General features: G+C 56.7%; 227 protein-coding genes (1 of these 227 cut by a window edge). 101 read left to right on the top strand and 126 right to left on the bottom strand.

Annotated features, from left to right (window positions below):
- Positions 1–312 precede the first annotated feature (312 nt).
- The 4 genes from ABLO27_RS24555 to ABLO27_RS24540 form a co-directional block, all read right to left on the bottom strand.
- The gene (locus ABLO27_RS24555; RefSeq protein ID WP_353036660.1) at positions 313–2511 is read right to left on the bottom strand and encodes a TonB-dependent receptor; all 2199 of its coding nucleotides are present in this window, start codon (positions 2509–2511) and stop codon (positions 313–315) included.
- Between the two features lie 27 nt (positions 2512–2538).
- The gene (locus tag ABLO27_RS24550; protein ID WP_353036658.1) at positions 2539–3828 is read right to left on the bottom strand and encodes an MFS transporter; all 1290 of its coding nucleotides are present in this window, start codon (positions 3826–3828) and stop codon (positions 2539–2541) included.
- A gap of 138 nt (positions 3829–3966) precedes the next feature.
- On the bottom strand, positions 3967–4608 hold the full coding sequence (locus tag ABLO27_RS24545) for a TetR/AcrR family transcriptional regulator (protein WP_353036656.1): 642 nt from the start codon (positions 4606–4608) through the stop codon (positions 3967–3969).
- Between the two features lie 208 nt (positions 4609–4816).
- A complete protein-coding gene (locus tag ABLO27_RS24540; protein WP_353036654.1) occupies positions 4817–6940 on the bottom strand; it encodes a TonB-dependent receptor in 2124 nt (707 codons plus the stop codon).
- A gap of 327 nt (positions 6941–7267) precedes the next feature.
- On the opposite strand from ABLO27_RS24540, the gene ABLO27_RS24535 reads away from it, so the two are divergent.
- The 5 genes from ABLO27_RS24535 to ABLO27_RS24515 all read left to right on the top strand — a co-directional run bounded on the left by ABLO27_RS24535 (position 7268) and on the right by ABLO27_RS24515 (position 11630).
- A complete protein-coding gene (locus tag ABLO27_RS24535; protein WP_353036652.1) occupies positions 7268–7894 on the top strand; it encodes a TetR family transcriptional regulator in 627 nt (208 codons plus the stop codon).
- A gap of 135 nt (positions 7895–8029) precedes the next feature.
- Entirely contained in the window at positions 8030–8938 is a 909-nt protein-coding gene (locus ABLO27_RS24530; RefSeq protein ID WP_353036650.1) for a siderophore ABC transporter substrate-binding protein, read from the top strand.
- Between the two features lie 79 nt (positions 8939–9017).
- Positions 9018–9941, top strand: a complete 924-nt coding sequence (locus ABLO27_RS24525; protein WP_417714851.1) for an ABC transporter permease — start codon at positions 9018–9020, stop codon at positions 9939–9941.
- Positions 9934–10875: an iron chelate uptake ABC transporter family permease subunit gene (locus ABLO27_RS24520; RefSeq protein ID WP_353036646.1), complete on the top strand. Its 942-nt coding sequence runs from the start codon at positions 9934–9936 to the stop codon at positions 10873–10875. Before ABLO27_RS24525 ends, ABLO27_RS24520 begins: the two co-directional genes overlap by 8 nt.
- Entirely contained in the window at positions 10872–11630 is a 759-nt protein-coding gene (locus ABLO27_RS24515) for an ABC transporter ATP-binding protein (RefSeq protein WP_353036644.1), read from the top strand. Before ABLO27_RS24520 ends, ABLO27_RS24515 begins: the two co-directional genes overlap by 4 nt.
- A gap of 143 nt (positions 11631–11773) precedes the next feature.
- On the opposite strand, the gene ABLO27_RS24510 is transcribed toward ABLO27_RS24515, so the two are convergent.
- The 8 genes from ABLO27_RS24510 to ABLO27_RS24475 form a co-directional block, all read right to left on the bottom strand.
- Positions 11774–13804 carry a TonB-dependent receptor plug domain-containing protein gene (locus ABLO27_RS24510; RefSeq protein WP_353036642.1) on the bottom strand — a complete coding sequence of 677 codons (2031 nt, stop codon included), beginning with the start codon at positions 13802–13804 and terminating at the stop codon, positions 11774–11776.
- Positions 13805–14304: 500 nt separating this feature from the next.
- A complete protein-coding gene (locus ABLO27_RS24505; RefSeq protein WP_353036640.1) occupies positions 14305–15450 on the bottom strand; it encodes an energy transducer TonB in 1146 nt (381 codons plus the stop codon).
- The gene (locus ABLO27_RS24500; protein ID WP_353036638.1) at positions 15447–15839 is read right to left on the bottom strand and encodes an ExbD/TolR family protein; all 393 of its coding nucleotides are present in this window, start codon (positions 15837–15839) and stop codon (positions 15447–15449) included. Before ABLO27_RS24500 ends, ABLO27_RS24505 begins: the two co-directional genes overlap by 4 nt.
- A 31-nt stretch (positions 15840–15870) precedes the next feature.
- Positions 15871–16251: an ExbD/TolR family protein gene (locus tag ABLO27_RS24495; RefSeq protein ID WP_353036636.1), complete on the bottom strand. Its 381-nt coding sequence runs from the start codon at positions 16249–16251 to the stop codon at positions 15871–15873.
- Positions 16241–16954, bottom strand: a complete 714-nt coding sequence (locus tag ABLO27_RS24490; protein ID WP_353036634.1) for a MotA/TolQ/ExbB proton channel family protein — start codon at positions 16952–16954, stop codon at positions 16241–16243. The genes ABLO27_RS24495 and ABLO27_RS24490 overlap by 11 nt, the downstream gene beginning before the upstream one ends.
- A 9-nt stretch (positions 16955–16963) precedes the next feature.
- On the bottom strand, positions 16964–17386 hold the full coding sequence (locus ABLO27_RS24485) for a hypothetical protein (protein WP_353036632.1): 423 nt from the start codon (positions 17384–17386) through the stop codon (positions 16964–16966).
- Positions 17387–17433: 47 nt separating this feature from the next.
- On the bottom strand, positions 17434–17721 hold the full coding sequence (locus ABLO27_RS24480; RefSeq protein ID WP_353036630.1) for a DUF2218 domain-containing protein: 288 nt from the start codon (positions 17719–17721) through the stop codon (positions 17434–17436).
- Between the two features lie 77 nt (positions 17722–17798).
- A complete protein-coding gene (locus ABLO27_RS24475; protein ID WP_353036628.1) occupies positions 17799–19772 on the bottom strand; it encodes a TonB-dependent receptor domain-containing protein in 1974 nt (657 codons plus the stop codon).
- A gap of 302 nt (positions 19773–20074) precedes the next feature.
- On the opposite strand from ABLO27_RS24475, the gene ABLO27_RS24470 reads away from it, so the two are divergent.
- Both ABLO27_RS24470 and ABLO27_RS24465 read left to right on the top strand, forming a co-directional pair.
- Positions 20075–21022, top strand: coding sequence for an AraC family transcriptional regulator (locus ABLO27_RS24470; RefSeq protein WP_353036626.1), 948 nt, complete (start codon positions 20075–20077; stop codon positions 21020–21022).
- Positions 21023–21095: 73 nt separating this feature from the next.
- Complete coding sequence (locus ABLO27_RS24465; RefSeq protein ID WP_353036624.1) at positions 21096–21635, top strand: hypothetical protein; 540 nt, start codon at positions 21096–21098, stop codon at positions 21633–21635.
- 38 nt (positions 21636–21673) lie between these two features.
- On the opposite strand, the gene ABLO27_RS24460 is transcribed toward ABLO27_RS24465, so the two are convergent.
- From ABLO27_RS24460 to ABLO27_RS24410, 11 genes are all read right to left on the bottom strand, one after another.
- Entirely contained in the window at positions 21674–21970 is a 297-nt protein-coding gene (locus tag ABLO27_RS24460) for a hypothetical protein (protein WP_353036622.1), read from the bottom strand.
- 95 nt (positions 21971–22065) lie between these two features.
- Positions 22066–22983 (bottom strand): LysR family transcriptional regulator, encoded by a 918-nt coding sequence (locus tag ABLO27_RS24455; protein ID WP_353036620.1) that lies wholly within the window; start codon positions 22981–22983, stop codon positions 22066–22068.
- 165 nt (positions 22984–23148) lie between these two features.
- Positions 23149–24024, bottom strand: coding sequence for an MBL fold metallo-hydrolase (locus tag ABLO27_RS24450; RefSeq protein WP_353036618.1), 876 nt, complete (start codon positions 24022–24024; stop codon positions 23149–23151).
- 102 nt (positions 24025–24126) lie between these two features.
- On the bottom strand, positions 24127–24753 hold the full coding sequence (locus tag ABLO27_RS24445; protein WP_353036616.1) for a DsbA family protein: 627 nt from the start codon (positions 24751–24753) through the stop codon (positions 24127–24129).
- A gap of 348 nt (positions 24754–25101) precedes the next feature.
- Positions 25102–26334: a Tm-1-like ATP-binding domain-containing protein gene (locus ABLO27_RS24440; RefSeq protein ID WP_353036614.1), complete on the bottom strand. Its 1233-nt coding sequence runs from the start codon at positions 26332–26334 to the stop codon at positions 25102–25104.
- Positions 26331–27305 carry a phosphotransferase enzyme family protein gene (locus tag ABLO27_RS24435; RefSeq protein ID WP_353036612.1) on the bottom strand — a complete coding sequence of 325 codons (975 nt, stop codon included), beginning with the start codon at positions 27303–27305 and terminating at the stop codon, positions 26331–26333. The genes ABLO27_RS24440 and ABLO27_RS24435 overlap by 4 nt, the downstream gene beginning before the upstream one ends.
- Positions 27298–28596, bottom strand: a complete 1299-nt coding sequence (locus ABLO27_RS24430) for an aspartate aminotransferase family protein (RefSeq protein WP_353037029.1) — start codon at positions 28594–28596, stop codon at positions 27298–27300. Before ABLO27_RS24430 ends, ABLO27_RS24435 begins: the two co-directional genes overlap by 8 nt.
- Positions 28597–28624: 28 nt before the next feature.
- Positions 28625–30112, bottom strand: coding sequence for an aldehyde dehydrogenase (locus ABLO27_RS24425; protein WP_353036610.1), 1488 nt, complete (start codon positions 30110–30112; stop codon positions 28625–28627).
- An 8-nt stretch (positions 30113–30120) separates the two neighbouring features.
- Positions 30121–31644, bottom strand: a complete 1524-nt coding sequence (locus tag ABLO27_RS24420) for a tripartite tricarboxylate transporter permease (RefSeq protein ID WP_353036608.1) — start codon at positions 31642–31644, stop codon at positions 30121–30123.
- A gap of 7 nt (positions 31645–31651) precedes the next feature.
- The gene (locus tag ABLO27_RS24415) at positions 31652–32191 is read right to left on the bottom strand and encodes a tripartite tricarboxylate transporter TctB family protein (protein WP_353036606.1); all 540 of its coding nucleotides are present in this window, start codon (positions 32189–32191) and stop codon (positions 31652–31654) included.
- Positions 32192–32247: 56 nt separating this feature from the next.
- On the bottom strand, positions 32248–33183 hold the full coding sequence (locus tag ABLO27_RS24410) for a tripartite tricarboxylate transporter substrate-binding protein (RefSeq protein WP_353036605.1): 936 nt from the start codon (positions 33181–33183) through the stop codon (positions 32248–32250).
- Between the two features lie 263 nt (positions 33184–33446).
- Here ABLO27_RS24410 and ABLO27_RS24405 point away from each other — a divergent pair, with 263 nt between their 5' ends.
- From ABLO27_RS24405 to ABLO27_RS24395, 3 genes are read left to right on the top strand one after another with little or no spacing between them, the layout of a single operon-like run.
- Complete coding sequence (locus ABLO27_RS24405) at positions 33447–34253, top strand: IclR family transcriptional regulator (RefSeq protein WP_353036603.1); 807 nt, start codon at positions 33447–33449, stop codon at positions 34251–34253.
- Positions 34243–34902: an HAD-IA family hydrolase gene (locus tag ABLO27_RS24400; RefSeq protein WP_353036601.1), complete on the top strand. Its 660-nt coding sequence runs from the start codon at positions 34243–34245 to the stop codon at positions 34900–34902. Before ABLO27_RS24405 ends, ABLO27_RS24400 begins: the two co-directional genes overlap by 11 nt.
- A 16-nt stretch (positions 34903–34918) precedes the next feature.
- Positions 34919–36268, top strand: coding sequence for an aminotransferase class III-fold pyridoxal phosphate-dependent enzyme (locus tag ABLO27_RS24395; protein ID WP_353036599.1), 1350 nt, complete (start codon positions 34919–34921; stop codon positions 36266–36268).
- Between the two features lie 39 nt (positions 36269–36307).
- Here the strand turns inward: ABLO27_RS24395 and hpaR are convergent, their stop codons facing one another.
- Positions 36308–36760, bottom strand: a complete 453-nt coding sequence (gene hpaR, locus ABLO27_RS24390) for a homoprotocatechuate degradation operon regulator HpaR (protein WP_353036597.1) — start codon at positions 36758–36760, stop codon at positions 36308–36310.
- 102 nt (positions 36761–36862) lie between these two features.
- Between hpaR and ABLO27_RS24385 the strand changes: the two genes are divergently transcribed.
- From ABLO27_RS24385 to hpaI, 9 genes are read left to right on the top strand one after another with little or no spacing between them, the layout of a single operon-like run.
- Positions 36863–37249, top strand: a complete 387-nt coding sequence (locus ABLO27_RS24385; RefSeq protein ID WP_353036595.1) for a 5-carboxymethyl-2-hydroxymuconate isomerase — start codon at positions 36863–36865, stop codon at positions 37247–37249.
- 3 nt (positions 37250–37252) lie between these two features.
- A complete protein-coding gene (hpaE, locus tag ABLO27_RS24380) occupies positions 37253–38767 on the top strand; it encodes a 5-carboxymethyl-2-hydroxymuconate semialdehyde dehydrogenase (RefSeq protein ID WP_353036593.1) in 1515 nt (504 codons plus the stop codon).
- A gap of 38 nt (positions 38768–38805) precedes the next feature.
- The gene (gene hpaD / locus ABLO27_RS24375; protein ID WP_353036591.1) at positions 38806–39660 is read left to right on the top strand and encodes a 3,4-dihydroxyphenylacetate 2,3-dioxygenase; all 855 of its coding nucleotides are present in this window, start codon (positions 38806–38808) and stop codon (positions 39658–39660) included.
- A 25-nt stretch (positions 39661–39685) separates the two neighbouring features.
- The gene (gene hpaD, locus ABLO27_RS24370) at positions 39686–40666 is read left to right on the top strand and encodes a 3,4-dihydroxyphenylacetate 2,3-dioxygenase (RefSeq protein WP_353036589.1); all 981 of its coding nucleotides are present in this window, start codon (positions 39686–39688) and stop codon (positions 40664–40666) included.
- 19 nt (positions 40667–40685) lie between these two features.
- Entirely contained in the window at positions 40686–42152 is a 1467-nt protein-coding gene (gene gabD, locus ABLO27_RS24365; RefSeq protein ID WP_353037028.1) for an NADP-dependent succinate-semialdehyde dehydrogenase, read from the top strand.
- Between the two features lie 3 nt (positions 42153–42155).
- On the top strand, positions 42156–43553 hold the full coding sequence (locus ABLO27_RS24360) for a pyridoxal phosphate-dependent decarboxylase family protein (protein WP_353036588.1): 1398 nt from the start codon (positions 42156–42158) through the stop codon (positions 43551–43553).
- Positions 43550–44401, top strand: a complete 852-nt coding sequence (locus ABLO27_RS24355; RefSeq protein ID WP_353036586.1) for a fumarylacetoacetate hydrolase family protein — start codon at positions 43550–43552, stop codon at positions 44399–44401. Before ABLO27_RS24360 ends, ABLO27_RS24355 begins: the two co-directional genes overlap by 4 nt.
- The gene (gene hpaH / locus ABLO27_RS24350; protein WP_353036584.1) at positions 44398–45204 is read left to right on the top strand and encodes a 2-oxo-hept-4-ene-1,7-dioate hydratase; all 807 of its coding nucleotides are present in this window, start codon (positions 44398–44400) and stop codon (positions 45202–45204) included. The genes ABLO27_RS24355 and hpaH overlap by 4 nt, the downstream gene beginning before the upstream one ends.
- A 12-nt stretch (positions 45205–45216) precedes the next feature.
- Positions 45217–46008, top strand: coding sequence for a 4-hydroxy-2-oxoheptanedioate aldolase (gene hpaI / locus ABLO27_RS24345; RefSeq protein ID WP_353036582.1), 792 nt, complete (start codon positions 45217–45219; stop codon positions 46006–46008).
- Positions 46009–46015: 7 nt separating this feature from the next.
- On the opposite strand, the gene ABLO27_RS24340 is transcribed toward hpaI, so the two are convergent.
- From ABLO27_RS24340 to ABLO27_RS24330, 3 genes are all read right to left on the bottom strand, one after another.
- Positions 46016–46162, bottom strand: a complete 147-nt coding sequence (locus ABLO27_RS24340; protein ID WP_353036580.1) for a hypothetical protein — start codon at positions 46160–46162, stop codon at positions 46016–46018.
- 203 nt (positions 46163–46365) lie between these two features.
- Positions 46366–46899 (bottom strand): hypothetical protein, encoded by a 534-nt coding sequence (locus ABLO27_RS24335; protein WP_353036578.1) that lies wholly within the window; start codon positions 46897–46899, stop codon positions 46366–46368.
- An 84-nt stretch (positions 46900–46983) separates the two neighbouring features.
- Complete coding sequence (locus ABLO27_RS24330; protein ID WP_353036576.1) at positions 46984–47715, bottom strand: FadR/GntR family transcriptional regulator; 732 nt, start codon at positions 47713–47715, stop codon at positions 46984–46986.
- Positions 47716–47890: 175 nt separating this feature from the next.
- On the opposite strand from ABLO27_RS24330, the gene ABLO27_RS24325 reads away from it, so the two are divergent.
- From ABLO27_RS24325 to acuI, 5 genes are read left to right on the top strand one after another with little or no spacing between them, the layout of a single operon-like run.
- A complete protein-coding gene (locus ABLO27_RS24325) occupies positions 47891–48685 on the top strand; it encodes a DUF2182 domain-containing protein (protein ID WP_353036574.1) in 795 nt (264 codons plus the stop codon).
- 10 nt (positions 48686–48695) lie between these two features.
- Positions 48696–49322: a DUF1326 domain-containing protein gene (locus ABLO27_RS24320; protein ID WP_353036572.1), complete on the top strand. Its 627-nt coding sequence runs from the start codon at positions 48696–48698 to the stop codon at positions 49320–49322.
- A 12-nt stretch (positions 49323–49334) separates the two neighbouring features.
- Positions 49335–50456 (top strand): dimethylsulfoniopropionate demethylase, encoded by a 1122-nt coding sequence (locus ABLO27_RS24315; protein ID WP_353036570.1) that lies wholly within the window; start codon positions 49335–49337, stop codon positions 50454–50456.
- A gap of 2 nt (positions 50457–50458) precedes the next feature.
- A complete protein-coding gene (locus ABLO27_RS24310) occupies positions 50459–52093 on the top strand; it encodes an AMP-binding protein (protein WP_353036568.1) in 1635 nt (544 codons plus the stop codon).
- A 14-nt stretch (positions 52094–52107) separates the two neighbouring features.
- The gene (acuI, locus tag ABLO27_RS24305; protein WP_353036566.1) at positions 52108–53100 is read left to right on the top strand and encodes an acryloyl-CoA reductase; all 993 of its coding nucleotides are present in this window, start codon (positions 52108–52110) and stop codon (positions 53098–53100) included.
- 17 nt (positions 53101–53117) lie between these two features.
- Here acuI and ABLO27_RS24300 read toward each other — a convergent pair whose 3' ends face one another.
- On the bottom strand, positions 53118–54023 hold the full coding sequence (locus tag ABLO27_RS24300) for a LysR family transcriptional regulator (RefSeq protein WP_353036564.1): 906 nt from the start codon (positions 54021–54023) through the stop codon (positions 53118–53120).
- A gap of 97 nt (positions 54024–54120) precedes the next feature.
- Here ABLO27_RS24300 and ABLO27_RS24295 point away from each other — a divergent pair, with 97 nt between their 5' ends.
- The 6 genes from ABLO27_RS24295 (at position 54121) to ABLO27_RS24270 (ending at position 58457) form a co-directional block, all read left to right on the top strand.
- On the top strand, positions 54121–54735 hold the full coding sequence (locus ABLO27_RS24295) for an FMN-dependent NADH-azoreductase (protein WP_353036563.1): 615 nt from the start codon (positions 54121–54123) through the stop codon (positions 54733–54735).
- A 273-nt stretch (positions 54736–55008) separates the two neighbouring features.
- The gene (gene rpmI / locus ABLO27_RS24290; protein ID WP_023002610.1) at positions 55009–55206 is read left to right on the top strand and encodes a 50S ribosomal protein L35; all 198 of its coding nucleotides are present in this window, start codon (positions 55009–55011) and stop codon (positions 55204–55206) included.
- Positions 55207–55232: 26 nt separating this feature from the next.
- The gene (gene rplT / locus ABLO27_RS24285; RefSeq protein ID WP_352950455.1) at positions 55233–55592 is read left to right on the top strand and encodes a 50S ribosomal protein L20; all 360 of its coding nucleotides are present in this window, start codon (positions 55233–55235) and stop codon (positions 55590–55592) included.
- 226 nt (positions 55593–55818) lie between these two features.
- Positions 55819–57255, top strand: a complete 1437-nt coding sequence (locus ABLO27_RS24280; protein ID WP_353036561.1) for an alanine/glycine:cation symporter family protein — start codon at positions 55819–55821, stop codon at positions 57253–57255.
- A 375-nt stretch (positions 57256–57630) separates the two neighbouring features.
- Positions 57631–57903: a hypothetical protein gene (locus ABLO27_RS24275; RefSeq protein ID WP_353036560.1), complete on the top strand. Its 273-nt coding sequence runs from the start codon at positions 57631–57633 to the stop codon at positions 57901–57903.
- A 233-nt stretch (positions 57904–58136) separates the two neighbouring features.
- Positions 58137–58457: a hypothetical protein gene (locus ABLO27_RS24270; protein WP_353036559.1), complete on the top strand. Its 321-nt coding sequence runs from the start codon at positions 58137–58139 to the stop codon at positions 58455–58457.
- An 8-nt stretch (positions 58458–58465) separates the two neighbouring features.
- On the opposite strand, the gene ABLO27_RS24265 is transcribed toward ABLO27_RS24270, so the two are convergent.
- Together ABLO27_RS24265 and ggt are read right to left on the bottom strand one after the other, a co-directional pair.
- A complete protein-coding gene (locus ABLO27_RS24265) occupies positions 58466–59851 on the bottom strand; it encodes a multicopper oxidase family protein (protein WP_353036557.1) in 1386 nt (461 codons plus the stop codon).
- Positions 59852–59946: 95 nt separating this feature from the next.
- Positions 59947–61542, bottom strand: a complete 1596-nt coding sequence (gene ggt / locus ABLO27_RS24260; RefSeq protein WP_353036555.1) for a gamma-glutamyltransferase — start codon at positions 61540–61542, stop codon at positions 59947–59949.
- A 138-nt stretch (positions 61543–61680) separates the two neighbouring features.
- On the opposite strand from ggt, the gene ABLO27_RS24255 reads away from it, so the two are divergent.
- Positions 61681–62112 (top strand): GlcG/HbpS family heme-binding protein, encoded by a 432-nt coding sequence (locus ABLO27_RS24255; protein ID WP_353036553.1) that lies wholly within the window; start codon positions 61681–61683, stop codon positions 62110–62112.
- Between the two features lie 37 nt (positions 62113–62149).
- Here the strand turns inward: ABLO27_RS24255 and ABLO27_RS24250 are convergent, their stop codons facing one another.
- Both ABLO27_RS24250 and phaR read right to left on the bottom strand, forming a co-directional pair.
- Positions 62150–62635: a GNAT family N-acetyltransferase gene (locus ABLO27_RS24250; protein ID WP_353036551.1), complete on the bottom strand. Its 486-nt coding sequence runs from the start codon at positions 62633–62635 to the stop codon at positions 62150–62152.
- A gap of 8 nt (positions 62636–62643) precedes the next feature.
- The gene (gene phaR, locus ABLO27_RS24245) at positions 62644–63237 is read right to left on the bottom strand and encodes a polyhydroxyalkanoate synthesis repressor PhaR (protein ID WP_353036549.1); all 594 of its coding nucleotides are present in this window, start codon (positions 63235–63237) and stop codon (positions 62644–62646) included.
- 296 nt (positions 63238–63533) lie between these two features.
- On the opposite strand from phaR, the gene ABLO27_RS24240 reads away from it, so the two are divergent.
- Positions 63534–64715 carry an acetyl-CoA C-acetyltransferase gene (locus ABLO27_RS24240; RefSeq protein ID WP_353036547.1) on the top strand — a complete coding sequence of 394 codons (1182 nt, stop codon included), beginning with the start codon at positions 63534–63536 and terminating at the stop codon, positions 64713–64715.
- A gap of 119 nt (positions 64716–64834) precedes the next feature.
- On the top strand, positions 64835–65563 hold the full coding sequence (phbB, locus tag ABLO27_RS24235) for an acetoacetyl-CoA reductase (RefSeq protein ID WP_353036545.1): 729 nt from the start codon (positions 64835–64837) through the stop codon (positions 65561–65563).
- Positions 65564–65612: 49 nt separating this feature from the next.
- Here phbB and ABLO27_RS24230 read toward each other — a convergent pair whose 3' ends face one another.
- On the bottom strand, positions 65613–66353 hold the full coding sequence (locus ABLO27_RS24230; RefSeq protein ID WP_353036543.1) for a DUF3299 domain-containing protein: 741 nt from the start codon (positions 66351–66353) through the stop codon (positions 65613–65615).
- A gap of 277 nt (positions 66354–66630) precedes the next feature.
- On the opposite strand from ABLO27_RS24230, the gene ABLO27_RS24225 reads away from it, so the two are divergent.
- Positions 66631–67272, top strand: coding sequence for a septation protein A (locus tag ABLO27_RS24225; RefSeq protein ID WP_353036541.1), 642 nt, complete (start codon positions 66631–66633; stop codon positions 67270–67272).
- Positions 67273–67620: 348 nt separating this feature from the next.
- Here the strand turns inward: ABLO27_RS24225 and ABLO27_RS24220 are convergent, their stop codons facing one another.
- The 3 genes from ABLO27_RS24220 to mtgA form a co-directional block, all read right to left on the bottom strand.
- Positions 67621–68043, bottom strand: coding sequence for a hypothetical protein (locus ABLO27_RS24220; protein WP_353036539.1), 423 nt, complete (start codon positions 68041–68043; stop codon positions 67621–67623).
- Between the two features lie 197 nt (positions 68044–68240).
- On the bottom strand, positions 68241–68426 hold the full coding sequence (gene rpmF, locus ABLO27_RS24215) for a 50S ribosomal protein L32 (protein WP_296591987.1): 186 nt from the start codon (positions 68424–68426) through the stop codon (positions 68241–68243).
- A 181-nt stretch (positions 68427–68607) separates the two neighbouring features.
- Complete coding sequence (gene mtgA / locus ABLO27_RS24210; protein ID WP_353036537.1) at positions 68608–69321, bottom strand: monofunctional biosynthetic peptidoglycan transglycosylase; 714 nt, start codon at positions 69319–69321, stop codon at positions 68608–68610.
- A 258-nt stretch (positions 69322–69579) separates the two neighbouring features.
- Between mtgA and ABLO27_RS24205 the strand changes: the two genes are divergently transcribed.
- Positions 69580–70485 (top strand): polyprenyl synthetase family protein, encoded by a 906-nt coding sequence (locus tag ABLO27_RS24205; protein ID WP_353036535.1) that lies wholly within the window; start codon positions 69580–69582, stop codon positions 70483–70485.
- On the opposite strand, the gene ABLO27_RS24200 is transcribed toward ABLO27_RS24205, so the two are convergent.
- Genes ABLO27_RS24200 through ABLO27_RS24190 form a run of 3 tightly spaced genes read right to left on the bottom strand, consistent with a single transcriptional unit; the run spans position 70469 to position 73453 of the window.
- Positions 70469–71413: a prephenate/arogenate dehydrogenase family protein gene (locus ABLO27_RS24200; protein WP_353036533.1), complete on the bottom strand. Its 945-nt coding sequence runs from the start codon at positions 71411–71413 to the stop codon at positions 70469–70471. The two genes, ABLO27_RS24205 and ABLO27_RS24200, sit on opposite strands and share 17 nt — an antisense overlap.
- Before the next feature lie 16 nt (positions 71414–71429).
- Positions 71430–72566: a histidinol-phosphate transaminase gene (gene hisC / locus ABLO27_RS24195; protein ID WP_353036531.1), complete on the bottom strand. Its 1137-nt coding sequence runs from the start codon at positions 72564–72566 to the stop codon at positions 71430–71432.
- Positions 72563–73453, bottom strand: a complete 891-nt coding sequence (locus ABLO27_RS24190; RefSeq protein WP_353036529.1) for a chorismate mutase — start codon at positions 73451–73453, stop codon at positions 72563–72565. Before ABLO27_RS24190 ends, hisC begins: the two co-directional genes overlap by 4 nt.
- Before the next feature lie 229 nt (positions 73454–73682).
- Between ABLO27_RS24190 and metX the strand changes: the two genes are divergently transcribed.
- On the top strand, positions 73683–74900 hold the full coding sequence (gene metX / locus ABLO27_RS24185; protein WP_353036527.1) for a homoserine O-acetyltransferase MetX: 1218 nt from the start codon (positions 73683–73685) through the stop codon (positions 74898–74900).
- Positions 74901–74903: 3 nt separating this feature from the next.
- Positions 74904–75536 carry a methionine biosynthesis protein MetW gene (gene metW / locus ABLO27_RS24180; protein WP_353036525.1) on the top strand — a complete coding sequence of 211 codons (633 nt, stop codon included), beginning with the start codon at positions 74904–74906 and terminating at the stop codon, positions 75534–75536.
- Positions 75537–75678: 142 nt separating this feature from the next.
- Here the strand turns inward: metW and ABLO27_RS24175 are convergent, their stop codons facing one another.
- Entirely contained in the window at positions 75679–76467 is a 789-nt protein-coding gene (locus ABLO27_RS24175) for a class I SAM-dependent methyltransferase (protein WP_353036523.1), read from the bottom strand.
- 138 nt (positions 76468–76605) lie between these two features.
- Between ABLO27_RS24175 and gloB the strand changes: the two genes are divergently transcribed.
- The 3 genes from gloB to ABLO27_RS24160 all read left to right on the top strand — a co-directional run bounded on the left by gloB (position 76606) and on the right by ABLO27_RS24160 (position 78222).
- Complete coding sequence (gene gloB, locus ABLO27_RS24170; protein ID WP_353036521.1) at positions 76606–77388, top strand: hydroxyacylglutathione hydrolase; 783 nt, start codon at positions 76606–76608, stop codon at positions 77386–77388.
- Between the two features lie 123 nt (positions 77389–77511).
- Positions 77512–77727 (top strand): hypothetical protein, encoded by a 216-nt coding sequence (locus ABLO27_RS24165; RefSeq protein ID WP_353036519.1) that lies wholly within the window; start codon positions 77512–77514, stop codon positions 77725–77727.
- A 51-nt stretch (positions 77728–77778) separates the two neighbouring features.
- Positions 77779–78222 (top strand): cupin domain-containing protein, encoded by a 444-nt coding sequence (locus ABLO27_RS24160; protein WP_353036517.1) that lies wholly within the window; start codon positions 77779–77781, stop codon positions 78220–78222.
- Between the two features lie 327 nt (positions 78223–78549).
- Here the strand turns inward: ABLO27_RS24160 and ftsY are convergent, their stop codons facing one another.
- The 3 genes from ftsY to dapF form a co-directional block, all read right to left on the bottom strand.
- Positions 78550–79935: a signal recognition particle-docking protein FtsY gene (gene ftsY / locus ABLO27_RS24155; protein ID WP_353036515.1), complete on the bottom strand. Its 1386-nt coding sequence runs from the start codon at positions 79933–79935 to the stop codon at positions 78550–78552.
- Between the two features lie 85 nt (positions 79936–80020).
- On the bottom strand, positions 80021–81289 hold the full coding sequence (gene mtaB, locus ABLO27_RS24150) for a tRNA (N(6)-L-threonylcarbamoyladenosine(37)-C(2))-methylthiotransferase MtaB (RefSeq protein ID WP_353036513.1): 1269 nt from the start codon (positions 81287–81289) through the stop codon (positions 80021–80023).
- Positions 81286–82197 carry a diaminopimelate epimerase gene (gene dapF / locus ABLO27_RS24145; protein WP_353036511.1) on the bottom strand — a complete coding sequence of 304 codons (912 nt, stop codon included), beginning with the start codon at positions 82195–82197 and terminating at the stop codon, positions 81286–81288. The genes mtaB and dapF overlap by 4 nt, the downstream gene beginning before the upstream one ends.
- Before the next feature lie 215 nt (positions 82198–82412).
- Between dapF and ABLO27_RS24140 the strand changes: the two genes are divergently transcribed.
- Positions 82413–82895 carry a hypothetical protein gene (locus ABLO27_RS24140; RefSeq protein ID WP_353036509.1) on the top strand — a complete coding sequence of 161 codons (483 nt, stop codon included), beginning with the start codon at positions 82413–82415 and terminating at the stop codon, positions 82893–82895.
- Between the two features lie 33 nt (positions 82896–82928).
- On the opposite strand, the gene ABLO27_RS24135 is transcribed toward ABLO27_RS24140, so the two are convergent.
- The gene (locus tag ABLO27_RS24135) at positions 82929–83468 is read right to left on the bottom strand and encodes a L,D-transpeptidase family protein (RefSeq protein WP_353036507.1); all 540 of its coding nucleotides are present in this window, start codon (positions 83466–83468) and stop codon (positions 82929–82931) included.
- Between the two features lie 192 nt (positions 83469–83660).
- On the opposite strand from ABLO27_RS24135, the gene ABLO27_RS24130 reads away from it, so the two are divergent.
- Together ABLO27_RS24130 and ABLO27_RS24125 are read left to right on the top strand one after the other, a co-directional pair.
- Positions 83661–84344: a response regulator transcription factor gene (locus ABLO27_RS24130; protein ID WP_352950398.1), complete on the top strand. Its 684-nt coding sequence runs from the start codon at positions 83661–83663 to the stop codon at positions 84342–84344.
- A gap of 25 nt (positions 84345–84369) precedes the next feature.
- A complete protein-coding gene (locus ABLO27_RS24125; protein WP_353036505.1) occupies positions 84370–84870 on the top strand; it encodes a cyclic nucleotide-binding domain-containing protein in 501 nt (166 codons plus the stop codon).
- A gap of 74 nt (positions 84871–84944) precedes the next feature.
- Here ABLO27_RS24125 and ABLO27_RS24120 read toward each other — a convergent pair whose 3' ends face one another.
- The 4 genes from ABLO27_RS24120 to ABLO27_RS24105 all read right to left on the bottom strand — a co-directional run bounded on the left by ABLO27_RS24120 (position 84945) and on the right by ABLO27_RS24105 (position 87728).
- Positions 84945–85154: a DUF2061 domain-containing protein gene (locus tag ABLO27_RS24120; RefSeq protein ID WP_353036503.1), complete on the bottom strand. Its 210-nt coding sequence runs from the start codon at positions 85152–85154 to the stop codon at positions 84945–84947.
- A 310-nt stretch (positions 85155–85464) separates the two neighbouring features.
- Positions 85465–86070 carry a 3-isopropylmalate dehydratase small subunit gene (leuD, locus tag ABLO27_RS24115; protein WP_353036501.1) on the bottom strand — a complete coding sequence of 202 codons (606 nt, stop codon included), beginning with the start codon at positions 86068–86070 and terminating at the stop codon, positions 85465–85467.
- Between the two features lie 38 nt (positions 86071–86108).
- Entirely contained in the window at positions 86109–87059 is a 951-nt protein-coding gene (gene argC / locus ABLO27_RS24110; protein WP_353036499.1) for an N-acetyl-gamma-glutamyl-phosphate reductase, read from the bottom strand.
- A gap of 102 nt (positions 87060–87161) precedes the next feature.
- Complete coding sequence (locus ABLO27_RS24105; protein ID WP_353036497.1) at positions 87162–87728, bottom strand: peroxidase-related enzyme; 567 nt, start codon at positions 87726–87728, stop codon at positions 87162–87164.
- A gap of 360 nt (positions 87729–88088) precedes the next feature.
- Here ABLO27_RS24105 and ABLO27_RS24100 point away from each other — a divergent pair, with 360 nt between their 5' ends.
- Together ABLO27_RS24100 and ABLO27_RS24095 are read left to right on the top strand one after the other, a co-directional pair.
- The gene (locus ABLO27_RS24100) at positions 88089–92900 is read left to right on the top strand and encodes an NAD-glutamate dehydrogenase (RefSeq protein ID WP_353036495.1); all 4812 of its coding nucleotides are present in this window, start codon (positions 88089–88091) and stop codon (positions 92898–92900) included.
- 87 nt (positions 92901–92987) lie between these two features.
- A complete protein-coding gene (locus ABLO27_RS24095) occupies positions 92988–94367 on the top strand; it encodes an MFS transporter (protein WP_353036493.1) in 1380 nt (459 codons plus the stop codon).
- 42 nt (positions 94368–94409) lie between these two features.
- Here the strand turns inward: ABLO27_RS24095 and ABLO27_RS24090 are convergent, their stop codons facing one another.
- The 5 genes from ABLO27_RS24090 to htpX form a co-directional block, all read right to left on the bottom strand.
- Positions 94410–96515, bottom strand: a complete 2106-nt coding sequence (locus ABLO27_RS24090; protein WP_353036491.1) for a methyl-accepting chemotaxis protein — start codon at positions 96513–96515, stop codon at positions 94410–94412.
- 166 nt (positions 96516–96681) lie between these two features.
- Positions 96682–98298 (bottom strand): bifunctional phosphoribosylaminoimidazolecarboxamide formyltransferase/IMP cyclohydrolase, encoded by a 1617-nt coding sequence (gene purH / locus ABLO27_RS24085; RefSeq protein ID WP_353036489.1) that lies wholly within the window; start codon positions 98296–98298, stop codon positions 96682–96684.
- A 134-nt stretch (positions 98299–98432) separates the two neighbouring features.
- On the bottom strand, positions 98433–100208 hold the full coding sequence (locus ABLO27_RS24080; protein WP_353036487.1) for a heparinase II/III family protein: 1776 nt from the start codon (positions 100206–100208) through the stop codon (positions 98433–98435).
- A 120-nt stretch (positions 100209–100328) separates the two neighbouring features.
- Positions 100329–101705 (bottom strand): RsmB/NOP family class I SAM-dependent RNA methyltransferase, encoded by a 1377-nt coding sequence (locus ABLO27_RS24075; RefSeq protein ID WP_353036485.1) that lies wholly within the window; start codon positions 101703–101705, stop codon positions 100329–100331.
- Between the two features lie 138 nt (positions 101706–101843).
- Positions 101844–102803, bottom strand: coding sequence for a zinc metalloprotease HtpX (gene htpX / locus ABLO27_RS24070; RefSeq protein WP_353036483.1), 960 nt, complete (start codon positions 102801–102803; stop codon positions 101844–101846).
- Between the two features lie 152 nt (positions 102804–102955).
- Here htpX and ABLO27_RS24065 point away from each other — a divergent pair, with 152 nt between their 5' ends.
- Entirely contained in the window at positions 102956–103219 is a 264-nt protein-coding gene (locus ABLO27_RS24065) for a DUF1674 domain-containing protein (protein WP_353036481.1), read from the top strand.
- Positions 103220–103246: 27 nt separating this feature from the next.
- The gene (locus ABLO27_RS24060; protein ID WP_353036479.1) at positions 103247–103762 is read left to right on the top strand and encodes a hypothetical protein; all 516 of its coding nucleotides are present in this window, start codon (positions 103247–103249) and stop codon (positions 103760–103762) included.
- A 1-nt stretch (position 103763) separates the two neighbouring features.
- Here ABLO27_RS24060 and ABLO27_RS24055 read toward each other — a convergent pair whose 3' ends face one another.
- Positions 103764–104420 (bottom strand): SGNH/GDSL hydrolase family protein, encoded by a 657-nt coding sequence (locus tag ABLO27_RS24055; RefSeq protein ID WP_353036477.1) that lies wholly within the window; start codon positions 104418–104420, stop codon positions 103764–103766.
- 170 nt (positions 104421–104590) lie between these two features.
- Here ABLO27_RS24055 and ABLO27_RS24050 point away from each other — a divergent pair, with 170 nt between their 5' ends.
- The 4 genes from ABLO27_RS24050 to ABLO27_RS24035 all read left to right on the top strand — a co-directional run bounded on the left by ABLO27_RS24050 (position 104591) and on the right by ABLO27_RS24035 (position 110353).
- Positions 104591–105814: an aminotransferase class I/II-fold pyridoxal phosphate-dependent enzyme gene (locus ABLO27_RS24050; RefSeq protein ID WP_353036475.1), complete on the top strand. Its 1224-nt coding sequence runs from the start codon at positions 104591–104593 to the stop codon at positions 105812–105814.
- The gene (locus ABLO27_RS24045) at positions 105811–108570 is read left to right on the top strand and encodes an FtsK/SpoIIIE family DNA translocase (protein ID WP_353036473.1); all 2760 of its coding nucleotides are present in this window, start codon (positions 105811–105813) and stop codon (positions 108568–108570) included. The genes ABLO27_RS24050 and ABLO27_RS24045 overlap by 4 nt, the downstream gene beginning before the upstream one ends.
- Positions 108571–108719: 149 nt before the next feature.
- On the top strand, positions 108720–109367 hold the full coding sequence (locus tag ABLO27_RS24040) for an outer membrane lipoprotein carrier protein LolA (protein ID WP_353036471.1): 648 nt from the start codon (positions 108720–108722) through the stop codon (positions 109365–109367).
- Positions 109364–110353, top strand: coding sequence for an ATP-dependent carboxylate-amine ligase (locus tag ABLO27_RS24035; protein ID WP_353036469.1), 990 nt, complete (start codon positions 109364–109366; stop codon positions 110351–110353). Before ABLO27_RS24040 ends, ABLO27_RS24035 begins: the two co-directional genes overlap by 4 nt.
- 31 nt (positions 110354–110384) lie before the next feature.
- Here ABLO27_RS24035 and ABLO27_RS24030 read toward each other — a convergent pair whose 3' ends face one another.
- Positions 110385–111248, bottom strand: a complete 864-nt coding sequence (locus ABLO27_RS24030) for a YjjW family glycine radical enzyme activase (protein WP_353036467.1) — start codon at positions 111246–111248, stop codon at positions 110385–110387.
- Positions 111220–112755, bottom strand: a complete 1536-nt coding sequence (locus tag ABLO27_RS24025; RefSeq protein WP_353036465.1) for a YjjI family glycine radical enzyme — start codon at positions 112753–112755, stop codon at positions 111220–111222. Before ABLO27_RS24025 ends, ABLO27_RS24030 begins: the two co-directional genes overlap by 29 nt.
- A 92-nt stretch (positions 112756–112847) precedes the next feature.
- Between ABLO27_RS24025 and ABLO27_RS24020 the strand changes: the two genes are divergently transcribed.
- Together ABLO27_RS24020 and ABLO27_RS24015 are read left to right on the top strand one after the other, a co-directional pair.
- Positions 112848–113714: an AraC family transcriptional regulator gene (locus ABLO27_RS24020; RefSeq protein ID WP_353036463.1), complete on the top strand. Its 867-nt coding sequence runs from the start codon at positions 112848–112850 to the stop codon at positions 113712–113714.
- 119 nt (positions 113715–113833) lie between these two features.
- Entirely contained in the window at positions 113834–114445 is a 612-nt protein-coding gene (locus ABLO27_RS24015; RefSeq protein WP_353036462.1) for a sulfotransferase family protein, read from the top strand.
- A gap of 31 nt (positions 114446–114476) precedes the next feature.
- On the opposite strand, the gene ABLO27_RS24010 is transcribed toward ABLO27_RS24015, so the two are convergent.
- Positions 114477–115349 (bottom strand): EamA family transporter, encoded by an 873-nt coding sequence (locus tag ABLO27_RS24010; RefSeq protein ID WP_353036460.1) that lies wholly within the window; start codon positions 115347–115349, stop codon positions 114477–114479.
- 415 nt (positions 115350–115764) lie between these two features.
- Here ABLO27_RS24010 and bktB point away from each other — a divergent pair, with 415 nt between their 5' ends.
- Positions 115765–116946: a beta-ketothiolase BktB gene (gene bktB / locus ABLO27_RS24005; RefSeq protein ID WP_353036458.1), complete on the top strand. Its 1182-nt coding sequence runs from the start codon at positions 115765–115767 to the stop codon at positions 116944–116946.
- A gap of 81 nt (positions 116947–117027) precedes the next feature.
- On the opposite strand, the gene ABLO27_RS24000 is transcribed toward bktB, so the two are convergent.
- The 3 genes from ABLO27_RS24000 to ABLO27_RS23990 form a co-directional block, all read right to left on the bottom strand.
- On the bottom strand, positions 117028–117231 hold the full coding sequence (locus tag ABLO27_RS24000; RefSeq protein WP_352950344.1) for a DUF1737 domain-containing protein: 204 nt from the start codon (positions 117229–117231) through the stop codon (positions 117028–117030).
- 16 nt (positions 117232–117247) lie between these two features.
- Positions 117248–118132 (bottom strand): HpcH/HpaI aldolase/citrate lyase family protein, encoded by an 885-nt coding sequence (locus ABLO27_RS23995; RefSeq protein WP_353036456.1) that lies wholly within the window; start codon positions 118130–118132, stop codon positions 117248–117250.
- 84 nt (positions 118133–118216) lie between these two features.
- Positions 118217–119113 carry a DMT family transporter gene (locus tag ABLO27_RS23990; RefSeq protein WP_353036454.1) on the bottom strand — a complete coding sequence of 299 codons (897 nt, stop codon included), beginning with the start codon at positions 119111–119113 and terminating at the stop codon, positions 118217–118219.
- A gap of 165 nt (positions 119114–119278) precedes the next feature.
- On the opposite strand from ABLO27_RS23990, the gene ABLO27_RS23985 reads away from it, so the two are divergent.
- Positions 119279–119740, top strand: a complete 462-nt coding sequence (locus ABLO27_RS23985) for a GNAT family N-acetyltransferase (RefSeq protein WP_353036452.1) — start codon at positions 119279–119281, stop codon at positions 119738–119740.
- 30 nt (positions 119741–119770) lie between these two features.
- Here ABLO27_RS23985 and ABLO27_RS23980 read toward each other — a convergent pair whose 3' ends face one another.
- Complete coding sequence (locus ABLO27_RS23980) at positions 119771–120820, bottom strand: DUF2125 domain-containing protein (protein ID WP_353036450.1); 1050 nt, start codon at positions 120818–120820, stop codon at positions 119771–119773.
- A 102-nt stretch (positions 120821–120922) separates the two neighbouring features.
- Between ABLO27_RS23980 and ABLO27_RS23975 the strand changes: the two genes are divergently transcribed.
- Positions 120923–121453, top strand: a complete 531-nt coding sequence (locus tag ABLO27_RS23975) for a gamma-glutamylcyclotransferase (protein ID WP_353036448.1) — start codon at positions 120923–120925, stop codon at positions 121451–121453.
- 6 nt (positions 121454–121459) lie between these two features.
- Here the strand turns inward: ABLO27_RS23975 and ABLO27_RS23970 are convergent, their stop codons facing one another.
- The 6 genes from ABLO27_RS23970 to ftsE form a co-directional block, all read right to left on the bottom strand.
- Entirely contained in the window at positions 121460–122281 is an 822-nt protein-coding gene (locus tag ABLO27_RS23970; RefSeq protein WP_353036446.1) for an MBL fold metallo-hydrolase, read from the bottom strand.
- A gap of 265 nt (positions 122282–122546) precedes the next feature.
- The gene (locus ABLO27_RS23965) at positions 122547–122897 is read right to left on the bottom strand and encodes a hypothetical protein (protein WP_353036444.1); all 351 of its coding nucleotides are present in this window, start codon (positions 122895–122897) and stop codon (positions 122547–122549) included.
- A 339-nt stretch (positions 122898–123236) separates the two neighbouring features.
- On the bottom strand, positions 123237–124013 hold the full coding sequence (locus ABLO27_RS23960; RefSeq protein WP_353036442.1) for a lysophospholipid acyltransferase family protein: 777 nt from the start codon (positions 124011–124013) through the stop codon (positions 123237–123239).
- Between the two features lie 69 nt (positions 124014–124082).
- The gene (locus ABLO27_RS23955) at positions 124083–124811 is read right to left on the bottom strand and encodes a YdcF family protein (RefSeq protein WP_353036440.1); all 729 of its coding nucleotides are present in this window, start codon (positions 124809–124811) and stop codon (positions 124083–124085) included.
- 217 nt (positions 124812–125028) lie between these two features.
- Complete coding sequence (locus ABLO27_RS23950; protein WP_353036438.1) at positions 125029–126069, bottom strand: cell division protein FtsX; 1041 nt, start codon at positions 126067–126069, stop codon at positions 125029–125031.
- Positions 126070–126077: 8 nt separating this feature from the next.
- Positions 126078–126737, bottom strand: a complete 660-nt coding sequence (gene ftsE / locus ABLO27_RS23945; protein ID WP_353036436.1) for a cell division ATP-binding protein FtsE — start codon at positions 126735–126737, stop codon at positions 126078–126080.
- A 210-nt stretch (positions 126738–126947) separates the two neighbouring features.
- On the opposite strand from ftsE, the gene ABLO27_RS23940 reads away from it, so the two are divergent.
- The 3 genes from ABLO27_RS23940 to ABLO27_RS23930 are packed head-to-tail and all read left to right on the top strand — an operon-like array spanning position 126948 to position 128880.
- Positions 126948–127916: a zinc-ribbon domain-containing protein gene (locus tag ABLO27_RS23940; protein WP_353036434.1), complete on the top strand. Its 969-nt coding sequence runs from the start codon at positions 126948–126950 to the stop codon at positions 127914–127916.
- Between the two features lie 2 nt (positions 127917–127918).
- The gene (gene hpt / locus ABLO27_RS23935) at positions 127919–128482 is read left to right on the top strand and encodes a hypoxanthine phosphoribosyltransferase (protein WP_352950321.1); all 564 of its coding nucleotides are present in this window, start codon (positions 127919–127921) and stop codon (positions 128480–128482) included.
- A gap of 2 nt (positions 128483–128484) precedes the next feature.
- Positions 128485–128880, top strand: a complete 396-nt coding sequence (locus ABLO27_RS23930; protein WP_353036432.1) for a response regulator — start codon at positions 128485–128487, stop codon at positions 128878–128880.
- 74 nt (positions 128881–128954) lie between these two features.
- Here the strand turns inward: ABLO27_RS23930 and ABLO27_RS23925 are convergent, their stop codons facing one another.
- The 4 genes from ABLO27_RS23925 to argH all read right to left on the bottom strand — a co-directional run bounded on the left by ABLO27_RS23925 (position 128955) and on the right by argH (position 134815).
- Positions 128955–131531: a TIGR02302 family protein gene (locus ABLO27_RS23925; RefSeq protein ID WP_353036431.1), complete on the bottom strand. Its 2577-nt coding sequence runs from the start codon at positions 131529–131531 to the stop codon at positions 128955–128957.
- A gap of 137 nt (positions 131532–131668) precedes the next feature.
- On the bottom strand, positions 131669–132943 hold the full coding sequence (gene lysA / locus ABLO27_RS23920; RefSeq protein WP_353036429.1) for a diaminopimelate decarboxylase: 1275 nt from the start codon (positions 132941–132943) through the stop codon (positions 131669–131671).
- A gap of 55 nt (positions 132944–132998) precedes the next feature.
- Positions 132999–133214 (bottom strand): LPS translocon maturation chaperone LptM, encoded by a 216-nt coding sequence (lptM, locus tag ABLO27_RS23915; protein WP_417714839.1) that lies wholly within the window; start codon positions 133212–133214, stop codon positions 132999–133001.
- 215 nt (positions 133215–133429) lie between these two features.
- Positions 133430–134815, bottom strand: coding sequence for an argininosuccinate lyase (gene argH / locus ABLO27_RS23910; RefSeq protein WP_353036427.1), 1386 nt, complete (start codon positions 134813–134815; stop codon positions 133430–133432).
- Between the two features lie 41 nt (positions 134816–134856).
- Between argH and tlpA the strand changes: the two genes are divergently transcribed.
- A complete protein-coding gene (tlpA, locus tag ABLO27_RS23905) occupies positions 134857–135519 on the top strand; it encodes a thiol:disulfide interchange protein TlpA (RefSeq protein WP_353036426.1) in 663 nt (220 codons plus the stop codon).
- 154 nt (positions 135520–135673) lie between these two features.
- On the opposite strand, the gene ABLO27_RS23900 is transcribed toward tlpA, so the two are convergent.
- From ABLO27_RS23900 to ABLO27_RS23860, 9 genes are all read right to left on the bottom strand, one after another.
- On the bottom strand, positions 135674–135886 hold the full coding sequence (locus tag ABLO27_RS23900) for a hypothetical protein (RefSeq protein ID WP_353036424.1): 213 nt from the start codon (positions 135884–135886) through the stop codon (positions 135674–135676).
- Between the two features lie 35 nt (positions 135887–135921).
- A complete protein-coding gene (locus ABLO27_RS23895; RefSeq protein WP_353036423.1) occupies positions 135922–136182 on the bottom strand; it encodes a hypothetical protein in 261 nt (86 codons plus the stop codon).
- A gap of 383 nt (positions 136183–136565) precedes the next feature.
- Positions 136566–136769: a hypothetical protein gene (locus tag ABLO27_RS23890; protein WP_353036422.1), complete on the bottom strand. Its 204-nt coding sequence runs from the start codon at positions 136767–136769 to the stop codon at positions 136566–136568.
- Between the two features lie 83 nt (positions 136770–136852).
- Complete coding sequence (locus tag ABLO27_RS23885; RefSeq protein WP_353036421.1) at positions 136853–138346, bottom strand: class I adenylate-forming enzyme family protein; 1494 nt, start codon at positions 138344–138346, stop codon at positions 136853–136855.
- Positions 138347–138351: 5 nt separating this feature from the next.
- Positions 138352–139233 (bottom strand): 3-hydroxybutyryl-CoA dehydrogenase, encoded by an 882-nt coding sequence (locus ABLO27_RS23880; protein WP_353036420.1) that lies wholly within the window; start codon positions 139231–139233, stop codon positions 138352–138354.
- A 139-nt stretch (positions 139234–139372) separates the two neighbouring features.
- Entirely contained in the window at positions 139373–140305 is a 933-nt protein-coding gene (locus ABLO27_RS23875; protein ID WP_353036418.1) for an electron transfer flavoprotein subunit alpha/FixB family protein, read from the bottom strand.
- A gap of 23 nt (positions 140306–140328) precedes the next feature.
- Positions 140329–141078: an electron transfer flavoprotein subunit beta/FixA family protein gene (locus ABLO27_RS23870; RefSeq protein ID WP_353036416.1), complete on the bottom strand. Its 750-nt coding sequence runs from the start codon at positions 141076–141078 to the stop codon at positions 140329–140331.
- A 274-nt stretch (positions 141079–141352) separates the two neighbouring features.
- Positions 141353–142051 (bottom strand): hypothetical protein, encoded by a 699-nt coding sequence (locus ABLO27_RS23865; protein ID WP_353036414.1) that lies wholly within the window; start codon positions 142049–142051, stop codon positions 141353–141355.
- Positions 142048–142590 carry an RNA polymerase sigma factor gene (locus tag ABLO27_RS23860; RefSeq protein WP_353036412.1) on the bottom strand — a complete coding sequence of 181 codons (543 nt, stop codon included), beginning with the start codon at positions 142588–142590 and terminating at the stop codon, positions 142048–142050. Before ABLO27_RS23860 ends, ABLO27_RS23865 begins: the two co-directional genes overlap by 4 nt.
- Positions 142591–142765: 175 nt before the next feature.
- Here ABLO27_RS23860 and ABLO27_RS23855 point away from each other — a divergent pair, with 175 nt between their 5' ends.
- Together ABLO27_RS23855 and ABLO27_RS23850 are read left to right on the top strand one after the other, a co-directional pair.
- Entirely contained in the window at positions 142766–143335 is a 570-nt protein-coding gene (locus ABLO27_RS23855; RefSeq protein ID WP_353036410.1) for a hypothetical protein, read from the top strand.
- Positions 143336–143344: 9 nt separating this feature from the next.
- Positions 143345–143746 (top strand): RT0821/Lpp0805 family surface protein, encoded by a 402-nt coding sequence (locus ABLO27_RS23850; RefSeq protein ID WP_353036408.1) that lies wholly within the window; start codon positions 143345–143347, stop codon positions 143744–143746.
- An 11-nt stretch (positions 143747–143757) separates the two neighbouring features.
- Here ABLO27_RS23850 and ABLO27_RS23845 read toward each other — a convergent pair whose 3' ends face one another.
- The 5 genes from ABLO27_RS23845 to ABLO27_RS23825 all read right to left on the bottom strand — a co-directional run bounded on the left by ABLO27_RS23845 (position 143758) and on the right by ABLO27_RS23825 (position 147525).
- Positions 143758–144450, bottom strand: a complete 693-nt coding sequence (locus tag ABLO27_RS23845) for a rhomboid family intramembrane serine protease (protein WP_353036406.1) — start codon at positions 144448–144450, stop codon at positions 143758–143760.
- Between the two features lie 36 nt (positions 144451–144486).
- Positions 144487–145062 carry a cob(I)yrinic acid a,c-diamide adenosyltransferase gene (locus ABLO27_RS23840; RefSeq protein WP_353036405.1) on the bottom strand — a complete coding sequence of 192 codons (576 nt, stop codon included), beginning with the start codon at positions 145060–145062 and terminating at the stop codon, positions 144487–144489.
- Between the two features lie 18 nt (positions 145063–145080).
- Complete coding sequence (locus ABLO27_RS23835; protein ID WP_353036403.1) at positions 145081–145278, bottom strand: twin transmembrane helix small protein; 198 nt, start codon at positions 145276–145278, stop codon at positions 145081–145083.
- Between the two features lie 58 nt (positions 145279–145336).
- Positions 145337–146209: an SDR family oxidoreductase gene (locus ABLO27_RS23830; protein WP_353036401.1), complete on the bottom strand. Its 873-nt coding sequence runs from the start codon at positions 146207–146209 to the stop codon at positions 145337–145339.
- A 77-nt stretch (positions 146210–146286) separates the two neighbouring features.
- Positions 146287–147525: a ubiquinone biosynthesis hydroxylase gene (locus ABLO27_RS23825; protein WP_353036399.1), complete on the bottom strand. Its 1239-nt coding sequence runs from the start codon at positions 147523–147525 to the stop codon at positions 146287–146289.
- A 156-nt stretch (positions 147526–147681) separates the two neighbouring features.
- Here ABLO27_RS23825 and tesB point away from each other — a divergent pair, with 156 nt between their 5' ends.
- Positions 147682–148548: an acyl-CoA thioesterase II gene (gene tesB / locus ABLO27_RS23820; protein ID WP_353036397.1), complete on the top strand. Its 867-nt coding sequence runs from the start codon at positions 147682–147684 to the stop codon at positions 148546–148548.
- Between the two features lie 74 nt (positions 148549–148622).
- Here the strand turns inward: tesB and ABLO27_RS23815 are convergent, their stop codons facing one another.
- The 3 genes from ABLO27_RS23815 to ABLO27_RS23805 form a co-directional block, all read right to left on the bottom strand.
- A complete protein-coding gene (locus tag ABLO27_RS23815) occupies positions 148623–149843 on the bottom strand; it encodes a CobW family GTP-binding protein (protein WP_353036395.1) in 1221 nt (406 codons plus the stop codon).
- Positions 149844–149991: 148 nt separating this feature from the next.
- Entirely contained in the window at positions 149992–150282 is a 291-nt protein-coding gene (locus ABLO27_RS23810) for a hypothetical protein (protein ID WP_353036394.1), read from the bottom strand.
- Positions 150283–150479: 197 nt separating this feature from the next.
- The gene (locus ABLO27_RS23805) at positions 150480–151874 is read right to left on the bottom strand and encodes a D-alanyl-D-alanine carboxypeptidase family protein (protein WP_353036392.1); all 1395 of its coding nucleotides are present in this window, start codon (positions 151872–151874) and stop codon (positions 150480–150482) included.
- Between the two features lie 375 nt (positions 151875–152249).
- On the opposite strand from ABLO27_RS23805, the gene ABLO27_RS23800 reads away from it, so the two are divergent.
- The 13 genes from ABLO27_RS23800 to acs all read left to right on the top strand — a co-directional run bounded on the left by ABLO27_RS23800 (position 152250) and on the right by acs (position 162135).
- On the top strand, positions 152250–153104 hold the full coding sequence (locus tag ABLO27_RS23800) for an urease accessory protein UreD (RefSeq protein ID WP_353036391.1): 855 nt from the start codon (positions 152250–152252) through the stop codon (positions 153102–153104).
- A 16-nt stretch (positions 153105–153120) separates the two neighbouring features.
- Positions 153121–153423, top strand: coding sequence for an urease subunit gamma (locus ABLO27_RS23795; protein WP_353036389.1), 303 nt, complete (start codon positions 153121–153123; stop codon positions 153421–153423).
- Between the two features lie 31 nt (positions 153424–153454).
- A complete protein-coding gene (locus ABLO27_RS23790; RefSeq protein WP_353036388.1) occupies positions 153455–153760 on the top strand; it encodes an urease subunit beta in 306 nt (101 codons plus the stop codon).
- A gap of 18 nt (positions 153761–153778) precedes the next feature.
- Positions 153779–154186 (top strand): lysozyme inhibitor LprI family protein, encoded by a 408-nt coding sequence (locus tag ABLO27_RS23785; RefSeq protein ID WP_353036387.1) that lies wholly within the window; start codon positions 153779–153781, stop codon positions 154184–154186.
- On the top strand, positions 154186–154608 hold the full coding sequence (locus ABLO27_RS23780; protein ID WP_353036385.1) for a lysozyme inhibitor LprI family protein: 423 nt from the start codon (positions 154186–154188) through the stop codon (positions 154606–154608). Before ABLO27_RS23785 ends, ABLO27_RS23780 begins: the two co-directional genes overlap by 1 nt.
- Positions 154609–154642: 34 nt before the next feature.
- Complete coding sequence (ureC, locus tag ABLO27_RS23775) at positions 154643–156355, top strand: urease subunit alpha (protein WP_353036383.1); 1713 nt, start codon at positions 154643–154645, stop codon at positions 156353–156355.
- A 34-nt stretch (positions 156356–156389) separates the two neighbouring features.
- Entirely contained in the window at positions 156390–156995 is a 606-nt protein-coding gene (locus ABLO27_RS23770) for a glutathione S-transferase family protein (RefSeq protein ID WP_353036381.1), read from the top strand.
- A complete protein-coding gene (locus tag ABLO27_RS23765; protein ID WP_353036379.1) occupies positions 156992–157495 on the top strand; it encodes an urease accessory protein UreE in 504 nt (167 codons plus the stop codon). The genes ABLO27_RS23770 and ABLO27_RS23765 overlap by 4 nt, the downstream gene beginning before the upstream one ends.
- Positions 157419–158201, top strand: a complete 783-nt coding sequence (locus ABLO27_RS23760; RefSeq protein ID WP_353036377.1) for an urease accessory protein UreF — start codon at positions 157419–157421, stop codon at positions 158199–158201. Before ABLO27_RS23765 ends, ABLO27_RS23760 begins: the two co-directional genes overlap by 77 nt.
- Complete coding sequence (ureG, locus tag ABLO27_RS23755) at positions 158198–158815, top strand: urease accessory protein UreG (protein WP_353036375.1); 618 nt, start codon at positions 158198–158200, stop codon at positions 158813–158815. Before ABLO27_RS23760 ends, ureG begins: the two co-directional genes overlap by 4 nt.
- A gap of 20 nt (positions 158816–158835) precedes the next feature.
- Positions 158836–159540 (top strand): hypothetical protein, encoded by a 705-nt coding sequence (locus ABLO27_RS23750; protein ID WP_353036373.1) that lies wholly within the window; start codon positions 158836–158838, stop codon positions 159538–159540.
- 79 nt (positions 159541–159619) lie between these two features.
- Positions 159620–160018 carry a DUF1761 domain-containing protein gene (locus ABLO27_RS23745; protein ID WP_353036371.1) on the top strand — a complete coding sequence of 133 codons (399 nt, stop codon included), beginning with the start codon at positions 159620–159622 and terminating at the stop codon, positions 160016–160018.
- A 179-nt stretch (positions 160019–160197) separates the two neighbouring features.
- A complete protein-coding gene (gene acs / locus ABLO27_RS23740; RefSeq protein ID WP_353036369.1) occupies positions 160198–162135 on the top strand; it encodes an acetate--CoA ligase in 1938 nt (645 codons plus the stop codon).
- 66 nt (positions 162136–162201) lie between these two features.
- Here the strand turns inward: acs and ABLO27_RS23735 are convergent, their stop codons facing one another.
- The 4 genes from ABLO27_RS23735 to rplS form a co-directional block, all read right to left on the bottom strand.
- Positions 162202–163581: a pilus assembly protein TadG-related protein gene (locus ABLO27_RS23735; protein WP_417714838.1), complete on the bottom strand. Its 1380-nt coding sequence runs from the start codon at positions 163579–163581 to the stop codon at positions 162202–162204.
- 156 nt (positions 163582–163737) lie between these two features.
- Complete coding sequence (locus ABLO27_RS23730) at positions 163738–164295, bottom strand: HNH endonuclease (protein WP_352949976.1); 558 nt, start codon at positions 164293–164295, stop codon at positions 163738–163740.
- Between the two features lie 389 nt (positions 164296–164684).
- Positions 164685–166097, bottom strand: coding sequence for a 3-isopropylmalate dehydratase large subunit (gene leuC, locus ABLO27_RS23725; protein WP_353036367.1), 1413 nt, complete (start codon positions 166095–166097; stop codon positions 164685–164687).
- 254 nt (positions 166098–166351) lie between these two features.
- Positions 166352–166825 carry a 50S ribosomal protein L19 gene (gene rplS, locus ABLO27_RS23720; RefSeq protein ID WP_353036365.1) on the bottom strand — a complete coding sequence of 158 codons (474 nt, stop codon included), beginning with the start codon at positions 166823–166825 and terminating at the stop codon, positions 166352–166354.
- Positions 166826–167379: 554 nt separating this feature from the next.
- Here rplS and ABLO27_RS23715 point away from each other — a divergent pair.
- Positions 167380–168537, top strand: a complete 1158-nt coding sequence (locus ABLO27_RS23715; protein ID WP_353036364.1) for a helix-turn-helix transcriptional regulator — start codon at positions 167380–167382, stop codon at positions 168535–168537.
- A 2-nt stretch (positions 168538–168539) separates the two neighbouring features.
- Here the strand turns inward: ABLO27_RS23715 and trmD are convergent, their stop codons facing one another.
- The gene (gene trmD, locus ABLO27_RS23710) at positions 168540–169250 is read right to left on the bottom strand and encodes a tRNA (guanosine(37)-N1)-methyltransferase TrmD (protein ID WP_353036363.1); all 711 of its coding nucleotides are present in this window, start codon (positions 169248–169250) and stop codon (positions 168540–168542) included.
- 293 nt (positions 169251–169543) lie between these two features.
- On the opposite strand from trmD, the gene ABLO27_RS23705 reads away from it, so the two are divergent.
- Complete coding sequence (locus ABLO27_RS23705; RefSeq protein ID WP_353036362.1) at positions 169544–169954, top strand: antibiotic resistance protein VanZ; 411 nt, start codon at positions 169544–169546, stop codon at positions 169952–169954.
- Here ABLO27_RS23705 and rimM read toward each other — a convergent pair.
- From rimM to dctP, 9 genes are all read right to left on the bottom strand, one after another.
- Positions 169900–170457 carry a ribosome maturation factor RimM gene (rimM, locus tag ABLO27_RS23700; protein ID WP_353036360.1) on the bottom strand — a complete coding sequence of 186 codons (558 nt, stop codon included), beginning with the start codon at positions 170455–170457 and terminating at the stop codon, positions 169900–169902. The two genes, ABLO27_RS23705 and rimM, sit on opposite strands and share 55 nt — an antisense overlap.
- Positions 170458–170505: 48 nt before the next feature.
- The gene (gene rpsP, locus ABLO27_RS23695; protein ID WP_353036358.1) at positions 170506–170883 is read right to left on the bottom strand and encodes a 30S ribosomal protein S16; all 378 of its coding nucleotides are present in this window, start codon (positions 170881–170883) and stop codon (positions 170506–170508) included.
- An 18-nt stretch (positions 170884–170901) separates the two neighbouring features.
- Positions 170902–171225 (bottom strand): chorismate mutase, encoded by a 324-nt coding sequence (locus ABLO27_RS23690; protein ID WP_352949960.1) that lies wholly within the window; start codon positions 171223–171225, stop codon positions 170902–170904.
- A complete protein-coding gene (gene ffh / locus ABLO27_RS23685) occupies positions 171222–172757 on the bottom strand; it encodes a signal recognition particle protein (protein ID WP_353036356.1) in 1536 nt (511 codons plus the stop codon). The genes ABLO27_RS23690 and ffh overlap by 4 nt, the downstream gene beginning before the upstream one ends.
- Positions 172758–173023: 266 nt before the next feature.
- Positions 173024–174601, bottom strand: a complete 1578-nt coding sequence (gene cueO / locus ABLO27_RS23680; RefSeq protein ID WP_353036354.1) for a multicopper oxidase CueO — start codon at positions 174599–174601, stop codon at positions 173024–173026.
- A gap of 123 nt (positions 174602–174724) precedes the next feature.
- Complete coding sequence (locus ABLO27_RS23675) at positions 174725–175600, bottom strand: isocitrate lyase/PEP mutase family protein (protein WP_353036353.1); 876 nt, start codon at positions 175598–175600, stop codon at positions 174725–174727.
- A gap of 9 nt (positions 175601–175609) precedes the next feature.
- Entirely contained in the window at positions 175610–176884 is a 1275-nt protein-coding gene (locus ABLO27_RS23670; protein WP_353036351.1) for a TRAP transporter large permease, read from the bottom strand.
- A complete protein-coding gene (locus ABLO27_RS23665; protein WP_353036349.1) occupies positions 176881–177375 on the bottom strand; it encodes a TRAP transporter small permease in 495 nt (164 codons plus the stop codon). The genes ABLO27_RS23670 and ABLO27_RS23665 overlap by 4 nt, the downstream gene beginning before the upstream one ends.
- A 132-nt stretch (positions 177376–177507) precedes the next feature.
- Positions 177508–178500, bottom strand: coding sequence for a TRAP transporter substrate-binding protein DctP (gene dctP / locus ABLO27_RS23660; protein WP_353036347.1), 993 nt, complete (start codon positions 178498–178500; stop codon positions 177508–177510).
- Positions 178501–178753: 253 nt separating this feature from the next.
- On the opposite strand from dctP, the gene ABLO27_RS23655 reads away from it, so the two are divergent.
- Positions 178754–180193, top strand: a complete 1440-nt coding sequence (locus ABLO27_RS23655; RefSeq protein ID WP_353036345.1) for a TrkH family potassium uptake protein — start codon at positions 178754–178756, stop codon at positions 180191–180193.
- 111 nt (positions 180194–180304) lie between these two features.
- Here ABLO27_RS23655 and ABLO27_RS23650 read toward each other — a convergent pair whose 3' ends face one another.
- Both ABLO27_RS23650 and ABLO27_RS23645 read right to left on the bottom strand, forming a co-directional pair.
- A complete protein-coding gene (locus tag ABLO27_RS23650; protein WP_352949945.1) occupies positions 180305–180535 on the bottom strand; it encodes a hypothetical protein in 231 nt (76 codons plus the stop codon).
- 241 nt (positions 180536–180776) lie between these two features.
- Entirely contained in the window at positions 180777–181448 is a 672-nt protein-coding gene (locus tag ABLO27_RS23645) for a YggS family pyridoxal phosphate-dependent enzyme (protein ID WP_353036343.1), read from the bottom strand.
- 274 nt (positions 181449–181722) lie between these two features.
- Here ABLO27_RS23645 and ABLO27_RS23640 point away from each other — a divergent pair, with 274 nt between their 5' ends.
- From ABLO27_RS23640 to holA, 4 genes are all read left to right on the top strand, one after another.
- On the top strand, positions 181723–182463 hold the full coding sequence (locus tag ABLO27_RS23640; protein WP_353036342.1) for a substrate-binding periplasmic protein: 741 nt from the start codon (positions 181723–181725) through the stop codon (positions 182461–182463).
- A gap of 152 nt (positions 182464–182615) precedes the next feature.
- Positions 182616–185237, top strand: a complete 2622-nt coding sequence (leuS, locus tag ABLO27_RS23635; RefSeq protein WP_353036340.1) for a leucine--tRNA ligase — start codon at positions 182616–182618, stop codon at positions 185235–185237.
- Positions 185224–185799, top strand: coding sequence for a hypothetical protein (locus tag ABLO27_RS23630; RefSeq protein WP_353036338.1), 576 nt, complete (start codon positions 185224–185226; stop codon positions 185797–185799). Before leuS ends, ABLO27_RS23630 begins: the two co-directional genes overlap by 14 nt.
- 24 nt (positions 185800–185823) lie before the next feature.
- Positions 185824–186864 (top strand): DNA polymerase III subunit delta, encoded by a 1041-nt coding sequence (holA, locus tag ABLO27_RS23625; protein WP_353036336.1) that lies wholly within the window; start codon positions 185824–185826, stop codon positions 186862–186864.
- Between the two features lie 132 nt (positions 186865–186996).
- On the opposite strand, the gene ABLO27_RS23620 is transcribed toward holA, so the two are convergent.
- From ABLO27_RS23620 to hemE, 10 genes are all read right to left on the bottom strand, one after another.
- Positions 186997–187902: a ParB/RepB/Spo0J family partition protein gene (locus ABLO27_RS23620; RefSeq protein WP_353036335.1), complete on the bottom strand. Its 906-nt coding sequence runs from the start codon at positions 187900–187902 to the stop codon at positions 186997–186999.
- Positions 187903–188008: 106 nt separating this feature from the next.
- Positions 188009–188833: a ParA family protein gene (locus tag ABLO27_RS23615; RefSeq protein WP_353036333.1), complete on the bottom strand. Its 825-nt coding sequence runs from the start codon at positions 188831–188833 to the stop codon at positions 188009–188011.
- Between the two features lie 20 nt (positions 188834–188853).
- Complete coding sequence (gene rsmG, locus ABLO27_RS23610; RefSeq protein ID WP_417714835.1) at positions 188854–189510, bottom strand: 16S rRNA (guanine(527)-N(7))-methyltransferase RsmG; 657 nt, start codon at positions 189508–189510, stop codon at positions 188854–188856.
- Positions 189510–191396: a tRNA uridine-5-carboxymethylaminomethyl(34) synthesis enzyme MnmG gene (gene mnmG, locus ABLO27_RS23605; protein WP_353036331.1), complete on the bottom strand. Its 1887-nt coding sequence runs from the start codon at positions 191394–191396 to the stop codon at positions 189510–189512. Before mnmG ends, rsmG begins: the two co-directional genes overlap by 1 nt.
- 298 nt (positions 191397–191694) lie before the next feature.
- The gene (mnmE, locus tag ABLO27_RS23600) at positions 191695–193044 is read right to left on the bottom strand and encodes a tRNA uridine-5-carboxymethylaminomethyl(34) synthesis GTPase MnmE (RefSeq protein WP_353036329.1); all 1350 of its coding nucleotides are present in this window, start codon (positions 193042–193044) and stop codon (positions 191695–191697) included.
- A 287-nt stretch (positions 193045–193331) separates the two neighbouring features.
- Positions 193332–193985, bottom strand: a complete 654-nt coding sequence (locus ABLO27_RS23595) for a GNAT family N-acetyltransferase (RefSeq protein ID WP_353036327.1) — start codon at positions 193983–193985, stop codon at positions 193332–193334.
- A gap of 92 nt (positions 193986–194077) precedes the next feature.
- The gene (locus tag ABLO27_RS23590) at positions 194078–194677 is read right to left on the bottom strand and encodes a GNAT family N-acetyltransferase (RefSeq protein WP_353036326.1); all 600 of its coding nucleotides are present in this window, start codon (positions 194675–194677) and stop codon (positions 194078–194080) included.
- Between the two features lie 111 nt (positions 194678–194788).
- Entirely contained in the window at positions 194789–196054 is a 1266-nt protein-coding gene (gene rho, locus ABLO27_RS23585) for a transcription termination factor Rho (protein ID WP_352949923.1), read from the bottom strand.
- A 301-nt stretch (positions 196055–196355) separates the two neighbouring features.
- Positions 196356–196784 carry a protoporphyrinogen oxidase HemJ gene (gene hemJ / locus ABLO27_RS23580; RefSeq protein ID WP_353036325.1) on the bottom strand — a complete coding sequence of 143 codons (429 nt, stop codon included), beginning with the start codon at positions 196782–196784 and terminating at the stop codon, positions 196356–196358.
- Between the two features lie 4 nt (positions 196785–196788).
- Positions 196789–197817 (bottom strand): uroporphyrinogen decarboxylase, encoded by a 1029-nt coding sequence (hemE, locus tag ABLO27_RS23575; protein WP_353036324.1) that lies wholly within the window; start codon positions 197815–197817, stop codon positions 196789–196791.
- Positions 197818–198241: 424 nt separating this feature from the next.
- Between hemE and ABLO27_RS23570 the strand changes: the two genes are divergently transcribed.
- The 5 genes from ABLO27_RS23570 (at position 198242) to dnaQ (ending at position 201944) form a co-directional block, all read left to right on the top strand.
- Positions 198242–199093, top strand: a complete 852-nt coding sequence (locus ABLO27_RS23570) for a pyruvate, water dikinase regulatory protein (RefSeq protein ID WP_353036322.1) — start codon at positions 198242–198244, stop codon at positions 199091–199093.
- A 24-nt stretch (positions 199094–199117) separates the two neighbouring features.
- On the top strand, positions 199118–199711 hold the full coding sequence (locus ABLO27_RS23565; protein WP_353036320.1) for a Maf-like protein: 594 nt from the start codon (positions 199118–199120) through the stop codon (positions 199709–199711).
- Complete coding sequence (locus ABLO27_RS23560) at positions 199708–200556, top strand: shikimate dehydrogenase (protein ID WP_353036319.1); 849 nt, start codon at positions 199708–199710, stop codon at positions 200554–200556. Before ABLO27_RS23565 ends, ABLO27_RS23560 begins: the two co-directional genes overlap by 4 nt.
- Positions 200553–201146, top strand: a complete 594-nt coding sequence (coaE, locus tag ABLO27_RS23555; protein WP_353036317.1) for a dephospho-CoA kinase — start codon at positions 200553–200555, stop codon at positions 201144–201146. The genes ABLO27_RS23560 and coaE overlap by 4 nt, the downstream gene beginning before the upstream one ends.
- Positions 201147–201230: 84 nt before the next feature.
- Complete coding sequence (gene dnaQ, locus ABLO27_RS23550; RefSeq protein ID WP_353036315.1) at positions 201231–201944, top strand: DNA polymerase III subunit epsilon; 714 nt, start codon at positions 201231–201233, stop codon at positions 201942–201944.
- Positions 201945–201962: 18 nt separating this feature from the next.
- On the opposite strand, the gene ABLO27_RS23545 is transcribed toward dnaQ, so the two are convergent.
- Entirely contained in the window at positions 201963–202412 is a 450-nt protein-coding gene (locus tag ABLO27_RS23545) for a MarR family winged helix-turn-helix transcriptional regulator (protein WP_353036314.1), read from the bottom strand.
- Positions 202413–202687: 275 nt separating this feature from the next.
- On the opposite strand from ABLO27_RS23545, the gene ABLO27_RS23540 reads away from it, so the two are divergent.
- Positions 202688–203050 carry a DOMON domain-containing protein gene (locus ABLO27_RS23540; RefSeq protein WP_353036312.1) on the top strand — a complete coding sequence of 121 codons (363 nt, stop codon included), beginning with the start codon at positions 202688–202690 and terminating at the stop codon, positions 203048–203050.
- Here ABLO27_RS23540 and ABLO27_RS23535 read toward each other — a convergent pair.
- Both ABLO27_RS23535 and ABLO27_RS23530 read right to left on the bottom strand, forming a co-directional pair.
- On the bottom strand, positions 203035–203931 hold the full coding sequence (locus tag ABLO27_RS23535) for an aminoglycoside phosphotransferase family protein (RefSeq protein ID WP_353036310.1): 897 nt from the start codon (positions 203929–203931) through the stop codon (positions 203035–203037). The two genes, ABLO27_RS23540 and ABLO27_RS23535, sit on opposite strands and share 16 nt — an antisense overlap.
- Before the next feature lie 21 nt (positions 203932–203952).
- Positions 203953–204939 carry a 2-hydroxyacid dehydrogenase gene (locus ABLO27_RS23530; RefSeq protein ID WP_353036308.1) on the bottom strand — a complete coding sequence of 329 codons (987 nt, stop codon included), beginning with the start codon at positions 204937–204939 and terminating at the stop codon, positions 203953–203955.
- Between the two features lie 289 nt (positions 204940–205228).
- Between ABLO27_RS23530 and ABLO27_RS23525 the strand changes: the two genes are divergently transcribed.
- On the top strand, positions 205229–205726 hold the full coding sequence (locus tag ABLO27_RS23525; protein WP_353037024.1) for an SH3 domain-containing protein: 498 nt from the start codon (positions 205229–205231) through the stop codon (positions 205724–205726).
- A gap of 80 nt (positions 205727–205806) precedes the next feature.
- On the opposite strand, the gene fabI is transcribed toward ABLO27_RS23525, so the two are convergent.
- The 3 genes from fabI to fabA all read right to left on the bottom strand — a co-directional run bounded on the left by fabI (position 205807) and on the right by fabA (position 208496).
- Positions 205807–206613, bottom strand: coding sequence for an enoyl-ACP reductase FabI (gene fabI / locus ABLO27_RS23520; RefSeq protein WP_353036307.1), 807 nt, complete (start codon positions 206611–206613; stop codon positions 205807–205809).
- Positions 206614–206623: 10 nt separating this feature from the next.
- A complete protein-coding gene (gene fabB, locus ABLO27_RS23515; protein ID WP_353036305.1) occupies positions 206624–207847 on the bottom strand; it encodes a beta-ketoacyl-ACP synthase I in 1224 nt (407 codons plus the stop codon).
- 142 nt (positions 207848–207989) lie between these two features.
- Positions 207990–208496: a 3-hydroxyacyl-[acyl-carrier-protein] dehydratase FabA gene (gene fabA, locus ABLO27_RS23510; protein WP_352949897.1), complete on the bottom strand. Its 507-nt coding sequence runs from the start codon at positions 208494–208496 to the stop codon at positions 207990–207992.
- A 336-nt stretch (positions 208497–208832) separates the two neighbouring features.
- On the opposite strand from fabA, the gene irrA reads away from it, so the two are divergent.
- On the top strand, positions 208833–209264 hold the full coding sequence (gene irrA, locus ABLO27_RS23505; RefSeq protein WP_353036303.1) for an iron response transcriptional regulator IrrA: 432 nt from the start codon (positions 208833–208835) through the stop codon (positions 209262–209264).
- Between the two features lie 16 nt (positions 209265–209280).
- Here the strand turns inward: irrA and ABLO27_RS23500 are convergent, their stop codons facing one another.
- Together ABLO27_RS23500 and nth are read right to left on the bottom strand one after the other, a co-directional pair.
- Positions 209281–209829, bottom strand: a complete 549-nt coding sequence (locus ABLO27_RS23500; RefSeq protein WP_353036302.1) for a GNAT family N-acetyltransferase — start codon at positions 209827–209829, stop codon at positions 209281–209283.
- Positions 209826–210641 carry an endonuclease III gene (nth, locus tag ABLO27_RS23495; RefSeq protein ID WP_353036300.1) on the bottom strand — a complete coding sequence of 272 codons (816 nt, stop codon included), beginning with the start codon at positions 210639–210641 and terminating at the stop codon, positions 209826–209828. The genes ABLO27_RS23500 and nth overlap by 4 nt, the downstream gene beginning before the upstream one ends.
- Before the next feature lie 22 nt (positions 210642–210663).
- On the opposite strand from nth, the gene ABLO27_RS23490 reads away from it, so the two are divergent.
- Positions 210664–211197: a DUF2244 domain-containing protein gene (locus ABLO27_RS23490; protein WP_353036298.1), complete on the top strand. Its 534-nt coding sequence runs from the start codon at positions 210664–210666 to the stop codon at positions 211195–211197.
- Positions 211198–211203: 6 nt separating this feature from the next.
- Here the strand turns inward: ABLO27_RS23490 and ABLO27_RS23485 are convergent, their stop codons facing one another.
- The gene (locus ABLO27_RS23485; protein ID WP_353036296.1) at positions 211204–212349 is read right to left on the bottom strand and encodes an MFS transporter; all 1146 of its coding nucleotides are present in this window, start codon (positions 212347–212349) and stop codon (positions 211204–211206) included.
- A 350-nt stretch (positions 212350–212699) separates the two neighbouring features.
- Between ABLO27_RS23485 and ABLO27_RS23480 the strand changes: the two genes are divergently transcribed.
- A complete protein-coding gene (locus ABLO27_RS23480; RefSeq protein ID WP_353036294.1) occupies positions 212700–213335 on the top strand; it encodes a DUF2799 domain-containing protein in 636 nt (211 codons plus the stop codon).
- A gap of 28 nt (positions 213336–213363) precedes the next feature.
- On the opposite strand, the gene mutS is transcribed toward ABLO27_RS23480, so the two are convergent.
- Complete coding sequence (gene mutS, locus ABLO27_RS23475) at positions 213364–216096, bottom strand: DNA mismatch repair protein MutS (RefSeq protein WP_353036292.1); 2733 nt, start codon at positions 216094–216096, stop codon at positions 213364–213366.
- A 133-nt stretch (positions 216097–216229) separates the two neighbouring features.
- Between mutS and ABLO27_RS23470 the strand changes: the two genes are divergently transcribed.
- The 3 genes from ABLO27_RS23470 to trpB all read left to right on the top strand — a co-directional run bounded on the left by ABLO27_RS23470 (position 216230) and on the right by trpB (position 220594).
- Entirely contained in the window at positions 216230–218512 is a 2283-nt protein-coding gene (locus ABLO27_RS23470; RefSeq protein ID WP_353036290.1) for an NADP-dependent malic enzyme, read from the top strand.
- Between the two features lie 199 nt (positions 218513–218711).
- Positions 218712–219368 carry a phosphoribosylanthranilate isomerase gene (locus tag ABLO27_RS23465; protein WP_353036288.1) on the top strand — a complete coding sequence of 219 codons (657 nt, stop codon included), beginning with the start codon at positions 218712–218714 and terminating at the stop codon, positions 219366–219368.
- 20 nt (positions 219369–219388) lie between these two features.
- Positions 219389–220594, top strand: a complete 1206-nt coding sequence (trpB, locus tag ABLO27_RS23460; protein WP_353037023.1) for a tryptophan synthase subunit beta — start codon at positions 219389–219391, stop codon at positions 220592–220594.
- Between the two features lie 57 nt (positions 220595–220651).
- Here the strand turns inward: trpB and ABLO27_RS23455 are convergent, their stop codons facing one another.
- Positions 220652–220873 carry a hypothetical protein gene (locus ABLO27_RS23455; RefSeq protein WP_353036287.1) on the bottom strand — a complete coding sequence of 74 codons (222 nt, stop codon included), beginning with the start codon at positions 220871–220873 and terminating at the stop codon, positions 220652–220654.
- Between the two features lie 262 nt (positions 220874–221135).
- Between ABLO27_RS23455 and ABLO27_RS23450 the strand changes: the two genes are divergently transcribed.
- The 5 genes from ABLO27_RS23450 to ABLO27_RS23430 all read left to right on the top strand — a co-directional run bounded on the left by ABLO27_RS23450 (position 221136) and on the right by ABLO27_RS23430 (position 226100).
- On the top strand, positions 221136–221306 hold the full coding sequence (locus ABLO27_RS23450; RefSeq protein WP_353036285.1) for a hypothetical protein: 171 nt from the start codon (positions 221136–221138) through the stop codon (positions 221304–221306).
- Positions 221307–221459: 153 nt separating this feature from the next.
- Positions 221460–222293 carry a tryptophan synthase subunit alpha gene (gene trpA, locus ABLO27_RS23445; protein WP_353036283.1) on the top strand — a complete coding sequence of 278 codons (834 nt, stop codon included), beginning with the start codon at positions 221460–221462 and terminating at the stop codon, positions 222291–222293.
- Between the two features lie 108 nt (positions 222294–222401).
- Positions 222402–223361, top strand: a complete 960-nt coding sequence (gene accD, locus ABLO27_RS23440) for an acetyl-CoA carboxylase, carboxyltransferase subunit beta (RefSeq protein ID WP_353036281.1) — start codon at positions 222402–222404, stop codon at positions 223359–223361.
- Positions 223362–223490: 129 nt separating this feature from the next.
- Entirely contained in the window at positions 223491–224807 is a 1317-nt protein-coding gene (locus ABLO27_RS23435) for a bifunctional folylpolyglutamate synthase/dihydrofolate synthase (protein ID WP_417714834.1), read from the top strand.
- A gap of 30 nt (positions 224808–224837) precedes the next feature.
- Positions 224838–226100: a hypothetical protein gene (locus tag ABLO27_RS23430; protein ID WP_353036279.1), complete on the top strand. Its 1263-nt coding sequence runs from the start codon at positions 224838–224840 to the stop codon at positions 226098–226100.
- A gap of 32 nt (positions 226101–226132) precedes the next feature.
- Here the strand turns inward: ABLO27_RS23430 and ABLO27_RS23425 are convergent, their stop codons facing one another.
- A protein-coding gene (locus ABLO27_RS23425) for a bifunctional helix-turn-helix domain-containing protein/methylated-DNA--[protein]-cysteine S-methyltransferase (RefSeq protein WP_353036277.1) crosses the window boundary here: on the bottom strand, positions 226133–226783 show its 3' portion. It continues 267 nt past the right edge of the window; the window shows 651 of its 918 coding nt (coding positions 268–918); its start codon lies off the right edge, out of view — the gene reads right to left on this strand; its stop codon occupies positions 226133–226135.

The raw sequence follows: 226783 nt of genomic DNA, 5'->3' as shown, positions 1-226783 counted from the left end.
TTTTCCGGCCCTTCGAATGACTACGCGACAGGTGGCCGTGCAGCCCCTGAAAGAGTTTCAGTCCCGGAAGCAAATCGGCAGGCCTGGTGCCCACGAAACATTGCGTTTCACGTCATTGGCAGCACAGGCAGTCACTAGATAGAGCGCTGTTCAGACGCAATGAAAACAATGCCTTGTCGAATTTTCCGGGATTTTCTGGCTGTGGCGGCGCGCATTGTTACGGCGAAATTGTTTGGTGCCATGGCTGCCAGCTCCATACACCAAAAACGTGAGCCGGGGGAACCGGCTCACGCGAGAAATGCGAGCAAAATCTCAGAAAGTTTTGCGGAAGGTTGCAAAGAAGCGGCGGCCTTCTGCAGCTATCTGGGCGTTTCGCAGCGAGCTTGCTGTCGGATTGTACTGATAGCGGTCGAAAATGTTGTCGACGCCGAGCTGGAACTCCCCCCAGTCAGTGTCATAGCCAATGCGGCTGTTCACCGTGAATGTCGGCTTCACCTTCATCTGGCGCGTACCGCCATCATCTGCATCGCGACCTGATGTAAACAGGGCCTCGCCATAGACCTTGAAACCATTGTCAAAATCATAACCGGAGTAAAGCGTTGCCCTGAAAGGCGCGCCGATCCGGCTGTTGGGCAGGTCATCGTCCAGTTTGCCATCTCCGTCCTGGTCCCAGACACCTTCGGTGTAGGCAAGGATCGCACCGACATTCCACTGGTCGGTCACAAGCTGATCGACGGTAAGTTCGGCACCCCAGATCCGCTCCTTGTTCTGGCTGAGCGTGAGGGCGTCTGCGGTAATGTTGGTGCCTTTGTCCGAAGTCGAAACAAAAGCGGATGCATTGACCGATGTTCTGGCGGTGTTGTAGCGCACGCCGATTTCGTAATTGTTCACGATCGCTGCATCCGGCGCGATGTCGGAATAGTCGAATTCCGTCTGAAACGGGTTCGAAGTGTTCACGGCACGGCGCGTGAATGCGCCGATATCCGGGACCGAATAGCCTTGGGAGAAATTGGCGAACGCATCCAGGTCGTCAGTTACGTGAGCGACCGCACCAGCGTTGAAGACGGTTGCGGAGTAACTGGTATCGGCACCGTAGACTGTGGCAGCGGAGAACGGCACGACAAATGTTGACGACACCAGATAGTTCGCTGCCGGGCGCACGAAGGTCGAAATATCAAGGTCAAAACGCTCGTAACGCACGCCTGCTTTGACATCCAGGAAAGTGGTCACCGGAATGTCCAGCTGGGCAAAACCCGCATAGGCATGCTGTTTCATTGGCGCAATGATGTCGCGCCCATCAAGCAACGTCTGCGAGACGTCATTATAGGAGTAATCAAGCCCCCAGGTGACCTGGGCGCCATCCAGAACGACATCCAGTGGCGTTTGGACCGTGGAGCGGACACCGGCCTGTTTGGCATAAAGCACCGACTGTGAGTCCGGCGACTGCACCACGCCCGGACTGGAGTAGACGAACGGGTTTGAAATGGGATCCGCTCTCACGAAACTCGCGCGTTTCTCGCTGTCGTTGTAATAGGCTTCGAGTTTGATCTCGCCGACCGGAACATCGTAGAAATTGAACGTCGCCAGAACATTCTTCGTGTCTTCATGGGTTGGTTCACCTGTGTAGGGTGCGTTCTTGTCCACCGAAACGGGAACCGTCGTGTAGTCGGAGAAATGGTCGATGTGCTGGTCCAGGTAGACCCATGAACCATAAAGACTTGCATCGAATGCGTCGGCTTCATACCCCAAGGTACCTGACAGGTTGACCTGCTGAATTCCGGATCCACCGCCCTGGCCGATCATTGGATCTTCCGGGATCTGGTTGCCATCGCCGTCGAACATGTCGCCTGTCGTCTGGAAACGGCCGTTCAACTGCAGAGAGAGATGATCCTTGGCGTAGGACAGGTCGGCACTGGTTGTCGTGTTCGCACCATCGACCACGGAACGTTCCGTCGTCGAGATATTGGTCATCACCGCCCCGTGCAGACCTTCCTCGGTCGGGGTCTTGGTGATGATGTTGATGACACCGCCTGTTGCTCCGTCACCATAAACGGCGCTTGCTCCGTTGATGATTTCGATCCGCTCGATTGAGTTCGGATCGATCAGCGACAATGTCCGCGAGTTGTTGCGTAGCGCGATGTTGCGCGGCGCGCCATTGACAAGAACCTGGACCGAGCGCCCGCGGAGTGTCTGCCCGCTTCCGGCCAGCGTTCCATTGCTCGGCGTCAGGCCAGGCACATATTTGCCCAGGAATTCATTCAGGTTCCGGCTTGCCAGAAGACTTTCGCGCAGCTCCTCCTGCTCGATGATCTGTACAGATCCGGGCGTGGTGGAAAGATCCCCCTTGGAGCGGGCAGAGTTGATGACGATCAGGTCGAGCTCGTCAACCTCCGTCGGCGTCGATACGTCCTGTGCGTTTGCGGCAATGCCGGACGACATCAGAATGATGCCGCTGGCGGTTGTCATCAGGCACAACTTGAGTGTTTGCAGCGGCGTCTTAACTCGCAGCACGGCAGGCTCCTGTCAGATTGTCTAAGTCTACGTTTTTTGATTTTCCGGTTGGCTTATCGACCACGGCAGACATCGCATTGCGATCAATATGCTGACGACCGAAAGACCAACGGCAAGAGAGAAGAGGAATGAAAAGCCAAAGGCCTGTCCAATGACACCGGCAGCCATGCTGCCAATCATGTAGACCAGCAGGTTTGAGCACGACAGGAACGTGAAGTCCGTCCCTGCCTGCTCCAGGGATGCAAAGCGCATGAAGGCAGTGTAGAGGCCGACGAGTTCCATGTAGCGGATGAAGGTGTTGAAGGCCGACAGTCCGATCAATACGGCGAGAGCCGGTTCCGACGTCCCGAAAATCTGCCACGCAAAGGCAGCGTATCCGGCAAAGCACACCGTTCGGCTCAACCCTATGGTCCAGAAGAAGCAACGCAGTCCGAAGGACTTGATGACGACAACGGCAATCGCCGACCCGCCAAGCCCGACACAGGCAGCTGCTCCTCCGCTGATCAGGCCGATCTGAGACAGGCTGAAACCCTGGTCGACCAGAAATGCCTGCTCCATCCCCTTCACCAAGCCTTCCGGCAGACGAAAGATCAGGGCGAAGCCTAGCAGAGCCAACGCGTGAGGCCGCTTCAAAAATGCACGCAAGGAGGGAACTGCCCTGGCTTCGTCCGCCTTCTCGCGCAGGCCGGTGTTTTCTGAAACAAACAGGATCGGCAGCAGACAGAATGCGGACAGAATTGCTGCTGTTTTCAGCGCGACCGACCATCCCTCGGCATCGTAGACGAACAGCGTCAACGACCCGCCGATCGACACACCCGCCGCGACGCTGCCTCCCTGTATGGCATTTCCGAGCGGTTGCTGTTCTTTCGGCAGGTGTTCAACCGCATAACCGTCCGTCGCAATATCCTGGGTCGCGGCACACAGGGCCAGCAGCATGAGAACGGGGAAGAACACGCCAAGATTGTCTTCCGGATAGATCGTGCTCAGGAAAAGAATCACGGTGACCGAGACCAGCTGCATTGGAACAATCCAGCTGCGCCGGCGCCCCAGCCCCCTGATGTAGAACCTGTCCACATATGGTGCCCAGAGAAATTTCAGGATCCAGGGAAGCATCAGAATGCCGATGGAGCCTATGGAGACCAGGTCGATGCCTCTTGAGCGGAAAATCGGCGGAAGGGCAGCGGCAACCAGATAGATCGGAATTGCCTGGGCAACATAGAGGCTCAGCAACACAAGCCAGACCCGGGGGTCCAGTCGTGAGCCCTGTGCTGGAGAAGCGGTCAGAGAAAGAAGACCAGGATTGGAGGTCTCTCCCATGGATCGACAACCTTGATTATTCGCCCGGACGGGCGCATTGAAGATTGCCAATAACTAGACTCAAAAACTCAACAAATCAAGAATATTGAGCAAAAACTCGAATAATTTATTTTTCACAATGAAAACAGCTACTTGATATCAAGCTCTCAGCTTCTCGACATCATAGACTAGGTGCAGTGTCTTCCTGCACCATTGTAAAACTTCACGCCCTTCAGGTCGTGATCCATAAAGAGCGGCAGCAGACAGGCAAGCCACCGAGACCTGATTTTGAAGATAGGCCAACGCCCCGGCTTGCTCCTCGCTGATCTCTCTTCCAAACCTCTTTTGAAACGAGATCAGCCGCTGCGCGACTTCTTTCTGGTGATGCGCCTCAAGCTCCGCCAGTTCGCGAGAGCTTCCCATGGCGCGGCGTAGCTGCCAGTGCCCGGGCGAGTTGATTTCCTCGTCCCTGGACAGTCGCTCAAAGATGGCATCGACATAGTCTTCGAGGCTTTCCGAACCATCGAACCGGGCATCGACTCCATCCAGAAGGTCAAGCGTTTGCTGCAGCCATCGGCGAAACAACTCGTAGAAGATCGCCTCTTTCTTGGGAAAGTAGTGATAGAGCGTTCCGATGCTGATGCCGGCGTTCTTTGCGATTTCGTTGGTCGTGACCTTGTCCGCAGGACCGGCACTCAACATGGCCAGCGTTGTATCGAGAATCCGCTGCACCTTGTCTTTCGAGCGCCGCTGAGTGGCTGCGTTTCGCCGGGCGACAGACTTTTCCTCGGCTATCGGCAAAGCGATTCCTCTCCTGGTTGATCCTGAGTGAACAGGCATAGCAATCCAGACCAGAGGGGCAAAGATCCTTCCGTCGGAAAAATGTGCCTGACGAGGAAACGCCAACGCGTCGCCTGTCAGGAAGGCAAACCGACATGGGATCGAAAATGAAAAGGGTTTCGCCGGAGAGCGGCGAAACCCTTGAGTATCTTGCGCATTTCGATCTGGATCAGAACTTGACAGTATACTTTGCGGAGAAGGTCGTTCCCGGAGCCTTCACATAATAATAGTCATCATATGCATACGCCTCCACGGAATAGGCCTGCTGCAGGACGGGTACATAATCCGCGTTCAGGATGTTCTCCACCCCGAGGGAAAGCTTCGATCTTTCATTCACCTGGAAGTCGGCGAAAGCGTCCATGACGAAGTAGGGATCAATGGATTCCAGTCCGGTGAACTGCTCGCTGTCAGGATTGCGGTAACCGGAATAAAGACCCTGGAGGCGGAAATTGGCCCAGTCCCGGGGAGCGTACTCGACATATCCTGTCAGCTTGAGCGGAGCGATACGGTCAGACCCGAGGTCGGAGTCATACTTTCCGTCTCCATCTGTATCATATTCACCTTCCAGCCATGTGAGTGTGCCGCCCACCGTAATCTGGTCTGTCGCTTCATAATTGGCTGCAATTTCGATCCCCCAGATCTGTTCGGGAGAGAGCACGATATCGAGGTCGGCATTATAGGTCACACCATTGTTCGACTTGTTGTAGAAACCGGTCACCGAGGCGTCCCACGCACTTCCTACCGCACGTAATCCGAGCTCGTAACTGTCTGTTTTCTGACCTTTTTCCTCCAACTGCGAAACGTTGGTAAAGCCAGGACTGTTGTAGAGAACACGACCAAGGTCACCAAGCTGAAATCCTTGCGAGAACCCGCCGAACACCGTGAATGTGTCATTGATGTCGAAGGAGCCGGAAATATTGAACAAAGGCTCACGGAAGGTCAGGTTGCCGCCCTTGACGGCAGTGCCGCTATCGTTGGTGAAATCGGTGATATCAACTGAAAGATGCTCGTAACGAACACCGGCGGTCAGAATAGCCCGATCATCAAATAGGTCTGCCCGGACCTGGGCAAACGGCGCTACCCCGGTCAGATCATATTTGGGTGCACCGGTTGGGCCATCAATGGGATTAACCTTGGTCTGGTCATTGAGAACATCCAGACCCCAGACAATGTCAATCGGCAGGCGGTCCCAGGGAAATGGCGTATCGAAGGTCGCGCGGCCACCAACCTTCTGAGACTCTGTTTCATACTGATCGTATTGCCGCCCCAGAAACTCGGTTCGGGTGAAGGTTGTGGTGTTGTCGTTGTAATAGGTCTGAAACTCGAACGATCCACCCAGAATGTCGTCATTCGTGTAGGTGCCGTTGATCGTCAAGTTGTCGGTGCCGGGCGTACGTGTGTTCAGATTTCCTTTGGATGGCGTTGCACTTGTGCCATTTTGCCTGCTGCCGCCTGAAACGACGCCGGCCCAATCGCTGTCTTGCCAGTATCGGTACTTGTTGGCGCTGATCTGGATCTTGTGGCTCTCGTGCTCATAGCCAAGCTTTCCAAGGAAATTATAGGCCATGATGTCATCGGTTCCGCCTTGCGAGCCGAAAGAGTCCGGCGGGCGCCGCTCCCCGTCCGCCGTGAACGAAGAGCCGGTATCTTCGAAGCTTCCGTTGGCGAGATAGAAGAAACCGTTCTTCGCTCCGGAAGCCCCGGCCTCGGTCAAGTATGAAAAGGACTCCGTCAGGCTGGTAGGCGATGCCTTGATGCCGACGCTGAGCTGTGCATTGAACTCGCCATCTTCCGGCTGCTTCGTGATGATGTTGACCAGACCGCCCGGAGCTCCAAATCCATAAGCCGCAGTCGCCCCGCGCACGACCTCGATCTGCTGGATGGCTGTCGTGCTGATGCTGTTCAGTGCCCGGTAGTTGTTGTTCAGGTTGTTCGTTTGCGGCACTCCGTCGATCAGAGTGAGAAAGTTCCGGCCTCGCAGGGTTTGACCGTACTCGGTCAGGTTTTCGGTCGACTGGCCAAACCCGGGAACCGTCTTCGACAAAATCTGACCGATGTTCGAGTTGATATTCGACTGCCGCTGGACCTGATCCTCCGTCACCACGGAGACCGATACAGTCGCTTCCGATATCGGTGTCTCCGTTCGGGTAGCTGATTTGATCACGATCAGATCGAGAAGCGTCGCATCTTCAGTGCTGAGCGCCGGTTCCTCTTCCAATGTCAGATCTTGTGCGGATGCCCCTTGAACAGCTGCAAGGAGTGCAGCTGTTACCAAGCCAGAATATTTCAACATATGCCCTACTGCCCACTTTTTAGGTCATCCTGGCTTTTGGCTTGGACAAATTTTTCAAGCGTGGTTTATAAATCTTGAGTTCTGTATGCAAGTATTATTATGAGCTTTTACTCATATTTGTGATCTTGCCGTTGCAAAAATGAAACAGGGACCAGGATATTTCTAATTTCGCTATAAATACAGCCAGTTAGAACAAACGCCGATTTTCAGAACCATGTTGGCATCGTCGTTGTCAGGTTGATCCGATGCCCCTCGATGCTTCAAACAGTGTTTGAAATATCTTTTCAAACAGTCTAAATCGACGGCTGGGACTGAGGAGAGGACGCCGTGCCGGAACCAACATCGCAACGCCTTTTGAAGAATGCCGAACGGTTGATGGCGGAAAAGGGCATCGCCGCGACTTCTGTGCGCGAGATCACGGATGCCTCGGAAGCCAATGTTGCTTCCGTAAACTACTATTTCGGCAGCAAGAGCGAATTGCTGCTGGAGCTTCTGAAAAGCCGGTTTACGCAACTCGATGCCGAATTGCTTGCGAGGGTCTCCGATGTCGAAGCAAAAGCAAATGGAGAGGCTCCAGACATCCGCGAGCTGACAGGAGCTTATTTCGATGCTCTGGCCCATCTCGGATTTGATGCAGAGACCGGCCAACTCGATCCTTTCATTCTCCTCATTCAACGCGCTTCCGCCGAACAGGAAGCGGTTCTGGAACGGGCACAGGACTATCACGCACCCGGCATCACCAAACTGATTGGCCTGCTGGCGTCATCCGTTCCCGAGGAGCGTCGAAAGTCACTAGAAATTCCCGTTCTCATGGGCCTGATGTTCACCGCTTCGGTCACTGCTATGATCGCAATTAACCCGGAAAACAGGAACGAGATCCTGTTTTCCGCAGTCAGGGAGTTTCTGGTTGCCGGGATTGAGGCTTACATGCGGCGATTTGCAGCCCCTGAATGACGTTCCGCTATTGAAAAACAAACCTGTTTTTGGCATCACCAGACAACTTCAGAGCACGACTTGAACAAGTCGACCACCTAAAAAACGCTCAGCCAATTCCTTGGAACAGCCAGGCGTCCAGAAATGGAGACGACCATGCGCGCATTCCGTTGGGCACCCCTTTTTCTTGCCGTGGGATTGAGCACCACAACAGCTTTCGCGGAAACGGTTTCAGTCGAGACTGCCAGGGGAGCTGTCACAGCCCCCTCCAAGCCGGAAACAGTCGCTGTCTTTGATATCGCGGCCCTGGACACCTTGCGCGCGCTTGGTGTTGAGATCGCAGGGACTCCGGAGCGGGTCTACGTCGAATACCTGCAGGATACCGCGAATGGTGCAGAAAAAGTCGGCACGCTGTTTGAGCCCGATTTTGAAGCCGTCAACGCCCTTCAACCGGATCTGATCGTTGCAGGCGGCCGCTCTTCGAAACAGGTCGAAGCCCTTTCCGAATTCGCGCCGACCATAGACATGACCATCTGGGGCGACGGGCTGCTGGATCAGGCCAAGGCACGACTGAACGCCTATGGAACCATTTTCGACAAACAAGACACGGCGCGAAAACTGGAAGACAACCTCACCGGCGCAGTCGATGCCGTGAAGGCACAGACAGCCGAGGCTGGCAAGGCGCTGATTGTTCTCACAAACGGACCCAAACTGAGTGTTTATGGCAAGGCGTCCCGATTTGGCTGGTTGCACACCGAGCTCGGCATTCAGCCTGTCATCGAAGATGTCAAAGCTTCCACACATGGCGAAGCCGTGTCGTTCGAGTTCATCCGTGACGCCAATCCCGACTGGCTGATCGTCATCGACCGCGCCGCAGCCATTGGCGAGGATGCTGCTCTGGCGGCAGAAACGCTTAACAACAAGCTCGTTGCTGAAACAACCGCCTGGAAATCGGGACAAGTCATCTATCTCGACGCATCGAAGGTCTATATCGCTGCCGGTGGCTACCAGTCCCTGATGAGCACGCTTCAAGACCTCTCAAAAGCGTTCACAAAATCCAAGTAATCGGACACGTCGCCCGATGTTGTCTTTCGCGGTCCCTCGCCTCCCCTCCGCCATCTGGCCGGTCGTCCTGACGACCGGAATGGTCGGCCTGATCCTCGGCAGTCTTGCGACCGGGGCTGCGAATGTTTCTTTGCTTGAGCTCTTTCAGGGTGGAGAGTCCGGAGAGCTGTTATTTGTCTCGCGCCTGCCAAGAACGATTGCGGCCATCCTCGCGGGAGCTTCGCTGGCGGTTGCAGGCGTCATCATGCAGATGCTTGTGAGAAACCGCTTTGTTGAGCCGGCGACCACCGGCACAGCAGAATGCGCCGCGCTTGGGCTCCTCGCTATGCTGTTGCTAGTGCCGGAAGCGTCCGTCTTCACGAAGATGGCCATGTCAAGCGCAGTGGCTTTTGCCGGAACTGCCCTTTTCCTGGCACTCGTTCAGAAATTGCCGCCCACACAACCGCTGCTCGTTCCTCTCACCGGCATCGTCTACGGAGGCATTGTTGCAGCCGTCACCGCTTTCATCGCCTACGAATACGATCTGCTGCAGTATCTGTCGGTCTGGATGAACGGTGAATTTTCCGGCGTGCTTCAGGGGCGATACGAGCTGCTATGGGCTTCCGGCGCGGTGGCTCTGGTCGCCTATGTGTTTGCTGACCAGTTCACGGTAGCCGGGTTCGGCAAGGACGCTGCAATCAGCCTCGGGTTGAATTATCGCGCCGTATTGATCGCAGGCCTCAGCATCGTCGCATTGATCACGTCCTTCACGGTGCTGACCGTCGGAATGCTGCCTTTTGTCGGGCTGGTGGTGCCCAACATCATCAGCCGGTTCCGGGGCGACAATGCCCGCGCGACCTTGCCGCTCGTTGCTTTGACCGGTGGGTTTTTCGTTCTGGCGAGCGACCTCTTCGGCCGGTTGATCCGCTATCCATACGAAGTTCCGGCAGGAACGGTATTCGGGGTCCTTGGCGCCGGAGTTTTCCTGTGGCTTCTGTTCGCGAGGCCCGCGCGTCGTGGCTAAGAAGTTCATTTTTCTGGGCATCTGTGCCTCGCTATCAATCCTTGCATTCATGGTTCTGGGAGCCCGCGGCAACTGGGGGTTCATTCTCACGTTTCGCGGGACAAAACTGGTGGCACTGGTCATCGTCGCAATTGCGGTCGCGGTCGCAACCATCGTGTTTCAGACGCTGACAAGCAATCGCATTCTGACGCCCTCGATCATGGGCTTCGACGCACTCTACATTCTCCTGCAAACCACTCTGGTGTTTCTGTTGGGAGGCCTTGGTTACGTCTCCCTTCACCCGGAAATGAAGTTCGCGCTTGAGCTGCTCTTGTTGTCCTCTGCTGCGTTGCTGCTGTTCGGCAGTCTCCTTGGCCAGGGTTTGCAGGATCTCTTTCGCATGCTGCTGGTCGGCGTTGTGTTCGGCGTCCTGTTCCGGAGTCTGACAAGCCTTTTGCAGCGGATCATCGATCCAAACGAATTCGCGGTTCTGCAGGGATCGCTCTTTGCAAGCTTCAACCGCGTCGACACCAGCCTACTCATAATCGCCGTCCCCTTGGTTCTGGCCTGTTGCGCCCTGGTCTGGCGCAAACGTCACATCCTCGACGTCATGGCCCTTGGACGGGACCAGGCGATAAACCTTGGGATCAATTACCGGCGAGAACTGCTGGTTGGTCTCACCCTCGTGACAGCTCTGGTGGCAACCTCGACCGCGCTCGTCGGTCCGGCAACGTTCTTTGGCCTGCTGGTCAGCGCAATAAGCTACGAAGTCGTCAAATCCCATCACCACGGACCGGTGTTCATCGTGGCAGGCCTGATCGCGATCACGGTGCTCGTAGGTGGCCAGGCGGTGTTTGAACGCATCCTCGGCATGAGCGCCACCTTGAGTATCGTGATCGAGTTCCTGGGCGGTCTGGTGTTCCTCTTCCTGATCCTGAGAAAGGTCCGGGCATGATTGAAATCGAAAATGTCACCTTTCATCACGGCAGGTCACTCATCCTCAAGGACGTCTCCCTGACGCTGCAAAAAGGTGGCATTACCGCTTTGATCGGCCCCAATGGTGCCGGTAAATCCACGCTGTTCGCGCTGATGGCACGATTGCTGCCGCTTCAATCAGGAAGCATCACCTTTGACGGCCTGGACATTCGCCAAACCGCTTCAAGAGATCTTGCGAAAAAACTCGCCATCCTGCGCCAGGACACCCACGTCGCTTCCCGGATCTCGGTTCGTGACATGATCGGGTTCGGCCGATTTCCGCATCATCAGGGCCGTGCCACCCGGCAGGATCATGAAAAAGTTACGCAGGCGCTCGAGATTTTCGACCTGACCGACCTGTCAGACCGGTTCATTGACGAATTGTCCGGCGGCCAGCGTCAGCGGGTTCTGGTGGCAATGGCCTATGCTCAGGACACGGAGTACCTGCTCCTGGACGAGCCCTTGAACAACCTCGACATGCATTTCGCCCGCGACCTGATGCATCAACTCCGGGATCTTGCCGACAATCACGGAAAGACGATTGTGGTTGTGCTTCATGAGATCAACTATGCCGCAGCACATGCCGACACGATCGTGGCACTGAAGAATGGCGAGGTGGCAGTGAAGTCAAACACCGAGACCTTCATGACCGAAGAAAATCTTGCGCAGATTTACGACATGCCGGTCAGGATCAGAATGATAGATGGTCTGAAGGTGGCGCTGCATCACTCCTGAGGAAGTAGGAAAGGTGAGCTCAAGGTAGGTTTTCTCTTGAGCAAGTTATCCAGATATCGTCCTTCCGGCACAGTGATACAAAGGGCCGGCGCGTTGCTGCGCCGGCCCCTCTCAATTCAGGTGCTCGTTCCTGAAACGAACGATCAGAATTTTAGCTGAGCTTTCAGCAGGAACGACCGACCCGGCTCATACAGCGGGGACAGTTCCGCCTCGCCATACTCCACGCCATAGGTTGAACGCGAGGCATAGTTTTCATCGAAGATGTTGTTCGCTTCCAGACGCAGTGTCAGATGTTCAAACTGCTTGGGATTGTATTCCGCAAAGGCGTTGGCAACGAAGTAGCTTGGCAGCGCATTGTAACCCGCCTTGTTGGTTGCATCATATTCCAGAGCCGCATCGATGCTTGACCCGACCGTGAGATCGTATTTTTCGAAAGTATGCACGATCTCCGCGGCAATCACCTGCCCGATCGGGGCACCGATCTCGCTGGCGGAATAGGAATCGACGTAGTCGCCGTCTTTCTTCAAGTCGCTGTTTGAATAGGAGATTTTGACGAAACCGCCTTCCCACTGGTATCCGGCACCAATCTTGAAACCTTCAACCTTGAAATCCGTATTGTGGACCTTGAGAGTGCTGGTGTACTCGCGGTAATTGTCAAATCGGGTCTGGAAGACATCCCCCGAAACGGTAAATCCGCTGTGCTCGAATTTCAGGCCGGCAATCAGGTTCTGTGAACGAACCGGCTTGAGACCGTCATAGCTGGTGATGCTGTCAAAGATGAAATTCTCTTCAAGGTCAATTCCGCCGAAGACATTGGAATAGCCCGCGTTCACCGTGAAGTACTGGTTCAGGTCGAACTCCGCATAAGCGTTCCCGCTCAAGCCGAAATTATCAAGCTCGGTTCCTTCCGTACCGGTGAACCACTGGTTGTCTCCACGACCACCGAAGGAAAGGCGCAGTCGCTCCAGGGGTGTCAGGCGGGCCTGGGCGTAGAACCCGATGTTTCGGGCTTTTTCCTTGTATCCCTGCGGGCTGTAGAGAGCGTCGGAGTATTGGCTTTCGGAGTTGTAAAAGTCGATACCGGCGGTGATCTTGTTGCCTTCGTTCAGGTGGAATGTGTTTTCCGCCTTGCCCGACCATGTCCAGGCTTTGCCGTCACTCTTGATCGGCAGCAATGTGCCGGTCCTGCGGAAGAAGAAATACGGGATCTTGGTCGAAGATTCGCTATAGCCCAGAACGACATTTGGGTCGAAGAGACCATCGGCACCTTCGATTTCATAGCTGGCAGAATAGCTGCGCTGGTCAATGTCGTATTCCCGGACTTCCGGTTCCGTTGATGGAATACCACCAAAGTTTGCGCGATAGGGTCGAAGCGCATCGTCCTGAACCTGTTGCGCCCTCACCTCGAATCGGTGTCCTTCGGCCGACTGGTACGCAGCCTTGCCGAGATAGCTCAGGAAGTCCGCACCCGTGCCGTTGATTTCATTGCCGTTGCCATCTGAATAGTTGTCGCCATTGGCAAACTTGATGTAGCCGAGCAGTTCAAACCCTTCGTAGCGGCCATAGGCAGAACCGGTCTCGGTGAAGGTATTGTTGTTAGTGTCGTAGCTGACAGACGCAAACGCGCCGTAGTCACGCCCTTCTTCAAGAAGATCGCCAACATCCACCGTTTCATAAACAATGGAACCGCCGAGAGCTCCCGGCCCCGCATCTGCCGGAGCAACACCCGGATCAACCCTCACCGACTTCAGCATGTTCGGGTCAATGTAATTGGTGGTGTTGTGGTGGAAGACCCGGTTGTTTTGAAGAACACCGTCAACCGTAACGGCGAGGTTCAACTCATCGATGCTGTTGACGTAAACCTTTTGCGAAGGCCCCATGGCGCCACCGACGGAGATGGACGCATCGCCGGCAAAAACATCCTTCAGGTTCTGAGGATTGGTCAGCTGCAGATCTTCAAGTGAAATGTAGACGGAGTTCGCCCGGTCGGCGGCTCCCTTGTGCTTGTCGAACCGATCAGGTTCGTTGGAAAACAACCGGATCGTATCCAGCGTTGTCTCATCCTGAGCAGTTGCAGTGTCTGATGCGTCTTGAGCGGCTGAGCCCCCCGCCAAAAGCGCCGATTGTAAAATTGTGCCTGTAAGCAGCAGCGAAAGACGCACGCGGTCAAGCATGGTCAGGTCCCTTATCTTTGAATGTCTCGAATGCAGCTGAAATCGGCAGGACAGCCGAAATTGGCGTGGGCCGCCCCTCACAGGCACGGCGTGCGAGTTATATATATGAGAATTTCACTCATGTAAAACACTGTTTGAAATATTGTTTTAGAGCGCCCGCTAAGGGTGTCCGACGGGGTTTACCCGCGAGGAACGAGATCAAAAGAGCCAACAACCAAAGGAAGAGTCTTGGAGAATCCCGACGCAGCCCGTGGGCAAGCAGGCGGTTTCAACCAAGGCCAATCGTAGTGGAGACCAAACGGTTTTCCTGCCTCAGTCGTCTCAATTCAGAACCGGAAGCATCACGCCCCTAAAATGGTAGAACTTCAGGTCCGGCCTGAACCCCGGGCATCAGTCGATGAAGGCACGCTGAACCGGCCAATCCCTGTTTCAAGGATCGGTTCGCGAAGATGCAGTCTGACGGGACGCGTCGTCAAACCTCATGAACAGGAGCGAATGGGTTATTCAAACGAGAACGGGACCCTCATCCGCAAGCTGTTTTCCTTGATGTCGTTCGGAAACTTGGGCATGCGCATGGAGCTCACCAGTCGAATGACCGCGTTGTCGAGATTTGAATGGCCCGATGTTTTTATCAGGCGCACGTTGGACACGCCGCCATTCCTTGAAATCAGGAATGAGATGCTGACGACACCGCTCTGTCCGCGCCGACGCTTTTTTGCGGCCCGGTTCTTGGCCCGCCGCAGCTTGACCTGGACCTTGCCCTTGTAGTTGGACCTGGCTTTGGTCCCACCATCATTTGTTCTCGCATCCGCACGGCCATTTGCGTTGGAGCGGGCCGTCTTGCTGGTGATGCGCTCACCACCCTTGCGAGAGCTGACTTCTGCTCCTCTCCTTTTCGCCTGCTTGACCGGCTTCTTTTTCTCGACCTTCTCGACTTTCCGTTTGGGTGGCTCGGGCTTTTTGAGCGGTGTTTTCGTCACCTCTTGCAGAGGCTCGGATACCTCTTCCAGCGTTTCGGCTTCAGGCTCAACCGGTTTCTGCAATTCTGTCAGCTCAGGTTGAACCGCCTTCGCGATTTCAATTGGTTTTTGTTCCTTTACCGGTTCGCTCTTCAGAGGTTCTGATACCGGCACCTGACTTGCGACCATTTCCGGGACAACAGGCTTCGCAGGCGACACTTCCAGATCGATTTTTTCGACCGGTTTTGTCTGCGCTGTCCCAACCTGTGTTTCTTCTGGTTTCACTTCTTCCTGAATTTCGACTGCGGTCACGACATCCGTCGAAGTCACTCCTGCAATCACCGGGGCAGTGACCTCGTTCACAACGGGTTTTGCCGTTTCAACTTCAACCGGGGTTACGGCACTTGTTGTGACAGGAGGTTCGACCCTGGCGACCTTCACCGGCTCATGAACCTCTTCCACCATTTCGGTTTCCGGTTCCAGTTCTTCGACTGGTTCTGCGGGCTCCACCTCCTGCACCCGACTGCCGAGAACGAGATCCTCGATTGAGCCAATGACGGATACCCCACCCCCCTGGGAGGCTGCCACGGACACTTCGTCCGGATTTTCGGCGAAGTAGGCCGACCCGGCGCCATGGGCAAGCACGGATATCAGAACTCCGGCGATGAAAAAGCGAAGAAACCTCATTTCGAGCCCCTTCTGGTAATCAGGACGATATCCGTTCGCCCCGCAGCCTTGAGGTCCTGAATGACCTTTTCCAGCGCATCCGCCTTCAGGGTTCCGTCAGCTGCAATTTTCAATGGCCCATCGGCCTCTTCGCCGGCTTCCTGTTCGGCCAGCCAGTCCACCACAGTAACTTCGGTTTCTCCTGAAAATGTCTTGCCTTCTGGATCAACGATCAGGGCACCTGTTGAACGGATGGTTTCGTCTTCCAGGATGTTCAAAGGTGGCTCGATCTGCCGAGCGTCGTCCTTGGCGATGGAACCTGCAAACAGGAAGAAAATCAGCATCAGAAACACGACATTGATCAACGGTATCGTGCTTTCCGCCGGCTCACGTTTATGTTGCTGTCGCATGCGCATGAAAGCGTCTCACAGGCTCATAAGTTTAGTTTCCGGTAACCAGCACGGTCTTCAAACCGCTCTGGCGCGCTGCGGACATGACGTCAACTACATCCTGGACATTGGCTTCAGGCCCGGACCAGATCGCGACCACCATGTTTTCCTTGTTCGTGAGGTCAGCGAACCGCCCGACCATTTCAGCCTTGCTCATCGGCACGCCGTTCAGGTCGATTTTCTCGGATGCATGAATGCGAAGATAGGCGGGCTTGATGTCAGCACCGCCTCCCTGTCCGCCGCTTGAGACATCCAACGACTGATAACGGGTAAAGCTGGACGCGAGCATGAAGAAGAGCAGCAGTAGGAAAATCACATCGATCAGCGATGTCAGTCCGACCGGCCGCCGCTTCGCTCTTGGCTTAACTTGCATGCCTCGGCTCCGAGAGCTCAAGCGGTACGACCCGCGCGGTTCCGCGTTCAGCAACAGCACCGGTGAAGAAGGCCGTCACCAGCGCATCCATTTCCGATTGCACGGCCTCGATACGGCTGTCGAACCAGCCGACAACAGCCGAGACGGGAATTGCAACGGCGAGCCCGACGGCAGTCGTCAGCAATGCGACCCAGATCCCTCCGGCAAGCACCGAAGGATCGACAGCAGCTCCTGCTCCCTGCATGGCCTGGAACGCTTCGATCATACCAAGAACGGTTCCAAGCAGACCGATCAGCGGAGCCGTCTGAGCGATCATGTCCAACGGTCGCAGGTAGGCCCGAAGTCCGTTGATGCGCTGGATGCAGATGCGCTCGACATCTTCCTTCAGAAGCTCCTTGACAGCGTCCGGCTGGCCGGCGCCCTTGATAAGCTTCAGCATGACATCGGAAAGAACGGATTTGCTTCCGGCAGCAGTGATCTGGGCATCTTGCTGTCGGCCATCGAGCCACAACCTCAAGGCCTTGCGAGCGCCGGAAAAGCGCCCGGCACCCAGAAGCGCGAATTGCAGCACCTTTGCCGCAATCAGAGCAACGGCAATCACGGACAGGACAAGCAGAAGCATGACAACAGGGCCGCCCTGATCGACCAGCCCTGCAAGCGGAGACAGAAACGGCGGCAACAGGGACGCGAGTTCAAAAGGCATGACAGGTCTCTATAAGATGAAGTCGATTTCGGACCGGGAGGTGATTTGCAGCTTCGACAGGCAATCCGGCAACGGGCCACTGGCCACCTGGCAGGCGCGGACTTCGTTCAGCAAAACGCGCGAAATGTCCGAACAGGCGCCTTTTCCGACATCATACTGGCGCACGACTGTCTTGCCCGATGGCATCGCGCCGAAATCAACCGCCGCATAGCCCGAAACCCCTTCGGATTGATCGAACATGACCAGATCAAGTCCGAGCGCATCGACGGGCGAAGACATCTGATTGCGGATCACGAAGGTCAACCGACAGGCATCCCCCGCGGTTTCCGCGGTGTTGAGCTGGATCGTTATGGCGTCCGGCGACTGCGCAAAGGCTGCCGGGGCAACCAGATTGGCTGCCAGGATAAGGGACGAAATCAAATGTCTTTTCATCTGCGCGCTCTCCCTGTTGAAGTTGAGAACCGGTCAATCCGAGGAATCTATTCCGCAGATTGCCACTGGAGCTTCAGCTCTTCGCGCCAGGCGAACCGCTCAATGTGACTGTCGATAACCCCTTTCATCCGGACCATTTTCTGGTCTTCATCGGTTTCGCAGCGGATCATCAAACAGCTGTCGGTCGCCTCCATCCGGCAAAAGCCGAACGGGAAAGACACTTCCCCTGAGGTGGCATCCCAGGTTGCGGGAACCTTATGGGCAAAATGCTTGCAAAGTTGCTGGAGATATTTTGAGGCTGAGGCGGTGTGCGCCGTCGTAGTGACGATAATCATGCCCTGGCTGTCCGTTCCTTACACCAAAAAGGTGAGCCGGGGAAACCGGCTCACGTAAAAAATCTTGAATTATTGGCTCAGAATTTCGCCGTTGCCGTCAAAAAGAAGCTTCGACCCGGCGAATTTACCGGCGTCACCCGGCTGGTAGTGCTGTAAGTCCCTCGACTGTAATAGGTTTCGTCGAAGAGATTGTTGACCTCACCGCGCAACGTGAAGTCCGTATTTCCAAGTTTGGGCGCCCACTCGGCGAAAATGTTGACGACTTCATAGCCCGGAAGGGGGTTCTCGTAACCGTTGTCTTCCAGATCCTGGTTTGAATACTCAAAAGCGATCTCCGCATTGGCACCAACCGTCAGATCCCATTCTTCGAACGTGTAACCGGCACCAAGCGCCAGCATGTCTCCAACGGGGACAGCATTGTTGTAGTCACCTGCAAGCGCGATCCGATCTCCATACTGGACGTCCGTATGAGTGAAGGCGGCCGAAACGTAAGCGTTGTTCCAGTCATAGCGGGCGGAAAGATCGAAACCTTTCGAAACGAGTTCATCTCCATTCAGGCGAATGGAATTGCGATAGTCCCAGGCAACAGGATTGTACATCTTGATGTAAAAGAGGTCCGCGCCCAGTGACAGTCCTCCATACCGGTAAGCCAACCCGACCTTGGCGTTGTGAGCCGTTGTCGGATCAAGGTCGCGCGAATAGGTATAGTCCCGCGCATGAAACAAAGCTGTTTCAGCCTGCTCAATGCCGCCAAAGACGTATGAGTATCCCGCGTTTGCTGTCAGCCCGTCGATGATCTCGTAACCGAGATTGACATTCGGCGAGAGGCCGAAGTTGTCGAAGGTCTGGCCGTCGACAGCTTTATAGCTCTGAAAATCTGCACGCAGGCCGGTCGAAACATCCAGCTTTTCAACCGGTGTCAGGCGAGCCTGCACATAGCCGCCGATATTCGAAATCGTTTCGTCCGCATTCGTGGAGAACCAGAACCGCTCTATGTCTGCGTGATCGTGATAGAAATCGACACCGGCAGTCACGGTGCCCATGGCAAAGTGAAAACGGTTCTGCAGATGACCGCCGAAGGACTGCAGATCGGAATTGAAGTCACCGCTCGGCCTCGTGTAGTAGGCTTCGCTCGGCCGCTCCAGTTTGTTCCTGTTGTAGTAGAGCAGGACTTCCGGATCGAAATATCCGCTTGCGCCTTCCAGCGTGTATTTGAACGTCGTCGTAATGCGCTCATAGAGGTTGCTGTTAAAGTCGGCGCTTACCAGCCCCATGTTGGTTCGAAGGCGGCGATACCCTTTGTCCCTGTAATATTCTCCGGAAACCTCAAACCGGTGCCCTTCCTGGCTCTGGTAGGCGAATTTGCCCAGACCATTCCAAAGGTCCGCCGCGGTTCCCCGTTCCGTAAATCCATCGCCGTCGTCGTAATCCTGACCTTCGGCGCGGGTGAGCGTGCCGAGATATTCAAATCCCTGGTCCGCTCCATAAGCAGCTCCGGTTCCGGTGAGCGTCATGGAATTGGTATCATAGCCGAATGAGACCAATGCCCCGAGCTTTTGACCTTCCTTCAGCATGTCCACCGCATCGACGGTTTCAAACCTTGCACTGCCACCCAGCGCGCCAGGTCCGTCATCGGCCGGAGCAACGCCGTCATTGATTCCGACCGATTTCAGGAACATCGGATTGATGCCGATATTGCCATTGTGGTGCCAGACATTGTTTTTCTGACGGGCACCGTCGATGGTCACGTTGAGTTTGGACTGGTCGATGCCGTGAACGTAGAATTTCTGGGAAGCCGGGCTTCCGCCAGCCGTCGTCACGGATGGCGTGGTTTGAAACAGCTGCTTCAGATCAAGCGGCTGAGCCCGCTCGATGTCTTCCCGGCTGATATCGACACTCGTTTCGAGTGACTCGAATTTCTCCGCTTCGCTGTCCTTGACAACAATTGTCTCCAGTTCCTGGGCGTTCTGCGCAAAAGCTGCCTGTGGAATGAGTGCAAGTGTACTGACAGACGCCAGGACGGCCGCGTGTCTTGCAAATCCGCGTTTCATTTTAAACCCCAACCATAAACGGTCCGGCCGCGGCGGCCCCACGCCACGACGGACAGACTTAAACTTGACTTAAAAGTTCATGTATTTGATAAGGAGATTGCCGCGCGGGAACAATTCCGAAAGCGTTTGCCAATCGCTCAAACTCTTTTGCGAATTGTAATCCGGAGCCAAAGCCGTCCGTTTTTCAAGGATTGCTTAGCCAGATACCGAGGCATTGCAGCTTTCAAAAAACGTGAAGAACTCAGACCGGCATGTTCGTACAATCCGACCATCACAATCATTATGTGACCAAAGAAGACCTCATGATCAGGGACAACGGTCGACCTGTGCGCTGGTTGGGGCCTTCTCTCGATACCGATGATGATGTTTTGAGAGGTGCGATTGGTTTCGAGAAAATCGAGGACGGCCTGTCGATCCATTTTTCGAATGCCGAAGACCTGCACGATCTCAAGATCGAATCTGAAACCGGCCCCCGTCTTGGTGTCTTCCTTTTTCTTGAAGGAAGCGTAGAGGCATCCATCGGCGACTTCAAAATCCCAATGCCTGTCTACAACGCCGAGCAGCGGCATTGGTCACCGGTAGCAACCTTCTTCTCGCAAAAGCACAAAGAAAGATTTGTCAGGCAGGCACGCAAGGGTGGTCGGCTCAAGAAAGTGACGATTGCCATCTCTCATGAGTGGTTTCTTGCCCATCTCGACCTGTCCGACCCGGGTTTCAGTGCGTTCAAGGACTTTGCCGAAGAACACCTTGCCAATCTCAGCTGGACGCCAAGCGCGCACGCAATTGGTCTTGCGGAGCAAATCATAGGTGCACCGAGAAAGTCGCCGTTCCAGCACAGGCTTTACATCACGGCGCGCGTTTACGGTCTGCTGGAAGAAGCCTTTCAGTACTTCACCGAACATCGCGTCGAACCTCATGCAAAGTCCGGGTCCGGACAAGACAGGCAGAAACTGCGGACGATCGAGCATTACCTCAGCGGAGAGCGTGGTCACTGGGTGACCGCTGACGAGCTTGCACGGAACACCGGCATGAGCTCGAATTCGCTCCAACGTTTGTTGTCACGGACTTACGGCCTGTCGACATCACGTTTCATTCGCCGGTTTATGCTGGAAAAAGCGCGCGAGGCGCTTGAGCGGGATGCTCTGTCCATCGCCGAGGCCGCGCATATCGCCGGTTACTCCTCTCCTGCCAACTTTTCGACTGCCTTCAAACGGGAGTTTGGCCTGTCACCCAAACAGGTCACGCAATAAAGATCCGGCAAGGGACGGAAAACGCCTTTCGCGAATGTTTCAAATCGCGAGTACAGAATTCAGAGGATCAGTTGTGACAAGCAGCAACCAGCCGGAGAACGGCAAGCACGGCCATTTCAACCAGGCGGAGCAGCGCGTTTCCGTATCTCACATCGGTCTTTCAACCGCCGAGCAAACCGTTCTCCATTCGCTGAGACTGTTCTGCATGAGTTATGCCAATCCCGGTTACCATGCCTGGGAAGACGCTTTCGAAAGTTGCGCAAAAACTTTTGGCCCGGAAGACGGATCGAAGATCGGACTGGCCGTGATGAACGCGATGCGTTCCCTGCGCCAGACCCGCATGACCTGCTTCAGCTTTACAAACCCGGGATGCCCGTGCTGCCGGCACAAACTGGCGAAGCACGAGCACCAGTTCATGCTATTGCTGAAGGCAGTGCAAAACGGAGACGGCCTGGCCCGTCAGGCAAATGCCGTCATCCTGTGTGAAGGCGTCAGCAGCAGCAAATTTCTCACGCATATGGAGGAACTGGCCGGCCACTTAATCGCGCTTGCTCCAGCTAAGGAGAAAAGCCCGAGCCCCGCACCCAGAAAGAGGCTGAAATTCACCAGCTGAAACCTGGTGCCCGGATTTCCCATCCATGCGAGATGCAATCACATATGATCGCAGATCCTGTCCAGCCACCCTTTTCGATAGGCACTCTGATAGGCGGCATTTGAATCGAGCATGAAGGCCGATCGGCAGTTATAGCGTCGCGCAGCTTCCTGACATTCTTCGAATGTCCAATCCTTGCGCTCACGTTCCATGTGGCTGCAGACGCGGTTCATCCAGCCATAACGATGCGCCGCGTTATAGGCTTGCCTCGCCTCAAGGCGAAACTCCTTGCGCGTGCGAAACGTGTTCGCGACTTCCTGAACATTTTCAAACGACCACTTGCGTCGACCTGCCATCACAGCTGCCTGGATACCGGTTGGAAAACACAATACTGGCGGAAAACTTAGCTGCTGACGCTACATCTCGTCCAGTGAAAGCCTCATAACTCCACTCAAATCGGCTGGAGATTGCTTTCCCCCCGGAACCGCTTCAGCATGAAATTGACGAATTCTCGTGCTGCGGCAGTACGATGTTTTGACGGTGGAAACACCGCGTAGATACCACCTCTCGGCAGGGACCAATCCTGCATCATTGGAACCAGATCGCCTGATCGCAGTTCATCGCGAACGACGAAGTCCGGCATGATGGAGAAGGCTGTCCCTGACAGGATGACTTGTTTCGACGCCAGGGTGACGTCAACCGACACAGCCACGTTCTGCATGGAAACAAGACGCTCCTCTCCCGCGCGCTCGAAAGTCCAGGATCTTGGATGCATCAGTGCCTGGTTCTCGACAAAGGGCAGGCCTTCAAGCTCTTTCAGGTTCTTTACTCCACCAATTCGTTCCAGAAACGCCGGGGTACACAGCGGATACTGGTCAAAATCGCTGAGCTTGCGTGCGAGATAGCTGGAATCCTTCAGCCAACCGGTTCTGAACGATATATCGAACTGGGATTCAACAAGGTCGAACTTTGTGTCGCTAAAGACGAGCTCAACCTGCACCTCCGGATAGATCGCGGTGAATTCTGCCGTGACCCCGGACACATAGGCCAGTCCAAAATCGACGGGCGCGGTAACACGAAGCACACCGCGCGGCGTATCATTGGCTTCGCGGACTGCCTCATAGGCTTCCTTGGCCTGCCCTACCGCACTGCTGGCGACGTCGTAGAATTGGCGGCCTGTTTCAGTCAGTTTCATCTGCCGCGATGTGCGTAGAACAAGACTGGCCGAGACCTCATCTTCCAGCATCTGCAATTGTTTGCTGACGACCGCCTTGCTGACGCCGAGCCGTCTGGCTGCTGCCGTAATCGATCCCTCCTCGATTACCGCCACGAAGTATTCCAGACGCTTGAGATTCGGCCCCTTACCCATGTCTTTTCCATATTGGGGACCCAAGTGTCCCTGCAACGTCCGCGACCGGTCACGCCAAGGCGAGACAGTGTCGTCTCTGATTTGATCCTACTTCATATAGCAGCAAATCAGCCCGGACATGCCGGGCTGATAGATGTCATTGGCGAAGGGGCAATCCATCGCAGCTTACGGCCACTTCATTTCTCCTTCGAGAACCTTGGCGCTCAGACCCAGGTCAGTGACATTCGGGAAGTCCGGGTAGGCCGTGGTCATTTCCGTCACCAGGGCCTCCGATCCCTCAACCTTCGCGGATGCAGCTTCGAAGGCCTTCACATACTCCTCGGTGAAATTCACGGCGGTAAGGTCTTCCTTTGAGCCGCCAAGAAAGTGTCCGGGTACGATGCGCTCGGCACCCAGGTTCCGGATCACGTCCAGGGTCTTGTACCAGTTGTTCCGATCCTTCTGGGTTTGCGCATCGGCAACCCACACATGGAGGTTCTCGTAAAGGACCACTCCGCCAAGAACGGTTTTCACCGAAGGAATCCAAAGAAAGGTATGCTTGGGGTCGTGACCGTCCAGCCCGACAATTTCCACTGTTTCACCGTCAATGGTGAAGCTGTCACCGGAAATCTCCGTTGGCACGATGACCTTGGACGGCGCGTTTTCGGCCAGGATCGGGCCCCAGTAGCCGATCTTCTTGTCCTTGGTTGCGTTGATATGTGCGATGGTGGACGGGCTCGCAACGACTTCAGCCTCCGGATAGGCTTCTGTCAGCACGTCCAGACCAAAATAGAAGTCCGGATCACCATGACTGATATAAATGGTCTTGAGGTCCTTGCCGCTGTCCTGAACCATCTTCAGGACTTTCCGGGCATTCGCCTTGTCGAACTGGGCATCGACCAGGATTGCCTCTTGCGGCCCCGAAATCAGGCTTGAGGTAACCGGAAACAGGGCATCCTCACCCGGATTGAAGACTTCGACTGTGAGGTCTGCAGCAACGGCCAGCGCCGAGGACAGCGACAAGGCGGCTGCGGCCGTCACCGTTTTGAAGAATGAGTTCATGGGATTTCCTTTCTTGGGGACCGGCTTCGGCAGCCGGGTTTAAGTCCTTCGCTTTGCTCGGCAAATCTCCATGAGCACCGCGAAGAAAGGTTCGAGCGACCTTCAGGCCGCAAGGTTCCGGATCGTTTCCGGCTCTTTGAAAAAACGGGAGATATCGACGGAGGTCCGACGTCCGTCCTGCTCAAGGATCAGGGCCGGAACACCTCCGGCGCCAACTGAAGCCATGACGTGCCTGGCCTGTTGCGCCAACTTGGTTGCCGCATCTCGCAGCGCGCGCGAACCGAGCTTTTCTTCAGCTTCGTTTCCGTCGATGCCATGCCTGACGAGCGCTGCAACAACATGCTCTCGGTCTGCGGTTGATTTGCCTTCAACATAGCGGGCTTTCTGCAGAGTTGCCGCAAGCGCCAATTCGGTTCCGGGGCCCAGACCGTGTACGAGAGCTGCGGCCTGAGCCGTCAGTCCTGATTCCAGGACCTCCGCTTCCGATCCCAAAACATTGTCTCTGTAGGCTTGTGAAAAGGGTTGAGCGGTCAGCGATGCGATGCGTTGATCATAGCTCCACGCCATGGCCCCAAATCCATCGGCCATCCGATGCGCGTTCACCCCCTGAAACAGATACCTGTGCAACACTTCGACCCTGCTTGCGCTGTTTAACAGAGCGGCAAAGACGGGATGCGCGCCGTAGCACCAGCCGCAATAGGTGTCGTAGACAATAGTGAAACGTGTCACTTCGGCTTTCCTCAACAATCGACCATGTCGGGAAATTAGGAGCGATCCGAACTCAACAAAAGACTGACAAAAGAAACTTTAAGTCAGCTAAAAGCGAACATTGCATTTTTCAACTCTAAGAACCGCACGCGCCTCAGTCAGACAGAATTATTATAGATAAAACAATTGATTAAGAAGAGAGTTGCCTGCTTGAAAGGCATACGGACGCGGCCATTTCCTTGGCGACCTTGAGCGAGGTGCCGCAACTTGACTTGAAGTGGGGGGAAGATGGCATTGGACCGACCTCGCACAGCTGAACGATGCGAAGTCGGCAAAGCAGGTTTTCAGTCAAGAGGCGAACTTGCGATGTCAGGCGGACGTCACCACGCCGTCTCGAACCCAGCCATCGAAAACCTCCAGCGCGGCATCGATAAAGACTTGGTCATTGATGTGCCCGTCAATCTCGTCCATCGGCACTCGCCCGGGAAGAACGTTGCGAGCTTCCTCGATGAACGCCTGCAATCCTTCCGGGTCGTAGGCTTCCTGCCCTTCCCGGTCCCACTCTTCAATGCCTCCCACGGGAAGCAGAAACCGGACTTCGCCCTTGGCTGCTTCCAACCGCTCGGCGAGCTCATGGACCCATTTCCGGCGTTCATCGGCATTGAACACCGAGCTTTTGATCAGGCGATTGTGCTCGTGATATGGCCTGTCGGCATATTGTTCCGGAATTGTCTGCCATCCGGCAAAATCGACAAGATCAAGAGCACCTGGCGCGACCAGCTGAGGAATGCCGCTCTTGCCCGCGTTCGTAAGCCGGTCATCGCCGCTGCTGACCAGTGACCCGGCCAGCATGTTACCGAATTCCTGAAGGCAGAAGTCCATGACACAGCAAAATGCGCCCTGCCTAGCCAGGCTTTCAAAAGCCATTCCACCCATACCGGTAGAGTGAAAGACGGCAACTTCGAAGCCGCGCTTTTCAAGAGCGGGTTTCAGGCTCTTCATGTATTTCAGGCAGCTTGAGCCGAGAGACGTCATTCCAACAAGAGGACGCCCGGTATCAGGAGCTTGAGCCGCTTTTGCAGCTCCAAGTACAGCCCCCGCTGCTTGAGACAAGGATGATTTGCAGATGGAATTGAGACCGTACAACCCGCCAGCCCACAAGATCATCTGGATGTCCGGCGCAAGGCGGTCCGGAGCAATCAACGGCGAGAAACTGACGGTCGAGACGATGAATTTCGGCACCCCGAGAGGAAGAGCCTGGGCACAATCCAGTGCAAGGTCCGTCCCCATGGTTCCACCGAGCGCAATCATGCCGTCGAACCGGCCTGCCTGCCAGTTTTCGGCAACAAGTCTGGCAGCGCCACGTGCCATGACCTGAAAGGCCTTGTTCTCGTCACCGAGCGCAATCACCTCTTCGATGGTCATGCCGCCGGCCTCGGCCACCTGGTGCTTGGATATGTCGGTTGGGTTTTCCGGATCACCGAGCACACTTACATCCATGGTCATGACCTTGCCGCCCTGCTCCTCGATGCAGGACTGAATGAATTCCAGTTCGGCATTCTTGGTGTCGTAGGTGCCGATGGACAGGATGGTTTTGGTCATCGCGATACCTCAAGCGTAGACTGGGATGAGCCCGTGCGGGCAGACATGTAAGTTTCGGTCAGGGCTATGGCCTGGGCGATCATCCGGCTGTTGCGGACCCGGCCACTCGGTTCTTCCAGCCGGGAAATGTTCCAGCCGACATAGGTCACGGCTCTGAGCGCCATGAAGAGATCAAGAGCCGCCACATCCAGCGGCCTGCGCGCCAGATAACCTTGCAAAAGCGCGTCTTTCAGCTCGGGATAATCCGGTTCACCCATATTCTTCAAAAGCGCGGTTGCCAGATCGAACAGTCGAAATCCGTAGCCGCTGTCGTCAAAGTCGATCAGGTGCAGCGACGTTCCATCGACCATGATGTTTTCCCTGACCGCGTCCGCATGGATCAAACCGTAGTCCAGTGCCTCCCCAAGGCGTACGAGGTCTTCATGCGACAAATCCCGGAAAGTTCGGAGCGTCTGAATTTCGGCAGCAGTAAGCTCCGGGTTCTCCCAGAATCGCCCCCATAGAGGATCAGGCCCGACAAGGCCCGGCCGGTCCCAGCTGGCGCGAACGAAACCATCCGGTGGTGTCCAGGCATCGGAGATCCGGTGCAAACTCGCAAGCGTCTGGCCGATCTGGCGAAACACTTCTGGGCGGTCCGCATGCTGCAAGGGTTCGGACGTCTTGCCCATCGGAGCACCGGTCAACCAGGTCAGCATGTCAACCTGACGATCTTCAACCAGATGAAAAAGCGACCCGTCCGCCGACGTGACCGGCCTCGGAACGCTCAACCCGGCACGGCTGAGCTCCGCCATCCAGGACAGCTCGGACTGCAGTTCCGCATCGCTTCTGAGGCCCTTGCGGTGGACGCGAAGAGCATAACTGCCCCCGCTTGCGGTTACCTTGAAGACCTGGTTCTCCCGTTCAGCGACCAGAACAATCGGACAATCGCCCAGATCCCAAAGAATGCGGGATTGTGTGAGGAGACTATCCATGATGCAGCGGCGTCGATGCCAGAACATCGTCGAGGGTTTCAAACAGGAGATCAGCATGCTCCGTCCCGAACGGCATCGGCGGACGGATCTTGAGCGTGTTTTTGTGACGCCCAAGCTTGCTGAGGATGATGCCACGGCGGCGCATCTCGTTGACAACCCGGTCAGTGAAGTCGATGGCCGGTTCCTTGGTTGCCGGATTGAGCACCATTTCTGCACCAAAAATCAAACCGGATCCGCGCGTATCGCCGATGAAGTCGTACTTCTGCGCCAGATCCCGAAGCCGCGCCTGTGCATAGTCACCGACGGCTCTGGCGTTTGACACAAGATCTTTGTCCTCCAGCTCCTCAAGCACGGCCATGGCTGCCGCGCATGAAACCGGATTGCCGCCGAACGTGTTGAAATACCGGAACGAATTGCGAAAGGCCGACATGATGTCCGGGGAGGTCACAACGCCCCCGACAGGGTGACCATTGGCCATCGGCTTTCCCAAAGTGACAACATCAGGAACAATCGCCTGGCGTTGGTGACCCCACATGTGGCTTCCAATGCGGCCAAAGCCGGGTTGAACTTCATCAGCAATGAAGATGCCGCCTTCTCTCCTGACAACGTCGATCGCAGGTTTCAGCCACCCTTCAGGAAGAGCTGGAAAACCCTCATTGACGAAAAACGGGCACAGGATGAGACCTGCAAAACCATGCTCGGTTTTCTTCAGGGCTTCAATCTGCTCACCAACCGCGTCGGCAAATGCCCGGGCGTGGGCCATGCCGGCCTCACCGCCAAGCGGACGATAGCTGTCTGGTGCCGGAACGAAGCGCACCCAATCACTATTGCCAACACCGGGAACATTGCTTCTCGACAACTGCGAAACCAGCGAGGTATTGCCGTGATAGGTGAAGTCCGAGGCGATGATGCCGCGTCTGCCGGTCACCGCTTCGGCCATCCGCAGGGCGACGTCGTTCGCCTCCGAACCGGTACAGGTCAAAATGGCCGTGGAGAGCGGATCGTCGAATGTTCCGGTCAGCCGCTCGACATACTCCAGAATGCCTTCATGCAGATATCTGGTGTGCGTGTTCAGAGTGGCCGCTTGCCGGGAAATCGCTTCGACCACCCGTGGATTGCAGTGCCCGACATGGGGAACGTTGTTGTAGCAATCCAGATACTTGCGACCGTCCGCGTCCCAGAGCCAGACCCCTTCCCCTTTCACGATGTGAACCGGCTCGTCGTAGAAGGTGGACACGTTCGGCCCCAGCAAACGGGCGCGCCGTTCCAGCAGGCTCGAAGGTCCGGTCAAATGATGAACGGTCATCTCGCACTCCTTGCTAAAGCTGGATCCAGGCGGTCTTCATGTCGACATACTTGTCCAGCGCATGCAGCGACTTGTCATGACCGTTGCCCGACTGCTTTACACCACCCAGCGGTACCGTCAGATCCGATCCGCCATATGTATTCACGTGAATCACCCCGGAACGGATTTCAGAAATCATCCGGTGGGCACGGCTGAGGTTTGCTGTCCAAACGCCCGCCGCCAGGCCGTATTGCGTGCTGTTGGCAATTCGGATCGCATCCGCCTCATCCTGGAAAGCGGTCACGGCCAGAACCGGCCCGAACACCTCTTGCTGGGCAATCGTGTCTGTCGGTTTCACGTTGGTCATCACCGTCGGCTGCATGTAGTAGCCGCCGGTTTCCTGAAGAATGCGGCTCCCGCCCGTGCGTCGCTCCGCACCTTCGCTTTCTGCGGTCACGACAAACTGAAGATCTGCTTCCAGCTGTGGCAGGCTGTGAACGGCACCGATCTGGGTGTTCAAGTCAAGCGGATCGCCAACCCTGAACGCCTCCGCATGCAAGCAGATCTCAGCCACGAAATCGTCGAGAATGTCTTCCTGGACCAGAAGCCTGGATCCCGCGACGCAGACCTGGCCGGAATTGCGGAAAATACCTGCGGCGGAAACCTTGGCGGCCTGCGCGAGATCCGGCGCATCACTGAACACGATGTTCGGCGATTTGCCGCCAAGCTCCAGATAGCAGCGTTTCAGATTGGACGCGGCCGCATAGTTCAGTAGCCGGCGGCCGGTCGCCCCAGAGCCGGTGAAAACCAGCACGTCAACCTCCATCGACAGCGCCAATGCCTCGCCGACAACTGCGCCTGCCCCGGTGACCACGTTAAAGACGCCATCGGGCAGACCGGCCTCGGAGGCAAGTTCCGCCACCTTCAGCAGCGACAGGGAAGCGGATTCGGCTGGCTTCAGAACCAGGGAGTTTCCGGCAGCTAATGCCGGTGCGATCTTCCAGGCACCGATCATCAATGGAAAATTCCACGGCACAATCGCCCCGACCACGCCGACAGGCGCATGGTGCACAAGCCCAAGAACATTTTCAGCTGTCGGCGCAATCTGCCCGTAAACCTTGTCGATGGCCTCCGCGTAGTAACGGAAAGTTGCCGCCGCCGAGAGCGCCTCGGCCTTGTAGGCCATATTGATTTCAGTGCCATTGTCGCGAATGCCGAGCACCGCCAGCTTCAGAGCATCGCGCTCTATCAGATCCGCCAGCCTGAGCAGGACTTTCTTGCGATGAGAAGGAGCTGCCTTGGACCAGCGGCCGTCCTCAAAAGCCCGGCGTGCGGATGCAACCGCCTCATCCATGTCTTCAGGGGTCCCGGCTGCCAGGTTTGCAAACCGTTTGCCGTCGATGGGGGAGATCACATCCAGCGTTTCACCGGACTTCGATGCAACAGACTTTCCGTCACAAAAATGCCCCTGGTCTCCGACCGTTTCATGACGCAATGCATCGATGGCTGTCTGGTCAAGCATAGATTATCTCACCCTTGCTGTGTCGACATGTCGGAGGAACCTTCCTCACGTTGCTGCCTGCGCGCCCGTTGTTCGTGAACTACGGCACGGAAATGCAGAACCAGGATGGCGATGATCATGAGGAACAGGATTGCGGCGATAGGACGGTCGATGAAATCCAGTGGGGACTTCACGCGCGCCATGGCGCTGCGCAGCTTCACTTCCATGATGCCCCCGAGCACCATGCCGAGAATGATCGGCACGATCGGCAGGTTGAGCCGCTTCAGGATCAGGCCGAACACGCCGAACGCAGACGCTATCGCACAGTCTGTCACCGAATTGCGTAGCGAATAAACGCCAACAAAAGAGAGCGTCAGGATCATCACGCCAAGGAACCGAGTCGGGATCTGAATGATCTTCAGAAGCAGGTTCGTTGAGAACAGCAGGAAGATCAGAACGATCACGTTCAGAATGATCAGTGCGAGATAAAGCGCGACAACGAAATCAAGCTGCCCCTGGAACAATTGCGGCCCCGGAATGACATTGTGCACGTAGAAAACGGACAGCATCATTGCCGTCAGGGCTTCGCCGGGAATGCCCAATGCCAGCAACGGGATCATCGCCGCACCGGGCACGGCGTTGTTTGCAGCTTCCGATGCGACCAGGCCTTCCGGTGATCCCTTGCCGAACAGGTCGGGCTTTTTCGAGGTTTTCTGTGCGTAGGTGTAGGAAAGGAACTGAGCGGTAAACTCACCAACGCCGGGTATCATTCCCATGAGGACACCAAGACCGGATGAAACCGAAGCGACCCGCTTGAACTGGAAGAGATCCTTCAGCCCGGCAAACAGATTGCCGTCGACATTGGCCGACCCCGGTTTGTGTTCCTTGTCCACCAGCAGCAGCAGGGCCTGCGAAATCGCAAACAGGCCAAGCACGACAACGATCAGGTCGATGCCCGAAGCCAGCCAGCTCTGATCAAACGTGAAACGCTTCGTGTATTTGGCAGGTTCCAGTCCGATGGTGCTGATGAAAATGCCGAAACAACCCAGCATACCGGCCGCGAAGACCTGACCGCGATGGGCGACAATCACCAGGATGATCCCCATCAGGGCAGCCAGAAAGATCTCGCGACTGCCGAAATGCGGCGCAATCATCGCCAGTACGGGCGAGAGCACGATCAGGCAGACAACGGAAAAAATGCCGCCGAAAAACGACGCCGAATAGGCGAGCGACAACGCACGATGACCCCGGCCATCCTTGGTCATCGGATACCCGTCATAGGTCGTCAGGGCGTTGACGGCGGTGCCGGGTGTGTTGATCAGGATGGCCGGGATGGCGCCTCCGTACATGGAGGAACCATAGACACCGAGCAGAAGAGTAAGGCCGACAATTGGCTCAAATGCGAATGTTGCCGGCAACAGGATGGCGATTGCCACGGCAGCACCCACGCCCGGGATCGCGCCGATGATGACACCGCCAACGGAACCGATGGCCAGGGCGACAAGCACTTCCCATTGAGCAAGAAGCGTCAGTCCTGAGAAGATAGTTTCCATGAGCGCCTCACAGGTAGGTTAGTGCGAAGGCGCGGATACCGTCCGGCAGCGCTTCATAGATGCGCCCGGCCGGGATCTTGACCTGGAGAAATGCGCGAAAGATGACGGCAACTGCTACGGCAAACCCCACTGCGGACAGGAGGTTCACAATCCGTGTTTCGCCAATCCTGAGCGTCAGAAACACGGTGAAGAGCACGGTCGAAGGCAAGTAGCCCAACTGTGGGACAAGCACCACGTAGCCCAGGAAGTACATCACGAATTCCAGTGAGCTGACCCAGAAGGCAACTTCCTTCCAGCGCCCGAGAATGCGCGGTGAGCAGATTGAGCCGATGAAATGCAGGCAGGCAAAGATCGCCATACCGATCAGCGATACGGCCGGCCAGAACCTCGGTTGCGCATACCAATTGGTTCGCTTTATCCAGGCTGTTTCCGAATAAAGCTGCGACAACAGAAAAAGTGAGAACGCCAGGAACACGATCGCGAAAACGATATCCCCCGGACGGCGATACCGCCGGAACAGTTCCTGCAAAGTCTTGATATGTGCCACGACTGCCCTCCACAATCGCCAGGCGGCACCTGGAAGTGCCGCCTGGAGGCAAAATCCTACTGCTCGTTGATCTCGGAGATCTTCCCGATGGCAGCGGCGTCCGATTCAATCTGCGCTTTCGACGCATCAGCGTCCTGCCAGTAGATCAGCACCCCGGTCTCGCCGATCAGATTCTGCGCCTTTTCCTTTTTCAACGCAGCCTGTGCGGCAGCCGCAATCTTGTCGCGCGCTTCCTGCGGCACATCCTTGTGCACAAACAAGCCGTTCCAAAGCGTAACGGACAATTCCGGATTGATTTCCTGAACGGTCGGGACATCCGGCGTCAGAGACGTGCGCTCCTTGCCGACACTTGCCAGCACCTTGATGTCGGACAGACACGGAAGAACCTGCTGGATAGTGGTGTTGATCACGTCGACATCACCGGACGCCAGCGTGTTGCAGGTCAGTTCATCAAACGCAGCTTCACTGGCAAAGTCGAAACCGGACGTCTTTGCAGCGGCAAAGGTAATCTGGGTTGGTGGCAGGAATGATCCGAAATGGCCAAGGGCAACATCGTTCGACTTGGCATATTCCGCCAGTTCTTCCCAGGAGCTATAGGGTGCGTTGGCGCCGGTAGCGATCACGAACGGGTATGTCATGAAGATCCCGATCGGATCAAACGGGTTGGGCGACAATTCGGGGATGCCGATTTGCGGCCCACCGATCGGGACGTCGGTCACGAAGGAACCGATCGTGTAGCCGTCTGCCGGAGCGGTCGCCACTTCAACCGCGCCCGGGAAAGGACCACCGCCGCCGCCGGGCTTGTTCACGACCGCGGCCGGAACGCCGTACATTTCCTGAAACTCATCGGCAATCAGCCGGGTCAGAACATCTTCCAAGTCCCCCGGAGGCCAGGGAACAATGAAGGAGACCGGCTTTTCCGGGTAGTCGGCAAGTGCAGCCGTAACGCTCATCAAGCTTGCCGCTGTAAGGGCAATCGCGTGCTTTTTCATTTCGAAGTCCCTCATCTGATGGTGATCCGTCAACCTTCTCGGTTGATCTCAGCTATTTTTTATTTGCGTTGTTAAATGTTGTCATATTAAATAATAGCCTGTCAACCTCCAATCAAACGGCGGATAGAACAATGTCACACTCAAAAAGGGTTCAAATAATGAACCAGAGGTATCAAATAAATATTGTTTCATTTGAAACTATCTGTCAAGATAAATGCAATTCGACGACCGCGGCCCACCCGCCCCGGACCTGAAAACCGCATTTGAAACGGACCTGGATTCCGATGGGAACGATCACCAAGGCGCTCAACCTTTTGAACTTCTTCTCCCCAAGTCATCCGGAAATCGGCCTGACCGAATTCCGCACGCTGTCGGGACAGGACAAGGCCACGGTGCATCGCCATCTCATCGAACTTGCCGCAAACGGTTTCCTGGAACAGAATCCTGTCACGAAAGGCTATCGCCTCGGTCCGGCCATCCTGCGATTGGCCGCGGTTCGAGAGCGTCTGTTTCCTGCCCGCACGCTTGTTGCTCCTCTGGTCGAGAGGCTCGCGACAGACCTGGGAGAACTGGTGCATGTCTCCTTGCGTGAGGGCGATCACCTGTCCCCGCTCTGTCACCACGACGCCCTGATCCATGGAACCAGGGTTTATTTCGATGAAGCTGAACTGCTGCCACTCCATGCTACAGCCTCCGGCCTTGCAATGCTTGCTTTCGGCCCTGATCACCTGCTGTCCGACCTTCTTGCCGACCCGCTGGAAGCTTCGACCCGGTTCACGATCACCGATCCGGACGACTTGAGACAGACCGTCGAAAGGGTTCAGACCGAAGGCGTCGCCTTTATCGATCAGGGATTTGAACTGCACGTCTCTTCTTTCGGTGTCCCGGTCTTTGGCGACCTGCAGGAAGCTGTCGGAACCATGGCCGTGGCGGTTCCCACAGCTCGAATGACAGACGAATTGAAGCGGAAGATACCCGTTGCGCTCATCGAAGCGGCGACGGAGGTCACCGAGGAACTTGGCGGCACGGTTCCCCCTCACCTGAGAAGGATCTGGCTCAATGCAGCATGATGCTGAAGCCCTCGTACTTGATTTCGGTGGCGTCGTGACACGCACGCTTTTTGAAACCCACGACCTCACGGAGCGTGCGCTTGGATTGCCGGCTGGCACCTTGACCTGGAAAGGTCCTTTCGAGCCGGACACCGACCCGCTTTGGCGTTCCATGCAGGCAGATGAAATTTCCGAACGGGACTACTGGCGCCTCCGGACAGAGGAAGTTGCCGGATTGACCGGACGTCCCTGGACCGCGATGTCCGATTTCGTGAAGGCAGCACGCGGCGCAGACCCGGACGCAGTCATGCGCCCGGAAGCTCTCGCTGCAATCGAAGCCGCCCGGCGCGCCGGTAGGAAACTCGCGATCCTGTCCAATGAACTCGATCTCTTTTATGGCGTCGAATTCCGCGACAAACTCGCCTTCCTGAAAGACTTCGACGTCATCGTCGACGCCACATACACGAAAATCCTGAAGCCCGACCCGCGCGCCTACCAGCTTTGCCTGGAGGAACTGGACCTGCCCGCGTCAGCCTGCGTTTTTGTCGATGACCAGGCTCGCAACATCACGGGCGCCACGGCGGTGGGAATGCGCACAGTTCACTTCGACGTTCTGAACCCGGCTGCGTCCTACTCCGACGCGCTGACCCAGCTTGGCCTGGCGGCCTAATTTGAGGAGACTTGTCATGAAGGACTCAAACTTCCTGAAGGAAAACAACGCGCGGCATGTCTGGCATCCGATGGCCCATCCGGCGGACAGCCAGACCAACCTGCCGACGATCCTGACTGAAGCCAGGGACGTCCGCATCACCGATGTCAACGGACACGAGGTGATAGACGCCGTCGGCGGTCTCTGGAATGTCAATCTTGGCTATTCCTGCGAACCGGTGAAGCAGGCCATTCGTGATCAGCTGGACGCGCTGCCCTATTATTCGCTGTTTCGCGGAACCACCAACGACAAGGCGATCGAACTTTCCTATGAGCTCGCCCAGTTCTTTGCACCTGACGGGCTCAGCCGGGCGTTTTTCACGTCGGGCGGATCGGACTCTGTCGAAGTCGCCCTGAAGCTTGCCCGCCAATATCATCGCATCCGTGGTGAAGCCTCGCGGACGAAATTCATCAGCCTGAAAAAAGGCTACCACGGCACGCATTTCGGTGGCGCGAGCGTCAACGGCAACGCCAAGTTCCGCAATGCTTATGAGCCATTGATGCCGGGCTGCTTCCATATTCCGGCGCCTCATACCTATCGCAATCCCTTCAACGAGAGCGATCCGGAAAAGCTGGCCCGGCTTTGCGCGGCCGCATTGAAAGACGAAATTGCCTTCCAGGGCGCCAACACCATCGCCGCCTTCATCATGGAACCGGTCCTTGGTGCAGGTGGTGTGATGCCACCGCATCCGAGCTTCATGCCTCTGGTCCGTGAAATCTGTTCCAAAAATGGCATCCTGCTCATTTCCGACGAGGTCATTACTGCGTTCGGGCGCACCGGATCGGAAAGTGGCGCACGTCACTGGGGCGTCAAACCGGACCTGATGTGCACAGCCAAGGCCATCACCAACGGCTATTTCCCATTCGGCGCGGTGATGATCGCCGATCACGTTGCCGACGTTTTCGAAGCCGACCGCACCGGCACAGCATCGGTCGACACCGGCTACACCTATTCCGGCCACCCGGTCGGCGCCGCGGCGGCACTGGCAGCACTTGCGGAAATCAAGGCGCAAAAGGTTCATGAAAACGCCGCCGAACGCGGCAAGCAGCTTCTTGGTGGCCTGAAGGGTCTTCAGGAAAGGTTCGAGGTAATCGGAGATGTGCGGGGCGAAGGCCTGATGTGCGCCCTCGAACTTGTTTCGGACCGGACGACCAAGGACCCGGTTGGCAAGGACATTCCGATGAAACTGCAGCAGGCAGCCTATGAGGATGGTGTCATGGTCCGGGTATCGGGCAACAACGTGATTTTCTCGCCGCCTCTCGTGGTGACGGAAGACCATGTCGCAAAGATATTGTCGGCCACCGAAACAGGGCTGAGCGCTCTTTGAGGAAAGCCGGTCCGGCGCAAGACCGCGCCGGACCAGCCCTCAGAGATTTTGGAAATCGTCTAGAATATCAAGAAGCTGGTTCAGTTTTTCCCGGCCGATCACCTTTTCCATATGGGCGACAATCGCCTGGGCTTCCTCCAGATTGTCATAAATGATCTTCCGGCCCGCATCGGTGATGGCGACAGTTTGCTTCCGGCGGTCCCTGTCATCGGCGTTTCGGGTCACCAGTCCCTTTTCGCTGAGCGTCTGGACGATACGTGTTTGACTAGGCAGCAGGAGACAGGCCCGGTCCGCAAGGGTCGAAGCATCGAGCGGCCCGAACTCCTCCAGAACCCGCAGGATGCGCCACTGCTGTTCAGTGATGCCCGTGTCGGCGAGCATTTCCCGGATCGGTCCCATGACCTTTTCGCGCGCCCGGATGAGGGCGATGGGAATGGACCGTTTGGTTGGCGGCAACTTGCGAACGGTCTGGGTTTCTGGAGTGTCAGTCATTCTTAGCTATTAGCGAATCCAAACTTTATTTCACACAAAAAGTTTGACATTTTCGACTCTATATATTTAACATAGCAAATATTGTGCTGTTAAGGAAATGCCATGCCGCACATCACACTGGAATATTCCGCCAACTTGCAAGAGCGGGTCGACATTCAAGAATTGTGCGAACACCTGCGCGAAGAAGCGGCCACCATCGTTGCCTTTCCGATGCCCGGCATTCGCGTCCGGGCGCTGAAAGCGGATTATTACAGCATTGCAGATGGCGCCTCGAAGCACGGTTTCATCGACATTTCGGTTCGCCTGCGTGCCGGACGGCCACAGGAAGTGAAAACCGACGCAGCACAAAGACTGTTTGACGCCGCAAAAGCGTTCCTGGAACCCGTCCTTGCAACGAGTTCACTGGCTCTGTCCCTGGAAATGCGGGACATCGACCCGGATCTTTCGCCCAAGACAGGAACCATTCGCGACCATTTGGGAGAAGCCTGACCAATGTCCGACCTTGAAAACAACATTCAAAAACTGAGCAGCTATCTGGAACGTTTCCGGACAGGCGGCATCCTGAACCGGATTGGCGGCGAAACGGTTCCTGCGCAATCTGGAGAGACATTTCAGACCCACTCTCCGGTGGACGAAAGCCTGATTTGCAATGTGGCCAAGGGTGGTGCCGCTGACATTGACGCGGCTGCAAAAGCCGCGAAGGAAGCTTTTCCCGCCTGGCGCGACATGCCGGCGGCTGAACGCAAGAAAATCCTCCATCGGATCGCCGACAGGATTGTTGAACGGGCCGAGGAAATCGCGCTCTGTGAATGCTGGGACACGGGTCAGGCACTGCGTTTCATGTCGAAAGCAGCGTTGCGCGGCGCCGAAAACTTCCGTTTCTTTGCAGACAAGGCAACGGCTGCAAGAGACGGCCAGGCCTTGCCCTCCCCCACCCTGATGAACGTCACGACCCGCGTACCGATCGGTCCGGTTGGTGTCATCACGCCGTGGAACACGCCGTTCATGTTGTCAACGTGGAAGATCGCGCCAGCCCTCGCAGCCGGCTGCACGGTCGTCCACAAACCGGCGGAATTTTCGCCGTTGACCGCGCGAATCCTCGCTGAAATCGCTGAAGAAGCAGGTCTGCCGAAAGGCGTGTGGAACCTGGTCAATGGTTTTGGCGAGGACGCCGGCAAAGCGTTGACCGAGCATCCGGACATCAAGGCCATCGCTTTCGTCGGTGAAAGCCGCACTGGCTCAATGATCATGAAGCAGGGTGCCGACACCCTGAAACGCGTGCACTTCGAGCTGGGCGGAAAAAACCCTGTCATCGTATTCGACGACGCGGACCTCGACCGAGCGCTCGACGCCGCAATCTTCATGATCTACTCGCTCAACGGTGAACGTTGCACGTCTTCCTCACGCCTTTTGGTACAGGACACGATTGCCGAAGAGTTCGAGGCAAGGCTCATTGAACGGGTCAACAACATCAAGGTTGGACACCCCCTTGATCCGAAGACCGAAATCGGACCGCTCATTCACAAGACCCATTTCGACAAGGTCACCAGCTACTTCGACACGGCAAGACAGAACGGGGCGACGGTTGCCGCCGGCGGAATGCGGATCGGCGATGAAGGTTATTTCGTTCACCCGACCCTGTTCACGGGTGCCAACAACCAGATGGACATAGCCCAGGAGGAAATCTTCGGCCCGGTCCTGACCAGCATCCGCTTTGGGTCCGAGGAAGAAGCGCTCCAGATCGCAAATGACGTCCCTTACGGTCTGACCGGTTACGTCTGGACAAATGACCTCACCAGGGCGTTGCGCTTCACCAACAACCTTGAAGCCGGGATGATCTGGGTGAACTCGGAGAACGTCCGTCACCTGCCGACACCATTTGGCGGCGTCAAGGCCAGCGGCATCGGCCGCGACGGCGGCGACTGGTCGTTCGAATTTTACATGGAACAGAAAAACATCGCTTTCGCTACGGGCCAGCATGCGATCCCGCGCCTCGGCGCGCTGTGATCACTGTCTCTGTATGCTGAAGGATTTGGGAGGATAAGATGGGTGAAATAGTACTGGCCGCGAAAGTGACGCATGTTCCGACCATGCTGATGTCGGAGCAACCCGGCCCGGTGGAAGGAAAGCGCCAGCCGGCAATCAACGGGCACTATGAGATAGCGCGCCGGGCAAAGGAGCTTGGCGCAACCACGGTTGTGATCTGCGATACCCATTGGGTCATCAATGCAGGCTTCCATATCAATGCAAACAGCCGCTTTGAAGGCCTGTTCACTTCGAATGAGTTCCCGCATTTCATCCAGAACCTTCCCTACAGCTACCAGGGCAATCCGGAGCTCGGCGACGCAATCGCAAAGGCTGCGATGGACAAGGGCACACACACCCTCGCACATCATCTGGACAGTCTTGAACTGGAATACGGCACTCTGGTTCCAATGCGCTTCATGAGCCGCGAACACGAGATGAAGGTTGTATCGGTCGCAGCCTGGTGCACGGTTCACGACCACGCCGAAAGCCGGGTCGTCGGCGAAGCAATCCGCGAGGCTGTCGAAGCCAGTGACGAAAAGGTGCTGCTGGTCGCATCCGGCTCGCTTTCGCACAAGATTTGGGCCAACAAGGACTATGCCGCCAACAATGGCACTTTCACAATCTCATCCGAGTTCAACCGGCAGATGGATCTGCATGTTCTGGAGATGTGGAAGAACGGTGATCATGCAACCTTCCTGAAAATGCTGCCGGAATACGCCGAATACTGCTGTGGCGAAGGCTCCATGCACGATACGGCAATGCTGTATGGCGCGCTCGGCTGGGACAACTACACCGCCAATTGCGAAGTGGTGACGGAGTATTTCCCGAGCTCCGGCACGGGGCAGACGAACGTCATTTTTCCGGTCCAGTAACGAATAAATCAGGATACCCGTTCCGATGCCTGTTCCCGCTCCCAATCTCTACCCGCCTTTCAACATCGTCCGGCTCAGCCATGTGGAGCTGGCCGTCACCGATCTGGCAAAAAGCCGCGCTTTCTATGTCGACACACTTGGCCTTCAGGTTACCGACGAAACCACCGACGCTATCTATCTGCGTGCCATGGAAGAACGCGGCCATCACTGCATTGTGCTCAGGAAAGCGGGGCAGGCTTGCGCCCGGGATCTGGGCTTCAAAGTCTTCGATGAAGACAGCCTCGACAAGGCAGCTCATTTCTTCAAGTCCAAGGACCTGCCGGTGGACTGGGTTGAACGTCCGTATCAGGAACGCACGTTCCGCACGCGCGATCCGCATGGCATCCCGCTTGAGTTCTACTGCAAGATGGACCGGTTACCGCCAATTCATCAGAAATACGCGCTTTATCGCGGCGTGAAGCCTTTGCGGATCGACCATTTCAATTGCTTCTCGCCGAATGTCGATGAATCCGTCGCCTTCTATAACGAGCTCGGTTTTCGCGTCACCGAATACACCGAGGACGAAGCAACAGGCCACCTCTGGGCCGCCTGGACCCATCGCAAGGGCGGGGTTCACGACATTGCCTTCACCAATGGCAGAGGGCCGCGCCTGCACCACACGGCCTTCTGGGTTCCGACACCGCTCAACATCATCGACCTGCTCGATCTGATGTCGACCACCGGCTGGGTCTCCAACATCGAGCGCGGCCCCGGTCGCCACGGCATTTCCAATGCCTTCTTTCTCTATATCCGCGACCCTGACGGTCACCGGATCGAGATCTACTGCTCCGACTATCAGACGGTTGATCCGGATCTGGAACCGATCAAATGGGACCTGAAGGACCCGCAGCGCCAGACCCTGTGGGGTGCTCCGGCACCCAAGAGCTGGTTTGAGGAAGGCTCTCTTTTCGAAGCCGTCGAAGTGCGGGAGCCGAACCTGGCCGCACAGCCGATCGTGGCGCCGTAAAGTCAGGAAGTTGAGCATGTTGAACCTGAAAGATGCATCCCTGCTCAGGCAGGGTACTCTCGTCGGCGGCCGGTGGATTGAAGCAACGACTGAAACCGGACTGGCGGTCCGCAATCCGGCGACCGGAGACCTGATCGGCCATGTTCCCGATCTCGGCGCTGAAGAAACGCGTGAAGCGATCGACGCTGCCGAAGACGCACGCCATGCCTGGGCAGCGCGAACCGCCAAGGACCGTTCGGCGGTGCTGCAGCGTTGGTACGAATTGATGATGCAGCACCAGGACGATCTCGGCGCGATCCTGACAGCAGAACAAGGCAAGCCTCTGGCCGAGGCCAAGGGCGAAATTGCCTATGGCGCGTCCTTCATCCAATGGTTCGCAGAAGAAGCCCGCAGGGCCTATGGCGACATCGTTCCAGGCCACCAGCAGGACAAGCGCATTCTGGTGCTGAAACAGCCGATCGGTGTTGTGGCGGCGATCACCCCGTGGAACTTTCCCAATGCCATGATCACCCGCAAGGCTGGCCCAGCCCTCGCCGCGGGATGTTCCATGGTCCTCAAACCGGCTTCGCAAACCCCCTTTTCGGCGATCGCACTCGCTGTACTGGCGGAGCGGGCAGGCATTCCGGCCGGTGTTTTCTCGGTCGTCACCGGATCAGCCCGCCGGATCGGTGCAGAAATGACAGCCAATCCACTTGTCAGGAAGCTGACATTCACCGGAAGCACCGAAGTTGGAGCAAAGCTCTACGAGCAGTGCGCCCCGACCATCAAGAAGCTGGCGCTCGAACTTGGCGGCAATGCCCCCTTCATCGTCTTTGATGATGCCGATCTGGATGAAGCCGTCGAAGGGGCCGTAATTGCCAAGTTCCGGAACAACGGCCAGACCTGCGTATGCGCCAACCGGATCTATGTGCAGTCCGGTATCTATGAGGCTTTTGCCGACAAGCTTGCGACCCGGGTCGGTGGCTTGAAGACTGGCAACGGCTTTGATGAAGGCATTACCTTTGGGCCGCTCATTGACGAAGCAGCCGTTGAAAAGGTCGAAGATCACATCAGCGATGCCTCGAAAAAGGGCGCAAATGTCCTCTTGGGTGGTCAGCGCCACAGCCTTGGAGGCACTTTCTTCGAGCCGACAGTCCTGACAGGCGTCAATGCCGAGATGGCAATTGCCAGGGAGGAAACCTTCGGCCCTGTTGCCCCGCTCTTCAGATTCGAGACCGAAAGCGAAGTTGTTCGCGCTGCCAACGACACGCCCTTCGGCCTTGCATCCTACTTCTACTCCCGCGACCTGGCCCGGGTGTGGCGAGTTGGCGAGGCGCTCGAATACGGCATGGTGGGCATCAACACCGGTCTGATTTCGACGGCGGAAGCTCCCTTCGGCGGGGTCAAGTCTTCGGGTCTGGGTCGCGAAGGTTCCCGCTATGGCCTCGAGGATTTTCTCGAGCTGAAGTATCTCTGTATGGGCGGCATTGATCCGGCAACGGAGTGACACATGAATTGGGACGAATTCGCCCATTGGGGCAAGCATATTGCGGACTGGGCAGCCGATTATCATAAAACCTTGTCCGAGCGACCGGTGCGGGCCCAAACCAGCCCCGGCGCGATTGCAGCGCAGCTTCCCGTCTCTCCTCCTGAGGCAGCCGAGGCGATGGAAACCGTCCTGGGCGATTTCGAGCGCGTCGTGATGCCGGGCATGACCCACTGGCAGCATCCGCGCTTCTTCGCCTACTTCCCGGCCAACGCCGCGCCAGCCTCCATGCTGGCCGAGATGCTGGTCACGACAATCGCTGCGCAATGCATGCTCTGGCAAACATCACCGGCGGCAACGGAAGTCGAAGGCGTCATGATCGACTGGCTACGCCAGGCTCTGGCCCTGCCGGAACACTATACCGGCGTCATTCAGGACAGTGCCTCCTCGGCCACACTCTCCGCTGTACTCACCATGCGCGAACGCGCGACCGGATACACGGGCAACAGGCAAGGCCTTTCGGGCAAAGGCAATCTGCGCATCTACTGTTCCGATCAGGTCCACAGCTCGATAGACCGCGCGTGCTGGGTTGCCGGGATCGGGCAGGAGAACCTGATCAAGATCCCGGGAACGGGACCAAGACACGCAATTGACGCGAAAGCCCTCAGGGAAGCGATTGCCGCCGACCGGGCAGCAGGTTACACCCCGGCAGGAATTATTGCCATAACCGGTGGCACGGGCGTTGGCGGTTCAGATGAACTGACACAGGTTCTGTCGATAGCGCGGCAGGAAGATCTTTACACCCATCTTGACGCGGCATGGGCGGGCGCGGCCATGATTTGTCCGGAGTTTCGGGAAGAATTCTGGGCGGGTGTCGAGGGATACGACAGCATCGTCTTCAACCCTCACAAATGGCTCGGTGCTCAATTCGATTGCTCTGTCCAATTTCTCGCCGACCCAGCCCCTCAGCTCAATACCCTGAAGATCGAACCTGAATATCTGAAAACGACTGGTGAGGCCGTCACCAACTATTCCGAATGGACAATCCCTCTTGGCCGCCGGTTCCGCGCGCTGAAGATCTGGTTCCTGATCCGCGCTTATGGACTGGACGGCCTCAGGGAAAGAATACGCAATCACGTGGCCTGGTCACGGGAGCTTTGTGAAGAAGTTCGCGCGATGAACGGATTTGAAATCGTGACCGAACCGATCCTGAGCCTGTTTTCGTTCCGTTGCCCTGGCAACGATGACGACCAGCAGCGCCTCGTTGATGCAATCAATGACGACGGTCGGATCTACCTCACCCAAGGCGCCTTTCAGGGGCGCAAAATCATTCGCTTCCAGGTCGGACAGTTCAACACAACCCGGGAAGACGTCCTGATGGCGGCTGAAGTCATAAATGACGTCTGGAGAAAGATCGCATGAAGTTTGCAACCTATACTGCAGATGGCCAGACCTATTATGGCGCTGTGACCGACGCGGGCATGATCGCCCTGTCACCAGAGTTTTCTCAATGGCCAACCTTGTATGATGCAGTCGCAGCGGGTGGGCTGGGTGCGCTGGCTGAATCGGCAAAAGAAAAGTCCGCAACGCATGCAGAATTCTCGTTCGAGATGGTTCTGCCCAACGCACCCCGTATTCTCTGTGTCGGGGTCAACTTCCCTGACAGAAACGCAGAATACAAGGATGGCAGCGCGCAGCCGAAATACATGTCGCTCTTTCCCAGATTCGCCAGCGGGTTCACCGGTCATGACCGCCCCTTGATCCGCCCACCGGAAAACCACACCCTCGACTACGAAGGCGAGGTTGCCATCGTCATCGGCAAGGAAGGCCGCCGGATCAAGCCGGAAGACGCATATGACCACATCGCCGCCCTCACCCTGTGCAACGAAGGCACAATCCGCGACTGGGTTCGTCATGCGAAATTCAACGTGACCCAGGGCAAGAACTGGGACAGGTCGGGTGCAATGGGTCCCTGGCTGGTTCCGTTCAACGATCCGTCACAACTGGATGACGCCCGCATCGTCACGCGAGTCAATGGCGAGGTGCGCCAGGACGACTACCTGAAGCGCATGATGTTCCCGATCCGCGAAGAGATCGCCTATATCTCGACGTTCATGACGCTCAAGCCAGGCGATGTCATCGTTACAGGCACGCCGAAAGGTGCCGGGGCGCGCTTCGACCCGCCGCGCTATCTGAAACCCGGGGACGTTGTTGAGGTCGAGGTGGAAGGCATCGGTATCCTGCGCAACGGCGTGGAGGACGAGGCATGAGCCTGACACCGACCCAGGTTACCCAGGCAGCCGAAGACCTCTTCAACGCCGAGCAAACCCGGACCCAGACAGAACTGCTCTCGCTCCGTCATCCGGATCTCGACATGGATGGCGCCTACGCGATTCAGAACGCCCTGACCCGCCGCAAGCTCGAGGCGGGCCGGAAGATCATCGGCTGGAAAATCGGCCTGACGTCCAAAGCCATGCAGGATGCTCTCAAGATCGACATTCCCGACAGCGGCATGCTGTTTGACGACATGCTGTTTGACAACGGCGGTATCGTTCCGAATGACCGTTTCATTCAGCCCCGGGTTGAGGCCGAGATTGCCTTTGTCATGAAATCCTCCCTCGGCGGAGCGAATGTCAGCCGTCAGGACATTCTGAACGCCACAGACTATGTCTGCCCCTGTCTGGAAATCCTCGACACACGCATCGTTCGTGTTGATCCGCAGACCGGAAGGACACGAAAGGTTTTCGACACGATTGCCGATAACGCCGCCAATGCCGGAGTGGTCCTCGGCGACAAACAGCATGCGCCTGAGGCTCACGACCTTCGCTGGACCGGCGCAATCGTTGCCCGGAACGGCGAGGTGGAGGAAACCGGTCTCGGCGCCGGAGTTCTGAATGATCCGGTAGAAAGCGTTGTCTGGCTGGCCCGACGCATGGCAGATTACGGTCAGAGGATCGAAGCAGGGCACATTGTTCTGTCCGGTTCCTTTATCCGCCCGGTGGAATGTCCCTCCGGAACGGAGGTAGACGCCGATTTCGGCGCCTTCGGAAGTGTTTCCTGTTCGTTTGCTTAAGTGAGTTGAAGAATGCCCGCACCCAAAAATACGTTCAAACAAGCCCTTAAGGATGATCATCGGCAGATGGGATGCTGGGTCGGGCTCGCGGATCCTTACATCGCTGAAATCACCGCCTCGGCTGGCTTCGACTGGTTGTTGATCGACTGCGAACACGCCCCCAACGACCTGCGCAGCATGATGGCGCAGCTGAAAGTCATCGAGGCCTCAGATAGCCATCCGGTTGTCCGCCTGCCCATCGGTGAAACTTCGATGATCAAGCAATTTCTCGATGCCGGTGCGCAATCTCTCCTGATCCCCATGGTGGAAAGCAGGGAACAGGCGGAACAACTGGTTGCGGCCGTGCAATATCCGCCAAAAGGTGTCCGGGGCGTCGGATCCGCATTGGCGCGCGCGTCGAAGTTCAATGAAATCAAGGACTATCTGACGACGGCGGATCAGGAAATCTGCCTGCTGGTGCAGGTGGAAAACAGAGCCGGGCTTGCTGCGCTCGACGACATCCTGACCGTTGACGGCGTTGACGGTGTCTTCATCGGACCTGCGGACCTTGCGGCCGATATGGGGCATATCGGTCAGCCAACCCATCCGGATGTTGTGGCCGCCATCGAAGACGCCCTGGTTCGGATAAAGAAATCCGGCAAGGCACCTGGCATCCTGAGCACCAACATGGAATTCATGACAAGGTGCATGGAGTTGGGCGTTCTGTTTGCTGCAACATCCATCGACGTCACGCTTTATGCATCCGCCATTCGCGCTGAAGCGGAAAAGGCCCGGGAACTCGCGTCCGAACAGAAGCCGGACTAAAGAGCCATCAAGGCGTTGCCGGTGTGTGCAATGTGGTGACCGGCACGCCGGAATAGTTCGTCGATTGAGTTAGGGACTGGTTTGGGTTGGTAGCCTTTGCGGCGGCAACTCCCACAAGGATCAGGGCAACAACGGCAAAGCTCCAGAATTTCATGCGCTTGCTCCTTTTCGGCAGCGGCCATTTGATCCGGCACGGAAAACAGCCGCATTCTGCTCGTCGAATCAGCATTCAACTTTAGTCTATATTATACTTTAGACGTATATCAGGCAATGCCGCTGCGTCAGACGGCGATTCCCGTGATCCGAAGCCGGGTTTCGAACCTGAAGAAGCTTTCATCCTTGATGTGTGTTTCAGGTCTAGGCCTGGTCGGCGAAATAGTATTCGCCGGTTGCCTGATGAGGCCCCAGTTTACGGGTCGTCCGACCGCGAATGTTGCGAACGAGTTGCACCGCTTCCTGATAGGAAACCGGCTCCAGGGCCGAACGCGAACGATGAAGCCAGTCTGTCGTCACTTCCAGCAGCACCAGGCCTTTGCGCTTTTGGGAAAGGGGCGGCGGCAGCACCTGACAGGCCCGGCCTGTGCCGTCGGTAAACTTGGCCAGAAGGCCTTGGTAGTAAGCCAGCGCCCGCCTGCGCGGCTCCTTCACTCCATTGCCCGCACGTGCGCTCGCCTTGATTTGATCAAGCTCCGAGGCACTGACATTTCCGAAAAACAGGTGATGTCCCGGGGGCGGATGATAGCCGATATTGTTGGCGGTCTTGTGTGACTGTGTGAAATGGGAACCGGTCGCAAAATAGACGGTGGGCCTGATCTTATCGGCGCCCCGTGTCACACCGACGACGTGAACAGCGTTGTAGTTTGAAGGCAGGTCGAGACGATTGGCAGGCATGAAACACCCTCCCCGGCTGTAACCTGCCGCAGATTGCGCAAACAAATGGGCAATTGAACGGCGACGCCGGGTGAAGGAAGGTCGTCAGGGTTTGAGCGGTTTGCGGCGCTGTGCCGCCAGCTCTTTCGTGTAGGTTGCCAACGCTTCCAACTGGCTCGAAGCCTCTGTGTTTTGCCGTGCCTCGAGCGCCTGCGCCATGGCCTCATGCAGTTCAGCAATCCGCTCTCGGTCCCGCAAACGATAGACCAGCATGTTCATCAGGGGTTGCATGGACTCAAAGGCAGCCGACAGCTGGAAACGCAGCAATGGATTTCCTGTCGCCTCCGCGATTATCGAATGAAACGAGACGTCCGACGCGCAGAAATCCTCATCACTGGTAAGCGGATCCCGCTGCCTGCGAATTTCGTTGCGCAAAGCTTCGAGGTGAGCATCGGTGCGTTTTTCCGCTGCCAGCGGCAATGCCGATGTCTCGAGAGCGAAACGTGCCTCGATCGCATCTTCCAGCGGAATGTCGTTCATGCCAATCAGCAGGCGCGTTGCCGTGACCAGGTTAGCCTGTGCTTCTTCCCAGGTCATCCGGTTGACGAAGGCCCCGCCTGCGGAGCCCCGCTCGCTTCGGATCAGGTTCTGAGCCGCAAGCCGCTTGAGTGCTTCGCGCACGGTGGAGCGGGAGACGCCAAAACGTTCGGCCAGCTCGGCCTCGCTCGGCAATCGCTCTTCGCTGGAAAGGCGTCCTTCGAGGATGGCGTTTCGAATGGCATTGGCGATCTGGACCGACAGGCCTTCCTTTTGAATCGTGTTGAATTCAATCGCCAATGCGTCCTCCAGAAACACGTTTTTCCCGCGAAATTCTCCCAAACCTAGAGAGGCGGACCGGTGCGGTCAATCATAAATCTACTATTGTCTGACAATTAAATGTTTGACTTTTCATCAAACGAGGCGCAGCGTTATGGAAACCGGGTCGAACACCGGGCATTTTGGGAGGAACCGAGTGCTGTCGCTTGAACGACTGTTTCCCGGCCACAGCTTGCTGTGGCTGACGTTTTTCGCCGGTGTTCTGGCGGCCTGGAGCGCGTTGTTTGCCATGCAGGCGAGCTTCGAGCTTCCAGCCGGCTGGCAAGAACTGGGCCCGGGTTACCTTCTGTCACTTTGCGCGGGCAGTATCGCCGATGCAGGTTTTCCCTCCGCTGTCCTGATGTGGTCGCTCATGTCGCTGGCCATGATGGCCCCTACGGCATTTCCCGCGTTCAAGACCTATTCCGACCTGGCTCATACCGATGCGGCCAGCGGTCGGTCCCTCGCGGCACTGATCAGTGGTTACCTGCTGGTCTGGCTCGGGTTTTCGTTCGTTGCGGCCCTTCTGCAGATCCGCCTGACCGAGTTTGGACTGCTCAACACGCTCGGCCAGTCGACCTCCGAAATCCTGTCAGGCGGGCTCTTGATCGTCGCCGCTCTCTATCAGTTTTCCAGCCTGAAGAATGCGTGCCTCAGCGCTTGCCAGAACCCGATGACATTCTTCTTCAGCCATTGGCAGCCCGGCAACCTTGGAGCCCTGAAGCTTGGATTGCGCCTCGGCGCGGTGTGCCTCGGTTGCTGCTGGGCCCTGATGCTGCTCGCCTTTGTTGCCGGCACCATGAACCTGGCGTTCATGGGTCTCGCCATGGTGCTGATGACACTGGAAAAACTTCCGCAGATCGGCGCGAAGCTCAGCGCGCCGCTCGGCGTCTTTCTTTTCATCGCAGGGTCGACCGTCGTCGCCCTGCCACTCATGCCAAATCTATTCTAGGGAGGATCGAATGTCCGGTTGGGCCATTCGCGGCGAACTTATCTTGAACTGCAACTGCACGGTCTTTTGCCCCTGTGTCGTCTCGCTGGGCAAGCATCCGCCCACCGAGGGCTATTGCCAGGCCTGGGCGGGCGTGCGCATCGACGAGGGTCACTATGAGGGCGAGGATCTCTCGGGTCTCAATGTCGGCCTGGTTCTGGAAATTCCCGGCCTGATGGCGCGCGGGAACTGGAAAGCCGCCGCCTATATCGACGAGCGTGCAAGCGATGCCGCTTATGACGGCCTCCTGAAGATCTTCTCCGGACAGGCAAAAGGCACCACCGGTCTCTTCCGCGTTCTGGTGAGCGAGTTCCTTGGGGCTGAGCGCGCGCCGGTTTCCTACACCAATGAAGGCAAGAAGCGCCGCCTGATTGTCGGCAAGGCCATCAAGGGCGAAGTGGAACCGGTTCCCGGCGGCAATCCGGACGAGGATATCGTGGTCACGAACACCGAATACTGGATGGGTCCGGACATCACCGTTGCCACCGCAAATCAGGGACGGGTTCGTGCTTACGGACGGGTTTGGGACTTTGATGGACGCAGCGCCGAGATCTGTCAGATTGACTGGTCAGGCCCGTCTGCCGAACAGGCCGCATAGGGAGGGTCAGGCATGCAGGCCCCGCTTCTTTCGATTTCCCGCCGCACCCGGAAGACCCCGTTTTCCAGGCGTGTAGAGGCAGCCGGTGTCAAGGCGTACACCGTCTACAACCACATGCTGCTGCCAACGGTGTTCGACACCGTTGAAGAGGATTACCACCACCTGAAATCGAAGGTTCAGGTGTGGGACGTCTCCTGTGAGCGGCAAGTTGAACTTTGGGGGCCTGACGCGGCGCGTCTTGCACAAATGCTGACGCCACGTGACCTTTCGGGAATGACCGAAGGGCGATGTTACTACACGCCCATGGTCGACGAAACGGGAGGTATGCTGAACGATCCGGTAACGACAAAACTGGCCGAAGACAAATTCTGGGTTTCTGTTGCCGACAGCGACCTGCTGTTTTGGATCAAGGGCCTTGCGCACGCATTGCGCCTCGAAGTCGACGTTGACGAGCCTGACGTGTCGCCACTCGCGATCCAGGGACCCAGGGCAGAAGATCTGGTAGCCCGCGTGTTCGGCGAAGAGATCAGGTCGATCCGCTTCTTTCGCTATGGCCACGTTGACTTTCAGGGACACAGGCTCGTCCTCGCAAGGTCCGGCTATTCGAAACAGGGTGGATTTGAGCTCTATGTCGAAGGATCGCATCTCGGCGAACCGATCTGGGATGCCTTGATGTCGGCAGGAGAAGACCTCGAAGTCCGTGCGGGCTGCCCGAACCTGATCGAGCGGATCGAAGGTCAGCTCCTGTCCTACGGCAACGACATGACGCGCAACAACACGCCGCACGAGTGCGGTCTTGGCCGGTTTTGTCAAACACAGGCGGCGATTGGCTGCATCGGACGTGATGCGCTTCTTCGCGTCGCGGTAGAAGGACCGGTAAGGCAGATCCGCAGCATCGCAATCGATGGCGACCCGGTTCCACCCTGCGATGATCTTTGGCCGGTCATTGCCGGCGGCAAACAGGTCGGCACGGTGAGTTCAGCCGCCTATTCACCCGACTTTCGCACCAACGTTGCGATCGGGATGGTGCGGATGACACATTGGGACGACGGAACAAGGGTTCAGGTCGACACACCGCATGGCATGCGCCCGGCGACTGTCTGGGAAACACCCTTCACCGATCAGGAAAGCTAACGATGAGAGAGCATTACGAGGCACTGCCCCGCAAATCTGCCAATCACGTTCCGCTTTCACCGCTCTCCTTTCTTGAGCGAACGGCCGCGATATTCCCCGATCGCCTTGCCGTCATCTACAATGACCGCCGATACACCTGGGGCGACGTCTATGAACGCGTAAAGAGAGTTGCCTCCAGTCTTCGCGCACGGGGTATCGGCGTCGGTGACACCGTTTCCGTCATGGCGGCCAACACCCCGGAACTGTTTGAACTGCATTATGCGGTCCCGATGACCGGAGCGGTTCTGAACACGATCAATATTCGGCTGGAACCGGAAACCGTCGCCTACATCCTTGATCACAGCGACGCAAAGCTGGTCATTGCCGACACGGCCTTTGCCGGTGTCATCGGCGAAGCTTTCAGGGTGAACGGAAACGACCTGCCTGTGGTCAATATTGTCGACGCGGATGCTCCGGGTGGCAAACCAATCGGCAGAGAGACCTACGAGAACCTCGTTGAAGAAGGGGATGCTTCGTTCGCCTGGCAGGGTCCGGTGGACGAATGGCAGGCGATCGCTCTCAATTATACGTCCGGAACTTCCGGCCGTCCCAAGGGTGTCGTCTATCACCATCGTGGTGCTTATCTCATGAGCATGGGAACGCCAATTGCCTGGGAATTGCCGCGTCACCCGGTCTATCTCTACACCGTTCCGATGTTTCACTGTAACGGCTGGTGTCATGCCTGGGCCATGACGCTGACCGCCGGTACCATCGTCTGCATTCGGCAGGTGACGGGCAAAGCTGTTTTCAACCTGATCGCCGAACACGGTATCACCCATCTCGGCGGCGCTCCGATCGTCTTGTCGATGCTGGTCAACACGCCTCAGCCGGACCGAAAAGAGCTGAAATATCCGGTCAAGGTGATGACTGCGGGGGCCCCACCTCCGGCCGCTGTTCTGGCAGCCACAAAGGCACTCGGTTTCGAGGTCATGCAGGTCTACGGGCTCACGGAGACCTATGGTCATGTGTCTCAGTGTCTGTGGCGAGAGGAATGGGACGACCTGACACCCGAAGAACAGGCCGAATTGCAGTCCTGGCAGGGTGTCGGCTTCCCGATGACGGAATCTATCGACGTCGTTGATCGCGACACCGGCGTGTCTGTTCCTTCGGACGGCGAGACCCAGGGAGAAATCGTCATTCGCGGCAACACGGTCATGAAGGGGTATTACAAAAGCCCCGAGGCGACGGAAGAAGCTCTGGCCGATGGGGCCTTCAGATCGGGTGACGCAGCTGTGCGCCATCCAAACGGATACATCCAGATCAGGGACCGGTTGAAGGACGTGATCATCTCCGGTGGTGAAAACATCTCGTCAGTTGAGGTCGAGGGCATTCTTCACCGGCATCCGGACGTTGTCCTGGCTGCTGTTGTCGCATTGCCGGATGAAAAGTGGGGGGAGGTTCCCTGCGCCTTCGTCGAACTGAAGGAAGGCAGTCAGGCCACCGAAGACAGCTTGATCGCCTTTTGCAAGGAACAGATGGCCGGCTTCAAGCGGCCGAAAAAGATCGTCTTTACCGAATTGCCGAAGACGGCAACGGGAAAAATCCAGAAATATGTTCTGCGCCAAAAGGCCGGGACACTCGCAAGCAAGACCAGCTAACAGGGCATAATCACATGACTTTCAAGGCACTCATCGTTGACAAGGATGCAGAGGGCAAGACCAGCGCGTCCGTTCAGGAGATAGAGGAAAACCGTCTGCCGGATGGCAACGTCACCGTTGCGGTTGAGTATTCGACCCTGAACTACAAGGACGGGCTCTGCGTGGGGCCTGGCGGCGGACTGGTGCGCAACTACCCGCACGTACCGGGTATCGACTTCGCCGGCACTGTCGAGGAAAGCTCGGACGAGTGGTACAAGCCTGGAGATAAGGTCGTGCTGACCGGCTGGCGCGTCGGCGAGGCCTGGTGGGGCGGTTACGCCCAGAAGGCATGCGTCAAAGGCGAATGGCTGGTTCCCCTGCCCGACGGCTTGACCACGCGCAACGCCATGGCCGTCGGCACTGCAGGATTTACCGCCATGCTGGCCGTGATGGCACTGGAAGACCATGGCTTGAAGCCTGAGGACGGGCCGGTTCTGGTGACAGGTGCAGCCGGAGGCGTCGGGTCGGTCGCAACCGCAATCCTCGCAAACCTCGGCTATGAAGTTGCTGCAGTCACCGGGCGGGAAAGCACCTGGGATTATCTGAAGTCCCTGGGCGCAAGCCGGATCGTGCCGCGCGACGATGTCAATGAAACCGTCAAACGTCCACTGGAGGCCGAAACCTGGGCAGGATGCATCGACGCGGTCGGCGGAGCGATGCTGGCGAGGGTCCTCGGGCAAATGAAATACGGCGCTTCCGTTGCCGCCGTCGGTCTTGCAGGTGGCGCGGCGCTACCGGCGACGGTCATTCCATTCCTCCTGCGCGGCGTGAACCTCTTGGGCATCGACAGTGTCATGAAGCCCTATGATGCCCGCGTTCGCGCCTGGGAGCGTTTGGCAAAGGATCTGCCAATGGACAAGCTTGAGGCCATGATCCAGTCGGCAACGCTGGAAGATCTGCCCGGGCTCGGCGCCGACATCTTGAAGGGTCAGGTCAAGGGCCGCGTTGTTGTCGATGTGAATGCATAATCGGGTAGTCGGGGTCTTCAGCGTCCTGAAGACCCCAGCTCCGCCCTGAGGAAGTCGATCATCACCCGGACCTTCTGTGGCAGATATGTCCGGCTGGGATACAAGATCCAGGCTGCGGTTTCAAAATCGAAGGCCGCGCATTCGAACTCCGGAAAAAGATCAACCAGACGTCCGGACTTCAGATCCTTCCGGATCAGCCAGTCCGGCAAAAGGGCCGCCCCCATACCAAGCCGCGCGGCTTCACGCAGCGATGGCGCGCTGGCAATGAGGGTCTTACCGGATACCTCGACGGGAAACGGATCGGAGCCCTTTTGCCTGAAGAGCCAGGATTTCTTGAAACCGGGGAACGCAAAACACAGGCAGTTCAGCATGCTCAGGTCGGCGGGGTGACGAACCGGCGCCACCTGCTCCAGATATTGAGGCGATGCCACGACCCGATAGCGGGTCGTAAGAAGCTTTGTTGATATCAGATCGCCCTTCGGCGCAGCGGCAAGGCGCACCGCCAGATCCAGACCTTCAGCCAGAAGGTCGAGATTGTGATCTGCAGGATAAAGCTCGACGGTGAGATCCGGATACAACTGCTGGAATTTGGGCAGGACCGGCAAGATGCCCTCCTGCACAAAGGCCACCGACGCGGTGAGCCGGATCGTGCCTTTGGGCACTCCACCCCTGGAGGCGACTTCCGCTCCAGCAGCTTCCAGTTCTTCCACCAGCGGTGCAATCCGGCGCAGATATTGGTCGCCTTCGTCAGTGGTCGCCAGTTTTCGGGTGCTGCGTTGAAAGAGCCGAAGTCCAAGCTCGCGCTCAACACCCGCAACGACCCGGGAAACCTTGGACGCGTCGAGGTCAAGCGCCCTGGCGGCAGCGGCAATGCTGCCCAGGTCCTTCACCAGCAGAATGGTCTTGAGTGCCTGAATATCCATTCGTGCATTTTATGCACGATTATGAGGGATTATGCGGCATTTTTCTGAAGAAATCGCAGAAATAAGCTGAGACCCATCATTCAATGGAGAAACTCAAATGACTTTGCTTCTGCGCATAAACTCCAGCTCACGGCAAACCGGATCGCATTCCACCGCGATTGCCGATCATTTTGAAGACTGCTTCAGGAACAAACATCCGGACTGCCGCGTCCTGTCCCGTCATGTAGCCGACGGCTCCATCCCGATCATCAGCCAGAAGACCATCGAAGGTTTCTACACGCCTGACGCTGCCATGACGGCAGACTTGCGGGAAGCCACATCACTTTCCGACAGCCTGATCGAAGAACTTCAACAAGCAGACACTCTGCTGATCACCGCTCCAATCTACAATTTCAGCGTACCTGCCGCCTTGAAAGCCTGGATCGATCAGGTCGTTCGAATGGGTCACACCTTTGCTTATGAGGACGGCGCTTTCAAAGGCCTTGCGCGCACCAGGCGCGCGGTCGTTGTCTGCGCCTATGGCGCTGAGGGCTATCTGGACGGAGAAGCCTTTTCCGCAGCCAATTTTGTTCAACCCTACCTGCAGTTCCTGCTGTCTTTCCTCGGCATCACCGATATCCGTTTCATATCCGTTCAGGGCACCACGGCGGATGCCGACACGGTGGCAGTCAACGTGGAAGCAGCGAAGAAGGAATGTCAGCTGGCCGCCTGACGGACCAGCTGCCGGAAAACAATAACCGAAGCAACCGGATGCCCGCGACAAAACCGGACCGTCAATTCGGCTCTTGAGCGCTGAATCCGGTTGCATTCGGCGGAAACCTCCCATATAAGCGCCCGGTCCAGAGTCGTCCGGCTCGTCGTGGACTGGTTTTCTGTGTTTTGAACGCAGCCATTCATGACAACCAAGGGCATGCCGTGTCGGCTCTGAATGCACCAACAAAAGAGTGTCTGTCGTTTGACAGATGCACAAAGGAAAGGATGCAAAATGCCCAAGCTGAAGACGAAGTCCGGCGCCAAAAAGCGCTTTAAAGTGACCGCGACCGGCAAGGTGAAAACCGCGCAGGCCGGCAAGCGCCATGGCATGATCAAGCGCACGAACAAGTTCATCCGCAACGCCCGTGGCACCACCACGCTGAGCGACCAGGATGCAAAGATCGTGAAGCAGTTCCTGCCGTACGCATAACGCCAGCCCCGAAGGAGATCATCTAAATGTCACGCGTCAAACGGGGCGTAACCGCCCACGCTCGTCACAAAAAAGTTCTGAAGGCCGCCAAGGGCTACTATGGCCGCCGCAAGAATACCATCCGCGTCGCCAAGCAGGCCGTGGAGAAGGCAGGACAATACGCCTACCGCGACCGCAAGACCAAGAAGCGCAACTTCCGTTCGCTCTGGATCCAGCGCATCAACGCGGCTACCCGTCAGCACGGCATGACCTATGGCCGCTTCATCGACGGCCTGAACAAGGCCGGCATCGAAGTCGACCGCAAGGTTCTGTCCGACTTGGCCATCAATCAGCCGGATGCCTTCAAGGCACTGGTTGACCAGGCACAGGGCGCACTGGCTGCCTAAGGATTTCGATCCAAACTGAAGTTCCAAGAGCGCGGTCCTTTGGATCGCGCTTTTTTTGCGCGCTCCGGTGTGTATCACCCAGGAACCCGTAGCGTTGAGGTCGTTGTCGCCCAAACTCCTCAGAGTTGCTGCAATGCGAAATTAATTCAGGAGTTGCATAACCTTACGGCAAGCGTTTACGCTTTCCGGTATCGGCCTTTCCAAGCGATGCGGGAGTGCGGCAGACATGCAATTTCTTGAAAATCTGTTCGGATTGATCGGCGACCTTACATGGGGCTTTGCCCTGATACCTTTTCTGGTCGTCATTGGATTGTTCTTTACCATCGTCACCGGGTTTGCGCAGATCCGGTTTTTCAAACGCATGTTCCGTGTTCTCTCCTCGAAGAACCAGACCGAGGATCAAAAAGCGATTTCCGCGCGTGAGGCGCTGTTGCTTTCCGTCGGCGGACGCGTCGGCGGCGGCAATATTGCAGGCGTCGCTGTTGCTATTTCTCTGGGCGGACCCGGCGCCGTCTTCTGGATGTGGGCGATTGCACTCGTCGGCATGTGCACCAGCCTGATCGAATGCTCACTCGCTCAGCTTTACAAACGATCCACCGGCGATGGAGCCTATCGCGGTGGCCCCGCCCGAACGATCATTCATGGTCTCGGAGAGGATTTCCGCTGGCTGGCAGTGCTTTACGCTATCTGCCTGATCGCGTCCTTCGCAATCGGCTTCAACGCCTTTCAGGGCAACACCGTTGCCGGTGCCGTACAGGAAAGTCTCGGCATCGACAGATTGTGGAGCGGTGTGTTCCTGGCAATTCTGACCGGAGCGATCGTCTATGGCGGCATTCACAGGATTGCAAAGACGGCTGATGTCATCGTTCCGATCATGGCCGTCGGCTACATCCTGCTCGCGCTTCTGGCTATTCTGGTCAACATCACCGAGCTGCCGCGCGTCATCTACATGATTGTCGCGAATGCCTTCGGCTTCGAAGAGCTAGTTGGCGGGGGCATGGGTGTCGCGATCCAGCAAGGTCTGCAGCGCGGTCTGTTTTCCAACGAAGCCGGTCTCGGCTCCGCTCCCAATGTGGCCGCAACAGCGCGCGTCCGGCATCCGATCAGCCAGGGCATCACCCAGTCCTTCTCGGTCTTCATCGACACGATCGTCATCTGCTCCTGCACCGCCTTCATCATCCTGCTTGGCGACGTCTACCAGCCTGGAAACGAAGGTGTTGACGGTATCGTTCTGACTCAACAGTCTCTGGCTTCGCATCTTGGCGGATGGACAAGCTATTTCCTGACGGCAGCCCTGCTGCTCTTCGCATTCAGCTCGATCATCTACAATTACTATCTCGGCGAAAACGCCCTCACCTTCATGTCCAGGAATTCCGCATGGGTGCATGGCTTGCGCTGGTTCGTTATCATGATCGTGTTTCTCGGCGCGACGGCCCCCAACGCGTCCGCTGTCTTTTTCTTCTCCGATCCGCTGATGGGTGTGCTGGCCGTCGTCAATCTTCTGGCGCTGCTGATGCTCTTCCCGACCGCCCTGCGCATTCTGCGGGATTTCAAAACCCAGCTGAGCCAAGGTGTCGCAAGACCGCTGCTGAACCCGGACCAGTTTGCGGATCTCGACATCGACCGGACCGCCTGGACAGGCAAATTGCCCGACGACGACTGAAACAAGGGCACCCAAACGCAAGACTGCAATCGAATTACGCGGCTTCCAGGCCGCGTATTTGGTTAATGCTTTGTCATCCGGGATTTAACCGAGAGAACGAACTGACCGGCGTGAACAGGATTTCGAAGCACTCCTGCTCCGGTCCGCGTGATCGAAAAGTGTCCCGGCCTCACACCATTGTTAACCTTTACGATCCTCTTTTGGCCAAACTCTGCACCTAAATTATTAACGTCGGCCCCAAGTGGCATGGCAGTTGCGACGTTTCAGGCAAGACGGCACCCGGCGTGCCATTCTGAAACAACGAGGCGTTAGATTGTGCGAGTGAACCCGGTAACTTCGGCAGGTCGTGCCAATGTGAGGCGGAAGCGTCCCTCTGTGGGAGAGACGGAATCCGAACGCCAGAAAGACTTTGCCTCACATCTGCCCGTGCCGCTGCAGCCCGCCTTTGAGCGGGAACAGAAGGCCTTTGCCACGCACTATCGTCCCAACTCGGTTTTTCTGGCCCATTTGATTGCCACGCGCGACGGAGAGCCTCAGACAAGGCTTCGCCGCCAGACTGAGCCTGTCAATGGCATCAACAGCTATCGCGAAACGGCGGCACTGCCGCGCCAGAGGTCCGCAGGGCACCTGATCAAGACCGAGCGATAGGACACGATCCATCAGTTTCCAAGTTTCCAGATGTACCACTGGATACCTTCAGCCCGGAGCCAAGCTCCGGGTTTCTTTTTGTCTTGTCACGGCTGTGTGATTGCCAGTTCTGACAATGTGTGACGCGCAGCACATTCAATTTCGGCTGTAATTCCTACATTAGGTTCAGATCCGGGAACCACCCGGACCTCCGACAAGATTGGCCACGGACTGGCCCGCCACGGAGTTTGAACATGCAAGTGACCCCAGTTTCCGCAATTCACGCACTGCGCATCCGGCAGAAGCCGACCGTCGCACCCGCTTCAGATGCGAAGCAGACCTCCACCGCGAACGGCCGCTTCGGCGACATGGCACTGATCCCCGCCCATATCGCCTCTGCCGCGCTGCAGGGTGAAACCAACCACGGCGCACATGCGGAATACGCCACACAGCTTTTGGCAAACCATCCGGACCACCCTGAAACCCGGCTGGAGCAACACTTGCACCTGCAACAGTACCAAGCAGCCACCAAGGAGCAGGAAGAAGATTCCTACACCGTTTCGCTGACGGCCTGACCCGACTGTTACCCTTCGATCCTCAGGAAGCCGGCAAGCCCGGTTTTCTGATGTTCGATCACATGACAGTGGAAAGCCCAGTCACCCGGATTATCGGCGACCAGCGCAACGTCCATCGTTTCTTCCTTCTGAAGCAGTGCCGTGTCGGTAATCAACGGCGGAAGCTTGCGCTTGTTCGACCTGAGAAGCTGGAAAGACACGCCATGCAGATGGATCGGGTGGTCGTTCGGTGTCTCGTTGCGAAGCCGCAAGATGTAGGATTTCCCCATTTTCATTGTTGCCAGCGGGTCAAACGGCCCAGGCAGATCTCCCGGCCATGCCTTTCGGTTGATTGACCAGAACGTGTAGCCAAGCGTTCCGCACAAGCTGGACTGAGGCGCATCCCCCTCCGGTGACCAGCCAAAGACAAACTCCATCACTTCAGCGTTCTTGAGATCCGGAAGCATCACCGGATTCTGCGGCAACGGCTTGAGTTCTCTCAAGTCTCGTCTCGCGCTCGGCCCTTTCGGCCTGAAACGTGCGACCACCCGGTTGCCGTTGCTCCGCTTGAGCACCAGATTGACAATCTCCTCTTCGCTGTCGGGAACGCGCAATGCGACATCGGCCCGTTGCCCCGGCGACAGAAGAATATCGGTCGCAGGCAAGGGCTCCGGCAAAGGATTGGAATCGAGTGCGATCAACTGGGCTTCGCCGCCGGTAATGTCATAGGTACCGACCCGGGTGACATCGGTTACGGCAAGTCGCAATCGGACAAGACTGCCTGCTTCCAGTTCAAGAACCGGATCCATCTCCCAGTTTACCGTTGAGACCGTTCCGAGCGTTCCACTTCTTGCCGCGCTTCTTGGCTTGAACAGCGAAATAAACTGACCGTCGCCTCCCAACCTGAAGTCACGAATGTTCAGCGGCAAATCACGGTCGAAACCGGGATCCTCCTCCTCCTCCACCACCATGACGCCCGTCAGGCCGCGGGCCATCTGCTCCAATGTGTTGCAATGCGGGTGGTACCAGTACGTTCCCGCGTCCGGAGGAGTGAACTCATAGCGGAAGGATTGGCCAGCTTCGATCGGGTACTGTGTCAGATAGGGAACGCCATCCATGGCGTTGGCAATTCTGAACCCGTGCCAGTGAACAACAGATGCTTCATCGAGATTGTTCGTCACATCGATGGACGTTTTCTGTCCCTGCTTGAAGCGCAGGACCGGAGGCGGTCCGTCCGGCGAAAAACTCATCATGTTTTTCGTTATCGCATCGGGCATGATGCGGTGGTCGAGACTGGCAAGCGTAAGTGCGTGATCCGCAGCGGCTGCGTGGCTTGCCGCTACACCGCCAATAGCGAAAGCCGCGGCGGTTCCGGCGCTCCCGAGCAGGAACTCTCGCCTCGAAAGATCGAGCATGAAAACCTCATAGAAAACGGGCGCGTCCGCCCGCACTCAACACGCCACGCGCGAATTGCACAAGTCCTAAATTGACGCAACTTCAGAAGGCGACATCAATACCCGGCTGCGTGACCATCCTTGCGGGGATCGGAGCCGGCCGTCAGCATTCTGCGCGCCTTGTCGATCATGATCGCCTGGCTGCCGCCGATCGCTCCTTCGGCCGCTACCACCTCATGGCCAAGGGCCCGCAATCCTTCGATCGTTGACGGCGGTACAAGTCTCTCAGCCTGCAGGGTGTGACTGTCCATGTCGAAGAACATGCGCGGGAAGTCGATGGCCGCCTGCACGTCCATGCCATAGTCGATAATGTTGGTGAGCAGATGCGCATGCCCGCAAGCCTGGTAGTGGCCGCCCATCACGCCGAAGGACAGCCATGGCGCACCGTTCTTCAATCCCATTGCAGGAATGATCGTGTGCAATGGCCGCTTGCCGCCATCGATCGAATTGGCATGTCCGGGAGCAACGTTGAACGACTTGCCCCGGCAATGCAGAAGGACTCCGCTTTCCGGCGCGACGATGCCGCTGCCGAAGTCGCTGAACAGTGAATTGATGAAGGAGACGGCAAGACCATCCTTGTCAACGATGCTCAGGTAAACGGTGTCGGTCTGCGGCGACAGTTCCGCATCAGGCAAGGAGGCAATACGTGTGTGAGGCGCCACCTGTTGCGCAAGCCTGTCCAGATAATCGTCTCCGATCAGGTGAGAATGGCAGACATCCATGTGGCCCGGGTCGGTGACAAACTTGTCTCGCACGGCATAGGCGAGCCGGGCAGCTTCCATTTCCAGATGGAACCGCTCCGGACCAAGAGGATCGAGACTTTCCAGGTCGAAACGTTCCAGGATCCCAAGGATGACCAAGGCGATGATACCCTGGCCATTCGGTGGCAATTCCGCGATGGTATGCCCCTTGTAGTCCCGCATGACAGGCGAAACTGCGGTCGTGTGACAGGCCGCCAGGTCATCCTCGGTCATCAGGCCGCCACGGGCCTGAAGCGCGGACACGATATCCCTTGCAATCGCTCCTGAGTAAAAGGCGTCGGAACCACCTTCGGCAATGGTTTCCAGTGTATCGGCCAGATGCTGATATCGCAGAATCGTGCCGGTTTCCGGTGCTTTGCCGTCAATCAGATATGCTGCAGCCGAACTGGGATCGGCGGCAAGTTTGTCGACATCTTTCGACCAGTCATGGGCAACACGCGGCGCTACGGGAAATCCTTCCCGTGCATATTGGATCGCACGCTTGAACAGCTGCTTGAAGCTCATGGTGCCATGCGCCTTGAGCAACGTTTCCCAGGCACGGATGGCACCTGGAACGGTAACCGCGTGAGGAGACGTATCGGAGATCTCCCGCACACCGAGTTCGGCGAGTTTTTCAGGTGTCGCCGCGCGTGGGGCAGCGCCGGACCCGTTGAACCCTGTCAACCGGCCGCCCGGCTCCATGACGATCGCAAAGCAATCACCGCCAATGCCGGTCATATGCGGTTCGACAACGCACTGCACGGCAACGGCAGCAATTGCAGCGTCCGCCGCATTGCCGCCGGCCTGCAGAACTTCAATCGCAGCGCTCGTTGCCAGGGGATGCGAGGTTGCGGCTACGGCGTCCCGCGCGAAAACCGGAGACCGGCCTGGTGCCTGAAAATCACGCTTCACTGAGTTCCTCCCACCCGAAACACGTCTTACTTTTTCCAATTTGCCGCAAAAGCTTCTTGCGAACACGGCCTATTCGCCCACGCCATGTTCTGATAGCAAATTCCGAATTCGGGCAGCACCTTAAGGAGAAGTGGCCAAATGCGCAAACTCACACTTTCAACGGCAGAGACCATCACTTCTGCCGCTATTGAAAAAGCAGCAGAGCTCAATCTGAAACCTCTCACCGTCGCAGTTCTGGACGCAGGCGGTCATACTGTTGTGCTCAAGCGGCAGGACGGCTCTTCGATCATGCGCCCGCAAATTGCCTCCGGCAAGGCAGTTGGCGCTCTCGCAGTCGGCACAGGCACCAGATGGCTGAATGCCAATGCGGAATCGCGCCCGCATTTCGTCAATGCGCTCAACGGCGTATCCGGTGGGGCAATTGTCCCGGTTCCCGGCGGTGTGATCATCAAGGATGAAAACGGCGAAACACTCGGTGCTGTCGGAATAACCGGCGATACGTCTGACAATGACGAAGCCTGTGCCGTTGCAGGCATCGAGGCGGCAGAACTGGTCGCCGATTGCGGCTAAGACCTGTTCAAGGACCCGGGCATTCGATCTTCGAGAACTAAGCCTGAAGAGGTTTCCGGAAGATATCCAGAGCCGTGCCCCGAGTCCTCAAACTGTCATGAAAGCTCCAGTCCCTGCGGCGGAACAGGGACTGGGCATTCGCAGTTGATGCATAAATTTCAGAAAAGCCAAGCCGCAGCGCTTCCGCTTCTGCAGCTGAAACCAGACCGGTTCCGATGCCGGATCGTCTCAAGGGGGCCGGAACCAGCAAGGCGGTCACCCAGACGCCCGGATAGCGATCCGAACCAGGCGACGTGTCGCGCAGGGAAACTGTTCCGATAACGTCTCCTGAACCATCAAGCGAGACAAGGCACCTCGGCAGGCGGCTTCCCCCCTGAAGGCAGGCTTTGAGATCGCAAGGAGCATCTCCCGCGCCATCTGGCCCATACCACTCGGGCCATTCATGAACAAACCAGGCTTCCAGACGTTCCAAAGCGCCTGGAACAGTTTCCAATGCGGTTACTCTGCCAGCGTCAGCCTGCACGGCGGATGTCAGGACTTGTCCGACAACTTGTTGATTGTCTTCTGCATTTCTTCCAGTTGACGCTTCATGTCATCCAGATCGGCAACTTCGGACTTTTCCGGTTTGACCGCATTGCCACCGACAGTGGAATTAGGCGCAGATCCACCTTCACCGGTCGGGAAAGGCATGAACATCTTCATTGCCCGCTCGAACATCTCGGTGTTGCGCTTGACCTGATCCTCAATGGCATCGAAAGCAGTTGCTCCGAAAGCTTCGCTCATTTGCGAGCGGAGTTTCTCCTGCTCCTTCGTCAGGGACGTCATCGAGTATTCAAGGAAGCTCGGCACGAGCCCCTGCATGCTGTCGCCGTAAAAACGGATCAGCTGCCGCAGGAACGTCACCGGCAAGAGATTCTGTCCCTTGCCTTCCTGTTCGAAAATGATCTGGGTCAGCACGGACCGGGTGATGTCCTCACCGGACTTCGCGTCATAGACCACAAAATCCTCTTCCCCCTTCACCATCACGGCCAGATCCTCCAGTGTGACATAGGTACTGGTGCCCGTGTTGTAGAGCCGCCTGTTGGCGTATTTCTTGATGATTGTTGGCTCGTTTGTCTTGGCCATTCGTCACTTCCGCCTCTCAGCCTTACGGCTTGTTTCCCATTTGACGACAAGGCCTTCGCAACCTTGTCATTTCCTCCAACTAAGAGACTAAGCCAATCGTAGAGGATCTTGCCACCCTTTTTATGTGCACTGACGAAAGGATAATACCGCAAATGCGAAAACAGTCCTCAGATAAGGGGTGAAACGGTTGACACAAATCCAACCGCAGTTTCTAGTCCAAGGTGAAACAAGGATCTTAAGGTGCCTTCGGGGCACCTACCTACTAAGGCCGCTCGGCCCAAGTCCTGGAGAGTAGTATGAGCGCTTCCACCGATATCGTCATTGTCAGTGCGACCCGCACGCCAGTTGGCACTTTCAACGGCTCATTTGCCAACATTCCCGCCCATGAACTTGGCGCTCTTGTCATGAAATCGGCCATGGAACAGGCCGGTGTCAAAGGCGACGAAATCGATGAAGTCGTGTTCGGTCAGGTTCTGACCGCCGGGGAAGGTCAGAACCCGGCGCGCCAGGCTGCAATCAAGGCGGGTATCGCCGACGCGGCAACGGCCTGGACCCTCAACCAGGTTTGCGGTTCCGGTCTGCGAACGGTCGCCATTGCAGCGCAACAGATTCAGACCGGTGACGCCACCATTATGATGGCGGGCGGTCAGGAAAACATGTCGCTGTCGCCGCACTGCGCTCACATGCGCTCCGGCCACAAGATGGGCGACTTCAAGATGATCGACACCATGATCAAGGATGGTCTGTGGGATGCCTTTAATGGTTATCACATGGGTCAGACAGCTGAAAACGTCGCTGAAAAATGGCAGATCAACCGTGAGCAGCAGGATGAGTTCGCTGTCGCCTCTCAGAACAAGGCCGAAGCTGCGCAGAAAGCCGGAAAGTTCAAGGCCGAAATCACTCCGGTCACCGTGAAAGAACGCAAGTCCGAGCGCGTCGTCGAGGATGACGAATACATTCGCCACGGCGCGACCCTCGACAGTGTCGCCAAACTCCGCCCGGCCTTCACCAAGGACGGTTCGGTGACGGCTGCAAATGCATCCGGTCTCAATGACGGTGCAGCAGCGATCCTCGTCATGAGCGCGGCAGAAGCTGAGAAGCGTGGCCTGACGCCGCTCGCCCGCATCGCATCCTGGGCAACGGCTGGTGTTGACCCTGCAATCATGGGCTCCGGCCCGATCCCGGCATCCCGCAAGGCTCTGGAAAAAGCCGGCTGGTCCGCGGCCGATCTCGATCTGGTCGAAGCCAACGAGGCATTTGCCGCACAGGCCTGCGCCGTCAACAAGGACATGGGCTGGAACCCGGACATCGTCAACGTCAACGGCGGCGCCATCGCCATCGGTCACCCGATTGGTGCATCCGGCGCCCGCATTCTCACCACCCTGCTCCATGAAATGGTTCGTCGCGATGCCAAGAAAGGCCTCGCCACGCTCTGCATCGGCGGCGGCATGGGTGTTGCCATGTGCCTGGAGCGCTGATCGAAACCAAATGTGCACGGGGTCGTGGGTGATGAGGACCAGCCACGACCTCAAAACAACGAAATCAATAACCTAGTGGAGCCCAAAGGGCCCGAAGCTGGAAGTCAGGAGGAAGGGGAATGAGCAAGGTCGCATTGGTCACTGGAGGTACGCGTGGTATCGGCGAAGCAATCTCGCGCGGTCTGAAAGACGCCGGCTACACAGTGGCGGCCACTTATGCCGGCAACACCGAGAAAGCCGAGGCCTTCAAAGCCGAAACCGGCATTCACGTCTACAAGTGGGACGTTTCCGACCCTGACGCTTGTGCAGCAGGTATCGCACAGGTCGAGAGCGAGCTGGGACCGGTGGAAGTTCTGGTCAACAACGCGGGCATCACCCGTGACGGCATGTTCCACAAGATGGATTTCGAACAGTGGCGTGCCGTTCTGTCCACCAACCTCGATTCCATGTTCACCATGACTCACCCGGTGATCAACGGCATGCGTGGACGCGGCTCCGGCCGCATCATCAACATTTCCTCCATCAACGGTCAGAAAGGCCAGATGGGTCAAACCAACTATTCGGCTGCCAAGGCAGGCGTGATCGGCTTTACCAAGGCGCTTGCCCAGGAAAATGCTTTCAAAGGCATTACCGTGAACTGCGTCTGCCCCGGCTACATCAACACCGACATGGTCGCGGCGATGCCGGAAAAGGTACTGGAATCGATCATTTCCGGCATCCCGGTCGGTCGCCTCGGCCATCCGGAAGAGATCGCCCAGACGGTTGTCTACCTGGCGTCCGATTCCGCGGCCTTCATGACCGGCGCGGTCATGACCATCAACGGTGGCCAGTACATCGCCAACGGCTGATATCTTGGGTCAGAACCGGAAACGAAAGGGCGCCCGGACGGGCGCCTTTTTAGTTCGCGGCGGATGGTTTCGCGGCCCCGGACCTTGGGGAAACAAAAGACCGGAAACTCCGGGCGTCAACATCTGGGCCGCTCCCTTCGAGAGATTGCACGTCATGCGTCTCAAGCTCAAAGGCGGATATCATCTCGACCTGACCGTCCAGCAGGTTGATCGTCTGTCGTGACAAAGTGAGCCCAATGCGCCCGGTGAGGCGCACCTTCTGGTAAATCCGATCGGCCTGCCAGTCGTTTTCCAGGCGATAGCGGATCATCTGGTTGGGATCCGGCGCGGGAACATGGCTGCACATGCCATATTCCGGAACAAGATAGCCGGTGCGTGCGATCCCGTCTTCCTCGATAATCGGTATAACGTACCCCGTGATGGCAATTTCCGCGCCGCTCAGCGCCGGATTGCCGGCCAATGCAGCCTGTGCCCTCTTTCTGCCAATCGCCTCGCGTTGGGCCAGCAGGGCGTCCGCATCGACACCACTCACAGCAAGCTTGGCTTCCTCGTTTGCCAGCTTCTGTTCGATCCGGGGTCTCGCCTCCTCGGTAACACCGCTTTCGCCAAGCTGCTTGCGCAGGCGAAGGACAGTTCCCAAGGACCGCAATTCGTTCAGGCTTAGGGCAGCGAATGGATCGTCAAATCGTGTTGCTTCCGGATCCTTCAGGTCTTCCCAGTCGACAGGCGTGACCGCCCATACCGGCAAGGTCATGCAAATCAGCAGAAACGAGGCCAGAAGCGTACGCATCTTTGACACTACTCTCCAGTTCCAGCTTCAGGTGACGTGACAAGGGATATCAGATCGACGGACCTTTGGCATGTCACGTTCCTGCAGGCAGGCCTGCTTCTGGGTGGCATTTCACTCATCTGACAATCCATGTCGTCGCGGAACAGAAGCGATGATCCTTAGCGCGGTTCTGTGGCTCAATTCGGATCAATTTCAGGACTTGTCAATCTTTGCGCCTTGACCCGGCCCTCCCCTTGCCCCTATCTCCCGGGTATCCCTTGTGTGGAGAAGTGAAAACATGGAATTCGAACACGCCCCGAACGACCCGACCCGGAAGGAACTGTCGCCGCTCTTGAAGCTGGCGCTGGAGCTGGGGCCGCTCGGTGTCTTTTTTCTCTTCAACTCAAGGGGCGAACAGATCGCAGCGGCCTTTCCGGTTCTGCAATCGATCGGACAGCCAATCTTTCTGGCAACGGCTGCCTTCATGGTCGCCATTACAATTTCCCTGGCGGCGTCTCTGTGGCTGACCAAGCGCCTGCCGATCATGCCGCTGGTCTCGGGTGTCGTCGTTCTGGTGTTCGGAGCACTGACGCTTTGGCTGCACGACGAGCTTTTCATCAAGCTCAAGCCGACCATCGTGAACACCCTGTTCGGATCCATCCTGCTCGGCGGCCTTTTGTTTGGAAAATCACTACTCGGCTACGTGTTCGACAGCGCTTTCAAATTGACCGACGAAGGCTGGCGCAAACTGACATTCCGCTGGGGTGTCTTCTTCTTCGTGCTTGCCATCATCAATGAAGTCGTCTGGCGCAGCTTCTCCACTGACTTCTGGGTCAACTTCAAGGTCTTCGGCGTCATGCCGATCACCCTGGTATTCACACTGACCCAGCTGCCCCTGATCCAGAAATACGCGCTCACCGACGATACAAAAGACGCCTGAGTCGAAGCGCATTCAAAGCGCCGCTTTCAAGCTGTTTGCTCGAACTGGCGTTGCGCCCGGCAAGCAAACTGCGTTCGATCATTTGTCAAAACACAAACTCATCGTATCTGTTATCCCGGCTGAAGCGTAGCGTAAGGCCGGGATCCAGTATCTCCGGTGTTAATTTGAACCGCACCTTTGTGTTTACTGGATTCCTGCCGGAGTTTATGCCCGCGAAGGCGGGTGCAGGAATGACAACGGAGCGGTCGTTAGTCTGTTATACCCGCCGGAGGCAAACCGGACAGCAGTAGATCAAGTCCTGCAATTACAAAGCATAGGGAAACGAAGCCGGTACGCTACCCGCTCTCCCTAATGCATATCTCCATGTCCAAACGACACATCCCGGCGCGCACCTGTGATCGAAATCGAGAATCCCGCAATCACATCGATCAGCGAAATCGCCATCAGAATGAAGAACAAAGACGTTGCAGCCTGCTGCAGCACCAGGAACTCGACCAGGTAGGCGACGAAAACCAGCACCGAAAACATGTGATCCAGAAGTGCGGTCGTGCCAATCCGGGTGGCTTTCAGAATTTCGATGAAAAGAAAGAACAGGCCTACCGTGATCAGCAGGTCGCTCGCCAGCAATTCGAACGTGGCACCCGAAACCATTGCAATGGTGATCACCGGCTGAGACCAGAAAGCAGGATCGGAAGCTCCGGCCGTGAACGCAAGCGCGTTATAGATCAAGAACGAGAAAAGCGTGAAAGGGATTGCGGAGAAAAGGCGCATGTATGGGCTCCGGACTGCAAGGCCCTGGCTGGAGGGCGGAACGCGCGGAGCTGACACGATCAAAGAGCCGATTTCAAGACAAAAGAAAAAGGCCGGCCTGTCGGAACAAGGCCAGCCTCAATCTTGGTTTGCCATGCGGCGATCCACCTTAAGATTTCAATGCGCTTCCAGGCAAAACACCTGAAAGCGGAATGAACTTAAGCGTCGTCCTTAGCGGACAGGATCTGACGGCCCCGGTACATGCCGGTCTTCAGGTCAACGTGATGCGGGCGACGCAGTTCGCCCGAATCCTTGTCCTCGACGTAAGTCGGCTGCTTCAGGGCGTCCGCGGAACGGCGAAAACCGCGCTTCATGCGCGAGGTTTTTCTCTTTGGAACGGCCATTTTGTTTTTCTCCGTGGTCCATAACCGCGCGGCCCGGACCGGGTTAGCCCGGGGCGTGGCTGCACGCAGGTGTTCGAATGCGCGGCGTTATACAGGCAACGCCAGCGTTTTGCCACCCCAAAAGAAGAAATTTTCTGCGTTAAAATAGAATAGACTAAACGTCCATTCTACCGAACGTTGGCTATTTCCCCAGAACACAGCCGAAAATCGGGCCGGCAGCATTCACTCTGGCAAGATTGGTGGCCGCAAGACGGCGGTGTCCCGGCGTCGGTTTTGCCGAATTCCTGCCCAGTGGATTGGGCAAGGCGGTGGCCAACCGCGCGGCTTCCACCCGAGTCAGATCCTTGGCCGCCTTGCCGAACCACGCCTGCGCCGCCGCTTCGGCACCAAAAATGCCCTCGCCCCACTCGGCAATGTTCAGATAAATCTCAAGAACGCGCTTCTTGGACAGGATCGCGTCCAGCATCAGCGCCAGTGGAATTTCCAGCGCCTTGCGCACATAGGACCTGTCCCCCCACAGGAACAGGTTTTTGGCGGTCTGCATGGTGATCGTGCTTGCCCCACGCGGGCGTTCGCCATCGGTCAGCGCTTCGACCTGGTCCTGCAGTGCATCCCACTCCACACCGTCATTTTCGCAAAACCCGCTGTCTTCCGAGGTAATCACCGATTTGATCAGGTTGGGAGAGATGTCCTGCAGGGACACCCATTGGCGGTCAACCCAGAGAAACTGCACATAGCGTCCGATCATCAAAGTGCTGACCGGTGGAACGACGGAATAGATGACGATGAGCACCGGTGGCAGAATGATCAAAAGCAGAACGATCCGGATCGACCACTTGCGGAGAGACCGCAACAGTCCGCCGAACACATTCGTGGATTTTGCCCTGCTTGCCATTCAGCCTCCGTCACCGTGACCAGAGCGGATTACCGGCGATATCTTCAGCTTGAGTTGGAAGGTCAATGATTGCAAACCGCAGCCCTTGATTGCACACCCGTATGCCCCGAGGCAGTAACAAGGCAATAGCGGGCTTGAAATCATACGTCCAGCCTTCTGAACAATTTGCCTGCGGATGCCGATCTCATGCGCTAATGGCTTGACGTAAACAGAAATTCAGGACAGGGAAGCCCCGGGCAATTCTGTGGTGGTGACTGAATGACTTTCGATCTCAAACCCTATCTGGTGGCGCAAGCAACACTTGTGGAAGCAGCGCTGAAGACGATCCTGTCCGATGTTACCAGCCCGCAGGAGATCACCCGCCCTCCCCGGCTGCTCGACGCAATGCGCCACGGTGCCCTTAACGGTGGCAAGCGGCTGCGGCCCATCCTGCTACTCGAATGTGCCCGACTGCTTGGACGATCCGATGAAGGTATTCTGCAGGCAGCTTGTGCATTGGAGCTCATCCATTGTTATTCGCTGGTCCATGATGACCTGCCCGCAATGGACGACGATGACTTGCGCCGTGGTCAGCCGACGGTTCACAAGGCCTATGACGAGGCAACAGCCATTCTGGCCGGCGACGCCCTTTTGACATTAGCCTTCGACATCATCACCGAAGAAGCAATCCATGAAGACCCGTCTGTGCGCCTGCGCCTTTCCCGGGAATTGTCCCGTGCGGCAGGCATTGGTGGCATGGCGGGCGGTCAGATGCTTGACCTGGAATCCGAGCACCGCCAACGGACGGAAGCGGAAATTCGCCTTCTGCAATCCATGAAGACCGGTGCCCTGCTCCGATATGCCTGCCGGGCCGGCGCGATCCTGTCAAACGCGGACGACGCGGATGTGGAACGGTTGACCCGCTTTGGCGAAGTCACCGGCCTGGCGTTCCAGCTGGCGGATGACCTTCTTGACGTGGAAGCCAGTCCGGAGGCCATGGGCAAGGCCACCGGCAAAGATGCCGAAGCCGGCAAGGCTACCCTTGTCGGCCTGTGGGGTGTCGACAAGACAAGGCAGGAACTTGACCGGCTTTCAACAGAAGCCGAAACGCTTCTGGAGCCTTACGGCGATGCCGCCGGCACCTTGACCGCACTTGCGGACTTCATCGTCAATCGGTCGAGCTGACCGATCCCCCGGTCGAATGACGGCCGAAGTCCGGCGCATCGGTTTCCTGTCCGGCTTCGATGATCGACCGGCGAATGCTGCGCGTCCGATCGAACAGGTCGAACAGCATCTGACCGTCTCCCCACCGGATGGCCCGCTGCATTGCAGACAGGTCTTCGGAAAACCGTGCCAGCATTTCCAGGATGGCTTCCTTGTTGGACAGGCACACATCCCGCCACATCGTCGGATCAGAGGCCGCCAGACGGGTGAAGTCACGGAAACCGGAAGCTGAGTACTTGATCACCTGGGATTTGGTGACCGTCTCAAGATCGTCCGCCGTGCCGACAATGTTGTAGGCAATCAAATGCGGCAGGTGCGAGACGATTGCCAGAACCAGATCATGGTGCTTCGGCTCCATCAGATCGACATTCGACCCGCAGCCCTGCCAGAACGCGCTGAGCTTTTCCAGCGCTGCCTGATCCACACCCTTGGGCGGCGTCAGAATGCACCAGCGGTGATCGAACAGTGTCGGGAAACCGGCATCCGGACCGGACTGCTCGGTGCCGGCGATCGGGTGCCCGGGTATGAAATGCACGCCTTCCGGCACATGCGGGCCGACATGCTCCACGACCGATCCCTTGGTCGAGCCGACATCCGTCAGGATGGCGCCCTTTTTCAGATTGGGCGCGATCCACTTGGCGACCGCTTCATTGGCGCCCACCGGCACACACAAAATGACAAGGTCTGCCCCTTCGACGGCAACAGCCGCATCATGTTCATAATAATCCCCCAGGCCCAGTTCTTCTGCCCTTGCCAATGTCGCAGGCGAACGGGTGGAAATCGCGATTTCCTTCACCAGGCCGCGCTGACGCGCTGCCTGGGCGATAGAAGAGCCGATCAGGCCAATGCCGATCAGGGCCATTCGCTCAAAGAGGGGAGCACCAGTCATGTGTTCTGAATCTGTCTCAAGCTTGTTCCAAAAATTCTTTCAGATGCGCAATCACCGTGCGGTTTGCATCTTCCGAGCCGATTGTCATTCGAATGGCGTTCGGCAGGCCGTAATTGCCGACCATGCGCAAAACGCAGCCCCGTTCCAGCAAGTAGGCGTCTGCATCCTGAGCCCGCTTGCCGTCGTCGTCCGGGAAGTGCACAAGCACGAAATTGCCGACACTCGGCGTGACATCCAGGCCAAGTTTTTCCAGTTCGCTCGTAACCCATGGAAGCCACTGGTCATTGTGATCCACTGAATCAGCGACAAACTGCCGGTCTTTCACCGCCGCGATACCCGCTGCAATGGCAACACCAGATGTGTTGAACGGACCGCGAATTCGGTTCAGCGCGTCAATGACATGCGCGGGTCCGAAACCCCAGCCGAGGCGCAGATTGGCCAGCCCGTAGATCTTGGAAAAAGTCCGCGTCATGAAGACGTTCTCGGAAGTCGCTGCAAGCGCCAGTCCGCTTTCGTAGTCGTTCCGGCGGACATATTCGCCATAGGCCGCATCCAGAACCAAGAGCACGTGATCCGGCAAGCCCTCATGCAGACGCTTGACCTCTTCGAAAGGAAGATACGTTCCGGTCGGATTGTTGGGATTGGCCACAAAGACCATCTTCGTCTTTTCCGTAACCCGCGCCAGGATTGCATCCACATCGGTCGTCAGGTCTTTTTCCGGCGCAACCACCGGAACAGCGCCTGCCGCCCGGATGGCAATGTCGTAAACCAGAAATCCGTGCTCGGAATAGATCGCCTCGTCGCCGGGCCCAAGATAACAATAGGCGAGCAGGCTGAGGATCTCGTCCGAGCCGGCTCCGCAAATGATCCGGTCGGGATTGAGCCCGTAGACTTCGCCGATTGCGTTGCGCAATTCCGTTGCCGCACCGTCCGGATAAAGCTCAAGCGCCCGCGCAACTTCCTCGATGACATGCTTGACGTTTTCGCTGGTTCCGAGAGGCGTTTCGTTGGACGAGAGCTTGTGCACCGTCCGGCCATGGGAACCTTTGGATTTTCCGGGCACATAGGGTGCGATGTCCAGAACACCGGCTTTCGGCTGAGGACGGGTCGCCTGGGTTGCGTCAGCTTGTTTCACTGTTGTCATCTCGTTCATTCCTGAGAGTCCCGATCTTCGCTTTCGAAGGTATCCTCGGGTTCAAAACCATCGTCCGCGTCACCATCTCCGTCGATCGGCGCGGCATAACCGCCAACACGTCTCAACACATCCGGCTCAGCTCCTGCGGCCGCGCAGGCTTTCAAAACATCTTCTTCCGGCAGTTCTCCCGAAATCGCCAGCAACGCGTCAACTCCGGCTGCAGACCGGAAAAAACTGAGCACTTCGATCCCCTGATCCATCAACCTGCCGGGCAAAACATCGGACCAGCGTGCGTCATAGACCGCGATATCCGCATTGTCGACAAGACTATCGGCCTTTGCGAGAACCAGGGCCGGAAGATCGGCAGGCCGCTCGTCCAGAACAACAAAGGGGAGCCGGGCTCGCACATGCGCACCTGCCTCGCTCAGGCCTCGCCACCAGGGCAGCTCCGCACGGTCGTTCAATGCGACCAGTCCGATATCGCCCTTTGAATCGCTCACCGCCCCGACAACATCGGCTGCGTCGCTGCCAGGAACCAGTTCAATGGAAAAACCGAAGTAAAACCGAGCCAGGTCGAGCATATCCGTGAGCTCGGCACCGCCATCAAGAAACACCGCCGTATCTGCCTGCAAGTTGGTGCAGGCGCTTATAATGCTTCGCCAGATATGCTCGACGGTCGCCAGCGGCAGAGTACCCTCATGCCGTTCCACGATCTGGCGCAGAGAGTCCGCGTCTCGCTCCGGCTGGAACACGGCCCCTTGTTTTCCGGCTTGTTCCCGGCTAGCCGCCAGGCCGGCTTCGGCCTCCGCGCGCTGCATCAGCGCTTCGTGGATCCGTGTATCGATCTCGTCGATGCGCGCTCGCAACGCCTCCGGCGAGGTCCCGTTGTCCGGAATTTGAGCCATGACAGGATCCAGTCTTCTTTAGGGTTCAGCGGCGCATAGTCATAGGCATGTGATCGCGCAAACGCAAAAGAAATCATTGACTCAGAAAGCTTCACACGGCTAGGTCGCCAGTCTGATTGTCGTTCCATTTCAAAAATGTCAGGTCAGCCTGACAGGATTTCCCTGCCTTCGGTCTTTCTCCGAGGTCAGGTTTTCCCGAACCAGGACGAAGAAGGTCACGGTCTCGCACATGCCCGCCGAAACAGAAAACTCTGCTGCGCCCGGTAAAACATCCCTTGAAGATCTGAAAGCCTCCGAGGCTGTAACGCCGTCCAGCAAGGTCGCGCACTTTTCCGCAGAAGACCCTCTGAAGCTGGATTCAGGCATCGAACTGGCGCCATGGCAAATCGCTTACGAGACCTACGGCGAGTTGAATGCCGACAAGACAAATGCCATCGTCATATGCCACGCCCTGACCGGCGACCAGTATGTCGCCTCGACCAATCCCGTAACCGGAAAACCGGGCTGGTGGGGATTGATGGTCGGCCCCGGCAAACCAATCGATACCAACCACTACTTCGTAATTTGTGCCAATGTTCTGGGTGGCTGCCTTGGAACCACCGGTCCGGCGACGCTCAATCCGTCAACCGGAACACCCTACGGCCTTGATCTTCCGGTGATCACCATTCGAGACATGGTTCGCGCGCAGGCCCGTTTGGTTGACTATCTGGGCATCGACACCCTGTTTGCCGTGGTCGGCGGCTCCATGGGCGGCATGCAGGTCCTGCAATGGGCCGCCAGCTACCCCGACCGCGTGTTTGCAGCCGTGCCGATTGCGGCGGCTGCCCGGCACACATCGCAGAACATTGCCTTTCACGAGGTCGGCCGTCAGGCGATCATGGCGGATCCGAACTGGTGCAGCGGCAACTATATCCAGGAGGGCGTGCGTCCGACCAAGGGTCTGGCTGTGGCCCGAATGGCCGCCCACGTCACCTATATGTCAGATGAATCCCTGCACCAGAAATTCGGCCGCAATCTGCAGGACCGGGAAAACCTGACATTCGGTTTCGACGCCGATTTCCAGATCGAAAGCTATTTGCGCCACCAGGGCATGACCTTTGTCGACCGGTTCGACGCCAATTCCTATCTCTATGTGACGCGCGCTATGGACTATTTCGACCTGGCACAGGAATTCGGCGGATCACTGCCGAACGCTTTCAGGGATACCAAAACACGGTTTTGCGTCATGTCATTTACCTCGGACTGGCTGTTCCCGACATCCGAGAGCCGCAGTGTGGTCAAGGCGTTGAATGCGGCAGCGGCCAATGTCTCCTTCGTCGAGATCGAAAGCGATCGTGGTCACGACTCTTTCCTGCTGGACGTCCCGGAAATGTTCGAAACCATCCAGGGCTTCATCACGGGAGCAGCGCGCGCAAGGGGGCTGCCGGCACCGGGAGAGGAACGCTAAGCCATGAACCTTGCGCCCACACAGACCAAACCCGGTGAAGTCCGTGGCGACCACAAGGTGGTTGCCTCTCTGGTTCCCAACGGCATCCGCGTTCTGGATATCGGTTCGGCGGACGGCGCGCTGCTTGACCTGCTCGTGCGCGAGCGCCGGGCGGATGGCCGCGGCATCGAACTCAGCCAGGCCGGTGTGAACCGGTGTGTTGCGCGCGGACTGTCGGTCATTCAGGGGGACGCGGACAAGGACCTGTCCGACTATCCCGATCAGGCTTTCGACATTGTCATTCTCAGCCAGACCCTTCAGGCAACCCGCCAGCCGAAACAGGTGATGAGCGAACTCCTGCGCATCGGCAAGCAGGTTATCGTTTCCATTCCGAATTTTGCCCATTGGCGCAACCGAATGCAGCTGCTGTTCCGCGGACGCATGCCCGTGACCAAATATCTGCCTTACGAGTGGTACGACACGCCCAACATCCACTTCTGTTCGCTTCGCGATTTTGTCGAACTGTGCCGTGAGCTTGATGCCGACGTGGAAAAAGCCATTGCACTCAGCGCGCGCGGCAACAAGATACCGGTCAATGCTCCCTGGTGGGTCTGGAACATCGTCGCCGAACAGGCGGTCTTTCTGCTGAAGCGATAATTGCGCAGGAGCGCTTTCACTCTCCTAAATCGGCGGGATTGTAGCCACTCCTCTGGCGTTGTTGCGGACGAAAGGATGCCGGAGCATCGTTGACTGATCCGGATTACCGGCAGTCGCAGCAACACGAACTATTGCTTGCCCTCTAGTCGTCCAGAAGAGATCCCATCCGCTCGACACTTGCTGCCCTGACCGGTTTCAGCCCGGTTGCCACGCCTTCGGGAATGAAGACCGGCCGCAAGGCCCGCAGACGGCTGCGTTTTCCGTCAGCCGGCAGGCTTTGATAGACCACCTTTTCGGCCTCCACGATAAGAACGCCTCCAAAGGCAGGCCAGATCCTGCGGCCGATACCTTCCCACGTTCGTGCGGCACGCAGAATGGTACGCGCCTTGGAAGGCGGCATGAAAAGAGCTTCCTTGTCCTCCAGCACGTTGAACTGGCAGCTCTTCAGCAATTCCTTCAACTGTCTGCCCGAATAGGGACGGCCATAACCGAATGGCGAGAGTTCCGACTGAGCCCAAAGCCCTCGCCGGTTGGGAACAACTGCAATCAACCGGCCTCCCGGCGCCAGGACGCGCCAGGCTTCCTTCAGAACCGCGTCGGGATCGGAACAGTGATCAAGCGCATGCACCAGCATGATCCTGTCAAAGGAAAGATCGGGAAACGGCAAGGCTCCGTCTTCCACCAGCGCGCACGCACTCTCGCGCTCTCGCGGCCAGGGAACGGCCCCCTGGGGGGCGGGCATGGCGGCTATCGCCCGGTCAATATTGTCGAGATAGGGCCGCATGAACGGTCCGGCATAGCCGATACCGAGGAGCCTTTGACCCTTCAGTTCCGGCCACATGGAACGGATGGGCGCACCTATCAGGCTCCGCAGGAGCCGTCCGAGTGGCAGATCGTAAAATGCGCGCAGATGGACGACGTCAAGATACATCAATACTCGCTCGGCGGATGCTGTTTACAGCGATTGAACAAGGAACTGTGAGAAAGCGCAAGCACTCTTGCCTTGCCCCGGGACCGTCCTTTTGCCACTGTGCAATTCAACAAGTCAATCATTGCGGAGTGCCGAACCATGACCTTGAGCGACAACACCGAGATCCATCAATTCACCTGCCTCGACGACAATTTCGGCGTTCTGGTTCATGACAGGGATAGCGGAACAACAATAGCGTTCGATGTTCCCCATGCCGGCGCCTATGAACAGGCGCTGGAGGAAACCGGCTGGAAACTGACCCATATCCTGATCACTCACCACCACTGGGATCATGTGCAGGGCCTTGGAGAGCTGAAGCAGAAAACCGGCGCGATCGTTTATGGACCTGCCAGATCCGCGCAGAAGATCGCCCAACTCGACCGGACTGTCGAAGACGGAGATCATATTCTCTGCGGCCCTTATGAAGTGAAGGCCATCTCGACACCGGGGCACACGCTTGATCAGATTTCCTGGTACATTCCCTCGATCAAGTTTGCCCATACGGGAGACACGCTGTTTTCACTCGGATGCGGCCGGGTGTTCGAAGGCGACAAGGAAATGATGTGGTCCTCGCTGTCAAAACTGCTGCGCGAACTGCCCGACGACACCGCCATCTATTGTGGCCATGAATACACCGAGGCCAACGCAAGGTTTTCACTGACGATCGAACCGGACAACGCTGATCTGCAGGCCCGGGCACAGGAAGTCTCGAACTTGCGGTCACAAGGCAAGCCGACCTTGCCAACTTCGATGGGTGTGGAGAAGGCAACCAATCCGTTTCTGCGCGCGGCAGAGGCGTCTGTCGTGGCCGCGCTCGGGATGGAAGGCAAGTCTGCTGCGGATGTTTTTACCGAGATCCGGACACGCAAAGACAACGCTTGAGGTAAAAACTTTGCCGTCCGTTCAGCCCCCAGGGTTGCGGACGGCTTTTCTCCCCCAAAAGGCTTAAATCCCTGGCATTTGCCCCCATATGCAACCTGTTGTGATCATGAAGGGGCAGAAAACATGACACTCGCCAGTACCGAGGCGCTGACCAGCCGTAGTGCGGAGCAGCGCGCGCAGGATGTGGTACACCGCATCCTCACCCAGGCAGAACCGATCCCGATGCAGCATGGCGGCGGCCATAAGTTGGACATGCAGGTTCTCTACCAGGAAGTCGTTGCAGCCTTGAGGGAAACCATCGACGATCTTGCCTTCTGTTCTGACACGAAGTCGTCCTGAACGCTCGAAGGTCCGGATCTTCCGCCAGAACCTGAACCATCCGGAACTCAAATGCCGAATTCGACCGAGCTGTCAGCCAAACAAGTCGTTGACCTTCTGAAAATGCAGCCACATCCAGAGGGAGGGTTCTATGTCGAGACCTTCCGCGATGACATGACTGACGCCAACGGCCGGGCTGCATCCACACTGATTTATTTCCTGCTGCCGGAGGGTGTCCTGTCGCGTTGGCACAAGGTCGATGCGGTCGAAACGTGGCACTGGTATGCCGGTAGCCCGCTCGAGCTCTCGATCAGTGCGGACGGCAAGACCAAGGAAACACTCATTCTCGGCAGCAATCTTCTCGCCGGTGAACGCCCGCAGGGCATTGTCCCTCGCGACGGCTGGCAGCAGGCGCAATCCCTCGGCGCTTGGACCCTGGTCGGCTGCACCGTGGCACCGGGCTTTCAGTTCGAAGGATTCGAGATGGCGCCGGAAGGATGGGAACCGGGCAGCTGACCCTTTTGCACGGTTAACTCGTTCACCTTAATTGTCTTCCTGACCACCTGGAGCGCGAACCAGGACCGAGACAGCGAGACCCCCCGGTCAACAAACAGGCCTCACGGAGCACTGGATCCCTGCGTTCGCGGGGATGACAACCGCGAGAGTCGCCAAGGCCAAGTACGACGGCAATTCTCCGAAAAACTTCACACTCTCTTTGTCATCCCGGCCAAGCGAAGCGCGAGCCGGGATCCAGTACGCTGTGACCTCTCGGCAAGACGACAATCCTCACGGATTGCTGGATGCCTGCATTCGCAGGGATGACAAGAGCAGAAAGTAGAACCGTCAGGCCAAACCGGCAATTGCGCTGGCGAAATCCTTGGCTGAGAACGGCTCCAGATCGGCAACGCCTTCACCGACGCCGATAAAGTGCACCGGCAGTCCGTGCTTGGCGGAAATGGCGACCAGAATACCGCCCCTTGCTGTTCCGTCGAGCTTGGTCATGACCAGACCAGTCACACCGGCCACCTTGCCGAAGATTTCCACCTGGTTGAGCGCATTCTGCCCAGTCGTCGCATCCAGCGTCAGAAGGACTGTGTGGGGGGCATCGGGGTCGTGTTTCTTGATGACACGGATGACCTTTTCCAGTTCATCCATCAGCTCCGCCTTGTTCTGGAGGCGACCGGCTGTATCGATCAGCAGAACGTCAACGCCCTTTTCCTGGGCTTCTTTCATCGCATCAAAGGCAAGACCGGCAGCATCCGCACCTGTATCGCGGGCAACAACCTCAGCTCCCGTGCGCTCACCCCAGATCTTGAGCTGCTCGACCGCTGCGGCGCGGAATGTGTCGCCCGCTGCCAGCATCACTTTCTTGCCTTCGGAGCGCAGTTTCTGCGACAGCTTGCCGATGGTCGTGGTCTTGCCGGTGCCGTTCACGCCGACCATCAGCACCACATGCGGCTTCTTGCCCATGTCCAGATCGAGCGGCTGCGCGACCGGCTCAAGAACCTTCTCGACTTCTTCGGATAGGATTTCCCGGACCTCTTCCGGCGAAATCTCCTTGTTGTAGCGGCCATCGGACAAACGGTCGGTGATCGCCATGGCCGTGTCGACGCCAAGATCGGCCTGGATCAGAATGTCTTCCAGCTCCTCCAGCATGGAGGCGTCCAGCTTGCGCTTGGTGAAGATGGAGCTGATGCCCTCGGTCAGCGATGCGGAAGACCGGGAAAGTCCCTTTTTTAGCCTCTGGAACCAGGAAAGTTTCGGCTCCTCGACAACCGGAGCTGGCGCAGATTCCGGTTCGGGCTCAGGAGCAGGCTCGGGCTCAACAACCGGCTCAGCTTCTACGAGAGGCTCCGCTTCGGAGGTTTGTTCCGCCTGACTTTCTGCCTCAAGGTCCGCCTCTGGATCGGCATCGGGCTCTGGTGCCAGATCAGTTGTAAGAATGTCTTCCGATTTCAACGGAGCATTTGGAGGCGAAAAATCCGAAACAAGGTTCGGGCTGACAACGGCATCGAGCGTCTGAACCGGCTCGCTCATGGACACGACCGGTTCCACATCCATTTCGGTGGACACAACTGCTTCGTCAACGGTCGTCTCTGGTTCGACAACCTGCTGCTCATCCGCAGCGGGGCTTTCAACAACCGTATCGGTTTCGGTCTCGACCTTTTCTACCGGCTTCTCCTTGCCGCCAAAGAGCCGCCCAAGAAACCCACGCTTTTTCTCGCTCATGAAACCGCCTTAAGAAATCCAGTCTGTTTGCCTCATCCGATGCGCACATCATGACGTGCTTTTACCGGAATGGCTTTGACAACCGTCAGGCCGCCTTGGAAAGGGCTTCGCCCAGAAGATGCCGCCCCGTATGGCCGATAATTTTCGTTTCGACAATCTCTCCGGCTTGCCCGCCGTTCAGTTCGACCTGCGTGAACTGTTCGGTCCGGCCAAGACCTTCCTTCTCGATCAGGACAGGAGAGACTTTACCGACTTCACCAGCAAGGTGCTTGACCAACACCTCTTCACCCTTGGCCCTCAGGCGAGCACCGCGTTCCTTGACGATTGAACGCTCCAGCTGCGGCATGCGTGCGGCAGGCGTACCCGGACGTGGAGAAAACGGGAAAACATGTAGATGGGTCAATCCGCATTCATCGACAATCTTCAGGGAGTTCTGGAACATCTCTTCGGTTTCCGTCGGGAACCCGGCGATGATATCTGCCCCGAAGACGACGTCGGGACGCATACGGCGAACCTCGTCGCAGAATTGGATCGTATCGGCACGCAGGTGACGTCGTTTCATCCGCTTCAGGATCATGTCGTCACCAGCCTGCAGGGACAGGTGGAAATGCGGCATCAGGCGATCGTCTTCTGCGATTACCCGCATCAGATCCTCATCCGCTTCGATGGAATCGATCGAAGAAAGACGCAGACGCTTCAGATCCGGAACCATTTTCAGGATCTTGGCCGTCAGGGAACCCAGTTTCGGCGCACCCGGCAGATCTGCCCCGTAAGACGTGATGTCAACGCCGGTCAGAACGATCTCGTTGTATCCGTTGTCGACCAGGCGCTTGATCTGATCGATCACCACGCCCATCGGCACGGAGCGGGAATTTCCACGGCCGTATGGAATGATGCAGAAAGTGCAACGGTGATCGCACCCATTCTGGACCTGCACAAATGCGCGGGCCCGTCCGGTGAGGCCGTCGATCAGGTGGCCTGCGGTCTCTTGAACGCTCATGATGTCGTTGACGCGGACTTTCTCGGTCTCCGATATGCCGAACGCGACCACATCCTGATAGGACTTGCGCTCCAGCTTTTCGGTGTTTCCCAGCACCAGGTCGACCTCGTCCATGGAGGAAAAGGTATCGGTTTCAGTCTGCGCTGCGCACCCGGTCACGATCACGCGGGCATCCGGATTATCCCGCTTGGCCTTGCGAACGGCCTGGCGCGCCTGGCGCACGGCTTCGTTCGTCACCGCACAGGTGTTGATCAGGATGGCATCCTTAAGTCCCGCGGCTTCCGCCTCGCGCTTCATGACTTCCGACTCGTAGGAGTTGAGCCGGCAGCCGAATGTGACGACGTCAATGCTCATGAGGCAGATCCAGCCTCCTGCGGTGCATCCCCGGTGGCGGTCTTGCGCCAGTCGAGCGTATCGATATCGACTTCGCCCTCGAACTCCACTTCCGTCAGACCTGTCATCAGAACATGATTGTCGCTCTCGCGCCATTCGATGCCAATCGGGCCTCCCGGCAGATGGACGGTCGTCTTGCGGCTGGTCTTGCCGTCACGCGCTGCCGCGACGCCGACCGCACAGGCTGCGGTTCCGCAGGCAAGCGTCAGACCGACACCACGTTCCCAGACCTTCACGCGGATCTGGTCTTCGTCAAAGACATGCGCCAGCGAGATGTTGGCGAATTCCGGAAAAATCGGATGACGCTCCAGCAGAGGGCCCACCCGTTCCAGTTCATATCCCTCAACATCATCGACCCAGAAGATAGCGTGCGGATTTCCCATGTTGACCGCGGCCGGCGTATGCAGGATCGGATCGTCTATGGGACCGATCTGCAGTTCGATGGCACGGGTATCTGCAAACTCCTCCGCCAGCGGGATCTGGTTCCACTCAAGACGAGGTTCGCCCATGTCGACTGTCACGGTGCGCGGGCCGGCAGCATCAAAGGCATGCAGCAAACCGGCACTTGTTTCGATCGTCACCAGCTCCTTGTCGCCTTCTTCCATCAAAAGACGACCGATGCACCGGGTGGCGTTGCCACAGGCGGAAACCTCACCACCATCCCGGTTATGAATGCGCATGAAAGCGTCGACGCCCAGGCCGGAACGTTCAACGGTGATCATCTGATCGAACCCGATTCCACTTTCCCGGTCGCCCAGCTTGGCAATTGCTTCCCTGGACAGACGCAGCGGTTTTTCTCGCGCGTCCCACACAACGAAATCATTGCCGAGGCCATTCATTTTCAAAAAGGGTCTGGTTTCAGACGCCATACCGGAAGCACTTCTATTTGGGGTTCAGGGAAACTGATCGACTTTTCACGATCATTTGCCCCTATATGGCGGATTTCTTGTCAAATTACCAGTCGTCTTGAAGACGGGGTACCGAATCCAAAGCAAGCGCCGACTTGTGATGCCGGTTACATCAGCAAAACGTTGATCTGACGTAAGGTGATTTCTTGAATTTGACCTTGAAGAGGACTTCGTCGATGCCCGACGTCACCGAGCAACAAGCCCAACGTCTGATCGCCTTTGCAACCGAACGCCTTGGACGGCAGGAAGGAAACGGCCAGTGCTGGACCTTGGTCAACAACGGTTTTGCCAGCGTCGGTTTTCACAAGCCAGCGGCAACCTATCGATGGGGACGTGTGGTCGATCAATTGGCCAATGCCCGCCCGGGAGATGTCTTTCAGTTTTCCAACTTTCGCGTCAGGGTTCGCGTTGAAAACGATGAAGGCTGGCAGGAAAGGACGCAGTCCCGCGGAGATCCGAGGCACACGGCCATACTGGAAAGCATCGACGCGAACGGAAGGGCAACCTTTCTGGAAAGCAATGTCAACGGCAGCTTCAACGTTCAGAGACATCGGTTCTATGTCCGAACGACCGATCTGGATGATGGCAACGGCGAACGCACCACAGTCCGTGTCAGCGGCTCCTTCACCATCTATCGTCCGCAGACGGAAGAAGAATAAACGCCAACGCCTGCATTGCAACGGCGGCGCGCCTCACAATCGGATCTGCATAACCGCGCCGGCACGTGTTCCGGCGAGCAGCAGGCGCATATGCTCGGGCGCAACGGCAACACAGCCTTCCGTCGGCCTGTAGTCTTCCCGCGCGATGTGAAAGAATATCGCGCTGCCCCTGCCCTTTACCGCCGGATACATGTTGCAATCCAGCACAACGACGATGTCGTAAAGCCGGTCTTCTCGCCACATCTTCTCGTGACTCGATGCAAAGGGGAGCCGGACCGGCCGGTTGTAAAGCCGATGCCGTGGATCATCACACCAGCCCGACATTGGAGTGAGCGGTTCGAGAGGCAAATTCGTTGCCGGAGGCAGGCCCTTGTCCGGTCGATAGTAGACATGAAGCAGTTCGAACCGCCCTGAAGGCGTGCCGCCATCACCTTCTTTCTTGCGCGCCAGAATGCCTGACCTCCCCAGTGCACACGGAACCGTGATCTGACCGAAACGCAGAATTCCCTTGGTCTTGTCGCGCGTCAGCGCTCGAACTTCAAGGATATCCGCCGGTTTTTGGAAATGTGTCATCACAGGTATTTCTTGACCTTAATGCTAAAAAGAAAACTCTGATAAACCAGCCTTAAACCCCGCGTGAAGAAGAATTGACGAACCACGGCTTGTATGGCGAGAATTTCCCACGCACATAGAAGCAGGAACACGCATGTGTAGATTGCACAAGTTGGCGTGATCAATTTGAGACTTTTGGCGAGGACCAGGACCATGACCGCCCGCACGATTTTGATAGTCGATGATGATAACGAACTGCGCGAAGCGCTGGTTGAGCAACTCTCTCTTTATGACGAGTTCGAAACCATCCAGGCTGATTCAGCAACCTCCGGCATTGGCCTTGCCAAGGATGAACATGTCGACCTGTTGCTGATGGATGTCGGTCTTCCGGATATCGACGGACGCGAAGCGGTCAAGCTCCTGCGCAAGAACGGTTTCAAGGCACCGATCATCATGCTGACCGGTCATGACGGCGACAGTGACACGATCCTCGGCCTGGAAGCAGGCGCAAACGACTATGTCACGAAGCCATTCAAGTTCGCGGTTCTCCTCGCCCGCGTCCGCGCCCATCTGCGCCAGCACGAGCAAAGCGAAGATGCAACGTTCGCAATCGGACGCTATTCCTTCCGCCCGGCCGCCAAGGTCATGCAGGACGATGCCGGTTCCAAGGTTCGACTTACCGAAAAAGAGACCTCGATCCTAAAGTTCCTTTATCGCGCGGGTGAAAAACCAGTCACACGCGATGTGCTGCTGCATGAGGTCTGGGGATACAATTCTGGCGTTACAACGCACACGCTCGAGACCCACATCTATCGTCTGCGTCAAAAAATTGAACGTGATCCGTCCAATGCGGAGCTTCTGGTCACAGAAGCCGGTGGATATAAGCTTGTGCCCTAACGGGTAATCAGCGTAAATCTTGGGCATGAGCCTTGCCCAAGACATAGAGATTCTCAAACGAATCCCATTGCTTTCCGACTTTCAGGACGATCAGCTGCGGCTGCTCGCCTTCAGCGCCGAAAGCATGGACTATAACGGCGGTCAGCGCCTGTTCGATCAGGACGAGCGCGCTGACGGCGGTCTGGTCATAACCAACGGCACGGTCAGCCTCCAGACGAGAGGTCAGGACGGATTCCAGGAAGTCGACACGGTCGGCGAGGGAACTCTGCTGGGCGAAACGGCACTTCTGGCGGAAAGCAGGCGCCCTTGCCGGGCGGAGGCTGTCGGGCCTGTACGCATCATCCGCATCCGCCGCGCGCTTTTCAAACGTATGATCCAGGAATATCCGGAACTTGCCCGCCGTCTGTTCGAGCAGCACGCGAGCCGTTATCAGCAAACGATCGCCGCACTCCGGCCGATTGGCGAAAAGATGGCCGAGCTGCAACAGGTTAATGCCGAGCGGCACTCGAAGAACGATTCAGAATAGCGCCTTCCGGTTGCCTGCAATTTGGCGCGGGAGTCGCCCCCGCCACGATGGTGCTTCTCTGTTGTTGCGCGAATTCATGAAATTTTGCGACGGCCCCAGAATATTTTCGACCATACGAACTCATGCAGTATGTAAAAAAAGAAGCCTGTAACAGAACTTACAATCGCAATACCGCTACTTATCGATACTGAACTGGTAAAAATGCAGCCAATGAGTGTCATTGAAATCACTCCAGAAAGCTGCCACGTAACAGACTTTAATACCAATCGACGTTTTTCTTCCATTTTCTTCCGCACCGCAATCTATCTATCTGATTACAATAGCAAAAGTGGAACATGTTGAGGATCATGTATTTTGACTACAAAAATCCAAATTGTTGATTTTATGTCATTTATGTGAGTTTTATAAACAAACGACACAAACCGAAAGATATCGATAGATGCCTTGGAGGTCGCGATATGACGTAACCGGCTTGCAGTGGTTCGACAAAATCATTCCCGGATTGCCAATAAGAATGACGGGCCACCCGCCCCGCAGCAAAAAACCCGGCGCGAGCGCACCGGGTTTCTGTAATTCAGATCGGAACTCTGGGTCTCAGACCCAGGGACGGCTCTTGCCGATTTCACCTTCGAATGAATCGATCTGGTCCGACTTCGCCATTGTCAGTCCGATATCATCGAGACCGTTGATCAGGCAGTGCTTGCGGAAATGGTCGATCTTGAAGGCGATATCACCGCTTTCGAGCCCCTGGATCTCCTGGCTTTCCAGATCGATCGTCAGAGTGAAGTTGGAACCGCGCTCGGCTGCGTGCAGTAGGGTTTCCAGCTCGTCTTCAGACACTTCAATCGGCAGAATGCCGTTCTTGAAGCAGTTGTTGTAGAAGATATCGGCGAATGACGTGGAGATCACACAGCGAATACCGAAGTCGTGCAACGCCCAGGGCGCATGCTCGCGAGAGGAACCACACCCGAAGTTGTCGCCTGCAATGATGATTTTTGCATCCCGGTATGCGGCCTTGTTCAAAACAAAGTCCACATTTTCAGAGCCATCGTCATTGGTGCGCATTTCATAGAACAGGGCGCTTCCGAGACCGGTGCGCTTGATCGTCTTCAGAAACTGCTTCGGAATGATCATGTCCGTGTCGATGTTCACGATCGGCATTGGCGCTGCGACACCGGTCAGGGTTTCAAATTTTTCCATTACTTCCTCTCCTGAATGGTCCAGTCCGGTGGATCACCTCAAGCCGCAAGGCTTGTGGTCTGATCGACACCGAGCATCAGATTAAGATTTTGGACGGCGGCACCAGAGGCTCCCTTGCCCAGATTGTCATAGACGGCAATGATCGCCGCTTGAGCGCGCGCGTCATTTGCAAAGACGTGCAGGCGCAGACGATTGGTATCGTTGAGTGCCTGCGGATTGAGTTCGTCGGACCGCTCAATGGCTTCCAGCGGAGCAACCTCGACAAAGCCGCCGGCGGCACCGGCGAAATGATCGGCAAGTGCGTTGTGAAGCTGCGCCCCGGTCGGCACCTTGTCCAGCTTGGCAAGGTTCAACGGCACCACGGTAAGCATGCCCTTGTAATAGTTGCCGACCGTCGGTGTGAACAGCGGCGCGGCATCAAGCAGCGTATACTCGCGCATTTCCGGCAGATGCTTGTGATTGAACCCGAGTGCGTAGGGCGCACAAACGTTCGTGTCGGCGCCGCGGTTCTCGTAGTCCGCGATCATACCTTTGCCACCGCCGGAATAGCCCGAAACGCCGTGAAAATTGACGGCCAGATCAGACGGTAACAGATCCGCATCAATAAGCGGGCGCATTGCGGCGATGAGCCCTTGCGGCCAGCAACCCGGGTTGGTGACACGCATCGCCGCTGCAATGATATCGCCCTGGTCGGTATCCATTTCGGCAAAACCATAAGCCCAGCCTTCGGCAACCCGATGGGCGCTGGACGCGTCGATCACCCGCGTGGTGTCGTTCTGGATAAGCGCTACGCTTTCCTTGGCCGCCGCATCAGGCAAACAAAGGATCGCAATGTCCGCCTTGTTGAGATAGTCGGCTCTTGCCGACGGATCCTTGCGGCTCTCGTCAGGAATGGAGATAAGCTCAAGATCACGGCGCATGGCGAGGCGCTCGCGGATCTGCAATCCCGTCGTGCCAGCTTCGCCATCAATGAATACGCGCGCAACCATCGCCCGCTCCTCTCCTCTTTAACGCTTCAGCGAGTGAATGAAATCGGATGCGTCATACACCCAATTCCATCGCTTGTCACCGCCGTGCAGCACGACGAGAGCTCAACGGGCTCTTGAGTGATACTCATCATTGGGACGCATGTCGCTTGCTGCGGCGACCCTGTTCGACATGTTGAAAAACGCCGCGACCGAGGAAATATCCCAGATATCCCGGTCGGAGAACCCTGCATCGCGCAAGCCTTGCCGGTCGCTTTCAACGATTTCCGCCGGCTTCTCTGTCAGCTTGACGGCAAAGTCGAGCATGGCCCGCTGCCGTTCGCTGAGATCCGCAACACGGTAGTTCATGACCATCAGTTCTCCGAGAACCGGATCGCCGGACAGTTCGCGAACCGCCGCTCCATGCGCAGTCAGGCAGTAAAAACAGCGGTTGACGGCTGAAACAACCACGGCGATCATCTCACGCTCAAGCTTGGAGAGACTGCAATCTCCCAGCATGAGGTCGTTATACATGTCGGTGAAAGCGCGCAGTTTCGTTTCATCAAAGGCGTAGGCCTTGAGCACATTGGGCACCAAACCCAGCTTTTCCTCGCACAAATCGAAATAGGCCTGCGTTTTTTCACTTAATGTTACATTTGAATCGATTTGCAAGGCAGTGACTTTACTTGACAATTTGGTCCTCCCGTCATGAAAACTTCTAGGGTCGCTGCAATTTAAGAACAAAGGTCCTGGTTCCGTAAATGAGTTTAAGATGGCATTGGAAGTGACGAAAGTCCGCATGACAGGATCCACGATCGGGTTTCGCCCCCGCTCGAAGGTGATCGCGTTGCGGAACGGAGCCAGTTCAATGTCCTTGCGATATGTCCGGTCGGCTCACCGATTACGCCGCGGCGGCCAGGAAACGGTCCCTGTTTCCCACGCTGCGACGGCCTCGCCCGAGAACTGACTGCACCAAGCCGTTTTAATCTCTTTTAGGGGTCTTTGACCTACCATGCGACAGAGCCAAACCGAAGATCGCCTAAGGGGATAAAAATGCCGGACAAACACGACGTCGAGAAACTCAAACTCATCGACGCGGTCCACGCAAACCTGAGTAAAGAAGATCCTGCCCTGGCCGAATTTTCCAGCGCGTTCTATGACAGGGCCGCTGCCGAAGATATCGTCACCTATTCGACCGAAGAGCTGACCGGTTTTGTCCGTGATGCCTGGCAGGATTTCCAGAACCACGAGATGGGGACGCACAGGGTCAGCATTTCAGACCCCTCCTTCGAAACGAAGGGCAACAAGATCAACGGGCTGACCGTCATTGAGATCGTCAATGACAACATGCCTTTCCTGGTCGATTCGGTGATGGACGAACTGCAGGAAAGCAAGCTTGAGGTACATCTTGTCCTGCACCCCATCTTCATCGTTGAGCGGGACGAAAGCGGCAAGCTTACATCCGCCATTGCGCGCAAGAAGCCACCGAAGCGCAAGGATCGCCAGGAAAGCCTGATCCACATCCATGTGACCCGGATCGATTCCGAAGACGCAAGATCCGCTCTGAAACAGCGTCTGGACACGGTTCTGAATTCCGTCCGGTCCGTCGTCACGGACTTCAAGCCGATGCAGGAGCGTCTGGCCGAAGCCATCGACACTTACAAGACCACGCAGATCCCGGGCAGCAGTGACGACCTGTGGGAGGCCATTCATTTCCTGGAGTGGATGGAAAACGACAACTTCATTTTCCTTGGCATGCGCGAGTACAAGTTCGAAGGCGGCGTCGAGGAAGGAGAGCTCTCGCCTCATGAAGGCACCGGACTTGGTCTTCTGACAGATCCGGATGTACGGGTGCTGCGGCGTGGATCAGAATTCGTCCAGATCACTCCGGAAATCCGCGAGTTCCTGATGAAACCGGAACCGCTGATCATCGCCAAGGCGAACGTGAAGAGCAACGTGCACCGCCGCGTTCACATGGATTATGTCGGCGCCAAACTTTATGACGACGACGGCAACATGGTCGGTGAATTGCGCATCGTCGGCCTGTTCGCTTCCACCGCCTATACCGAACCGACCAGCACCATACCGTTCCTGCGCCGCAAGGTTGCCAGTGTCCTGGCGCGGGCGGGCTACGGATCGGAAAGCCACTCCGGCCGCGCTCTCCGCAACGTCCTGGAAGCTTTTCCGCGGGACGAACTTTTTCAGATTGAACGCGACCGCCTCTTCAATTTTGCCATCGCAATCCTGCAGCTGGACGAACGTCCACGCATTCGCGTGCTGTCCCGCCCGGACAAGTTCGACCGTTATGTCTCCATTCTGGTGTTTGTTCCCCGCGATCGGTACTCGACGGAAGTCAGGCTCAATATTGGCACATATCTGGCCAATATCTACGAAGGCCGCCTGTCCGCCTGGTATGTCACCTATCCGGAAGGCCCGCTTGCCAGGGTGCATTACATCGTTGGCCGCGACACCGGCGAAACACCAAAACCTGAGCGGGAAGAACTTGAAAACGCCGTCGCCGACATGGTCCGGACCTGGTCCGACAGTGTTCGCGATGCCTTGAACAAGGAATTTGCTCCGGCACAGGCCCGCAGACTGGCAGACCGGTACGCCCGCTCGTTCCATGGCGGCTACAAGGAAGTCTACAGCGCCCAGTCCGCTCTGTTTGACATCGTCAAACTGGAAACCCTGTCGGACCTGCACGACACCACGATCACTTTCCACCAGCCTTCGGAAACGGAAAGTAACCGCCTGGCCCTGAAGGTCTACCACTGTGGCTCACCCATTCCGTTGTCGGCACGTGTGCCGCTTCTTGAGAACATGGGGTTCAAGGTCATCAATGAGAGGACCTACCGGGTAACACCTGCCGGCGCGCGGCTGTCATATCTTCACGAAATGACACTTGAAGCGAAAACAGGTGAGGACATCGACTTTACCGACCAGCTGCAAAGCCGCCTTGAAAGCATGTTCATGGCGGTCTGGACCGGCAAGGCCGAAAATGACGGCTACAATCGCCTGGTGCTGACAGCAGATCTCGCCTGGCGCGACGTTGCCGTCATCCGGGCCCTGTCCAAATACCTGCGTCAGGCAGGTATCCGTTTCTCTGAAGACTATATGTGGTCGACCCTCAACAACTATCCGACCATCACGGCGAAGTTGCTGGAGCTGTTCCACCTTCGCTTCAATCCGGATGTCACGGAAAAGGATCGCGACCTCGGCACCGAGCGGCTGCACGGTGAGCTGACCGCGGATCTGGAAGAGGTCTCAAGCCTCGATGACGACCGCATCCTTCGACGCTTCCAGAACACCATTGAATCCGTCCTGCGCACGAACTTCTACCAGCTGGACGAAAAAGGGCAGCCGAAGCCGACTTTTGCGTTCAAGATCGACAGCCGTCAGATCGACGAACTGCCGCAACCACGCCCGTTCCGCGAGATTTTCGTCTACTGTCCGCGGGTCGAAGGGGTGCATCTGCGCTTCGGTATGGTCGCTCGCGGCGGTCTGCGCTGGTCCGATCGAGCGCAGGACTTCAGAACCGAAGTGCTTGGTCTGGTAAAGGCACAGCAGGTCAAGAATGCCGTGATCGTTCCCGTCGGCGCCAAGGGCGGTTTCGTACCGAAACAGCTGCCGCCGATGAGCGATCGTGAAGCCTGGTTCAAGGAAGGCACCGAGAGCTACAAGATTTTCATCAACGCTCTCCTGGACGTTACCGACAATCTGGATGACGTCACAATCCTTCCGCCGGAGCGGGTACAGCGCTATGACGGCGATGATCCTTATCTCGTAGTGGCCGCCGACAAGGGCACGGCCACCTTCTCCGACACGGCCAACGGCATTTCGGAAGGCCGGGAGTTCTGGCTTGGCGATGCATTCGCGTCCGGCGGATCAGCCGGTTACGATCACAAGAAAATGGGCATTACCGCGCGCGGCGCCTGGGAAGCGGTCAAACGCCACTTCCGCGAAATGAACCGGGATATCCAGACAGAACCCTTCACCGCTGCCGGTGTCGGCGACATGTCCGGCGACGTGTTCGGCAATGGCATGTTGCTGTCCAAGGCAACTCGTCTCGTGGCGGCCTTCGACCATCGGGACATCTTTATCGATCCGGATCCGGACCCGGTAAAAACCTGGGACGAGCGCAATCGCCTGTTCGATCTCGGCCGCTCTTCCTGGAAGGATTACAACACCGAACTCATCTCCAAGGGTGGCGGGGTCTTCTCGCGTCAGCTGAAATCGATACCGCTCTCAGCCGAGATTCAGGCACTGCTCGATCTGAACAAGCCAAGTGCGACACCGCAGGAGGTCATGACCGCGATCCTGAAGATGAACGTGGATCTTCTGTGGTTCGGCGGCATTGGCACCTATATCCGGGCAACCACTGAAACCGACGCAGATGCAGGTGACCGCGCCAACGACCCGATCCGGATCACCGCACCGCAGCTCCATGCAAAGGTGATCGGCGAAGGCGCAAATCTTGGCCTGACCCAGTTGGCCCGTATCGAGTTCAACAAGAAGGGTGGCCGATGCAACTCCGATGCGATCGACAATTCCGCAGGGGTGAACTCCTCGGATATGGAGGTCAACATCAAGATTGCACTCGGGGCCGCGGTAAACGCCGACAAGCTGTCGATCGACCAACGCAACGAATTGCTGGCTGATATGACGGACGAGGTCGCCGACCTTGTTCTCAGAAACAACTACCTGCAAACTCTGGCCGTCTCCATGATGCAGCGCCGCGGGATAGAGGATTTCGGCTTTCAGGTCCGCATGATGCGTCGCCTTGAACAGGCCGGACTGCTGGATCGCGTGGTCGAGGAATTGCCCGACGAGGCAACCCTGGACGAAATGCGCAAGGCCGGCCAGCTTCTGACCCGTGCCGAGTTGGGGGTCCTGCTCGCCTATTCGAAGATCACGTTGTACGATTCCCTGCTGGAAAGCTCTGTTCCCGATGACGATTACCTCGCCCGGGAACTCTTCCGTTATTTCCCCGACCAGATGGCGACGACCTATCAGGACGAGATCGCAGGTCACCGTCTCCGCCGGGAAATCATCGCGACCATGCTCGCCAATTCGATGATCAACAGGGGTGGCGCGACTTTCCTGACCCGCTTGATGGATCAGACCGGTGCAACACCGACGGAAATCGCGCAGAGCTTTGTTGCCGTTCGCAACAGCTACGATCTCACCGATCTCAACAACGAGATCGACGCTCTCGACACCAAGATCGATGGCGACCTGCAGCTGGAACTCTATTCCGAAGTCCAGACCCTGCTCCTGGAGCGCGTGGTCTGGTTCAAGCGGAATGTCTCGTTTGACAAAGGATTGTCTGCCGTTGTCGAACGGTTCCGCACCGGCATTTCGGACCTCCGCGGCCGGCTTGATGCTGTTGTTCCGGAAAAACCCCGGGCGTTCATGAACGAAAAGGCGGCCGCCTATGTCGCGCAGGGCGTTCCGGAGGCACTGGCCAAGCGCATTGCACGGCTCCTGGCTGAACGCGCTATCCCGGACATCGTCATTGTATCGGAGTTGACAGAGTCGGATCTGGATACGGCTGCCACAGCCTATTACGAGGTGGCTCACCACTTCCAGATCGGAGCCATGCATCAGATGGCGACTGATCTTACCGTTCGGGACTACTACGACGGCCTTGCTCTGGACCGGGCTCGCGCAATCCTGGTTTCTGCACACCGGTCGATAGCAATTGCCGCAATCAAGGCAGGCAGCTTCTCAGACTGGCTTGAAGAGCATGAAGCGGAAGTGACCCGCAGACATCGGGTTGTCTCCGAAATCCTTGATGGTGGCCTGAGCGTTTCCAAGTTCTCGGTCGCAGCAGGATTGCTGGCAGAAATTTGCGGCACAGCCTGAGGCTGAAAGCATGTTATCAATTGAAGAGGCCGGCAGTTCGCTGCCGGCCTTTTCCATTTCAGGTTCCGGTCGGGATAGAATGCGAATATGACAACTGCTTCAGAAGTTTCGATGGAAAAGACAGATCGCCGCGCAATCCTGTCCTGGGCACTATACGACTGGGCTGCACAGCCCTTCTTCACCCTGATCACCACTTTCGTCTTTGCACCCTATTTTGCCTCGGTGCTGGCTTCCACGCCTGAAGAAGGCCAGTCGCTCTGGGGGTTTGCCACCGCGAGCGCAGGTCTGGGTATTGCCCTGCTCGCTCCGATTCTGGGTTCCGTCGCGGATGCCACCGGGCGTCGCAAACGCTGGATTTTCGTCTTTTCCATCCCGTTCCTGGTCTGCTGTTGGGCATTCTGGTTTGCAGCTCCGGGATCTTCCTATGGCATCGCCATCGCGATGGTCGCCTTTGCGGTCGGCACACTTTCCATCGAAATCGCAACCGTCTTCAACAACGCCATGATGCCGAGCCTGGTGCCCGCTGAACGGATCGGACGGCTTTCCAGTTTCGGCTGGGCAGCAGGTTATGTCAGCGGATTGGTGACGCTGGTGATCGCGCTCGGTTTTTTCTCCGCCAGTCCGGAAACCGGGAAAACATTGCTGGGGTTCGACCCGGTCCTGGGCCTCGATCCGAAAACCCATGAGGGAGACCGGGCAGTCGGTCCCTTTTCGGTTGTCTGGTATCTCATTTTCGTCCTGCCGATGTTCCTGTTCGTGCCCGATGCACCCCAACGGGCCAAGATCGGCCCGGCCGTCCGCAAGGGCCTGAAGGATCTTGCGCAAAACCTTTCTCAAGCCTGGTCAAACGGCAATACGTTCCTGTTTCTGATTGCCAACATGATCTTCAAGGACGGTCTGGTGGCTCTGTTTGCTTTCGGCGGTATCTATTCCGCCGGGCAACTCGGCTGGAGCTCAATAGAGATCGGCACGTTCGGGATCATTCTGACCATCACCGGAACGCTCGGCCTGGCTCTGGGCGGGCCAATGGACGACCGGTTCGGTGCGAAGCCTGTGTTGATCTTCTCTCTGGTTGTCCTGATGATCTGCGGACTGGGAATGATATCGGTCGACAGGACCACCGTCTTTTTTGTCATCAAGACGGAGGCTGCTCCTGAAGGCGCGCTTTTTGCCTCTCTGCCTGAACAGGTCTTCATCGGTCTCGGCGCGCTCATAGGCGCCGTCTCCGGTCCATTGCAAGCCTCTTGCCGAAGCCTTCTGATCCGACTGGTGCCGCACGAACACATGACCCAGTATTTCGGCTTGCTCGCACTCTCGGGCAAGGTGACGAGCTTCATGGCACCCCTTGCAGTCGGTGTCGTCACCGCAATGACGAACAGTCAACCGGCAGGCATGTCGGTCATTCTTCTGTTCTTCGCCGTTGGTCTTGTACTGCTGATGATGGTCAAAGAAAAACGCGCCGGATAATCGCCCGGCGCGCTCCAATTTCAGTCAGGCCATGTCGCGGTGTCAGGCGATCTGACGAACATCTTCCAGGAAACCGTCAACTTCCTGCTTCAGCCGATCCGCTTCAGTCTGCAGAACGTTCGCCGACGCACTGACCTGGCGGGCAGCGTTCCCGGTGTCATCCGCAGAAGCAGCCACCTTGACGATGTTCTGTGCAACTTCCTGTGTGCCGTTGGAGGCTTCCTGAATGTTGCGGGCGATCTCATCAGTCGCCAGACCCTGCTGTTCAACAGACGCCTGGATGCTTGAAGAAATCTCGTTCATCTTCTCGATGGTTTCGGAGATGCCCTTGATCGCTTCGACCGACCCCGCGGTCTCGGTCTGAACCGACTGGATCTGGAGGGAAATCTCCTCAGTAGCCTTGGCGGTCTGGTTCGCGAGCTCCTTGACCTCGGCAGCAACAACCGCAAAGCCCTTGCCCGCTTCTCCGGCCCGCGCGGCCTCGATGGTGGCGTTCAGGGCCAGAAGATTGGTCTGTTCGGCAATATCGGTGATCAGTTTCAGAACCTCACTGATCCGGTTGGCCGCTTCCGCCAGCCCTTCGATCTTGCTGTTGGTGGACTGCGCCTGTTCAACAGCGTGTGAAGCGATTTCGGTCGACTGTGTCATCTGACGGGAAATCTCGCTCACCGAAGCCATCAGCTCCTCAGCAGCAGACGCAACCGTCTCAACATTGGAGGAGGCTTCCTCGGAAGCCGCCGCAACAGTGGTGCTCTTCTCGCTGGTGTCATCCGCACCGGCCGTCAAAGTACCCGAAGCGGCGTTCAGATCCTGAACCTGGTTCATCACTGTCTGGGTCAGTTCGGTGATCTGACGATCGAAGTTCTGCGACAGGTTGCTGATGCGTTCAGCGCGTGCCAGCTGCTGTTGCTGGGCTTCTTCCTGTTCCACTGCAAGAGCTTCAGCCTGCTGAGCTTTCTCCCGGAAAACCTCAAGCGCATTGCTGATCTGACCGATTTCGTCTGCACGATCCGTATCATGGATCGGTTCGTCATAGCGCTGATCGATCAAGGCCTGAATACTGGCAACCGCCCTTTCAAGCGGACGGCGCACAATCTGGTTTCCGACCAGGTAGATCGACAGGCAGACAACCAGCAGAAGGACAATGCCGACGCCGATGATCATGGTCGTGATCTGAGAAGAAGCAGCGTTCAAGGTCGCCTGAGGGACACTCACCACAACGGCAAGCTTTGAGTTCGTTCCGGTTACCGATACCGGCATCACAACCCGGTGCACATCTGTGCCCAGACTGTTCGAATAGCCCTCGTAGATCAGGAGTTCGCCGTTCTTCACAGCACTCAGAACCTTGTTCTGAGATGCGAGATCCTGTTCAGAACGACCTTCTGCCCATTCCTTCCCCAACAATGCCGGATCGGAATGCGCGATCCATTTGCCATTTTGAGAAAGCAGCTGGACGATGCCCGTCTTCAGCGGCTTCTGCTCGCCGAGAACTTCTGAAAGCGGCGTCAGCAGAATATCGCCACCGGCAACACCGATGAGGTTGGAACCATCCCAGACAGGAACACCGAAGGAGACGCCGGTCACGGTCTTGCCGTCAGCTTCCCAGCTATAGGGTTCGGTCATGTAATCTTTTTTGGACGTGTACGGCCCGTTGAACCACAAGTCCTTCGACATGTCGCCCACGGAGACTTCCTCGATCGGCCGATAAGCAAGCGTGCCGTCTGCCTTGCGGAAGAAGTAAGGCTGCCATTGCCCACTCTTGGCCCACTTTTCGTTGCCGACGAACTCCGCGTCCTTGCCGTCCAGCTGATCGCCGACGACAACACCCCATGCACCGGACATGTCTTTGTCCGTCAGGGCTACCTTCTCGACAACCGCATTCCATGCTTCGCGATCAACCGCTCCGGCGGTCTTCAATCCGCTCAGCGCGCTACCGAGAGCCTGGGCCGATTTCAGACCTTTCTCCAATCCGCGTTGTACGAACTGGGCCTGCTCACGGGCAACCGTTTCCGCTTCTTCACGGGCAAGCTCGCTCGTAATCTGAGAAGCCTGCCAACCGATGGCGCTAATGCCGATTGCCAATGCAACCGTAAGGGTCAATGCGCTCGCACCGATGAGCTTTGTAGTGACCTTCGCTTTCTTCAACACCGAGTAATCTCCGCGATTCACACGAAAGCGGCCAAATAAAGACGGCCGCAACTTCGGGAAGATTACATTTCGGTCGTTAACAAGGTCTTCAACGAGAGAGTTTTTTCGTTAAACTCTCTCGTCAATTCTTACAATAAATTCAGTCGCCTAGACCGAAAATCTACAATTAGTGTCGGAAATGGCGCATTCCGGTCATGACCATCGCAAGACCTGCTTCGTCTGCAGCGGCAATTACATCGTCGTCACGCATCGATCCGCCAGGCTGAATGACCGCGGTCGCACCGGCTTCAGCAGCTGATAGCAGACCGTCTGCAAACGGGAAGAAAGCATCGGAGGCGACAACACAACCCTTCGTAAGCGGTTCGCTCAAGCCAGCAGCCTCTGTTGCATCCAGCGCCTTGCGGGCAGCAATCCGGGCAGAATCCACCCGGCTCATCTGACCGGCCCCCACGCCGACAGTCGCACCGTCCTTGGCGTAAACGATCGCGTTGGACTTGACATGTTTGGCAACACGGAAGGCGAATTTCAGGTCGGACAGTTCCTGTTCGCTCGGTGCACGCTTGGTCACAACCTTCAGATCAAGATCGTCGACAACACCATTGTCGCGAGACTGAACCAGAAGACCACCTGCAACAGATTTGACAAAGAGACCGTGTGCCCGCGCGTCGGCCAAGCCTCCTGTCACCAGCAGACGCAGGTTCTTCTTGGCGGCAATGATTTCTCTTGCGGCTTCATCGGCATCCGGTGCGATGATGACTTCGGTGAAGATCTTGACGATCTCCTCGGCAGCCGCAGCATCCAGTGTCTTGTTCAATGCCACGATGCCGCCAAAGGCCGATACCGGGTCGCAGCGCAGCGCCTTTTCATACGCGTCCTTCAGGCTTGCCCCTTCAGCCACACCACAGGGATTTGCATGCTTGATGATCGCGACGGCACTCGTCCGCACCGGATCGAACTCGCTGACCAGCTCGAATGCTGCATCCGTATCGTTGATGTTGTTGTAGGAGAGCGTTTTGCCCTGCAGTTGCTTTGCGGTTGCCACTCCCGGACGGTTCTCGCCGGTCTTGTAGAAGCCTGCTGTCTGGTGCGGGTTTTCGCCATAGCGCATGACTTCCGCAAGAGCCCCACCCACCGCACGATGCGCCGGAGTTGCTTCATCCAGTTGATCCGCCAGCCAGTTGGAAACCGCCGCGTCATAAGCCGCCGTCCGCGCAAAAGCCTTGAGGGCCAGTTTCTTGCGCAGTGCAATCGGCGACTGCCCTTCATTTGCGTCGAGCTCGGCGATCACCGTGTCGTAGTCGGTCGGATCGGTGACCGCGGTGACATAGGCATGGTTCTTTGCCGCGGCGCGCGTCATTGCCGGCCCGCCAATGTCGATATTTTCGATCCCGGTAGCATAGTCGGCGCCGGAGGCGACAACATCCTCGAACGGATAAAGATTGCCGCAGAAAAGATCGATCCCGGTAATGCCGTGCTCTCCCATCGCCGCCTGATGGTCCGCGTCATCGCGGATCGACAACAGGCCGCCATGGACCATGGGATGAAGTGTCTTGACCCGGCCGTCCATGATTTCCGGAAATCCGGTCACTTCAGAAATGTCCAGAACGGTCAGACCTGCATCTTTCAAAGCCTTGTATGACCCTCCGGTCGACACGAGCTCCACACCTCGTTCGGCCAGTGCCTTGGCGAATTCGACAAGGCCTGTCTTGTCGAAAACTGAAAGAAGGGCGCGCTTGACGGGAACCAACTCGGGAACAGGAATGGCTTTGGACACAATGGCCATGAATAATGCCTCGCAGGTAGGGACGATCCGGATCTCAGGTGATGCGGGTCGCCCTAACACGTCTGCGGGCAAAGCGGAAGGTTGTCCGGCAATAACCGGTCATATTGGGCGGTCGGATTGCACCAAAAGGCAATTTATTCCTCGAGCGGCAGCTCTTCCGGCACTTCGGGCTCGTTCAACTCGTCAAAGTCGCTGGTTCCGCGCCGGCTGAGTTTGGCAGTCGCGGTCTTGCGGAATTGCCATCCGACAGATGGTGCCTCGAGAAGAGCCCCGGCAACGACGATCTGCTCTGTCTTGCGATGACCGTAGACGTCGGAAAGGTAAATGCTCTCTTCCAGACTCAACTCAGATCCCGGCGCTTCGAATTCCCAGGCTTCACCGTCCCTGCACACCAGAAGAACCGCTGAGCCACCTCGGATCAGGGACGTTCTCAGGCCTGGATGCAGATGAAAACGAACTGCGTAGAGGTGTTCCGGGTTCACATTCCCCACCGCCTTGAGCGTGTCGATGCCGTCAAGCACCGTTCCATCACCCGAAAGGCGCAGATCGCGCTCATGAAGGACGTTGAACTCTTCTGCATAGCCGTCATGGGAGGCCGTGATCCGGCTTCCGGCCTTGTCGTCTTCGCGGTCCAGTGACACTTCCGAGGGACCCGACAGGATGGGGGCGCCAAGCAGATGCCCAAACGGCTTTTCTGAAAGAAACCGGCAGGACGACGTATCCTCGACCGTCACCGTAGAATGTGCCGCAGTCGACCGGCTCACCTTGCGCCAGAGCGGATTGGATTTTGAAGACACGCCGCAATTGACGACAAGCCTGTTCGCTCCAGAGGAAAATTCGAAGGAAAGACAACCGGCATGCGCATCCCCGGACACGGAAATTGCCGGAGCAGGGCCGGTATCGATCAGGACCACCGACGACGCTCCGGTAAGACGCTGGTATCCCGAATGCGGCGCGTTGACGGGTGGCGCCCCCCTGGCGTCGTCATAGGCAAGGATGGTGGCCACCAGATCGCTCGGTGTCGATCCCATGCCATTGAAATGTGCGAGCGCTCCATCGCCGTGCCGGAAAAACCGCAACAGCGGCATCATCCTGTCGACGGACTGCAACATGGCGGGCGGCATCTCCAGCCCTTGTGAAACAAAAGCCTGACGAACCGGCAGCAGGTCGGCGAGAATATCGATCAAAGCCCGCGGGTTGCGGGAAATATGCCCGCCATCGGGAAGGATCTGTCGGGTCAGCTCATGTTCAAGGCGCCGTATGCTCTGGCGCGCGAAGCGTCCCTGTCCAGCCATGGAAATGCAGGCGGAGGCTATGGCCAGCGCGGCATGCAATCGTTCCACACCATCTTCGGTCTCGTTTATGGTCCGGCGCAGATAGCGGACCTGGCGGGCCAGCGACTTGACAAAACTCCGGTAAAACTCCGCGTCCCCATCCTGAAGAATGAAAGGGGAATGCGCCAACCACGACAGAATACGCCTGGTAACGACGGCAGCTTCCCAGCCCACATCATGCCAACGGCCGCTATACTTGATCCAGTCTTCCACCAGGGCGCGGGCATTCTGCCGGGAAATCTGGCTGTCGGAGGCCCGCAGATCCCTGAGCCAGCCGAAGCTGTGCAGTTCCCGCTGCCAATCCTGATGCACTGCTTCCAGCTCGAAAGGCGAACGGCCCTGCGTTTCCACCAGGTGACCGGAGAAAAGAAACCGTCCGCCATAAATATCGGCAGCATTGGTCGCATCTGCGGTACGCAGATCCTGAGGAGCAATCAGAAGACGCGCAGGCACAGCCGAAAACGGCTGCATGCGGAAGATCGGTCCGCCATGCATCCATTTAAGGGTACGTTGCCAAACATGCAGGGCCAAAAGTCGCCAGACACGGCTTCTTTCACTCAGGCTTGCAATATTCACCAAACCATCCCCAGCATCGATGGTTCAAGCGCGTCTATGGGAACTCTCCGGTCACAGAACCAAATGTTAAGGTTAGCATTTCGTTTAAAGAAACATTGCAAGTGAACAGTTTATGCCACGTTAAGAGACCCGGAATCTGGCTGCGAAAAAGCCGTCCATGCCTTTCAAATCGGCATCAGCCCCCGCAACATGGCAGGGCAAACATCGTAAAAACCCGTCGTCCGTGACGCATTGGCCAAGGCCGCCAATCTCTTCGGCGTCAACGGCAACAAGCTCAACCTTTCCGGCCTGACGCTCCAGAAACGCCTTGACCTGAGTTTCGCCCTCTGCCGCCTCAAGAGAACAGGTGCAATAGACGATCAAGCCACCCGGCTTGACCCAGGACAGCACCCCATCAAGCAGATCTCGCTGAATTTCACTCAACTTTTCAATATCATACGGCTTCTTGATCCAGGGAACATCCGGATGCCTGCGGATTGTCCCCGTTGCACTGCACGGGGCATCAAGCAGGACCGCGTCGAACTGGGTCTCCGGTTTGAATTCCCTGAGATCGGAGGCGATTGTCGTCACCTTCAGACCCAGACGGGCCATGTTTTCCTGCAGGCGCTTCAATCGACCTTTTGAAATATCAACCGCTGTCACCTCTGCGCCTGCGGCAGCAAGCTGTGCCGTTTTCCCGCCGGGAGCCGCGCAAAGATCCGCAACTTGCAGGCCCTCGACATTTCCGAGCAACCGCGCAGGCAGGGCAGCGGCAGCATCCTGCACCCACCAGTCGCCTTCTTCGAACCCCTCAAGGGCTTCAACTGCTCCCTTTCGAGCAAGGCGCACGCTTCCCGCGCCGACAACGCGGCCTTGAAGTTTCTCGGCCCAGTCTTCGGGGCTGGTTTTCACGGTCAGGTCCAGGCCCGCTTCATGCTTGTGAGCCTGTGCAATCGCGCGGGCCGTTTCTTCGCCATAGGCGCTCTGCCAGCTTTCAAACAGCCAGTCCGGTGTGTTCAGCAGATCCGCATCCAGATCGCCCGTAATCTCCTCGCGTTCGCGGCCAAGGCGGCGCAGAACACCGTTTACCAGTCCCTTGTAGGGCCTCGCCCTGCGATCCAGTCCCGCATGGTCGACGGCAAGGGAAACCGCAGCCCTGTCGGGAATATCCAGATAGAGCATCTGGGCAATGGCAACATGAAGAATGTCGAGAACCCGGCCTGTCTTCTCTGGAATCTGGCGATCAAGCAAGCGTTCGAGAATTTCAGAGATTTCACCGCGATGACGAAGGGAAGCTCCGACAATCGCTCGCACCAGTGACCGATCGTTTGCCGCAAGATCCCGAAAACCGGAGTGTCCGGAGGCAACATCCAGTTCGCCGTCCAGCGGACGTTTCTTGTGCACTACATTGCCCAGAATGTCCGCGGCGACCTTGCGCGCGGAAAAACCCGGTTTGTCGGTCTGTTGCCGATCCTGCTTGTCTGCAGGTTTTGCTTTCTTGTTGGGGCGTCTGGTCAAAGGAGTGTCCTAATCTCGGGCTCATTTTAGGGAATAAAACCAAGCGCCGCAGACCGGACTTCCGGCTGCGGCGCAGTTCTGATCAGTCTAAGCTGTGCAACGCTTCGGGCAAAGCGGTTTTTACCGCTTCGGCAGGTGTCAGCCCCAAGGCCCTTTCGGCCGGCGGGGCTCACTGCTTTGCGCAGAACCACCGGCACCGCTCCATGGACCGGTTTGCGGCGTAGGTCCACTGCGATAGGAGGTGCGTCCACCGGTTCCAAGGCCCGCATCGGCGAGCTTGCGCAGCTCATTGATCCGGTTCTGGGTATTCGGGTGGGTCGAAAACAGATTGTCCATCCGCTCTCCGGACAACGGGTTCATGATGAACATGTGCGCTGTCGCCGGATTGGCTTCCGCATCGGGGTTGTGAATTCGCTCCACGCCGCCCGCGATCTTGCCAAGCGCTGAGGCGAGCCACATCGGTTCACCGCAAATCTGCGCCCCCATGCGGTCGGCGGCATATTCACGGGTCCTGGAGATGGCCATCTGCACGACCATTGCTGCCATTGGCGCGACGATCATCATCAGCAGAACACCGACAATGCCCAGCGGATTGTTTCGGTTGCCGCCGAAGAAGAATGCGAAATTGGCAAGCATGGAAATCGCACCGGCAATCGTCGCCGTGATGGTCATGATCAGGGTGTCATGATTTTTCACGTGCGCTAGCTCATGGGCCATCACGCCCGCAAGCTCTTCAGGCGTCAGCATGTTCAACAGGCCGGTCGTGGCGGCAACTGCCGCATTTTGCGGGTTTCTGCCTGTGGCGAACGCATTCGGCTGCGGATTGTTGATAATATAGACCTTGGGCATCGGCAGATCGGCATTTTGCGCCAATCTCTGCACCATACGGTAATATTCGGGTGCTGAACGCTCATCCACCTGCTGTGCATGGTGCATGCGCAAGACCATCTTGTCCGCGTTCCAATAGCTGAAAACGTTCATGGCCGCGGCAATGGCCAGGGCGATCAGCATTCCCGACTGACCGCCGATCATGAAGCCGATTCCCATAAAAAGAGCGGTCATCGCCGCCAAGAGCATCGCTGTGCGAATATAGTTCATTGCCGCTGTGTTCCGTTTCCTATTCTGATTGCAACCATAAAAAGTCGAGCGACAAATGCGCTCAATCCAGATTTGAACATGGGTATTGCTGCCAATCTTGGCAAGCTTATCTTATAAAGCATGACAACGACGTAATCTTGAAGAACACATCCATGCCGGACAAACCAGAAAATCTCACGGACACCTTCAGTCAGACCGAGGTGCCATCCCTGAAGACAAACATCGAGGACGCGCCCAAAAAGCGGTTCGAAGACTTGCCGCCTGCAGCCCAGCGCGCCTTGAAGGAAGCGGAGGACCGCCGCAGGGAAATCGATGCCAAACAGGACGCACTGCCGGAAGAGGTCAACGGCCGGGGCGGACTGGAGCCAACGCGCTATGACGACTGGGAAATCAAGGGTCTGACAGTCGACTTCTGAAATTTTTCTACCGACAGGGGCAAGATCTTGGAAGCGCTTCAGTCAGTTCTTGTTTCGTGGGACGGCAAACTCACCAAACCACTGGAAGATGCCTTTGCCGCTTACCGGTCCGACCCCGGTTTTCTGAATTCGCTCATAGGCTTGAGCGAAAACGAATCTTGCGAACGGGCCTCGACCTGGCTGCTGAAGCACCACTTCGACACCAAGGGAGAAAGGCTTTCCATCGACCAGTCCCGCAAGCACCTTGCCATCTTGCCGCATATCCGGCATTGGGAAGCAAAACTACATGTTCTTCAATACCTTGAGCAACTTGAACTACCAGTAGAAGCGGAAACAACGCTCAACGATTTCCTCACCGAGGCGCTTGCTTCCGAGAACAAACTGGTACGAGCCTGGGCATATTACGGGCTGGCAACACTCGCCTGCCGGTTTCCGTCGAGAAAAATGTCCGCGCTTGAACTCCTTACATCTGCTCAGGAGAGGGAGACGGCCGGCTCGATAAAGGTACGAATTCGCAAAGCCCTGAAAAAACTGGGCGGATAGACTAGCGTTCCGCCAGTTTGCGCACTTCATCGGCAATCGCGCTGGCCAGATCCGCCTGCGGCTCAGCCTCGAAATGAATGGCATCGATAGGGCTGGCCGAGATAACGGAGCCGGTATCAAAGAAGGCAACTCCATACTCTTCGGCCTTGCGCCGGTAAGCGTCGGCAAGCTTCGTGGATTCTTCCTGACTGCGTCCGGAAAACTGTTGCTCGAAGGGGGTTCCGCTGAGATCCCCGAGCGGTGGCGGTGACATCAACAACACCTTCGGCGCCCGACCCTCCATGTCATCAGTCGGCTTTGTGGCAAGAAAGAGCAAACGGCCAATGGCAACCGAAATCGTTTCCGCGTTCATGTTGAACCGGTCCTGCAGGTCGTTGGTCCCCAGCATGATGATCAGGATGTCGATCGGCATGTGGGTCTTTCGAACGGTGAAAAGGTGTTCCAGACCGTTCTTGTCACCCTTGACCGGGTCTTCAAAGACCGTTGTGCGGCCATTGACGCCCTCTTCGACCACATAAAAATCGGGTCCGAGGTCCTTCTGCAACAACCGCGTCCAGCGAATGTCATGGCCATAGCGGGACATATCCACCGGATTGAAGCCCCAGGTGAGAGAGTCGCCGAAACAAACAACAGAAATCGGATCTTTGCCGCCAGCCATGAAAAATCCTAACTAATCAAGTAGAGAGACCCGAAACGAAATCTAAGCAAGAACCGGACAACTGGCAATCCGCTGGAAATGTGTCCCCCTGCCCGCTTGGTTAATAAGAGATTTACCAAGCAGGCGGTAGGGTCGGGTCAAAGTTATGCGTAACGACCGCCGGATCATTGATGACTGCCAGCCCTAAAGCCTATCAGCGCGGCGCCGCTCTGCCGAGCTCAAATCCATTTCAACGCCTTGCCGAACTTCTTGACGGCGAGAAGGCGGGTCTCGACCCGATCATCATGACAATTGGCGAACCTCAGCACGCCATCCCGGACTTCACTGCGGAAGTTCTGGCGGAAAACATGGCAAGCTTCAGGCGCTATCCTCCCATTGCCGGATCGCCCGAGTTCCGGGAAACCATCGCCGCCTGGCTTGACGAGCGCTACGATCTGGATGGCATGGTCGACAAGGACCACGGTGTGCTGCCGCTGAACGGCTCCCGTGAGGGCCTTTCCTTCGGTGCCATTTCCGCAAGGGACCAGCTGGACAAGGGGATCGACCATCCGGCGGTGATCCTGCCGAACCCGTTCTACCAGACCTATGCAGCCGCTGCCCATGTGGCAGATGCCGAGGCGGTTCTGCTTGATGCAACGGCTGAAAACAACTTTCTGCCCGACCTGGACGGTCTTGACGCCGAACTGTTGGATGGAACGGTCGCGTTTTATATCGCTTCGCCAACGAATCCCGAAGGTTATGTCGCTGATATCCCCTATTGGCAGCGCTTGATCTCACTGGCAAGAAAACACCGGTTCTACATTTTCGCAGACGAATGCTATTCGGAAATCTATCGCGACACGCCGCCGCCAGGCATCCTGCAGGCCGCAAAAGCTATGGGCACCGATTTTTCCAACATTATCGTCCTCAATTCGCTTTCCAAACGGTCCAATCTTGCCGGACTGCGCTGCGGCTTTGCCGCGGGCGATCCCGAATTCCTGCGCAAATGGGTCCGGTTCCGTGGTCTCGCAGCCCCGCAGGTTCCCCTGCCAGCCCAGGCTGTTGCGGTCAGGGCCTACCAGGACGAGACTCACGTTGTAGAGAACCGGCGGCTCTATAACGAGAAATTCGAGGTTGCGGAGCGCCTTCTGGGTCCAATCATGGGTCCGGTCACGCCCGAAGCCGGGTTCTTCCTGTGGCTCGACGTCTCCAGATGGGGCGATGCGGTCAGCGTGACGAAGGACCTGTGGCGCGACATCGGCGTCAAGGTATTGCCGGGAAGCTTTCTGGCTTCCGATCAATCCGATGGAAGCAACCCCGGTCGAAACTACATCCGTGTCGGTCTGTGCGCACCGCTCGAACAGACGGAAATCGCGCTTGAACGCTTGGCAAACTGGTTGGGAGAAAAAGCATGAGACGGGCCAGCGCAGTTCGCGGCAACGGCCGCCGGTCCTCTGTGGATCTGCTGGATACCGAAAGCCCGGTGAAGCGATTCCTGAGACGAAATCTGGTCGGGGCCGCCGGACTGGGTATCATCGCCCTTGCGGCGATGCTTGCCGCAAGTCTGGCAACCTGGTCGGTCAGCGATCCAAGCCTCAACCATGCGACAAGCGGGCCTGTCCGCAATGCTCTGGGCACCCCCGGTGCCGTTGTCGCCGACGTGCTCATGCAGACCATCGGCCTTGCCACCGCCGTCTTTCTGATCCCACTGGTTCTGTGGGGCTGGCGGCTTCTGACCGGCAACGCACTGGGCATCGGGCGCAAACGTCTGGTTTTCTGGATTGTCGGGTCCGGATTGGCCGCTGGTGCGCTTGCGGCCCTTCCTGTGCCTGAAAGCTGGCCTTTGCCTACCGGGCTCGGCGGCTTTTTCGGTGACACCGTCCATCAGGCACCTGCCCTTATCACCTCCAATCTGACCAGCGGGGCTGCCACCATTGTCGGAGGTCTCGGTCTTGGCGTTCCAGCCATCCTGTTTCTTCTTGCTGCCGCCGGCTGGTTGGGCAAAGGAAACCAGGTTTCCGAACGTCTCGAACCGGCACGCACTCCAAAGGGACACGGCAAGTCAATCGAGGAAGAGTTCGGACTGGAAGAAGATGAAGGCGAATCCCGTCTTTCCATGCTCACCACGGCCCTTGTGGGACAGGTCGGACATTGGGGACTTCAATCCGCTGCCCAGCTTCGCCGTTTGACCGGTCTGAAACGTTCCAGGGCACCGGAAGAAGATGCCTGGGAAGATGAGGAGCACGAAGGCGACTACGAGCCTGAAGACAAGCCTCAGGGTGGCCGCCTGAAGGCCTTCCGCCGAGCGCTTGCCGGCCGGTTGATGCCGGAAGATGACGATGGTCTGGACGAGTTCTACGATCGCGACCACGGTCAGGATTCCGAAGAACCGGAAGACATGTGCGCCGAAGATCCCTACGGGGAGGAAGGTGAGTCCTTCGCGCCGGACGAACTCATGATCGACAAAGGCCCGGTTACCGGCCGCCCTGCGGCGGTCCCGGTCGGTATCGCACCACCGGAACCAGATCCAAGGGAGCAGGAACAGGCAGCAACGCCGGCTCCGCAACAGGGTCGGGTCATCCCCGCAGCTCCGCGCCCCAAACAAAGCAAGCGCGCCATCGCAGAAGCTCAGCCCTCCTTCCTTGGCGCACCGGAAGAATACGAGCTGCCGCCGCTTCGCCTGCTCGCCGAGCCGAAGGCCGGTGGAAAAGTTCCCGGCCTGTCGGCGGATGCCCTTGAGCAGAATGCGCGCATCCTGGAAGGCGTTCTTGAAGACTTCGGCGTGCGCGGAGAAATCATCGAAGTCCGGCCCGGACCAGTGGTGACACTCTATGAACTGGAGCCAGCACCGGGCATCAAGTCTTCGCGGGTCATCGGCCTCGCCGACGATATCGCCCGCTCCATGAGCGCGATCTCCGCCCGTGTTGCGGTCATTCCGGGCAAGAACGCGATCGGTATCGAATTGCCGAATGCGCGCCGCGAAACCGTTTATCTTCGTGAACTGCTGGCTGCGCAGGACTTTGAAAAGGCCAAGGCCAAACTGGCGCTGGCGCTCGGCAAGACCATCAATGGCGAAAGCGTGGTTGCTGACCTGGCCCGCATGCCGCACTTGCTGGTTGCAGGTACGACCGGTTCGGGTAAATCCGTATCGATCAATACGATGATCCTGTCGCTGCTCTACCGGCTGACGCCCGAGCAGTGCAAGATGATCATGATCGATCCGAAAATGCTGGAACTCTCCATCTATGACGGCATCCCACACCTGCTGACGCCGGTGGTGACCGATCCGAAAAAGGCGGTTGTCGCGCTGAAATGGACGGTCCGGGAGATGGAGGACCGTTACAAGAAGATGTCCAAGATGGGCGTCCGTAACATCGACGGTTACAACACCCGCATCAAGCAGGCCCTCGAAAAGGGCGAGAGCTTCACACGCACCGTCCAGACCGGCTTCGACCGGGACACCGGCCAGCCGATCTACGAGGAGGAGGAACTGCCGCTCGAGGCGATGCCGTACATCGTCGTGATCGTCGACGAGATGGCGGACCTCATGATGGTTGCCGGCAAGGACATCGAAGGTGCGATCCAGCGTCTGGCACAGATGGCGCGTGCCGCCGGCATTCACCTCATCATGGCGACCCAGCGCCCGTCGGTGGACGTCATCACCGGTACCATCAAGGCAAACTTCCCGACCCGTATTTCGTTCCAGGTCACATCCAAGATCGACAGCCGTACCATCCTGGGTGAAATGGGTGCTGAACAGTTGCTTGGCATGGGCGACATGCTGTTCATGGCCGGTGGCGGCCGCATCCAGCGTGTCCACGGTCCTTTTGTCTCGGATGACGAGGTCGAGGATATCGTCAAGCACCTGAAGGTTCAGGGCACGCCTCAGTACCTGGAAGCAGTCACCGAAGAAGAAGAGGAAGCCGAGAGCCCCTACGACGGAGGACTTGCCGGAGGCGGCGAGGGCAACGACCTTTACGACAAGGCCGTCGCCATCGTGCTGCGCGACAAGAAGGCATCGACCTCCTATGTCCAGCGCCGCTTGTCGATTGGCTACAACCGTGCCGCTTCATTGATCGAGCGCATGGAGCAGGAAGGCCTTATCAGTCCGGCAAATCACGCCGGAAAGCGAGAAATTCTCGTTCAAAACGGGGTCGAGGAAGAGTTTTAGTGTTAGGATACGGACTGAAGAAATCGCATTTTCTAAATGTTTTGAAGATCGATTTCCACGTCCGTAGCTTAGCGTGCCCAAGCTTTGCCACACACAGTACCTAGCTAAGGCAAAAGCTCCACGGCAATAACGAATTGGGACATTGCAACATGCTGAAACGTTTCGCTCACAAACTGGCAAGGCACGTTACGCGCCCGCTTCTTGCCGCAGCCATTGCCGTAGCCGCTCTTGCTCCTGCGCATGCGTTGACGGAAAATGAGCAAAAAGCCCTCAAGGACCTGAACAGCTATTTCAACTCCGTGAAGACCATGCACGGAGACTTCATTCAGTTCGGTCCCGATGGCAGCCAGTCTGATGGCAAGTTCTACATGGCCCGTCCCGGCAAGGTCCGTTTCTATTACAACAAGCCTTCGGTTCTGGACATTGTGGCGGATGGCAAGTCCGTTTCCGTGCGCGACCGCAAACTGAACACCCAGGACATCTGGCCGCTCGGCCAGACCCCGCTGCGTTTCCTTCTGTCCGACAATATTGATCTCCAAAAGGACACCAATGTCACCAACGTTCTGGTCGAAGCTGACCTGATCACCGTGACGATCTTCGACAAGACGAAATTCAATTCCGGCACGCTGACGCTGATCTTTGACGCCAAGGACTATGCGCTCAAGCAGTGGACCGTAACCGACCAGCAGGGCTACGACACGTCCGTGGCGGTCTATAACGTTGTCTCCAACGGCCCGACCAATCCGGATCTCTTCAAGATCGACTATCTGGCCAACGCGCGGCAAGGCAAGAATTGACCCAAAAGGGCTCGACTGACGCGAGGGATCCGGACAACCGGTCCCTCGTTTTTCAATTGCTTGAACGCTTCTGTGCGCAAAGGGACCTTCGCCTGTTCGCCGGCGACCCCTATGGCCACGCCGGTGTGGTCGAAGGCCCCGCGGGCAAACGCTGGTATTTCAAGGGCACCCGTTTCGACCTGAATGGACTTGGTGCATCGGAGATCGCCAACGACAAGGCTTATGCCGCGACGTTCCTTGCCGAGGGGGGCATCACTGTTCCCGACAGCCACTTTGTCTTCAGCGAGAAGATCCGTGACGGCAGACCGATTGACGGTGACCTTCTGGCCTTTGCCAGGGAAAAGAAATTTCCGCTTTTCGTGAAACCCAACATCGGTCAGGAAGGTCGGGACGTCACGCGCGTCGATACTCTCAGCGTCCTTGAGACCGTGCTGCAGAACCTCTCCAAAGACCACGAACACTTGCTGGTACAGCCGGAAATCCGGGGTCGGGAATTCCGCATTGTCATCCTTGATGGTGAAGTGCTTTGCGCCATCGAGAGAAAGCGCCCGGTTGTCATCGGCAACGGCGTCAGTCCCGTGTCGGAATTGCTGTCGGCCCATGCGAAACTGTCGGCATCCGATAGCCGTGTTTCACGGGAACTGGCCGCCCAGGGACTGGAGCTGGAAAGCGTGCCCGAAAACGGACAGGAAGTGACCGTCCTGCCGGTGACCAACCTGTCTCGCGGAGGGACTGCGAGGATTGTCACGGCTGACATTGCACCGGAAATCATCGCGATTGTCCGGCACGCGGCTGAAATCCTGTCGCTAAGATATGCCGGCGTGGACGTGATCGTTCCTGAAAGCTTGTCTTCTGGAAACAAAGCCGTTGTGCTGGAGGTCAATGCCGCGCCGGGTCTCAGCAATCTCGCCCGTCAGGGGACCGAGGAATCGGCACTTGTGGAGAGGATCTACGACAAGATTTTCACGGCGCTCTTCGACGAATAGATCGCCACCGAGCCAAGTGCCGCTAAGTCAGCTACCAAAGGGCAGGCAGTTCAACGGGACCAAGTCCCGCTTGCACAAGCCTCTCCGCTGCCGCTTCCACCCGCTCTTTCTTCATGGCAGGCCAACGAGCAGCCGTACCTCGAACACCGTGGGTGCGAAACGCGTTCAGCTTCAATCGCACCGAGCCATCCAGAGACTGCACAAATTCGATCAGTTTGTCGATTTCCTCGTCGCGGTCTGTGGCGTCCGGAACCAACAGGAAGCGCAACTCATACAGCTTTCCGGCCTCGTGCAAGAGCCGCGCGCTTGCAAGGCTTCGGGCGTTCGATCTTTCCGTTAGATGGACATGCAACTCAGGATCAAACGCCTTTATGTCGAGAAGAACACCATCGGTTACCTCCAGCACCGACTTCCACGCGATTGGTCCGAGATGCCCGTTGCTGTCGATGAACCGAGTAAGATGGCGCAGATCCGCATCTTCGCCCATCGCGGTGAAGAGGTTGCGGATGAAGGGCAGTTGCATTGTTGCTTCGCCACCTGAAATGGTGATTCCGGACAGAAATCCGGCATGCTCATGAAGCAGGTCCAGGATCTCCTGAACGGTGTAACTGCGAACCATCGGATTGGCGCTGATCGGGCAAACTTCCAGACAGGCATCACATTGGGTGCAGACGGAGAGCTCGAAAGCAATTCTTCCATCCACCAGCGACAGAGCTTTCGGCTCACAAACGGGCAGGCACTCGCCGCAACTGTCACATTGACCGATCGTATGTGGATTGTGGCAGGTGGCACAGTTGAAATTGCACCCCTGCATGAAAAGGACCATCCGATTGCCCGGTCCATCGACGCAGGACCAGGTCAGGATCTTACTGATTGGTGCCCGCAAGGAGTTCATTGGCAACGACCCGCGGTTTGCGTTTCAGGATCGACGTGCAGTCGGCAGCTTCCGCTCCAAGCGCCGTCGTATTTGTCCGCGAACCGACCTCCGCATTAAATTTTTCAATGTCCGACAGGCGGATCATGTAGCCGGTCACCCGAACGAGATCATTGCCGCCGACATTGGCGGTGAATTCCCGGAAACCCATGGCGAATGCGCCCTTGCACAAATCTACCACGGCATCGGGGTTTGCCTTGACGGTCTCGTCCAGCGTCAGGATTTCACTGATGCCAGACGCATAGTGTCTGTGATGCGGAGCCAGGGCCCGTATGTGTGAAACCGGGTCAGGTTCCGTCCCATAAGGAATCCTGACACCCGGCGTCAGTCCTGTATCGGTCGAAAGACCGGCCTGGGAATGCAGCATGGCCCGTCCCTGCCAGGCATTCTTCAGCTTCCGTTCCCCCACAAGCCGTTCCAGCTGCCTGGAAATCTGATGGCCGATGGCATTTGCGTCCGGATCATAACCATACCGTCCTGCCGCGCCCGCCTTTTCCTGCAGAACGTTCACAGCCTCTGCCATCGCAAAGATGCCGAACATCGCGGTAAAGCGTGTCTCGTCAATCCAGCCTTCAGTCACCAAAAAACTGTCAAAGAAACCGGACTGGTTGAATAGGTAATCGATCCGCGCCTCGGCAAGCCGGAAATTCAGGTCAACATAATGGGGCAACTTGTTTGTCAGAAAATCATCCATACTCTCCGATTGCTCAGCCACGGCGGCGAGGTTCACTCGCGTCAGGGTCGAGGCTCCACCACAAACCGGCAGGGCATTGTAGCAGCTGACGATGCCATAGCCGCGTTCGCCAAACACTTGCTGGTGCAAGGGATGGTTGGCAATGTGGGGTTTTGAGCATTTCGTTATGTTTTCAGCCACCAGTCGCAAAATGTCATCGCCGCTGATTTCCGGATCGTAGAAGAAGGTCAGATTGGGAGCAATCTGCTTGAGTTCGGCGTCAACACGCAGGATGGCCCGGGCAACGCGATTGTCTGTCGGGCCGATATTGGCGTGCATGAAAGCGTCAGGCAGCACCCGGTCCAGGTATCGCCAGAACAGCTTTATCTTTTGATACAGCGCCTCATCCGCAACCCCGTCGCAGAAGGGCAACAGCAACTTGTCCAGATGACCGATGAAGACCGGCATCGCCGTCACGGAGGGCACATGGTGATAGGCAATCATCAGCGTGTTGATTGCTTCATCCAGCGTCTGCGGCGCTGGCAGCTCCAGCCACTCGCTACCGTTTTTCAGGACCACCTCATAGTCCGGAAGAACATAACGCGGCTTGTAAGGGGCGTGGCCTTCATACATGTCGCAGATCACCCGCGCATCCAGGGCGGCGCGCGTTTCATCGTCAATCGGCGGATAGGTCAAAGAATTCTCCGCTTCGAGCGAAAGGGCACGCGCCTTTTGCGCGAAGCTCAGCGTGGGATCGTTGACAATGTGGCGGAGTGTCGGATTTTCAATTGGCATTTCATGCCCCCTAGACGGACCTGATAGCTGCACATGTTCGGCAAGACGGATGCTGACTAGAAGATACCCGCACTTCTTCGCTCAGAGAATGCATGACATTGGCACTAAGCTGGACAATACTCGCATTGATGAAGATGAATGGTGGAACAGAGATATACTTCCACAGCAGTGACCCGGCCGTATCGCCCTGGCCATATCAGGTCGCAGCAGGTGGAAGAACACATGACCCCGGGAATGGCGGGATCGTTGACCGGAAATATCATCAACACACATTGATCCTCACACTGTCTGGCGAGGGTTGGATCCGTGTTGGCAACAGAGAGTTCGCTGCCGAAGAGAGCTGTCTGACCTGGCTGGATACATCCCGCAGCTATGCGCATCGCGCCGCACCTGGAAATCATTGGTCCTATGTATGGGTCGCGCTGTCGGGCGAGACCCTCGACAGCTTCTTCATACAGCTCAATCTGTCGACCGAGCCGGTTGTCAAAGAGGTGGCGGACCTGTTGCCCGATTTCGAAGGGATCATCCAACAGCTGGCCAATCAAAACACGTCCATGGACGCCTACATGAACCCCCATGTTGCGGCGATACTCGCCGAACTGTTCACGAAGCGAGCTGGAACTCCGTCCCACCGCGAAGCCGACCCGGTCTCAATCGTCATGCGGCAGTTGCGCATGGATCTGTCCCGCAACTGGGACATCACTGCGATGGCTGCAATTGCAGGTCTCAGCCAGTCGCAATTGTTCCGAAGGTTCCAGGCGGCGACAGAAACCTCCCCGATCTCCTGGCTTCGCCGGGAGAGAATGGTGCTGGCCGAACATCTGCTGACGGTTAGTTCCGAGAATGTATCAGCCGTCGCCCAGCGATGTGGCTACGCCGACCCGTTTCACTTCAGCCGGGATTTCAAGCGCCATTGCGGACGTTCACCAAGGGCATTCCGGGAAAATGCACGCTTCTAGTCCAATCGCCCTCCCTCAGTTCGGATCACCGATGGATCCGCAATGCATTCTGATTTTTCCCTGCAGATACCGGTGCTGCCTGCCATGCTGAGACAGGCATCACCGCAAAGGAGTATTCCGTGACACTTTCGATAATTGGCGCTGGATTTGGCCGTACCGGAACGGAGTCGCTCAAGAAGGCGCTGGAAATCCTGGGGTATGGACCGTGCTACCAAATGTATGAAGTTGTACCCCACCCGGAGCGCGTCGCGATTTGGCGAAAAGCCGCGTTGGGAGAACTGCCTGATTGGAACGAAGTGTTTTCGGATTACCGTGCCACCGTCGACTGGCCCGCCGCATTTTTCTGGCGGGAACTGAGCGCACATTTTCCCGAGGCAAAAATCATCCTTTCGGTTCGCGATGCCGACAGTTGGTTTGAAAGTATGGAGGGCACAATCCTGAAGGCCCTCAGAAGCGGTGACAATCCGGACACGGTGGGGCAAAGGCTGGTGGCTCAACGCGTCTTCAAGGACCGTCTGCATGATCGCGACCATATTATCGCAACATACGAAAAGAACACTCTGGACGTTCAGGCAGCGTTTGGTCCGGACCGCCTCCTGACCTGCGAACTTGGATCGGGCTGGGAACCACTGTGTGATTTTCTCGGCTGTCCGGTTCCGGACGAACCCTATCCCCGCGGCAACAATGCCGACGATTTTCACCGAAAATTTGAGACGGTATCAAAGAGCTGAAACTGCAGCACTGAAGGATCTGAACAGACCTTCAGCCGGCTTCCAATTCGCGTTTGCTGCGAGGCCACAAGGTCAACGCCAAACCACAGAAAATCAGGCCCGCGCCTGTGATCTGAAACGCGGTCAGGCGCTCGCCCAGAATGACAGCCGACAGGCTGATGCCGAAAACCGGAACCAGAAGAAAAAACGGCGCAACATTCGACGCGTCGTACTTCACCAGCAATCGACCCCAGATCGTGAAGACGACAATGGTCGCAAGCAAGGCGGAATACGCGACCGCGAATGCAGTCATCCAGTCAACCGTGGTGAAGAGGCTGAGCGGGTCGCCGTTGCTTTCAAGCAGAAGCGACAGGATTGCCAGGGGAACCGGTGACATCAGGCTCATCCAGACCACGACCGCCAACATGTCGACCTGGCCGATCGATTTTAGAATGATATTGCCACCGGCACCGCACAGTGCGGCCAGCAGAATCAAACCAATACCACCAAGCCCGCCGGCATCTGAGCGATCAAGGATCAGGCATGCCAGCCCGGCAAGCGCCAGCAGAACGGCAATGGCTGCGCGGCCGTCCAGCCGTTCGGAAAAGACGGCCATTGCAATCAATATCGTGAAGAATGCCTGCGTGTGCACGAGAAGCGACGCCAGGCCCGCAGGAAGTCCCATCGCCATCGACGTGAACATCAGGCCATATTGCCCTGCTCCCAAGAGCAGACCGACAAACAGCAGTTTCGGCCACGGGACCGGGGGACGCCGTATCGCAAAGACAAACAATGCCGCGCAGGAAAACCGCAGAAACGTAAAGAAGACCGGCGGTGTCGTTTCCAGCGCAAGTGCCGAGATTGGAAACGTTGCACCCCATATGAATGCCGCAAGTATCGCTGCCAAGACATCTCGCCTGTCCATCGAAACTCCTGCTATGAAGATTGGGGCAGCTGCCACAATCATCCGGTATCCCGCTCAAGCCGGTTCAGAGCCTTCTTGCAACTGTTCCCCAAATACGGATTTGAGCACAAGTTCGATATTGTGCTTCCTTGTATCTTGTCCGAGAAGACCCTGCGCCGCGAGCGGAAGCTGCTCTGTTTCCCGCTTTCTGCTGAAGGACATTACTCCTTTCCCCGGGCAGGACGCACCTGGAACGCTGCAACCGGGGGCGCGGCGATCGATTCGGCCCTGGCTTGCCGAAGACGCGACACGGATCATTCCTTTTGCGCGCACCTGATCGTCAAATGGGACCACCATTTTGCTGACTGGCGGCCACCCATCGAAAAACGCTAGTAATGGCTGACCCGGAATCTCAAGTTGCAACAGGATCAGGCAGATGAAAGACATTGTTATTGCCAGCGCTGCGCGAACCGCTATCGGCGACTTTGGCGGCGCTCTTAAGGACAGCGCGCCAATTGACCTTGCCACCACAGTCGCACAGGCAGCCATCGAGCGCGCCGGAATAGCGGCGCAGGAAGTCGACCAGGCCTTTTTCGGGAATGTGATCCACACCGAACCACGAGACATGTACATCGCCCGGGTTGCTTCGCGTCAGGCCGGTGTTCCGGATCACGCTCCGGCCCTGACAATGAACCGGCTGTGCGGAAGCGGTCTTCAGGCAGTTGTTTCCGCTGTGCAAGCCATCACCCTGGGGGACGGCGAGGTCGCCCTGGCAGGTGGCGCAGAAAGCATGAGCCGGGCCGCCTACATCCTTCCCAGTGCGCGCTGGGGCCAGCGAATGGGCGACGGCAAGTTGATCGATATGATGACCGGCGCCTTGCATGATCCTTTCGGTATCGGCCACATGGGCATCACTGCGGAAAACGTCGCTGACAAATACGGTGTCACGCGGGAAAGGCAGGACGCTTTCGCTCTTGAAAGCCATCGCCGTGCCAGTGAGGCGATCCAGGAAGGCAGGTTCAAGGACCAGATAGTTCCGATAACCGTTGGGCGCCGTGGCAAGGAAACGGAATTCGAAACGGACGAGCATGTTCGCCATGACGCCCAGATCGAGGACATGGCAAGACTGCGTCCCGTTTTCAAGAAAGACGGCATGGTAACTGCCGGCAATGCTTCCGGCCTCAACGATGGCGCTGCCGCACTCATCCTCATGACGTCGGACAAGGCCGAAGCGCTCGGGGTCAAACCACTTGCGCGCATCAGATCCTACGGTGTTGCAGGCGTCGATCCGGCGGTCATGGGCATCGGGCCCGTTCCTGCGATGCAGATCGCCATGAAACGCGCTGAAATCACAGCGAACGATCTTGGCGTGGTTGAATCCAACGAAGCCTTTGCCGCACAAGCCTGCGCAGTCAACGACCTGCTCGGCCTGCCATCGGAAAAAGTAAACCCGAATGGCGGAGCGGTCGCCCTTGGACATCCGATCGGTGCAACGGGCGCTATCATCCTGACAAAGCTGGTCTATGAACTGCGCCGGCGACAGGAGAGCCTCGGGGCAGCAACCATGTGCATCGGCGGAGGCCAGGGAATTGCCGTCATTGTCGAGGCCTTCAACTAGAGCCTTCGATTACGGCTGACCATTTGAAACAAAGAGAGCGGCGGATATCCCGCCGCTCTCTTTAACTGCAAGCCGACCGGCTCAGTAATCGCCAAGTTTGATATCGCGGGAATATTCGCCGTCGACTTCCTTGGTGACCGCCTGGCCGCAGATTGTGGCACCACGTGTGGCGTCATAAGTCAGGGAGGGAGAACCGGAGAGTTCCCAGCCCTTGTTCAGGGCCTGCGTGACCCGATGGCAGAATTCGCTGTCGTCTACGCCGGTGATGAACCGATAAAGCTTCATTTATATGTCCGTCCTGTCATGCGCGGGCCGCGATGGCGTCGGCGATGGCGATCACCCGCTTGCCCATTTCCGCATGTAACCGCTCCACCATCTTGCCGTCCACCTGGATTGCTCCCTTGTCGGCATTTTCCGGCAGATCGAAGATCTCGTTGATCTTGCGAGCCCAGGCGACTTCCTCTTCTGTCGGGCTGAATGCCGCGTGACAGGAAGCAATCTGCTTTGGATGGATCAGCGTCTTGCCGTCCATGCCCATTTCAGCACCCTGCGCGCATTCAGCGGCAAAACCTTCTTCATCCTGAAAGGCGTTATAGACGCCGTCGAGAATGTCGATGCCTCCGGCCCTTGCAGCCGCGACGCATGTCATCAACCAGGGCATCATCGCGGCCCGGCCCGGCATCAGCCGCGCTCTCGTTTCCTTGGCAAGATCGTTCGTCCCCATAACGAAACACGAGAGCCGAACTTCCGGATCCTTGCCGCAGGCGCCGATGGCGGCGGCATTCAGCATGGCTTCGGGGGTTTCCATCATCGCCCAGATTTTCAGGTCGTGTGAAGCACCATGCAAAGACAACATATGCGCAACGCGCTGAAGATCAGCAGGTGCATTGACCTTGGGAACAAGAATGGCGTCCGGGCCGGCCTTGACTGCCATTTTCAGGTCGTCATCTCCCCACGGAGTATCTAAACCGTTGATCCGGATGACAACTTCCCGCTCGCCATAACCGCCGGCCGACACGGCATCATTGATCTGCGTCCGCGCCAATTTCTTGGCATCGGGGGCAACCGCGTCTTCCAGATCCAGAAGCAGACAATCCACATCCAGTGTCTTTGCTTTTTCCAACGCCCGGGCGTTGGAACCCGGCATATAAAGGGCGGAGCGGCGAGGTCTTAGCGGTACGGTCATCAGCGGATCCTACGGAAATTCGAACGGGTTTCGGGTTAACCTAGCGGATCGAACGGCCAAGCGAAATTCACCGAAGGGGGAAGATCACGAAGAAGCCTTTTGCACCCGCTGGCCGAAAACCATGTCTTTTGCCGCAATCACTGCCCCCAGGGTAATGGCGAGACAGGCAATGCCGACCGAAAGGGTCAAGGCTCCGAAACCGAATGCGATAAGCAACAGGGTCGAGAGCAATGGTGCCGAATAGGCGGCAGCTCCCAAAACCTGAATGTCGCCGCGTTTGACACCGATATCCCAGGTGAAGAAAGCCAAGCCGACCGGAAACAGCGCCAGAGCCAGGACCGATGCCCATTCCAGGGGCGCTGCGGGCCAGACCGTTTCCTCCAGCGCCACATGACACAAGGCCGACAGCAGCGCCGTCATGAGGCAGAACCCCGCAACGGCTTCCGTTGGAACCGATCCAAGGCGGCGCGAAAGAACCGAATAGCTGGACCAGAACAGCGATGACGCGATGGCAGCGCCATATCCCAATGCCGAACCGCCGGAAAACTGAATTCCGTCACCACCAGTGATCAACAGGGCAGCTCCCGCAAGACCGAGGATGGTTCCGAGAATGTGATGCACTCGCAGTTTTTCGCCGGGCAAAAACGCGGAAAACAGCACGATCAGCAATGGCCAGGTGTAGTTGATCAGATTGGCTTCAACCGGCGGGGCATTGCGAATGGCCGTGAAATAGAAAAAATGAAAGCCGAACAGACCCAGCGTTCCGAAAGCCCACACGCCTATGGGTTGGCGCAGCAACGCAAGTTTCCCGGAAACCGCCAGCCAGAGCAGTGCAAGCGCACCGGATATTCCGAAGCAAAGCGCGTTCAATAGAAAGGGCGGAACCTGCCCGGAGCCTGCACCAAACACGCCGAGTGTTGCCCACATGAGCACCGCACTCAGTCCGATGACCGTTGCCTTTACTCTTCCCGGGCCTTCCATCTCACCTCACTGCCTGAAAGCGTCCAAGCGGACGACACATGCTCATTGCACGAAACGAAAAACATCGGAAGGCTTTCGCAGAATTTGATTCAGGTCCTTGATCCCAACTCCGGTTTCAGGACATGTTGGGCACCACTTCTTTGTCCTGCCATTGTCGGGGAATACATGACGACTACGGAAATCAAGGTCCTCGGACCAGAAGATGCCCACAAGCTTGCACCGCTTATTGCCGAAAACGCACAAGCGCTGAAACGCGGAGCGCCCCGCCGCCCCGACGAATTTTACGCAGAACGCATTCTCGGTGACAAAACCGCTGAGGTACTAGGCGCATTCACGGACGACAAACTGATCGGCTTTGCGGTCTATTTCGACCTGCCTGAACTGATCACCGGCCTTCGCATCGGCCAGATGGATGACATTTACGTTCATCCCGATCACCGCAATCAGGGCGTCGGCCGCAAGATCATCGAAACCCTCGTTGCAGAGGGAAAAAGCCGTGGCTGGCTGCATCTGCGCTGGATCGTTCCGGGCAAGAACACGCCTGCCGTTGCCCTTTATGAGAAAATCGCCGAACCGGACCACCGCAAGAGCTATCTCATTCCGATCGACCGCGTTGCCGGCGATTGATCCTTTCAAACGCCCAATGATACCAAGGGTCTAGGTCCCGGCCGCAAACAGCGGCGGGATCTGTCCCAGTGGCAAAAAGCCGACGCGCACCACACCGCGCTCGATCGCCACAGGCAGGCTGATTGTAGGTATGTCATCGACCTGCGCTTCGGCAGGCTTCAGGCTTTTTATGACACCTTCGACAAGCCCGAAGGCGTTGTTTTGTGGCGGAAACAGCGGCTTTAGAGCTTGAAGAAGCTGCTCTGCATTGCCCAGTGACAGGCTCAATGTGCCGGAGAGTGTGCCATCACCATTAACCAGCAAATCACCATCGGCACCGATGCGGCTTTCTCCAATGACCGTCTCGAACAGTACCAACTTGACCGGAAGTTCTCCGTTGTTGATCCGAACCAGCGTGACCAGGTCTGCACCTGCCAGCATCGCAGTGCCACCGCTGATTTGAAGATGACCGCGCATATCGATCATCTCTTGCAGGTTTGACACCGATTGCAGGTTCAGCTCATCGATCGTGACAAACATGTCCAGCGCGTCTGTCTGTTCCGGCGCTTTTCTCAGGTGAAATTCCACCTTTTCTGACGAAATCTGACCGTTCGCCACAACGTTTTCGAACGCGATTTCCGGTTTCCGGATCACCGCATCGAGATCTCCAAGCGCGTCCTGACTGAATTTCACACTCGCTCGGGCGGTTTCCCAAGCCATTTCGCCAGCAAAACCGGCAAGCGGCGCTTCCATCAGGATTGGCGCCTTGGCTTCCAGGATCACATGCCAGGGATTATAGATCAGGGCGACGGCCCTCAAGGCCTGCAAGGAGCTGCTCGTGCCGGCCCTGTCGAGTGACTGCATCTCCTGACAAGAGACCTCGTAGCGGAAGGGATAACCGGCAATCGTCAGATCCGCACAGGTCAGCTCAAGCCCGTTTTGTGCAAGATTGTCCATCTGCAGGTCGAGCTGATCGGCCAGAACCGAGCGACCGTAGAACCACGCGGCGGACCAGCCTGCAATCACCAGGACGATCACGCTCAGCAGCAGAATGTAGCGGCGCTTGGAGGATTTGGTCGGTTTGTTCACGGTTGTGGACACTGCTCTCATTACTCACTGTTGAAGTCGCGGCGTGTGCGGCGGCATTGAATCGACAGGCGGAGATTGTTATTTCCGCACCTGCAAAAGAGAAGACAGGTCGATATGAGCGATTTTTGGGTATTTGGCTACGGTTCTTTGATGTGGAACCCGGGATTTGATCACTTGCGGTCGGAACAGGCCCTGTTGCGCGGGGCCCATCGGGCGCTTTGCGTCTACTCCTGGGTACATCGCGGCACACAGGAAAGACCCGGCCTCGTCTTCGGTCTGGACAATGGCGGTGCCTGCCGGGGAATTGCCTATCAGGTTTCAGAAGATATCTGGCCGCAGACGCTCGAATATCTGCGTGCGCGCGAGCAAACCACGATGGTCTACAAGGAACACTGGCACAATATCGAACTCGGCAACGGCGAAAAGGTCGAAGCGCTGGTTTACATGGTCGACCACGGCCATCCGCAATATGCCGGCGCCCTGCCGCTGGAAGAGCAGCTGGGTATCGTCAATGGCGCTGTTGGAAAATCCGGCGCCAATCCGGAATATGTCATCAACACTGCGGCACATCTGGAAGAAATGGGCATTCCCGACACCGGGCTTGCCTGGCTGGCACAGCGATTGCGCGAACACGACGAGACCTGAAGTTTCTTAGCTTGTGCCGGTCAGATCAAATTCCAACCCGTCGTAAGCGGGGGTGACATGAGCGTATCCGCGATCTGCAAACCAGGATGTCAGAACTGAATAGTCAATCTTCTCATCCATGTGAGTGAGAAGAACCCGTTTTGGCTTGAATTGATCGACATGCTCCAGCACGGTTTCGGGATCGCCATGCGACTCCGACCGCTCCCAATAGTCACAATCCAGGATCCAGGTATCGATATTTGTCAGGCAAGGCCGGCTCTGTGCAGGAAATGACTTCGCGTCTGAGCTATAGACAAAGTCGCCTATCCTCACTCCCAGGCTGTCCGATCCGCCGTGATGCTGAGCGAATGGCATTATCCCGATGCCGTTGGCCTCGAACGCTTCGTAAGCGCGAATTCGATGCCAGAAAATCCTGTATTGATTGCTTTCCCCGAAACCGACGACGCTGGTATATCCTTGTGTTTGTTCGCCGAAAAACAAATAGGGAAACATGCCTCGAATGAAAGACATGCATTTTTCGTCGGCGTAGATATTCAAATCACGCCTAAGGACCTCCTCCAAGTAGTACGGAAGCTCGCCTATTCCCGCGATATGGTCCCAATGGCCGTGAGTTATGAAAATCGTATCGGGAACTGCATTCGCCCGGGAAGTCTGCAGCCGAAAATCCGGCCCGATATCGATCAGCAGGGATCGGTCATCCTGCGTCACCAGAACCGATGGCCGCATTCGTGCGTTTTTTGGATTGGACGGGTCACACAGCCCCCAGGCACCGCCGGCAACCGGAACACCATAAGTGGCGCCGCATCCCAAAATCGTGATTTTCGTCAATTGATATTGCCCTTGGCCAGGTTGGACATCTCCCTCAACAATGCCAAGGAAGACATTTGTCATCCTATTGGCAGCGTCTGGCCAAGCTGTGTCAATGCCCACGGTTCGGCTGGAGCAGGTCTTGATTGGAACCGAAAGCGGCCCTCAACGCTGTGGTCGCGTGTTTCTGGCCGCCACAAATTCATCAGCGGGCACAAAAGAAGAAAGGCCGCGCTTTTGCGCGGCCCTTTCTTGTTCAGAACTCCCGAAAGCGAGAGTTGTACGATTACTTGTGCGGGAAACCGGCTTTGGCAGTTCCGTTCCAGTCGCCAATGAAAGGCAGGATCGGCTTGGAGCCTTTGGCGGAAGCAACATTGAATGCAGCCTGCTGGTCGGCGGTCAGACGTTCTTCACCATTGTAGCTGCCTTGAACATCCAGGATCAGCAGACGGTTGTTGCGAGCGTCGCGAAGTGCTTTTTCATTGGCAATCTGCATCTGGCGGATGGTCAGCGGCTGGTCACCTGTCGCATCGCCATAAACTTCACCACCGTCGAAAGCCAATGCGCTACCTGCAGCAGCAGTAGAAATGAAAGCGGCGGCAAGCAGAGAAGATACAAATTTCTTGTTCGTACGCATGATTAAGCTCCGTATTAGTCTGTTTAACTTTCAATAGATGCGCCTTCGACAGTATCGTTTTCGCATCTTGCTTACGTCCTTTGAACGCTGCACACCCAAAGTAGGTTCGATTTTTTTGAAAAAAACAGTTATAACTGATACGTGATCACGTGTTTACCTTGATAAACTAGAATTCACGCGTGCGTGTTATTCAGTTTAACTTGAGTTATCATTGTTAATATTAGAAATTATCCAAACAGTTCTATGAAACCAGGCAGCCAGCAAGGCACACCTTTACCAGGGGTGCCAGGTTCACCCGTACGGGCCAGTAGAATTTTCAAAGAAACACCAATGCAGCGGTTAAGCCGTCCGCGCCTCTTTAACGGCATCTATCTTCTGCAGAACCGGTGACGGTCGAGGCGCGTTGCGCGCTTCCTCGATCAGTCGATCGCTCGCCGTTTCGATCGCGGTGACCATCTTCTTGTGGAATTCATCCGCCGGCAGGCCCGGCTCGATCGGAGGCAGGATCTCAACGACAACAGTTCCCGGATAGACGATCCATGAGGACCGAGGCCAATAAAGACCGGCATTGTGAGCAATCGGCACGACCGGGCATTTCAGGTCCTTGTAGAGATGCGCGATCCCGTATTTGTATTTCGGCTCCGCACCGGCAGGACGACGCGTGCCTTCCGGGAAGATCAGGATCTGCCGTTTTTCGGCAATCGCCTCCTTGGCGGCTTCCATCATTGCTGCCAGGGCTTCTGAACGTTTGCCGCGATTAATCGGGATCTGCTTGTACTTGGCCGTATACCAGCCAAAGATCGGGATCCAGCGCAATTCCCGTTTCAAAATGAAGGTCGGGCTGGTGAAGAGGGGGATCAGCGTCACTGTTTCCCAGGCCGACTGATGCTTCATGGCTGCGATGTAGCCACCCTTGGGCAGATTTTCCTTGCCCCGTACTTCTATCTTCAGCCCTACGGTCACCCGCATCAGCAGCAAAAGGGTCTTCGACCAGACCGGAACGATCCACCAACCCCAACTGCGCGGAAGCAGCATGACCGGTGAAAACAGGATCATCTCAACGAAGGTGACGGAATAGAACAGAATTTGAAACAGTGTAGAACGCAGAAGAAGCATGATACCTGCAAAATGTGAAAGGCCTTGCAGCCGGTCCGTCCCAACCGTTCAGCTATGATCTGACCGGAGTCAACCCACACCTTTCACGGCAATACGTAGTCGGGCGACGATATACTTCACATATTCGCGCATGAGAAGCCGGAACGTTGCAGGTTCCCTGTACCAGCTGTCCAGATTCATGCCCTTGGAGAAGACAGGATAGGCAATCAGGTTCACATTCGGCAACGCGTCGGATAGCTCAACCCTGGCTCGCGGCAAATGATAGGCGCTTGTGACCACCAGCAGAGAATCGAACCCGTTCTTCTTCACCCAGCTGGCAGTTTCCACTGCATTTCCCGCGGTATTGAGCGCGACGCGATCCAGATCGACGCTGCCTCTTTCCAGCGGCATGCTGGAGGACGTAACCGCTGCAAGCTGTTCGCGCGTTGTGCCGGGATGAACACCGGAAATGAGCAAACGGCTGGCCTTGCCTTCTTCCAGCAAACGAACCGCCTCGTTGACCCTGGCCTGCCCTCCGGTCAGAACGACGATCGCGTCTGCATTTGCGGTGACAGGAACCTTTGCCGTTGCAATCTGGTGGGCGAAATAGAGGAACTGACCGATCGCACCAGCCAGCAGTGCTGCTATGACCGCAACAAAGGCAATGCGCAATCCGAACCGTCTTTTCCGGCGGCCACCGGCTTGGGAAGATGCAGCTTTATACGCAGGCTTTTCCGGCAACGCAGACAAACGCCGTTCCGAAACAATTGGAACGCCGTCTTCCAGGGTTGGATCTAGGACTGTGTCTGCGTTTGTCATGCGGCGACTATGATAAGTGATTCGGCCGATTTCACGGCAGCCGACTGTCGCGACAAATTAGCCGATTACATTGACAAAACCAAGGTTGTTTCGTGACGACAAGAAAAACTCCAAGTCTTTTTTCCTTGAGGCAAGCAACCCGGGCCGGCCAACATGGCACCAGGCAGACCAGACGCTTGGCAGAACTTGGAGTATTCAGTCGACTTTGTTTCGCGCCTCAATCCACCCTTGCAAGATGCGCCTTGACCGCAAGACCCGAAGTGAGGGCAGTCAGGATGGCGACCAGAAAGACAACGCCGAACACACCGAAATACCCCGGCAGGCTGACGGAAACGGTGCCGAACAGGGCCGACATCTGGTCCGATCCTGCTTGCCCTGCGCCTTGTCGGGTAAGCATATCCACCACGATGAAACAGATGATTGCCGCGATTCCGCCGGAAACCCCACCTTTTAAACCGAGCACCAGAAAATGCCGCTGGAATTCGCGTGCGATAAAAGCATCTTCCGCGCCGACAAAGTGCAGCACCGAGACCACGTCCTTGTTGCCCGCCATCGCTGACTGGGTGGCAAAGACCACACTGAGCACCATTGAGCCCAGAACTAGGACCATGATCGCAAATCCGCCGACGACCACTGCCCCCGCCATTGCGGACAGGCGAGAGGTCCAGATGGAATGGTCATCGACACTGGCCCCGGTCACCTGTTGCGAGACCTGGTTCCTCAGCTGCGCCAGGTTCAGAAGCGCCGGGTCGCTGACTGTGATCTGAATGAGACGTGGCACCGGCAATCCGTCCAGCTGCAATCCGTCTCCAAGCCAGGGTTCCAGCAGATCCTTGGTTTCGGCATCCGACAGGGCGCGCACCGATTCAATTCCCGAGAACTCCTGAGCCAGAGCGACCGCCTTGTCGATCTCCCGCAGCATATCAACCCCTTCGGTCGGTCGGATCTGAATCGTGATTTCACGGACCAGATCGTTCTGCCATGCGTCGGCGGCATCCCAGACCACCGACACCGCACCAACGGTCAGGCATGCCAGAAAGCTCATGATTGCAACCACAAGGGTCAGGGCACGTCCGGCGACGGACTGAGGCGGAACAATTGCGGCCGCCGGACGAAGCTTGGCTTCATCATTTTGCTGCTGGCTCTTTGCTTCGTCAGCCTGCTTGCGCCTGGGACGCTTCAGCCGCTCCATGCGTTTCGGCGGCTTGACCTTGGCAGCAGACTCCCGTTTTTCATTTCGTTCTTCCGATTGAGCCATTCTGCTGCCTAGTCAAAAATCGAAAGACGACCGTCGGCCAAAACCATGCGCCGGGCGTCCACTTGTTCCAGCAAAGCAATATCGTGAGTTGCAATGACAACGGAAGTGCCGAGTTTGTTCAATTCAATAAAAAGACGCAACAGCCGACGGGCGAGAGGGGGGTCGACGTTCCCCGTCGGCTCATCCGCCAACAGGACTTCCGGCCTCGTGATCAGCGCCCTTGCAATGGCCGCACGCTGCTTCTCACCACCCGACAGGACCGGTGGCAGCACATGCATCCTGTCTCCCAGTCCAACCCACTTCAAAAGATCGATAACGTCGGACCTGTACTCGGACTCCTCCTTGCCGATCACTCTCAGGGGCAAGGCAACGTTTTCGTAAGTCGTCAAATGATCCAGCAGGCGAAAATCCTGAAAGACCACGCCGATCTTGCGGCGCAGTTTCGGCAGCTCCTGCTTGTCGATCACGCTCAGGTCGCGATTGAACACCTTGATCAGTCCGCGGGTCGGTCGCAGCGACATGAACAGGAGTCTGATCAGGCTGGTCTTGCCGGCTCCCGAAGGCCCGGTCAGAAACTGGAAGGATTGAGGCTCGATCTGGAACGTCAGATCCTGAAGGATCTCCGGCCCCATACCGTATCTCAATCCGACATTTTCGAAGCGGATCACAAATTTGACTCCTGTTGATGGACAGACGCTATAGCCAGCCCGTTAACGGTGCATTAATCATATAAATGTCCATTGGGGAATGGATCTATATGAAGAGATAGGCATGGCACCGGATCTGCTGGCTTTTGTCCAAAAATTCCTGCCGGACTTCCGTCTCACGGGTTATGTAGGAAAACCTTCAGAGCATGCCATGGCGAAAGGTCTTCGCACATGAAGATCAAATGTCCGGACTGCAGTACGTCCTATGAGATCAAGGCGGAGGCGCTCGGCCCTAAGGGGAGAAGCGTCAAATGCGCCAAGTGCGGCAATCGCTGGCACGTCTCGCCGAACGACGAGGAAGAAGAAGGCACGGTCGATTTCAAGCCCGCGCCCGCTGAAACTTCCAAGGCACCCGCACAAGACGAAAACTCAGCCGAGAAAGACGAAGCCGACTGGGAAGCCGATACGGCTGAAGACACCGGTATCTCTGGCGATGACGCCGGCGAAGATGAGCCCGAACCGGCAGGCGAAGAAGAAGACATTGCGGATTTCACACCGCCTCCGGCAACGTCTCGTGCAAGTGTCGATGAAGAAAAATACGCGGCCGATCTCGCCGAAGAAGACGATGACGATGACGGGATCCCGAGCGAGGACATTGAATCCCACGCCAAGCGACCGAAGATTATCGTCAATCCGAACAAGTTCCGGCGCAATCACATCGGCGCAATTCTCAACTGGATGTTCCGGCGAAATTACCGGCGGATTGGCGGCATAGCCCTGTTTGGCATTGCCCTTGCGGCGTGCGTCTTCTTCGTTCTGATGCGCGACAACATCGTCAAGCAATCCCCCGATCTTGCGAGCCTTTTCCAGATGATCGGCCTTGATGTGAACCTGCGCGGCCTGGAATTCCGCAATTTGCGAACGTTCACGGAAATCGAGGACGGCAAGCGGGTTCTCGTCGTGGAAGGATCCATCCGCAATCTATTGAACGAAAACAACACCGTTCCGGGCGTTCGCCTGTCAATTCGCAACTCGGATTTGCAGGAAATTTACGCCTGGACTGTAGAGCCCCGGACAAAATCGTTAAACGGGCTTGACGAAACCCGGTTTAGAACGATCTTAGCCGATCCACCTGAAACCGCATCCGACATCCAGGTTCGTTTTGTCGACCGCGGAAAACGCCAGATAGTTCTCGAGTGACCATGACCGCCAATATCCACACTCTGTTCGACGAAGACGCCATTGCGCAGCGGGTTTTTGCGCTTGCTGAAGAAATTGCAGAGGGAAAACCGCAGAAACTGCTCGTGGTTGCCGTTCTCAAAGGCAGCTTCATCTTCGCAGCGGACCTCGTCCGCGCCATGCACAGGGTCGGCCTGGAACCGGAAATGGAGTTCATCCACCTTTCTTCTTACGGCGCGGGAACGGAAGGATCGGAAAATATCCGCATTTTGCGTGATGTCGAAAGTGACGTTAACGACCGCGATATAATTTTGGTGGATGATATCCTTGAATCCGGCCGCACGCTCAACTTCGCACGCGAGCGATTGAAAAAACGGGGAGCCCGTTCGGTCAAGGTCGCGGCGTTGCTGGATAAACCGGAGCGCCGCAAAGCTGCCATATCTGCCGATTATGTGGGATTTGCCTGTCCTGATAAGTTTGTCGTCGGATATGGTATGGATATGGGCCACGCTTGGCGGCAGTTGCCCTTTATTGGATACGTCGTTCCGTCTGAAGAGACTGCGGCAGACGGCAATACAGGAGAGTGAGCATGGCTCGCATTCTTCTCACCGAAGATGATGAAGCTGTTCGCAGCTTCGTAAAGCGCGCCCTGGAGCTTGACGGGCATTCAGTGGAAGTGGCGGAAGACGGCGGCGAAGCCGTTGAAACGCTGACCCGTGAAGAGGGCAGCTACGACCTTCTATTGTCTGACATCAAGATGCCGGTGATGGATGGTATTGCTCTGGCGCTGCATTCGGCCCGCGATTATCCGGACCTGCCGATACTGCTGATGACCGGTTTTGCCGATCAGCGGGAGCGCGCAAACGGCCTGGATGCGCTGGTGCATGATATCATCACCAAGCCGTTTTCTCTCGCCGATATCCGCAGGGCAGTCCGGGAGGCGATCGCCGGTGAACTGCCGCAGGAGACCCGTCGCTACGCTTGAAAGCATAAAAGCTGTGGAAAGACGGAATAATATGACCCCGCCACCGGCGGGGTTTTTTGTGTCACATTCTGCGCTCAGTACCGCTTGAGCAGACGCTCGAGATAGTCGAGTTCCAATTTGGGCCGTGACGGGTCCGAGAACCGGCGGCGCAGCTCTTCAAGAATACGGCGTGCCCGCTGAACGTCGATTTCATCCGGGATTTGGACCCGGTTGTTGAAATCCGGACCTTCTGTCCGGCGCGGACGGCCAAGAGGATCCTCATCCATCGGGGCAGGACCGCTTGGCGAGCCCGCTCCCTGCCCTTGACCCATCATCTGCTCCGTCAGCCCCTGTGCGCCCCTTCTGAGCGCATCCAGAGCGTTGCCCTGCTGGCCAAGAGCCTGTTCACCCTGGCCTTCGCCTAGAGACTGCTGAGCCTGCCCCATGGATTCTCCAGCCTCTCCGAGGGCTTCATTTTCGCCCATGCCGTTCTGACCCAGTTGGTCCATGAGCTGCTGCAGCTGTTGCGCCAGATCGCCCTGGCCCTGCTGCAGCTGTTCCAGCATCTGCTCCAGCTGTTCCTGGGTCAGTTGCTGTCCTTGTTGCTGCTGCTGTCCCTGCTGGCGTTGGCCGCGACGTTGCTGTTGCTGGTCCTGGTTGAAACGATGCGTCTCATCCATCAGCTGTTGCTGGCGCTGGATCATTTCGCCCAGCTGATTGAGCATCTCCATCATTTCGTTGTTCATGCCGTTGGGCATCATCTGCGGCCGTCCGGCCTGCAGGTTTTCCAGCATCTGCTGCATCTGCGCCAGCAGTTCGCGCGCCGCATCGCGTGAGCCCGTTCGTGCCAGCTCTTCAATCCGGTCCAGCATTTCGCTCAGATCCTGCTGGCTCAGCGTCTGCTGATTGCCATCGAATGGCTGCATCGCTTGCGGGTTCTGGCGCATCTGCTCGGCCAATGCCTGCATATATTCGTTCAGTGCATCTCGCAGCTGCTGCGTCAGCTTGGCAATCTCTTCATCGCTCGCGCCTTCTTCAAGAGCCTTGCGCAGAGCTTCCTGGGCATCACGCAGCTTCCTTTCGGCAGCGGACAGGTCGCCGTCCTCGATCGAGAGAGCCAGATCCCACAACAGAGGCAACATCGCCTTTAAGTCATCATCTGTCTGCGCCTTGACGAGAAGACCGTAGGCAAAGCGCATCCCGAGATAGTTGCGGGGTTTGAAGCTGAAGAGTTCCGGCGCCAGCATCAGCGCGTCCATTGCCGTGATCACTTGCGCATGGTTTTGCGCATCAAGGGCAAGATTGCGCCGCTGCTCAACGACGGCACGGGCGAGAGGCTTGCTGAACCGCCGTTGCGGCAGCGTGATCCTGTAGGCGGGGGAGACACCTTCCTGCCCGGCCTGGTCGCGCGCCATGAGCGTCAGATCGACTTCCGACCCCGCCCAGGGATGCGATGTCAGATCGCGAATTGTTTCCGCGGTTTTGGCGGTTCCTGCCCGCGGCGGCAGCGACAGCGGAAACTGCGGTGCGTCGACAAGCGGCCTTGGCACACGATCCTTGTGCTCGGGATCTGGAAGCGGCGTAATCCGGCCTTCGGCGGCAATCACGCCATAATCGTCATTGACGAGATAGGAAAACTTCAGCGCGCCGCTGAGTTGCGGTTCGGGATCGTCCACCAGCCTGATCTCCGGAGCATCATCCGGACGCACCGCAAAGACGAAGCTCATCAACCGTTCTTCACCCTTCAGAAGCTCAACGATGCCAGTCGTATCCAGCTTGAGGCGACGCTCGACCGGAAGAAGCTGTTCCAGATCAGAATCCTGGTCTTCCTTGCCTGCTTCAGGTTGGACGACTTGCGGCTCTTCGCCTCCCGCACTCGCAAAGGTCATGGCCAGATCGCGGGCGCCTTGTGTTCGGACAACCAGGATAGATCCTTCCGGAACCGAAATCGGTGCGCCAGGATCACGCAATTGCGCACTTTCACCCGTCAGGTAGATCGGCGGCTCGCTGGTATAGAGCGGCGGAGTGACCCAGGCATCGAGGCGGCTGGGAGGTTCCACTGTCTTGAACGGATTCTGAAAGGCAGAAGTCAACCGGCCACCATAATCGCCGCTGGCGGTTGAAAACCCGACAAGCAGCAGGCTTGCCGCAAGAACCCTGAGCGCCCAGGGGTCGCGACGGTAGGCTTGAGGATCCGGCGCTTTTGAGCGGATCTCGGCGACCGCCTCGGCCGTCCGGCGCTGATGCAACTCCCAGATTGCCCGGCTCTGCGGATCTTCCGCACCAACCGACAGATCATCTTCAAGTGTGGACAGCGGGCGGTGATCGAACCCGGATGCCTTTTCAACGCGGCCAAGCGCATCTTCCCGTGACGGCCAGGAAAGTCGGAGCAGGTCCCGGGCTGCCCAGATCGCGGCAGCGGCAAACCCGACCACTCCGATGGGTCCCGCCCAGGGAGGCAGAACAAGCCACAACCCTAACCAGGAAAGTCCGACAAACATTCCGATAACAACAAGAACCGGTAACAGCGCCCGCCAGAGGCGTTCGACGAACAGAGCCCATCTGCTTTGGCGCACAAGCCTGTCCAGGCGGTTCCTGATGAACGCCCGCCAACCAAAAGGCTCTGGGGTTACACGCCGGCCGGGATCCTGTTTGCTGTCATCTGCGCTCAAAGGCACCTCCGGTTCATATCCCGCAGCCGCCGCTCAAGGATGAGCAACAGCCAGAAGATCTGCCCTCCACCTAATAAGGTGAGGCATCGGAGGCGTTCGGGCAACCTGTTGGAACAACTATTTGTCGACAGGTGATGTCACGAACCCTTGAGCCAGTCCGGAATCCGGTCGAGACCAATGAGGTCCTCAAAAGTTGTACGCGGACGGATGATCGCAAATTGGTCAGCGTTTACGAGGACTTCCGGAATGAGCAAACGGGAGTTGTAGGTGTTCGACTGAACTGCGCCATAAGCCCCTGCCGAATAAACCGCCAGCATGTCACCGGCCTCGACCCTCGGCATATCCCGGTCCTGCGCCAGAAAATCCCCCGTTTCGCACACCGGACCGACGACATCGGCCTTGATTCGCTCCGCATCCCGGTCTTCTTCCTTCACCGGGCGCACTTCATGATGAGCTTCATAGAGCGTCGGCCGGATCAGGTCGTTCATGGCGCCGTCGACAATCACGAATGTCTTGTCTGCTCCGTCTTTGACGTAGATGACCTTGGTCACCAGAATGCCGGCGTTTCCTGCAATCAGGCGTCCCGGCTCGAACATGACCTTGCAGTCCAGCTGACGCACATGTTTTTTCACCACTTCCGCATAAGCATCCGGATGCGGGGGCGGATCATTGTCGGTGACATAGGGAATACCCAGACCGCCGCCGAGATCGACGTGATCGATCTTGTGACCTTCGCCGCGCAGATCTGTGATCAGCTCGCCAAGACGTGCAAATGCATTGTCGAACGGCTCCAGCTCGGTAATCTGCGAACCGATATGCATGTCGATGCCGGTAACCTGAATGCCGGGCAGCTTTGCAGCAACAGAATAGACTTCCCTTGCACGCTGCCAGGGAATGCCGAACTTGTTTTCCGCCTTGCCGGTGGCAATCTTCGCGTGGGTCTTGGCATCGACATCCGGATTGATCCGCATGGACACACGGGCGGTCTTGCCCATTTCGCTCGCCACGCGCGAAAGCTGGTGCAGCTCCGGTTCGGACTCGATGTTGAAGCACAGAATGTCTTCTTCAAGGCCGTAGGCCTGTTCCGCCTCGGTCTTGCCGACACCGGAAAAGACGATCTTGTTCGCTGGCACACCGGCGGCCCGGGCACGGCGCAATTCACCTTCGGAGACAACATCCATGCCTGCACCAAGTTGTGCCAGCGTTGCGAGCACTGCCTGGTTGGAATTTGCCTTCATGGCATAACAGACCAGCGAGGGGATATCATCGAAGGCGGACGAGAACACCTGATAGTGCCTCGTAAGCGTCGCCGTGGAATAACAGTAAAACGGCGTGCCGACTTCGCGCGCGATCTCCTCGATCGCAACGTCCTCAGCAAACAGTTCGCCATTCTTGTAATCAAAATGATGCACGGGACACTCTCATGCAGCTGATGCGCAGCACGTTATTCGCAATGCGCCGGTAGTGTTACTTGATCAGGAAGTCCAGGAAGAACGACTTGTCGCTCTCCGGCTGTTCCAGCGGCTCGCTCGCGGCAACCACCGCAGGGTCATTGCCGGCGTCGGCAGACGGCGTCGGAGCCCCCGGATCGTCCAGGCTGCCCTTTCGACCGCATCCGGCCAAAACCAGACCCAGGCAGAGACTGATCAGCGCTAGAGTTTTAAAGCGGGTCATCATCACCATATAGGCCCTTCCGGAATGATATTCCTGTTTCACATGAATCAGGAATATCGATCGTTCCTGGATACCGAAGCAGCTTCGCACCGTTCCTGGTGCGCAGCATACGGCAAATTCGTTCGTTGATTCTTCTCCTCGCATGACAGGCGGCATTCGGCAAGGTCAGTTGCACCCGTCATGCGAAGATTGTCGGCTCGAATTCGAGCCGACTGCTGCCCTCGTCAGGCTTTCGAAAGCTCTTTCAGCCAGCGTCGCGCCTGCTTGCGCACATTGACCGGAGAGGTTCCGCCATAGCTGGTGCGGCTGCGGACGGATTTGTCCACCGACAGGACCGAGAATACTTCCTCGGTGATCTTGGGATCCACCGCCTGCATCTCTTCCAGGGAGACCTTGTGAAGTTCGATGCCCTTCTCCACGGCGATGCCGACGATGCGGCCCGTGACGTGGTGCGCGTCGCGGAACGGCATGCCCAGAACACGCACAAGCCAGTCGGCCAAATCGGTCGCGGTCGAGTAACCGGACCCGGCCGCTTTTTTCAACGCCTTGGTGACCGGTTCGAGATCACGGACCATGCCGGTCATCGCCGCAAGGGCAAGAGATACACTGGCCAGGCCGTCAAAAGCCTGTTCCTTGTCCTCCTGCATGTCCTTCGAGTAGGCGAGGGGCAACCCTTTCATCATCACCAGCAAAGCCTGCAGAGAGCCGTAGATGCGACCGGTCTTGGCGCGAACCAGTTCGGCGGCATCCGGGTTTTTCTTCTGCGGCATGATCGAGGAACCGGTCGAAAACTTGTCCGACAGCTTCACGAACCCGAATTGCGCGGAACACCAGACAACGATTTCTTCTGCCAGACGGGACAGGTGCATGGCTGCAAGGGATGCCGCGGACAACGCTTCAATGACGAAATCGCGGTCCGACACCGCGTCGAGCGAATTGGCGCTCGGCCTGTCGAAGCCAAGCGCTTCGGCTGTCATTTTCCGGTCGATCGGGAACGACGTTCCTGCCAGCGCCGCTGCGCCGAGCGGGCACTCATTCATACGCTTGCGCGCGTCGCGGACACGGCCACGGTCGCGAGCGAACATTTCGACATAGGCCAGAAGATGATGGCCGAAAGTCACCGGTTGCGCGGATTGCAAATGGGTAAAACCCGGCATGACGTCCGCCGCATGAGCCTCTGCCTTTTCCGCCAGCACCTGCATCAGTTCGCTCAGCTGCTCATCCAGCGTGTCCAGCGTATCGCGTACCCAGAGGCGGAAGTCTGTCGCCACCTGGTCGTTTCTGGAACGCGCCGTGTGCAGACGTCCTGCCGCCGGGCCGATCAGTTCGGCAAGGCGGGCTTCGATATTCATATGAATATCTTCAAGTGCCCTTGAAAACTTGAACTCGCCGCTTTCGATTTCTGACAGGATTGTGTCTAGACCTTGAACGATCTTGTCGGCATCGTCCCGCGTCACAATGTCTTTTTCCGCGAGCATGCGCACATGGGCTTTCGAGCCGTCGATGTCCTGTTTATATAGCTTACGGTCGTAGTCGATGGAGGCGTTGATCTCCTCCATGATGGCGTCCGGTCCTTCAGCGAACCGGCCTCCCCACATGCGATTGCTCATGTCCTGTCCTTTAAAAGGCGCCCCTTGCGAGGTGTGAACGAATGACGAAGCCAAATGAACCCGCTAAACGTTCCAATCGCGGCATTTTTGCCGCGGGATTAGCAGGTGCAGTAGCCGCTGTAGCGGCTCTATACGTGATCGTTGGTCCCAATGGCAATATTGCCGAAGCGCAAAGCTGTTCGGCTGCACTCTCAGCTGCCAAGCAGGCCAAGCCTTTTGCCAAGGGTGACGTGGCTGCTTTTCTGCCGGCAAGCCAGCCTCTCGACCTCAAGGCGCTCACGTTCAAGGGGCCGGACGACAACCCGCTCACACTCGCTGACTTCAAGGACAAAACCGTCCTGTTGAACCTCTGGGCAACCTGGTGCGCGCCGTGCCGTGAAGAAATGCCGGCCCTGGATCAACTCCAGGCCGACCTGGGAAGTCAGAATTTCGAGGTGGTTGCTGTCAATCTGGACCGCGGTGGACCGGAAAAGCCAAAGGCATTCCTTGACGAAATCGGTGTAAGTCACCTGACATACTATCAGGACAGCTCAAATGGACTGCTGAAAGACCTGAGAAAGGTTGCGCGGGCAACCGGATTGCCCACCACAATCCTGGTCGACCCGGAGGGTTGCGAAATCGGCACCATGTATGGCCCTGCCGAATGGGCTTCCGGTCAGGCAAAGGCACTTATTCAAAGTGCAATGGGTAAAGACGGAGCCTGAGATAGCTCCAGGCAGGCATGCGTTAGATCAATTTCCGATCAAAACGATCAGGCAGCGCAGGTCCCGGGCCGCCATAACAGTTCCGGGATTTATTCCAGGTCGTCAAGGCCGACGAAAATCAGCCCAGCTTTGCAATATTCAAATGGGAATTTGATCAGACAGTTATGTCGACTGCTTCCCCAAGACCCGGGATCTTGCGTGCTTCGCGGCGCTGTTGTTCCTGATTGGCCTGTGCTTCGTTCAGGCGTTCTGCGACCTGACGCTCCTGATCGTTCTGATCCTTGATGGCATTGGCTGCAAGTTCATTGCGCACCTTCGCGGCATCAACTGCTGCTGAAGACGGCGCACTGCCGGAAACACTCGCCATAATCTCTACTCCTTTGGCGCGGACAAAACTGGTCGCTAAACGGATATGTCGACCTGATCGCCGATACCGTTCTGTGAATTGCCGGATTCGGCCCGGTTCTCGAGCGTTTCGGCCTGGCGGACCAGGTTCTCCGCGCGGTTTGCGCTGAATTTGGCCTGCCGCTGGACAGTCTCGGCAACAGCTTCGGACTGGCGAGCCCTGATGGCTTCAGCCTGTTCGGCGACTTTTTCCGTTCTCGATATGCTCAGCGAAGGCTGAAAAACCTGAGAGGTTCCACTTCCTACTGCTTCAGACATCGTCTGTTCCAATCTTTGGATACGACATTGAAGCTAATTTTTACCTCATGCTTTCGCTGAATGGGTAAACAATGGAAGTTACTTCATTTTTTGATTTGAGAATTACTTTTTGAAATCATCAAGTTTGCTTAAAATTCAAATGTTAACCAGACAAATTGCTGATATTTATCGAGTAATTTTCTCTCCATGCGACAAGAAACGGCCCCATCTTCCCCTAAGGAATGAACCAGCATCGCAAAGCTGTTCCGTGACCAGGAGAGAGAACCGGGTCCAATTTAACAATCAGAACGGAAGAAAGACCGCATTCTCAGCTGTCCTTGTGCCGGCTTTGCCGTCAACAACTGCGCAAATCAGAACAAGGGAGCCTTTGGAGAGCTTGCTAATCAGGCGGTTACGTCAACCTGCGTTCCAAGGCCTGGAGGAGGTGCGGCTTGAGCGGTTTGAAGGTTTTCCGCACCTTCCTGAAGCAGCGCCACAAGATTGGCATCCTGCTGCGCCGCCATCTTCATCATTTCGGACTGAAGCGCCTGGCTGGTTTGTGCCTGGGTGGTCGCAGCATACGTGCTGGCAATTCCAACGCTATCCATTGCAGTCTCCTGATTACAGGAGGACCCTACTCCCCTGCCCCTTAAGCAAGCGTTAACAAAAACTTACCGGAGCACGAAAAAATTTATCGACCGGTCGTTCGAAGCGCTTTGCGCCTGACCTTGCCCGAGGAAGTTCGAGGCAATTGGTCAACGACCCTGTAGTCCTTGGGTCGTTTGTATTCGGCAAGGTTTTCGACAGCGAACGCTGCCAGCTCGCTGGTATCAAACGTATCGATGTCTTGCGGAACCACAAAGGCCGTGACCAGGCTGACGCCTTCGCGAATGGAAATTTCCGTGACTGCGATTTCCTGAACACCCGGATGTGCCGACAAGGTCCGTTCAACTTCTTCAGGTGCGACGCGATACCCGAATGAATTCATCAGGTCATCCGCTCGTCCCTGATACCAGTAGTATCCGTCGTCATCCTCAAGCGCCCGGTCTCCAGTCAGAAACCAGTCACCGCGAAACGCATCCCGGGTTTCTTCCGGCCGGTTCCAGTAACCAAGCATCAGCCCCGGCTCGTTGCGGTGGACAGCCAGAAATCCGGTTTCGTTGGGTTGCGCAGGGACAGCGGCGTCACCTTCTTCTCTCAACACAGCCACCTTGCGGCCTTTCTGCGGTTTGCCGGGAGACCCGGGCCTGACCGCAACATTCGGTCCACTGGACAGATATGTCGATATCTCGCTCATGCCCAGAGCCTCGAAAAGCTCGCGGCCCGTCCTGTCTTTCCACTCCTGATAAAGTCCTGCCGGAAGCGCTTCACCAGCGGTCAACCCATGCCGGAGCGACGGAAATGAGGCAGGGGAGATCCTGCCGTATTTCAGCAGGCGCCGATAAAGGCTCGGAACGGCTGCGAACAAACTTGCCTTGCTGGCTTCCATGATCCGCGGCCAGACCTCCGGGTCACGAGGTCCGTCATAGACAATACTGGTCGCCCCGTTGGCCCAGGGGTCCATAAGCCCGACACCCAGCGTGTAGGTCCAGTTGAAAGCTCCTGCGTGAAGCAGCCTGTCAGCAGAATTGATCCCGTACCAGCCCTGGTACATGGGCTTTCTGGCAGCCGCCGCACGCTGCGCATGAAGAACCCCCTTGGGCTTGCCGCTCGTACCAGATGTGTAGATGAGAAATGCGGGATCATCGTCGCAGGTTTGCGCAAATTCTCCCGGGACAGTCTTCTTGAGGCCTTCGATGCCACCCGGTCCCAGCAAGGGCACGCCGGCATCATTTGGAGCAACCGTTACTCCGTCATGCAACACGAGACCGGCCGCGCTGTCGGTCAGGATGGACAAGACTTCCGCGGCCGTGAGCTGCGCTGACGTCGGAATGGGAACGAAACCACCGGCAATCGCGCCGAAGAAGAGAAGCGGAAAATCACTGGAATGACCGATCCTGAGAAGGATCCTGTCACCGGTCTGCAAACCGGTGGCCCGAAGGCCCGATGCAACGGAAAGGACAGTGTCATTGAGCTGCCCGAAGGTCCATTCTTCAAGGACCTGGCCAGCAGCGCCAACCACCTCCAACGCCGTCTTCTCCGGATCCGGAGCGGCGTTGGCAAGACAGTACTGCGCAAGATTCATGTGCGTTAGCGCGTCGGAACCGGATGTTCACCACGGTAATCGTAGAAGCCACGCTGCGTCTTCCGGCCCAGCCAACCGGCCTCGACGTATTTTACCAGCAGCGGGCACGGGCGGTATTTGGTGTCCGCGAGGCCTTCATACAGCACCTGCATGATCGACAGGCAGGTATCCAGACCGATGAAATCGGCGAGCTGCAACGGTCCCATCGGGTGGTTGGCCCCGAGGCGCATGGCTTTGTCGATGGATTCTACGGAGCCGACGCCTTCGTAAAGCGTATAGATGGCTTCGTTGATCATCGGCAGCAGAATGCGGTTGACCATGAATGCCGGAAAGTCTTCGGCAACGGCGATTTGTTTGCCCAAACGGTCACAGAAGGTCTTTGACGCTTCAAAGGTTTCGTCCTCGGTCGCGATACCGCGCACGAGTTCAACAAGCTCCATCAGGGGCACCGGGTTCATGAAGTGAATACCGATGAACCGCTCGGGACGATCCGTTGTCGCGGCAAGCCGCGTGATGGAGATGGAAGACGTGTTGGTCGCCAGAATGGCTTCAGGCTTCAGGATCGGGCAAAGCTGCGAGAAAATCTTGCGTTTGATCTGCTCGTTCTCGACAGCGGATTCAATCACGAGATCGGCCTCGCTCAAAAGATCGAGATCTTCCGCTGGTTTGATCCTGTCCAGGGCGGCGTTGCGTGCTTCTTCGGTGATCAGGGACTTGGAAACCTGACGGGCCATGTTTCCGTTGATCGATGCCAGACCGGACTCGATCCGCTCCATTGAAATGTCGCTCAATCCCACGTCAAAGCCTGCAAGCGCACACACATGTGCAATGCCGCTGCCCATCTGACCAGCGCCAATAATACCGACTCTTTTGATTTCGACAGCCATCCTGAAAAATCCGATCTCTTACAAACACCCCGACGGGCCCGGTTGCCGCTATTTTTGGCAAGTCTTACGCCAAACGGCAAGGACCCCGGAGCGAAAACTATTACTCGCTCCGGGGTCCGTGATCAATTTGCCGCAGGTCTTATTCGACAGCTGCCTTCAATTCCGGCAGAACTTCGAACAGATCGGCAACGAGACCGTAATCAGCCACCTGGAAGATCGGGGCTTCTTCGTCCTTGTTGATCGCAACGATCACCTTGGAGTCCTTCATACCTGCAAGGTGCTGGATCGCACCCGAGATGCCGCAGGCAATGTAAAGGTCCGGAGCAACGACCTTACCGGTCTGACCGACCTGCCAGTCGTTCGGCGCGTAACCGGCATCAACTGCTGCACGCGAAGCGCCAACCGCAGCACCGAGAGCGTCGGCAACCGGCATGATGACTTCCTGGAACTTTTCTTCAGATCCGAGCGCACGGCCACCGGAAATGATGATCTTCGCAGATGTCAGTTCCGGACGGTCGGACTTGGAAAGTTCCTCGCCGACAAATTCGGACAGACCGGAGCCGTCAGTGCCCGCAACGGTTTCGATCGCTGCAGAACCGCCTTCTTCCGCTGCCGCGAAAGTGGAAGTCCGTACGGTGATCACTTTTTTGGGATCGTTCGACTTGACCGTCTGAATCGCGTTACCGGCATAGATCGGACGTTCGAAGGTTTCCGCATCGACAACGGCGGTGATGTCGGAAATCTGCATGACGTCGAGAAGAGCCGCAACACGCGGCAGCGTGTTCTTGCCGTTTGCGGTTGCCGGAGCAACGATTGCGTCATAGTCGCCAGCCATGCCAACGATCAGATCGGCAAGCGGCTCGGCAAGCTGATGCTCGAGGGCATCGCTTTCGGCAACCAGCACCTTGGCAGCACCGGACAGCTTTGCGGCAGCTTCAGCGACACCCTGGACGCCCTTGCCAGCCACGAGAACATGTACGTCGGAACCGAGCGCGGCGGCCGCGGTCATTGCTTTTGCCGTAGCGTCGCTCAGAGCACCACCGGCATGTTCGGCCACAAGAAGTGTTGTCATTTGTTTTCCTCCTGCGACGGGTCCTAAAGGACGCCGGCCTCGTTCTTGAGTTTGTCGACAAGCTCGCTGATGGAGCTCACCTTGATACCGGCCTGACGCGCAGGCGGCTCAGAAGTGGTGACAACCGTCAGGCGCGGTGCGACATCAACACCGAAATCTTCCGGGGTCTTCTCGTCGATCGGCTTCTTCTTTGCCTTCATGATGTTCGGCAGGGACGCGTAGCGCGGCTCGTTGAGGCGCAGGTCCGTGGTCACGATTGCCGGGAGCTTCAGCTTGATGGTCTGCAGACCGCCGTCGACTTCACGGGTGACATCGGCTGTGCCTTCTCCCAGATCGACGTTGGAAGCAAAGGTGCCCTGGCTCCAACCCAGCAATGCAGCGAGCATCTGGCCAGTCTGGTTGCAGTCATCGTCAATCGCCTGCTTGCCGAGGATTACCAGACCCGGCTCTTCGGCTTCGACGATTGCCTTGAGGATCTTTGCAACGGCCAGCGGTTCGGTGGTTTCGTCGGTTTTCACAAGAATGCCGCGGTCTGCGCCCATAGCAAGACCGGTCCGCAGGGTTTCCGTTGCCTGTTGCGGGCCGACGGACACGACAACAACCTCGGTCGCCTTGCCGGCTTCCTTCAGGCGAAGCGCTTCTTCGACGGAGATTTCATCAAACGGGTTCATGGACATCTTGACGTTGGCAAGATCGACACCTGAACCGTCCGGCTTGACGCGAACTTTCACGTTGTAATCGATGACCCGCTTAACGGGTACGAGGATTTTCATTTGGTCTCAACCTCTTGCTCGGCCGGCTTTTCACCGCACCGCATTATCCGGCTTTTCCCGTCCGAAATGACATGAAATCAATAGCGGTGGAAACAAGCCAATCGTGGCGCATGGCGGGGGACGGTACTGACCTGTACGGCAGCTGTCAATTGCGCTAATTGGTCTAACGGCGCAATTTGCCGGGCTTGGAAAAACACGCGTCGCAAAAATGATAGTTCGGCGATGCAGCAAACGGCGAATTGCCGAATTGAATCGCGAAAAAATTGCAAATGCGTCAGATGCCGGAGGACTGGGGCGGGACTTTGTCCGATACCGGTTCGGCATAGACCGTTGTCCAGGTTCCGTCCTCTTCACGGCAAGCCGTTCCCCTGATGGACAGATCCCGTCCGCCAAATGTCGATTGCCTGAGATACTGACGGCACCAGTGCCCGCTCTTGCTTTTGTAGGTTTTGATTGGCGTCAGAACCTCTGTCCAGTCACCTTCCTGTCCAATGAAGACGGTTTCGCCACTGACCCGCGTTTCGAGAGCCTCCTGCACGCTTTGCGTCAGCAGGATGCGTTCAGTTTCCAGATGGGCGGCAAGAGAGGCAACGGCATCATCCATGCGGGATTGCATCCAGACACTGGTAAACACAAAGGTCCCCGCAACAAGAACCAGCGCGGCAGCCATCTGAACAATGGCATTGCTCCAGAAGGGACGTGCATTCGGCTTGGCCGGGGTGCCCCTTTTTTCAAACTCACGATCGATGACAGATTGAAAGCGATCAAGACTTTCGCGAGGAATCTCGGCCGGAACGGCTTCCTGCAGCAGCACATTGTCTTCGGCCAACTGCCTGAGACACTTCTCGCCGCTTTCATCGCTGCGGATCTTTGCCAGAAGCGCAGCACGTTCCTCTCCGGAGCCTTCACCGTCAAGTAGCCTGCCAATATTCTGGACAAGCAGGACTTGTTCGCGCTTTTCATCGAATGTCATGACATACCTCCTGGCATGCTGCGAAGTTTGGTCCCCTGTGCGGTGTCCTTTTTCTCCAGAAATTCCCGTAACTTCAATCGTGCCCTTGCAAGCCTGCTGGTCACGGTACCAATCGGAACTCCCAGTTCTTCTGCAACGTCCTTGTAGCTTTGGCCTTCGATGGCGATCTTCAACAGCACCTGACGGTTATCTTCTTCCAGCTGCCCGATAAACGCCTGGACCTTCTGTAGCTCCAGACTGCTGGCGGCAGCCTTCGCACCATCGTAGCTGTCTTCGAAATCCAACATTGCCAAATCGAATAACCTGGCGCGATTTGCGGTATCGCGCACGGAATTGAAATAAAGGTTCTGCAAGATGCGAAACATCCAGCTGTCGAGGCGGGTCGCAGGATCAAACTGGTCCAGAGACCGGATCGCCCGTTCGCATGTTGTCTGCACCAGATCGTCTGCCTGATCCGGATTCCGGCACAGTCTTAATGCGAAACTTCTCAGTTTCGGCAGCAAACGGATCATCTCCGTCTTCAGTGTGTCTTCAGGCAAAGAGTTCTCCGCAAGCCGCTCTTACTTCAACAACACCTGAAGAGACCTTTTTATCCCGGCTTTTTTTGGACTAAGGTCGGGAAGAAGAAAGAATACCTAGGTGTTGTGCGTACGTAATCGGAAAATTGCCTCGCAATTCTGCCAAGACAGCAACCTCGTCAGAAGCTTGAACTTGATGAAACACACACGTCAGATCTCATTGCACGACCGCCTCTCTGCGATGTTCCGTGGTCTGACGCGTGTTGCGGTCGCGGCGATGGTGTTCTCTCTCGTCTTCGTTAGCCCCTTGATTGACATGAAAGACACTATCGCCGCCGCCGCACAATCGGCCTCCGACCGGAGTGAGCGGCGAAGCGAACGGGCGGAACGAAAAGCCGAACGCCGGGCGGAGCGCAACGAACGGCGAAGCGAACGGCGTGCAGAGCGCGCGGAGCGGCGCAGCGAGCGGCAAAGTCAAAAGGCTGAAAGGCGCAGCGAGAGCCGGAGCAAATCTGAAAAGAACTCAAGTTCTTCAAAGGCAAGCTCCAGCTCAAACGTAAGTACAAATAACAAGCCTGAAGCAGATATCCCCAGCAATTCCGGTCCCACCAGTAATTCGGGCGCACCTGCCCCAGAAAAGCCCGCATCCGGAAATCTTATCAATCGCATTCTCGGTGAACCAAGGTTCAGCGGCGATAGTGAGCCTTCCGGCGGCGCCCTGTCGAAAAGGGAAGAACGGGAGGCCATTCAGAACGGTTGGCAATAGATCCAAAAGGTGGGATTGGATTTGGCTATTTCTGGGGGCTGGCTTGCCGGGCAAGCTACATTTCTTTCTGTGTGTGCGATTTTACTTTCCGCGTGCTCGGTCTTCCCGTTTCAGGGCTCTTCGGGAGCCATTTTTTCGACGGTGGATACCAGTCTTAAACCGTCTGACAAATCCATGGCTCAGAAGAACCTTCAAAAGGCGCTTGAAAAATCACTTTCCGGCAATTCTGTCCGCTGGCAAAACCCGTCAAGCGGCGCGCGCGGTTCAGTCACACCGCTGAAGACCTGGAAAACGTCCGAAGGCACCTATTGCAGATCTTTCCGCGAAAAGATCGAACTGGCATCCGGCAAGACTGTCAGCCGAAACGGTGTCGCCTGCCGCTCCGCCGAAGCTGTGTGGGAAGCGACGTAACCTCCCGGTCGTCAGGCCAGATCCCGGTCGAAGAGGGTTACGCCGCGCCTGCGGAAGAAAACCACCAGGACAGCGCCGGCAACCAGTCCACCGACATGGGCGATCCAGGCAACCTGACTGTCCTCCGACAGCACTGCATTCACCACTTGATAAACGACCCAGGCCCCAAGCAGCCACTGCGCGCTCAGGCGCAAGGGAATACGGCCGAAAGCAAGAACCCAGACCTTGACCCGTGGATGCAGCATCAGATACGCGGCCACAACGCCTGACACGGCACCCGAAGCCCCGATCAGCGGCACTTCGGAATTGACGTCCAGCGCGGCGTAGGCCAATCCACCGGCTGCCGCGCACAACAGATAGAAAATCAGGTAACGCACATGCCCCATGGCGTCTTCGACATTGTCTCCGAAGACCCACAGAAACAGCATGTTGCCGATAAGATGCATGAAACCGCCGTGCAGGAAGGCGTAGGTGATCAGTGACATCCAGTCCGGCAGCATCTGAAGGTGAGGTGCAAGATCCCGGATATCGAACAGAACGACGGGTATCAGTCCGAACGAAAGGGAAGAAGCGCCAACGGCTTCGAAACTCCCCGCACCTTGAAACAGCAGAAAGATCAGTACGTTCAAGGCAATGATCGTCAGGTTGACGATCGGAAAGGGGACATGCTCCAGACGATTGTGATCATGAAGCGGAATGAACATGAAGCGCCCCGTCTGATGCGTCCGGTCTGAAGAAGATCAACGGTTCTGGCCGGGAACCCACAGGACATCCTGTTCGCCGTTTGCATTCAACGAGCGGGAAGCCACGAAAAAGAAGTCCGACAAACGGTTCATGTAGCGGACAGCGGCCGGATTGACCTTCTCGCGCGACGCAAGCTCCACCATCAGACGCTCGGCGCGCCGGGAAACCGTGCGGGCAAGATGCAGATGGGCCGAGGCCTTGCTTCCCCCGGGCAACACAAATGACCTGAGAGGCGAAAGATCGGCATTCAGGTCGTCAATGGCTTTTTCGATCGCTTCCACCTGGCCATCGGTGATGCGAAGCGGTTCATACCCGAGATCCTTGTCGGTCTCCGGCGTGGCAAGGTCTGCACCAAGATCAAACAGATCATTTTGAATGCGGCTCAGGATCGTGTCGATTTCCACTTGCCCGTCACTTGTGTGCAGCCTGACGAGCCCGACCACCGCATTTGTCTCGTCAACCGTGCCATAGGCTTCGATCCTGAGATCGCTCTTCGGGCGCCTTTCACCGGAACCCAGAGCCGTGGTCCCGTCGTCACCCGTCTTTGTGTAAATCTTGTTCAGAACAACCATTTCGCCCGTTTCCCCAGCTTAACTTCCCGTTCCGAAAAAGTAGAGCCCACCCATCACCAGGACAATAACCAGAAACTGCAATCCAACCCGCCAGCGCATCAGCATTTGCGACCTGTTGGCCGGACCGTTCCGGAACATGTTCCAGATACCGAGCAACAGAACAACCAGAACCGCGACCATACCGACAGGAATAAGGATGTTGATGATATCAGCCATTTTGCTTCCCTTTTACACCGGCCAGCACGAAACCGGATAACGCCGCCTTGCCTGCGGCTTATTCTTCTCCGTCCGCCGCCCAGATACAGAACCTGTCCAGAAGGCTGACCGGCAGGACCCTGTTTGCCACGGCCATGACTGTGGTCGGTATCGTGACATGGTACCGCGCTTTTGACCGCTTGGCCTCTACGGCATGTATCAACCTTTTGACAACCGCTTCGGGCGGGAGTTTGAACGGTCCGGGCTCGCCTGCTTCCATGCGGACCCGCCGTTTCTCGTAGGTTTGTCGATGCTTCGACGCCTTCAACCCGTCTTCCCCGATCCAGCGGTCGAAATTGGCGAGCGCATTTTCGGTAAACCTCGTACCGATAGGTCCGGGCTCGATCAGCGAAACCTGAATTCCGGTGCCTTTCAGCTCCTGCCGCAAGGTGTCCGAATAGGCTTCAAGCGCGAATTTCGAGGCGGTGTATGCTCCCCGGTATTTTAGTGCCACAAAACCCAAAACCGAGGAGCATTGAACAACTCTTCCTGATCCATTCTCCCGCATGGAGGGGATCAGGCGTCGCGTCAGATCGTGCCAGCCAATGAAATTGGCCTCGAACAGGGTGCGCAATGCCTCCGTCGGCAGATCCTCCAGAGCGCCAGGAACCGCGTAGGCGCCGTTGTTGAAAACGGCATCCAGCTTTCTGTCCGTCAGCTGAAGTACGGTTTCTGCGGTTTCCCTGATGCTGTCCGGATCCTCGTAATCCAGGCGATACGCTTCGAACCCCTGACTGGCCAGCCTGTCGACATCTTCCTGTTTTCGGGCCGTCGGAAACACTCGCCAGTTCCGCCCGCGCAAAACATGGGCTGCCGACGCGCCAATGCCGGACGAACATCCCGTAATCAAAATCGACCGATGCTCCGGGAAGTTCGCTGGATGATCAATCATTCAAGGCAAATCCAATTGTGAAATGGGGTTTTCACGGTGTCGGATTCACAATTGAACCCTTGTCCCGGACTTTCCTATCAGATTGGTTCCCCGGAAAGCAATTTCGGCACTGGACCTGCAAAGCCTGCCGCTTCCTTGATGAAGTGCGATTTCAGTCCAGGCATCCGGTCCACAACACCCAGACCGAAATCCCGGACGGCGCGCAGCACGTCGCTGTCATTGGAGAAAAGCCGGTTGAGCACATCGGTGACAACCCCCATCTGAAATGTGTCGAACCTGCGCCAGCGCTGATAACGTTCAAGAATACCATACCCACCGACATCCTGACCAAGGCGGCGGGCGTCGACCAGAACTTCCGCCAGCGCCGCCACATCCTTGAAACCAAGATTGAGACCCTGGCCGGCAATCGGGTGAATGCCATGGGCCGCGTCACCGATCAGGGCAAAACGCGGTTTGACGAAGTCCCGGGCAAGTTTCAGCCCCAAGGGGAACGCCTTTCGCGGCCCGTCCAGCTCCAATGTTCCCAGATGGTGCCCGAAGCGCCGTTCCAGTTCGAGTTCGAAAGTGAATTCGTCCGAGCGCACCAGCCGATCGGCATCGGAGGTTTTTTCGGTCCACACCAACGAGGACCGGTTTCCGGGAAGCGGCAGGATCGCGAAAGGTCCGGCAGGCAGAAAATGCTCTTCCGCCCGGCCATGATGCGGCCGCTCGTGCTTGACCGTCGTTACGATGCCTGACTGGCCATAATCCCAGTTCACCGTGCGAATGCCGGCCAGGTCCCGCAGTTTGGAGCGAACGCCGTCAGCTGCAACCAGCAACCGACCCTTCAACTGCGTACCATCTTCAAGATCAAGTTCCACATGATCAGGAAGCGTACGGAACGTCTCGGCCGTCCCCGGCGCAAAAAAAGTAACTCCAAGCGATTTTGCCGCTTCATAAAGTGCAGGCATCATGACGCCGTTCGGCATCATATGCGCGAATGCTTCACCCGCCGTTGCCTCGCCGTCGAACGTCAGGAAAACCGGACGAACTGCATCTCTCAGCTTGCTGTCCGTCACGATCATTTCGTTGATCGGCTGCGCTTCGCTTTCGATTTGCTGCCAGATACCAAGCTGCGTCAGCATGCGGGAAGCCGCCGCGGCAATTGCCGATGCCCTTGGGTCCTTGTGAAGCTGATCCATGGGTTTTGGATCGACGACAGCACATTTCAGCCCGGCGTCGCCCTGTTTCAAGGCAACTGCCAGGGACAGGCCAACATAACCGCCACCTGCAATCACGACATCAAACATGTCTGCGGTTTTGTCTTTCTTTGCCACTGTCTTTCTCCTTGCCTCCGGTTTCCCTTAAGGCATCTTGACTTTAACGTCAGGTCCCGTCCAAGAGTGCACTCGGGTCTCCTTGAAAACAATGACCTGTCGGGCCGCCTCATTCGGCCAAATCACCCGGGACACTATCTAACAGGGATCGCGCCGATGAACACGGCCATTGATAACCTTCTACAAATTCTTGATCTGGAACCACTGGAACGCAACCTGTTCCGTGGTCGCAGCCCCCAGGTCGGCTGGCAACGTGTGTTTGGCGGCCAGGTTATCGGCCAGGCCCTCGTGGCTGCATCCCGCACAGTGGTGGAAGACCGGCACGTTCATTCCCTTCATGGCTATTTCCTGCGTCCCGGTGACCCTCAGGTGCCGATCATCTACGAAGTGGACCGGATCCGGGATGGTGGCAGCTTCACCACACGCCGTGTTGTCGCCATTCAGCACGGAGAAGCGATCTTCTCCATGTCAGCTTCATTCCAGGTGCACGAGGAGGGTCTGGAGCATCAGATCGAGATGCCCAAGGTTCCCACTCCGGACGAATTGCCGAGCGAACAGGACCTGAAGGAGAAGTTCCTGTCCATGGCACCGGAAAACATCCGCCGTTACTGGGAGAGGGAACGGCCGATCGAAATGCGTCCGGTCGACATGACCCACTATTTCAGCAAGAAGCCGCTTCCGCCCAACCAGTATGTCTGGGTGCGAGCAACCGGCGCACTGCCGGATGACGAACGCATTCACCAGTGCGTCCTGGCTTACGCTTCGGACATGACATTGCTCGACACGTCGCTGTTCCCGCACGGCACGTCTGTTTTCAATCCGAAGATACAGGCTGCCAGCCTGGACCACGCCATGTGGTTCCATCGCCCGTTCCGAGCGGACGAGTGGATGCTCTATGCGACCGATAGCACTTCGTCGTCAGGATCACGCGGCATGAACCGCGGCTCGCTGTTCACGATGGATGGCAAGCTGATTGCGTCCACTGCGCAGGAGGGGCTCATCCGCCTGCGCAGGAAAGACTGACGAGAGAGGTGCGAAGGCCTTTGGTAGAAGCGATCTTCGCACCAATCTTCACGCCATTCCTTGAGAGAAAACTCCTAGCGGATCGGACTTGTAAATCCGGAAACCGCCAGGGGATTTTCGGTCATGGCCTTTTGATCCGGCGTATCGGGCAGCAACGCACCTGAAAACGCCTCGAACATCTTGCGCACAAATCCTTCCGGAAGATCCTTGGTTATGAAGACCATTCGGGTGCGATGGTCGTCGTCCGGCCACGCTTCCAGGGTCGCGGGTGGATGAAACACGTGCTGAACGCCATGAATGACCACTGGCCGGTCCGGATCTTCGGCGAGTTGCACGATACCCTTCACACGCAACAGTTTCGGACCATGCGCCGACCGCAAGAGATCCAGAAACATTTCCAAAGCGGATGCACTGACCGGACGATCGGTTGAGAGTGTAAACGCACGGATCGCCTCGCTGTGCCGGTTTACATCATGCTCGTGCCCGTGGTCATGACCATGTCCGTGGTCATGGTTGTGACCGTGCCCATGATCATGAGAGTGGTGATGATGATGCCCGTGCGGTTTGTGTTCGTAGGCCTCGGCATTCAGCCAGGCTGCCACATCCGGGATCTTGGTATCGGGATTGTACAGTCCCGCATTGAACAGGCGGCCGGGCTCCGCGTCGCCGCCTTGAGCGTTCAAGCGCTGCGCACCGGGATTGAGAACCTCAAGTTGTCGCTTCAACGCCTCGAAAGTCGCTTTTTCATCTTCCGATGTCAGCAGATCCGTCTTGGTGAAAACGAGCCTGTCGGCAACAGCTGCCTGCTTGCGCGCCTCTTCATGGTTTTCCAGTGTCGACAGACCGTTGATCGCGTCGACAAGTGTGATCACGCTGTCGAGCCGGTAGCGCATCACAAGATAGGGATGCAGCATGACCGTGTGCAGGATCGGCGCCGGGTCCGCAAGGCCGGTGGTTTCGATCACCACCCGGTTCAAACGGTCCATGCGGCCATTGTCCAGGCGGCGCAGCAAGTTTTCCAGGGTTGTAACGAGGTCTCCCCGGATCGTGCAGCAAAGGCAGCCGGAAGAAAGTTCCACGATACCGTCGCCGGCCTGATCAACAAAAAGGTGATCAAGTCCGATCTCACCAAATTCATTGATGATCACCGCCGTATCCGCCATTGCCGGGTCCTTGAGAATCCGGTTCAACAGTGTCGTCTTGCCGGATCCCAGAAATCCGGTCAGCACGGAAAGGGGAATAGGGGGCTTGGGCCCTTTACGGCCGGTTTCGCCGGAACCCGTTGAGGCGGCCATACGCGTATCTCCTAAAGATGCCGCGCCTGTCGGCGGGTCTTCCAATCGGGGAATGGAAGAATACACCTGCAAGGCGTGCAGCGGAATTGAAGCGCACCGCTAACATTCTTTTCAGGAGACGGTCAAAGAGATTGGTTGGAAAAAGAGCCTAGCCGGCGTTCAACACCGGTTGATCATTCTCAGTTTCGACATCATCTTCGTCTTCGCTTTCGGACAGATCCATTGGCGTCAGGTCCTGCGCCAGATCGGCTGCTTCCTCTTCAGCCGCCCATTCTGCTTCTTCTTCCGCTTCAACGACGCTTTTTACCGCTTCGGCTGCTTTTCGAAGTGTTGCAATGACCTCTTCAACCGAGACCCCTTCTTCCAGCTGATTGGCGGAAAGCTCTGCCAGGCTTGCGAGGGCCCGGATGGTGGCTGTTGATCTCGGTTCAATCATCATGCGATCTCTCGATCTGTTTGGTCTCGACATGTTCTATGCCGGAAATTACCCAACGGGCGTCACTGAAAATTCTGCAGTTCAATTGCCAATGTCAGATGAATGCTTACGACAGTGTTAAGGAGCAGCGTAAATAAAGGGTTAACTCCTCCATTTACGCTGCTGTCTCAACCGATATACGATTTCAAGAGTGCATCTCTTTACTTGCGTGGACTTGGAGACGGCACCGGCACCGTAAAATCGAGCCCTTTGCGGAATATCGAACCGGGTGCCGCTTGCGATGTATCTGTCGCGGCCCCCGGTCGCTGGGACGCCGTTTGCGGAATGGCTCCCGCGGTACTGCCTTGGGCTGTCTTCGTCAGCTTCTCGCGAATTTCGCTCTTGGCCCTGCGCATGGGATTGGCAGTCGGTGTCGGGATATCTTCAGCCGGGATTGAGGCCGTGCTCGCAGACGCCGAGGCACTTTTCGAAGGGGTTCCGGTAGGTTTGCCCAAACCGACCTGCAGCGGACGGTAGACAACGCGGCGCGGTCCCAGGGTCCGATCCAGGATCTTGGCCCAGTCCGGTTTTCCGTTGGCCTTGGTAAATCCGCTGGCGTCGATTTCTTTCTTCTTGTTTTTTCCGACCCCGGCGAAGGCAAGCAGACCGCCCGATTTGTTCTCCATGTCATACCGGGCCATGTAGCCCTTCGCGCCAGGGCTCTTGTTGCGTCTGCAATAACCATCGGCAGGGGGGTTGCCGGACGAGCCTGTCAGGCTGGTTACCTTTGTTCCGCCACCGCGCTTCTTGAAGCCCTTGTCGAAAATCTCACGCGCAAATGCGGTTCGCTCCAATCCCGAGCCTGCTCCCAGGATAACCGCAATCAGTGTCCGTCCCCGGCGGGTCACGGAAGCTGCAACATTGTAACCGGAGTTGCAGATGTAACCCGTCTTCATCCCGTTTGCGCCTGGCACACGCAGGAGAAATTCACGATTTGCTGAGCGCAATGTCTTTTTGCCGAAGCGGATGCCAGGGTGATTGTAGAAATTCCCGGATTCCGGAAAGTCGCGCCGCAGAGCCATTGCCAGAATGGCCATGTCACGAGCGCTCGTCACCTGTCGGTTGTCCGGAAGGCCATGGGGATTGGTAAAATGCGTCTGGGTCATGCCAAGCCGCCTGGCCTCGGCGTTCATCGTGTCAATGAAAGCCTTTTCCGATCCGGCAACCGCTTCACCCAGCGCAACGGCAACATCATTGGCGGACTTGATCAGGATGATCTTCAGAGCAGTATCGACTGTGAACCGGGTACCAACCTTGAAACCCATCTTGCTGGGCGGTTCGGAAATGGAATTCTTCGACTGGACCACCGCGGAATTCAGCGTCAGACGTCCTTCACGGATCGCCTTGAAGGTGACATAGGCCGTCATCATCTTGGTCAACGAAGCCGGATACCACTTTCGAGTGGCGTTTTTCTGATCAAGCACGGCGCCCGACTTGGCATCTATGATGATATAGGCACCGATGTCGGCTCTTGCGGAACCAGCAGGCAAACTCAGCAGGAAGGCGAGCACGAAAAGACAAACACATGCCAGGCGGCCAATTGGGCTTGAATACACAGGGATCCCTCGCTGGTCACACCGCAGAAACGAAATACGCAAATTACGCTGAGGTAATTAATTTTCTGCTGCGCCCTTAAAAAACCGGATCATGGAGTTGAGGGCAACCCCTTCACCGTTCACCTTGACTGCCATTCTTTTGTGCAAACGCCGAATTTTTAGACAAATCCCAGTCGCGAAACTATCTTACCCACTGAAAAAAGACACCCTTTCGCGCCGGTAGCCGCTCCGGCACCGGCAAACAGAATTTGGCCCGTGTCTTGCTAAGATTGCCAAGGGCACGTTCCGGAAGTCCTCTTCGGTCAAACCGGAACGAGCCTCAAACAAGGCGGTCCTGCAGGAATGGATCGTGCCAGATCGGGGAGCGAAACGGACATGTATGATGCTGCCACAGCATCGGACAGGGGCGTATCTGCACAGAAAATGCAACGGGTCAGGGGAACCGCACGCATCCGCTTTGCCAACTCCTCGAACAAGACCCGCCTGGCCGATCTCTATCAAAGCGGCTCCGCCAAAGTCAGATTGCCAAAGGTTTACAACCAGCCGCAAACCGCTGTTTTGATCAACACCGCGGGCGGTCTGACAGGCGGCGACGAGCTGAAGTATGACGTGACGGCTGACGAGGACACACATGTCATAGTCACAAGTCAGACCGCCGAGCGCGCCTACAAAAGCTCCTCCGGAATAGCTGATGTGACAGGCACGTTTACGGTCAATTCCGGGGCAGTCCTTGAATGGCTGCCGCAGGAAACAATTCTTTTCGACGCTTCCCGATTGAAACGGACGATCTCGGCTAACCTCCTTTCCAACGCCCGGCTGTTGATGGTGGAGGCTCTGGTGCTTGGCCGCAAAGCCATGGGTGAAAAGGTCCGGTCTCTCACATTCCGGGACAGTTGGCGTATTCGCAGAGACGGAAAACTGGTGTTCGCGGACGATGTTCGGCTCGATGGAGATCCCGTCCACTTCTTCGAAGGTCCGGCAACTGCCAGCGGAGGTCTTGCCGTTGCCACGCTGGTCGATTGTGCAGTGGATGCCGAGGACAGGTTATCGCTTGCCCGCACTTGTATTGACGATCTGCCAACGGAAGAAACGCATGCCGCCGCCAGCGCCTGGAACGGACTGCTGACCGCCCGGTTTGTCAGCCGAGATGGCCGTAAATTGCGGGATTCCCTGATGAAATTTCTGACCGGTTATCGCGCCGCCGAGCTGCCGCGCGTCTGGTACTGCTGATTTGGAGAAATGAGCCATGAACCTGACACCGCGTGAAAAAGACAAGCTGCTCATCGCGACGGCTGCGATGGTCGCCCGTCGCCGCCTCGAACGGGGCGTCAAGCTCAATCATCCCGAAGCAATTGCACTGATAACGGATTTTGTTGTCGAGGGAGCCCGCGATGGCCGTTCGGTCGCTGATCTGATGGCAGCGGGTGCAACCGTCCTGACCCGTGAACAGGTCATGGATGGAGTGGCCGAGATGATCCACGACGTACAGGTGGAAGCGACTTTTCCCGATGGCACCAAGCTTGTGACGGTGCACGAACCGATCCGCTGAGTTTCAAGACATTTCGATCAGGAGTTTACGCATGATCCCCGGAGAACTGTTTCCCGCTGACGGTGAGATCGAATTGAATGCCGGATTGGAGACCATGACGCTGGATGTTTCCAACACCGGTGACCGACCGATCCAGGTCGGCAGCCATTATCATTTCGCCGAAACCAACAAAGGCCTGTCGTTCGACAGGGACAAGGCCAAGGGCATGCGGCTCGACATTCCGGCAGGCACCGCGGTTCGTTTCGAACCCGGGCAGACACGCTCCGTAACTCTGATACCCTACCGGGGGAACCGAACCGTCTTCGGTTTCAATCAGAAGGTGATGGGTCAGCTTTGATGACCCGGGAGGAAACGAATGCTTCGACCACTTTTGACCCTGGTGCTCTTGAGCTCCACCGCTGGTCTGGCGAATGCACAAAAGGCGCCGGACTGCAGCAATGTCGCAACTCAGATGGAAATAACGCAATGCACCTATCAGGAATGGCAGGCGGCAGATGCTGAACTGAACACGGTCTACAAGTCCGCCATGGCCAATATGCGCACTCTCGACAGCGATCTGTCTGAACATCTCAAAGGCGCCGCCAATGCCCTGCAGGAGGCCCAGCGCGCTTGGCTGCCTTACCGCGACAAGGCCTGCCAGAGTTACGGGTTTCTCGCACGGGGCGGAACGATGGAACCGATGCTAGTCAACATCTGTCTCACGAAGCTGACCCAGCAGCGGGTGAAGGAGTTGAAGGAACTTGCCGAGGGGCTTGGAAACTGATGATCAGGTCACATTGTCGACTTCCGCTTATTGGCGCCTTGCTCAGCCTGACTGCCATGTCAGGGGCAGTTGCCCAGGAAAACATCGATTGCGGCTATCCGCTGAACAATTCCGAACGCACTTATTGCGCGGAAAAAGCCCTGAAAGAGGCGAACGAGCGCATGGAGGCTGCTTATCAGAAGCTTCGCGAAAAGGTGGTCGAGATGGATAACGAACTGCCTGAGCACCTGAAAGGCAGTCCGGCCGCACTGGATGAAGCGCAGACCGCCTGGACCAGTTTCCGGGAAAAGGACTGCAGAGCCTACGGCTTCCCGTTCATGGGCGGAACACGAGGAAACGAACTCTATCGAGGATGCATGATCGTTCTCACCATGCAACGCGCGGATGATCTGGAAGCCACGCTTGAAGACTACAGCAATTGATGCAGCGTCTGCCTGACCGCTGAATGGAGACATAATGGCCTACAAAATGCCCCGTGCCGCCTATGCGGATATGTTTGGACCGACGACTGGCGACAAAGTGCGTCTGGCCGACACGGACCTCATCATCGAGGTGGAGAAGGATTTCACCACCTATGGCGAGGAGGTTAAATTCGGCGGGGGCAAGGTCATTCGGGACGGCATGGGTCAGTCTCAGGCTCCACGGTCGGCAGGAGCGGTCGATTCGGTGATCACCAATGCCTTGATTGTGGATCACTGGGGTATCGTGAAGGCCGACGTTGGATTGAAGGACGGCCGCATCGTCGGCATCGGCAAGGCGGGCAACCCGGACATTCAACCCGATGTCGACATCGTCATCGGACCAGGAACGGAAGCCATCGCGGGAGAAGGCAAGATCCTGACCGCCGGCGCTCTGGACGTGCATATTCATTTCATCTGCCCGCAACAGATCGATGACGCTCTGATGTCCGGTGTCACGACCATGCTGGGCGGCGGCACCGGTCCGGCGACAGGCACCAACGCGACGACCTGCACGCCCGGACCATGGCACATCACCCGGATGTTGCAGTCAGCAGACAGTTTCCCGATGAACCTGGCCTTTGCGGGCAAGGGAAATGCCTCGCTTCCGGCAGCGCTTGAAGAACAGATCCTTGCAGGTGCTTCCGCCTTGAAGCTGCATGAGGACTGGGGCACCACACCGGCAGCCATCGACACCTGTCTGTCCGTCGCCGACGAATACGACGTGCAGGTGATGATTCACACCGATACGCTGAATGAATCGGGCTTTGTCGAAAACACCACGGCCGCCTTCAGAAACCGCACCATTCATGCTTTCCACACGGAAGGTGCAGGTGGTGGGCACGCCCCGGATATCATCAAGGTCTGCGGCGAGACGAACGTGCTGCCTTCGTCCACCAATCCGACACGCCCCTACACGGTCAACACGCTGGAAGAGCATCTCGATATGCTCATGGTATGTCATCATCTGGACAGCTCGATCCCCGAAGACGTTGCCTTTGCAGAAAGCCGGATTCGCAAGGAAACCATCGCGGCAGAAGACATACTTCACGACATGGGCGCCTTTTCGATCATCGCTTCTGACAGCCAGGCGATGGGCCGGGTCGGCGAAGTGATCATTCGCACGCTTCAGACCGCCCACAAGATGAAGGTCCAGCGCGGACAGCTTGCTGAAGAAGCCGGCAACAACGACAATTTCCGCGTCAAACGCTACATGTCCAAGATCACCATCAATCCGGCCATTGCCCACGGTCTGGATGAACATATCGGGTCCGTCGAGCCCGGCAAGCTTGCTGATCTGGTGCTGTGGGATCCGAAGTTTTTTGGTGTGAAGCCAGACATGGTTCTGAAACTCGGCACGATCGCCGCAGCCCCGATGGGAGATCCGAACGCTTCGATCCCGACACCCCAACCGGTTCATTACCGGCCGATGTTCGGTGCGTTCGGCAAAGCCAGAACCGAAAGCCGGGTAACTTTCGTCTCCCAGGCGGCCTATGCCGACAATGTCGCGGAAAAGGCCGGCCTTGAAAGCCTGGTTCTGCCAGTGAAAAACGTGCGCGGCGGTATCTCCAAGAAATCCATGGTGCTGAACGATGCAACTCCGGACATCGACGTGCATCCGGAAACCTATGAGGTGCGGGCCGATGGTGAGCTCCTGACCTGCGAACCGGCCGAAGTGCTGCCGATGGCACAGCGCTATTTCCTGTTCTAAGGTCTGCAACCACGATCAAACCGGGAGCTCATGCATGTACAATATTATCGGATTTCCGCGCACCCGCGCCATGCGCGTCATGTGGTTATTGGAGGAGCTGGGCGAGCCGTATGAACTCGTTCCCGCCATGCCACAATCCGCGGAAGTGCGTGCGCTTACCCCGGACGGCAAAGTGCCCATTCTTCTGGACGGCGATACGGCAATCACCGAGTCCGTTGCCATTTGCACCTATCTTGCCGACAAGCACGGAAAGTTCACATTTCCCGCCGGCACTCTCGAGCGCGCGAGACAGGACAGCTTCACCCAGTTCGCAGTCGATGTTCTCGAAGGAGCCCTTTGGACGGCCGCAAAGAACACCTTCATTCATCCGGAAGACATGCGGGTTCCCGCCGTCAAGGAAGTCTGCAAGCAAGAGTTCAGCCGGGGACTGAAGACGTTGGAAAAACGCCTCGGATCCGGTCCCTACGTCATGGGTGACACTTTCACGATTGCCGACATCATCATCGGTCATTGCTCCGGTTGGGCAATAGTCGCCAATTTCGACATCCCGATGGAGGGATCCGTATACGAGTATTTCAAGCGCCTTCGTGAACGCCCCGGTTTCAAGGCCGTGAAAGCAAAGGTCGACGCCGCCCAATGATGCGAGTGCAGAAAATTCACCCAGCCGGAAGCTGGCGGACCGAGCCGTCCGACACGATTACACTCGACCGCGAAGACAGGCATCGCCGCCGCGCGGTGCTGACCGGTCAGAACGGCCTGTCTTTCCTGCTCGATGAACCGAACGCTGTTCACCTGCACCACCGCGACGGCCTGGAGCTGGAAGACGGCCGGATCGTCGAGATATTGGCCGAACCGGAAGATCTGGTGGAGATCCGGGCCGAAAACACAGCTCATCTGGTGAAAATTGCATGGCATCTGGGCAACAGGCACTTGCCGACGCAATTGATGGGTCAGACATTGCGCATCCGCCGTGATCACGTGATCGAAGACATGGTTGCCAGGCTTGGCGGCCGCATGTCTCCTGTATCCGCGCCTTTTGACCCGGAAGGGGGGGCCTATGGACATGGCCGGACCCAGGGTCACCATCACGGCCATGAACATGGCCACCATCATCACGATCACGGACACAGCCATGACTGACCCTGTCCGTTTGCCGGCGCTTTATCGCTTGCTGACTTTTCTATCACCGGCATTTCCGATCGGCGCTTTCACCTACAGCCATGGTCTCGAACAGGTCATCGACCGGGGCGGCGTTACCAACACCGATGAACTGAAAGCCTGGCTGGAAGACATCTTGAAATATGGTGCTGGCCGCAGCGACGCGATCTTGCTGAAAGAAACCTATCGGGCAGCTGTTAGCTGCGACGAAGAAACCGTTCGAAGCACGCGGGAACTGGCTCTTGCACTTCAGCCATCCAGAGAAAGACACCTGGAAACAAGTGCGCAGGGAACCGCGTTTTTGAATACGATCAAAAGGAGCTGGTTGCCGGACCCGGGTATTCCTGCAGGCCAGCTATTTCTGGATATCACAGGCTCAGACGAGAATGACTGGCCATATCCGGTGGCTCTGGGTCTGGTTTGTGCGGCTCACGAGATACCCGAGGACGCATCGCTTACGTCTTATCTGCACGCATTCACCGCCAACATAATCTCGGTCGCCGTGCGGGCAGTACCTCTCGGACAAAATGATGGCCAGGCGGTTCTGGCGACCCTTGAACCCGTCATTTTCAGCGTGGCGGAAGAGGCTTGTTCCGCTGGTCTGGACGACCTTGGCAGCTCCACTTTTCTGGCAGACATCGCGTCGATGGCGCATGAAACACAATATTCGAGGTTGTTCCGCTCATGAGTTCCCTAAATGGCCCCTTGCGCGTCGGTATTGGCGGTCCTGTCGGGGCCGGAAAAACCACTTTGACAGACCGCTTGTGCAAAGCCATGCGAGACAGGTTCTCTCTCGCCGTCATAACCAACGATATCTATACGAGCGAAGACGCCGAGGCGTTGATGCGGTCCCAGGCCCTGACGAGCGACCGAATTCGGGGTGTCGAAACCGGCGGTTGCCCGCACACTGCAATCCGCGAAGATGCTTCGATCAATCTCGCCGCTGTCCACGACCTCACTCGCACAATCCCGGATCTGGATCTGATCCTGATAGAATCCGGCGGAGACAATCTTGCGGCCACTTTTTCACCGGAACTTGCGGACTTGACCCTTTATGTGATCGACGTCGCCGCAGGGGAGGAGATCCCGCGCAAAGGCGGCCCGGGTATCACGCGTTCCGATCTTCTGATCATCAACAAGACGGACCTGGCCCCATATGTGGGCGCCGATCTCGATGTCATGGACCGGGATGCAACGAAGATGCGCCGGGATCGCCCCTTCGTGTTTGCCAACTCAAAGGCGGGCGAAGGTATCGACACGATCGTTGATTTCATCATAGAGAAAGGTGGATTGAACGTTTAAACCCTGAGCTTGGGAATTCGATGGTTGCAGAAAAGCAGGCTGCCTGCGCCTTCAACAATGCCTTTTGGTGCAATGCCGTTTTGAAGGCTGCGGGAGCCCGGACGAAATACGACCCGGATTTTTGGCACGCCGAGGGAAAACAACTTCCGCTTTATCCGAATATTGTAACGCTCTCGGCAACCCCGGGCGCTGCTCTGCGTTCCGCTCTTCTCGAACTGCCATCAGGGACAGCAGTCAAGGACAGCTATGATCGTCTGGATCTGGAGAGGGATGGATTTCAAAAACTCTTCTCCGGAACCTGGCTTTTTCGTCCTGCGTCAAGGAACGGAAGACCGCCCACCAGCTCGAACTGGCAAAAGATCACTCATCCCGCAGGACTGAAAAAATGGTTGGCGGCATGGAATGACAATGAAAGTCTGCATGACGTGTTTCCATCCGGCCTTCTGGAGCTGGGATCGGTAAGTTTCGCAGCCATCGCCTCCGGAAATGATTTCAAGGCGGGTGCGGTCTTCAACTCCGGTCCGGAGTTTGCCGGCCGGGACTTGCTCGGCCTGTCCAACGTCTTTTGCCGCAAGAACTGGCTCTACAGTGCGCTTCGTGAACTCCTTCAGCCATTTCCCCACAAATCAATCGCAACATACGAAACCGACGACGAAGTCATCCCCGTCTATCGTCAGCTCGGGTTTGAGGAATGTGGCCAGTTGAGTGTCTGGCTGAAAATCTGATCGGACCAGATGCCTGTTCTGCTTGATCTTTTTCGAAAATCCCCCCAACCTGACGGTAATTTTGCGGAGGGGCAGACTCATGATGTTTGACGGAGTGAATCTGATCGCGGTTGCCGCGGCAGCCATTGGGTCGTTCATTTTCGGTTCGATATGGTATGGAGTGCTCGGCAAGGCCTGGATGAGAGCAGCCGGCCTGACCGAAGAGCAGACGAAACCGGATCCGGTAACGCTCGGCATCACCTTTGTCTGCCAGCTTGTGATGGCCTTCGTATTCGCCGGGATCATCTATCACAGCGGCGGAACCAGCATTCGAACTGGTCTGATTTCCGCTTTTATGATCTGGGTCGGCATCATTCTGACCACACAAATCATCAATCACCGGTTTCAAGGACGCCCCTGGAGCCTGACCTTCATCGATTGCGGCCATTGGCTGGGTGTCTTGGTGACGCAGGGGATCATCATTGGCTGGCTCAGCTAACGCGAACGTAAGCGCTTGCAATTTCACTAACATTAGACCAAGGACTCGGCGACTAAAGGACTAAAGTTTGGTTCTGGACGCTTAAGGGGGCCATACGCATAATGGCCCCCGGCAAATAGGTCAGCGGTGAGGGAACGCACCTGCCGCCGGCCCTAATGTGGTTTCTGGGAGGTTCTCACATGTCTGACTCTGTTTTTCCCGTTCCCGCGGAGGTTGCCGCGCGGGCGCATGTCGACAACGCCAAATACTTGGAGATGTATCAGCGCTCCGTGGAAGACCCGGACGGTTTCTGGGGTGAACACGGCAAGCGGGTCGACTGGATCAAGCCCTACACCAAGGTAAAAAACACCTCGTACGACTACCACAATGTTTCGATCAAGTGGTTCGAGGATGGCACGCTCAATGTCTCGGCCAACTGTGTTGACCGGCATCTGGAAACGCGCGGCGATCAGCCTGCGATTATCTGGGAAGGGGATGACCCCGGCGAGCAGAAGGTCATCACGTATCGGCAGCTGCACCAGGAAGTGAACAAGTTCGCCAACGTGCTTCTGGATCAAGGTGTCAAGAAAGGTGATCGGGTCACGATCTACATGCCGATGATCCCGGAAGCGGCCTACGCGATGCTGGCTTGCGCGCGTATCGGTGCAGTTCATTCCATCGTTTTCGGCGGCTTCTCTCCGGACAGTCTTGCCCAGCGCATCGAGGACTGCGAATCCGAGTGCGTCGTCACTGCGGATGAAGGTCTGCGCGGAGGTCGCAAGGTTCCGCTCAAGGACAACGTCGACAAAGCGGCCGAAAAGGCTCCGGTCAAGAGTGTCATCGTCGTCAAGCGCACCGGCGGCGACATCAAGATGCAGGATGGCAGGGACGTCTGGTACCACGAGGCGGCCGCCAAGGTTGCGGACCATTGTGAGCCGGCGGAAATGAACGCCGAAGATCCCCTGTTCATTCTTTATACGTCCGGTTCGACCGGCAAGCCGAAAGGCGTGATGCACACGAGCGGCGGTTACCTCGTTTATGCCTCGATGACACATGAATACGTCTTCGACTATCATGAAGGCGATGTTTACTGGTGCACGGCGGATGTCGGCTGGGTTACGGGCCACAGCTACATCGTATACGGTCCGCTTGCCAATGGCGCTACGACGCTGATGTTTGAGGGCGTGCCGACCTATCCGGGGCCTGGTCGCTTCTGGGAAGTATGCGACAAACACAACGTCAACATCTTCTATACCGCGCCAACCGCCATCCGTGCGCTGATGGGTGCCGGCGACGAACACGTCACCAAGACATCCCGCAAGTCCCTGCGCCTTCTCGGCTCGGTCGGTGAACCGATCAACCCCGAGGCCTGGACCTGGTACTACAATGTCGTCGGTGAGGGCCGCTGCCCGATCGTCGATACCTGGTGGCAGACGGAAACCGGGGGCATCCTCATCACGCCGCTGCCGGGAGCCACAGCTCTCAAACCGGGCTCTGCCACGCGTCCGTTCTTCGGAGTTCAACCGGCCATCGTCGATGCAGAAGGCAAGTTCCTGGAAGGGGCAACGGAAGGCAACCTTGTCATCAAGGACAGCTGGCCGGGTCAGATGCGCACGGTCTACGGCGATCACGAGCGGTTCGTCCAAACCTACTTTGCCACCTACAAGGGCCTCTACTTCACCGGTGACGGCTGTCGCCGCGACGAAGATGGATACTACTGGATCACGGGCCGCGTTGACGACGTCATCAACGTTTCCGGCCACCGTATGGGAACAGCCGAAGTCGAAAGCGCTCTCGTCGCCCATCCGAAAGTCTCTGAAGCCGCTGTCGTCGGTTATCCGCACGACATCAAAGGTCAGGGCATCTATGCCTATGTCACGCTGATGGAAGGCGAAGAGCCGACAGACGAATTGAAGAAGGAGCTGGTCAAGCACGTGCGGGCGGAAATCGGCCCGATTGCCTCTCCGGACCTGATCCAGTTTGCACCGGGCCTGCCCAAGACCCGTTCCGGCAAGATCATGCGCCGCATTCTGCGCAAGATCGCAGAAGACAGCTTCGAGAACCTCGGCGATACCTCAACCTTGGCCGACCCGACCGTTGTCGATGATCTGATCGACAACCGTCAGAACCGGGACTGAAGGTTCACCGCCTGAAACGAAGAAAGGCCCGCCAAATGGCGGGCCTTTTTTGATTGCGTATTGCGATTACTTGGACAGGTGGATCTGCTGAATCTTCTTCGCGATATTGGCGAAGGCATTCACAAGGTCTGAAGACGAAGAAGCTTGGTAGTAATTGCCGGAATTTGCACAAGCTTGCATGACCTTGGCGCCATCCGACGAACTCGCTGTGCCGAAATAGACCGTGAAAATCTCAATGTGGGAGTTTTTCATGGCATCGCACAGACCTCTTGCACGCTTGGAAGATTGACCGTTGTAGCCCCACTGTGATTTTTCCAGCCAGTAGGTGTACTTGGTGTTCGTGCCGTATCCTTTGCAAGTACCGTTGTATTCGCCATAATATTGCAAATTTCGGCACTCTGAGTAGGTGAGATTCTTCTTTTGGTAATGGGTGTTGAAGTCGCCGTCCGTCATGATCAGTGCAAACTTCAGCAGCTTTTTGCCGGTCACATCCGCGTAGCTCCCTCCCACCGAGTCGGCAGGCCACAGGTCAGACCAATATGGAGACAAGGTGTACCAGCCCCAACCGATTCCGGTTTGACCAGCGGTATAGCCATCTGTTTGCAGCGCGCTGATGGAATTGAGCAATTGTGTACGACTGTCTGTGAGGGGCAAGATTTTCGAGTTAGAACAATCTTGCGACCTGTAGGTTCCTGATCCATCACCGATCGGGGTCGTCGAATAGCTCACATCAGTGTATCTGTTCGTGCCCTGACGTTCGGTGGCACAACGATCGCTGAAGTTATTTGTTGCCTTTGAAGCATAACTGCCGAGATTCACACCGACGCTGTAGGGAATGATCGAAATTTTGACTTTTCCCTCATCGGAGTCGTCCGGAATGAGGATGTTTACAACAGCTTCCGACGCATCCTTCAGGTCGTTGATCTCACCCGACATTGATCCAGTCACGTCCACGACAAGCGCCAGTTCCACATCATATTGAGAGTAGGAAACTTGCGCACTCGTGCCGAACTCAAACATATCTGGCCCGATATCCTTGATCGAGTAACCGCCCATTCCAATGAAGTAATTGTTGAGGCTCGCACTCGACGTTACAGAAACCACACCATTTTCGGCATCGATTTCGTATTCGAGATTTTCGATCGCCTCGTCCAGAAACTCGGCATTCGCGAGGTTGGCCTTGAAGGAGTCGGACAAGATTTCCTGAATGTCATCTTCGTCCAGTACCGTTGTGGAAAGTTCCACTGCCAAGGCCAGACCAGCTGCATCAAGAGCATAGGACAGCTTTTCGCGCGCGTTCACGACTCGTGATATGTCCATCGCTGCACCGGCCATCAGAACCATGAGAATGACCATGATACCGAAAATCGGCAGGACAGATGCCTTGCTGTCATAGACAAGGCCCCGAACTATCTTACGGCAACAATTAAACTGTCTTTTGATCATGACTGCCTCATAGCGTTATGAGACAGCTACTACAGAAAAGTACCTAAAGCCTTAAATGAACACTGCAGAAAGTGTTAACAACCCCTTAACCCACCGTAGGGGAAAGAAAGGTCCTTCGTCGCTTTCGGAACAAAAAACAATAGCAAACAGATAGAGTTAGGGCTCCAGTTCAGTATCCCAATAGAGAAAATCCATCCAACTGTCATGGAGATAGTTTGGCGGGAAACCGCGGCCGTTATTATGAAGATCCTGAATAGTTGGCTGGAAGGGCATGTGCATCGGCCACATGTTCAGCTGCTTGCAGGACTTGTTGGATTTGCGCAAGTTGCACGGAGAGCAGGCGGTGATGACATTGTCCCAGGTGGTCAATCCACCCTTGGAGCGCGGAATGAGGTGATCGAAGGTCAGCTCGTCTTTGGAGCCGCAATACTGGCACTGAAATTTGTCGCGAAGGAATACGTTAAAGCGGGTGAAGGCAGGGTAACGACTTGGCTTTACAAAGGTCTTGAGTGAGACAACGCTCGGCAATCTGAACTCAAAGCTCGGACTTCGGACCGCTGCGTCATATTCAGCAACGATGTTCACCCGATCCAGAAAAACAGCCTTTATGGTGTCCTGCCAACTCCATAAAGACAATGGGTAGTAACTCAATGGCCGGTAATCCGCATTGAGTACCAACGCCGGATGGGTTCCCGGCGAAACCGCTATTGTCACCTTCCGCTCCTCACGCCCAGGGCACCTTGCGTTCAGAAGGACACAGAAAGATGCCCTCACATCTTAAGTCTGATCGGCCTTGCACATCATGTGGTCTCGCATGACAGCAAACCGATCTCCTCGGATTGTCCGTTGCCCGGTCAATAGGACAGCGGATCATGTCCTTTTGTGACAGGAGTATTGTAGTGCCGAGGTGACAGTCTTGTGAAGCCCGGCAAAATCATTTCTGATCACAGTTGTTGACCATGACGTTCCAATGAGGATGTGTCCTTAAACATCTGAATTATTTGGGACAATCAAAAATCAACTGCGTCAGCATGTCAGTTTTGCGAAGGAAACAAAAAAGGGCGCCATGCGGCGCCCTTCCCGTTAACGGTTCATTATGCGAATCAGTTTGCGGTCCAGTCGCGAATGTCGACAAAGTGCCCCGCGATGGCTGCAGCTGCTGCCATAGCTGGTGAAACAAGATGCGTCCGGCCCTTGTGGCCCTGACGGCCTTCGAAGTTCCGGTTGGATGTAGACGCACACCGCTCACCCGGCTTCAGCTTGTCTGCATTCATGGCTAGGCACATGGAACAGCCCGGCTCGCGCCATTCGAAACCCGCTTCCTTGAAAATCAGATCGAGGCCTTCTTCCTCGGCCTGTTCCTTCACCAGGCCGGACCCCGGAACCACCATGGCGCTGACATGAGCCGCCACCTTGTGATTGCCGATCACGGCTGCGGCTGCGCGCAGATCTTCGATGCGGCCATTGGTGCAGGAGCCGATAAAGGCCCTGTCGATCTTGATGTCGGTGATCTTCGTGCCCGGCTCGAGACCCATGTAGTCGAGCGCGCGTTTCTTTGAATCGCGACGGTTCTCGTCCTCGATCTCTTCCGGATTGGGAACAACCCCTTCAACGGAAACAACATCTTCAGGCGACGAACCCCAGGAAACAATCGGCGGCAGGTTGGCAGCGTCCAGTTCAACAACCTTGTCGAAATAGGCGTCAGCATCCGTATGCAGCGTCTTCCAGTAGGACAGCGCCATATCCCAGGCTTCACCCTTCGGCGCCTTCGGACGGCCCTTGATATACTCGAAAGTGATTTCGTCGGGAGCAATGAGACCTGCGCGAGCGCCCGCTTCAATCGACATGTTGCAGACCGTCATACGGCCTTCCATGGATAGTGAGCGGATTGCATCTCCAGCATATTCGATCACGTAACCCGTACCGCCGGCAGTGCCGATCTTGCCGATGATCGCCAGAACGATGTCCTTGGCGGTGACACCCTCCGGAACCGCGCCGTTGACCTTCACCAGCATGTTCTTGGCTTTTTTCTGGATCAGCGTCTGCGTCGCCAGAACGTGCTCCACCTCGGATGTCCCGATACCATGCGCCAGTGAGCCAAAGGCACCATGCGTGGACGTGTGGCTGTCACCGCAAACGATGGTCATGCCAGGTAGCGTAAAGCCTTGCTCCGGGCCGACAATGTGAACCACACCCTGGCGCATATCGAGCTCGGAGTAATACTCAACGCCGAATTCTGCGGCGTTCTTTGCAAGCGTTTCCACCTGCAGGGCAGATTCAGGATCATCAATACCGTGGCGACGGTCGGTGGTCGGGACGTTGTGGTCAACAACGGCCAGCGTTTTTTCAGGCTGGCGTACCTTCCGGCCATGAATGCGCAGACCTTCGAATGCCTGCGGGCTGGTAACCTCATGCACCAGGTGACGATCAATATAAAGCAGACCGGTGCCGTCCGGCTGCATATCGACCGCATGGTCGTCCCAGATCTTGTCGTAAAGCGTCCGTGCCTTCGCCATGGCTCTCTCCTCATTCCGGCCGGTACCGGGCGGCATTGTCTACCGCTGCGCCGGATACCCGCGTCCCTCAACTGAAGTCAGACAACAACAGAAGAGCATCTCCAAATCCTGGCTAGTGAATGACGCAGCTCCGCTCCGAGGTCAAGCATTGCGAGTTGAGTTGAATTCAACTGACATTGACCGGCTGGCGCTGCGTATTGAAAAAAGGCGGCCCAAATGGACCGCCTTCTTGAAATTCCCGAGCTTTCTTAAGCTTACTCAGCAGCGTTTTCTGCAGCGGCGGCAGCTTCCGCCTTCTTGGCTTCAGCCTTGGCAGCCTTGGCAGCAGCAACTTCCGCACGAGCCTCTTCGTTGAGGCGCTTGGAACGAGCGTTGGTGTTCTCAACGATACGTGCAGACTTGCCGCGACGATCACGCAGGTAGTAAAGCTTGGCGCGGCGGACTTTACCGCGGCGAACAACTTCAACACCTTCAAGCATCGGAGAATAGATCGGGAAGACACGCTCGACGCCTTCACCATAAGAAATCTTGCGAACCGTGAAGCTCTCGTTGATGCCACCGCCGGAACGGGCAATGCAGACACCTTCGTAAGCCTGTGTACGGGTACGGTTACCTTCGGTGACCTTCACGTTGACGCGAACGGTGTCACCCGGAGAAAATTCAGGAAGCTTACGCTGAGCTTCAATTTTCGCCATTTCTTCAGCATTGAGCTGTTCGATCAGGTTCATGGCATATTTCCCTTTTCATTTACAAAGCGGTCAGAGCGTCCTCTGCTACACCGAGAACGAATTCACCAACTTCGGGCCATGTTGTTTTTCAGCCGGATTTCCAAGACACAAAGCTCACTTAAGAGCCAGCCTGAACAGTGCACCCCTAGTAAGAAGACACACTTTGCACCCAGCTTCGGCGGGCATATACAGTAAAAACAGGTGAATGTCATGCGATTTTTTATGGTTTCGCCTGACCCATGCAAGCTCGCGAAACCCTGTTTAGTCCGGACGGTTCCTGAACCACCGAATTGACTGTCTTTCGACACAGTCAGCGTAAGTTCGAAGATGGGCACAGGCAATCAAAGGCAGCAACACTTCTGCCACTGCTATTGCTAAGTATGACATAAAACGAATTTCGAATTACGCCCTTCCTGACGCAGTCGTCACTCGGAAACTCTCCCCTAGTATCGCAATTTATTGAAATGAACATTAGTGCAATTGCACTACAACCATAGATATTCTCAGACAATAGGTGATAGGATACCTCATTCAACCTTGAGGAGTTGCCTTTCGTGGCCATGGATCGTTCGGATCTACTTGGAAAGCTTTACACATCAGCTTTGCTGGACGGCGGTCTCACGGACGTGTTGTCCGATCTGGCGGTGATCTATCCCGATCTGCCAATCACCTATCAGGCGCAATGCGTGTATGAAACGCAGGTCTATGATTGCGCAATGTTCAATCATGGCGATGACGCTGAAATTCATCTGAGCCAGGCCCAATCCGCCAACCCGTTTCCGCCAATTGCCTTGAAATGCGACCTATCAGACGTCGCAATTACGGAACACTTCATTCGGCCGCAGGATGTGGAGAAGACAGACTTTTACGACGAGTACTTGCAGCATCACGGCGAAATCAATCGTGCCTTCGGCATCATCCTGCATCGGCACGGCTCGGATTCCGCCTTTGTTGCGGCCAATCTTCCCCGAACGATGAAAAAACGTGACGAGCAGCTTGTGCTGGAGCTGTTTCGTTTTCTAAGGCCACATCTGCAAGGTGCTTTCAGCCTGATCCTTGAAGTCGCCAAACGGAAATCAACGCTGACCAATCCAGGTTTCTGGCTGGATCAGATACCGACCTTTGCCTGCGTTGTATCGCCGGATGGAAAGATACTGCACCTCAATGGTCAGGCTGACCGAATGCTCAAACGCGCCGGGACCCTCTACATCGATCGGATGGTTCGTCTGTCCGCACGCAGGCCCGATACGCACAAGGCGCTGCGCGATGCATTGGAAAAAGCCGCCCGGATCTCAACCGCCATCGGACCCATGCCGCTACTGCCCGGAAAGCAAGGTGGTCCGTTCGCCTTCGTTCTTCCGATTCACGAAAGAGAACAGATCCATCCAGGGCTAGCACCATTCATCGCGCCGACATTGCCGTTGCTCGTTACGATTTTCGATCCCGACGAGGCTCCCAGAAAATCGGACCGCATTCTGGCCGCCGCTCTCGGGCTAAGTGAACGGGAAAGCCTTCTTGTTCAGGAACTTATCCTTGGATCGTCGCTACGGGAAGCATCGGAGAACCTGCAAATTTCCTACAATACTGCGCGAAATCAACTGGCGAGCGCAACGTCGAAGACCGGCTCGCACTCGCAAAGCGATATCATCCGGCGCGGAACACAGATCCTGGCCAGGCTAGGTGATCGAACCGACCGGTCCGAACAGAACTAACCTCAGTCCACGTCGTCCTCATCCGCCATGTAGGCATCCCACATATCCGGACGGCGTTCTCTGGTCAGACGCTCGGCCTCCGACATCCGCCATTCGTGAATTTTCTTGTGGTTGCCTGAAGTCAAAACGTCGGGAATGGTATGTCCCTCAAACACTGCAGGGCGCGTGTAGTGAGGATGTTCCAGCAGCCCTGTCTCGAAGCTTTCGGTATCTGCGCTTTCCATGTTGCCCATCACACCCGGAATGAGACGGATGATGGCATCAAGCATGGTGATGGCACCGATTTCACCGCCGGAAAGGATGTAGTCGCCTATGGAAACTTCCTCCAGTTCCCGGGTATCGATGACCCTTTGATCAACGCCCTCAAACCGCCCGCAAACGATGATCGCTCCTGGTCCTTCAGCCAATTCGTGCGCGCGTGCCTGTGTGAACGGTTTGCCGCGCGGGCTCATCAGCAACTTTGGCCGGGGATCATCAGGTGGCGCGGCGGTGTCTATGGCCTTGGCCAGAATGTCGGCACGCAACACCATTCCGGCGCCGCCACCGGCCGGTGTATCGTCCACCGAGCGATGCTTGTCGGTCGCATGATCGCGGATCTGGCTTGTTTCCAGCTGCCACAGGTTCTTTTCCATTGCCCGCCCGGACAGACTGTGCCCCAGCGGCCCCGGAAACATGTCCGGATAGAGCGTTAGAATAGTGGCTTTGAACGGCATGACCGCCCCTGTCAGTATTAGCGTTTAGACCAGCTTGGACATCCAAACCGGCCGCGGGCTAAACATGCATTAACCCTGCTCGGCAAAAATTCAGATGGTCCACCGGCAAGTTTCCCGAAAGAAAGCTCTGATTAAGGCTCTCGGTGCAAACTGGCAAGAGCGTTTCAATCGGGTAGTCAACCGTGGTCAAGTTTCCTGTTTTTCGATTCAAGCTTCCGGCAATCGTCCAAGAAAGAGTAGACCAGCATTATCTCGACATTTCCCTGAGCCGCATTTTGCCTTTGGCCCTGCTGATGACCTTTGGTGTCCTCGCCGGCCTGGTGTTCAACACCGGTGTCGGTCACCCTTATGACAAGGTCATACACATTGGCTTCTTTGCCCTGTTGACCCTGTCCATCCACGCACTCTTCTGCTGCCGGCTGAGGATCTCGGCTATCGTAGCATTCAGCATGGGACTAGGAGGAGAAGTTGTTCAGGGTTTCCTGCCGCATCACGAAATGTCCCTACCCGATGCCATTGCCAACGGCATCGGTGTGGCACTCGTCTGCGCTTTCATTGCACTGATCCGCTCGGAAACAAAGCAAGTGCTGAGAGATGAGGCGGAAGGTCTCTATCTGGGCGAAATGGGATTGCAGCCCGTACCGGTTCGTTATTTGTCCGGTGCTTCTTCTTCAGAAGAAGCCGGTTCGCCTTCGGACAAGTAGTCTTCCGGCAGATCCACAGTTACCCGGCCATCGGCCAGACTGATCTCCGGCACGAATTCCCTGGTAAAGGGGATGTAGAAGGTCCTGCCGCGCTTCGGTCTGATTTCCAGAAGATCACCAGCACCGAAATCCTGAACAGCAACAATCTTGCCAAGCGGTTCGCCGGCCTGATCAAGGACACCCAGTCCATTGAGGTCTGAGTAGTAGAATTCATCTTCTTCAGGCTCAGGCAACTGATCCCGGTCGATGTAAAGCTCAGTCCCGTTCAGCTCTTCAGCCTGGTTGCGGTCCCTGATCTCCTTGAACTTGGTGACCACGACCGTCTTTTGCACCCGCGCCCTTTCAACTTCGAAAGACTGCTTGCCATCCTTTGTCGTCAGGACACCATAATCGGTGAAGGAAAGCGGGTCATCGCCAAACGGCTTGACCCGCACTTCCCCGCGAATGCCATGTGCCGCGCCAATCTTGGCCATAAGGACCTTCTGACTATCAGATTTACTCATGTCAGCAGGCTTCCTTCTGCCAATTTGGCGCGGTACGCATCATTTGGCTTATTCAGCAGCAGCTTCTTCAGCAGCAGCAGCGGCCGCTTCTTCTTCAGCCATACGCTTGGCTTCCAGGCGCTCTTTCGCCTTTGCACCCAGCTCGGCCTTTTTCGGGTTGTTGCGCGGCTCACGCTTCAGCAAGCCGGCAGCATCCAGGAAACGGTGAACGCGGTCGGTCGGCTTTGCACCGGTGTCGAGCCAGTACTGAATGCGCTCGACGTTCAGCTGGACGCGGTCTTCGGAATCCTTCGGCAGCATCGGGTTGTAGGTGCCGACCTTTTCGATGAAACGGCCATCGCGCGGTGAGCGGATGTCAGCAATAACGATGCGGTAGTACGGGCGCTTCTTGGAACCGCCGCGTGCCAGGCGAATTTTCGTAGCCATTTAGTTTCTCCAGTTTTTTCAGTTGCCGGCTTCAGCGGCAATGGCTTCATGGTGCCGGATCACTTCTCGAACGATGAAGTTCAGGAATTTCTCGGCAAAGTCAGGATCGAGATTGGCATCGCCGGCGAGCTGCCGTAGCCGTTCGATCTGAATTTTTTCCCGCGCCGGATCGGCCGGCGGCAGGTCATTGTTGGCTTTCAGAAAGCCCACTTTCTGGGTGCATTTGAATCTCTCGGCGAGCATATGCACGAGAGCTGCGTCAATATTGTCGATGGATGCCCTGAGCGCTTTCAGCTCTTTCAGGGCCTGGCTTTCGCCAAGCTGGGTCTCCGCCTCACTCATCGCTTCTTACCCTTGCCCATACCCGGCAGTCCGGGCAGTTTCGGTCCGCCCAATCCAGGCAGGCCAGGCATTCCAGGAGGAAGTCCGGCGCCACCCAATCCGCCTGGCAGGCCTTTCGGCAATTCCATACCACCGGGCATCTGACCGGACTTGGCCATTTCTTCCAGCTGCTTGGGATCAACATCCGGCATTCCGCCGCCCATGCCACCCATCAGCTTGCCAAGCATGCCCTTTTTCTTGCCCATGGCCTTCATCATGTCGGCCATCTGACGATGCATCTTCAGAAGCTTGTTGACCTCGGCCACCTGCACGCCCGAGCCCGCTGCAATACGTTTCTTGCGGCTGGCTTTCAGCAATTCCGGCTTGCTTCGCTCGGTCGGCGTCATCGACTGAATAATGGCAACCTGACGCTTGAACATCTTGTCGTCGATATTCGAAGCCTCGATCTGCTTCTTCATTTTGCCGACGCCCGGCAACATGCCCATCATGCCGGACATGCCGCCCAGCTTTTCCATCTGCTTCAGCTGCTCGGCCAGATCGTCCAGGTCGAAATGACCTTTCTGCATCTTCTTGGCCATCTTGGCGGCCTGTTCGGCGTCGATCGCCTCCGCGGCTTTTTCAACCAGCGAAACGATATCGCCCATGCCGAGAATACGGTCAGCGATCCGCTTGGGATGGAAGTCTTCCAGTGCATCGGACTTTTCACCGGTACCGATCAGCTTCACCGGCTTTCCGGTAACCGCTTGCATGGAAAGTGCCGCACCGCCGCGTCCGTCACCGTCCATACGGGTCAGTGCGATACCGGTGATGCCGACGCGCTCGTCGAAGCTCTTGGCAAGATTGACGGCGTCCTGACCAGTCAGGGAGTCGGCAACCAGCAGAATTTCATGAGGTTGCGCGGCGGACTTCACATCCGCCATCTCCACCATCAACGGTTCATCGATGTGAATACGGCCCGCAGTATCGAGCATCACCACATCATAGCCGCCGAGCTTGGCCGCAGACATCGCTCGGTTGGCAATCTCGACGGGCCCCTGCCCTTCAATGATCGGCAGTGTGTCGATCTCGTTCTGCTCACCCAGAACCTTCAGCTGCTCCTGCGCAGCAGGACGCCGGGTATCGAGAGACGCCATCAGGACCTTGCGCTTGTCGCGCTGGGTCAGGCGGCGGGCAATCTTGGCGGTGGTGGTGGTTTTACCGGAACCCTGCAGACCGACCATCATGATCGCAACCGGTGCCGGCGCGTTCAGATCGAGCGGCTGACCTTCGCTGCCGAGCATTTCCACCAGCTGGTCATGAACGATCTTCACGACCATCTGACCCGGGGTCACGGATTTGACGACCTCGGCACCAATCGCCCGGTTACGAACCTTGTCAGTGAAAGAGCGCACGATCGGCAGGGCAACGTCGGCCTCAATGAGCGCGCGGCGAATTTCGCGCATCGCTTCATTGACGTCATTTTCCGACAACGCTCCCCGGCCGGTGAGCTTGTCGAAAATTCCACTTAGTCGATCGGACAGGCTTTCAAACATCAACTGGTCCTTAAGTCATCGTTTTCGGGATATTTCCCGAACCATATGGGCAACCACCGCTCAATTCCAAGCAGACTGAACCGCACAAAGCAGTTTCGCACCCGAGGGCGCATCGCGCTGTCGGGTGTTAACCTCCGGGAACTCTTTACACCTTTTCGGGTCCCGGTCGGCGGATCAGTTTGTCAGTCACTCATACGGAGTTCGCGGGTCTATGCCTGAAACATCGCGAAGAGTCAAGAAACTCGCCGAACTTCGTGACATTCGCATCAGGTAACGGTGAACCCGGCCATCATTCCCGAGTCCTCATGCTCAAGAATGTGACAGTGAGCCATATAGGGTTTGTCCGACGTTGCCGGATAGTCGAACCGCACTTGAATTTCCACCGTTCCCCCTTTGGAAATCGGCATGGTGTCCTTCCATCCGGCCAGTTCCGGTGGCGGAGCCTTTCCGTTCACGCTCAGCACGCGATACTGGCACCCGTGAATATGGACCGGATGCAGCATCCTGTCGGTACCTTCAGAAAATACCCAATGCTGGTCCTGATTAATGGACACATCAAAGTCGACTCGGCTGATGTCAAAGGACTTGCCGTTGATGGCATTTGCCGACAGTTGGGTTTCCATTGACAGGTCGGGACCATCGACAATCGCATTGGTCACGGCATCAGCGATTTCACGATTTGCCTTCCCGCTCGCCATCAGCTTTGGCAAACCGGCTTTCATGAAAAGCCCCATGCCCTCGTCATCCAGGTTCATGCCGAACTCAAGCTTCTGTGTCGGTTCGTCGGACAGTTCCGCGATCGGAGGCAACTTAACAAGGCCTACCGGAAGAATTCCCGAACCATCCTTGCCGTCTGGCTGGAATGTCATGAGTGCAAGGTCCTGATCAAAGGGGGGCAGATTCATCGCCATCTGGTCGACCGGTTTCGTAATCAGGTCGAAATTCTCGCCGTTTCTGGCATCGACCAGGATCTCGAAACGTTCGCCTGCATGCACCAGGAGTTCGCCGAGTTCGACTGGTGCGTCCAGAAGTCCGCCGTCTCCTGCAATCACAAAGAAGGACCGGTTCTCAGACAGGGCCAACCGATAGCTACGCGCGTTCGATCCATTCAGGATCCTCAATCTCAGCCATCCCTTGGCTGTTTGTGCCCTGGGATAAGAGGCACCGTTGACCAGCATCGTGTCACCGACATAGCCAACGGTGACCGCTGCCAGGTTGAAGCGATGGAAGAAACTACCATCGGCGTTGAACCTTCGGTCCTGCAGGATGACCGGGATGTCGTCGACGCCCCATTCCGACGGCAATTGCAGACTGTCACCGTCTTCGTCATCGATCAGAAACAGCCCGGCAAGCCCTTTCAGGACAAGCTCGGCAGTGGTCGGATAGTAATGCGGATGGAACCAGCAAGTTGCGGCTGGCTGGTTGATGGTCAGCTGAGGCGACCAGGTCTTGCCTGGCAGGATCTGTTCTGCCGGTCCGCCATCGACTTCGCCAGGCACCTTGAGCCCGTGCCAATGCATCGTGATCGGCTCTTCCAGCGTGTTCCGGACCTCCATCATCACGGTGTCACCGCGACGAACGCGTATTGCAGGTCCGAGATACGGACCGTTGATACCGTAGGTAGGCGTCTTCAATCCCTCAACGAATGCCCCCTCGCCCGCCATGGCCCGAAGCGCGATTTTACCATCGGCATCAGGTGCGAGCTGACGGGGTATCGGCAGGTCAGGTCTTGCTGTTTCTGACCATGCCCGCCGGTTCAGAACGCCGGGTAACGCAAGCGTGCTCAGCGAACCGGCCAGAAACATGCGCCTTGAAACATACGGAGCAGAAAGAAAAGAAGTCACGGCACTCTCCCTGGATGCAACACTTCTTGTGCTGCAACTATAGTAAGAATACCCCTTTGCCCCTAGTTAAAGATCGGACAGCTTCCATCTCCCGGCAAATCGCTTTTTGTACCAGATACTTGACTAGTGTTTTCGCCGGGAAGTCTCGTAGCGAGACGACACGTCATAGTAGTCATTGAAGCCGATCTTGTGCCGAAGCTCCTGGAACTCCATGAGATCCGAGGTCCGGTGAGCGTCGGTTTTCAGTTGTTCCAGCGTGGTCACCATGGCCTTCATGGCGCTGGCAAGAAGGGTCAGCGGATACGCGGCGATGGCGTAACCGATGTCTTTCAGTTCCGCATGAGGCAAGTCGGGCGTTTCTCCGCCTTCGACGATATTGGCCATCTTGGCACCCGGCAGCTCGCGGCAGACGGTTTCCATTTCGGCCACTGTCTTGGGTGCCTCGACAAACAGAATGTCCGCTCCCAGTTCACTGAACTTGGCAGCACGCTCAATTGCCTCGGCCAGACCATGCTCGTGACGTGCATCGGTACGCGCCAGAATGAGGATATCCGCGCCAGCTTCCCTCGCGTCTGCCGCAGCCCGGACGCGATCGTAAGCTTCTTCGCGCGAAACAACCTCCTTGCCCGGCGTATGACCGCACCGTTTGGGGGCGACCTGATCCTCGATCATGACCGCGGCAGCCCCTGCCTTTGCAAATCCGGAAACGGTCCGGCGCACATTCATTGCGTTGCCATAACCGGTGTCACCGTCAGCCAGGAGCGGCATCTGGATCGCGTCGGCTATGTTCCCGACCTGATCGACCACCTCGCCATAAGACATCAGGCCGAGATCCGGCTGCCCGATCCGCGACGCCGACGCAGCAAAGCCGGACATGAAGGTCAAGTCGAAACCAGCCTGTTCGATCAGTTTCGCCGACAGGGCATCATAGCAGCAGGGCATCACGTGAAGTTTGTCCTGCCTCAGCAGAACGCGAAGTTTTTCGGCCGGAGACGGCATGGAACATCCTCAGAACTTGAAGGGAATATAGAGAGCCAGATCGGTCCACATGTAAAGGATCACAACGGACACCAGCATCAACGCCAGGAATGGCAGCACTCCGCGTGAAACATCCGCAAGGCTGGAGCGCGCCACCGACTGGATGACATAGAGATTGAGCCCGACCGGCGGTGTGATCAGGGCGCACTCCACCATCACCACCATGTAGACACCGAACCAGATGGGATCAAAGCCCAACGCCATGGCCGCAGGCAACAGAACGGGCGTCATGATCAGCACCATGGAAAGTGCCTCGAAGACAAGACCCATGATCAGGAGCACAATGGAAACAACAAGAATGAAGGCAATCGGTGTATCGATGTTCTGTCCGATAAAGACCGAGATTTCCTGAGGAATCCGATATAGCGTGATTGCCTTGCCGAAGACCTTGGCGCCAGCGACAATCAGCAGGATGGCAACCGTCGTCACCATGGAATCGAAAGCCGCTTCTTTCAGCCCCTGCCAGGTGAGCGTTCTGAGAACCAGCCCCGTAATGATCAGCGCAACGGCAAATCCGATTGCGGCTGCCTCTGTCGGTGTCGCAATTCCCGTGTAGATCACGCCGATCACGAACCCGGCCAGCACAACGGAAGGCAATGCTCTCAAAGAACTTTGAATACGCTCACGTCCGCTTGCAGCCGGTTCGGGCGTATATCCCCCAAACCAGCGTGCATAGATCATTGAAAAGGCGATAAAAAAAGCAACCAGCAACAATCCTGGCCCGATTCCGGCAAGAAACAGGGCGATCACTGACTGCTCGGTAACGAAACCATAGACAATCATCGGGATCGACGGCGGGATCAGGATACCAAGCGTTCCACCGGCTGCAAGAAGTCCGTAGACAAAGCGGCGCTCATAGCCACGTTGGATCATTTCCGGAATGGCAACAGTTCCAATCGTTGCCGCTGTGGCAACCGATGATCCTGAAATTGCAGCAAAAATCGCACAGGAAAGGATCGTGGCGACCGCAAGGCCGCCCGGCCAATGGCCCACCCAGGCGTGAACGGCAGCAAACAGATCCTTGCCGACCCCTCCCTTCAACAGGATGTTCGACATCAAGAGAAAAAGCGGAACCGCAAGCAGGATAAACCCGTCGAGCGTCGACAAAATTGCCTGCGGCGCCATCAGCGGCGAAAACCCGCCAATCATCAGCATCGCGAGACCGAGACCGCCAAGCGTGAACGCCACAGGCACGCGAATGAGCAGAAGACCGAAAAGAACCGCCAGAATGAGAAGTGTCGTCATGTTGCGGACCTGCCTTCTTCTTCGGTCCCCTTCAGAGCCTTGATCGTTTCGACCACGGCTTGAACGAACAGCAACGCAAAGCCAGTCGGTATGGCCAGCTCCGAAACCCAGGTCGGCAGATCGAGCATCGATCCCGTCGTTCGGCCTCTTTCAAATGAATCGAGGAAAATGCCGCCGCCTTTCCAGGCAACAATGGCGCTGAAGGCCCCGATAGCGATCATCGACAGCGTCGCGCAAACCCGCTTCGCGGCTGGCCCGAGCCGCTCGGTCATCGCATCAACGGCAATGTGCCGGTTGATCTTGAGCAGCCAGGGCATCGCGATCATGGTGCCCCAAATCAGGCAGAGCTGGGACAGTTCCGCCGCCCAGATTGTTGGAGCAACAAACAGATAGCGCGCCGTTACCTCATACGTGAGCATGCAGCCGGCAAGGATAAACAGAAACGCAGAAATCCAGGCGAGCGCCCGGAGAAGGGAATGAAAGGCTCTCATGAAACGATCGGCAGCTTGAACAATCGGAACAGCCGCGTGACGAGCCGCGACCGAAACTAGGTGGGAACCGAAAAAAAGACAAAGAGGTGGCCGGTTGCCCGGCCACCTTCGGTTCAGGTCAGGGAAAGGCGATCAGAGATTGTTCGCCGCGTCGAGCACGGTCTCACCCAGCTTTCCGGCCTTTTCCTTGTAGGCGTCGTAGACCGGCTGACTGACTGATTTCCAGGCAGAGATCTCTTCGGCGGTCGGCTTGTAAACCGTCATGCCGTTTTCTTCCGCCGCCGCATAGGCATCCGCCTCGATCTGGGAAACACGGTCACGAACGTCGGATTCTGCCTTCAGAGCCGCTGCCTCGATGATTGCCTTGTGCTCATCCGGCAAGCCATTCCAGAAATCGCTGTTCACAACCACAATGAACTCGATGTCGGCGTGGTTGGTCACTGTGATGGTGTCCATCACTTCCCAGAGCTTTCTGGATTTGACACCGGACACACCGGTCATGCCGATGTCGACCGTTCCGCGCTGATAGGCAAGATACTGTTCGGATCCCGAAATCAGGGTCGGTGCACCACCGGCGGCCGTTACGAAATCGCCGAGGGTCTTGCCGAAGACGCGAACCTTCTTGCCTTTCATGTCTTCAGGCGTTTTCACCGGAGCGTCCTTGGACAGCATGATGGCGCCGCCATAGGCCTGCCACCACAGCACATTCGATCCGGTTTCCTTGATCGCATCGTCAAGCGGGCCGCGGACCGGAGACCCGGGAGCAACAGCTGCCCGGACCTTGTCTGCAGTATCGAACAGGAACGGCTGGTAGAAGATGTCGACGGCCGGAATATCTCCGACATAGCGCGTCAGGGATGCAACGCCCATTTCAATGGCGCCGGAACCGACTGCCGCCGGAACTTCCTTGTCCTTGTAGAGCTGCGCTGAATCGTAGATCTCGACAGCAATATCGCCATTGGAGTTCTTTTCCACTTCCTCTTTGAACAGAAGCAGATTCTGACCCAGGTGGCTTTTGAGCGGCAATTGCAATGAAATGCGCAAAGTGGTGTCGGCTGCGTCGGCGGCACCTGCCGACAGGCCAAATGCCATCAGGGCGCCAAGCGCCCAAGCAATCGGTTTCATATTTTCCTCCCAATTAACGCGAGCAGTTTTGCAAAGCGGCAATTGGGGGTCAATACAGGGTAAACCCGGTAAAGATGACAATAGCTCAACTATCTTTTGAGGTAACTGGACACCACTTCGAGCCCGGAGCTCACTTTACCCGCGCATTCCGGCAGGCTGCCTGCACTTGCATTTTCGCGGGCAGGCGCAGATAAATATTAACTTCTAAACCTCGACTGCCGTTCTGACAGCCGACCATCCGGATGTTCGGTGCATGAATTTTCGAGCCATCGCGTTGCCAATCGGACGCCTGCTCGTCCTGATCTCCTTGTTGATGATCGTTCCCGCCATTGCAGATGTTTTTGCGTCGAATGTGGACTGGCAAGTGTTTCTTTTGTCTGCTGTCATGCTGGGCACAACCGGTGGCCTGACGATCCTTGCATTTCGGGGACAGAGGCCACCAAACCATTTCAAGGAGGCCATCGTCTTTGTAAATGCGGCCTGGTTCGCCTTTTCCTTTGCTGGGGCCGTTCCCTTTTACTTCAGCGATCTGAACATCAGCTTCACGGACGCCTTTTTCGAGACCGCTTCCGGTCTGACCACAACAGGATCGACAGTCCTGACCGGGCTGGACTCCTTTCCTCCGGGTATCTTGTTGTGGCGTGCCCTCCTGCAATGGATCGGCGGCATTGGCGTCATCGCCATCGGCATCTGGCTATTGCCCGGGTTGCGGGTTGGCGGAAGCCAGCTCTTTGCGCTTGAATCGTCCGAAAACACCTCCAAACCCTACGGCCACACCTGGCCGTTCGTGTATCGGCTGCTCGCACTATATGGCGGGCTGACACTCACATGCACCACGCTCTATGCGTTGTGCGGAATGAACCTCTTCAACGCAGCCGTTCACGCAATGACCACGGTTTCCACCGGGGGGTTTTCCACGTCCGATCAATCGTTTGGCCAGTTTCCGGGAGTGGCGGTCTATTGGGTTGCGATCCTTTTCATGCTCACATCGAGCATCCCGTTCCTGTATCTCATCCGCAGTCTTGAAAGCAGACACTTCAAGCCGGACATCCAGATCATTCTGCTGCTTGCCATCGTGACAATCGCATCTTTCGGCGTGTTCTATTTCGAGCGCTACATTGTGCATGACACACCGTTTCACATGTTCACGCTTGCCGTGTTCAACGTCGTTTCGGTCATCACGACAACAGGATACGCGGCCAACGACTACCTTCAGTTCGGGCCGGCCGTCATTGCGATATTTTTCGTTCTGACGTTTTTCGGAGGCTGCAGCGGCTCGACTTCCGGTGGCTTCAAGATGTTTCGGATTGCGATATTGGCAAGCTATTGCCGATGTCTGCTGCGCCGGATGGTTCATCCGCACCGCATCGTTGAACCGAAATACCAGAAACAGGCAGTGTCCAACCCTGTGCTTGAAGGTGTCTTCGTATTCGCGGTGCTTTATGCGGGAGCGTTCGCCGGATTTTCTGTCATCTATCTGATGCTCGGCATGGATCTGGAGACAGCGCTGAGTGCTTCGATTACCGCTCTGGCCAATGTCGGTCCGGGTGTGGGAGACACGATCGGGCCTTCGGGAACCTTTCAGACCCTGTCTGACCTGGCAAAGTGGTTTCTGGCAATAGAGATGATTTTTGGCAGGTTGGAAATTCTGGCAGCAATCCTGCTGCTGATGCCCGACTTCTGGCGCGAATAACCAGGTATCGGACGCAAAACCACCGCCGGCGTGACCGATCCGGCGGTGGTCTTGATCAGACGGCCCTGCCGCTTGCGCAGCTTAAGGGGGTCAGACCGTCCGAAGCCGAATTTACGGCTGAACGGCGGCGAACTCATCTGCGTCAAGCAGGCTGTCCTGGTTCGCATCCGCTGCCTTGAAAAGATCCTCTGACATGGACGGGTTTGCAGCCGTGATTTCTTCGAAGCTCACGAAACCATCCTGATTGCTGTCGACCGCCTCAAAAGACATGCCCTGTGCGAGAGCTGCTGTTGATGCGGTGAAAGCGCCAAGGAGAAGAGCAGCGGTAAGACGTTTGGACATGATATGACCTCCAAGTTTGGTTTTTGGTCTTAATGTTCCGTCGGTCTGCAGGACCCCTGCGATCCAGCGACCCGGAACGAGGAGGAATGTGCTGCCCGATATAGTCTGCTAAAGGGCTGCTCTTGGGAAACGTCAGGGCATTGTTGTGACTTGCAAATCAAATCAGCCATAGGCCGGTCAAATTCGCGTCACTATTGCCGATTTTCGGCAGTTGTAAGGCCGCCCTTCCTTCAATTGGTACTTATCCGTAGTCACGTGCGCCGAAAATGGCCGATCCGACCCGAACGCAGGTCGCTCCGAAGCCGATTGCGGTATGGTAATCGGACGACATTCCCATGGAGAGCTGCTTCAAGCCGTTGCGCTCGGCGATTTTCTCAAGCAACGCAAAGTGCTCGCCCGGGGCTTCATCGACCGGCGGGATACACATCAGACCGATAATGTTGAGACCCGTCTCATCGCGGCATTCCCTGATGAAGTCATCAACCTCTTTGGGCGGGATCCCGGCCTTTTGCGGCTCTTCGCCCGTATTGACCTGGATGAAACAAGGAAGAGCCCTTCCCTGCTTGTCCATTTCCGCTTTCAGTGCCTTGGCGATTTTCGGCCGGTCGACGGTGTGTATCACGTCAAAGGTCGCCACCGCTTCCTTGGCCTTGTTTGATTGCAAAGGTCCGATCAGGTGCAATTCGATGCCATCATACTCACCACGCAGTCCCGGCCATTTGCCCATGGCCTCCTGAACGCGATTTTCGCCAAACACCCGCTGACCCGCATCAAGCACAGGGCGAATATCTTCTGAATCGAATGTCTTTGACACCGCAATCAACGTCACCGAACCATCGTTCCGGTCATATTCGGCTTCCGCGCTGCGAATATCGGCCTGAACTGCTGCGAGACGGTCTGCTGCGGACGTCATGAGTTTTCCCTTCAGATAACGGAGTTCCTTTGAAGTTCTCTCATACGCCCGGCGAGGCTGCATTCACAAGAGGCCAAAGAAGAACGAAACCCGGAAGCAAACCCAGGTTTCAATTCAAAGTCAGACAATGAAAACTCCGAATTAGGTGCCCCACCGTGTTTTCGGATCAACGCAAAGCAAATGTCGCTTAACCGGATAGTGCTGACGCAATTAATGGTTTCGTTATATCTCCATCTGATAAATTATGGATGTCCTTTTTCTTTTGGGGAATTGAATGATACAGGAGTGTTTTCGCACATTCCTCTCATTGCTGATGATGACATTCCTTGCATCGCAAGTACGGGCAGAAACCTTTACTTTCGCGATCGGCGAGTGGCCTCCCTTCATCTCGCAAAAAGCACCTGGCTTTGGTCTTCATTCCCGAAAAGTTACCGAGGTTTTCAGATCCAAGGGACACGATGTCCGGTTCGAATTTCTGCCCTGGCGTCGCTCGCTTGAACTGACAAAGCGCGGCACCCTGCCGGCAACTTTCTCCTGGTCCTATGTCAAGACAAGAACACAGGATTACCTCTATCCGACAACACCGATCGACACTTTGAAGGATGTCTATTTTTATCCGAAACACCGATTTGCGGAAGAAGTGCCACCCCTCACCTTCAAAGACATAAAACAGCGCGGACTGACCGTCGTCGGCATTGCCGGATACTGGTATCAGGAACCACTTGAAAAGATTGGAGTGACATTTCAGAGCGTTGCGACGGAAGAACAAGCCTGGACGATGCTGTTACACGGACGGGCCGATCTCTATATCGAAAATGACATCGTCGGACAGGAACACAGCCGGGCCATTCTGGGAGACGAGGCCTCTGGCATCGGAATGTCAGAACCGTTCCGTGCCGAACCCCTTTACATCCTGTTCAGCAAAAACCACCCGGCCAGCGCCCGAATGCTGGAAATCTGGGATTCACATGAGGCAGAAGACACCGAATCTTTTGAAGGTCCGGCCATCCGATAGCTTTACGAATGCGGCATTGCGAAATAAACAGGCTACTGAAGGATCAATTTAATCTCGCATGTTGACCCCGGACCTGATTTCTGGTGACAGTCCGGCAGTCAATCATTCAGGAAATCCGCCGTGTCAGGCGGCAAGAACAAACGGCACATTTGATGGCAACGGATCGGTACAATGCGCGCGAAGTGGAAGCGCGCTGGCAGAAAGTTTGGAACGACAAAGACGTTTTCGTCACGCATAACGACGACCCGCGCGATAAGTACTACGTCCTAGAGATGTTCCCCTATCCGTCCGGCCGCATTCACATGGGCCATGTGCGCAACTACGCGATGGGTGACGTGGTTGCCCGCTACAAGCGCGCCAAAGGTTTCAACGTCTTGCATCCGATGGGCTGGGACGCCTTCGGCATGCCGGCGGAAAATGCCGCCATGCAGAACAAGGTTCATCCGAAGGACTGGACCTACGAAAACATCGCGGCCATGCGTGACCAGCTCAAGATCATGGGCCTGTCCCTCGACTGGAACCGTGAATTCGCAACCTGCGACGTGGCTTATTACACACAGCAGCAACGCCTGTTCCTGAAATTCCTAGAAGCCGGACTGGTTTACCGCAAGAACGCGAAGGTCAACTGGGATCCGGTCGACATGACCGTCCTGGCCAATGAGCAGGTGATCGACGGCCGTGGCTGGCGCTCCGGCGCGCTGGTCGAACAGCGTGAACTGACGCAATGGTTCTTCAAGATTTCTGATTATTCAGAGGATCTTCTGGACGCGATCGATACGCTTGATCGCTGGCCGGACAAGGTACGCCTGATGCAGAAAAACTGGATCGGTCGTTCCGTGGGCCTGCGCGTCCGTTTCGAGTTTACCGAAGCCGCGCCGACAGGCGACAAGACCCTTGAGATTTTCACCACCCGTCCGGACACCCTGTTCGGTGCCTCCTTCATGGGCCTGTCCCCGGATCATCCGATCTCCGACAAGCTTGCCGAAAGCAATCCTGAACTGAAAGCATTCATCGAAGAATGCCGACGGGTCGGAACTTCGGAAGAAGCCATTGAAAAGGCAGAGAAAAAGGGGCTGGACACAGGTCTGCGCGTCAGGCATCCGCTGGACAGTTCAATTGAGCTGCCGGTTTACGTCGCCAACTTCATCCTGATGGATTACGGCACGGGAGCGATCTTCGCTTGTCCGGCACACGACCAGCGCGACCTGGATTTCGCCCGCAAATACGGTCTGCCGGTCAAACCGGTTGTACTGCCGAAGGACGCGGACGCAGCAACCTTCGATGTCGGAAATGAAGCCTTCACGGACGACGGCACAATCTTCAACTCGGGTTTCCTGGACGGACTTTCCATTCCGGACGCCAAGGAAGCGGTCGCCGCGAAACTGGAGAGCATCAAGGTCGACGGCGCTCCGCAGGCCGAGCGTCAGGTGAACTATCGTCTGCGTGATTGGGGTATTTCTCGTCAGCGCTACTGGGGATGTCCGATTCCGGTCATTCACTGTGACGATTGTGGCGTTGTTCCGGAAAACGACGAGAACCTTCCGGTTCAGCTGCCGGACGACATCAATTTCGACAAACCGGGTAATCCGCTCGATCGTCACCCGACCTGGCGCGATACCACGTGTCCGAACTGTGGCAAGCCGGCAAGGCGTGAAACCGACACGATGGACACCTTTGTCGATTCCTCCTGGTATTTTGCCCGCTTCACGGCGCCTGACTGCGATCAACCGACCGATCCCAAAGCGGCAAACGGCTGGCTGGCGGTGGACCAGTATATCGGCGGCATCGAACACGCGATCCTTCACCTGCTCTATTCCCGCTTCTTCACCCGCGCCATGCAGAAAGTCGGTGCTTTGGATCTGAAAGAGCCATTCAAGGGCTTGTTCACGCAAGGCATGGTGACACACGAAACCTACCGGATCGGCGAAGGCGCCAACGGGCAATGGGTTTCCCCGGCTGAAATCAGGATTGAGGACGTCGACGGCAAGCGTCGTGCCTCCCTGATCGAAACCGGCGAAGAAGTGGCCATCGGCTCCATCGAGAAAATGTCGAAGTCGAAGAAGAACACCGTCGATCCGACCGACATTATCGACACTTACGGTGCCGACACGGCGCGCTGGTTCATGCTGTCCGACAGTCCACCTGAGCGTGACGTGATCTGGACCGAAGACGGCGTCCAGGGTGCCTGGCGTTTTGTTCAGCGGGTCTGGCGTCTGATCGGTGATGTTGCCGAAAAGAGCGAACCTCGCAGCGGCAAGGCTCCGGAAGTCACCGGCAAGGCTCTCGATCTGCGCCGCGCAAGCCACAAAACGCTGGAAGCCGTTTCCAACGACCTGGAAAATCTCGGCTTCAACCGCGCGGTTGCGCGTCTTTATGAGTTCGTCAACACGATCAGCAAGACCGTCAACGAAGGCCTGGATGACACCGGCAGGGAATGTGCGGTGCGTGAAGCCGCGGACTTCCTGGTGCAAATGATGGCACCGATGATGCCGCATCTGGCCGAAGAGTGCTGGACGGCTCTGGGTCATGACAACCTGATTTCCGAAGCGAACTGGCCTGTCGCAGACAACAGCCTGCTTGTAGAGGATTCGGTCACCTATCCGATCCAGATCAACGGCAAACGCCGCGGCGAGTTGGAAATTGCAAAAGAGGCTTCCAAAGAAGAGGTCGAAGCAGCTACCTTGGCCCTGGACTTCGTGCAGAAAGCATTGGACGGAAATGCACCGAAGAAACTCATTGTGGTGCGGCAGAGGATCGTGAATGTCGTTGTTTAACAGCATCTTCGAGCGCAAGAGCGTGTTTCGGCGCGCAGCCCTTTGTTTGGGATTTGCGGCCACACTCGTCGTAAGCGGATGCCAGGTGCGTCCGCTTTACGGCACCAGCACCGGTGATTTCACGGACACGCCATCGCCTGTCTCTGCTGAACTGGCCGCCATCGACCTTGATAGCATTTCAAGCCAATACTCGAACGATGATGCTGCCAGGGTGCTTTACAATGAGCTCACCTTCAAGTTCGAAAGAGGTGCTGGAACCCCGGCGAAAAAATACCGTCTTAAGGTTCTCATGGACGTCAACAACGCGGCCGTTGCTGTTGAACGTTTCGCCGATGTACCGTCCGCCTATACCACGACCATGAATTCCACCTTCGTTTTGAGCGACATTGAAACCGATGAAACGCTCATGACCGGCCGGTCGTTCAAGTCGGCCTCTTATGACTTCTCCGACCAGCGCTTTGCCAATACCCGCGCTTATCGGGACGCCCAGAAGCGCGTCGCCAAGTCGGTTGCTGATGATATCGCTGCGCGTGTCGCAGGATATTTCGCCAGCCAGTCTTAATCCGTTGTCGGGAGACGATCGTTCATGGCCGTCTTGAAAGCAGCGGAAATCGATAGATTCATCGCAAATCCACCCAAGGCTGGCGGTGTCGTGCTGATATTCGGACCCGACACAGGTTTGGTATCGGAACGGGCAACGTTGCTTGTCAGCAAGGCATCCGAGGGTGACAGCGACCCGTTCAATCTGGTCAAGATCGACGCATCCGAACTCAGCTCGGATCCGAATCGTTTGATCGATGAAGTCCTGACCGTACCGCTGTTCGGCGGCCGGCGGATCATCTGGGTGAAGGACGCCAGCGGCAAGAACCTGAACCCTTCGCTTGAGCCTGTCTTGAAGCTTGATGACTGGCAGACCCTGGTCGTTCTGGAAGGCGGTGACATCAAGAAAGGCGTCGGCCTCAGAAAGCTGATCGAGACCCACAAACGTGCGGTCGCCCTGCCCTGCTATGCCGACAATGATCGAGGTATCGACCAGCTGATCGATGAAGAAACCCGCGAAGCAGGTCTGACCATCACGCGGGAGGCGCGTGCGGCTCTTCACAGCCTGCTGGGGGGCGACCGTATGGCCAGCCGGGGTGAACTCAAGAAACTCTGCCTCTACGCCCTCGGCAAGGGCCGTATTGAGAGCGAGGATATCGCAGCAATCATCGGTGATGCCTCCTCCTTTGAAATGTCGGAGTTGATCGACGCGGCGGCATCCGGCGACCTGGCCACGCTGGACCATGGTTTGGAACGTCTTTCCGAAGCCGGATCAAAGGCTTCCGTCATTGCCAACCAGGCCCTCAAACACTTCCAGCATCTGCACCGGATGCGGATCGACGTCGATCAGGGCAAGAACGCCCAACAGGTAATTGACAGCCAGCGCCCACCTGTCTTCTTCAGCCGCAAACCGAAGTTCGCTCAGCAGCTTCGAATTTGGTCTTTGAAGGATCTGGAGCGCTCCATGGACATCCTGAGTGAAGCCACGAGGATCTCCAGACTAAACGACCCACTCGGCGTTCCTGTGTTGTCTGAGGCGCTTCTGAAGCTCGGCAGGGCTGCCAGGGCGCGTAGTCAAAGACGCTAGCTTCAAAGACCTGACCTTACATGCAAACTGAAGCGGCCTTCCCGCCCGAAGTGCTGAACTTAGCTGCAACTGAACACAAAAAAGCCGGACTCCAAACCAAGCCCGGCCGTTTATTATTTTTGGATCAATAAGTTAGCGCGTTTCAACACCAAGCTTTTTGCAGATTTCGTCAAGCTGCTCCAGCGATGTGTACTTGATTTTCACATCACCGGACTCCTTGCCCGGCTTGTGTCCCACTGACACTTTAAGCCCAAGCGTGTCCGTCAGGCGTTTTTCCAGGGCTTTGGTGTCAGCATCCTTTTGCGGCCGTTCCCCAGGCGTTTTCTTGCCCATCAGTTTGGCAAGCGCATCTGGGTCCTGTGAAATCTTTTCGACATCTCGAACGGTCAGGCCCTTCTCGACGATCAACTCGGCCAGAGTCGCCGGATCTTCCACCGTGATCAGTGCACGGGCGTGGCCGGCTGTCAGCAACCCTTCTGCAAGGTAGTCCTTGACCGAATTCGGCAACTTCAGCAGCCGCATGGTGTTGGCCACATGGCTACGGCTCTTGCCGATCACTTTCGCCAGCTCACCCTGGCTATAGCTGAACTCGGCGGTGAGTTGCTCATATCCCATCGCCTCTTCGATCGGATTGAGATCCGCGCGCTGAACGTTCTCGATGATGGCAAGTTCAAGTGCTTCCTGGTCGGTCACATCGCGAATGATAATCGGCGCTTCGTGAAGGCCGGCACGCTGTGCTGCCCGCCAACGCCGCTCGCCCGCAATGATTTCAAACCTGTTCGCTTTTCCGGCCGCCGGGCGCACCAGGATTGGTTGCACGATGCCCTTGGCCTTGAGCGATTCGGAAAGGTCTGCCAGGTCCTTCTCCGTAAAAGTCTTGCGTGGATTGCGCGGATTTGGTTCCAGATGTTCGATCGGAACCCTTCTGGAATCACGAACAATCTTTTCCGGCGGCGCAGCTGATTCGGGAGCTGAATCTCCGATCAGCGCCGCCAGTCCCCGGCCTAAACGTTTGTTCTTGCCGTCTTTCTCCGCCATACCGCACCTTTTTCTTCTTATATTTCAATAAGTTAGCAAGCAACACCGCGATCTGACCGACGTTACCGACTTCTCTTTGTCAATTCGGATCCGAATCCGTTTGCAATCAGGCGGCCACACGCCGCAGTTTGCGTTCTCTTTGAATGATTTCAGAGGCAAGACGCAGATAGGCCTGACTGCCGGCACACTTCAAATCATAAAGCAGCGCCGGTTTGCCATAGGATGGTGCCTCCGAAATACGGACGTTTCGTGGAATGACCGTTTCGTAAACCGCATCGCCCATGGTTTCGCGCACATCGGCAACAACCTGGTTTGAGAGGTTGTTGCGGCTGTCATACATCGTCAGAACGATACCGTGGATGCTGAGCTCCTGGTTCAGCGCGCCCTTGACCTGCTCAACCGTGCTGAGCAACTGACTGAGACCCTCAAGCGCAAAGAACTCACACTGCAGCGGAACCAATATGGAATGCGAGGCTGAAAGCGCGTTGATTGTCAACAAGTTGAGCGACGGAGGGCAATCGACAAGGACATAGGTGAAACCAAGTTCACGATAGAGGCCGGACCTAGTCAGGCTTTCGATCGCATTCCGCAGACGGAACGCTCTGTCACTGGTCGAGGCGATCTCGAGTTCGAGACCGAGCAGATCCATGGTCGAAGGCGCGACCCACAACCGCTGGACCGCTGTTTCGCGAATTGCCTCCGCAAGAGAGCAATCACCGCTCAGCACTTCGTAGGTCGACAAACCGCGATCACGATGCTCGATACCCAAACCCGTCGAGGCATTGCCCTGCGGATCCAGGTCGATGACCAGAACCTTTTCCCCGATCGCCGCAAGAGCAGTTCCGAGATTGATGGCTGTGGTGGTTTTACCCACCCCGCCCTTTTGGTTCGCAAGCGATAGTACGCGTGGCGCTTCGGGAAGCATGGCCATTACCAAAATACCTTCCTGGGCTACTCCGGCCGGGCTGAAATATGTGAAAAGAGAAGCATCCGGCTCACAGGATCAACAAGACTTTCTTTTTCTAACAGATCAAAGTCCCATGAGTCAGCGGCTTCCTTAACTTCGCGCTGAAAATCCTGACCTTTGTGGAAAACAGCCTTAGCTCCCTTTGATGTAAAGGGCTCGGCCAGCCGAAACAGAAGATCCAGTGATGCCAGAGCACGGGCCGAAACAGCGTCTACTGTTCCGTGCTGCCAATCTTTCGCTACCGATTCGATCCGACCGGCATGGACTGTTCCCTTCGAGCCGGTTTCTCTCAAGGCGGTTCGAAGAAACGCAGCCTTGCGCTGGTTGCTTTCGATCATGTGGACATGTCCCTGTGGATCATCCGCCAACAGAATTGCAGTCACCACACCGGGGAACCCCCCACCGCTGCCAATGTCCACCCACGTCTTTGCTTCGGGAAAACACCAATGAGTCTGCAGGCTATCGGCCACATGCCGGGTCCAGATATCAGGAATGGTCGAAGGCGCAATCAGGTTCTGAGCAGGTTGCCACTTCAGAACCAAATCCACATAGATCTGCAAACGATCCAACGTTTCACGTGAAACATCCCCAAACTTATACACAACCTGTCCAGAGTCGTTCAACACCACCGGACGCCCCATCAGGCAGCTCCCTTTTCTGAATGACGCTTCAAGTGAGACAAAATCAGGGTCAAAGCAGCCGGTGTGATGCCATCCATACGTGAGGCCTGTCCAAGAGTTGCGGGACGGATATCGGTCAATTTCTGTTTGACCTCGTTGGACAGTCCAACAATTGCTTCGTAATCGAAACTATCCGGGATTCTCAAGGCTTCGTCGCGCTTCAGCGCTTCCACATCGGCCAATTGACGTTCGAGATAAACCGCGTAAAGAGCATCCGTCGCCACCTGCTCTGCGATCTCCTTTTCAATGTCGTTGAGCTCCGGCCAGATTGCCGCCAACCCCTCATAGGTGACATTGGGATAGGACAGCAGGTCGAATGCGGTTCGCCTGATCCCGTCTTGATTCACAGGCAAGCCCTTCTTCTGTGCTTCCGACGGCGTGACCGTGAGCCGCTTCAAAAGGTCCCTCGCCTCGGCAATTTTCAACATCTTGCCTTCGAACGATCTTTGACGCTTGTCGGATACAATGCCGTAGTCGATCCCGACTGGTGTCAGCCGCTGATCGGCATTGTCCGCTCTGAGCGACAAACGATACTCAGCACGGGATGTAAACATCCGATAAGGTTCCGTGATGCCTCTCGTGATGAGATCGTCAATCATCACCCCGATATAACCTTGTGAGCGGTCGACGACGAACGGCTCTCCATCCTGCACCTGCAGAGCGGCATTGACGCCGGCCACAAGGCCCTGTGCCCCAGCTTCCTCATAGCCCGTCGTCCCATTGATCTGGCCGGCCAGATAAAGACCCGGGCAGCGCTTGGCCTCCAATGTTGGGCGCAGCTCACGCGGATCGACATGATCATACTCGATAGCATATCCAGGCTGGATGACCTTCACATCTTCCAGGCCCGGAATTGTTCTCAGAAATTCCAGCTGCGCGTCTTCTGGAAGTGACGTGGATATACCGTTCGGATAGACGGTGTGATCATCCAGGCCTTCCGGTTCGAGAAAGATCTGATGTCCGTCACGATCTCCAAAGCGAACGATCTTGTCTTCAATGGACGGACAATAGCGTGGGCCCCTGCCCTTGATCTCGCCGGAATACATAGCCGACCTGGACAGATTGTCCCTGATGATCTGGTGAGTTTGCGGAGTTGTTCTGGTGATATGGCACGGGATCTGAGGTGTTTCGATCTTGTCCGTCAGAGTGGAAAAAGGAATGGGTTCCGCATCACCCGGCTGCTCTTCCAGTCGATCCCAATGAATTGTTCTGCCATCAAGGCGCGCCGGAGTTCCTGTTTTCAAACGCCCCAGCTCGAAACCGATATCCTCAAGTGACCCGGACAAACCCATGGCTGGTGCCTCACCTGACCGGCCTGCAGGTATCTTCTTGTCACCAATATGAATAAGCCCACGCAGGAAAGTTCCGCTTGTCAGCACAATCGCCGCACAGGCAATGGTGCGGCCATCCGACAGCACGACACCTGAGACAGTGCGAGTTTCTGCTTCGCCATCGAACAGGATCTTGTCAGCTTCGCCTTCGATCACAGTCAGGTTGTCGATCGCTGCAATCTCTTTCTGCATCGCTTCCCGGTAGAGCTTCCGGTCAGCCTGCGCCCTCGGCCCGCGAACAGCCGGACCCTTGCGCCGATTGAGCATACGAAACTGAATACCACCCTGATCGGCAACACGACCCATCAGACCATCCAGGGCGTCGATTTCCCGAACGAGATGCCCCTTCCCCAATCCGCCAATCGCCGGATTACAGGACATCACACCGATGGTCTCGAACTTGTGTGTCACCAAAGCAGTCATCGCTCCGGCGCGCGCGGCAGCCGCAGCAGCTTCGCATCCGGCATGACCACCACCGATGATCACGACATCATATTTCAGTTCCTGATCGCTCATTCTCTCACCGCTCACACAGGCACTTCAGCAACGCCACAAGCACCTGGCAACACCCTTATCAATTTTCGGGATCGGTTTCCGGCGTCAAAGCCAGACTATCACAGGCCGTCAAACCGGCACATGTTCGCGAAACTTATACGGCGGGAAGCACGATAGGTCAAAGCGGAATTGGACCAACGGTTCTCTTGAGCCCTACTCTTGAATTTGAGCCGACCAGAATTCGACACGATGATTCACGTGAAACATGTTCCGGTTATGAATCGATCCAAAGAATCCTTCAGGTGATTCACGTGAAACATCACTTTCCGATACAAAAGTCCCGGAAGATAACATCAAGCAGATCCTCGACGTCGATACGCCCAGTAATGCGTCCAAGAGCATCAGCAGCACGCCTCAGGTCTTCCGCTCTCAGTTCCGTGGGCAAATGCTCAGATTCGATAGCTGTTCGAAGTCCTGCCAGGCAATCCTTCAGATAGTGCCTGTGCCTTTCTCGCGTCGCCAGGGGTACTTCCCCAATAGAGATCGTTTCCTCAGCAAAATGGGTTAAGGCTCCAAAGAGGGCAGACATCCCTTCATCACTCTTGCTGGAACAAGCAATTTCCTTGATTGTTCCGGAAGAGTCTTGTTTCGGATGAGTCTCAAGATCACCCTTGGTGTGGATCCTCCAGACAGGAACTTCCTGCCTGAGATCTTCTGGCAAGCCTGAAGCAGTATCCTCCAGGTCCACTCCCCCCGGTTCGACCGCCCAAAGGATCAGATCTGCTTCTCTACCCTTTGCTTCCGCACGGCGGATGCCTTCCTTTTCGACAACCCCGTCTGTACGACGCAATCCGGCAGTGTCGACCAGGGTCACGGGGTAGCCGCCAAGATCAAGATGAACTTCAATGACGTCTCGAGTGGTTCCCGCCTCTTCAGTCACAATGGCAACATCCCGTCCGGCGATTGCGTTCAGGAGGCTGGACTTGCCGGCATTGGGTGCCCCCATCAACACCACCTGCAGTCCCGACCGCAGCCGCTCTCCACTCCTTGACCGTTCCAGGTGATCGGATATTTCGGAATGGAGTACGGCTGTTTCCTGCCAGACTTCATCGGCTACGCTTCCCGGTACGTCCTCCTCGTCAGCGAAATCGAAATCCGCCTCGATCATTGCCCTCATATGGATAAGCCGCTTGCGCCAGTCCTCATAGAGCTTGCCAAGCGCGCCACCCATCTGGCGAATGGCCTGCTTGCGCTGGCTCTCTGTTTCCGCGGCAATCAGATCCGCAAGCCCTTCCACTTCGGTCAGGTCCATCCGCCCCCGATCGAAGGCCCGCCGGGTGAACTCACCAGGTTCCGCTGGACGGCAGTTGTCGAAGGTTCCCAGAACTGCGAGCATCCGGCTGACAACTGCCCTACCCCCATGGCAGTGGAATTCAACAACATCCTCTCCGGTGAAACTCCGAGGCCCCTGAAAGTAGATGACCAATGCCTCGTCCAAAATTTCGCCAGTCTGTGGATCGACAAGCTTGGACAAAATAGTAGAGCGAACTGGCGGTACCCGGCCGCACAGCGCTTTAACAATCTTTGCGGTCTTTTCTCCCGATACACGGATCACCGCAACGCCCGAAGGCACTGCACCGCTAGAGAGAGCGTAGATTGTTTCAGCCATGGTTAGTCTTCCGATGGGGCACCGCAGATTGTGCAACGCTCATTGTTGGTTAGAAGGATCCATCGCCTCTTTAGCAACAACATCCTGAATGCGAAAGATCACTTGCAATTGGATGCAGATTATCATGGCTTCGAGTCACATCTCCAAGGCCAGGACATTCCGCAGACGAATCGATAGTCGGCTTTCGACGGGAAGGATTCACGTGAAACGTTCGAGTGTGTTTCACGTGAATCATTTTCGCTTTGAAGTCAGCTCTAACGGCCATTCCAACGTGACTTGGTTCTGTCTCAAGACTCCGCTTCAGAAAATATTTCCGTCGGATTGCCCAACTGTAAGAGCGGTTCGCCACAGCGTTCGGTTCCTGCTCCATCCCTCGAGCGGCCCACCCAGGTATCTCTGGACATTCTGTAGAGCCGATGGAGGGCAAGTCTGTGGTCTTTCGAGAAATAGGGATGATTGAAATCCTCTTTCGGATCTCTGATCATTCCCAGGCGCAACATGACCTTCTGAGATGGTTCGTTGATGGCGGGCGTGAAGGAAACGATCTCCTCGTACCCTTTGGTTTCAAAACCGAATCGAAGCCACGCAGCTGCTGCTTCACTGGCATAGCCCTTTCCCCAAGCCGATCGTTTCAATCGCCAGCCAATATCGATGCAGGGAGCTATCGGCAGAGCGTTGCTGTCCTCATGCACAACCAGACCGACAAAACCGATGAGCTCCCCCGTGGCTTTCACTTCAACCGGACTATAGAAAACGCCATACGTCTCCAGGCAGGCACGTCCCATGCCTATCAGTTTTTCTGTCTTATGAAGCGTGAGTGGTTCGGGAAAGTGTCTCATCACTTCCGGATCCGAACAGATCTTGAAGAAAGGTTCGGTGTCCCCCTCCCTCCAAGTTCTCAACAACAGTCGCTCGGTTTCAATCGCAAAGGTTTGAGACATGAAACGGCTCCGATTCAATTTCGGATTCACGTGAAACAAACCAGAGAGCCCCGTCCCCTCATCAGGCAATCCTGTTTCACGTGAATCGTAAATCAGCTGTCAGCCAGAGCGTCCTGATTAGCCTGCTCTCCTGCCGACCAACTCGCACTGCTCAATCGGTAAAGCACATGCTTTGCAATCGGATGATCAGGTTCCAGCGAGGGATGAAGAAAATCTCCCTCAAGATCTTGGGTCATCCCAATGCGTTCCATGACCTTTCGGGATGGAAGATTTGTCGGAATTGTAAAGGCGACAATCTCATCAAGGCCAATGGTTTCAAAACCGAATCGAAGCCACTCTCTGGCAGCCTCGGTTGCATAGCCTTTACCCCATGCCGTTTGCTTCATCCGCCAGCCGATCTCAACACACGGATCAAAAGGCAATGGGGCTGCATAGGTAGGTCTGTTCAATCCGACCAGTCCCAGGAATTCACCGGTCGCTTTGACTTCGATGGGTGCCATACAGAAACCATCCTGCTCCTGCTTTGCAATACAGCGCCGAACCAACTGCTCGGAATTCTCGCGGCTCATCGGCTCCGGGAAGTACTGCATCACCACCGGATCGGCGCACAGTTCTGCAAAGGGCTCAATATCGTCTTCCTGCCAGGCACGCAGGTACAAACGGTCGGTTTCGAGAAATACGGTTCTGGTCATTAAAACGCTTCCGATTCGGGACGATGGATTCACGTGAAACATTTCTTAACAAAAAGTAAAGGCGCGAACCGTATCGGCCGCGCCTTCTTCTGGTTGTCTGATCCTCCTGGATCAGGTGTTCATGCTGTCGAAGAACTCGTCGTTCGACTTGGTCTGCTTGAGCTTGTCCAGAAGGAACTCGATCGCATCGACCGTGCCCATCGGGTTGAGAATGCGGCGCAGAACAAATGTCTTCTTGAGGCGCTCGTGTGGAACAAGGAGTTCTTCCTTACGCGTACCGGAGCGCTGGATGTCGATTGACGGATAGACGCGCTTGTCGGAAATCTTCCGGTCAAGGATGATTTCGGAGTTACCGGTACCCTTGAATTCTTCGAAGATGACTTCGTCCATGCGGCTGCCGGTATCGATCAGGGCAGTCGCGATGATCGTCAGAGAACCACCCTCTTCGATGTTACGGGCTGCACCGAAGAAACGCTTCGGGCGCTGCAGGGCGTTTGCGTCAACACCACCGGTCAGAACCTTACCGGAAGACGGCACAACAGTGTTGTAGGCCCGGCCCAGGCGCGTGATGGAGTCGAGCAGGATGACCACGTCACGACCGTGCTCGGTCAAACGCTTGGCCTTTTCGATCACCATTTCAGCGACCTGAACGTGACGTGATGCCGGTTCATCGAACGTTGATGAAACAACTTCACCGTTCACCGTACGCTGCATGTCGGTGACTTCTTCCGGGCGCTCATCGATCAACAGAACGATCAGGTAGCACTCCGGGTGATTTGTCGTGATGGATTTGGCAATGTTCTGCAGGAAGACCGTTTTACCGGTACGTGGCGGCGCGGTGATCAGAGCACGCTGGCCCTTACCCAAAGGCGCCACCAGATCGATAACCCTCGAGGACAAGTCCTTGATGGTCGGATCTTCAATCTCCATCCGGAACCGTTCATCCGGATAAAGCGGTGTCAGATTGTCGAAGTGAACTTTGTGCCGGGCTTTTTCCGGATCTTCGAAATTGATCGAATTGACCTTGAGAAGCGCAAAATACCGTTCCCCCTCCTTCGGGCTCCGGATCTGGCCTTCAACGGTGTCCCCTGTCCGCAGTGAAAAACGGCGTATCTGAGAAGGCGAGACGTAGATGTCGTCCGGCCCGGGAAGATAGTTTGCGTCGGGTGATCTCAGAAAGCCGAAGCCATCCTGAAGAACCTCTACGACACCTTCGCCGATAATCTCCACATCCTGAGCAGCAAGATTTTTCAGGATAGCGAACATCAGCTCCTGCTTGCGCATGGTGCTGGCGTTTTCGACTTCGAGCTCCTCTGCAAATTGAAGCAGCTCGGTCGGTGTTTTTTCTTTTAGGTCTTTGAGTTTCATTTCCCGCATCGAGTTGGGGTCTTGGAGTTGTTATGGGTAATTGGTTTGGAAGGTCGTTCTGAGCCGCATGAGATGGGTCGGCCAGAAGATATCTGAAAGACTATTTAGACGTGTCCAGATTGTACGGTGATGAATTAGCGACTGAATACAAACGCTGCACCGTTCGGAAGTTGGCGGACGATACGTTGTTTTGAAACAAATCGCAAGTTCGGATTTCTGCGGATTTTCCGAGCCTGCTTAGATGCCGATTTGGTTGAAAAAAGGGCAGCCTCAAATTTGAAGCTGCCCCACGATAATCAAGTCCGGAAAATCAAAATGGCTTGCCGATCACAAGGATCACGATACCGATCATCAGCAGGGTCGGAACCTCGTTCATGATCCGGTAGAACCGGGCCGGTTTGGTGTTTGCGTCCCTGGCGAACTTCTTGACGCAGCCGCTCAGGTAGCCGTGAACACCAGACATTATCAACACGAGCGCAAGCTTTGCATGGAACCATCCATCACGCCACGCATCAAGCTCGTACGCCGCCCAAAGCCCGAAGATCCACGCAGCGATCATCGCCGGGTTCATGATCGCCTTCAACAACCGGCGCTCCATGACCTTGAAGGTCTCGGACTTGTCCGATCCCGCTTCCGCGTCAGCGTGGTAGACAAACAGCCTCGGCAGATAAAGCATGCCGGCCATCCAGGCGATGATCGAAATGACGTGAAGGGATTTGATCCAGAGAAACAGATCCATCACGTCAGCCTTTCTTCACCTGCCCGACCATGCGCGCAACATTCTCCGGATCCGCATCAGGCGTGACGCCGTGGCCGAGATTGAAGATCAATGGTCCCTTGTCAAAGGTCTTCAGAATGTGATCGACACCCTCTTCCAGCGCTTTGCCGCCGGCGACCAGGCGCATTGGATCGAGATTGCCCTGGATCGGAACTTTCTTCTGGATGTCGAGAGCCACATGATCCGGTGCCGTCCAGTCAAAACCAACCGCGTCAACGCCGGTACCATCGATATAGGTCATCATTCTTGCAGAAGAAGCTTTCGGGAAACCGATGATCTTGGCACCTGGCCTTGCGGCTTTCACGCCATCGACAATTCTCCGCGTCGGTTCGATGGACCAGCGCTTGAAACCTGCATCATCGAGAACTCCCGCCCAGGTATCGAAAATCTGAACCGCATCGGCACCCGCATCAAGCTGGCGGATGAGATAGCGAATGGACGCCGTCACCAGTTCGTCGATGAAGCGCTGCATCAGATCGGGGTCCCTGTACGCCCCTACACGAGCAGCAACCTGATCCTGGGTGGTATGTCCGGCAACCGAATAACACGCAACGGTCCAGGGAGCGCCACAGAAGCCCAACAGGGTGGTTTCCTCGGGAAGCTCCGCGCGAAGACGCGAAACCGTCTCTATGACCGGTTTTAGATGATCCTCGGCCTGTTCCTGTTCGAGGCGATCAAGAAGATCGGAAGAAAGCGGTTCGAGAACCGGTCCACGCCCTTCTTCAAAACGAACCGGGTACCCGATTGCGTCAGGGACGACGAAGATGTCGGAAAACAGAATGCTTGCATCAAAACCATACCGGCGGATCGGCTGGAGTGTGACCTCAGTTGCAAGATCCGGAGAATAGCAGAATTCAAGGAAGTTGGAGGCTTTGGAGCGCACTTCCCTGTATTCGGGAAGGTAGCGACCTGCCTGGCGCATCATCCAGATGGGAGGTGGCCATAACTTTTCTCCGGAGAGAACCCGCATCACGGCTCTGTCTTGGGATTTCATGAAGTCGCCTTTCCCACATTTCAAATCTAATAAGATTCATATTTTGAATCTGTTTTTTATATTTGTGCGTGGATTACCGGGATCATTTTCTATCCACAATGCGTCAGCTCAATTTTCTCGCCGGGAAAAAACATGGCGTTTGTTCAGCTGAATCGCTCCCCAGGAGTCAATAACGTAATTAGTTTTTTTATTACAGTCACTTGTGACCGCGTTTACCTTTCGTTAAGAAATTGGGCATTGGTGGACAATCTGTCGATATGTCACAGCTCATTTGTGAATCCACATCTGCCCACAACCGTTTCGGAGTCAGTTTCCGCTCCTTTAAGCATTGTTAATAAATCCTGCCAAGCGTGCATAAACTTCGTGGTAAGGACGGTGACCGGGACAAGACTCCCAATTCGTCAACAGGTCTGGGGATGACAACGTGAACAAGTCGAGACACTACTTTCATCTGCATCTGGTGTCCGACTCCACCGGTGAAACACTGATGACCGTGGCGCGTGCGGCGACGGTTCAATATGACAATGTCCAGGAAATCGAGCACGTCTATCCGCTCGTACGGTCGCCGAAGCAGCTGGACCGGGTGATCAGTGAAATCGAGAAAGCTCCGGGAATTGTTCTTTATACGCTGGTCGATGATGAAATCGCCAAGCGCCTTGAACACAAGTGCCGGGAGCTCGGTGTGCCGTTCGTCAACATTCTCGATCCGGTATTTGCTGTGTTCCAGTCCTATCTGAACGTGACACAGACCCATCGCATCGGCGGGCAGCACGAGCTCGACGCGGAATATTTCCGCCGCATGGAAGCACTCAACTACACGATGATGCACGACGATGGTCAGATCTGGGACGACCTGGAATCCGCTGACATCGTCCTGATCGGTATTTCCAGAACTTCGAAGACCCCGACCTGTATCTATCTGGCCAACAGGGGGATCAAGGCGGCGAATGTTCCGCTCGTGCCGGGAATTGCTCTGCCCGAACACGTCAAGAGTTTGAAAAATCCCATGATCGTCGGGTTGATTGCTTCGGTGGAACGCATTCAGCAGATCCGGCGGAACAGGGTACTGTCGCTGAATTCCGAGGGCTATAACGATACATATATCGACCGGAAGGAAATTTCGCAGGAAATCAACATGACCCGGCGGCTTTGTTCTGAATTTGGCTGGCCGCTGATTGATGTTACCCGTCGTTCCGTTGAAGAAACGGCCGCGGAAATCCTGACCCTTTTCAAGGATTACAAGGTCGAGCATGAAGACATTTCCGAGTCAGAATGACCGGACAACACGTGAGAGGAAGACATGGCACTTGTTCTGGCGAGCGGCAGCAAGATCCGCGCAGAGTTGATGCAAAATGCCGGATTGTCGATTGATGTCGATCCGGCTGATGTCGATGAACGGGCTGTGGAAGCGCCGCTTCTGGAAGCCGAATTTCCGCCTGAAGACCTTGCAAGCGTTCTCGCGGAAGCCAAGGCGAATGATGTCAGCGGCCGCAGGTCCGGTGATCTCGTGGTCGGTGCAGATCAGATCCTGGCCTTCGAAGGTGAACGGCGCACCAAACCGGAGAACATGGAAGCGGCCCGCCGCCAGTTGCTCGCTTTTTCCGGAAAGACCCACGAACTGCACTCGGCTGTCGTGATTTCCCAAAACGGTGCAGCCATCTGGCGCCACGTTTCAACAGCCCGATTGACGATGCGCGATCTGTCGCCGCCCTTCATCGGTCACTACCTGGCTGCTGCCGGCGACGCGGTGTTGTCAAGCGTCGGTGCGTATCAGCTGGAAGGGCTTGGCGTGCAGTTGTTTGAAAAGATTGAGGGTGATTACTTCACCATTCTCGGATTGCCGATGTTGCCGCTTCTTGAGCAATTGCGAAGCCTCAAGGTGATCGAAACATGAGTGACACCTTTAGAAAGGCAGCGATTACCGGTCATCCGGTTGTTCATTCCCGTTCCCCCCTGGTTCACGGCTATTGGCTGAAAAAGCACGGCATTGAAGGTGAATACGGCCGGGTGGATGTTGCGCCGGACGATGCAGACCGATTTTACCGGGACTTTGCGGCCTCTGGTCTTGTGGGAGCGAACGTGACCGTGCCTCACAAGGAAACCGCCGCGGCGGCGTGTGACCGGCTGGACGATGCTGCCAGAACCATGGGCGCGGCAAATACGCTCTGGATTGATGAAAGCGGGAAACTGAACGGAGCCAATACCGATGGCCTGGGATTCCTGGGCAATCTCGACCAGCTCGCTCCTGGTTGGGACACCAACGCAGGAACAGCGCTTGTTCTCGGTGCAGGAGGTGCCGCGCGGGCGATCGTCTGGGCGTTGCTGTCCAGAAATTACACAGCTGTGCATATCGTGAACCGAACTCGGGAAAAGGCACAAAAAATTGTCGATGAATTTGGTTCCAAAACGTTTGCCCATTCCTGGGAAAAGTTGGGGAGACTGCTTGGAGAAGCAGATCTTCTGGTGAACACCACCTCCCTCGGTATGACAGGCAAACCGCCGCTTGAAATCGACCTTGCAGACCTTCCTAAAGCAGCTCTTGTGACTGACATTGTCTATGCTCCGCTGGAGACGGATCTGCTCAAACAGGCTGCAGCTCGAGGTAACCGCACCGTCGATGGCCTTGGAATGTTGCTGCATCAGGCTGTTCCGGGTTTCGAGCGCTGGTTCGGCGTTCGTCCTGAGGTGGATGATGACCTGCGTGCGCTGATCTTGCGTGATCTTGGGGTGTCGGCGTGATCCGGGTTGGCTTGACCGGATCCATCGGCATGGGCAAGTCGACGACAGCTAAAATGTTCGCTGAGCGCGGCGTGCCGGTTCATGATGCTGACGCGACGGTCCATGCACTTTATGAAGGACGAGCCGCACCGCTGATCGAGGCGGAGTTTCCCGGTACGGCGGCGGATGGCAAGGTCGACAGGACTTTGCTGTCGAAGCATGTGCTGGGAAAGCCGGAGGCAATGAAGCGCCTGGAAGCGATTGTGCACCCTCTCGTACATGAGGAAGAACGGAAGTTCCTTGAGAATGCGCAGAAGAACGGTCATGAAGTCGTTCTTCTTGATATTCCTCTCCTCTTCGAAACCAATGCCGATGGCCGGGTTGATGTGACTGTTGTCGTGACAGCGGATGCGGAGATCCAGAAACAGCGCGTTCTGGAGCGGCCGGGCATGAGTGAAGAGCGGTTTTTGTCTATCCTTGGAAAACAGATGCCGGATGCGGAAAAACGGCGCCGGGCCGATCATCTGATCGACACAGGTCAGGGAATGACAGCAGCGCAACGCCGTGTGGACGAAATACTGGCAATTCTAGCAGGTCAGGCGAAAACCTGACTTGAAGACCGGGGAAAACCGATGGTCAGGCTTGTTTCGGGAAGGTCAAACTGCACAGTGAAGGCAGAGGCAAAAGGCTAAAGAATGCGCGAAATCTCATTCGATACGGAAACCACGGGTCTTAATCCGCGCGGCGGCGATCGTCTGGTGGAAATCGGCGGCGTGGAACTGATCAACCACATTCCCACCGGTAACGTCTACCATGTCTACATCAACCCGCAGCGGGACATGCCGGAAGAGGCGTTCCGGGTTCATGGACTGTCGGAAGAGTTCTTGTCCGACAAGCCGCTGTTCGAGCAGGTTGCCGATGAATTTCTGGAATTTGTCGGCGACGCGACCTTGGTCATTCACAACGCCGCTTTCGATATGGGGTTCATCAACCATGAGCTGGAAAAGGTAGGCCGCAGAACAATACCCAACAGTCAGGTGATCGATACGCTCGAAATTGCCCGCCGCAAGCGCCCGACCGGACCGAACTCGCTCGATGCGCTGTGTTCGCGCTATGGCATCGACAACTCCAAGCGTGTGAAACACGGCGCGCTGCTCGATGCGGAGATCCTGGCGGAAGTTTATCTGGAGCTGATCGGCGGCCGGCAGAAGGCGCTCGGCCTGATGCCGGAAGAGGAAGATACGTCTTCCAGCAGCGCTTCCGCTGAACCGGGAGAATTGGGAACGTTCAACGCCAAACAGCGCCCGACGCCACTCTCCCGGCCTGTGACCGATGCGGAATACGACGCCCACAAGGCCTTTATCGAAGGCATGGGTGAAAATGCACTATGGGGAAAGTACGGCAACTGACAGTTCAGTCGCCACTGCCTATCGTTGCGACTCCAGATCAATAATGATCTTCAAGCTGGTTCTCAGATTGTTCAAGGCATCGCGGCCCAAAGCATCAGCATAGAAGTTTTCAATTTGGAATTTCACCTCTGCGGCGTCCCGTACTGCTTGCCAACCATCTTCTGTTAGCAACACTCGCTTTTTACGCTTATCGTCCGGATCGTTTTCCCGCGTGACAATCCCGTCCTTTTCCAGCTCGTCCAGGTGTTGCTGGATCGCCTGCTTGGTCATGCCGGAAAGCCTTGTCAGGGCATTTTGACGGATGCCATCGCTTGGCAAGTGCTGCAGAAGAGCACCTCGCGCTTCGCCGTACCAGTCATGACCTTTTGCGACCATTTCCCGCGTGAAGCGGGTCTTCCAGGCAGCCGCGGCTTGCCATAGGTTCCAGCCTATGTGGTCCGGATTCTGGTCACCTGAATTGTTCATCATTGCCTCAATATTTTCGTCAAGTAACTTGACCAAATTCTCTCTCGATCTATATAGTCAAGCTACTTGACTAACTTGAAAGAGGCAAACTGATGTCTCAAAAAGGCAAGATTTCCAGGCGGATGCTGTCTGCCGGCATTCCGGGGTCATTGATCATGTTTCCTTTTCTGCAAACAGGCGGTGTCGCTTCTGCGGGATCGGATACAGAAGCAGGCCACTTCAGCGCAGATGGAGTCACTTTCGAGTGGCGGTTCCATCAAAGAAGGTTTCATGGGCGAATGTCCGCGCCGACGAAAGGTTGGCTGGCAGCTGGTTTCAACAGCAATATTGCCTTGAAAGACACGTATTTTGTCATGACGCGCATTGTGGATGGCACCGTGGAAACGCAGGAAAGAATTGCAACGTCCACTGGTCATGAGGGGATCGACAAACTCGGTTATTCACGAGTGCTTGAGCTTGTGAGAGGACAAGAAGAACCTTCAAGAACCGTTGTGACTTTTGTTCTGCCTTTGAAGCTGCCAGGTCCGCGAAGTCTCGATCTGACAAAAGGTGAGCAAGTTTTTCTCATGCTGGCCTGGTCGCACGAGAAGGACTTTGCTCATCACTCGGCATGGCGTCGGCATTTTCAGATAACGCTTTGATCCAACAACCAGCGCGTCGTCTCAAAGTGCCGTTCCGAATAATCGCTGCTAAACGCCCAGGCCATGGTTTGTCCTATGGTCCAGAGCCTTGCGCGCTCCCGGTCAAGAGAGAGTTCGTCCGACAGGCGATCCAGTCTGTAAAGGGCAGCCTGCTTGCTGTGTCCGAACTCGAAACTTCGAACGATCGGGCTGAGCGCGAAGGCCGGATCACCAACGAGCGGCTTCGGATCGATCGCCAGCCAAGGCTCTCGTGCGGAGGACAAGACGTTGTGCCCGTGGAGGTCTTGGTGAAGAAGAACCTGGGCCGTACTGTCAAAAGGCAGTTCCTTCAGTGCTGCCACTGCGACGTCCACCAACCGCTTTTCGCAAGGTTTTCCGGCCTTGGTCCAGTCCGCTACCAGCGTGCCGTGCCAGATGCCTGCTTCTTCCTTCAGTGACAGAAACGGTTCATCGGCAGGCACAAGCAGATTTCGGAGAAGTCCTGCAAGAACCCCGAGTTTGTCGGCTGTTGGATCATCGGCGAGATAGTGGCCGGGCTGGCATTTTTCCAGCAGCAAAGCACCGATATCAGGCTCATGATCCAGAAGCCGGATTGCTCCCTGCCCTTTCCAATGACGCAAGGCGTCAGCTTCAAAACGGGATTCACGGTCGGTGAACTGAAGTTTCAGGACGACGTCCTGCCCCCGGCGCTTCGCGGGCAGCACATAGGAAACATAACCTCCGGAAAATGGTCGCTCTATCGTCTCCAGACCAAACCGGTCTCGCGCTGCTTCCACAAGGTGGGGCAAAGAGTCCAGCCAGGACCTCCCGGTTTCTTGTTGCCTGAGCCACTGGAGCTTGTCAGGTATCTGAAACGGGGAGCCTGGCTGCGTTATTTTCAAGAGAGGTTCCGTGGCTTGAGGTCACAGCATGGACGGCAAGACGCGATCCGGCGGACGGTGTCCATCCATGAAAGTCTTGATGTTGATGATCACCTTCTCGCCCATCTCGATGCGGCCCTCGAGGGTCGCCGAACCCATATGCGGAAGAAGCACAACGTTTTCCAGTTTGACGAGTTTCGGATTAACGGCCGGCTCATGCTCGAACACGTCGAGACCTGCACCGGCAAGATCTCCGGATTCCAGCATGCGGATCAGAGCATTCTCATCGATCACCTCGCCGCGGGCCGTGTTGACCACGTAAGCGTCCTTTTTCAGGAGCTTAAGGCGTCGCGCTGACAGAAGATGGAACGTTGCCGGAGTATGTGGACAATGCACGGATACCACGTCCATGCGCGCCAGCATCTGGTCCAGGCTCTCCCAGTAGGTCGCTTCCAGTTCCTCTTCGACCTCTTCAGGCACCCGGCGACGGTTGTGATAGTGGATCGACATGCCGAAGGCCTTGGCTCTGCGCGCGACAGCCTGCCCGATGCGGCCCATGCCGATAATTCCGAGCCGTTTGCCCCAGATCCGGTGACCAAGCATCCAGGTCGGAGACCATCCCGCCCAGTTTCCGTCCTCAAGCGCTCTGATGCCTGTGGCAAGACGCCGCGGCACCGAAAGCATCAGCGCCATGGTCATGTCGGCGGTATCTTCGGTCAGAACACCTGGTGTGTTGGTGACGTTGATACCGCGGTTGTTGGCGGTGACCACATCGATATTGTCGACACCGTTCCCGAAGTTGGCGATCAGCTTGAGATTTTCACCGGCCTGGGAAAGTACGGATGAATCGATCCTGTCCGTAACGGTGGGCACCAGAACATCGGCAGTTCTGACAGCTTCCACCAGTTCTGCTTGGCTAAAGGGCCTGTCATTTTCATTAAGACGCGTTTCAAAAAGTTCACGCATCCGGGTTTCAACAACATCCGGAAGCTTCCGGGTCACAACAACGACAGGCTTCTTTTTCGCCATATCAACTGCCTTTCGCGCTTCGTTGAGACTTTATTAACCTCAACGGATTCACCTTTACGCTGCGCGTTGCGCCAGCGAAAGAGACCACACCCTTTTCCTTACCAGATGGTTCGGCAGAAACAAGGGATCGGTTTCATTCGCAGTGCATTGCCAACCAGCAAGTTGGGCCCTGCTGGTTTTCGCGTGGAATTTTCGGTACAGGTTTGCCCCAACTTAACGATCAATAACAATTGGACTACCGGACAATATGGCTCGTTCGATTCCAGGTACCCGTCTCGCACTCGCGGCAATGGCAGTTGTCTTCGCGCTCTACGGGGCTCATCTTCCCGCCTCAGCGCAAGGAACGTCAACGGGTGCAACCGGGCTTCCCGTTCCGCGATTTGTCAGCTTGAAATCAGACCGCGTAAACGTTCGTCTTGGCCCTTCGCGGGAGCATGGGGTCGCCTGGACTTTCGTGCAGTCGGGGCTTCCCGTAGAGATCATTCAGGAATTTGAAAACTGGCGCCACATCCGCGATTGGGAAGGCAAGCAGGGTTGGGTTTTCCACTCGTTGCTGTCCGGTCGCCGTACCGCTCTGGTCACCCCTTGGGAAAAGAACGATCGCACGCCGTTACGGGCCAGGTCGCGGTCTGATGCAGATATCGTCGCCGAGCTCGAACCTTTCGTCCTGACATCGGTAACCGAATGTGCCGGCGGCTGGTGCCGGGTGAACGGCACGAACTATGATGGCTGGCTGGACCAGACGCGATTGTTCGGAGTTTATCCGGACGAGCTGATTGAAGACTGATCCGGTCCAATCGGGCAAAAATTAAAGGGCGGCACTTCGGCCGCCCTTTTTGTTCGAGTTGGAAACCGTTCGGACGAACCTTAGTCGGTTTCCTGAGCCTTCAGCTCATCCAGGCGCGGCATGGACATGATGTTGTAGCCGCTGTCAACGAAATGCACTTCGCCGGTTACTCCGCCGGAAAGCTCCGACAGCAGGTAAAGGCCGGTGCCGCCGATCTCGTCGAGAGATACCGTCCGGCAGAGCGGTGAATTGCGCTTCTGGAAATTGAACATCAACCGGGCATCGGAAACGCCGGAGCCAGCCAGTGTGCGTACCGGACCTGCAGAGATCGCGTTTACGCGGATATTCTGCTCGCCGTAATCCACCGCCAGATAGCGCACGGATGATTCCAGCGCCGCCTTGGCAACACCCATGACATTGTAGTTCGGCATCACCTTCGTGGAACCGCCATAGGTCAGCGTCACCAGAGACCCGCCATTTGGCATGATCTCAGCCGCCCGCTTGGCGATTTCAGTGAAGGAGAAGCACGAAATCATCATCGTGCGCGTGAAATTTTCGCGAGTGGTGTCGGCATATTTGCCGCGTAGCTCCGACTTGTCGGAAAACGCAATCGCATGAACCAGGAAGTCGATGCTGCCCCAGGTTTCCTTCAGTGTGTTGAAAACGGAATCAACCGAGTCGATATCTTCAACATCACATGGCAGCAGGATATCGGAACCAACAGATTCGGCCAGCGGCTTTGTGCGTCGGCCGAAAGCTTCGCCCTGATAGGTAAACGCGAGTTCCGCGCCATGATCTGCCAGGGTCTTTGCAATGCCCCAGGCAATGGAGTGATCGTTGGCAACGCCCATGATCAGGCCGCGTTTGCCCTTCATCAATTCAGACATTTAAAACTCCTCAGCCGTGGTAACGCGACAGGGCCAGCGAAGCGTTTGTGCCGCCGAAACCGAAGCTGTTGGAAAGAACGGTGTCAAGGCCTGCGTTGTCGACGCGCTCGGTGACGATTTCGTCTTTGCTCAGAGCCGGATCGAGCTCAGTGATATTGGCAGACGCAGTCATGAAATCGTTCTGCAGCATGAGCAGGCAGTAGATGGCTTCCTGCACACCCGTCGCGCCAAGGCTGTGGCCGGTCAGAGATTTTGTGGAAGAGGCCGGCGGCTGGTTGTCGCCGAAGACGCGGCGAATGGCTTCGATTTCGCCAATATCGCCAACCGGCGTCGAAGTGCCGTGCGTGTTGATGTAATCAACCTTGCGATCGCCGAGGGTCTCGATGGCAAGACGCATGCAGCGCTCGCCGCCTTCACCGGACGGGGCCACCATGTCATAGCCGTCGGAGTTTGCGGCATAACCGGTCACTTCGGCGTAGATCTTCGCACCGCGTGCCTTGGCATGTTCCAGCTCTTCCAGAACAACAACGCCGCCACCGCCGGCAATGACAAAGCCGTCACGGGTGGCATCATAAGCACGGGAAGCAGTTGCCGGGGTGTCGTTGTACTTGGAAGACATGGCGCCCATGGCGTCGAAGAGGCAGGACAGGGTCCAGTCGAGTTCCTCGCCGCCGCCGGCAAACATGATGTCCTGCTTGCCGAACTGGATTTGCTCAGTCGCAGCACCGATGCAGTGTGCGGAGGTGGAGCAGGCAGAGGTGATCGAGTAGTTGATGCCCTTGATCTTGAACGGTGTCGCCAGGCAGGCAGAGTTGGTCGAGCTCATGCCGCGGGTCACCATGAACGGGCCCATGCGCTTCGGCGAACCCTTTTCCAGAACGATCTGGTGTGCCTGGAACAGGTTCTTGGTCGACGGACCGCCGGATCCCATGATCAGGCCGGTGCGGGTGTTGGAAACTTCGTTCTCTTCCAGACCGCTGTCGGCAATCGCCTGCTGCATGGAAATGTAGTTGTAGGCCGCGCCGTCACCCATGAAGCGAAGCTGACGCTTGTCAATCAGGGACGGGATATCGACATCCGGCATCCCTTGAACCTGGCTTCGGAAGCCGTGCTCGGCATAGTCAGGAGCAAAACTGATACCGGATTTTCCTTCGCGCAGGCTTGCCAGAACTTCCTGAGCGTTCGATCCGATGGATGACACGATTCCGATACCGGTGACGACAACGCGTCTCATTGCGGTCTCCCTACTTTCTCTTTTTGGCGCGGCATGGCTACTGGATCAGATCACGAGCCTGCATGGCACTTACATAATGCGCAAACCGGCGCCCCCAAGTAAAAAGAAACGCCGGTCCAATTCGATGATGTCTTGGTTGACCTTAGGTTTGAGCCAGGCCTACACGCAAATCGGTTGCCTTGTAGATCTGCTCACCGTCTGCCTTAAGCCAGCCGTCGGCAATTCCCAGAACCAGGCGGCCCTTCATGATCCGCTTGAAGTCGACGCCGTATTCGACCTTCTTGACGTCCGGCGTGACCATGCCCTTGAACTTGATTTCACCGGTTGAAAGCGCCATGCCCTTGCCCGGCAGGCCAAGCCAGCCAAGATAGAAACCGGTCAGCTGCCACATGGCGTCGAGACCAAGACATCCCGGCATCACAGGGTTGCCCTGGAAATGACACGGGAAGAACCACAGATCCGGCTTAATGTCGAACTCGGCACGGGCAAAGCCCTTGTCGTATTCGCCACCGGTTTCGGAAATTTCCGTGATCCGGTCAAACATAAGCATCGGAGGAAGCGGCAACTGGGCGTTGCCAGGGCCAAACAACTCGCCGCGGCCGCAGGCGAGTAGAGCTTCATAGTCGTAGCTTGAGCGGCGCTCGGTCATTCAAGATCCGTTTTCTTGTATCCTGCCCTGTACATCCAAGGGGGGACGGGTTGTTTTTGGTTCGTTTGTGGCGCCTTCCTAACACAGGGGAACCATGACTGAAAGATGTCACTTGCGCCAACTTGCGGGCTTTTCTGGCTATTTTCGAAGAATTGAGGGCAATCAATGCAGAAAATGTGCAGCCGGGCATTTTCGTTTCATTAGCGAAAAACTTGCATCTTGGGTGCAAGAAATGGCAGATATAGGTGACTGTCTGTTGAAGCAAGAACTTGTTCGTTAGGAGCGAAATCAAATTTTCCTATACGTAACAAGGCATTAGACGTGGATTAGATCGGAATGACGACGCGCATGGTATTGGATACTGCCGGTAAAGATGTGACCGACATGCTGCGGACGGCTGGCTTACGGCCGACGCGCCAACGTGTGTCGCTGGCGGAAATCCTTTATTCCAAGGGCGATCGACACGTTTCTGCTGAACTTCTTCACGAAGAGGCGGTTGACGCGGATGTTCCGGTTTCACTGGCAACCGTTTACAACACCTTGCACCAGTTCACCGAAGCAGGTTTGTTGCGCGAAGTCGCCATTGAGGGCAACAAGACCTATTTCGACACCAACGTCTCCGACCACCATCACTTCTTCATCGAAGGCGAAAACCGGGTGATCGACATTCCCGGAGAAGGTGTCGGCATCGGCAAGCTGCCCACCGCTCCGGAAGGTATGGAAGTGGTGCGTGTTGATGTGGTCGTTCGGGTGCGCGAGAAGCGCTGAACCTGTCCGGCGTTAGCTAGGCAAGCCCCGCTTCGACATATCTCAGTTTCCATAGATAATAGTCGGCTGTCGCGCCGATTTCGGTCAGGTGGCGCTGTCCGTCTGACTCAAACCCGATCTTCTTCAGAAGATTTGCCGAGCGGGCGTTGTCCGGATGGGTGATCGCACACAATGTGCGTAGCTTGAGCTCTTTCTGGACGAATTCCAGAACCGCCAGACCAGCCTCCTTGCCCAGTCCCAGCCCCCTGAAGTCTTCAAGAAAGGCAAAGCCGAGATCGGGATACTCAAGCTCCTTGCGAACCACGAGCCCGCACACACCGACGGGTTGGTTGGTTTCCTTCAGTTCGACCAGCCACAAACCGACCCCATGAGCGGCAAAGCGTGCAAGCGACTTGTTCTTGATATAGAGAGCAGCATCTTCATGGGAGCCGATGCCGTGATCGGCGATGAAACGATGGTAATCCGGTTCGTTCATCAGCTTGAGATAAAAGCCGGCATCGTTGCTGGATGGCAAACGAAAGCGGAGCCGCTCACTTGCCGGAAAGGGGCCGAGAGGAAAACTCAAGCGGAAATATCCTTTTCGATTAAAGCTTTGGTGCGCAATGCGATGTCCGGAACTGCATCGAACTTTTCCTTCTCCGGACTTTTGCAAAGATCATAAATCACACAGCGTTTGCATTCGGGTTTGCGCGCTTTGCAAATGTAGCGGCCATGCAGGATCAGCCAATGATGGGCATGAAGTGAAAATTCGGGCGGAACGGCCTTTTCCATTGCCTTTTCGACATCGAGCGGTGTCTTTCCGGGCGCGATGCCGATCCGGTTCCCAAGCCGAAACAAATGCGTGTCGACGGCAATTGTCGGATGTCCGAAGAAGATGTTGAGTACGACGTTAGCGGTTTTCCGGCCAACGCCCGGAAGTTCTTCCAGCGCTTCCCGGTTCTCCGGGACTTCACCGCCATGATCGCGAATGAGTTGTTCGGACAGGAGGATGACGTTCTTGGCCTTGTTCTTGTAAAGACCGATTGTCCGGATTTCTTCACGCACCTTGTCCTCACCGAGCGCAACCATCTTTTGCGGTGTGTCGGCAATCTGGAAGAGGTGTTTCGTTGCCCGGTTCACGCCAACATCTGTTGCCTGGGCGGACAGGACGACGGCGACCAGCAGCGTGAAGGCGTTCACATAATCCAGCTCCCCCTCAGGCTCCGGATTGTCCGCGTGGAACCTCTGAAAGATCGCATAGGTCTCGGCCTTGCTGTAGCGGGAACGCTTCAGGACCTTGCCGGGATTGTCTACGGAAGGCGCTTTCTTGCGGGCCTGCTTGGATTTGGCGGACCGCTTCGAAGTCTTGCTTGTTACCGGGCTCTTTGCTTGGGTCATGTTCCCTCTATAATCATTCCCTATGAACCAGAACAATCCGAAACCCGATAATTTTGACAATTTCACCGGGGGCGAGAAGCCGTTTTTCACGGCTGTTCTCACGCCTTACCGGTCTTTGGGTCCCAAGGGTTTCATGATTCTGATGCTGTGTTTCGCCGCCGTCAGCTTCTTTGCCGGTCTCCTGTTCTGGCGCATCGGAGCCTGGCCTGTCTTCGGCTTCTTTGGTCTGGACATCGCCCTGCTCTGGTTCGCCTTCCGCATGAATTATCGTTCGGCAAAGGCGTATGAAGAGGTTGCTATCTCTCGAAATGAAATCGTGATCCGCAAGGTCGGTCCGGGAAAGCGTCATTTGGAATACCGCTTCAATCCGGTTTGGGTTCGCCTTGAGATCGAGCGCCTGGAAGACGAAGGCGTTGTCAGGATTTCTCTGACAAGCCGGGGCGAGACGGTCGACCTCGGGAATTTTCTCAATCCGGACGACCGGACCAGCTTTGCCGGCGCGATTGCAAATGCCCTGTCGGTCGCAAAGGCAGGTGGGGGAAATACCGTTTCCTGAAAATCTTTAGACCTGTTCTTCCAGAACACGCGGCTGGACCTTGAGTGTTGCAAGAAGAACCAGCATTGCCACGATCGATGCACAGGCTGCGACGTAGAGCACGGTCCTGAAATCCGTGGCGCTGGCGATGATGCCCATGGATACGCTGCCGATCATCCCACCCAGGAACAGGCTGTTCATGTAAACGGCGGTCGCCCGTCCAGGCCGATCGGGTGCAAAGCTCTGCACAAAGCTGATCGAAACGCCAGCGAACAAACCATAATAAGTTCCCTCAAGCACCGAAATGGCAAAGACCTGCCAAAGCTCGGTTACGTGAGCAAACAGAACCATGCTCGTGGCCGCAAGTACGGCAGAAAGAACCAGTACCTGCCGGATCCCGATCCGTTCCGCCAGTTTCACCGACCAGAAGATTATGAACACCTCAATCAGGCATTTGACCGACAGAGAAAGTCCAGGAGTGGATCCGGGCAGCCCGGTCTCCTGAACGAAGAACAGCGGCATGGCTGACACGAACAGGGTGTTGGTAATGATAAATCCGAGACAGGTGAATCCGGCGATCAGAAGACCCCAGTTGATAGGTTCGCGATCCTTCGTTGCGGTTTCCTTGCGATTGGACCTGAACTCATGCGGCACAACGGTCCAGGCAAGGATCAGAAACAAAACGCCAACAGTGAAAGTGCAGAAGAATGTGACGGAAAAGCCAAACTGTGAAACCAGTGAGAAGGACGCCGCCGGTCCAATCATCCAGGCAAGGGATACCATCATGCGAAGCCAGGAATTGATCCTGGCAACGTCCAGGTCATTGCGTTCGGCATAGAGCCGGCCATAGGTGAAAATCGTACCGGATCCCATATTGGCAAGTCCCATCAGCGGAGCAACCATCAGGACCAGCATCAACAGGCTGCTGACCTGGGTCAGCAGGGCGGTCAGCGTGATGAACGCGAAAATCGAGATCAGCAGCAGCCGTTTCACTGGGAAACCATGATCCAGCCTCTCGCCCGCCCAGCGGTTGGCAAGCAGCGTGAGCGGCATGACCAGACCGGTGTAAAGACCCACCTGCCAGGGTTCCGAGCCAAGGCCCTCGACGATGAAAAAACTCATCAAGGGAATGAGAGAAGAGGCACCAAGGCTCTTGGTGAACTGCAACAGCATTATCAGCAACACCGGTCGAGGGAGTTGCAGCAGGGAAAGCATGGAATGGAACCTGATGGACGGCGAAAGAATATGGGAGCCGGATGTTAAAGCGGAACGCCGGTTCTGTCACTCCCAAAGGATTGTTCTTCCGATTTTCGCAACCTGAAGACCGCCCGGTTGGCGAACAATCCAGCGGTTCCAACAGACTTTTCCAATCCTGAAGACAACTTGAGCAAGTTGCTCATCTCCCGTTCAGGTTTACGGCGATAAAACGCCTCATCTCTTTGATTCTCAATTCGAAATACGAGTGGTTACGACCAATTCTTCCCATGGTCGCGTTCGATTTCGCGTGGACAGGTTTGCTGAAAATGAAGTCTTTTGCTGGAATTGCCGTCATTGCTCTGGGTCTTGCTGGCCTTGGTGGTTGCGCCGCGGTCACGAAGGAACAATGTGTTGCCGGTGACTGGAGTGAACTTGGCAAGGCTCATGCTTCTGTTGGCAAGCCCGCCAGCCACCTGGATGAAGTAGTCAAAAGCTGCGGCAAACACGGCATCACGCCAAACACCGAGGCATACATGTCCGGTTGGAACCGCGGTCTCCAGAATTATTGCACACCCTTGAACGGCTTCACGCTCGGCAAGCAGAACAAGCAGAAATCCCCGATTTGTCCACCTCGGATGGGAGCCGGGTTCAATCAGGCATACCAGCTCGGCCATGTGATCTGGAGCGCAAGAAACCGGGTTGAGCGTGCGGAGACGGAAGTGCGCTCACATGAAATGCGGGTTGATGAACTGGAGGAAAGTCTTTCAGGGCTGAACTGCAAGGACAAAAAGAAAGACGAGCCCAAGGAATGCCGGAAGGAACGCAAGAAGCTTCGCCAGCGGCTCGACGATGCGGAATTCGATCTGAGTTCGGCGCGCTACGACCTTGATGACCTGCGCACCGAAGCAGAGTTCATATCTGCCCGCACCAATGCAGAAGCTGCCCGGCTCTTCGCCTGGTGAGACGCTCTAAAGCAGTTCGCGAAATGCCCTAACTATTGTCGTCTTCATTCGCCCTGAGCGTTTTCAGCCGGTAAAGGGCCTCAAGGGCTTCACGAGGCGTCATGTCATCCGGATCGAACGCTTCCAGCGCTTCCAGCACCGGGTTCGGTTTGACCGGATCTGCGGCAGCGCTGGGCGGCGGCGTTGTCAGGCTGGCAAACAAAGGCAACTCGTCGATCAAGGTCTCGGAAGGTGAATTCCGGTCCTGCTCTTCCAGTTGGCTCAACACCTGCTTGGAACGTTCGACCACCATTGCCGGGAGACCGGCAAGTTTGGCAACTTGAATGCCATAGGACCGGTCCGCGGCCCCCGGCACGATCTCGTGCAGGAAGATGACATCGCCTTTCCACTCTTTCACTGAAACCGTGGCGTTCGAGAGCCGTCCCAGCTTGGAGGAAAGTGCCGTCAGTTCGTGATAGTGGGTCGCAAACAGGGCTCGGGATCTGTTGACCTCGTGCAGGTGTTCAATTGTTGCCCAGGCAATCGACAAACCGTCGAAAGTCGCCGTTCCACGGCCGATTTCATCCAGAATGACCAGGGACCGGTCACCTGCCTGATTGAGAATTGCGGCTGTTTCCACCATTTCGACCATGAAGGTGGACCGGCCGCGTGCCAGATCGTCTGCCGCGCCGACACGGGAAAACAGACGGTCGACGATGCCGATATGTGCCTCTGCCGCCGGTACGAAGGCTCCCATCTGTGCCAGTACCGCGATCAGTGCGTTCTGACGCAGGAAGGTCGACTTACCAGCCATGTTCGGACCGGTGATCAGCCAGATGTGACCGATTTCTTCGGAATTGTCCGGACCTAGATTGGCATCATTGGCAACAAAGCTGTCACCACCGGATTTTTTCAGGGCCAGTTCAACGACGGGATGACGGCCCCCTTTGATGTCGAAAGCACGCGTGTCGTCGACAATTGGCCGTGAGTAGTTCTCTTCCTGGGCGAGTTTGGCAAGCGCTGCCGACACATCGAGGATACCAAGGCCCTGAGCGGCGGACTTGATGGCTTCACCAGCTTCGATGATCGCCTGGCCCAGGCGGTCGAAGATTTCCAGCTCGATCGCAAGAGACCGTTCACCGGCGCTCGCGATCTTGGATTCAAGATCGGCCAGCTCGGTCGTGGTGAAGCGCATCGCACCGGCCATCGTCTGGCGGTGAATGAAGCGTGCCGGATCGGCGGTCAGTTTTTCCGTCTGCGCGGTCGGCGCTTCGATGAACCAGCCAAGCACATTGTTGTGCTTGATTTTCAGCGACCGCAGGCCAAGCTCTTCGGAGTAATCGGCCTGAAGTTTGGCGATGACTTTACGGCTTTCATCGCGCAGAGAACGCAGTTCATCCAGATCGGAGTTGTAGCCGGTGGCGACAAAACCACCATCCCGCTTCAAAAGCGGAGGCTCTTCCTTGATTGCGGCGACCAGTTCAGCGCCCAGCTCGTGCGGGGCCTGTTCCAGGCTGGCTCGGGCGGCAGCGATTTCACCCGGAATTTCCCCTGCACCATTGGCGGTCTGGTCCAGAACGGCCCTTGAGGCGGCAAGACCCTGTGCAATTGAAAGAATGTCACGCGGACCGCCGCGGTTCAGCGCGATCCGCGATAGCGCGCGCGCCATGTCCGGGGCGCCTTTCAGCGTTTGTCGCAGGCCTTCTCGCATGATCTCGTTATCGAGGAAGAATGCCACCGCGTCGTGGCGCCGATGAATGGCATCCACATTGACAAGCGGCCCGGCCAACCGGCTGGCCAGCAATCGTGACCCGCTGCCGGTGACCGTCCGGTCGATGGTCGCCAGCAACGATCCCTGCTTCTCACCCGAAAGCGTCCTGGAAAGTTCCAGGTTTGCGCGCGTTGCCGGGTCAATCAGCATACGCCCGGCACCAGCCTCGCGAACCGGCGGGTCCAGCGGCGGCCGTTCGCCGAGCTGGGTCTTTTCGATATAGGAAAGTATGCCCGCCGCAGCAGAAAGCTCCGCTCGGCTGAAGGTACCGAAGCCGTCCAGCGTTTTGACGCCAAAATAGTGAGCCAGCCGGTCTGTGGCCGTTGAACTGTCGAAGAAAGCCCGGGGAACGGGAGACAGTGCCCCGCCGGATTGCTCGGCAATCTGCCGCAGATCGCTTTCCTGAAGCAGATTGTCTGCCAGGATCAGCTCGCGTGGCGATACCTGTGCCAGGTCGGCGGCCAGTCGCTGGTGATCGGTTTCCGACACCTGGAAGGAACCGGTCGACATATCAATCCAGGAAAGGCCATAGACCGCATCGCCGGTAAGCGAACCGCCCTTCAACCGTGTCAGAGCCATCAGATAATTGTTGGCTCCCGCGTCCAGCAGGCGTTCTTCGGTCAGCGTGCCAGGCGTGACCAGGCGTACCACGTCGCGCCGAACCACGGATTTGGAACCGCGCTTCTTCGCTTCCGCCGGGTCTTCGGTCTGTTCACACACCGATACCCGGTGCCCGAGAGCAATCAGCTTCTGCAGATAATCATCGGCGGCATGCACCGGGACACCGCACATCGGGATATCGGCACCTTGATGCTTGCCCCGCTTGGTCAGCGTGATGCCGAGGGATCTGGAGGCCACTTCGGCGTCATCGAAAAACAGTTCGTAGAAGTCGCCCATTCGGTAAAACAGCAGGCTGTCCGGGTTGGCGGTCTTGATCTCGATGTACTGAGCCATCATCGGCGTGACCTTGGTCTCCGCCGGGGCTGCCTTTTGCGCGCTTTGTCCACTCATGCCCGATACGTACCAAACCTGCCGGGGCATTCCACAAAAGGGTTATGTCATCTTGGCTTGAGGCTTCATTTTCCAGGGGATAAGGTCGGTCTTCCGCTCTTAGTGAGCGTGATCAAGAGGAAACGCCCCAATCATGTCCGCCGACAACACTTCGTCCAAAACCAATGTCAGCTTTACCGATCAGGAAGCCCTGCAGTTTCACCAGAGCGGGCGGCCCGGAAAGCTTGAGATCACGCCCACCAAGCCGATGGCAACACAGCGCGACCTGTCGCTGGCCTATTCGCCCGGTGTGGCGGTGCCGGTCAGGGCGATTGCGGAGGATCCGAGCCGTGCCTATGACTACACCACCAAGGGCAACCTTGTTGCCGTGATTTCCAACGGCTCCGCCATTTTGGGGCTGGGAAATCTTGGCGCCCTGGCCTCCAAACCGGTGATGGAAGGCAAGTCCGTTCTTTTCAAGCGTTTCGCCGATGTCGACTCCATCGATCTGGAAGTCGATACCGGAGATGTCGAGGAATTCATCAACTCGGTCCGTTATCTGGGGCCATCTTTCGGCGGCATCAACCTGGAAGACATCAAGGCGCCTGACTGCTTCATCATCGAGCAGCGTCTGCGCGAGTTGATGGATATTCCCGTTTTTCACGACGATCAGCACGGCACGGCCATCATTGCGGCCGCGGGCCTGATCAACGCCTTGCATCTCACCGGCCGGGACATGAAGGACACCAAGGTTGTCTGTAACGGCGCAGGCGCCGCCGGCATTGCCTGCATCGAACTGGTCAAGGCAATGGGCATCCCCCATGAAAACGTGACCCTGTGCGACACCAAGGGTGTGATCTACAAGGGCCGCGAAGAGGGCATGAACCAGTGGAAGTCCGCCCACGCGATCGAAACGGACAATCGCTCGCTTTACGATGCCTTGAAAGGCGCGGACGTCTTTTTCGGCGTATCGGTAAAAGGCGCGCTGACCCCCGACATGCTCCGTGTCATGGCGCCAAACCCGGTCATCTTCGCCATGGCCAACCCGGATCCGGAAATCACGCCGGAAGAAGCCGCAGCTGTGCGCGACGATGCCATTGTCGCGACCGGCCGGTCGGATTATCCCAACCAGGTGAACAATGTCCTTGGCTTTCCCTATATCTTCCGCGGAGCCCTCGACGTTCAGGCAACCACGATCAACGACGACATGAAAGTGGCGTGTGCCCGGGCCCTGGCCGAACTTGCTCGTGAGGAAGTGCCGGACGAAGTGGCTGCCGCCTATCGGGGCAACCGGCCGAAATTCGGTCCGAAATACATTATTCCGGTGCCGTTCGACCCACGCCTGATCCATGCCATTCCGCCTGCGGTTGCCCAGGCGGCGATGGATTCTGGTGTCGCACAACGCCCGATTGTCGATATGGAAGCCTACCGGCACCAGCTTTCGGCGCGTCGTGATCCGGTGGCCGGCACGTTGCAGCGCATTTTCACCAAGGTTCGCCAGCAGCCGAAACGCGTCGTCTTCGCAGAAGGCGAGGAAGAGCCGGTCATCCGCGCGGCCACCAGCTTTGTGTCGCAGGGCCTTGGAGAGGCGATCCTGATTGGCCGCGAAGACGAGATCAAGTCGATGGCCGACCAGGCCGGCATCGATATCAACCGGCCGGGGCTTTCCATTCAGAATGCCCGGCTTTCCGACCGCAACACCGATTACGCGCAGTATCTCTACGGCCGCCTGCAACGCCGGGGCTATCTGCTGCGTGACTGTCAGCGCATGGTCAACAATGATCGTAACTATTGGGGCGCAATCATGGTGGCACGCGGGGATGCCGATGCCATGGTGACCGGTCTGACCCGGAATTATTCCGTTGCGCTCGATACGGTCAAAGCGACCATCGACCCGAAACCCGGCCACCGGGTGATCGGTGTGTCACTGGCTCTTGCCCGTGGGCGCACCGTGTTGATTGCCGATACGGCTGTGATCGACATGCCGACATCCGAAGAGCTTGCCGACATTGCGGAAGAAGCGGCTCATGTCGCACGCAAACTCGGCTACGAGCCGCGAGTTGCCATGCTGGCTTACTCCACCTTTGGTCACCCAAAGGGCGAACGTTCTGAAAAGGTCCAGGAAGCGGTGAAAATCCTCGACCGGCGCCGGGTTGATTTTGAATATGACGGTGAGATGGCCGCGGACGTCGCGCTCGACATGGGCAGGATGTCTGCGTATCCGTTCTGCCGCCTGTCCGGTCCGGCCAACGTTCTGGTCATGCCGGCATTCCACTCCGCATCCATCTCGACAAAGATGCTGCAGGAACTGGGCGGCGCCACGGTTATCGGTCCGCTTCTGGTCGGTTTCGACAAACCGATCCAGATCGTCCCCCTCGGCGCCAAGGACAGTGACATCGTCAACATGGCAGCAATCGCGGCATTCAATGTGACGTAAGGACTGGCGCCGGGAAACCAGCTCCTGTGACCCTCCGTTCCCGGCTCGCTCTACGCGCGGCCGGGATGACCAGTTGCACGTGACTTTTCGTGATTTCCCGTTTCCACGCGGTGAAGACAAGGAGTGTTTGGCCAGGGAAAAGGTGAATTCACCCTTTCCTCTTTGACAAACCTTTTCCCAGCGGCGATACCTCGAAACCATGTCTGAGATAAAAGTCAAAATCTGTGGTCTGTCGACCGAGGAAACCATGGAAGCCGCGCTGGATGCCGGGGCGGACATGATCGGTCTGATGTTCTTTCCGAAGAGCCCGCGTCACGTTTCCCTCAGTCAGGCCTGCAAGTTGGCAGACATGGCTCGCGGCAAAGCCGAGATCGTTGCGGTGACGGTGAACATGGACCTGGACGGACTGTCGCGGATCAAGGAGCTCGTTGCGCCCGATACGTTCCAGCTTCATGGCAGTGAACCGCCAGAAGCCTGCGCGGCGACCAAGGTGATGCAGGGCACGCAGATCATGAAAGCGGTCTCGGTGTCAGCAAAGGAAGACTTGGAAAAGGCGCAATACTACGCTGCTGTTGCCGACAGGATCCTGTTCGACGCCAAACCGCCGAAGGATTCCGAGCTGCCGGGTGGCAATGGCGTTGCCTATGACTGGACGCTTTTGAAAGATCTTGACCTTGCAAAGCCCTTCATGCTTTCGGGAGGGTTGAATCCAGACAATGTCGTTGAGGCCATTCGGCTGAGCGGCACGAAGGAAGTGGACGTTTCGTCCGGCGTCGAACGTGAAAAGGGCGTCAAGGACAGCGATCTCATACGCGCTTTCATGGCGGCGGCCAAAAGCGCCGGAAATTCGGGTTAAGGAGTAAACGCGTGAACGATATGGCGAACAGCATCCGGACCGGTCCGGACGATCGCGGTCATTTCGGTATCTTCGGTGGCCGCTACGTCGCCGAAACCCTGATGCCGCTGATCCTTGACCTGGAGCAGCACTACAAGGACGCCAAGCACGATCCGGAGTTTCATGCCGAGGTCGAAAATCTGAACAAGCACTATACTGGCCGTCCTTCACCGCTCTATTTCGCTGAACGGCTGACCGAAGAGCTTGGCGGAGCAAAAATCTATTTCAAGCGGGACGAACTGAACCACACCGGATCTCACAAGATCAACAACTGCCTTGGTCAGATCCTGCTGGCCAAGCGTATGGGCAAGACGCGGATCATCGCCGAAACCGGTGCCGGTCAGCATGGTGTGGCGACGGCGACCGTATGTGCGCGCTTCGGCCTGCCGTGTGTGGTCTATATGGGTGCGACTGATGTGGAGCGTCAGAAGCCGAACGTTTTCCGCATGAAGTTGCTGGGTGCCGAAATCGTTCCGGTAACTGCCGGAGCCGGCACGCTGAAAGACGCCATGAACGAAGCTCTGCGTGACTGGGTAACCAACGTAGACAACACATATTACCTGATCGGGACAGCCGCCGGTCCGCATCCGTATCCGGAGCTGGTTCGTGATTTCCAGTCCGTGATCGGCAAGGAACTGCGAGAGCAGATGATGGAAGCCGAGGGACGCCTGCCGGATGCTCTTGTAGCAGCTGTCGGCGGCGGATCCAACGCCATTGGCCTCTTCCATCCGTTCCTCGACGACAACGATGTCAAGATTTATGGGGTCGAAGCTGGGGGCCGCGGTCTGGAAGGTGAAGAACACTGTGCGTCCCTGACAGCGGGCAAGCCGGGCGTTCTGCACGGTAACCGGACATATCTTCTTCAGGATGACGACGGTCAGATCCTCGAAGGACATTCCATTTCCGCTGGCCTCGATTATCCCGGCATCGGTCCGGAGCATTCCTGGTTGAAGGAAATCGGGCGTGTTGAATATGTGCCGGTGATGGACAACGAGGCCCTCGATGCGTTCCAGATGCTGACGCGCGTCGAAGGCATCATTCCGGCGCTGGAACCGTCCCATGCCCTGGCACATGTGGTCAAACTGGCGCCGCAGATGGACAAGGATCAGATCATCGTCATGAACCTGTGTGGCCGCGGCGACAAGGACGTGTTCACGGTTGGACAGATGCTCGGATTTGATCTCTAAGCCGGAATTACAGGTTCTCAGTTGAAAACAGCCGTGCGCCCATCGGGCGCGCGGCTTTTATTTTTTGATCGGGTCGGCCGTCAGTGCGGCCAGAAGATAGTGTTGCCGTCCGCGGGCATCCAGTTCATCTGCATGCGTTGACCCGACGATGTTCGTCTGTCCGGGACACGGCTTTTCCCGCAGTTCTTTTGCAGGCAGGCCAAGATTGAAGTCTCTCACGCGCCGCCACAGCTTTTCACCAAGCGGGATTGGGGCCGGTTCAAACAGGGAATGGGCCAATTTCAGCTCCTTTTTGTCTGTCTCTGATCTGTAGAAGCATTTAAGCGCACTTTGTGCACTTTTGCAGCTGCAAATTTTGCAAGCCTGCTTAGACAGCTATGCATTGCGCCTTTCAGTCAGCTGGAAAACTGGAGAGTTATTCGTCACGTGAATTGCTGCATTGCAAACATGTCGGTTGTGACAGGGCTGTCTCCGACTAAATTCGGATCGCAAGACAAACGTGCATGACACGTGGTCTTCCGAGACACGAAAGGAACCGAAAATGGCTTTCGATCTTCTGACAGGTTTTGTGCGCGACGTTCGTGCAGCCCGCCGTACAGCAAACGAGATTGAACGCTTGAACCGTATGAATGACGGCGAACTGGCTCAGCTTGGCCTGGTGCGCACTGAAATTTCCGGTCACGCGTTCAGGAAACACTTCAACCAGCGTTGAAGACCCGGCTGGAGCCGGAAACAGGCTCTCTTGGCCTTGCTTCTTCTTTGATTGTCGCGTTCTTTGATTGACATAGGCTTGCCCGCTCCCCTACACCGCATTGAGTCCAATTAGAAAAGCAGGGCCGCGGATAGGCGGCAGGGGTAGAGCTGTATGACGGAAACGCGTATCGACCGCCGTTTTAAAGCCTGTGCGGAAGCAGGGCGGCCAGCACTGGTTACGTTTGTCACCGCAGGTGATCCGGATCTGCAGACCTCCCAGGCCGTTCTGAACGCACTGCCCGCTGCGGGCGCTGATGTGATCGAGCTTGGCATGCCGTTTTCGGATCCGATGGCGGAAGGCATTCCGATCCAGCTTGGCAATCAGCGCGCGCTGGCAGCCGGTCACACCATGGACAAGACCCTGGACATGGTGCGTGAGTTCCGCAAGCAGGACCAGGACACGCCGATCATCCTGATGGGCTATTACAATCCGATCTATGTTCGCGAACCACGCAAATTCGTACAGATCGCCAAGGATGCCGGCGTCGACGGTTTCATCATTGTCGATATACCTGCTGAAGCGGATGATGAATTGTGCATTCCGGCACTCGAAGCCGGCTTGAATTTCATTCGTCTTGCAACCCCCACGACGGATGACAAGCGCCTTCCCGCCGTTCTGGCCAACACTTCCGGTTTCGTCTATTACGTCTCCGTGACAGGTATCACCGGTGCCAATATTGCGGATACGGGCAGGGTTGCGACGGCCGTGAACCGCATCAAGGGGCACACCGATTTGCCTGTAGCGGTTGGATTTGGCGTCAAGACAGCGGATCAGGCGGCTGAAATCGGCAAGGACGCGGACGGCGTTGTCGTTGGTTCGGTTCTGGTCAATGCCATTCGTGACAGCCTTGATGAAGCCGGAAAAGCAACCGACAAGACCGTTCAGGCGGTTGCCGATGTGGTGGCGGATCTGGCTGCCGGATGTGCACGGGCGCGTTCGGCCTGAATTGGCGCAGCCGGGTGTTGCTCCCGGCACGGACAAATTGAATTGAATGAATTCCGGCGGACCCCATATCTCCGCTGATTGATAACTCGAGTAACGGACGCGTTTGTCGTGAACTGGATCAACTCTATCGTACGCCCCAAGATCCGCGATCTTTGGAAAAAGCGCGAAGTTCCGGAAAATCTTTGGATCAAGTGTCCGGAAACCGGTGAAATGGTGTTTCACCGGGATCTGGAGGCCAATCTCTGGGTCATTCCCAATTCCGGTCACCACATGCGTATACCGGCGCGCAAGCGCCTCGAGGCGTTCTTCGACAATGCCGAGTACAAGGACGTCGAAACACCGGAAGTGCAGGCTGATCCACACAAGTTCCGCGATTCCAAGCGTTATACCGATCGCCTGAAGGAAGCGCGTTCCAAGTCCGGTGAAAATGAAGCCATTCTGGTTGGCCAGGGCAAGGTCAACGGAATGGAAATCACGGCGGCTGTCCAGAATTTCGACTTCATCGCCGGTTCGCTCGGCATGGCTGCCGGTGAAGCGATCCTGGCCGGCATGTTGAAAGCGGTCGAGGACAAGACCCCCTTTGTCATCTTTGCCGCTTCGGGCGGTGCCCGCATGCAGGAAGGCATCCTGTCGCTGATGCAGATGCCACGCACCACCGTTGGTGTGCAGATGCTTCGCGAAGCCGGTCTTCCCTATATCGTTGTTCTCACCAACCCGACCACCGGCGGTGTGTCCGCGTCATACGCTATGCTGGGCGATGTGCACATTGCCGAACCGGGCGCGCAGATCGGATTTGCGGGACGCCGGGTCATCGAGCAGACGGTTCGTGAAAAACTGCCGGACGATTTCCAGACCGCCGAATACCTTCTCGATCACGGGATGATCGACATGGTGGTTCCGCGTCCACAGATGAAAGAGACAATTTCCCGGATCTGCGGCATCCTGATGAAACGCGAAGTCGAGCTGCCGAAGCTCGAAGCGCCGAAGGAAGCGGAAGCAGTTGCTACCGAAGTCGAGGCTGAAAAGCCTGCCGAGGAAACGGCGAAAGAAGCTGAAGCTGCAAGTTAAGAGCGCAGCGGCAGTCAAATTGTCGCAAATCCGGTATAACCGGACGATTCAAGGCCGTCTGCACGACATGCGGGCGGCTATATCTTAGGTCACGCTGAACATGGGACAGAGGACCCTTCGGAGGGCGCCTTGGATCAAATCACAAAAATCCTGGACCGGTTGCTGGCACTGCACCCCAAGGAGATAGATCTCTCGCTTGGGCGCATGCATCGTTTGCTCGCAGCTTTGGGAAATCCGGAAAAGCGGTTGCCGCCGGTCATTCATGTTGCCGGGACCAATGGCAAGGGGTCCGTGACCGCGACGATGCGTGCCATTCTGGAAGCATCCGGAAAACGCTGCCACGTCTACACGTCGCCGCACCTGGTCTCGTTCAATGAACGTATTCGGCTTGGAACACACGGCAAATTCGTATCCGATCCCGAACTTTATGACGCTCTCCATCGCTGCGAAGAAGCAAATGGCGGTGAGGAAATCACCTTCTTCGAGATCACGACGGCAGCTGCATTGCTTCTGTTTGCGGAACATCCTGCTGATGTTCTTCTTCTGGAAGTTGGTCTCGGCGGCCGTTTGGATGCCACCAATGTCATCGATGATCCGATTGCCACGGTGATCACGCCCGTCTCCATGGATCATGAAAAGTTTCTGGGAGACGATCTCACCGAGATCGCTGCCGAAAAGGCTGGTATCATCAAGCAGGGCGTGCCGGTGGTCTGCGCGGCTCAGGAAACGACGGCGCTTCCCGAGATCGTCCGCCAAGCGGCCCGCAAACGGGCAAGGCTGTCTGTGTACGGGCAGGAATTCATTGCGCAGGCCGATCAGGGCCGGATGATCTTTCAGGACGAGGAAGAGCTGATTGATCTGCCGCTCCCGGTTCTGGGCGGAGGTCACCAGTATGCCAATGCCGGGCTTGCCATCGCCGCACTGAAGGCCGCCGGCGTTCTGCCTGCTGAAGACATTATTGCCCAGGGGCTGAGATCCGTAAACTGGCCTGGGCGGCTGCAGCCGATCACTCACGGACGGCTTCTGGACATGTGCCCCGAAGGAGCGGAAGTCTGGATCGACGGCGGTCATAATCCAGGTGCGGGAGTTTCCGTTGCCCAGTTCATGGGCGAACAGGAAGAAAGAAACCCCTGCCCGCTCTATCTGATCTCCGGAATGCTCACCACCAAGGATCCGGTCGGGTTCTTCCGCCCTTTCCACGGTTTGGTGCGCCATGTCGGCACGGTGCCGATTTCTTCAACGATGACAGCAAGATCTCCGGAAGACCTGGCGGACCTTGCGCGCTGCGCCGGTCTCGAGGCAACACCGTTCCAATCACTGGACGCGGCCCTCGCAGATGTGGCAGCTTGTGCCGCGAAGGATGGAGAACCGCCACGAATTTTGATTTGCGGTTCGCTTTATCTCGCCGGTGAGGCCTTGGCACGGAACGGTACAGCTCCGGACTGACGCGTCACCGGACCTATGGAGGTCTGATTGATGCGTGGGACTTTTGGTCTGCCCGTTCGTACTGCTGGTTTATTGATGGGTGCCGTCCTGATGACGGCACCGGCTTTTTCACTTTCCGAACAATATGAAACACCACCCGAGCAGGACCCTTCGGTTGTCCTGGACGGTAAGGAACTCGGGCCGGGATATGCTGTTTTGGCCCCGGTTCGAAGTGATGGTTTCCTGCGTATCTACCAGTTGCAGACCGACCTCGGCGTCGAACGCATCGAGGGAGACGGTTTGCTGAAGCAGCGGCTTGCCGAGCTCAAGGTTCTTGTTGCGCTGGAAGGACTGAAGAACGATCAGAGTTTCGTTGACGGCCTGAAACAGGCAGCCATGAAGCCGGTTGAACTGGTTGAAAGCACGGTCACCGACCCGGTCGGTACTGCCAAGAGTACGGTGTCCGGTGTCGGACGCATGTTCGGACGATTGACCAAGGGAGTGGAGGCCGCGGTTTCCGGCAAAGGCGGTTCAGCAGCCGATATTGCAAAATCCATTACCGGACAGGCGCGCGCAGAGCGGGAGCTCGCTTACGAACTCGGTGTCGACCCCTATACCTTTTACAAGCCGCTTTCCGAAAAACTGAATGAAACCGCCAGCGTGACGACGGCAGGAAACTGGACAGTTACCGCGATCACAAGCCTGCTCCCCGGTGGATTGATTGTTTCAGCCGCCCGTCAGGCCGACAATTTCCGAACGCTTATCGTGGACAGCACCCCGTCGGAGCTTGAGGAGCGGACCGCAGAGACCTTCCGCAAGGCCGGAATTTCGGAGCAGACGATTTCGAAGATCGCCGCCAATCCGTTCTACACGATCTCTGAAAAGGCCGCGATTGCCTATCAACTGCAGGCGATGCCAAGTGTCCAGGATCTGGATTTGATCGCTGCGAAAGCCGCCGATGCTGAAAGCCGGGACATTGCCTATTTCCAGCTGCGCCGCGTTGTTCTTCTTGAAACCTATAACCGGGTTGTCTCCGGTCTTGGTCAGATCAAGGAGGTAAATGGTGTTCCCATTGCCATCCGCCGGGATGGGATAGCAGCAATCATCCTGCCGCTTGACATGGTGTCATGGACGAAGACGGTCGCTCAGACCTTTTCCAACATGCATGAAGGATTGGGCCAGCTTCCTTTTCCGCCGTCGAGCGTCGATTTCCTGATCACGGGAGACCTGACCCCGATGACAGCCGAGCGGCTGACATCCTTTGGCTGGGAAATCACCGGCAACTATCCGATGCCCGAAGGTCCTGTTCACTAAAAAAACGGTTGTGAGCCTCCGGGTCAGGAGGCTCAGACACACTCCAGCACAGGTGCGGAAAGGCCGCTTTCCCAACCGAGAATGGCGCGCTTGCGGGTCAGGCCCCAGTGATAGCCGCCAATCTTGCCGCCCTTTGCCAGCACCCTGTGACAGGGCACGACGAAGGAAATCGGATTACGGCCGACTGCGGAGCCGACGGCTCTTGAAGCCTTCGGATTTCCGAGGCAGGCCGCGATGTCGGAATAGGTGGTCGCCTGTCCCATGGGGATCTTCAAAAGAGTCTGCCACACCCGGATTTCGAAATCCGTGCCGATCATGACGATGTTCAGCGGCTGGTTTTCCTGCCACTTCTTCGGATCGAAAACCCGCTGTGCGTAGCGCGCCGTCGCATCCTGATCGTGAACATATTGAGCCGCGGGCCAGCGGCTGCACATGTCCTCCAGCGAGCTATCTTCTTCGCCGGGATCGGCAAATCCAAGGCCGGCCAGTCCCTTGTCCGTCGCCATCACCAGTACCTGACCGAAAGGCGAAGGGTGAAAGCCGTAGATGATCTTTAGCCCACCGCCCCTGTTCCGATAGTCGCCCGGTGTCATTGCTTCGTGGGTGACAAAAAGGTCGTGCAGTCGCGAGGATCCAGACAGGCCAACTTCAAAGGATGTGTCCATGATGCTGGCCGAGTCCCG

The organism is Roseibium sp. SCP15, assembly GCF_040329435.1.
Lineage (GTDB): Bacteria > Pseudomonadota > Alphaproteobacteria > Rhizobiales > Stappiaceae > Roseibium.
This window is presented reverse-complemented; position numbering and strand designations above follow the sequence as displayed.

Bases quoted from the DNA above. Each gene is read 5' to 3' on its own strand.
- ABLO27_RS24270 (WP_353036559.1), top strand. From the start codon at position 58,137: ATGCAAGTGACCCCAGTTTCCGCAATTCACGCACTGCGCATCCGGCAG.
- ABLO27_RS24320 (WP_353036572.1), top strand. From the start codon at position 48,696: ATGTCCGGTTGGGCCATTCGCGGCGAACTTATCTTGAACTGCAACTGC.
- hemJ (WP_353036325.1), bottom strand. From the start codon at position 196,784: ATGGATCTGTTTCTCTGGATCAAATCCCTTCACGTCATTTCGATCATC.
- ABLO27_RS23480 (WP_353036294.1), top strand. From the start codon at position 212,700: ATGAAGTCTTTTGCTGGAATTGCCGTCATTGCTCTGGGTCTTGCTGGC.
- ABLO27_RS23430 (WP_353036279.1), top strand. From the start codon at position 224,838: ATGCGTGGGACTTTTGGTCTGCCCGTTCGTACTGCTGGTTTATTGATG.
- ABLO27_RS23530 (WP_353036308.1), bottom strand. From the start codon at position 204,939: ATGGCGAAAAAGAAGCCTGTCGTTGTTGTGACCCGGAAGCTTCCGGAT.
- ABLO27_RS24050 (WP_353036475.1), top strand. From the start codon at position 104,591: ATGACTGCCAGCCCTAAAGCCTATCAGCGCGGCGCCGCTCTGCCGAGC.
- ABLO27_RS24335 (WP_353036578.1), bottom strand. From the start codon at position 46,899: ATGCCTGCCAATCGTCTCGACCTGCCTTCAAACTACAACGCTGTTCAC.
- ABLO27_RS23620 (WP_353036335.1), bottom strand. From the start codon at position 187,902: ATGGCGGAGAAAGACGGCAAGAACAAACGTTTAGGCCGGGGACTGGCG.
- ABLO27_RS24295 (WP_353036563.1), top strand. From the start codon at position 54,121: ATGACTTTGCTTCTGCGCATAAACTCCAGCTCACGGCAAACCGGATCG.
- rplT (WP_352950455.1), top strand. From the start codon at position 55,233: ATGTCACGCGTCAAACGGGGCGTAACCGCCCACGCTCGTCACAAAAAA.
- ABLO27_RS24550 (WP_353036658.1), bottom strand. From the start codon at position 3,828: ATGGGAGAGACCTCCAATCCTGGTCTTCTTTCTCTGACCGCTTCTCCA.
- ABLO27_RS24425 (WP_353036610.1), bottom strand. From the start codon at position 30,112: ATGCTTGACCAGACAGCCATCGATGCATTGCGTCATGAAACGGTCGGA.
- ABLO27_RS24095 (WP_353036493.1), top strand. From the start codon at position 92,988: ATGACAACTGCTTCAGAAGTTTCGATGGAAAAGACAGATCGCCGCGCA.
- ABLO27_RS23975 (WP_353036448.1), top strand. From the start codon at position 120,923: ATGAGCGATTTTTGGGTATTTGGCTACGGTTCTTTGATGTGGAACCCG.
- ABLO27_RS24455 (WP_353036620.1), bottom strand. From the start codon at position 22,983: ATGGGTAAGGGGCCGAATCTCAAGCGTCTGGAATACTTCGTGGCGGTA.
- argC (WP_353036499.1), bottom strand. From the start codon at position 87,059: ATGGTTGCGCGCGTATTCATTGATGGCGAAGCTGGCACGACGGGATTG.
- ABLO27_RS23665 (WP_353036349.1), bottom strand. From the start codon at position 177,375: ATGAGAGCCTTTCATTCCCTTCTCCGGGCGCTCGCCTGGATTTCTGCG.
- ABLO27_RS24135 (WP_353036507.1), bottom strand. From the start codon at position 83,468: ATGACACATTTCCAAAAACCGGCGGATATCCTTGAAGTTCGAGCGCTG.
- ABLO27_RS23835 (WP_353036403.1), bottom strand. From the start codon at position 145,278: ATGGCTGATATCATCAACATCCTTATTCCTGTCGGTATGGTCGCGGTT.
- ABLO27_RS24475 (WP_353036628.1), bottom strand. From the start codon at position 19,772: ATGAAACGCGGATTTGCAAGACACGCGGCCGTCCTGGCGTCTGTCAGT.
- rsmG (WP_417714835.1), bottom strand. From the start codon at position 189,510: ATGGGGCGTCCGGTGGTGTTGAACGACTCTGGACAGGTTGTGTATAAG.
- fabI (WP_353036307.1), bottom strand. From the start codon at position 206,613: ATGTCTGAATTGATGAAGGGCAAACGCGGCCTGATCATGGGCGTTGCC.
- ABLO27_RS24045 (WP_353036473.1), top strand. From the start codon at position 105,811: ATGAGACGGGCCAGCGCAGTTCGCGGCAACGGCCGCCGGTCCTCTGTG.
- ABLO27_RS23650 (WP_352949945.1), bottom strand. From the start codon at position 180,535: ATGTCCAAACGTCTTACCGCTGCTCTTCTCCTTGGCGCTTTCACCGCA.
- ABLO27_RS24160 (WP_353036517.1), top strand. From the start codon at position 77,779: ATGCCGAATTCGACCGAGCTGTCAGCCAAACAAGTCGTTGACCTTCTG.
- ABLO27_RS23540 (WP_353036312.1), top strand. From the start codon at position 202,688: ATGTCCGCGCCGACGAAAGGTTGGCTGGCAGCTGGTTTCAACAGCAAT.
- ABLO27_RS23840 (WP_353036405.1), bottom strand. From the start codon at position 145,062: ATGGTTGTTCTGAACAAGATTTACACAAAGACGGGTGACGACGGGACC.
- hisC (WP_353036531.1), bottom strand. From the start codon at position 72,566: ATGAACGAGATGACAACAGTGAAACAAGCTGACGCAACCCAGGCGACC.
- ABLO27_RS23940 (WP_353036434.1), top strand. From the start codon at position 126,948: ATGAAGATCAAATGTCCGGACTGCAGTACGTCCTATGAGATCAAGGCG.
- phbB (WP_353036545.1), top strand. From the start codon at position 64,835: ATGAGCAAGGTCGCATTGGTCACTGGAGGTACGCGTGGTATCGGCGAA.
- ABLO27_RS23465 (WP_353036288.1), top strand. From the start codon at position 218,712: ATGTCTGAGATAAAAGTCAAAATCTGTGGTCTGTCGACCGAGGAAACC.
- ABLO27_RS23615 (WP_353036333.1), bottom strand. From the start codon at position 188,833: ATGGCCATGCTTCCCGAAGCGCCACGCGTACTATCGCTTGCGAACCAA.
- ABLO27_RS23765 (WP_353036379.1), top strand. From the start codon at position 156,992: ATGATGCGAGTGCAGAAAATTCACCCAGCCGGAAGCTGGCGGACCGAG.
- hpaD (WP_353036591.1), top strand. From the start codon at position 38,806: ATGGGTGAAATAGTACTGGCCGCGAAAGTGACGCATGTTCCGACCATG.
- ABLO27_RS23960 (WP_353036442.1), bottom strand. From the start codon at position 124,013: ATGCTTCTTCTGCGTTCTACACTGTTTCAAATTCTGTTCTATTCCGTC.
- ABLO27_RS24100 (WP_353036495.1), top strand. From the start codon at position 88,089: ATGCCGGACAAACACGACGTCGAGAAACTCAAACTCATCGACGCGGTC.
- purH (WP_353036489.1), bottom strand. From the start codon at position 98,298: ATGGCCATTGTGTCCAAAGCCATTCCTGTTCCCGAGTTGGTTCCCGTC.
- tesB (WP_353036397.1), top strand. From the start codon at position 147,682: ATGAACACGGCCATTGATAACCTTCTACAAATTCTTGATCTGGAACCA.
- dnaQ (WP_353036315.1), top strand. From the start codon at position 201,231: ATGCGCGAAATCTCATTCGATACGGAAACCACGGGTCTTAATCCGCGC.
- acuI (WP_353036566.1), top strand. From the start codon at position 52,108: ATGACTTTCAAGGCACTCATCGTTGACAAGGATGCAGAGGGCAAGACC.
- ureG (WP_353036375.1), top strand. From the start codon at position 158,198: ATGAGTTCCCTAAATGGCCCCTTGCGCGTCGGTATTGGCGGTCCTGTC.
- rho (WP_352949923.1), bottom strand. From the start codon at position 196,054: ATGCGGGAAATGAAACTCAAAGACCTAAAAGAAAAAACACCGACCGAG.
- metW (WP_353036525.1), top strand. From the start codon at position 74,904: ATGAACCTTGCGCCCACACAGACCAAACCCGGTGAAGTCCGTGGCGAC.
- ftsY (WP_353036515.1), bottom strand. From the start codon at position 79,935: ATGAGCGAGAAAAAGCGTGGGTTTCTTGGGCGGCTCTTTGGCGGCAAG.
- hpaI (WP_353036582.1), top strand. From the start codon at position 45,217: ATGCCCGCACCCAAAAATACGTTCAAACAAGCCCTTAAGGATGATCAT.
- mnmG (WP_353036331.1), bottom strand. From the start codon at position 191,396: ATGAGCGATCAGGAACTGAAATATGATGTCGTGATCATCGGTGGTGGT.
- lptM (WP_417714839.1), bottom strand. From the start codon at position 133,214: ATGGTGATGATGACCCGCTTTAAAACTCTAGCGCTGATCAGTCTCTGC.
- argH (WP_353036427.1), bottom strand. From the start codon at position 134,815: ATGAGCAATCGCATGTGGGGAGGCCGGTTCGCTGAAGGACCGGACGCC.
- ABLO27_RS23485 (WP_353036296.1), bottom strand. From the start codon at position 212,349: ATGCTGTTGCAGTTCACCAAGAGCCTTGGTGCCTCTTCTCTCATTCCC.
- ABLO27_RS24055 (WP_353036477.1), bottom strand. From the start codon at position 104,420: ATGGCTGGCGGCAAAGATCCGATTTCTGTTGTTTGTTTCGGCGACTCT.
- ABLO27_RS23880 (WP_353036420.1), bottom strand. From the start codon at position 139,233: ATGGCTGTCGAAATCAAAAGAGTCGGTATTATTGGCGCTGGTCAGATG.
- ABLO27_RS23875 (WP_353036418.1), bottom strand. From the start codon at position 140,305: ATGACAACACTTCTTGTGGCCGAACATGCCGGTGGTGCTCTGAGCGAC.
- ABLO27_RS23900 (WP_353036424.1), bottom strand. From the start codon at position 135,886: ATGGCGAGTGTTTCCGGCAGTGCGCCGTCTTCAGCAGCAGTTGATGCC.
- ABLO27_RS23965 (WP_353036444.1), bottom strand. From the start codon at position 122,897: ATGCGTACGAACAAGAAATTTGTATCTTCTCTGCTTGCCGCCGCTTTC.
- ABLO27_RS23830 (WP_353036401.1), bottom strand. From the start codon at position 146,209: ATGATTGATCATCCAGCGAACTTCCCGGAGCATCGGTCGATTTTGATT.
- ABLO27_RS24470 (WP_353036626.1), top strand. From the start codon at position 20,075: ATGATCAGGGACAACGGTCGACCTGTGCGCTGGTTGGGGCCTTCTCTC.
- nth (WP_353036300.1), bottom strand. From the start codon at position 210,641: ATGACCCAAGCAAAGAGCCCGGTAACAAGCAAGACTTCGAAGCGGTCC.
- ABLO27_RS23670 (WP_353036351.1), bottom strand. From the start codon at position 176,884: ATGACGACACTTCTCATTCTGGCGGTTCTTTTCGGTCTTCTGCTCATT.
- ABLO27_RS23990 (WP_353036454.1), bottom strand. From the start codon at position 119,113: ATGGAAGGCCCGGGAAGAGTAAAGGCAACGGTCATCGGACTGAGTGCG.
- hpaR (WP_353036597.1), bottom strand. From the start codon at position 36,760: ATGACTGACACTCCAGAAACCCAGACCGTTCGCAAGTTGCCGCCAACC.
- ABLO27_RS24010 (WP_353036460.1), bottom strand. From the start codon at position 115,349: ATGGACAGGCGAGATGTCTTGGCAGCGATACTTGCGGCATTCATATGG.
- ABLO27_RS23890 (WP_353036422.1), bottom strand. From the start codon at position 136,769: ATGGATAGCGTTGGAATTGCCAGCACGTATGCTGCGACCACCCAGGCA.
- ABLO27_RS23630 (WP_353036338.1), top strand. From the start codon at position 185,224: ATGTCGTTGTTTAACAGCATCTTCGAGCGCAAGAGCGTGTTTCGGCGC.
- ABLO27_RS23690 (WP_352949960.1), bottom strand. From the start codon at position 171,225: ATGAGTGAGGCGGAGACCCAGCTTGGCGAAAGCCAGGCCCTGAAAGAG.
- rpmI (WP_023002610.1), top strand. From the start codon at position 55,009: ATGCCCAAGCTGAAGACGAAGTCCGGCGCCAAAAAGCGCTTTAAAGTG.
- ABLO27_RS23815 (WP_353036395.1), bottom strand. From the start codon at position 149,843: ATGGCCGCCTCAACGGGTTCCGGCGAAACCGGCCGTAAAGGGCCCAAG.
- ABLO27_RS24205 (WP_353036535.1), top strand. From the start codon at position 69,580: ATGACTTTCGATCTCAAACCCTATCTGGTGGCGCAAGCAACACTTGTG.
- ABLO27_RS23780 (WP_353036385.1), top strand. From the start codon at position 154,186: ATGATCAGGTCACATTGTCGACTTCCGCTTATTGGCGCCTTGCTCAGC.
- ABLO27_RS23675 (WP_353036353.1), bottom strand. From the start codon at position 175,600: ATGCCGTCTCCGGCCGAAAAACTTCGCGTTCTGCTGAGGCAGGACAAA.
- ABLO27_RS24300 (WP_353036564.1), bottom strand. From the start codon at position 54,023: ATGGATATTCAGGCACTCAAGACCATTCTGCTGGTGAAGGACCTGGGC.
- ABLO27_RS24440 (WP_353036614.1), bottom strand. From the start codon at position 26,334: ATGACCAAAACCATCCTGTCCATCGGCACCTACGACACCAAGAATGCC.
- ABLO27_RS24500 (WP_353036638.1), bottom strand. From the start codon at position 15,839: ATGCGACAGCAACATAAACGTGAGCCGGCGGAAAGCACGATACCGTTG.
- ABLO27_RS23735 (WP_417714838.1), bottom strand. From the start codon at position 163,581: ATGATCAAAAGACAGTTTAATTGTTGCCGTAAGATAGTTCGGGGCCTT.
- ABLO27_RS24420 (WP_353036608.1), bottom strand. From the start codon at position 31,644: ATGGAAACTATCTTCTCAGGACTGACGCTTCTTGCTCAATGGGAAGTG.
- tlpA (WP_353036426.1), top strand. From the start codon at position 134,857: ATGACGAAGCCAAATGAACCCGCTAAACGTTCCAATCGCGGCATTTTT.
- ABLO27_RS24515 (WP_353036644.1), top strand. From the start codon at position 10,872: ATGATTGAAATCGAAAATGTCACCTTTCATCACGGCAGGTCACTCATC.
- ABLO27_RS24140 (WP_353036509.1), top strand. From the start codon at position 82,413: ATGCCCGACGTCACCGAGCAACAAGCCCAACGTCTGATCGCCTTTGCA.
- ABLO27_RS23795 (WP_353036389.1), top strand. From the start codon at position 153,121: ATGAACCTGACACCGCGTGAAAAAGACAAGCTGCTCATCGCGACGGCT.
- trpB (WP_353037023.1), top strand. From the start codon at position 219,389: ATGGCGAACAGCATCCGGACCGGTCCGGACGATCGCGGTCATTTCGGT.
- ABLO27_RS24530 (WP_353036650.1), top strand. From the start codon at position 8,030: ATGCGCGCATTCCGTTGGGCACCCCTTTTTCTTGCCGTGGGATTGAGC.
- ABLO27_RS24395 (WP_353036599.1), top strand. From the start codon at position 34,919: ATGAAGGACTCAAACTTCCTGAAGGAAAACAACGCGCGGCATGTCTGG.
- ABLO27_RS23885 (WP_353036421.1), bottom strand. From the start codon at position 138,346: ATGAATCTTGCGCAGTACTGTCTTGCCAACGCCGCTCCGGATCCGGAG.
- ABLO27_RS24030 (WP_353036467.1), bottom strand. From the start codon at position 111,248: ATGAACTCCTTGCGGGCACCAATCAGTAAGATCCTGACCTGGTCCTGC.
- ABLO27_RS23865 (WP_353036414.1), bottom strand. From the start codon at position 142,051: ATGACATTCGATGAAAAGCGCGAACAAGTCCTGCTTGTCCAGAATATT.
- ABLO27_RS23655 (WP_353036345.1), top strand. From the start codon at position 178,754: ATGAATTTTCGAGCCATCGCGTTGCCAATCGGACGCCTGCTCGTCCTG.
- ABLO27_RS23770 (WP_353036381.1), top strand. From the start codon at position 156,390: ATGTACAATATTATCGGATTTCCGCGCACCCGCGCCATGCGCGTCATG.
- ureC (WP_353036383.1), top strand. From the start codon at position 154,643: ATGGCCTACAAAATGCCCCGTGCCGCCTATGCGGATATGTTTGGACCG.
- leuD (WP_353036501.1), bottom strand. From the start codon at position 86,070: ATGGAAAAATTTGAAACCCTGACCGGTGTCGCAGCGCCAATGCCGATC.
- rplS (WP_353036365.1), bottom strand. From the start codon at position 166,825: ATGAACCTGATCGAACAGCTCAATGCTGAAGAAATGGCGAAAATTGAA.
- ABLO27_RS24130 (WP_352950398.1), top strand. From the start codon at position 83,661: ATGACCGCCCGCACGATTTTGATAGTCGATGATGATAACGAACTGCGC.
- ABLO27_RS23745 (WP_353036371.1), top strand. From the start codon at position 159,620: ATGATGTTTGACGGAGTGAATCTGATCGCGGTTGCCGCGGCAGCCATT.
- ABLO27_RS24040 (WP_353036471.1), top strand. From the start codon at position 108,720: ATGCTGAAACGTTTCGCTCACAAACTGGCAAGGCACGTTACGCGCCCG.
- ABLO27_RS24435 (WP_353036612.1), bottom strand. From the start codon at position 27,305: ATGGATAGTCTCCTCACACAATCCCGCATTCTTTGGGATCTGGGCGAT.
- ABLO27_RS23895 (WP_353036423.1), bottom strand. From the start codon at position 136,182: ATGTCTGAAGCAGTAGGAAGTGGAACCTCTCAGGTTTTTCAGCCTTCG.
- ABLO27_RS24360 (WP_353036588.1), top strand. From the start codon at position 42,156: ATGAATTGGGACGAATTCGCCCATTGGGGCAAGCATATTGCGGACTGG.
- dapF (WP_353036511.1), bottom strand. From the start codon at position 82,197: ATGGCGTCTGAAACCAGACCCTTTTTGAAAATGAATGGCCTCGGCAAT.
- ABLO27_RS24355 (WP_353036586.1), top strand. From the start codon at position 43,550: ATGAAGTTTGCAACCTATACTGCAGATGGCCAGACCTATTATGGCGCT.
- ABLO27_RS24225 (WP_353036541.1), top strand. From the start codon at position 66,631: ATGGAATTCGAACACGCCCCGAACGACCCGACCCGGAAGGAACTGTCG.
- htpX (WP_353036483.1), bottom strand. From the start codon at position 102,803: ATGAACTATATTCGCACAGCGATGCTCTTGGCGGCGATGACCGCTCTT.
- ABLO27_RS24385 (WP_353036595.1), top strand. From the start codon at position 36,863: ATGCCGCACATCACACTGGAATATTCCGCCAACTTGCAAGAGCGGGTC.
- ABLO27_RS23590 (WP_353036326.1), bottom strand. From the start codon at position 194,677: ATGACCAGAACCGTATTTCTCGAAACCGACCGTTTGTACCTGCGTGCC.
- ABLO27_RS23565 (WP_353036320.1), top strand. From the start codon at position 199,118: ATGGCACTTGTTCTGGCGAGCGGCAGCAAGATCCGCGCAGAGTTGATG.
- ABLO27_RS23750 (WP_353036373.1), top strand. From the start codon at position 158,836: ATGGTTGCAGAAAAGCAGGCTGCCTGCGCCTTCAACAATGCCTTTTGG.
- ABLO27_RS24065 (WP_353036481.1), top strand. From the start codon at position 102,956: ATGCCGGACAAACCAGAAAATCTCACGGACACCTTCAGTCAGACCGAG.
- hpaH (WP_353036584.1), top strand. From the start codon at position 44,398: ATGAGCCTGACACCGACCCAGGTTACCCAGGCAGCCGAAGACCTCTTC.
- ABLO27_RS23645 (WP_353036343.1), bottom strand. From the start codon at position 181,448: ATGACGTCCGCAGCAGACCGTCTCGCAGCAGTTCAGGCCGATATTCGC.
- ABLO27_RS23490 (WP_353036298.1), top strand. From the start codon at position 210,664: ATGAACCAGAACAATCCGAAACCCGATAATTTTGACAATTTCACCGGG.
- ABLO27_RS24540 (WP_353036654.1), bottom strand. From the start codon at position 6,940: ATGTTGAAATATTCTGGCTTGGTAACAGCTGCACTCCTTGCAGCTGTT.
- trpA (WP_353036283.1), top strand. From the start codon at position 221,460: ATGACGGAAACGCGTATCGACCGCCGTTTTAAAGCCTGTGCGGAAGCA.
- phaR (WP_353036549.1), bottom strand. From the start codon at position 63,237: ATGGCCAAGACAAACGAGCCAACAATCATCAAGAAATACGCCAACAGG.
- trmD (WP_353036363.1), bottom strand. From the start codon at position 169,250: ATGCCGTTCAAAGCCACTATTCTAACGCTCTATCCGGACATGTTTCCG.
- ABLO27_RS24175 (WP_353036523.1), bottom strand. From the start codon at position 76,467: ATGTATCTTGACGTCGTCCATCTGCGCGCATTTTACGATCTGCCACTC.
- rimM (WP_353036360.1), bottom strand. From the start codon at position 170,457: ATGAGTAAATCTGATAGTCAGAAGGTCCTTATGGCCAAGATTGGCGCG.
- ABLO27_RS24525 (WP_417714851.1), top strand. From the start codon at position 9,018: ATGGTCGGCCTGATCCTCGGCAGTCTTGCGACCGGGGCTGCGAATGTT.
- dctP (WP_353036347.1), bottom strand. From the start codon at position 178,500: ATGAAACCGATTGCTTGGGCGCTTGGCGCCCTGATGGCATTTGGCCTG.
- holA (WP_353036336.1), top strand. From the start codon at position 185,824: ATGGCCGTCTTGAAAGCAGCGGAAATCGATAGATTCATCGCAAATCCA.
- ABLO27_RS24505 (WP_353036640.1), bottom strand. From the start codon at position 15,450: ATGAGGTTTCTTCGCTTTTTCATCGCCGGAGTTCTGATATCCGTGCTT.
- mtaB (WP_353036513.1), bottom strand. From the start codon at position 81,289: ATGAGCATTGACGTCGTCACATTCGGCTGCCGGCTCAACTCCTACGAG.
- hpaD (WP_353036589.1), top strand. From the start codon at position 39,686: ATGCCTGTTCCCGCTCCCAATCTCTACCCGCCTTTCAACATCGTCCGG.
- hpaE (WP_353036593.1), top strand. From the start codon at position 37,253: ATGTCCGACCTTGAAAACAACATTCAAAAACTGAGCAGCTATCTGGAA.
- ABLO27_RS23560 (WP_353036319.1), top strand. From the start codon at position 199,708: ATGAGTGACACCTTTAGAAAGGCAGCGATTACCGGTCATCCGGTTGTT.
- ABLO27_RS23810 (WP_353036394.1), bottom strand. From the start codon at position 150,282: ATGATGATTGAACCGAGATCAACAGCCACCATCCGGGCCCTCGCAAGC.
- ABLO27_RS23800 (WP_353036391.1), top strand. From the start codon at position 152,250: ATGTATGATGCTGCCACAGCATCGGACAGGGGCGTATCTGCACAGAAA.
- ABLO27_RS24020 (WP_353036463.1), top strand. From the start codon at position 112,848: ATGACATTGGCACTAAGCTGGACAATACTCGCATTGATGAAGATGAAT.
- ABLO27_RS24400 (WP_353036601.1), top strand. From the start codon at position 34,243: ATGCAGCATGATGCTGAAGCCCTCGTACTTGATTTCGGTGGCGTCGTG.
- ABLO27_RS23985 (WP_353036452.1), top strand. From the start codon at position 119,279: ATGACGACTACGGAAATCAAGGTCCTCGGACCAGAAGATGCCCACAAG.
- ABLO27_RS23790 (WP_353036388.1), top strand. From the start codon at position 153,455: ATGATCCCCGGAGAACTGTTTCCCGCTGACGGTGAGATCGAATTGAAT.
- ABLO27_RS24230 (WP_353036543.1), bottom strand. From the start codon at position 66,353: ATGCGTACGCTTCTGGCCTCGTTTCTGCTGATTTGCATGACCTTGCCG.
- ABLO27_RS23450 (WP_353036285.1), top strand. From the start codon at position 221,136: ATGGCTTTCGATCTTCTGACAGGTTTTGTGCGCGACGTTCGTGCAGCC.
- irrA (WP_353036303.1), top strand. From the start codon at position 208,833: ATGACGACGCGCATGGTATTGGATACTGCCGGTAAAGATGTGACCGAC.
- ABLO27_RS24485 (WP_353036632.1), bottom strand. From the start codon at position 17,386: ATGAAAAGACATTTGATTTCGTCCCTTATCCTGGCAGCCAATCTGGTT.
- ABLO27_RS24220 (WP_353036539.1), bottom strand. From the start codon at position 68,043: ATGCGCCTTTTCTCCGCAATCCCTTTCACGCTTTTCTCGTTCTTGATC.
- ABLO27_RS24450 (WP_353036618.1), bottom strand. From the start codon at position 24,024: ATGAACTCATTCTTCAAAACGGTGACGGCCGCAGCCGCCTTGTCGCTG.
- hpt (WP_352950321.1), top strand. From the start codon at position 127,919: ATGACCGCCAATATCCACACTCTGTTCGACGAAGACGCCATTGCGCAG.
- ABLO27_RS24510 (WP_353036642.1), bottom strand. From the start codon at position 13,804: ATGCTTGACCGCGTGCGTCTTTCGCTGCTGCTTACAGGCACAATTTTA.
- leuS (WP_353036340.1), top strand. From the start codon at position 182,616: ATGGCAACGGATCGGTACAATGCGCGCGAAGTGGAAGCGCGCTGGCAG.
- gloB (WP_353036521.1), top strand. From the start codon at position 76,606: ATGACCTTGAGCGACAACACCGAGATCCATCAATTCACCTGCCTCGAC.
- ABLO27_RS23525 (WP_353037024.1), top strand. From the start codon at position 205,229: ATGGCAGTTGTCTTCGCGCTCTACGGGGCTCATCTTCCCGCCTCAGCG.
- ABLO27_RS23995 (WP_353036456.1), bottom strand. From the start codon at position 118,132: ATGACCGTACCGCTAAGACCTCGCCGCTCCGCCCTTTATATGCCGGGT.
- ABLO27_RS23640 (WP_353036342.1), top strand. From the start codon at position 181,723: ATGATACAGGAGTGTTTTCGCACATTCCTCTCATTGCTGATGATGACA.
- ABLO27_RS23950 (WP_353036438.1), bottom strand. From the start codon at position 126,069: ATGGCTCAATCGGAAGAACGAAATGAAAAACGGGAGTCTGCTGCCAAG.
- ABLO27_RS24240 (WP_353036547.1), top strand. From the start codon at position 63,534: ATGAGCGCTTCCACCGATATCGTCATTGTCAGTGCGACCCGCACGCCA.
- ABLO27_RS24480 (WP_353036630.1), bottom strand. From the start codon at position 17,721: ATGATTATCGTCACTACGACGGCGCACACCGCCTCAGCCTCAAAATAT.
- metX (WP_353036527.1), top strand. From the start codon at position 73,683: ATGCCCGCCGAAACAGAAAACTCTGCTGCGCCCGGTAAAACATCCCTT.
- ABLO27_RS24490 (WP_353036634.1), bottom strand. From the start codon at position 16,954: ATGCCTTTTGAACTCGCGTCCCTGTTGCCGCCGTTTCTGTCTCCGCTT.
- acs (WP_353036369.1), top strand. From the start codon at position 160,198: ATGTCTGACTCTGTTTTTCCCGTTCCCGCGGAGGTTGCCGCGCGGGCG.
- ABLO27_RS23545 (WP_353036314.1), bottom strand. From the start codon at position 202,412: ATGATGAACAATTCAGGTGACCAGAATCCGGACCACATAGGCTGGAAC.
- ABLO27_RS23595 (WP_353036327.1), bottom strand. From the start codon at position 193,985: ATGTCTCAAACCTTTGCGATTGAAACCGAGCGACTGTTGTTGAGAACT.
- ABLO27_RS23855 (WP_353036410.1), top strand. From the start codon at position 142,766: ATGAAACACACACGTCAGATCTCATTGCACGACCGCCTCTCTGCGATG.
- ABLO27_RS23955 (WP_353036440.1), bottom strand. From the start codon at position 124,811: ATGACAAACGCAGACACAGTCCTAGATCCAACCCTGGAAGACGGCGTT.
- ABLO27_RS24190 (WP_353036529.1), bottom strand. From the start codon at position 73,453: ATGGCTCAAATTCCGGACAACGGGACCTCGCCGGAGGCGTTGCGAGCG.
- ABLO27_RS24025 (WP_353036465.1), bottom strand. From the start codon at position 112,755: ATGCCAATTGAAAATCCGACACTCCGCCACATTGTCAACGATCCCACG.
- ABLO27_RS24165 (WP_353036519.1), top strand. From the start codon at position 77,512: ATGACACTCGCCAGTACCGAGGCGCTGACCAGCCGTAGTGCGGAGCAG.
- leuC (WP_353036367.1), bottom strand. From the start codon at position 166,097: ATGGCGAAGGCACGGACGCTTTACGACAAGATCTGGGACGACCATGCG.
- mutS (WP_353036292.1), bottom strand. From the start codon at position 216,096: ATGAGTGGACAAAGCGCGCAAAAGGCAGCCCCGGCGGAGACCAAGGTC.
- ABLO27_RS24255 (WP_353036553.1), top strand. From the start codon at position 61,681: ATGCGCAAACTCACACTTTCAACGGCAGAGACCATCACTTCTGCCGCT.
- fabA (WP_352949897.1), bottom strand. From the start codon at position 208,496: ATGACCGAGCGCCGCTCAAGCTACGACTATGAAGCTCTACTCGCCTGC.
- ABLO27_RS24340 (WP_353036580.1), bottom strand. From the start codon at position 46,162: ATGAAATTCTGGAGCTTTGCCGTTGTTGCCCTGATCCTTGTGGGAGTT.
- fabB (WP_353036305.1), bottom strand. From the start codon at position 207,847: ATGAGACGCGTTGTCGTCACCGGTATCGGAATCGTGTCATCCATCGGA.
- ABLO27_RS24125 (WP_353036505.1), top strand. From the start codon at position 84,370: ATGAGCCTTGCCCAAGACATAGAGATTCTCAAACGAATCCCATTGCTT.
- bktB (WP_353036458.1), top strand. From the start codon at position 115,765: ATGAAAGACATTGTTATTGCCAGCGCTGCGCGAACCGCTATCGGCGAC.
- ABLO27_RS23870 (WP_353036416.1), bottom strand. From the start codon at position 141,078: ATGAAAATCCTCGTACCCGTTAAGCGGGTCATCGATTACAACGTGAAA.
- ABLO27_RS24310 (WP_353036568.1), top strand. From the start codon at position 50,459: ATGAGAGAGCATTACGAGGCACTGCCCCGCAAATCTGCCAATCACGTT.
- ABLO27_RS24495 (WP_353036636.1), bottom strand. From the start codon at position 16,251: ATGCAAGTTAAGCCAAGAGCGAAGCGGCGGCCGGTCGGACTGACATCG.
- rpsP (WP_353036358.1), bottom strand. From the start codon at position 170,883: ATGGCTACGAAAATTCGCCTGGCACGCGGCGGTTCCAAGAAGCGCCCG.
- ABLO27_RS24280 (WP_353036561.1), top strand. From the start codon at position 55,819: ATGCAATTTCTTGAAAATCTGTTCGGATTGATCGGCGACCTTACATGG.
- mtgA (WP_353036537.1), bottom strand. From the start codon at position 69,321: ATGGCAAGCAGGGCAAAATCCACGAATGTGTTCGGCGGACTGTTGCGG.
- mnmE (WP_353036329.1), bottom strand. From the start codon at position 193,044: ATGGCTGAAACAATCTACGCTCTCTCTAGCGGTGCAGTGCCTTCGGGC.
- ABLO27_RS24410 (WP_353036605.1), bottom strand. From the start codon at position 33,183: ATGAAAAAGCACGCGATTGCCCTTACAGCGGCAAGCTTGATGAGCGTT.
- ABLO27_RS24315 (WP_353036570.1), top strand. From the start codon at position 49,335: ATGCAGGCCCCGCTTCTTTCGATTTCCCGCCGCACCCGGAAGACCCCG.
- ABLO27_RS23930 (WP_353036432.1), top strand. From the start codon at position 128,485: ATGGCTCGCATTCTTCTCACCGAAGATGATGAAGCTGTTCGCAGCTTC.
- rpmF (WP_296591987.1), bottom strand. From the start codon at position 68,426: ATGGCCGTTCCAAAGAGAAAAACCTCGCGCATGAAGCGCGGTTTTCGC.
- ABLO27_RS24120 (WP_353036503.1), bottom strand. From the start codon at position 85,154: ATGGAAGAAAAACGTCGATTGGTATTAAAGTCTGTTACGTGGCAGCTT.
- ffh (WP_353036356.1), bottom strand. From the start codon at position 172,757: ATGTTTGAAAGCCTGTCCGATCGACTAAGTGGAATTTTCGACAAGCTC.
- ABLO27_RS24200 (WP_353036533.1), bottom strand. From the start codon at position 71,413: ATGACTGGTGCTCCCCTCTTTGAGCGAATGGCCCTGATCGGCATTGGC.
- ABLO27_RS23760 (WP_353036377.1), top strand. From the start codon at position 157,419: ATGGCCGGACCCAGGGTCACCATCACGGCCATGAACATGGCCACCATC.
- ABLO27_RS23785 (WP_353036387.1), top strand. From the start codon at position 153,779: ATGCTTCGACCACTTTTGACCCTGGTGCTCTTGAGCTCCACCGCTGGT.
- ABLO27_RS23705 (WP_353036362.1), top strand. From the start codon at position 169,544: ATGACCTTTGGTGTCCTCGCCGGCCTGGTGTTCAACACCGGTGTCGGT.
- hemE (WP_353036324.1), bottom strand. From the start codon at position 197,817: ATGAAATCCCAAGACAGAGCCGTGATGCGGGTTCTCTCCGGAGAAAAG.
- ABLO27_RS24000 (WP_352950344.1), bottom strand. From the start codon at position 117,231: ATGAAGCTTTATCGGTTCATCACCGGCGTAGACGACAGCGAATTCTGC.
- ABLO27_RS23845 (WP_353036406.1), bottom strand. From the start codon at position 144,450: ATGTTCATTCCGCTTCATGATCACAATCGTCTGGAGCATGTCCCCTTT.
- ABLO27_RS23470 (WP_353036290.1), top strand. From the start codon at position 216,230: ATGTCCGCCGACAACACTTCGTCCAAAACCAATGTCAGCTTTACCGAT.
- ABLO27_RS24265 (WP_353036557.1), bottom strand. From the start codon at position 59,851: ATGCTCGATCTTTCGAGGCGAGAGTTCCTGCTCGGGAGCGCCGGAACC.
- ABLO27_RS24460 (WP_353036622.1), bottom strand. From the start codon at position 21,970: ATGGCAGGTCGACGCAAGTGGTCGTTTGAAAATGTTCAGGAAGTCGCG.